This is a genomic window from Aeromonas sp. R5-3 (genome assembly GCF_040908225.1).
GTDB classification, from domain to species: Bacteria; Pseudomonadota; Gammaproteobacteria; order Enterobacterales; family Aeromonadaceae; genus Aeromonas; species Aeromonas dhakensis.
This window is the reverse complement of record NZ_JBFODH010000002.1, coordinates 1-227495: the sequence shown is the minus strand read 5'-3', so window position 1 is coordinate 227495 and position 227495 is coordinate 1. Positions and strand designations below refer to the sequence as shown.

Sequence of the window (227495 nt, the reverse complement as noted above, 5' to 3'; positions counted from 1 at the left end):
GACGCCGCCCGCCAGATCCACCAGCTCACCGAGCAGCTGCGTGCCATGGTGCAAAGCTTCGTGCTCTGAGCAGGCGCCCGTCACCCACGCCAGCCCCTTGCCGGGGCTGGTTTTTTTTGCAAATTCAGACCGTCAGGCTGCATTGTTTTTCTTGGCGAAAAAAGTATCGACTGCCCATTGTGCAATGAGATGAAAGCGGGGTAATCTGCAGCCACAACAAGATTCGAACGTTACCTTCATTGCCTGCAACAGGCCCGGGGAGCAGTTCGACGCTCGAGAGGCAGTTCGACGAGAGTTCGGCGAGAGGAAGCTCGCATCACGACACACCGTTCAGGCGAGGTATCGCAAATGGCGAAGTACCAGTTTTTCTCTATCCCGGCCTCCAACCGGCAGCAGTACACCTTTATCGACATGGCCTCCCCCACCTTCCTGCCCGAGAAAGCCGCGCTGCTGGCGCAGGGGTTCGAGGTAGAAGAGGATTTCATCGACGCGGCCAACCCGCGCGAGGCGGTGGAGAAGTATGGCTCCAACTTCCTCTACGTGGCCGACGAGATGGGCAAGTCAGACGCCGGTTACGCCGCGGCCATCGCCGTGCAGGCGCTCGGCAAGACACTGCTGGGGCAGAAGCGGGGCAATTGAGTAAGTAGATGAAGCGCGGCCATCGGCAAGCTGCCGATGGCCGCAGCAATATGGTTCAACCGCAGGCGAGCTGGCGGAGCATCTCGATCAACTCCTCCTCGCTGCTGGGCTCATAAGCCAGCGTCATGCTCGGCGCCGCCCCTCCCATCAGCATGTAAACGTGCGTGCTGCAGTGGTCATAGTGATACCACTTACCGTCGATACAGACGTCGGTATAACATCTCGGGTCCCTTTCAAGTTCCATACATCCATCCTTCTGTTACCTACTACCCACATCCTTTTTTGACCGTAAAGTAACCAGGGCGTTACAAACTTGATGCAGATCAAGCCAGGTTGCCGACGCCACCATTTCTCGGTAAAAGAGCCCCGAAAGGCGCTTCTTCTGCCTCAGCGATGGTCATATGCTGCTCGTTAAGTTCTCAGTCAGCCACGCCCGCCACAATGTGAGCTGGGGCAGCGGATCCTGCGCAGCCCCTCAGGCGCCCTTCACCCCATGGCGGGGCCCGGCGACAGCCAGCGCCTGGCGCCACACGACCAGGCCCGCAGAGGAGGTATAGATGAGCCACTCCCACATAGATCTGAACCTGTTTCGCATCTTCGATCGCGTCATGACCGAGAAGGGGGTATCGGCCGCGGCCGCCAGCCTGGAGATGACCCCCGCCGCCATCAGTCAGGCCATTCGCAGGCTCAGCGATCTCATCGGCGAGCCCCTGTTTCGCCGCGATGGCCGCGGGATCATCCCCACCAGCCGCGCCCTCGCCCTGCACCGGGAGATCCGCACCGCCCTGCATACCATGGAGCGCTCCCTGCTGCTCAATCAGGCGTTCGATCCCCTCACCAGCCAGCGTATCTTTCGCATCGCCAGCCACCCGGACCTCGATCTCCTGCTGTTGCCGGCGCTGCTCGCCCATCTGGCCAAGGTGGCGCCCCACTGCCGGGTGGAGTCGGTGCCCGGCATGTTTGAAGAGCATCTGCGTCAGCAGGCGCTGCGCCTTCGCAACATCGACCTGGTGCTGGCCAGCACGGCGCTGGAAGAGACCGGCTTTTGCAACGAATCCCTGCTGACCCTGGAGCTCAGGGCGGCCTGTCGCGCCGATCATCCGCGCATCGGGGAGAGCCTCGACTTCGAAACCTTCTTTGCCGAGGAGCACGTGGTCTGGGATGTGCGCCGCAAGGACGACTGGGTCATCCGCAGCCTCAGCGACCAGGCCCTGCCTCCCCGCAAGATTGCATACGAGAGCAACGCCCTGCTCACCGCCCTCTCCCTGGTCAGCCAGACCGAGTGGCTCTGCGTGGTCAGCCAGTGGCATGTCGCACAGGTGCGCGACACCCTGCGGCTCAAGGATTTTCCGCTGCCCTGGGCCTCCAGCCACTGTCCCGTCTACATCAGCTGGCACCAGGCACAGGGCCGGGATCCCGCCCTCCAGTGGTTTATCCGCCAACTACACCTCATCAGCGCCGGCGTCCCCCTCATTTAACCACCGCTTAACTGTCGTTTATTGCCGGCTGCCATGATTGTTGCGGCCGGCTTGACTACTCTGGTGCCGACCCCGTTGCCGTGCCCTCGGCGCAATGCCGCAACGCCCGACTAACAGAGCAACGCTGACCATGTTCATGAGACATGTCGTCAGGGGGCATCTCTCGCCCTACGTTTCACTCCGGGTCCGGATAGCGCCTGCCATGGCTGGCGCCATCTCGGCTACCCGTCACTCACCCTGTTTACTGGGAGGCATCAGAGTCTGACTACACTTGGTCCTGCCTACCCACCACAATCTGGAGAAAGACAGATGAAGCTCAAGTTCTCGACGCACACCATTGTCACCCTATGCCTCTGTGGCTCCCTGCTGTTGCAGCCGGCCTGGGCCGTCATCAACCCCAAGCCAGCCAGCGAATTTACCATCCAGGCCAACCAGAATGTGCTGCACACCCTGCCATTCAACGACAAGCAGGATTTCGAGGACGCCCGGCGCGGCTTCATCGCCAAACCGGATACCCTCACCATCAAGGATGAGCAGGGCAACGTGGTGTGGGATCTGGAGCAATACAAGACCTACATCGGCCTGGACAAGACGGCGCCGGATACCGTCAACCCGAGCCTGTGGCGCAATGCCCAGCTGAACATGGAGTACGGCTTGTTCAAGGTGACCGACAAGATTTACCAGATCCGCGGCTTCGATCTCTCCAACATCACCTTCATCCAGGGTGACAAGGGATGGATCGTCTTCGACCCGCTGATCTCGCCGCAGACCGCCAAGGCGGCCCTCGCCTTCATCAACAAGACCCTGGGCGAGCGGCCGGTCACTGCCGTGGTCTACAGCCACTCCCACGTGGATCACTACGGCGGGGCCGCCGGCCTCTTCAACTCGCCGGACGAGGTGAAAAAGAACGGGGTTCAGATCATCGCCCCCGAAGGGTTCACCGAGCATGCGGTCTCGGAAAACGTCATCGCCGGCAACGCCATGGCCCGCCGCGCCGTCTACATGTATGGCGCCCTGCTGCCGCGCAATGCCCAGGGAGGCGTGAATGGCGGCCTGGGGCAGACTACCTCCACCGGCGTGCCCTCCCTGCTGCTGCCGACCCGTTTCATCACCAAGAGTGGGGAAGAGGTCACCCTGGACGGCGTGCGGATGGTCTTCCAGATGACCCCGGGCACCGAAGCGCCGGCCGAGATGAACACCTGGTTCCCGGACAGCAAGGCACTCTGGATGGCCGAGAACACCACCAACACCATGCACAACATCCTCACCCTGCGCGGCGCCCAGGTGCGCGATGCGCTCAAGTGGTCCAGCTACCTCAACGAGACCATCGAGACCTGGGGCGACCAGGCCCAGGTCAAGTTCCAGAGCCACCACTGGCCGCGCTGGGGCAATGCCAGCATCGTCGACTACTTCAAGAAGCAGCGGGATCTCTACAAGTACATCCACGACCAGTCGGTGCGGCTGATGAACATGGGCTACACGGGTGAGGAGATTTCAGAGAAGATTGCCCTGCCCCCCGAGCTCAACGACTTTTGGCCGAACCGCGGTTACTACGGCACCCTGCGCCACAACAGCCGGGCCGTCTATCAGCGCTACATGGGCTGGTACTCCGGCAACCCCTCCGATCTGGACAACCTGCCACCCGAGATGGTCGGTCCCAAATACGTCGAGTTCATGGGCGGTGAGCAGGTGCTGCTGAAGAAAGCCAAGGCGTCGTTCGACAAGGGGGAATATCGCTGGGTGGCGGAAGTGCTCAAGCATCTGGTGTTCGCCAACCCGAACAATCAGGAGGGCAAGCTGCTGCTGGCCGATGCGCTCGAACAGCTGGGCTATCAGGCCGAGTCCGGCCCATGGCGCTCCGTCTATCTGCAGGGGGCCTATGAACTGCGCAACGGAGTGCCCACCGCCGGGGCGACCGTCACCGCCTCGCCGGACACCATTCGCGCCATGAGTCCCAGCATGCTGTTCGACTATCTGGCGGTGCGGATCAATCCGGAGAAAGCGGCCGGCAAGAAGATGGTCATCAACATGGACTTCACCGACATCGGGGAGAAACACACCCTGAGCCTGGAGAACGCCGTACTCAATCACACCACCCACTATGCCGCCAAGCCGGATGTCACCCTCACCCTGAGAAAGCAGACCCTGGACGACATCCAGCTGGGCCAGGGCACTCTGGAGCAGAAGATCGCCAGCGGCGAGATCAAGGTTCAGGGGAACCCGCAGACCTTCAGCGACTTCGTCGGCCTGCTCGACAAGTTCAACTTCTGGTTCAACATAGTGACCCCATGATGCGACGCACCCTGCGCGTGTGCATGACCCTGCTCTGCCTCATCCCCGGGATGGGGCAGACCTGCGGTTATGACGCCCTCTACCCCAATCCGTTTGAACAGAGCTGGCCCGGCGCACTCGACGTTGCCATGGCGACCGCGGCAGCGGTCAATGATGACAGGGTGGCCCGTCTGCCTAGCCTCACCGGCGAGGCGGGGTTTGCCCGCAGCCAGGCCTGGCTGCAGACCCTGAAGAGCCGCTTCCAGCAGGCCGGCGTCAGGGGCGGCGTCTCCATCCTGCTGGTCGATTCCGGGCTCTGGTCGAGGCTGCGGGGCAAGGAGTCACTGCTGCTCCAGCTCCATACTGCCGGCCCGCACCCCAAGGATCGGATGATGCTGCTAAGCGAGGCGGCCCTCGACGCCCTGCTGGCCGGCACCCTCACCATAGAGGAGGCGCTGCGGCTGGGAGTGGTTGCCATGCCGGGCGAGGAGGGCCGGCAGTTGCAGCACGACTTGCACCTGGCCCTGGGCTCATGAGCGCCCAGACATGAAAAAAGGGAGGCATCTGCCTCCCTTTTCTTTGCTGCCATCGGGGCAACGAACCAGCGCGGGCGCTTATTCGTCTTCCAGGTAGGCGTAGCCTTGCAGACCCAGCTCCAGCTCTTCGAGCAGGGCCTTGCGAGCCGCGTCGTCCAGCGCCGGGTGGGAGACGATCCGCTGATAGTTCTCGCGAATGACGGACGGGTCGATGTTGACGTAACGCAGCAGCTGGTCGACGGTGTCGCCGCGCACCACGTTGCGAATGTCCATCTTGCCTTCCTCGTCCAGCCACACTTCCGCGCAGTGGGTGTCACCGAACAGGTTGTGCAGATCGCCGAGGATCTCCTGATAGGCACCCACCAGGAAGAAGCCGACGTGGCACTCTTCGTTCTCGCCATACACCGGCATCGGCAGGGTGCTTTCCACACCCAGACCGTCGACGTAGTGCTCGACCTGACCGTCGGAGTCACAGGTGATGTCCATCAGGATACCGCGGCGGGTGAGCGGGCGCTCGAGGCCGGAAAGCGGCATCACCGGGAACACCTGACCGATACCCCAGGCATCCGGCAGGGACTGGAACAGGGAGAAGTTGGCAAAGCACTTGTCAGCCAGTTTCTCGGAGAGCTCGTCAGCCAGCGCGCGGTGGTTGCGGTTGACCGGGTTGAGCATCTCTTTGAGCGCCAGACAGGTGTTCTGGTGCAGCATCTCGGCCCAGGCGCGTTGCTCGAGGTTGAGCAGACCCATGGTGTACTGGGTATTGACGTCGCCCAGGTCTGCCACCGAGTCGTGGAAGATCTCCAGCAGGGAGGGATCTTCGCCGCGCAGGTCCAGCCACCCTTTCCACATGTTCTGCAGAATGGTGGGCGCATCGTCGTCCGGTGCGCTGATGTCGTTCATCTCCACCCCTTCGGCACCAATGATGTTGGTGACCAGCACGGCGTGGTGAGCGGTCAGGGCACGGCCGGACTCGCTGATGATGGTCGGGTGCGGCAGGTCGAACTCGCGGCACACGTCGCCAATGCCCCACACCACGTTGTTGGCGTACTCGGAGAGGCTGTAGTTGGCGGAGCAGTGGCTCTGGGAACGGGTTCCCTCGTAGTCCACGCCCAGGCCGCCACCCACGTCAACCACTTCGATGTTGGCACCGAGGCGACGCAGTTCGGCGTAGAAACGGCCGCACTCGCGGATACCGCCCTGGATGTCGCGGATGTTGGCGATCTGGGAACCCAGATGGAAGTGCAGCAGCTGCAGGCAGTCCAGCTTGCCCAGGCCGCGCAGACGCTCGATCAGCGCCAGGATCTGGGAGGCGGACAGACCGAATTTGGACATGGAGCCGCCGCTCGATTCCCACATGCCGGAGCCGGTGGAAGCAAGCTTGGCACGCACCCCGATGTTGGGCTTGATGTTGAGGCGAGCTGACTCGTCCAGCACCATTTCCAGCTCGGAGGGCTTCTCCACCACGATGTAGACCTTGTGGCCCATCAGGTTGCCCAAGAGGGCGTGGCGGATATATTCGCGGTCTTTGTAACCGTTGCAGACGATCACCGAGCCTTGCTCATGGTGATGGGACAGCACGGCCAGCAGTTCCGGTTTGGAACCAGCTTCCAGGCCAAGCCGGGGCTTGTCGCTGTAGGACTGGCTGATGGTCTCGATGACGCGACGCTGCTGGTTTACCTTGATCGGGTAAACGCACAGGTAGTCCCCTTCATAGCCTGACTTCTCGATGGCCTGACCGAAGGCGTTGAACAGCGCATCGACCCGGCTCTTGAGGATGTCGGGGAAACGCAGCAGTACCGGAGTGGTCAGCCCGGATTGACGCAGTTGTTCGATGGCATCGGAGAGCACGATCTGTGCGTCAGGGCGTGACTTGTCGGGAGCGACGGTCACATGACCGGCGTCATTGATGTTGAAAAAACCCGCACCCCAGTAGGGAACGTTGTAGACCTTCAAGGAGTCCTTGCTGGACCAGTTAGTCATGGGCTATGCCTCGCAAATGAGCGGCCGGTGGCCGCCTTCGTTACCCTCAATCACATCCAGACCATCGATGAGCAGGTGTGGCGCGCCGAAGCGGCCTGCGGGCGAGCAAGGCAAGAAGTCCGGCACCGGGCGCTGACGCCGCGGGTTGACCTGAACGTTCACCTGTCGCCACCTCCCTGGTTCATCGCGGCAAGCCTAGGCTGCCTGGTGGATCTTGGGGAAGTAACGAGTCTTGATGTGGGGCTGGTGGCTTTACATCAAGCTCAACGGTATGCGGTGCTGCAACCAGCGCCGCGGTACTTTGATGACAAACGACATCAGCCACGTCGTTCGTTCATCATTCGGCAGCCGTCACGACAGCAGGGGAGGGTTTCAAGGAAGAGATGCGAAGGCGTCAGCACGCAAGCGTGTTGATAGACGACAACAACCACAGCCAGCTCACCGCCAGTGACCGCCCATGACAAGGGAAGATGATGAGCCGATGGCTCACTCGGTCAGCCGGAAAATGAGAGTCCGTTGTTCTCCCTGATACCGGAGCCTAACCGGTATTAAAGAAACCATACCCTAGCAGTGTCTGTCGTTTCTGCGTGCCTCGCCCTATAGGCGTATGATCCTGCGGGAGTCTGGCGGCCTCTGCCTGCTCAGGGTTGCCCTTGGATCGGCGCGGAGTGTACACACTTACCGCCAGCGGTGACAATAAAAAATAGTGTTCAAAAACAGCTTTTCATAAGGCGATCAAATCTTGCTGCCAGCAGGCCTGGCAAGCGGGGGAAGAAGTCTCGCCACGCGCCCTTTTTCACCCTGAAAATAACCCCGTCTGGCCCGTCCTCGCCCCTCCCCCGCCACCAAGGGCATTGACGGAAAACTGAGTCCCATCACAAGCCGCTTAAAAATGCGATTGATGGACCATTTTATGCTGTTATTGATATCAACAACCACAGCCTCAACCACCTTACACCTTTCCACCCCGATCTTCGCCAAAAAATGTGGCAAAAACTGCGCTGACGCAAAAAGCCCCGCCGCCAGATTGGCCACAATGACCCTCCACCACAGGTTTGAGGCTTGCCAATGGATACCTTGCTTGAGCGTTTTCTGCGTTACGTGACTTTTCATACCCGCTCCGATGCGACCAATCCCGTCTGTCCCAGCAGCGAGGGACAGCTGGTCTTCGCCCGCGCCCTGTGCGACGAGATGCAGCAGATGGGGCTGAGCCGGGTTACCCTGGACGAGCACGGCTACCTCACCGCCTGCCTGCCGGGCAACCAGCCGGACGCGCCGGCCATCGGCCTCATCGCCCACATGGATACCGCCGACTACGAGGCCGAGCAGGTGGTGCCTCAGATCATCGAAAGCTATCAGGGGGGGACATCTGCCTGGGCAAGGGTGACGAGGTGCTGGCCATTCGCGACTACCGTTTCCTGAAAAACTACCTGGGCCAGGATCTCATCACCACCGACGGCACCACCCTGCTGGGGGCCGATGACAAGGCGGGCATCGCCGAGATCCTCACCGCCATCGACCACCTGCTGGCCCACCCCGAGATCCCCCGCGGTGATGTCTGGGTCGGCTTTACCCCGGACGAGGAGATAGGCCGCGGTGCCGACCGCTTCCCGCTGGACAGCTTCCCGGCCCGCTGGGCCTACACGGTGGACGGCGGCGAGCTCGGTGAGCTCGAGTACGAGAACTTCAACGCCGCCAGTGCCACCGTGCGCTTTATCGGCAACAACGTGCACCCCGGCACCGCCAAGGGCAGCATGATCAACAGCCAGACCCTGGCCGCCCGCTTCCACGCCGCCATGCCAACCGAGCAGACCCCGGAGTGCACCGACGGCTATCAGGGCTTCTTCCACCTGGCCCAGATGAACGGCACAGTAGAGGAGTGCACCCTGCACTACATCATTCGTGACTTCGACGACGAGGGTTTTGCCGCCCGCAAGGCCCAGCTCAAGGAGCGGGTCGCCTCGTTGCAGCTGGAGACCCCCAAAGCGCGCATCGAGCTCACTCTGACCGACAGCTATCGCAACATGCGCAGCCAGATCGAGCCGCACATGCACATAGTCCAGCTGGCCAAGGCCGCCATGCTGGCCGCCGACGTGGCGCCAAAGATAAAACCCATTCGCGGCGGTACCGACGGCGCCCGGCTCTCCTTTATGGGGCTGCCTTGTCCCAACATCTTTACCGGTGGCCACAACTTCCACGGCAAGCACGAATTCATCCCGCTGCAATCCATGGAAAAAGCGGTCGCCACCCTGGTGGAGCTGGTGCGCCTGACTTCGGCCTCGCGCGACTAAACCGGCCATCGTCACCGCCATGACCACAAAAGGGGGAGCCGGTTCACCGGCTCCCCCTCTTTGCCATCAAACTGTCATCCCGCTGCCATGGGGCGGGAACAAAAGGGCGTCACGCTAGGGCAACGACTCATCGGAGCCCAGCCCATGTTCAGTGTCGATGCCCTGCTACAACAACACCTGCCCCGCCTGTCGGCCAACGACCTGCTGCGCCCCCTGCTCCGACAAGGGCTGCGCTGGCTGCTGCACGAGCAGGCGTTTCAACGCTTCGCCGCATGCCACCCCCACCTGCGCGGACTCGACTTCGTCGAGCAGGCGCTGACCGAGCTCGACTTCGACTACCGGGTGAGCGAGGCCCAGCTCGAGCACATTCCGGCCAGTGGCCGGGTCATCATAGTCGCCAACCACCCCATCGGCTCCCTCGACGGGCTGGCCCTGCTGCGTCTGCTCGGCCGCATCCGGCCGGACGTCAAGATAGTGGCCAACCAGTTGCTGGCCCAGCTGACGCCGCTGCGTCCCCTGCTGTTGCCGGTGGACAACCTGGGGGGCAAGACAGACAGGCGCGCCATCCTGGCGATGGGGGAACACCTGGCGGGAGAAGGGGCGCTGATGATCTTTCCCGCCGGCGAGGTGTCGCGCCTTGGCCCCAAGGGGGTCAAGGACGGCCCCTGGCAATCAGGCTTCATCAAGCTGGCCCAGCGCACCCGCACCCCGCTGGTGCCGATCCATCTGGACGGGCGCAACGGTCTCTCCTTCTATCTCGCCGCCTGGCTCAACAACGACTGGGCCGGACTGTTGCTGGTCAAGCAGCTGTTTCGCCAGCAAGGGAAGCGCATCGCCATCACCATAGGTGCCCGCATCCCGGTGAGCGGGGTGCAGGAGCTGCCCGCCAAGAGCGCGGCCCGACTGGTGCGCAGCCACCTCTATCGCATCGGGCGTGGCAAGCGGGGCTTGCTGGCCACCGAAGCCCCCATCGCCCTGCCGGAGGAGCGCCGCCAGCTCAAGCAGGCCATCGAATCCTGCGAGGCCCTCGGCCACACCCCGGACGGTCAGGGGATCTATCTCTACCGACGCCACGAGCTGAGCCACTCGGTGATCCTGCGCGAGCTGGGGCGCCTGCGGGAGATCGCCTTTCGGGCGGTGGGAGAAGGTTCCGGCAGACGGCGGGATCTCGACACCTTCGACGATGACTATCACCACCTCATTCTCTGGGATCCGGCCCGGCTCGAGATCATCGGCGCCTACCGTTTCGCGCCGGTGGCCGAGCTGCTGGCCAGCAAGGGGCTCGACGGCCTCTACAGCCACACCCTGTTTGGCTTTGAAGAGAAGCTACTGCCCAGGCTGGAGCTTGCCATCGAGCTTGGCCGCAGCTTCATCCAGCCTGCCTACTGGGGCAAGCGGGGGCTCGATTACCTCTGGTTTGGCATCGGCGCCTATCTGGCCCGCTATCCCCGCTATCGCTACCTGTTTGGCCCGGTGTCGCTCTCCGGCAGCCTGCCGGCGGCGGCCAAGGATCTGCTGGTGAGCTTCTATCGCCAGCACTTTGCCCCCGAACTGGCGCTTGCCCCCTCCCGCCGCCCCTACCCGGCCACACCGCTCCTGTTTGCCGGGCTGGATTACGGCGCCGATCTCAAGGAGCTCAAGGCCCGCCTCGACAATCTGGGCTGCGCCATCCCCACCCTCTACAAGCAGTACTCCGAGCTGTGCGAGCCGGGCGGCGTGCAGTTCATGGATTTTGGCATCGACCCCGATTTCAACCACTGCATCGACGGCCTGGTGTGGGTGGATGTGAGCCGCCTCAAGCCCCACAAGCGGGCCCGCTATATTGGCCTCCCTGCCGAAGATAAGCCGGGCACAGCTGCCGACCATTGAGCGGACGCCACAACGAGAGAGGGAGGCCAGCGCCTCCCTCTCTTTGTCATTGATGCTGTGGCCTACTCGGCGGCCGGCTTGCGATCGGCATGGCCGAGATCGCGCTCGGGGGCAATGACATCGCGTACCCGTTGCTTGATCTCCTTGGCCTCGGGGAAGCCCTCGTCAGCCACCCGATCCCACACCAGCACCCCGTCCACCAGGATGCGAAATTCCCCCTTGCTGGCCGGCACCAGTGCCACCTCCCCCAGATCTCTGTCGAAGGTGGAGAGCAGCTCCTGGGCCAGCCAGGCGGCGCGCAGCATCCAGCGGCAGAGAGTGCAGTAGCGGATCTCGATGCGAGGTTTGGGGGTGGGCAGCGTCGTGTCGCTCATGTGGTCACTCCATCAATGGCGGCTAAGAAAAAGGCACTCACTGGGCAACCCCGTGGAAGTCGGCCAGCCAGTGGCGGGCAATGGTGCGCATGGTCGACTGCGGCAGGTCGAACAGACCGGGGGCCAGCGGCTGCAACGCCAGCTGACGCACCCCTTCGATGATCTCCGCCAGCACCAGATAGACATATTCGCCGATGACGGCGCCGTGGACGAAGTTGACCGCCTCGCCCCGGTTGAGCAGGAAGATGGTGCTGCCGTCGGGACGAGTCAGCGCCAGTACGTGGGGGCACACCTCTTCGCTCGGCCAGGGCAGTTGGGAGAGACAGAACGCAAACTCGTCGTCCGCCGAGGTGACCGAGGCGACCATGGTGCCGGGGCGCAACCGCTGCAGATCCGCCAGGTCCAGCGCGCCGTTGCCGGTGGAGCAGATCACCAGCTCGGCCCGGCTGAGGGCCTCGGCCTTGCCCACCAACTTGAAGCCGTGGGAGAGCGCCTCCACCTGGCGCAGCACGTCGGTCTCCACCAGCTCCAGATGCAGGTTGCGGCACCTGAGCTCGCGGGCGATGCTGCGCCCCACCTTGCCGTAGCCGAACAGGGCGGCCTGGCAGACATTGAAGGTGCGGTTGAGGGTGCGGGCCAGGGATTCGGCGGAGTAGACCACGCTCAGGCCGATCTGGATATCCTCGGCCTGCTTGAGAGGACTGCGCGCCACCGAGATGACCGGAGTGGACAGCACCTCCTGCTCATAGCGCTGATGGCCGTTCTCGGTCATCTCCACCACCCCGAGGAAACGGGGGCCGAAATACTCGCTGAGGGTGGCCTGGGTTCTGGCGAAATAGCCGCCGATATCGAGAATGATCAGCCGCTCATGGGGCGCCACCAGTGGGGCTATGTGCTCTATCACCCCCTGCGGGGTATTGGTCCACTGGCGGTTGAGGGGCAGCACCGGATAGTGCTGCTGGGCCCAGGTCAGGGTCGGTCCGTGAACTGACTTGGGTTTGGGCAGGATGGCGCCGATCCGCCCGATCTGATCGAGGGCCTGGATAAACTGGGGGCGATCGGGAAGCAGATGGGTAACCAGCAGGATGCAGAGACCGTCGAGACGTCCCTGCTCGGTGAAATGGCGAAAAAACAGATGCTCAGATCCTTGACTGCGCAACTGTGGCCTCCTTAGCGCGCCGCAAACAAGCAGGCAAACAGAACCCGGTCAGACCGGGTTCTGTGTGTATCCAGATAATTGAAAAACCTTTTTATCTGAAACCACTATGGGGCTCAATCTTTATCTGTACAGACTATGACGAAGTCGGCAACTTTTGGGGTAATTGCCTGTTTTTTATGCTAAAAATCAGTAAAGAGAGGCCTCTGGCCACACCTTCCACAGACTCAGACCCGCCCCGACGCCCGCCAGCAGGATCAGCAGGGCCCAGCGCTGGAACCAGGGTTTGTTGCGCAGTGCCCACTCCAGCAGCGGCAGCAGCCAGACCGGCAGCAACACCAGCAGCGGCACCTCCACGTATTGCCAGGCGAGCATCTGCATAAAGGCCAGCACCAACCCGAGCGCCGCAGGCGCCACCTGGCTGCCGGCAAAGGCCCCGAGCAGAGCACGGAAACCGGCGAAGGCCGCCAGCGCACCAGCCAGCTGGGCAATCAGCAGGCTGCCGTCGATGCCGATCACCAGTGCCAGCCAGATGAAGCCGAGGGCAAAGCCGAGCCCCTCGCGGCTGTCACCGCGCAGTCCGGTCCACCCCAGCCAAGCGATGGCGGGCAACAGCGCCAGCCAGATGGCGGGTTCGCTTGCCAGCACCGAGGCCAGCCCCTGCCACCACACCAGCGCCCCGAGCGCGGCAAACAGCGCAAGCGCGGCCCGCTGATCGGCCAGCTGCGCCGCCAGGGCAGGCACCAGCAGGGTCAACGGCAGCCATTGCCATGCCTTGACCGGCAACCCGTAGGCACCGCCCAGCAGGCAGCCCACCAGCCAGAGCGCCAGGGTGCCCCACAGGTATCCCAGCCGCGGCCAGCGCCACGACAGCAAAGCGGCCCCCAAAGGAGCCGCCAGGGTTTGAAGCAGGAGTGCCGCGCCCATTACTTGCGCACACCTTCAACAAACAGTGCGATGGTCATCTCGTCCGGAATGTTCGGCACCATGTAGTTCACGCCAAAGTCGCTGCGCTTGATGGTGGTGGTGGCATTGAAGCCGCTGCGGTAGCCACCCCAGGGATCCTTGCCTTCACCGATGTGGACCAGATCGAAGGCCACTTCCTTGGAGACGCCGTGCAGGGTCAGGGTGCCTTTCAGCACGCCCTTATCCTTGGTGCCCTCGTAGCCGGAGCTGACGAAAGTCATCTTGGGATACTGTTTCACGTCGAGGAAATCGGGGCTGCGCAGGTGTTTGTCGCGTGGTTCGTGGTTGGAGTCCACGCTGGCGGCATCGATCTCGAAGCTCGCCTTGGCCGCTGCCGGGTTGGCATCGTCCATGCTGAAGGTGCCGCTGAAGGTGTTGAAACGCCCCACCAGCTCGGAGAAGCCGAGGTGCCCCACCTTGAATTGCACCGTGGTATGCGCCGCATCCACATCGTAATCGGCTGCCATCAGGGGCGTCGCCATAAACAGGCAGGAGGCCAGCAGGGCCTTGGTCATCTTCATCCGTTCGTTCCTTCATATTGGGGGTTCACAACAACAGCCAAGATGCTAACCTCCATACCGGACATAGATAATCAGCGATTTATTAAAATAATTATCAACTGAGAGTGAAAGATGGACCAGATAGCCGCCATGCGCACCTTCATCAAGGTGGTGGAGTGTCAGAGTTTTACCAAGGCCGCCAACCAGCTCGGCATCTCGGTCGCCATGACCTCCAAGCTGATGCAGCAGCTGGAGGAGTCGCTCTCCACCCGGTTGCTGTCGCGCACCACCCGCCAGGTCAACCCCACCGAGGCGGGCCAGTTCTACTACCAGCGCTCCCAGGCACTGCTGGCGGAGCTAGAAGAGACCCACAGCCAGCTGACGCGCAACAACCAGCAGCCCCAGGGTACTCTCAAGCTGTCGGTGCCTATGGATTTTGGCTACCTGCACCTCTCCCCCGCCCTGCCGCTGTTTCGTGAACGCTACCCGGACCTGAAGCTGGAGATAGAGTACAGCGACCGGCGGGTGGCGCTGGTGGAAGAGGGGTTCGATCTGGCGCTGCGCATCGGCAACCTGCCGGACTCCTCCCTGGTGGCCAAGCCGCTGGCCATGATGCGGCTGGAGGTGTGCGCCAGCCCGGGCTACCTGGCCCGTCGGGGCACGCCGAACAGCCCGGAGGATCTCAAGCAGCACGACTGCCTGCTCTATACCCTGACCCAGCCGGACTGGGTATTCAAACGGGATGGCGAGCAGCTGAGCGTGCGCCCGCAGGGGCCGCTGCGGGCCAACAACGGGGTGGCCCTGACCCGGGCGGCCTGCGACCATCAGGGCATCATCTTGCAGCCTACCTTCATCGTCGGCGATGCGCTGCGATCCGGCGCCCTGGTGTCACTGCTGCCGGAGTGGGAGAAGGGGCAGGTGGGGCTCTATGCCCTCTATCCGCACCGCCGCTTCGTCTCGGCCAAGGTGCGCTGTTTCATCGAGTTCGTGCAGGAGCGCTATCTCGCCCCCCACTACTGGGATCGCAAGGCTTAAGTCTTTGCCGCGGCCGCGGTGACGGGATGGCTATGAGGCGGCGGTATCGGCAGGCAGCGGCAACTCGGCCACCAGCAGCACGTCGCGCAGGCTCAGCTGCCAGCGCGGCAGCCGCTGGCGCAGGGTCGCCAGCTGCTCATCGCCGAGGGCATAGGGCAGAGTGATGTGCAGGCAGTGGCAATCGAGCATGCCGGCCAGCTGCAGGATCAGGATGAGGTTGGCCTCGTCGGTCTTGTGCTTGTTGATGCGTTTGGCCAGCTCGTGGCGAAAGTGGGTCTCGGGATCCTGGGTCATCGCCTGCCAGCCATAGCCAAACAGCGGAATGAAGGCGCTGACGATGCCAAGGGCGGTGAGCGGCTGCTTGGGCGGGTGATAGAGGGCGTTGAGATCCAGCTCGATGGGCGTTAGATGCAGCTCACGATTGCCGGACAAAATATTATTACTCATTGGATAACCCTCTTGATTCCACTAGACTTCGCCGCATATTTGACCTGACATGCCAACGAGGTGCTGATGCTAAGCGATATCGAGATCTCCCGCCAGTCCCCCCGTCTCTCCATTCACGCGCTGGCCGAGCGCCTCGCCATCCCTTCGCACCAGCTGAGCCCATACGGCCACTACAAGGGCAAACTCAGCCTCGACCTGCTCAAGTCGCTCCCCAAACCGACGGGCAAGCTGGTGCTGGTGAGCGCCATCACCCCCACTCCGCTTGGCGAGGGCAAGACAGTGACCACGCTAGGTCTCTCCATGGGGCTCAACCACATCGGCCAGCGCAGCATCGCCACCATCCGCCAGCCGAGCCTCGGGCCCGTATTCGGGGTCAAGGGGGGCGCCGCCGGTGGTGGTCACGCCCAGGTGGTGCCGATGGAGGAGATGAACCTGCACCTCACCGGTGACTTTCACGCCCTCACCGCCGCCCACAATCTGGCGGCGGCGGCCCTCGATGCCCGCCTGTTCCATGAGCGCAAACTCGGTGACCAGTTCAGCGCCAGAACCGGCCTGCCTCGGCTCGATATCGATGCAGACAACATCCTCTGGCCGCGCACCCTCGACATGAACGACCGCGCCCTGCGCCACCTCACCATCGGCCAGGGGGGCGCCGCCGACGGCGTCGAGCGAGCGGATCGCTTCGTCATCACCGCCGCCTCCGAGCTGATGGCCATTCTGGCGCTGGCGAGCGATCTGAACGATCTGCGTGCGCGCATCGGCCGCATCCAGCTGGCCCGCGACCTGAACGGCAAACCCATCACCGCCGAGCAGCTGGAAGTGGCGGGCGCCATGACGGTGCTGCTCAAGGAGGCCCTGCAGCCGACCCTGATGCAGACCACGGAGCAGACCCCGGTGCTGGTGCACGCCGGCCCCTTTGCCAACATCGCCCACGGCAACTCCTCGGTGATCGCCGATCGCATGGCCCTCGGCCTCACCGATTACGTGGTGACCGAGGCAGGCTTTGGCTCCGATATGGGGCTGGAGAAGTTCTTCAACATCAAGAGCCGCCAATCCGGCCTGACCCCGGCCTGCGTGGTGCTGGTGGCGACGGTGCGAGGCCTCAAGGCCAACAGCGGCCTGCTCGACATCCGCCCGGGCCAGCCGCTGCCCCAAAGCCTGCTGGGCGAGGATCTGCCGACCCTGACGCAGGGCTGCGCCAACCTCGGCTGGCACATCGCCAATGCCCGCCGTTACGGCGTGCCGGTGGTGGTCGCCATCAACCGCTTCCCCACCGACAGCGAGGCCGAGCTGGCCTTGCTGGCCCGCGAGGCGATGCAAGCCGGCGCCTCTGGCTGCGCCATCTCCCACGCCTTTACCCAGGGCGGAGCTGGCGCCAGCGAGCTGGCCCGGGCCGTGGTGGCCGCCTGTGAGCAACCGGGCAAGGTCAAGCTGCTCTACCCCGACGAGGCGAGCCTGGACGCCAAGCTGGCGACCCTGGTGGAGTGCGGCTATGGCGGGCGTGGCGTACGACTCTCGGACAAGGCGCGCCGCCAGCTGGCGCAACTCTCTGCCGAGGGATGGGGCCACTTGCCGGTCTGCGTGGCCAAGACGCCGCTCTCCATCAGCCATGATCCGTCCCTCAAGGGGGTGCCGACCGACTTCGAGGTGCCCATCGAGGAGGTGAAGCTCTGCGCCGGCGCCGGCTTCGTCTATGCCCTGGCGGGCCCCATCATGACCATGCCGGGCCTTGGCAGCCTGCCGGCCTACCGTCATATCGATATCGACGAGAACGGCGACATCGTCGGGTTGAGCTGATATCGGCGTTGGCGGCCTGACCAGCTGCCCCCTCAAACACCAGAAACAACAAGGCCCCGCCAATTGGCGGGGCCTTCTGTTATCTGCGACCAAGGGTCAGCCTCAGAGGGTAAAGCGCTGGGTCATATGGTGCAGCGTATTGGCCAGCTTGCTCAGCTCGACACAGGCCTGGGCGGTCTGCTGGGCCCCCAGGGCATTCTCGTCCGCCGCATTGTGGATGTTGACGATGCTGCGATTGAGCTCCTCGGTCACCGCATTCTGCTCCTCGGTGGCGGTGGCGATCAGGGTGTTCATGTCGGTGATCTGGGTGACGGCACCGTTGATGGTGTCGATGCTGTTGCCCGCCTCCCGCGCCAGCCCCACGCTCTCCTGCATCTGCTGACGGCTCAGCTGCATGGCGCTGCCCGCCTCGGCGGTGCGCTCCTGCAGCACCTCGATCATCTTGCTGATCTCGGCGGTGGAGTTCTGGGTGCGCTGGGCCAGGGAGCGCACCTCATCGGCAACGACCGCAAAGCCGCGCCCCTGTTCACCGGCGCGCGCCGCCTCGATGGCCGCATTGAGGGCCAGCAGGTTGGTCTGCTCGGCAATGCCGCGAATGACGTCAAGCACCATGCTGATGTTGGTGCTGTCCTGCTCCAGCTGCTGCACCACGGCGCCCGCCTGCTCAATCTTGACCGACACCTCCTCGATGCTGCTGATGGCGCTGCGCACCACCTGGTTGCCCTGGGTCGAGGTGCGGGAGGCATCCTTGGCGGCGCTCATGGCGTCCGTGGTGTTGCGGGCTACCTCGTTGACGGTGGACTGCATCTCGTTCATGGCGGTGGCAACCTGGGAGACCTCGCTCTGCTGGCGGGCCATGCCGGTGGCGGACTGCTCGGAGATGGCACTCACCTCCTCCACCGCGCTGCTGAGCTGGCTCACGGAGCCGGCGATCTCGCTCACCAGATCCGCCAGCGCCCCCTGCATGCGATCGATGGCGGCACCGAGCTGACCCAGCTCGTCACGCTTGAAGCGATTGCCGCGGATCCACTCCTGCAACTCGCTCTTGCCCAGATCACCGCTCGCGATGCGCTGGGCCTGGCGGGCCAGCATCACCAGCGGATCGCGGATCTGGCGGGTCAGCACGGTGGAGAGCGCCCCCGCCAGCACCAGACCCAGTACCAGCGCCACTATGATGCTCAGCTTGGCACTGTCAAATGCAGCCACCACCTGGGCACGGGAGCCCACTGAGTAGCCGTGGTTGATGCGGATCAGATCCCCCACCGACTTGGCCAGGTTGGTGTAGAGGGTGATCCCCTCACTCATGAACAGCTGCTGGGCTTCGGCCAGCTGGCCGCCATCCTGCATCTGCCGGATGCGCTGGTGCAGGGCCACGTACTTGTCCCAGTCCTGCTTGACGATGTCGAAGGTGCGCCGCTCTTCCACGTCCTCCGCCCAGATGGTGGCATCGTGCGCCTTGACCTGCCGGGCGACCTCTTGCAGGGTCTGTTCGCCAAGGTCGCGATAGTGGGCTTTCTGCTGCGGATCGGCCGCCACCAGAAACACATCCAGTTCATAGCGGCGCAGGGTATTGATGGTCTCGCCCAGGGTGCTGGTGCGCACCACGGCGGGCAGAATGCTGTCGGTAAAGCCGATGGCGGCCCGGTTCATGTTGCCAAACTGCAGCAGCGAGAAGCCGCCGATAAAGGCCATCATCAGGCCGAGCATGGCAAAACCCGCGGTGAGTTTCTTGCCGATGGTCATGGTACTGGTATTCATGGCATGTCCTGGATATGAGTGAACAGATAACGCTCGTCTGAACCGTACGCATACGGCCCGCTGTCACCGCCTCCATGGCGGCTCATCCAGCCTTGATGAATATATGTCCTTGCATGAACGAGGCGACATTTTTTACAAGATGCCCGGCTGAGCGCAGGTCTCTTATCGACAGACCCACCCGGCCAAGAGAACAGCCAAAGCCTGGCACCTTGAAGACTTGAACGCACTCCCGAAAGATGCGCACAAGCCATAACGGGATATATCGACCGAGGGTGTCCATCCCTTGAGGAAAATCGTCGAGTGACCGTCTGGCAGCCAGCGGGCGGTCAGGAGAAGGAAAAAGGAGGGGAAAGCGAGGAGACATGCCGCAGTGGCGACACATCTCCTGGCAGATCAGCCTTTCAGACCGGCCAGAAACTCGGCGCGGGTATCGGGCTGGGTCTTGAAGACGCCACCCAGGGAGGTGGTGGTGGTGTAGGAGGTGGAGTCCATCACGCCGCGGGCCTTCACGCAGAAGTGGGTCGCCTTGATGCTGATGGCCACGTCCTTGGTGCCGAGCAGGGTCTGCAGCGCCAGCAGGATCTGCTGGGTCAGGCGCTCCTGCACCTGTGGACGGCGGGCAAAGAACTGCACGATGCGGTTGATCTTGGAGAGCCCGATCACCTTGCCGCGGGGGATATAGGCCACGTGGGCCAACCCGTCGATGGTGACGAAGTGGTGCTCACAGGTGCTGGTGAGGCTGATGTCCCGCACCATGATCATCTCGTCCACCTTCATCTTGTTCTCGATCACCGTCACCTTGGGGAAGGTGGCGTAATCAAGGCCGGAGAAGATTTCGTTCACGTACATCTTGGCGATGCGGTGCGGTGTCTCTGCCAGACTGTCATCGGCCAGATCCAGCCCCAGCGTCTCCATGATGGCGCGCATGTGGCCCTCGATCTTCTCCCGCTTCTGCTGGCCGTCCAGGGTATTGGCCACCAGAGGTGTTTCGAGGCCCTCGGCCTCGAGGGCGGCCCTGACCAACAGGGCTTCCCGACTTAAGCTCGTCATCTTGTTCCTCTCCCACGCTCAGGGACTATGATGGCCGCCTCGCTATGACGGCACTCGGTTGTGGCGCAATAGTAGACGGCGATTATTGTCATAATTCAAGCTAACTCAAGCCCGTTCCCTGACTTTATGCCAATCTGGCGGCTTTTACTTCGCCGGCGCTACCCATACGGGGGGAGGCGCGCTGCCCGGTCGCTGCCTATCTGTACAGCCAAGCGGTTTTATCCTGCTGCAACCTGCCCATCGGCATGGATTTTTGGGATAATCCGCCCTTCACACCCCCTCCATCACACAATGAGGTCATGACATGGGATTTGATACCAGCGGACTACTCCCCCTGAGCGACGCCCTGCAGGGCATGCTGGCACAGCTTGACGGCTGCTGCGGCAGCGAACAACTGCCCCTGCCAGAGGCCCTTGGCCGGGTACTCGCCGCGGATATCGCCTCCCCCCTCAGCGTGCCCCCGTTCGACAACTCCGCCATGGACGGTTATGCGGTGCGGCTGGCGGATCTCGCCGGCGGCGCCCCCCTCATCATGGCGGGCAAGGCCTTCGCCGGTCAGCCTTACCAGGGTGAATGGCCCGCCGGCCACTGCGTGCGCATCATGACCGGCGCCCCTGTGCCCGCCGGGACGGATGCGGTGGTGATGCAGGAAGAAACGCAGACCGACGGCGACAGGATCACCTTTCTGACCACCCCTGTGCCCGGCCAGAACATTCGCCGCCGCGGCGAAGACATCCGCGAGGGCGCCAGCGTGCTCGCTGCCGGAACTCGCCTCACCGCCCGGGAGATGCCGCTGCTGGCCTCCCTCGGCATTGCCACCGTATCGGTGCGCCGACCGCTGAAAGTGGCCATCTTCAGTACCGGTGACGAGCTCAAGCCGGTCGGCACTCCCCTCACCCACGGCGACATCTACGACTCCAACCGCTACGGCGTGCGGGCCATGCTGGATCGCATGGGCTGCGATTGCCTCGACCTTGGCATCATCCCGGACGATCCGGCCCAGCTGCGCGCCGCCTTCCAAAAGGCCGACCGCGAGGCCGACGCCCTCATCACCACAGGCGGCGTCTCGGTGGGGGAAGCAGACTTCACCAAGCAGTTGCTGGAGGAGCTTGGCGAAATCGGCTTCTGGAAGCTGGCCATCAAGCCGGGCAAGCCGTTTGCCTTCGGTCGCCTGCCCCACGCCTGGTTTTTCGGCCTGCCGGGCAACCCGGTCTCCGCCATGGTCACCTTCGATCAGCTGGTGCAACCGGCGCTGGCCAAGCTGGCGGGTCAGCGTTTCGAGCGCCCGCTCCAGCTGCACGCCATTGCCGCTGAGCCGCTCAAGAAGGCGCCGGGCCGGCTCGACTTCCAGCGCGGCATCCTGACTCAGGGGCCAAACGGCCTGGAGGTACGCAGCACCGGCTCGCAAGACTCCGCCGTGTTCAGCTCCCTGTCGCGGGCCAATTGCTACATCGTCCTTGAGCGCGAGCGGGGCCGGGTCGCCACAGGGGAAACCGTCACCGTCGAACCGTTCGGGGGATTGCTGCTGTGAGCGAGATCCTGAGCGATGCCGAACTCTTGCGCTACAACCGCCAGATCATCCTCAAATCTTTCGATTTCGAGGGGCAGGAGGCGCTCAAGCAGGCTCACGTGCTGGTGATCGGCGCCGGCGGCCTTGGCTGCGCTGCCAGCCAGTATCTGGCGGTGGCCGGGGTCGGCCGGCTCACCCTGGTCGATTTCGACAAGGTGGAGCTCTCCAACCTGCAACGCCAGGTGCTGCACACCGATGAGCGCATCGGCCACGACAAGGTGGACTCCGCCGCCCACTCCCTGCGCGCCCTCAACCCCTGGCTTGAGGTGGAGACCCACACCGCCGTGGCCGACGAGGCGCTGCTCGATGCCCTGTTGCCCCACCACCAGCTGGTATTGGATTGCACCGACAACCTGGCCATTCGCAACCTGCTCAACCAAAAGGCCCGCCAGCACGGCGTGCCGCTGGTCAGCGGCGCCGCCATCCGGCTGGAGGGCCAGGTCTGCAGCTTCACCTGGCAGCAGGATGAGCCCTGCTACGCCTGCCTCAGCGCCCTGTTTGGCGAGCAGGCCCTCACCTGCGTCGAGGCGGGGGTGCTGGCGCCTGTGGTGGGACTGGTGGGCAGCCTGCAGGCGCTCGAAGCCATCAAGCTGCTGGCTGGCATGGGCAGGAGCTACAGCGGCCGCCTGCTGATGATCGACGGCCTTGGCGGCACCTTTCGCGAGATGAAGCTGCCCAAGCGCCCCGACTGCCCGGTCTGCTCGCACGGGTAAACCATCCCAGCGAGCCTTTGCGCCAACAAAAAAGCCGACCCCTGGGTCGGCTTTTTGCAGCATGCGTACGGCGGGGATTAACCGGCGCAGTAAACACGCGCCTCGCGCGGGGTGTAGACACCGAAGGTCACAGCGCCCAGCAGGCCATTGAGGAAGGTATGCTGCGCTTCTACACGCACTACCTTATCAGCACCGTTGCAAACGGCAGCGGCATCGATGGTTTTGCTCTGGCCCAAGCCGGAAATGAAGAAGTGGTGGGTCACTTCTTTGGTGGGTTTCACTGCATTACCGGAATGCACGGTAAAACCTTGCTGAGCACAGCCCGCCATCATCATTGCAACGGCTGCAGTCAATACCATTCTTTTCATTTTATTATCCCTGACAATATTATTTTTCCGGCTATGCCGGCGCCACACAAAGAAACATTCCCGTTAATTATCAATAATATAAATAGAGAGGTGTTCCTAGGTGCGCGCACACTATCAAAATCCAGAGAGGGCAACAAGGCTTTATTTGAGACTTTATTGTGTCAGCCCAAAAATCACAGACTGCAATAAACCCGAGCCGTCCTCGGGGTATATATTCCCAACGTCAAGACGGTCATCAAGGTATCCTGCGGGCTCTGCTGCATTTCCAACCGCACCACTTTTTTCGGGTCACCATGGCAGGCCAGGGCAGCATCGACCATCTCACTCTGGCCAACCCCCGCCAGTACGAAATCATGGCTCACTTCTCGGGTTGGCTGACCCGGGTTACCTTCGTGTACGAAGAAGGTTTGCTGGGCACACCCTGACAACAGCAAAGCGCCGCACGCCATCCATACTATTTTTTTCATCTCTCTTACTCTGGCAATGGTCGGTAGAAAGCCTTAGAAGATCCCTTTGGCCTTGACCTTTTTCATGTTGGCCACCTGGTTAGAGAGATCTTCCACCAGCGGCTCGGCGTCCCCCGCAGCCGTCATTTGGCGACCCGGGACACTGGCCAGACGCTGGATCAGCCGATGCTGCTCACGAATAAGCCGCGACTGCTCTTCCAATTGGCGAGAGAGCTGTTGCATGCTGCTCTGCAGCGGCGCCAGGTTCTGCTCACCAGTCGCGGTTGGCAGCTTGCCCGCGATCGCCTCGGCCAACTGTTCATGATCAAGAGGAGCAGGCATCCCCTGCCGCAACTCATCCCACAGCTCGGTTGGTTGTTGCTCCCCAAGCCGACTGACAATCTCTTCCACCAGACTGTCCGAAGAGGACACGGCGGCTTGCTGACCCAGACGCTGAACGATTTCATCCACCAGCCCACCGGTATCACCCTGGCCAAACATGGGAGCCAATCCGGCCACTATCTGCTCGACCATGAGATCGGCAGCAGGCTGCGCCGGCGTACTCCCCTCTCCCAGGTTGAAGCCACAACTGGCAAAGGCATGACGCAAGGTGGTCATGCTTACCTGGTCGGGTCCCAGCGCATTGGCAATGGCCTTGCAGAGGTTGGGCGCCAGCACATACATGAACATGCCGGAGAGATAGATATCCTTATGAAAACGACTCTTGGAGAAGTCGAACTCCTCACTGCCATCCTGGATCTTGCGAGCCCGTTGATACCAGTTCTGCAATACCCCGACCGCGTAACGATCAGACTCCAGCGCGCCCGGATCCATGTAGATGGAGAAGGTCATGCGCTTGAGTTGACTACTCATCATCGACCTCGGCCATCACTGCAGCTTCACGGTACACTTCCTCTTCTTCTGTGGTGTAGAGACAGATTTCGCGCGCCAGAGCTGACTGTGCATCGTCCAGCAGTTCGACCCTATCGCCCAGAGTCGGGTAAGCGTTCTTGATTGCTTCGTGGATAAGCGATGCCCCGCCCCCGACCAGGTAAACGCGGTTCGGGTTCTTGGCAAACTTCTTCGCTTCATGCGCCACCTGGGAGCCCAGCTCGTCGATCTTGTTCTGCATCTTCTCGAGGATCTTGGGGATCTGGCTCTCGTCATTCACCACGTCGCGCACGAAGCTCATGTCGTGACGGCGCTTGATGAACTCGTTAGCCACCAGGTAGCTGGAGTCACTGTCCGCCGCTGCCAGCGCCTTGCGGGTCGCGTCGGTCACCATGGAGACACCGATCTCGTTGTTGCCGTAGACATCGGAGACATCGTCAAACTCGCCGACGATGATCCCCATATCGAGGGTGGTACCGCCACAATCGATCACCAGGGTCTTGGTAAACTCGTTGCAGCCCGAACCGATCAGACGGGAGAGCGCAGCAGGCAGGCTCTCCGGCATCACTTCCACGCTGACGATGTTGAACAGTTCCCCCTTGTTGAGGGAGATGGCCCGCATCAGGTTGCGGCGCTTCTTCTCGATCTTATCCTCGTTGCGCTGACAATCGTCCGGGTTGTAGAACTCGGTGATGGGCAGGGTCACGGTAATGGCCACGTCACAGGGGATCACACCGGTCTGCAGCAGGGCATGATGCACGGAGAGCAGGTTGAGATCGTCGTACTGGTACTCCACGTGGGTGGTTGCCAGCGACTTGTCCGACGTGGCGTCATAGGTGTACTTGGTATTGCCTATCTCGTAGTTGTAGATCTTCTTGTCCTTGCGCAAAGCGGCGCTCTTCCAGTCCTTGCGAAAGGAGTTGGGAGAGATGATGGTCTTGAGCACCTTGTTCTCAATCCAGCTCACCTTGACGTTGGTTGAACCATCATCGATGGCCATTTTCATTACTTCAGACATGAGGAAATACCTGTTGATAGAGCAAAATGGGTCCGATTGCCTTGCCTTTTGGTGTGGCAAGGCGATCGGACCAATACATACACGGGATAAAAGGGCGACCAGTTTAATGAGTTTCTAAAATCCGGTGAAGCAAATGATTGAAGCCGGAGGGATCTTCCGCCGGCCAGGCGTGATGGCCGTTGGGGGTGTGGATGGTGGCGTTGGGCAGGGAGGCGAACTGCTCCACCCGTTTGGCGAGCGGCAGATAGTCGTGGCTGGTGGAGATGATGGCCACCGGCTGCCAGATGTTGCCAAGCCGGGCGCGCACCGACCAGCCAGGCAGCGCCTCCAGCAGCGCCTTGTAGGTTTTCTTCTTGTTGCGCACGAAACGCAGCCGGAAGGTGTGACGCACCTGGGCAAGGTCGGGGCCGGGAAAGAGCTCGCGGCCGAGCCACCAGGCGAGCGGCCTCAGGCCGAACCAGCGCAGCCACTTGAGCCGCTGGGCAAAGCGCTCCTGCTCTTTCGGTGTCTCCAGCAGGAACTCGCTGCAGCCGTTGACCAGCACCAGCCCTTGCACCTTGTGCGGCAGCTGCAACGCCAGCTCCAGCGCCACCATGGCCCCCAAAGAGAGCCCCACCACCCAGGCGGGCTCAGGCTGTTCGTCGAGCCAGTTCACCACGTCCGCCGCCAGGGTTGCCACGTCGAACGGCCCCTCCTGCATGCTCTGGCCGTGGCCGCGCAGATCCAGCGCCACCACCCGATAGTGTTCGGAAAAGCGTTCGATCTGCGCCTGCCAGTCGAGGCTGGAGGAGCCCAGCCCGTGCAGCAGCAACAACAAGGGGCCCTCCCCCGCGCTGCGCAGGGCAAGACCGTTGGATTTCATCACCTGATTGCGGCGCATCAGTTCATTGCCTCTCGACTCATCCGCTGAACCATCCTGATTTTCTGCCTCTTCTGCAATCCGCTCAACCCTCGCTGACCAGGCTCACCGCCTTGATGTAGGCGTAGATCTGCTGGTTCGGGGCGAGTGCCAGCCGTCTGGCGGAGCGGCTGGTGATCCGGGCCAGCAGTATCTGCTGACCCAGCGCCAACTGCAACAGGGTCTGACCGGGACGCACTTCGCGTTCGGCCAGCAATCGGGTGGTGAGGCAGTTGGAGAGGCTGGAGTGTTCGATGGGGGCGGTGGCAATCACCACGTCCCGCCCGGCCACCTTGATCTGCAGAGGACCGCCATCGTCCGGCACCTGGGTCATGGTGACCCGCAACTGCTGCTCGCCGAGCTGCAGGGTCGCCATCTGCTCCTCTTCATCGTAGTGAGAGAGGGTCGCCGCCAGCATCACCCCGGCGTCGTCGCGACTGGCAAGCGAGAGATCGGTGCGTGCAAAGATATCGCTCGGCCGACCTTGTGCCTCCACCCGGCCATCCGCCAGCAGCACCAGCTGATCGCAGAGCAGGCTCACCTCCTCCATGGCGTGGCTGACGAAGATCATCGGGATACCGCTCTCCTGCTGCAAACCCTTGAGCACGTGGGCCTGATGGATGCGGCTACGTCTGTCCAGCGCAGAGAAAGGTTCATCGAGCAGCAGCAGATCGGGCTCGGCCAACAAGGCCCGGGCCAGTGCCACCCGCTGGCGCTGGCCGCCGGAGAGGCCGTGGGCCGGCTGGGGCAGCAGTTCGGCAAAACCGAGCCGCGTCGCCAGCGCCTCGGGTTGCCAGCGCCCCCGCCCCTTGCGGGCCGCCAGTTGCAGGTTGCCGAGCACGCTCAGATGGGGGAAGAGGCGCGAATCCTGAAACACCAGCCCGATGCGGCGCGCCTCGGGCAGCAGATCGCTCAGCCCCCTGCCCTGCCAGTTCAACGTGTCGCCCGGTGCACGGTCCAACCCGGCGATGATGCGCAGCAGGCTGCTCTTGCCGCAACCGGAGGGGCCGAACAGACCGAGGATCCCCCCAAGCTCCAGGGCCAGTTCACAATCGAGGCTAAAGGCGCCGAACGCCCGCCTCGCCTTGAGTTGCAGCGGTTTCGCCTTGCCGGTGTCGTTCATCCGAACAGCCTCCGTTGCCGGCGCTGCAGCACCCCGTACACCAGCACCAGCATCACCAGCGAGAAGCCCATCAGGCCGCCCGCCAGCAGGTGGGCGTTTTGATAGTCCATCGTCTCCACGTGATCAAACAGGGCGATGGAGAGCACCTGGGTTTCGCCCGGGATGTTGCCGCCAATCATCAGCACCACCCCGAACTCCCCCAGGGTGTGGGCAAAACCGAGCGCCGCCGCCATCACGAAGCTGGGCAGCGTCATCGGCAAGATGATGTGAAAGAAGCGCTCCAGCGGCCCGAGCCCCAGGGTCGCGGCGGCCTCCAGCTCCTTGTTGCCCATGTTGACAAAGGCGGAGGTGAGCGGCTGCACCACGAAGGGAAGCGAGTAGAGGATGGAGGCGAGCAGCAGACCGGTAAAGCTGAAGGCGAGCGGCGCCCCGAAGGTGTCGCGCCACCAGGCGCCCAGGCCATAGGAGGGGGAGAAGGCCAGCAGCAGATAGAAGCCGAGCACCGTGGGCGGCAGTACCAGCGGCAGGGCCACCAAGGCCTCCACCACGGGTCTGAGCCTGTGCTGGCTGCGCGACAGCCACCAGGCCAACGGCGGCGAGAGCAGCAGCAGGATGGCGGTGGTGCTGGCTGCCAGCCTCAGGGTGAGCCAGACCGCCAGCAGATCCCCTTCACTCATCGGACTCACTCCCAACGCCAGATCCCGCACCAGATACATCGATTGAGCCGCATTTCCAGATGAATTCAGACAACGGCATGGTGTGCATCCTTATCGCAAGAGTGGGCCGACCCGAGGGCCGGCCACTCATCAGTCAGGTGTATGGTTGCGCCATCAGTGGGGCAGCGCATAACCCGCCGCCTTGATCTCTGCCTGACCCGGCCCCTTGAGCCAGGCCACCAGCGCCTCGACCGCAGCCCCTTTCTTCAATACCAGCCCTTGCTGTTCGATGGGCGGATAGAAGTCGGCCGGCACGGCCCAGGCTTCACCGGTCTTGCCCGCCTCCACCAGGTTGGCCCAGGCGACGAAGCCCAGCTCGGCGTTGCCGGTGTCGACGAACTGCCAGGTCTGGCCGATGTTGGTGCCGGTCAGCAGGCGGTACTGCTTGGGATCGATCTTGAGATGATCGAGAGTCGCCATGGCGGCTGTGCCGTAGGGCGCGGTTTTCGGGTTGGCGATGGCGAGGTTGCCCTTCCAGTTGCGCAGGGTTGCCTCGTCAGGAGCCGGCCCCCCCTTCTGCCACAGACCCAGCTGGCCGATGGCGTAGGTGAAACGCTCGCTGCCCTTGCCCTCCTGCTCCAGCTTCTGCGGGGTTTTCACGTCGGCGGAGAGGAAGAGGTCGAACGGGGCGCCGTGGCTTATCTGGGTGTAGAGCACCCCGGTCGCGGCGGAGGAGATGGCCAGGGTGTGGCCGGTCTTGGCGGTGAACTCCTTGCCGATGCGCTCTATGGTGCCCTTGAAGTTGGCGGCCACGGCCACCTTGACCTCGTCGGCCTGCACGGCACCAGCCTGCAGCGCACTGGCGCAGACCCCGGCGATGACAACGGATAACAGCGGTTTCATTCCTTTACCTCCTGACTGGGGCCGCTTTTATCGGTCCCCAGCCAAGGGGGCGGCCCCGAAAACAGGGGCCGCGGCTCCCGATGAGCCAGCCCCCTTGAACAGGTCAAGCTTGCCAGCGGGCGGCGGCAGTGTTGTCGCTCTCCTTGGCCTCGACCCAGCGTTGTACCCCTTCGGCGGTCAGCTCTTTTTTCCAGAACGGCGCCCGGGTTTTCAAGAAATCCATGATGAAGTGGCAGGCCTCGAAGGCCGCCTCGCGGTGGGCACTGCTCACCACCACCAGCACGATCTGATCGCCGAGCAGCAGCTCGCCGATGCGGTGAATGAGGGTGCACTCCTGCAGGGGCCAGCGGCTGCGGGCCTCGGCCACTATGTCCGTCAGCGCCTTCTCGGTCATGCCGGGGTAGTGCTCGAGGGCCAGCCCCTTCACGTGCTCCCCCTGATTGAAGTCGCGCACCTTGCCGACAAAACTGACCACGGCGCCGGTGTCCTGCCGGGCGGCGAGACGGGCATATTCGTCAGCCAGCGAGAAGTCTTCCCGCTGTACCAGGATGCGATCGATCATGGTTGCCTCGCTCATCATCAACCTCCGGTCACCGGCGGGAAAAAGGCGACCTCATCGCCATCATGAAGGGGCGTATCCAGCGGCACCAGGGTCTGGTTGACCGCCACCAGCAGTTTGCCCGCTTCCAGCGCCAGCGCCCACTTGTCGCCGCGCTCGCACAAGGCGGCGCGAAGCGCCTCGGCACTGGCGTAGTCACAGGGCAGGCTCAGCTCGTCGCAGGCCACCAGCTCTCTGACTTGCGCAAAAAAGAGTACCTTGATCATGCGTTTTCTCCTGCACCGGCATTCAACTGGAAGTGACCGGACTTGCCGCCCTTTTTCTCCACCAGACGTACCTGTTCGATCACCATGTCCTTTTGCACCGCCTTGCACATGTCGTAGATGGTCAGTGCCGCCACCGACGCGGCGGTCAGCGCTTCCATTTCCACCCCTGTCTTGCCCGAGAGCTTGCAGAGGGTGCGAATATGGACCCTATTTTGCGCCGCCTGGGGTTCTATCTCTACCTCCACCCGGGTCAATGCCAGCGGATGGCAGAGGGGAATGAGATCCGAGGTCTTCTTGGCCGCCATGATGCCGGCGATGCGGGCGGTGGCGAACACGTCCCCCTTGTGGTGCTGACCGCTCAGGATCAGGGCCAGGGTGTCGGGAGCCATGGCGACAAACGCCTCGGCGCGGGCTTCACGCTCGGTCACCTGCTTGTCGGTCACATCCACCATGTGGGCTTCGCCGCTCTGGTTGAGATGGGTCAGGCCGGGCTGAGGCTGCTTGGATTCGGTCGGGTTCATCAGAGGCCCTCAGAGATGGGAGACGAAGTTGCACGGCTTGGTGCGGGCATCGAGCTGATCGCGGACAAGTTTCTCCCACCCCAGCTGGCAGGCACCGGTAGAGCCCGGCAGGCAGCAGATCAGGGTGCGATTGGCGAGACCCGCCAGCGCGCGGCTCTGCATGGCGGCACCCTTGATGTCGGCGAAGGAGAGCTGACGGAACAGTTCGCCAAAACCCTGCACGGTGCGCTCGAACAATACCCCGACCGCCTCGGGCACCCGGTTCTGTTCGTTGAAGCCGGTGCCGCCGTTGATGAGCACCACCTGCACTCCCTCATCGGCGATCCAGTCGCTCACCTGGGCGCGAATACGAAACAGATTGTCGGGGCAGAGCGCCCGGTCGGCCAGCTGATGGCCCGATTCAGCGAGGGCGGAAACCAGATAGTCGCCCGAGCTGTCATCGGCAGCGGTGCGGCTGTCGGAGACCGTCAGCACGGCGATCTTGAGGGGAATGAATGCGTTGTGTTTCTGTCCCATGGGCAGCTCCTGATGGCAAAGGACCGTGAGCAAAGAGAAGAAGAAAAGCGGCCAGGATCCCGGCTGACAGCGCTCGCTGGTGGCACGGTCCATGCCCGCCCGGGCTGAACCTTTGACCTTGCTGTCATGCGCTGCGACTCACGGCGGGCCGATTCTATCAAAACTCCCGCCAGAGGGGGGATTTAAAGGAGGCACAGTGGTGCTTTTGCCCTGGCCGGGCGAAATATGAACGAGGCCGGGTGACCCCGGCCTCGTTGCTGGTGCAGACTTAGAAGCCCTTCACCCCTGTCATGTCGGGCAGCTGGTGAGCAATGCCCTTGTGGCAGTCGATACAGGTGCTCTCGCCGCTGGCGAGGCTGGTGGAGTGCATCTGGGCACCCCGCTTGCCTTGCAGGGAGAAGTCCATGTATTCGAAGTTGTGGCAGTTGCGACACTCCCTCGAATCCGTGTCTTTCATCCGCTTCCACTCCCGCTCGGCCATCTCGCGCCGGTGCGACTCGAACTTCTCGCGGGTGTCCACCTTGCCGGTGATCATGCCCCACAGCTCCTTGGAGGCCTGCACCTTGCGGATGATCTTGTAGGTCCACTCGTGCGGCACGTGGCAATCCGGGCAGCTGGCGCGCACGCCGGAGCGGTTGGCATAGTGGATGGTGTCGCGGTACTCCACGAACACGTTGTCCTTCATCTCGTGGCAGCTGGTGCAGAACTTTTCGGTGTTGGAGGCTTCCATGGCGGTGTTGAAACCGCCCCAGAAGATGACCCCGCCGAAGAAGCCCATCAGCAGCAGTACCCAGAGGGCTGCCTTCGAGGGGGACTTGAAGGTGGTCCACAGACGCTGGATAAAGCCGGGTAATTTCATCTATGGGTTCCTCAGTTCAAGGCTTCAACTGGTTTAAACGTATTTTCCACCAGCGGCTTGGCATCCGCTTGCGGCACGTGGCACTGCAGGCAGAAGTAGCGACGGGGGGACACTTCTCCCAACGTCATGCCGTCACGGGTCTCGAAGTGAGTCGGGCTGATCTTGGGGGCCTTCATGGCACTGGCGTTCTTAAAGCTGTGACAGGCCAGGCACTTGTTGACCTTGTTGTCCACTTCATAGTTGCGGGTGTCGTGGGGGATCAGCGGGGGCTGATGCATGTACTGGCGATCGTAGAGGTCACCATCCTTGCGAAAGTTCTTCATGGGGGCCGCATCGGCATCCGTCACCAGATCCGTGCTCCCCCGTTCCGACTTGATGCCCCCCGTGCTGTTGGTGATCTCGGGGACTGCCGCCATCAAGGAACCTGCCATCAGACAGGCCAGCATTGCTCCAATCAGCTTCTTCATTATTTGTTCTCCGACGTTTTCTCTGCCTTGACGGCAAAACCTACAGTGATTTCAAAAACTTGCTCCGCGCAGACATCGATGCAACGGCCGCAGTTGGTACACTCCTGAGCCGCAATCAAGGGCCCGTGACCACGCTTGGCACCGTGAACGGGGCCGCGCAGGATGGGACGTTCCGGGCAGACCGCATAACAATCCATGCAGTTGCTGCACCGCTCGCGCCCCTTGGCAGAAATCTTGATGAACCCGACCCGGTTGACCAGGGCATAGAAGGCCCCCACCGGACAGAGGTGACCGCACCAGCCCCGTTCCACCACGAAGAGGTCGAACAGGAACAGCACCGCCAGCAGGGCCCAGCCCGCCCCCATGCCAAACAGCAGACCGCGCAGGGTGAGCGACACCGGATTGACCAGCTCCCACACCAGCACACCGGCGATGGCCGGCGCCACCAGCACCATGGCCAGCAGCCAGTAGCGGGTGGAGCGGTTGAACTGACCGTTGCCCTTGAGACCGAGCCGGGCTCGCAGCCAGGCGGCGGCATCCGTGACCAGGTTGACCGGACAGACCCAGGAGCAGAACACCCGCCCCCCGACCAGCCAGTAACCCGCGAGCACCAGCCCTGCCCCCAGCCAGAGGGTGGGGATGGGCCAATGGCCCGCCGCCAACGATTGCAGCAGGGTCAGCGGATCCGTGAGCGGCACAGTCTCCAGCAACAGTGAGCTGGAAAGGTTGCCCTCGAGGATCCAGCTGCCCGCCAGCGGTCCCAGCAGGAACAGCCCCAGCACGCCAAACTGGCTGAGCCGGCGCAACAGCAGGAAGCGATGGGCGCGCCACCAGCCCAGCCTGGCCGTGGCTTCGACTCCCGGATAACGACTCATAGCCCCTCCGGTTTGCGGGTCGGCAGGGTGAGCCTGTCGCCGATGAGCGACTTGCCCGCCTTCGCCTTCTCTTCCCAGCCGAGCCGGTAGTGGTGGCCCAGCTCTCCCTTGGCGAGCTGGCGAGGCACCACCTTGATGGCAGCCTCTTCCAGCACGCAGGCATGCTCGCACTTGCCGCAGCCGGTGCAGACATCGCTGTGCACCGTGGGCAGGAACATGGCGTGCTTGCCGGTGCGCTGGTTGTGCTGCAGCTCCAGGGTGATCGCCTTGTCAATCAGCGGGCAGACCCGGTAGCAGACGTCGCAACGCAGCCCCAGGTAGTTGAGGCAGGTCTCGTGATCGATGAGCACCGCCACCCCCATCCGCGCCTGATCGATGTCGGTCATGGCCTGATCCAGCGCCCCGCTCGGGCAGGCCGCCACACAGGGGATGTCATCACACATCTCGCACGGCACGGCGCGCGCCTTGAAGTAGGGAGTGCCGGTGGTCACGGGTTCAAACAGCCGGGCGAGCTTGAGGGTGTCGTAGGGGCAGGCCTCGACGCAGAGTCCGCAGCGCACGCAGGCGCCGAGGAACTGTGCCTCGTCGAGGGCAGCCGGCGGGCGCAGCGCCTGGGCAGGCATGGCCTGCACCTGCTGACGCGCCATGCCGCCGAGCCCCACGCCAAGCAGGCCCACACCGCAGGCCCCCTTGGCCATGTCGGCCAGAAACTGGCGCCGACTACGACTCATCTCGCGCTCCCCGCCTTATGCCTTGACGACCTTGACGGCGCACTTCTTGTAATCCGTCTCTTTGGAGAGCGGATCGGTGGCGTCCAGGGTCAGCTTGTTGACCAGCTGGCTCGCATCGAAGAAGGGCATGAACACCAGTCCCTTGGGCGGACGGTTGCGACCGCGGGTCTCGACCCGGGTCTTCACCTCGCCACGGCGGGATGAGACGATCACCTCTTCACCACGGCGCACGCCGCGAGCCTTGGCATCTTCCGGGTGCATGAACAGTACCGCATCCGGGAAGGCGCGATAGAGCTCGGGGACCCGGCGGGTCATGGTGCCGGTGTGCCAGTGCTCCAGCACGCGACCGGTGGAGAGCCACATGTCGTACTCTTTGTCCGGTACCTCGGCGGCCGGCTCATAGGGCAGCGCGAAGATCACCGCCTTGCCGTCGGGCTTGCCGTAGAAACGCACCCCCTCGCCCGCTTTCACATAGGGGTCGAACCCTTCGCGATAACGCCACAGGGTCTCCTTGCCATCCACCACAGGCCAGCGCAGGCCACGGGCCTCGTGATACTGATCGAACGGCGCCAGATCGTGACCATGGCCGCGACCGAAGGTGGCGTACTCTTCGAACAGACCCTTCTGGACGTAGAAACCGAAGTGCTCTGCCTCGTCGTTCAGCGCCCCCTTGCTCTGCTCTTTCGGGAACTGGTTGACCTGACCGTTGGCATAGAGCACGTCGAACAGGGTCTTGCCCTTCACTTCCGGCATCTTGGCGATGAGCTCCGCCGGCCACACCTCTTCCACGGTGAAGCGCTTGGAGAACTCCATCAGCTGCCACAGGTCGGACTTGGCCCCTTCCGGTGCCTTCACCTGCTGGTGCCAGAACTGGGTGCGACGTTCGGCGTTGCCGTAAGCCCCCTCTTTCTCCACCCACATGGCGGTCGGCAGGATGAGGTCGGCCGCCTGGGCGGTCACGGTCGGATAAGGATCGGAGACCACGATGAAGTTGGCCGGGTTGCGATAACCGGGCAGCCCCTCTTCGTTCATGTTCGGGCCGGCCTGCATGTTGTTGTTGCACATCACCCAGTAGGCGTTGAGCTTGCCATCCTTGAGCATGCGGTTTTGCAGTACGGCATGGTAGCCCACCTGCTCCGGGATGGTGCCTTCCGGCAGCTTCCAGATCTTCTCGGCAATGGCGCGGTGCTTGGGCTCGGTCACCACCATGTCGGCCGGTAGACGGTGGGCGAAGGTACCCACTTCACGGGCAGTACCGCAGGCGGAGGGCTGACCGGTCAGGGAGAAGGGACCGGAACCCGGCTGGGAGATCTTGCCGGTCAGCAGGTGGATGTTGTAGCAGAGGTTGTTGGCCCAGACACCGCGGGTATGCTGGTTGAACCCCATGGTCCAGTAGGAGACCACCTTCTTGCTCGGATCGGCATAGAGCTGGGCCAGCTTCTCAAGCTTGTCCTTGGAGACGCCGGAGAGCTTGGAGACGGACTCCAGATCGTAATCCGCCACGAACTTGGCGAAGTCGTCGAAGCTCATCGGGGTGGAGTCGCCGTTATCCGGGTTCTTGGCCTTCTGCTGCAGCGGGTTGGTGGGACGCAGGCCGTAGCCGATGTCCGTGGTGCCCTTGCGGAACTGGGTGTGCTTGTTGACGAACTCCCAGTTCACCTTGTCGTTCTGGATGATGTAGTTGGCGATGTAGTTGAGGATCGCCAAATCGGTCTGCGGGGTGAACACCATGCCGTTGTCCGCCAGCTCGAAGCTGCGATGCTCGAAGGTGGAGAGCACGTGTACCTGCACGTCCTGGTGGGACAGGCGGCGATCGGAGATGCGCGACCAGAGGATGGGGTGCATCTCGGCCATGTTGGAGCCCCACAGCACGAAGGCGTCGGCTTGCTCGATGTCGTCGTAGCAGCCCATGGGTTCATCCATGCCGAAGGTACGCATGAAGCCCACGACCGCGGACGCCATGCAGTGACGGGCATTGGGATCCAGGTTGTTGGTACGCAGACCGGCCTTCATCAGCTTGGCGGCGGCATAGCCTTCCCACACGGTCCACTGGCCGGAGCCGAACATGCCGACCGCGGTCGGCCCCTTCTCTTTCAGGGTGGCCTTGAACTTCTCGGCCATGATGTCGAAGGCCTGATCCCAGCTGATGGGGGCGAAGTTGCCGTTCTTGTCGAACTTGCCGTTGGTCATGCGCAGCATGGGCTGGGTCAGCCTGTCCTGGCCATACATGATCTTGGACAGGAAGTAACCCTTGATGCAGTTAAGACCGCGGTTGACCGGTGCATCGGGATCGCCCTGGGTCGCCACGACGCGCCCATCCTGGGAACCCACCAGCACGGAACAGCCGGTACCGCAGAAACGGCACGGCGCCTTGTCCCACTTGATGGCAGTCTTGTCGGTACTGGTGATCAGATTGGCCGCCAGCGTGGGGGCACTGACACCAGCCACGGCAGCGGCTGCCGCCACCGCGTTGGCCTTCATAAAGTCGCGTCGACTCAGCTTCATGGCATATCCTCACATTGCTTATCGCGTAAGTTGTCGAGTGTATCGAACTGGTTTTGGCTCAGGGCGGCGAACTAGAACCCTGGCGTCGTTTTTCTGTGCATCCATGGCGGCCATCATGATGAGTCACGCAGGCTCGACCTTATGGCGCTACTCCTTGCACTGGGCATCGAGCTCATCGAACTGGTGGTAAATCAGGGCGGCAGAGAGCACGCCCGGCATCGCATTGATGGCATCGATGGCCGTCATGATGGGCCGCTGGCTCAGGCCTTCCAGGGTCACCACCAGCTTGCCCTCATCACTGACTGCATGGATCTCGGCCCCCTCGAGGGTGGCGATCTGCTCTGCGAGCCGGTGGCGCAAGGAGGGCTGGGTCAGCACCACCAGGCTCGATACATGGAACTCTTGTTTCATTGTGGCTCCTGCTTCACACACATCCTGCTTCATCTGGACTCCTCGCTGGCGGGGGCACCCACCCGGATGCTGCCGACCGGACAATCCTTCACGCAGGCACCGCAACCGGTGCAGGCTGCGGCCTCGATGCTGGGAGTAGGCACCCGGCCCAGCACGGGGGAGAAATGGATCGCCCTGGGCTCGCAGCTGTCCTGGCAGCGCTGGCAGAACACCTGACCCTGAGCCAGACAGCTGGCTTCAATATGGGCGATGTATTGCCAGGGCGCCTCCGTGGTCGGACGAAATATCGGCACTTTGCAAGCGGCGACACATTCCCCGCAAAAAGTGCACTCGCCGCGCAGAAAATCCACGGTCGGGAAACCACCATCCCCCTTGATCAGGATCTGCTCCGGACAGGCCGTGAGGCAGTCACCGCAACGGGTGCAGTCGGCGGCAAAGTCGGACCAGGCGACGGACCAGGGCAGTTGTACCCGAGGTTCATTCGATGTCAGACGACCCCGAAACAGACTGCGACGCGACAGGTTGACCCCATCCGGCATAACGGCTCCTTGTTGCAGGTGATGGCGCACGAGTGAGTCCCATGACAGGTATTTTCAATACCTATTATAAGAGTGGGTGTATATTGCGGCCCTGACAAGTTCAGGGATATACCACCAGGGAGATAAACAGGGGGGATTCTTGCGCTGGATCAAACCCTTGGCGCAGGAAAGAACAACGGGGGCAAGACAAAATACCCCCATTTGAGGATTGCTTATTAATCGATGGCTATTTTTTCGAGCGAGGTCGCTCAGCCACCGATGGAGGCCAGATGCGGGGTCATGCCGGCATTGCCTTCGTGCAGCCTGTGGGTCGCCGCCTTGCCGGCAAGGGCGCTGCGGATCCGCTGCTGCAATTCATCCTGCTGGCCGTCATCCGTCAACAGATCACGCAGCTCCACCCCGTGATCGCCGAACAGGCAGAGGTGCAACTTGCCGAGGGAAGATACCCGCAGCCGGTTGCAACCGGCACAGAAATCCTTGCTGTAGGGCATGATGAGTCCGACCCCACCCATCGACTCCGGATGCATGAATACCTGGGCGGGGCCATCGTCGTCGCCACGCAGCTGCTGCAACCAACCGGCATCGAGCAGACGCTGTTTGATGAGCGCCCCGCTGGCGTGGTGATCGCGAAACAGGGTATCCATCTCGCCAGTCTGCATCAATTCGATGAAACGCAGCTCGATGGGTTGGTGCTGGATCCAGGCCAGGAAGGCATCCAGCTGATGGTCGTTGAGACCCTTGAGCAACACGGCGTTGATCTTGACCGACTTGAAGCCGGCGGCCAGCGCAGCTTCGATCCCCTCCATCACCTCCGCCAGCTTGTTCTCGCCGGTGATCTGGTGAAACTGACGCGGATCCAGGCTGTCGACGCTGACGTTGAGGGCGGTCAGGCCCGCATCGAACCACTCTTTGGCCCGCTCTTTCAAACGATACCCATTGGTGGTCATGGCCACCTTCTCGATGCCGGGGGTATTGGCCACCGTCTTTATGATGGCGGTGAAGTCCCGGCGCAGGGAGGGTTCCCCGCCGGTCAGACGCACCTTGCGAGTGCCCATGGCGGCAAAGCCACCGACGACGCGGCGGATCTCTTCGAGAGAGAGAAAGGGCTGGCGCCCCGCCTTGCCACCGGCCGGTGGCCGATAGCCATCCGGCAAACAGTAGGTACAACGAAAATTGCACACGTCGGTGACCGACAGGCGCAAATAGTAAAAACGACGGGAAAAACCATCTTGCAGTGTCGACATAAACACCTTTCCAAATACGGGAGGCCAGGGCATTTCTTTCCTGACCCTTACAGCTCGAACATCGGCTGACGGCGGTTTCCCCCTATCATGAGGACTTAGGCAAAACCGCTCGGAGTTCATCTAGTTTTTCGATGCTAGCACAAGTTGGAGTACACTCCCATGCTACTTTGTGGGGTTATTGTCTGCAGTGAAGGAAGAGAGCCGGCATGGGAAAGTGGTTCAAAGTACATTCGGTCAGCAGCGCCATTGGGCGCTCCATGGTGCTCATCCTGTTCATGGCGAGCCTGATCGCCGTGGTGGCCATGGTGACCCTGTTCTATTCGGTGCCCGATGCCAAGGCGATCAACCTCTCCGGTTCCCTACGGATGCAGGCCTACCGGATGGCCTACGAGATTGAACAGGGCCAGCAGGTGCTGAGCCGGCTCGATCAGTTCGAGCAGACCCTGCACGCCGCCGAGCTGCAGGAGACCCAGCGCTGGATCACGCCAGCCTCCCTGCGTCGCACCTACGGCGAGGTGCTGCAGCAGTGGCAGGTGATGCGCGAGCACATCGAGAATGCCACCCCGCGGCGCTATACGGATAACACAGAGCAGTTTGTCGCCGCCATCGATGACTTCGTCAACCAGATGCAGTATCACGTGGAGTTCAAGGTGCGCATGCTGGCGCTGGCCGAAGGGCTGGGGCTGCTCTCCATCATCACCATCGCCTGGTTCACGGTGCGCTTTACCCGCCAGCAGGTGGTGGCCCCGCTCAACCAGCTGGTCTATTGCGCCCGCCAGATCCAGCGCCAGGAGTTCGATCTGACCCTACCCCCCCGCTGCGAAAACGAACTGGGTGAGCTGTCAGGGGCCTTCGTCACCATGGCCGATGAGCTCGGCAAGCTCTACCGGGAGCTGGAGAGCAAGGTGGAAGAGAAGACCGCCAAGCTGCAACAGGCCAACGACACCCTCTCCTTCCTCTACAGCACAGCCCAGAAGCTGCACGCGGCGCCGCTGAGCCGGCGCACCCTGCTCAAGCTGCTGGAGCGGGCGGCGGCCCACCAGCACATCGACTACATCCGGCTGACCCGTTTCGAGCACAACGCCATGCCGGACTACATCACCGGCCGCAAGGGTTGGCCCGGCGATCTGGAGGCGGTGGTCAGCTTTTATCTGCAGATGGACGAGCAGGAGTATGGCCGGCTCGACGTCATCAGCAGCCACCCCATCGACGAGCGGCTGATGAAGAACTTCTCCATGCTGCTGGCCCAGGTGCTGCACAAGGATCAGACCCTGCTGCAACACCAGCGCCTGCTGCTGATGGAAGAGCGGGCCGTCATCGCCCGCGAGCTGCACGACTCTCTGGCCCAGGCTCTTTCTTATCTCAAGATCCAGGCTACCCTGCTCAAGCGCTCGTTTGCCAAGGGGGATACCGCCAAGGCCGAAGCCGCCATGCAGCAGATCGACGAGGGGCTTGGCAGCGCCTACACCCAGCTGCGCGAGCTGCTCGGCACCTTCCGCCTCAGTATTGGTGACGCCAATCTCGGCGAAGCCATCAAGGTGATGCTGGAGCAACTCAAGCCGCAGACCCAGGCCGATATAAGGCTCCATTACGGTCTGGCCGATACCGACCTCGAGGCGGGTCAGCACATTCACATTTTGCAGCTGATCCGTGAGGCAGTCCTCAATGCCATCAAACATGCCAGCGCACAAGTGATTGATGTTAGCTGTGAGACCCTCGCCGATGGTAACATCCAGGTTCAGATTTCAGATGATGGTGTCGGAATAGGGATCGCAAGCTCGGCGGTCAACCACTACGGCCTGAGCATCATGAACGAGCGTGCCAACAAGCTGCATGGCCTGCTGACCATCAGTGAAAGGCCGCCCAGAGGCACCTGCGTACATCTGACCTTTCCCACCAGCCTAACAAGAGACGCCTGATGGACGAGATGAAATATAGTGTTCTGGTCGTGGATGACCATCCCCTCATGCGCAAAGGGATTGTGCAACTGCTGGCACTGGAAGAGAACATCGAGGTCGTCGGTGAAGCTTCCAATGGTACCGACGCCGTCGCCATGGCCAAGGAGTCCGAACCGGACCTGATCCTGCTCGACCTCAACATGAAAGGTCTCTCGGGCCTGGACACCCTCAAGGCGCTGCGCGCCGAGGAGGTGACCTCCCGGGTGGTGATCCTGACCGTCTCCGATGCCCGTCAGGATGTGGTGGCCCTGCTCAAGGCCGGTGCCGATGGCTACCTGCTCAAGGACACCGAGCCCGATATGCTGCTGGCCCAGCTGGCAGACGTGATGACCGGCAAGCAGATCCTGAGCGAACCGCTGCGCCCCTACCTCGAGAACATCTACGAGCTGGATCACCTGCAGCAGAAGCTGGAGAGCTTAACGCGTCGCGAAATGCAAATCCTGCGTGAAATTGCAAAGGGCCTCTCCAACAAACAGGTCGCCTCCGTGCTCCATATTTCCGAAGGCACGGTCAAGGTTCACGTCAAGAGCCTGCTCAAGAAACTCGAGGCGCAAAGCCGCGTGGAAGCGGCTGTCATGTACCTGGAGCAGCGCAACTAAGCCCCCTTTTTACCCAGCCAAAGCCACCGTCCGGTGGCTTTTTTTATCCTCTGGCACAGTCGCTGCATTGTCCTGTTCAGTAACAACTGAATGGAGGATGGAACATGAAACTTCAACCTTTGGCACTGTTCCCCTTGCCTTCCCACATCCTGCCTGGTGGCAAGCTTCCTCTGCGTTTGTTTGAGCCGCGCCACCTGCAGATGCTCAAAGAGTCATTCATCAATGACCAGGGGTTTGGCATCGTGATGGAAGAGGCAACCACCTCGGGCAAGTCGGGTCGGATCCTGCCGGTCGGCACCCGGGTCAAAGTCACCGACTTTTACACCCTGAATGACGGCCTGCTTGGTGTCACCGTGCTCGGCATGGAACGATTCTGCATCCACGAGATGGAGACTGACGAGCTGGGTCTGCGCCGGGCCAAGGTCGAGGCCCTGCCCAACTGGCCGAGCACCCACTCCAATTTCAGCGACAAGCCGCTGGTCACCCGATTGCAGGAAGTGTTCGAGCAATATCCGGAGCTCGACGAGCTCTATCCGGACAAGCGGTTTGACGATGCAGCCTGGCTCTGCCAACGCTGGCTCGAGATCCTGCCGATGCCGATCTATGAGAAGCAGATGTTGATTGCCAAACAAAATAGCGAAGCGGCTCGTCAATTCTTGCGCCGACTGATCGCACAGTGAGTCAATTCGGGCTTTGCAAAATGCAAATATTCCGATAATGAAAATGTCAATTTCGCATTTTGCAAATTGCAGGACGCAATAAAAACCGATAATCGCGCTGCAAGCCCTGTAAAACCGGTTCTGAAAAGTTGGCACGACTTTTTCATATAGAATCGTACAACCCGATTTATCCCGTGCTCTCTTCAGTATTTGCTGAAGAATTGGTCAACCACCCAGGTTGACCATTTTTTTTAGCTGCGATTCGCTGATGCGGGATGAAAATGGCGTTGCAGGCACTCTCGCAGCCGCATCAGACTGATGGGCTTGGCCAGAAAATCATCCATGCCCTGCGCCAGGCAACGGGCCCTGTCTTCCGCCATGGCGTTGGCCGTCAGCGCCACTATGGGCATGCGGTAACCCAGCTCCCGCAAGCGGCGGGTCGCCTCCAGTCCATCCATCTGCGGCATCCGCATGTCCATCAGAATGAGGTCCGGCTGTTGCTGCGCGACCTGCGCCAGCGCCTCCAGTCCGTTGGCGGCCACTCTGACCCGGCTCACCAGCTTCTGCAGCATAAGCGAGACCACCAGCTGGTTGACCGGGCTGTCCTCCACCACTAGCACATCCAGAGCCTGAATGGGCTGCTGATCCGGCTCGGGTCGGCTGCTGCACTCGCATGGCAGCGCCATGCCCGGCAAATCGAACCAGAAACAGCTGCCCTCGCCGGGGGCACTGCGCAGATGGATGCTGCCCCCCATCAATTCCACCAGCCGCTTGCTGATGGCCAGCCCCAGTCCGGTGCCGGAGAAACGGCGGGTCGCCGAGCTGTCCACTTGGGAGAAGGGCTCAAACAGCAGGGCCTGATCCTCGGCCGAGATGCCGATCCCGGTGTCGGTCACCGTCACCCGCAACTGCTGATCATGCCACTCCAGCTGTAACAACACCCGACCCGTGCTGGTGAATTTCACCGCGTTGCCAAGCAGGTTGCTGATCACCTGGGAGAGTCGCACCGGATCCCCTTGCAACTGTGCCGGCACGGCCTCATCGACCTGCCAGCGCAGGTCGATGCCCTTGGCGACAGCCCGTGCCAGCAACGGCTCGATGAGGGACTGGCAGAGCTGGGCCGGCTGCAGCGTCTCGCAGTGAAACTCCAGGGTGTGAGACTCAATCTTCGAAAAATCGAGTACGTCGTCGATGATGGTCTGCAGCAGGCGCGCCGCATGGGTGGCATGGCCAAGCAGCGTCTGCTGCTGGGGTTCGAGCTGGGCGTGTTGCAGCAGATCAAGCATGCCCAGCACCGCGTTCATGGGGGAGCGGATCTCATGGGTCATCATGGCCAGAAACTGCGACTTGGCGCGGTTGGCAGCCTCCGCTTCGTCCCGCGCCCTGGCCAGCTCCTGCTCACGGCGGATCTGGTTGCCCACATCCCGCGCCGTGCCGCGATAGCCGATGAAAACACCGGCCCCGTCGAAACAGGGTTCGGCGTTGATCTCCATCCAGCACGGCCCCCGCGCCAGGCTGACCTGCACCCGCACCGCCCGTACCGGCAGGTGCAGGCCGATGAGCCGGCGGTACTTGCCCCATTCGGGATCCCGCCTGTCATAGGCGTAGTCGTAGAGACTCTGGCCAGTCTGATGCACCAGAATCTCTTCCTGCTGGCCAGGGGCCGAGACGTAGCTCAGCCTGTGCTCGGTATCCGTCTCCCAGAACCAGTCGGAGGCCATGCCGGCAAAGCTGCGAAAACGCAGCTCACCCGCCTGCAACGCCAGGGTCTTGAGTTCAACCTGCTCCTGCAAGCGGGCCCGATAAGCGATGTTGACCAATGCCTGGGAGATGAGCGGCCGGCAGCGCTGCATGGCGGCCTTGCTCTTGAGATCGAAGGTGCCCATCAGGGAGTGGCGGCAGATGAGCACGCCGGAGAAACCGGGGGCCCGCAGCCCCGTCATCATGACGCTGGCCCAGCCCGTCACATCGGCCAGCGGCGCCAGCTCGGGCAACTGGGTCGGGTCATAGATGACCAGGGTCTCCCCCTCGATAGCCCGGGAGAAGATAGGAGTCAGCTGCCAGGGGCGGCCCACCTCCCCCTCCTGGGTGCTGAGGTGGGTCAGCCCCCCCTCGCCCTCCCAGGCCACCACATCCGCGTGTTCGAAGCCGATGAAGGGTTTCAGCACCTGGATAAGGCTGTCCAGCACCTGCTCCAGCGTCTGGGCATCGGCCAGGGTGGCCACCCCGCACAGCAGGGTTTGCGACTCCTGCCGGTATTTGGCCTCGCGCTCCCGACAGCGCACCAGCTCCACCAGGGTGGTCTGCAGCTTGTCGCCAAGGGCTTCCAGTTCCGTATTACCAATCATCTTGTTTCCAGCGCAGTGTCAGCTGTCGAGAAAGATCACACTCGATATCATCAGGTTGCCGTGTGCCAGCTCACCGTGTGGCAGACGTCCCTGCTCACCGAAGGTGAACGGGGTGATGAAGGGGATGTCCCCCAGCCGGGTATGAAATTGATCGACAAATTGGCATAAGCTATCACCAAGAGCCAAGCGGCAACCAGCACAAAAGATCACGAGGGCACCAAACGGCTGCATCTCGGTGGCCATGCCGTACTCTGGCTCGATGCGGGTCGCATTCAGACAGCGCTGCAACAGGCCCTCCTGGCTGCTGTACATCAGCAGCAACCGCTCCCCGACCTGAGTATCGGTAAAGAGGCGCAATCCGCCACCTTCTGTCACGGCTTCGGGGTGGGAGAGTTTGTAATAGGGCATGTCATCCAGGGTGCCAACCTGCCTCGCCAGCGGAGACAAGGTGGTTTCCCGCAGGATGGGCCCCACCGGCCAGGGCGTCGTGCGTCCAGTCCAGCGGGCATAGACGGTGGCGGCCGGTTTATCGTCGATGGTGAGGATCTCCCGTCCTGCCAACGCCGTGATGATGCCGCGCTGTTCGGTGGGGACATAGCCAGAGTGGAACTGGAACGCCAGCTGGCAATCGGGATAGAGCACCGCCAGCACAACCCCCTCGCGAGTACTGCCCTCGTCCCAGCACAACTGCCACTCCCCGCTCACGCTGTTGTCGGCAGCGGAACCGCCGACCACCGGCACCGTTGTACCCAGCTCGGCTTCGATGCTCTCCAGCATCGCCTCCTCCTGGCCCGGGCTTGCATGCAACAAGATGAGCTGCGGTAACTCGCCGGGGCGACCCCCGTCAGCAATGGCGCTGCGCAGCAGCTGGCGCACATCGACGGCAGCCCCCGCCTGACCCGCCACACCGTAGGCGCCCTTGTCATCGTAGATGGCCGCAACCGCCACCCCCCGCCCCTGGCGGGCATGGTGGCCGGTCTGGGTCATGACCCCGCCGCAGGAGCTGCAACCGATCAGCCGGGACGACGGGAACTGCTGTTTGAAATGATGACGCAGTTCCTCGGCATCATGAGCCTGAGTAAAATAGACCAACAACAGCGAAGGGGAATCGGGTGATTGAGCGAGCAGCCGCTCACTGATCTGTCGGGCAGCCAGCAGGGAGGTCTCTTCAAGAGAGTGAGCCGTCAGAAAGTTCAACACCATCTCCTAGTTGTGCATGATGCTGGGGGTAAGCAAAAATCATACCTTAATCAAACAATTATCCCGTTTCATCGACTAGAATGCTCTCAATCGAGACCAACCACAGGACAGCCGCATGTGGCAGAAGAACATCAATGATTTTGACCGGGTCGTCGCCATCGGTGGCGGCCATGGCATGGGCCGCGTGCTCTCGTCCCTCTCGTTCCTGGGATCGCGCCTGACCGGCATCGTCACCACCACGGATGATGGCGGCTCCACCGGACGACTGCGCAAGAGCCAGGAGTGTATCGCCTGGGGTGATCTGCGCAACTGTTTGAATCAACTGGTCACCGATCCCAGCATCGGCAGCCTGCTGTTCGAGTATCGCTTCGCCGGTCGTGGTGAACTGGCCGGCCACAACCTCGGCAACCTGATGCTGCTGGCACTCGACAACCTCTGCGTGCGCCCTCTTGATGCTATCAAGCTCATCAGCGACATGCTGAAAATAGAGTCACAATTGTTACCCATGTCTGAATTTCCCACCGACCTGTGTGCCCACACCGTCTGTGGCAACCAGATCCTGGGGGAAGTCTCCATCGATCAGCTCGATACCCCGCCGCTCTCACTCAGCCTGAGCCCCGAGGTACCAGCCACCCGCGAGGCGGTACAGGCGCTGGAGCAGGCCGACATGATCATTCTGGGCCCCGGCAGTTTTCTCACCTCCATCATGCCCCCGCTGCTGCTGGCGGAGGTGGCGCAGGCCATCAACGAGAGCAACGCCATGCTGGTGTTCATCTGCAATCTGGTGGCGGAGAATGGCCCGGCTGGCCAGCTCAGCCTGCTCGATCAGTGGCGCTGGCTGGAATCACGAGTCGGTACGGGACGGCTCGATGCCATCCTGGCTCCCGCAGGAGAGTACCAACCTGAACTGGCTGGCAGGTTGATCCAGGCCGATCTGGGTGAAGCCGCGCTGCCCCATCGCCATGATCGCCTGAAACTGAAACTGGCCCTGGACAGGGTGATCCAGCAACTGGTCAATCAACGCTAGCGGGCAGGTTGAGTCTGACAAGTCCGGCGCCCATGCGCCGGCTGCCCGGGCTCAATGGTAGTTGGCAAGGTGGGAGAGCACCTGAGGCAGGGATTGTTCCAGCTCGTTGAGCAGACGGGCGACCTCGGCCCCATCCGCTTGCTTGCAGGCGAGCTCCAGTGCCATCACCTGCTGATAGCTGACTTGAGCACCGTAACTGCCACAAGAAGACTTCATGCTGTGGGCAAGCCGGGCCAGAGCCGTCCAGTCCTGACGCTCATAGAGCGGGCGCAGTTGAGTGAGCTGCTCGCCCACCTCCTCGATAAACACCGAGATCACCACCGGCATCATCTCCTGGCCGATATCTTCCGCCAATTGTCGCAATACCTTCTGATCCAGCCACTCCATTTCATCATCCTCCCGTGGTATTCAAACAGACCATACTATAGATGCCCGGCATGGTACCGTCACGTCTGCTTCCCTACCAACAATTAGACCCGCACGGGGCATAGGATGAAAAACGTGATCGAGCTCGCCTAACCAGACAATAGATGGCCGGATTGCAACATAATGGTTGCCAATAAATTAACAATTAAATAACAATGACAGCCGTGAGAATGATGCAACTCAGCAACACCTCTCTCATCCCTTTTGCCTGTATGGCTGCTGCGAAGAACCAGGGTAGGATTCTACCCTGGTATTTTTTTACATTGAGATCAGGATGTTATCACTTCTGAACGGCAGACACCCGCTCACCCAGCCGAAACAGGTTGAACTCGCCAGGCGCCATCCTGACCCAGTCTTCATTACCGGTCAGCGGCCGCGTGGCAATCAGGGTCACCACATCGTTCGGGGTTGTCTCGCTCTGAAAATCGATGGCGACATCCTCATCCAGCAGACGTGCCTCCCCGAATGGAGCTCGCCGGGTCAACCAGTAGAGGTTGTTGCTGCAATAGGTCATCACGAACTCCCCATCCGACAGCAACATGTTGAATACCCCGAGGCTACGCAGCTCGTCGCACAGGGTCGCCAGATAGCGGAACATGGCGGGGAAATTGGCAGGGCGCCTGGGGTATTTCTGCTCCAGCCGCTCGAGCAACCAGCAGAAAGCGTGCTCGCTGTCGGTATCCCCCACCGGCCTGTGCCGCCCGGTGGCCAGCTTCTTGTAGCCGGTCAACTGGCCGTTGTGGGCAAAGGTCCAGTAACGGCCCCACAGTTCGCGGGTAAAGGGGTGGGTATTTTCCAGCGACACACAGCCACGGTTGGCCTGGCGGATATGACTGACCACGGCGCGGCTCTTGATGGGCAGCGCCTGCACCAGCCTGGCGATGGGGGACTGGGCGCTGGGTTCGGGATCCTTGAAGGTTCGAAAGCCCTTCCCTTCGTAGAAGGTGATGCCCCAGCCATCCTTGTGGGGTCCCGTCTTGCCGCCGCGCAGCATCAGGCCGGTGAAACTGAAGCAGATATCGGTCGGCACATTGGCACTCATGCCGAGCAGTTCGCACATAGGCTGCGGGCTCCTTGCTTACTTGATCGTTGCTCGTTCAAGGGGTCGCCCGGCAGGGAATGCAGAACCTTGCCGACCGACCTCTTGCACCGGATCACGCCGGCCGGAACATAAATCTGCAGGATTCAGCGGTTCCGGCGCGGGATCATATCCTTACTTGGCCATCTCTTTTTCGACCAGCTGGATCAGGATGTGGATCACCTTGATGTGCACTTCCTGAATGCGGTCGGCATAGCCGAAGTGCGGCACCCGGATCTCCACATCGGCCAGACCGGCCATCTTGCCGCCATCCTTGCCGGTCAGCGCTATCACCTTCATGCCCTTGGCACGCGCCGCCTCGATGGCCTTCAGGATATTGCCGGAGTTGCCGCTGGTGGAGATGCCGAGCAGCACGTCGCCACGACGGCCGACCGCTTCCACATAGCGGGAGAAGACGTAGTCGTAGCCAAAGTCGTTGGAAACGCAGGAGAGGTGGCTGGGATCGGAGATGGCGATGCCGGCGTAGCCGGGGCGGTTCTCGCGATAACGGCCAGTCAGCTCCTCGGCAAAGTGCATGGCGTCGCAGTGGGAGCCACCGTTGCCACAGGAGAGTACCTTGCCTTCCTGCTTGAAGGAGTCAGCGAGCAGCTTGGCGGCCGCTTCGATGTTCTTCAGATTTTGCTCATCTGCCAGGAACGCCTGGAGCACGCCGGCAGCTTCGGTCAATTCATTGCGGATCAGTTCTTGGTACATGATGTCTCTTCCAAAATATGGGCGGCGCCATTGTCGCACAAGCCAATCCCGGAGTCGCCCCCCGCCCGTCAAGATGGCGCAGGCACTACGTTATGCCGATCACAGAGCCAAGGTAACAAGCTTGTAAACAGCTTGATAAGTTTGTGCGTATGAATTACAACAGAGGCCATATCCAACAGGTCAGACCTCTGGATCAGTTAACCCCCAGTTCACCCAATTTCGGCAACTCATGCAAGGAGCGAAAAATGACGACGACCCTCACTCTGCTCGGAGTGATCCTGGTGATCGGCGCCATGGCTTATCGCCGGGCGTCTCTGTTCACCTCCACGCTTGCCACGGCGGCAGCCCTGATTGCCGGCACCCTTTATGGCCACGTTCCCCTGCTGGTCTGGGTGCTGTTTGCGGTGATCGCCATTCCCCTCAATCTGGTGGATTTTCGTCGCAATCAACTGACCAAGCCGCTGTTCAAACTCTACAAATCCATCATGCCGGAGATGTCCCGCACCGAGAAAGAGGCCATTGAGGCGGGCACCACCTGGTGGGAAGCCGACCTGTTTGCCGGCAACCCGGACTGGAAAAAGCTGCACGCCATCCCGGTCAGCACCCTCTCTGCCGAAGAGCAGGCCTTTCTGGACGGCCCGGTGGAAGAGGTGTGCCGCATGGTCAACGACTGGGAAGTGACCCATGAGCGGGCCGATCTCTCCCCCGAGGTGTGGCAATACCTGAAGGACAACAAGTTCTTCGCCATGATCATCAAGAAGAAATACGGTGGCCTGGAGTTCTCCGCCTACGCCCAGTCCTGCGTGCTGCAAAAGCTGTGCGGCGCCAGCGCCGTGCTCGCTTCCACCGTCGGCGTGCCCAACTCGCTGGGCCCGGGCGAACTGCTGCAACACTATGGCACCGATGAGCAGAAGAATTACTACCTGCCGCGTCTGGCGGTCGGCAAGGAGATCCCCTGCTTCGCCCTCACCAGCCCGGAAGCGGGCTCTGACGCAGGCTCCATTCCCGACTTCGGGATAGTCTGCAGGGGCGAGTGGGAAGGAAAAGAAGTACTCGGCATGCGCCTGACCTGGAACAAGCGCTACATCACGCTTGCCCCCATCGCCACCGTACTGGGCCTCGCCTTCAAGTTGCGTGACCCCGAGCACCTGCTGGGTGACGAAGAGGAGCTTGGCATCACTTGCGCCCTCATTCCGACCCACATCAAGGGTGTCGAGATCGGCCGTCGCCACTTCCCGCTCAACGTACCGTTCCAGAACGGCCCGACCCGCGGCAAGGACGTGTTCGTCCCCCTCGATTTCATCATCGGCGGCCCGGCCATGGCCGGTCAGGGCTGGCGCATGCTGGTCGAATGCCTGTCGGTCGGACGCGGCATCACCCTGCCCTCCAACAGCACCGGCGGCGTTAAGATGCTGGCCCTGGCGAGCGGCGCCTACAGCCGCATCCGCCGTCAGTTCAAGCTGCCCATCGGCAAGATGGAAGGCATTGAAGAGCCGCTGGCCCGTATCGGCGGCAACGCCTACATCATGGGCGCTGCCGCCAAACTGACCGTGACCGGTATCGATTTGGGCGAGAAACCCTCGGTCATCTCCGCCATCGTCAAGTACCACCTCACCGATCGTGCCCAGAAGTGCATCATCGATGCCATGGACATCCACGGCGGCAAGGCCATCTGCATGGGCCCCAACAACTACCTGGCCCGTGGCTATCAGGGCGCGCCCATCGCCGTCACGGTGGAAGGGGCCAATATCCTGACCCGCAGCATGATCATCTACGGTCAGGGCGCCATCCGCTGCCACCCCTACGTGCTGCCCGAAATGCTGGCGGCCAGCCACCCGGATCAGGAGCAGGCCCTCAAGGACTTCGACAAGGCGGTATTCAGCCACGTCGGCTTTGCCATCAGCAACCTGGTGCGCAGCTTCTGGCTGGGTCTGACCGGTGCCCGCTTCGCCGCCGCGCCGTTCAAGGATCAGACCAAGGGCTACTACCAGCAGATCTCCCGCCTCTCCGCCAACCTGGCGTTCCTGTCGGACATGGCAATGGGCACTCTGGGTGGCGAGCTCAAGCGTAAAGAGCGGGTCTCCGCCCGCCTCGGCGACGTGCTGAGTCAGCTCTATCTGGCCTCCAGCGCCCTCAAGCGCTATCAGGACGAAGGCCGCCAGCACGCCGATCTGCCGCTCTTGCACTGGGCGCTGCAGGATGCCCTGTTCAAGGCACAGGAGGCGATCGACGAGCTGCTGCGCAACTTCCCGAACCGCTGGATTGGGCTGGCCCTGCGCGTCATCGTGCTGCCACTGGGGCGCGACCTGAAACGTCCGAGCGACAAGCTGGACAACCAGGTAGCCCGCCTGCTGCAAACCCCGAGCGAAACCCGCAGTCGACTGGCTCAGGGTCAGTATCTCACCCGTGAAGAGGGCAACCCCTTCGGTCTGCTGGAGCAGGCGCTGGACGACGTGCTCTCTGCCGAGCCGCTGTTTGAGAAAGTATGCAAGGCTGACGGCATCAAGCGTCCGTTTATGCAACTGGACAAGGTAGCGGAAGCAGGTCTGACGCTTGGGGTACTCAACCAGACCGAAGCGGACCTGTTGCGCCGCGCCGAAGAGAGTCGTCTGCGCACCATCAACGTCGATGATTTTGATCCCATCGAGCTGGTCGCCAACAAGGCCCTGTTCGAGCCATCGGCCTATCACAGAGCCGCCTGAGCGCCCGATAGATAGTCAAACGCCTCCCAAGTGGAGGCGTTTTTTATGGGGCAGGATCAGGATGACGACAAAGAGATTTCACAGATCAAATTTTATTTCCCAATAAGTTTCCTATCCTTAGTGAAGCAGTTAATGTAAGCACAGGATCCCAAACAGGATTGCATGATGGATGACCAAATCCTGATTATTGACGATGACGATCTGCCCCTTCTCGACGACCAGCAGGCTGGATGGAAGGTGATGATTGTGGACGATGAGCCCGAAGTACATCGCATCACCAAGATCACCCTGAGCAAGTTTGAATTCGATAATAGACCCATTGAATTTTTGCATGCTTATTCAGCCGCTCAGGCCAAGGAGCTGCTCGCCAAGACCCCGGACGTGGCCTTGCTGCTGCTGGACGTGGTCATGGAGGTCGATCACGCCGGTCTCGATGTGGTCAAATTCGTGCGTGAGGATCTGCAAAACAAGATGGTGCGCATCGTGCTGCGTACCGGTCAGCCGGGCCAGGCCCCGGAAGATGACGTGGTCAGCAACTACGACATCAACGACTACAAGGACAAGACCGAGCTCACCTCCCAGAAGCTGCGCACCCTGCTGCGAGCCAGCCTGCGCTCCTATCGCGACATCCGTACCCTCGAGAGCAACCGCCAGGGGCTGGAAAAGGTCATCGAGGCCTCCAAGGGGATCTTCGAGAAGCGGGCATTGCGGCAGTTTGTCGAAGGGGCCCAGGAGCAGCTCAGTGCCCTGCTCAATCTGGAAGATTCACATATCTATGATGTGAAGCAGTATGCCTACGAGGTACGGGATCAGATCCTGGAACCTCTGCTGCCGGGCCATCCGTCGCTGCGTCTGGCCGACGCTCCCGTCATCCTGCGTCAGGCCATGAACAATCGCGCCAACGTCTATGACGGCAACCAGATGGTGCTCTACTGCCAGAATCCACGCCATCATCTGCTGTTTCACATCGAGACCACTCGCCAGCTCAGCCAGATGGATACGGGCCTGCTCAGCCTGTTCACCGAAAACATCATAGTGGCGCTGGAGAACATCCGACTCAACGAGGTCATCGCCGACAACCAGCGCGAGATCATCTACCGCATTGGCGAACTGGTGGAGACCCGCTCCAAGGAGTCCGGCCTGCACGTCAAGCGGGTCGCCCTCTATACCGAGCTGTTCTGCCAGTTGCTGGGCATGAGCGAGGAGCAGAGCGAGCTCATCAAGCGCGCCTCTCCGCTGCACGACATCGGCAAGGTGGGCATTCCGGATGCCATCCTGCACAAACCGGGCAAGCTGACCCCGGAGGAGTGGGAGATCATGAAGACCCACGCCCAGCTGGGGCAGGACATGCTCTCTGGCAGCGATCTGGCGCTGTTCCAGATTGGTGCCACCATCGCCGGCAACCACCACGAAAAGTGGAACGGCAGCGGCTATCCCCGTGGCCTCAAGGGCGATGCCATTCCGCTGGAAGGGCGGGTAGTGGCGCTGGCTGACGTGTTCGATGCACTCGGCTCGGATCGCTGCTACAAGAAGGCCTGGCCGCTGGACAAGGTTCTGGCGCTGATCCAGGAGGAGAAAGGCCAGCACTTCGACCCCCAGCTGGTGGAGCTGATGCTGGCCAACCTCGATAAATTCCTCGAGATCCGCGAACAGCACAAGGATATATACGTCGGGGAACATTGAGCTGGATGGGTTGTTCAACCACCCCAATAATCTGCACATATAGAAAAAGCCGCCCTGACAGGCGGCTTTTTGCTGCTTGCTGTATTCCCCTCTCCTACTGTTCGGGCAGGTTGAGATCCAGCTTGGCCTCCGGCTTGGCGCTCTCGCTCTCGGCTTTTTGCGATGCCATGGCTTTTTTCAGCGCCCGCCGCTTTTGCAGCACGATGAAGCCCACGCCGCCGAACAGAAGCAGCAATAATATGCCAGCGCCACCCAGCAGCCAGACCAGCCAGCCGCCGCTCTCCTTTTCCTCGAATTTGACCTGGCTCGGAATTGCCGCCGAGGCTTCTGACGCGACAGAGGCGGCCGATGGCGGCGTTGCCAGCACCGGGAAGATATTGAAGGATTTGACTGGCAGGCTCACCTGAATTTCGCGGCCCAGCCGGGTTGTGCCAAACAGGGTAGCCGTCACCTCATATTGGCCGACTTCCTTGATGGCGGAGAGATCCACCTCCACCTTGTGTTCGGTGGCCACCGCATTGAACGGCATGCTGGTCCCGACCGTGCTGCTCGCCTTGCCCTGGATCACCACGGAAGCGGGATCCAGTTCATCCACGTCGATCAGGAAGGAGAGCTTGGCCCCGAACTCCTGGGAGGGAGGCGCCAGGGAGTAACTGACAGGTAGCGGATAGATCAGCACATCCTGATAGCGGGCACGGGAGAAGACCTGATTGCCTGTGCTGTACATGGCCCGGTATTTCCCGGCAGGCACATCCAGCACCGCCTCGGCGGTCATGATGCCGTCGCCTGGCACCTCGTCGAGCCCCTTGCCATCGTCACGATAGTGACCGAGCACCTCATCGACCACCGGCTCCCCCTCCGGCTTGGCGTCATTGAAACGCTGCAATCGCACCGTCATGCCGAGATCGGACAGGTAGTAGCCATCCTTGGGGGGCGCGTCGTCGATCAGCAGCCAGGATTTGAGCTTGACCTTCTCCCCCTGATAAAGCTGGGTCGGCAACTGATCGGTTTCCAGCTTGATGTTCGACAGCAGGCGCACCCGGTTGTCGGGGTCCACCTCGCCAATGGCCTGCCAAGGGCCCGGCATGGGATTGCGGATGGTGATGAGATCCTGATCCTTGAGCGCCAGCCAGCCCACGTCGGGCGGCGTCACCTTGCTCACATAGAGCTTGCTGCCATCGGGCCGCACCAGGATCACCGACGGGGTGCCCGGCTTGCGCGTCACGATGAAGGTGATCTCCTTCACCCCGTAATCGATGCGAAAGCGATTATCGAGCAGGGGGATGTCGGAGGGGGCAAACACCTCGTTGGCCCCAGCCGTCAGCGAGGCCAGCAGCAACAGGCCGCCCCATAGCTTGCTCATTGCCGCCACAGGCAGGCTCCTCCCTTCTTCTGCACCAGATCCAGCCGCGCCTCGTGTACCGCCTCAACCTCGGCGCTGGCCCGGATCACCTTGAGCGGCGGACGGTTGCTCTCCAGCCGCCGGATACTGGTGTCCTGGTTGCTTTCATTCTCATTGCTCTCGGTGGCCAGGTTCAGTTTGGTCTGGCCACCCGTCATCAACAGGTAGACGTCTGCCAGGATCTCCGCATCGAGCAAGGCCCCGTGCAGGGTACGGTGCGAGTTGTCGATACCGTAGCGATCGCACAGCACGTCCAGGTTGTTGCGCTTGCCCGGGAACAGGTCCCGCGCCATCGCCAGGGTATCCGTGATGCCGCAGATGTCGGCGGTCTTAAAGTTGAGGCCGAGCTTGCTGAACTCATAGTCCATGAAGCTCACGTCAAACGGCGCGTTGTGGGCAATCAGCTCGGCGCCGCGGATAAACTCGATGAACTCGTCGGCAATCTGGCTGAACGACGGCTTGTCACGCAAAAACTCGTCGGTGATGCCGTGCACCTGGATGGCTTCCGGGTCCACCAGCCGGTCCGGCTTGATGTAGACGTGGAAGTGGTTCCCGGTCAGCTTGCGGTTGATCACCTCCACACAGCCGATCTCGATGATCCGGTGTCCCAGATAGACGGGGCCACCGGCCGTGTTCATACCAGTGGTTTCAGTATCCAGAATGATCTGGCGATTCAGTTGGGGTGTGCTCATGATCCAATCTATGTCAAACTTCGGCTTTACCCGCTAGTTTACCCCAAGCCTCATGTTAAAACAGATTGATTTGTATACGGATGGTTCCTGCCTCGGCAACCCGGGCCCGGGTGGTTATGGTGCCGTCATGGTCTACGGCAAGCATCGCAAGGAGATCGCCGCCGGCTTTCGCCTCACTACCAACAACAGGATGGAGCTGATGGCCGCCATCATGGGGCTGCGCACCCTGAACGAGCCCTGCCAGGTGCGCCTCACCACCGACAGCCAGTATGTGCGCCAGGGGATCACCCAGTGGATCATCGGCTGGAAGAAGAAGGGATGGATGACCGCCAACCGTCAACCGGTCAAGAACGTCGATCTCTGGAAAGCGCTGGATTCGGAAGTCAGTCGCCACCAGATCGAGTGGCTCTGGGTCAAGGGGCACTCCGGACACCCGGAGAACGAGCGCTGCGATGAGCTGGCCCGCGAGGCCGCCAGCGGCAAACAGCTGGCCGAAGATACCGGCTATCAACCCTGACCACCTTCCCCGCTGGCACATAAGCCTGCCCGGCGGCTGACGACTAGCCGCCCTGGCGCGCCATCCCCGGCGTGGCGATGGAACCCGGCAGACGCCAGCGACGGCGCACCGGTGTCAGGGGGAAGCGCCGTTTGCGCGCCGCTATCACGTAGACAGATGCAAACGGCCGACAGTAATCCCGCCCCACACTCTCCCGCCACCAGCCAATCCGGCTCTGCCTGCCCATGAACGAATAGCCGAAGCGCTCGTCAAACATCACCTCGCAGCCAAGCAGCTGCAACCAGTCGGTGACCCGTGCCGGGGTGAACATGCGGGCGGACCAGGGCAGATGTTGACGCAGGAAAGGCAGGCAGTGCCCGATGCCGACCAGACTGAGCGGATTGTAGCCGCTGACGATGATCCAGCCATCGTCGGTCAGTACCCGCTCCGCCTCCCGCAGCACTTGGTGCGGGTCGGGCGAAAAATCGAGACAGTGGGCCAGCAGGCAGGCATCCACGCTGCCGGTGCGTACCGGCAAGGCCAGCGGATCCCCCTTGAGATCCAGCAGGCGACCGCCAGGGGCGACCCCTATCTGGTGGCGAATGGAGGAGCAACCGCAGGAGAGCTCGGCGCTCAGCGCGCCAACCTTCAGCAGATGATAACCAAACAGATGCGGACACCAGCTGTCGAGTCGCTCCTGGATCTCGGCCGCTACCCAGTCCCCCATGGGCAGTGCCGACCAGCTGGTCGGGATCTCGATTTGTTGTTCGGTACGTGCCACCTGCATAATAGGGCTCAACTTGGGGTTCGAACGCCATCCAGTTATATAAGATACCCTCCATAAAGAGAAGCAGACTCATGTATCCAGTGATCACAGTTCCAGCCTTTAACGACAACTACATCTGGTTGATCCGACACGAAAATCACTGCCTGGTCGTCGATCCGGGCGAGGCCGCTCCCGTGCTGGAACGGCTGGCCGTGCTGGAGCTGCAACTGGATGCCATCCTGCTCACCCACCACCATCACGACCATGTGGGCGGCGTGGGTGAGTTGCTGGAACATTTTCCCCATGCCCGCCTCTATGGCCCCAAGCTTGACCCCATGCCGGCGTACCACGGCCAGTGGCTCGATGACGGGGATCAGATCAACTGGCACGGCCTGAGCCTCGAGGTGATCCACGTGCCCGGTCACACCCACGGTCACATCGCCTACCACGGTCACGGCATGCTGTTTTGTGGCGACACCCTCTTCAGTGCCGGCTGCGGCCGCCTGTTCGAAGGGACCCCGGCCCAGATGTTCGGATCGTTGCAGCGCCTCGCCGCCCTGCCTGATGACACCCTCATTTATTGTGCCCACGAGTACACCCTCTCCAACCTGCGCTTCGCCCACGCTGTCGAGCCCGACAACCAGGCGATCCAGCAACAGATCGGGCTGATCAGCAAGCTGCGCCAGCAGGGCCTGCCGAGTCTCCCCTCACGGCTGGGGGATGAGAAGCGCTTCAATGTTTTTCTGCGTTGCGAACAGGATTCCGTGAAATTTTCTGCTGAGAAACATGCTCTGAAATGCGTGGAAAATCCGGTAGATACCTTCACGATCCTGCGCCAATGGAAGGATGTTTTTTGAACAAACCTTGATCAGGGGGCCATTGCCCCTTATGATGCGAGCTGTTTTTCCCAAAGATGACCTGAGCGAGATGAAGGTACGAACGGCCTTATTGGCGGCGCTGTTTCTCAGCGGCTGCCAAAACCTGAGCCATCAGGATGACCGGGCGCTAACGGCAATCGAGCCGATCAAGTCCCCCCAAGTCAACAAAAAAGCGTATAAAAAACATTCTGCGCGCTTCCTGTTCGGTGACGAACAGATCGACGAACTGGATGACACCGATAACCTGTGGGTGCGTATCAGCGATGATATGCAGTTTGATCCGCAGGAGAACGACCGTGTCCGCCAGCAGCGTGATTGGTTGTTGCGCAATGATAAGCATCTGGCGACCATTGCCAGCCGGGCTGAGCCCTACCTGTATCTGATGGTAGAGGAAATCGAACGGCGTGAGCTGCCAATGGAGCTTATTACCATTCCCATGATCGAGAGCATGTTCGATCCCCACGCCCGTTCCCGCAGCAATGCGGTGGGTCTGTGGCAGTTCGTTCCTGCGACCGGCAAGAACTTCGGCCTGCGCCACGACAACTGGTACGACGGCCGCCGCGATGTACTGGCCTCCACCAATGCCGCGCTGGATTATCTGGAGTACCTGAACCGTTTCTTCGACGGCGACTGGTTGCAGACGCTGGCCGCCTACAATGCCGGTGAAGGACGGGTGCGCAACGCCATCATCCGCAATCAGAAGGCTGGCCGACCGACCGACTACTGGTCGCTCGATCTGCCTCGCGAGACCCGGATGTACGTGCCCAAGATCCTGGCCATGGCTGACATGATCCGCAATGCGGACAAGTACAATGTCACCCTGCCGGTGCTGGCCAACAAACCGCAACTGCGGGTGGTCAACACAGGAGGTCAGATCGACCTGAACGTGGCAGCCCAGCTGGCGGGCCTGCGCCCGGCCCAGCTGAAAGAGGTCAATCCGGCGCTGACCCGCTGGTCGACCTCGCCCAAGGGCCCCTATCGCCTGCTGGTACCGGTTGAATATGCCGATACCCTGGAGCTGGCCCTGGCCGACCTGCCGCAGAGCGAGCGCATCCGCACCCGCTCCTATCAGGTTACCAGTGGCGACACCCTCTCCCGCATCGCCCAGAATCACGGGGTGAGCGTGCAGCAGATCAAGCTGGCCAACAACCTGCGCAGCAACAACCTGCGCCGTGGTCAGACCCTGATGATCCCGACCAGCGGCAGCAAACAGGTAGTCAGCCAGAGCGTCCAGAGCAAGCCACAGCAGCTCGCCAGCCGTGGCAGCGGCAAGATCCAGTACAAGGTACGGGCCGGCGACAATCTGTGGAGCATCAGCCAGGCACACGGGGTGACCCATGACGAGCTGGCCAAGTGGAACGGTCTCAACGCCAAATCGGCCCTGAAACCGGGCATGAAGCTGGTGGTCTGGCCCAAGCAGGGCAAGGGTGGCAACAAGTCCATGGTCTATCAGGTGCGCCGCGGCGATTCCCTCTCCTCCATCGCAGCCCGCTTTCAGGTCGCCGTGATGGACGTGATGCGCTGGAATCAGCTGGGCAAGAGCGATTACCTCAAGCCGGGTCAGGAGCTGACCCTGTTCGTGAAGAACAACAGCTGATCGTTCATCACTTCATAAAAAAATACCCCGCCTGATACGGGGTATTTTTTTATCTGGAGCAGGGCTCAGGGGGTGATGGCCTGGGCCGCGAAACGGGCCACGATGGGATTGTGATCCGAGGCATCGGTCGCCGGGCTGCTCACTTCCACCAGATCCAGATTGCGGTAGTAGAGGTGATCGAGCGGCCGGCCGAAGGCGGTCCGGCGCAGATCCGGCATCGGGATCGCCTCCTGCAGCCCCAGATCGCTCACCAGCCGCTTCAGCCAGAACTCCCGCTTGTCGCTCCAGGTATTGAAATCCCCGGCCAGAATGACGGGCCCCTGGTGACGATGAATGAGGGCGGTCAGATCGTTGATCTGCTCGCGAAAGGTGGCCATCCCCAGCTCGAAATTGACCGCATGCAGGTTGACCACCAGCACACCGTCAGGATCCCCCTGCAACGGGTAGAGGCTGACCAGACCGGATTTGGGGATGCGCAGCAGCGGCTCGGGGGAGCGCACGCCGCACACGAACGCCTGCGGCGTCTTGGCGACCGTCATGACACCGAAGGAGACGCCGCCCTGAGTAAAGGCTTGCAATTGCTGCCACTGGAAATCACCGGCCTTGAGCCACTCCAGCATCTCGGGGCGGGTCGCCGACTCCTGCAACAGCACCAGATCCTGGGCCTTGGCATACTCGTCCAGTCCCTCGCGCCAGTTTTTGCGCTGACCCTTGTAGAGATTCCAGACGGTAATGCCAAACTCGCGGGGCAAGGCGGTGGAGGCCAGTGCCACTAGCGGCGGCTTCTGGCAGCTGGCGCCAGGGATGATGCCCTGCGCCGTGACCAGGTGATCCTGATCCGGCACCTCGAAACAGCCGACCAGTCCCAACGTCAGCAGCGACGTACCCAGAATGCGATAACTATTTTTCATTGGCTAACAACCACCTGCCTCTGCATTGTGTCATGACCATCCCAAACGTCATCGCTGCCGACTAGGCTCATAACTCGTGTCCGGCCCGGCTCATCCAGAAGGAATTCAACGATGGCGAGACAGCACCAGTACCGCGTGACGTTTTATGATCAACAAGGAAATTGTCATCAAGTGGAGCTTTCCACCGTCTATCAGATCAGACGGGATCCCCAGTGCGATCTCTGCCTGTTCGATACCCAGCAGTGCGTCGGCTCGGAAGAGATGCTGGAACGCATGATACGGCAAAAAACCGGGTTTGAGCAGGAAATATCCATCATCAATGCCCGGCTGATCTGACCCGGATCAGACCGGTACCGGGCGGGATTTTCCCTGTTCGTCGATGGCGACATAGGTGAAGATCCCCTCGGTAACGCAGTAGCGCTGGGCTTCGTTTTCACGCAGCACCGGCTTGACCCACACCTCCAGCTTCAGTCGCATGGAACTGCGGCCAATCTTCAGACAGCGTCCGTAGCAGCACACCACGTCGCCCACCTTGACCGGGCTGTGAAAGGTCATGCCCTCGACGGATACGGTACAAATACGTCCTTTTGCCAGCTCCTTGGCCATGATGCCCCCACCTATATCCATCTGGGACATGATCCAGCCCCCGAAGATATCGCCATTGGGGTTGGTATCGGCTGGCATTGCCAGGGTTCTCAGCAACAGTTCCCCATCGGGGTGACGTCTTGTATCTACCATCATTACCGCTCTCTCTATATGGATGGCGGCATGATAGGGGGCGAGCTCCCCCTTGGCAAACCTCAATTGCCCGTCAAACGGCAGGCCCGACCAAGGAGCGGAGCCGCCTGTGCCCCACCGCTATACCCACGCATAGCACCGGGCTGTATGCTTAGTGACCCTGGGCTGCCAGCTCGGCAAACCAGTGCGCCGGATCGGGCCAGCGATAGACAAACCCGTGCTGCTCGCAGATGCGCTGCCCCTCGACGGGAGCAAACCGGCCGACCGGCTCGATGAAGTTCGGGGCCGGCAGGCCAAGCTGGCGCGCGGCAAAGGGATAGAACTGCTCCCGGCGCGGGTGCACTGGCGCACTCAGGTTGTAGGCATCCCCATCCTTGCCCTGTTTCAGCAGCAGCAGGCAGGCGGCCACCACATCATCCAGATGCACCAGGTTCACCGCCTGGCCGCCCCCCTCCAGGGTCTTGCCCGCCAGGAAACGGCCGGGATGGCGCTCTGGCCCGTAGAGCCCGGCCGGGCGCAGCACCATGGAGCATGCAATGCCGGCCCCCATCGCCGCCTGCTCGGCGGCCAGCATCCGCATTCCGCGCTCGTGGGCAGGCATGGGGTGTTCATCCTCCCCCTGCCCCGGCGCCCAGACCGAGGTGGCGCTCACGAACAGCAACCGCTGCACGCCGGCCCCCTTAGCCAATTCAGCCACCCGCGCGATGGCGGTCGGATAATCCTCGACCTTGCTCGGCGGCACGCAGATCACCAGCTCGCGGCAGCGAAACGGCAGGACCGCCAGCCCGGAGCCCAGTTGCAGCGGCCAGGCCTTCACCCCCTCTGCTGTCAGCTGCGCGGCTTTTTCGGCCGAACTGACCGTCACCGCCACCTGGCGGCCCTCGGCCTGCAGCGCCCGGGCCAGCGGCAGTCCCAGCCAGCCTGCCCCCACGATCCCGGTCTGGTATTCACGCTCTGTTGTCATGACAAAATCCTGGCAAAAAAAAAACGGCCATCCATGATGACCGTCGAAAGTAACGAAGGAAATAGCTGGATTAACCAGTTACCTCCCACAGCGGGAAAATCGGGAGCGCAGGCTCCTAATTCGTGGGGCCTATGCTAGTGGCAGGCAGTCCAAAAAGCTTTGAAGCGGATCACAGTTGAAAAGGATTTCTGAAAACGCTTTCAATTTTTCTGCAAAATTCGGGAGCGACATTGGCCCGTTCAGGGCCAATGTCGGCCACTCAGGCGACGGATTCCCGTCTCACCAACTCGGCCTCGAACTTGAGCTCCAACCCCTCGGCCGGCTTGTGATCCAGCAGGCTCAGCGCCAGCTCGGCGGCCCGGCCGCCCATCTCCTCGATGGGGTAGCGCACCGTGGTGAGCTTAGGATAGATGTAGCGGGCATAGGGAATGTCATCAAAACCCACCACCGAAATCTGCTGCGGGATCTTGTATCCCCGCTCCAGCAGACAGGAGATGGCCCCCGCCACCATGGCGTCGTTGAAGCCGAGCACGGCGGTAAACTCGACGCCCCGATCCAGCAGCTCGCCCATCGCCACGTAGCCACCGTTCTCATCGGCAAAGGCGCGGCCGATGAGGGCAGGATCAAGAGCGATGCCGGCCCGCTGCAGGGCGTGGTGATACCCGGCCATCCGCTGCTGGCCATCGACGAACTCTTCATCGTCCGAGGTAACGAAGGCAATCTTGCGATGGCCAGCATCCAGCAAGTGCTGGCAGGCGGTGGTGATGCCGGCCTGGTTGTCCAGCCAGACGCAGCGATCTTCGGCGCCCGGCACCTGGCGGTTGATGAAGACCACCGGTGTGCTGCCCGCCACCAGCTCGCTCAGCTCCTCGTCGGGCAGCGCCTTGCTGTGCAGGATCAGCGCATCGCACTGGCGCTGCAGCAGGGCCTGGATGGCGTGGCGCTCGCGCACCTCGTCGTGATTGCCGGACATGACGATGGTGAACTTGTCCGCCTTGTCCACCACGCTCTCGATGCCGCGCATCATCTGGGCAAAGAAGGGGCCACCACACAGATCCCCCACCAGCACGCCGATGCAGTTGGAGCGCTTGCTGACCAGCGCCTGGGCAAAACTGTTGGGACGAAAATTCAGTTCCTTCATGGCCGCCAATACGGCCTCACGCTTTTCTGGTGCCACCTGCGCCGTGTTGTTGATGACTCGCGACACAGTTGAAATGGACACATTAGCCAACCGGGAAACGTCTTTAATCGTTGCCACTATCAATTCCTTTGTTGGGGAAGCCTGTCTGTGTTGAACGGGCGATTATAACGAACCTGCCAGACCAAGAGAGGGCGCCCGATCACCTGGCAGGTTTCCTTTTGTAACAAAACCTTATGGGATAATAACCATTTTGGGGAAGGAATGGGAATCCGGCTGCCGCCCAGGCGGCAGCCGTCTCAATAAGCGTGACTCAGCTCGCGCTCGGACATGAAGCGCAGCGGCTGCTGCAGCTTGTGCTGATAGATGAGGTCGAACGACAGCACGTTCTGCACATAATTGCGCGTCTCCTTGTAGGGAATGCTCTCGACCCAGACATCCATCGGCTTGTCCGCACTCTGATCGCGCCAGCGTTTGACCCGGCCGGGGCCGGCGTTGTAGGCCGCCGCCGCCAGGATCCGGTTGCCGTCATACACATCCAGCAGCCGCTTGAGATAGGCGCTGCCAAGGCGAATGTTCATGGCGGGATCAAACAGCTGCTGCTCGTTGCGATAGGGCACCCCCAGCTTGCTGGCCGTCTCCTTGGCGGTGGTCGGCATCAGCTGCATCAGTCCCCTCGCCCCCACCGGCGACTGCGCCAGCGGGTAGAGGGCGCTCTCCTGGCGGGAGATGGCGTAGAGCAGACTCGTGTTCATGGTTCGCTCCTGCGCCATCTGGGAGAAGGTGTGCTTGAGTGGCAGCGGGAAGCGCAAGTCGAGGGCATCCCAGGCCTCGGCCCGGATGCTGGCCAGAATGGCCAGCTCGTGCCAGCCCTGATTGAGGGCGATGTGACCAAACTCGAGGCGCTGAGCCACCGGGTTGCGATCCATGTTGTGGATCCACTCCGCCCGCGCCGCCGTGATCTCGTTCATATCGAGCAACTCGCGCACCCGCAGCAGGAAGGGCCAGCGGCGGCTGGCGGTGCGCCAGTCCGGCACCTTGTGCGCCACGCTCTGGTTCTTCATCCGATAGGGCACGCCGGTGCGCTGCGCCGCCATGAAGCCGTAGAAACCGCGCAGATTGGCGGTCTCCAGATAGAGATCCCGCGCCGGTTTCTGTTGGCCCTGCACCTCCAGCGAGCGCGCCAGCCAGTAGCGCCAGCGATCCTCCTTCTGCAGGCCCATGGGCATGCGCTTGACCCAGCCGGAGAGCCCTTTCCAGTCCTGCTCCCAGATGGCGAGCCGGGCCCGCAGCTCCAGCAGATCCGGGTCGGCCTGGCGCACTACGGTGGCATCCAGCCAGCTGCGCTGGGCAGTGAAGCGATCCAGCAGCAGCCGTCTGGCCACCGCCCGTTCCACCGGTTTGAGCTCGGCCGCGCTCAGTGCAAAACGCGAGCGCAGATAGCCGAGCTGCCCCAGCACCGCCTCCGGCTGCTGGTTCGCATAGCGGGCCAGTCCCAGCAGCAGCAACTTCCGGGAAGGGGCTGAGTTAGTGAAATAGGTCGTGTTCATCGCCTTGGCGGGCTGCTCGAACAGGGTGATCATCTGATCCCCATAGGCCTTCATGTCGCTACCGAGCTGGGCGCCGAGGTGGCGGATGAGATTCGGGTTCTCCGCCTCGAAGGCCAAGGTCATGCGGGTCCAGATCTTCTCCTGGGTGCGCAACCCCGCCTGCTGCCAGAGCTGGAACAGGGGATCGCAGGCATCGGGACGGGACTGGCCGCTCAGCCATAGCTTGCCCGCCTCCTGCAGCGCCTGGCTCTGCTGGCCTGTGTAGTAGCGCGCCTGATAGTGCATGCAGAGCAGATCGGTGGAGTTCGGTTTGGCCGGGTAGAAGCGCAGGAACTGGGACCACTGCTGGCTCTGGGCCAGATAGGTGAGGTAGCTGCGCTCCAGCCGGTTAGATTGGGGGGTGTCGCCGTGCTCGCGGATGAAGCGGGTCACGTCATCATAGTCCGCCGCCCCGGGCCGGAAGGCCAGCTGGTAGTAGTCGAGATAGGGCAGCAGCGGATAATGGGTCAAACGGGCACGAATTTGCTGAAAACGGGCCTGATCGTCGGCCCGCACCGCGTCATAAGCCTGGCGATAGAGAGATTGTTCCAGGGTCTGCGCCGCCACCTGCGTCAGCAGCCCCGGCACGCACAGCGCCGATAAAATGATTCCCTGCACGGCTTTCACGAGAGACGTCTCCATTGAGAGGCAATGCCACCGCCCGTTGGCGGTGGTGTCATATTCCCTCATTCTACCCGTTAACCCCGGGGGCTACAGCTCGCCGGCGAGACTATTTTTACTCGCCGCTGGCGAGGCTTTCACTGCGGGCGAGGCGCCGCACGTAGCGCTCCAGGTAGGTCACCGGCAGTGGCTTGGAGGCCAGGTAGCCCTGGTAGAAGTGGCAGCCCTGGGCCTGCAGAAACTCCAGCTGCTGGCGCGACTCCACCCCCTCCGCCGTCACGTTGAATCCCATGTGACGCGCCATGGCGATCACCGCCTCGACGATGGCCATGTTGTCGCCATCGCGCGGTATGTCCTGGATGAAGGAGCGGTCGATCTTGAGCTCGTCCGCCGGCAGCCGCTTGAGGTAGCTCAGGGAGGAGTAACCGGCGCCAAAATCGTCGATGGCAAAGCTGATGCCGAGCGCCTTGAGCTCGCTCATCTTGCTGATGGTGTCTTCTGCATGCCCCAGCACCACGGATTCGGTGATCTCCAGATTCAGGCTGGCGGGATCCATGCCGGTGGAGGCCAGCACGTCGTGGATCCGGTCGACAAAATCGGCGGCGTGAAACTGCTTGGCACTGACGTTGACCGACAGCTGCGGGATGTGGATGCCGTTCTCCTCCCAGCGCACGTACTGGGCGCAGGCCTCGTACAGTACCCAGTTGCCGATGTCGACGATAAGGTCCGTCTCCTCGGCGATGGGGATGAACTCGGCAGGGGACACCAGCGCCCGACCTGGCGGCTGCCAACGGATCAGCGCCTCGACGCCAATGATGTCGCCCCCCTCCACCATGTGCTGGGGCTGGTAGTAGAGGGTCAGCTCCTGCTGGTTGAGGGCGCTGCGCAGCTCGTTGTGAATGAGCAGCCGGCGATCCGCCTGCAACTGCATGGAGGCGTCGAAGAAGCGCCGGGTCTTGCGACCGGCCGACTTGGCCTGATACATGGCGGTGTCCGCCTGCTTGAGCAGATCGTCCACCCCCTGCTCCCGGCCGGGGAACAGGGTGATGCCGACGCTGGCGCCGATGTGCAGCACCTGACCGGCGTGGTTGTAGGGGGCTGCAATCTCGCTGATGAGCCGCTCTGCGATAAGGTCGGCCTGCATCTCCGCCTGGGGGGGACTGGCCGAGAGGGAGGGCAGCAACAGTACGAACTCGTCGCCACCAAGGCGCGCCAGACAATCCCCTTGGCGTACCAGCCGCTTGAGCCGGCTGGCCACCTCCTTGAGCAGCCAGTCGCCGGTGGCGTGGCCGAGGGAGTCGTTGATGGTCTTGAAGTGGTCGAGATCGATGAACAGCAGGGCGCCGATCAGATAGTCGCGGCTCGCCTCGCCAAAGGCGTGGGCCAGGGTCTCGTGCAGTTGGCGGCGGTTGGGCAGGCCGGTCAACTCGTCGTAGTAGGCGAGATCCTGAATGCGGCGCTCCGCCTCCTTGCGCTCGGAAATATCCTCGAAGCAGATGACGAAGTGGCTGATCGCCCCCCTGTCATCCTGCACCGGGGTGACGATTTCCCACTGCGGATAGGGATAGCCATCCGCGTGCAGGCGCTGGGTCTCCCCCTGCCAGCGGCTCAAACTGCCAAGCTCATAGCCAAGCCCCCCCAGCCCGCACCAGAGATCGTTGCCCAGATGCAGGCCGATCACTCGCTGGCTGTCAAAGCCGGTGATCTGGCTGAAGGCGTGGTTGACCCGCAGGATCTTGAAGTCGGGGTCGGTGATGATGATCCCTTCGTGGGTTTCGAAGGCCACCGCCGAGAGGCGCAGCTGGGCGTCGCTCTGCAGCCGCTCCAGCTCCGCTACCATGCGCATGGAGAAGGTGGTCAGCACCGAGCCCAGATTGGGGATGGCGCTCTGGTCGGAGAAGAGCAGCGCCAGGTGCCCCAGCAGCTGGCCGTTGCGATCGCACAGGGGCAGGCCGTAGTAGCCCTGCCCTGCCTTGAAGCCGGCGCAGTGCAGATGCTCGGCGGTGAGCGGCAGAATGCAGGTCTCGCCGCGCTGGTAGACCTGCTGGCACGGCATGCCAGCCAGCTCGTACTCCTTGAGGTCGATGCCGTGACAGGCCAGCACCTTGAGCCGCTCGCTGCCGGTGCGCTCCGCCAGCCAGACCGCATCCGCCACCAGAATGTGGGCAAGCTGGCTGACCAGGGTATTGAAGAAATCGAGCCCGGTCCGGGCGGAGAGCGCCTGGGCCAGCTGGGTCAGCAGAGGGTCTTGCAGCAGTGGCAGTTGCTGGGAGAGATCGGCAGGCAGCTGGGTGCTGCGGGTAGTGTCGAGCGGCGCAATCCAGCCACAGCACATCTGCTGGGCCGGTACGTACTGGCCGCTCCAGAGCACGTGACGCACCTCGCCGTTCTCGTCGCCGAGGTGGCCGATGAACTGGGCCGGTTGCTGGGAGTGGTAGAGTCTGGCGAGAAAGTCGGCAAAGCCGGCCTCGTCATCTGCCGCCAGTTGCCCGAACCAGGGGTGAGGCCCCTCCCCTTGCCAGAGCTGGTAGGAGGCATGATCGGACAGGCTCCACTGGGCATGTTGCCGATCATAAAACCACATCATCTGAGTGGCTTGCTGTTTCATGTACTACTCCAACACCACAACAACCACGTTCAAGTCCCTGACGACTCGATAGCGCCCACATTCTCAGCGCGCACGTCGGCAAGGGCGGTGCGGGGGGAAGTGCGAAAGATGCGAGACTAAGCGGTGAAAACCGGACATGAGGTCGACATGCGGCGCTGCCACGAAGGGACAGAAACGATCCAAGTTTCCCCATACTGCCTGCCTGTTTCGTCGAGCTCAAGTGCTTTTTGGTGCAGAACGGGAAAAGATCACAATTTCCCTCTCCCCTTCGCAGCAAGGCACCATTTAGTGACACAGATCACATTTTAATGTTCAGCCATGAGTAATCTGAAGGTGAAGACACAAGCAATACGACCCGAAGGGGGCCAATATGAAAATCGAAATTACCAGCAAAATCATCGAGATCACCCCGGCTATCCGCGAGCGCATTGAATCCCGCTTTGACAAGCTCGAACGTCTTCAGGTGCCTCTTATCACACCCCATGTGATTGTCTCCAAAGAGCGTCTGATGTTTATCGTTGAAGCCACTGCTGGCATCCCCAACGGCAAACTGTTTGCCCAGGCAGAACATGAGGACTTGTACGCCGCCATCACCGAACTGGGGCAAAAACTGGAGCGTCAGATCAACCGCCACACCGAGAAACCCATCGCCCGTCGCGCCGCTGCGGCTGGCAAGGAAGTCCCGCTGCCGGACGAAGCCGACGCCTGATCCAGGGCACGACACATCCATCACACAAAAGGCGGGGTCTCCCCGCCTTTTTGCTGCCTGACGCCTTGGGCATACCCTCAGCTGAGCCAGTGCAGGCCGGCATCCACCCCCTCCTTGAGCGCATCTAGCACGGGCAGCATCAGCAGCGGATCCTCGCGTCTGGGCTGATCCGCCAGCTTGCCTCGCCAACGCTCGCGCCCAAGCGGCGAGAGGTTGTCATAGACGGCCGGCTCCAGCGCAGGCGGGGTGCCGAGCAGCGGCGGCGAACGCAGCGCCAGCCAGAGCCGCACATCCACCATGGAGCCCCCCTGCTGCAGCCGGTCGTTGAGCACGCTTGCCTCCGCATCATCCTCGCTCCCCTGCAATGGGGTGGCCGGTGGCAGCTCAAAGCGGCTGCGCCAGACCCGACTCTCTGCCTTTGCTGGCTGCCTGGGATCAAACCAGGGCTGCTCTTCCACCGCATCGGTCAGCAGGGCCAGATGCAGACGAAAGTCCGCCCTGTCTCCGTGCTGGAGATCCTGGTTGAGACGTTGCCCGAGCTGGGCTTCGTCCACCAGCCATTGCTCACGAACGGCGCTGGGTAGCATGGGATAACTCTTGGAAACGGTGGTTTCATCCTTTATCGGCCGTAAATCCGATCCTTTGAGCAGGAAAAATCCCGCCGAGGGGTTCACAACCGCAGAAGATCTGTTAGTATGCGCCTCGCACTTGTGGAGGGGTTCCCGAGTGGCCAAAGGGATCAGACTGTAAATCTGACGGCTCTGCCTTCGAAGGTTCGAATCCTTCTCCCTCCACCATTTCAAGTGCCGTCACGCCCCAGGTTGTGATGCAAAATCAGCAATGCCCCGTGGAGGGGTTCCCGAGCGGCCAAAGGGATCAGACTGTAAATCTGACGGCTCTGCCTTCGAAGGTTCGAATCCTTCTCCCTCCACCATCTATTCAAGAAAACCCGGCCTCGCGCCGGGTTTTCGCTTTTCAGCGTCCCACCACATTCATCGGCACCTTCAACGCCCCCATAAAAACGGGAGGCCTGCGCCTCCCGTTTTTGTCTCTTGCCGCCCGTTACAGGGTGAAGCGATAGAAGATATCCACCGCCTGGGCCACCCCGCTCATGGCCTGCAGGTAGAGCCTTGGCATCAGCTCGTAGCGCAGCTTGAACTCGGCGATGGGGCTGAACACCCCTACCCCGTACTGGAACTGCAGCCCCGGCAGCAGGTAGGCCGACAGGGTCACCTGGGTGTTTTCACCACTGCCGGCGGTGTCGAGGGCCACGTCGCTCATGCCGAGGGATTCCCCCAGACTGGAGACCACGCCATTGGCCTGGCTGACTGCGCCCGCCACCAGCAGGCCGTTGAAACCGCCATCCTCGCCGCTGGTCTGCAGCCCCTTGCCGCGCAGCAAGTAGGAGAGCTGCTCGGACTGGGCCATCTGCGGCTCCGAGTAGACGGTGATCTTGGGCTTGCTGGCCGGTCCGGTCACCCGCACCCCCACCGTCACCTTGTCCTCTATGGTATCGGGATCCCGATACGCCTCTATGTTGAGGTAAGGCTGATCGAGGGGGCCGGAGAAGAGGATGCGGCCATCCTTGATGATGAGGTTCTGGCCATAGGCCTTGAAGCGCCCATCGTTGAGCACCAGCTGACCATTGCCCGCCAGCGGCCGCGAGGGATCCTGGCGAATGTTGATGCCGCCCCCCACCTTGGTCTTGAGTCCCATCGCCTCCAGCCGCACGTCATCACCCAGCCGGATGGCCAGCTTGATCTCCATCGGCAGCGGCGCGGCCTTGGGCACCGGTGGCAGATCGTCATAGACCACGGTCACGTCATCCGACACCGCCACCGCGCTCTCGGGCAGGCTCTTGACCAGGATCCGCGCCCAAGGAATGTCCACCTGACCGGTGATCCGGGTCTCCTCTCCCAGCGAGATGGCGATGTCCGGGGAGACTCGCACCCGGCCCATGCCAGGATACTGGGCTTCCAGCTCCTTGCCCTGGATGGTGAGGCTGCCGGTGACCGGCAGCTGCGCCCAGCTCAACCAGCCTCCCAGCGCCAGCGGGCCCTTGCCCACCAGCATGGTGCCGTCCAGCTCGGCCCGGTTGCCTTCAATCTTGAGGCGGGTCACCAGCTTGGAGAGGGTCACCATGTCGGAGTGGGTCTGTACTTCCCCATCCAGCAGATTGAGCTGACCAAACAGCAGCGGCGAGGCCAGGGTGCCATCGAAGCGGGCATCGGCCGAGATGACCCCCTGCAGTGAGCGCACCTCGGGGATGAGCGGGGCGAAGGTGGTCAGCTTGAGGTCGTCAAACTTGAGCTGACCGGAGAGATTGCCGCGACCGGACGGCTCCCGGATATAGAGCTTGGTGTCGATGTTGCCGATCTGCCCGGAGGCAAAGTCGAGCCGGATGGCCGCCTGCTGGCGCTCGAAGTCCACTCCGAGCTCGAGGCGCTGATAGTCGGTCTTGAGCTCGTCGGCCACGAAGGTACCCGGCGTGGTGCGCACGGTGGCGTGCAGGGTCGGCTGATTGCCGCGCCAGCTGGCCCGCCCGTCGGCGGAGAGCACCGCCTGCCAGCGGAAGTTGTCCGGCAGCCAGGGCCGCAGGCGCTTGAGGTCGAACTGGTTGAGGGCAAACTCCAGGCTGCCCTGCTGGGCCGATACCTGACTGCCCTTGACGCAGAGGCTGGCCCCCTGGGAGCCGAGACAGAGATCGCCCATGGTCAGCCGCTGACGCGGCAGATCCACATCCAGATCCCAGGGTGCACTCAGCTCCCAGCGCCGCAGCGGCGTCTTCAACTTGAGCTCGCCGAGGGCGCCGCGCCAGCGATCCCCGCGCAGGCCACCGCTCAGCTTGAGGTTGGCCGCCACCGGGTCACCCTTCATGGTGAGCGACAGGGCGTGCTGGTTGAGATCGCCGTTCAGGTTGAGCGCCAGCTGGCTGAGGCTGGTCGTCCCCTGTACCAGGCTGGCCACCGTCAGGGCCACCTCCCCTGCCGGCTTGTCGCCGACCAGGGCATTGCCCTTGATGGCGATCCCCTTCAGATCGGTGCCGGCATAATAGAGGCGGCTGGCAGCCAGATCTGTGGTGACCCGCGGCGCCTGCTGATTGCCGGTCAGCCGCACCTGCCCCTTGATGTCCCCCTTGAGCCCGGGGTAGAGCCCGGCCAGGTTGGGGGCGTCGAGATCCGCATCCAGCTTCCACGCCTGCTGGCTCAGGCTGCCCTTGGCCTGCAGCTGGTTGGGGCCGCTTTGCAGCGCCAGCGCCGGGATGGTCCACTCCATCTTGTCGTTGCCGCTCGCGCTGCCCTTGATGGCCAGCGGATACTGGTTGAGCTTGCCGTCCACCTTCAGCTCGGGCAGTTGCAGTTGCCAGTGACCTGCCTCATCGAGCTCGAAGCGGCTGACAATCTTGCCCGCCAGCGCCCCCTTGAGATCGGGCACCAGCTCGGCCGGGTTGATCCCCTTGAACTCCGTGGTGCCCTGCCAGCGTACCCCCTTGTCCCAGGCGAGCTTGCCGTCCAGCTTGAGCTCCCCCTTGAGGGCGTTGAGCAGCAGGTTTATCTGGTTCAGCTGCGTCAGATCCCCCTTGCCGGTCAGCGCCAGCTTGAACGGAGGCACGTCCGTGCCCTTGCCGGCAGTATTCAAGGCAAACTGGTAGCCGGAGAGCTTGCCCTTGGCGCTCAGCGTACCCTTCTCCAGCCGGTAGCTGGGCTCGTCTTTGGCAGGCTTGTGCAGCGGCCAACCCAGGCTCTTCCACTCCAACCCAGCATCAAAGGGCAAGTCGGGGTCGAGCGCAGCCAGCGAGCCCTTGAGGCTGGCGGCCACCGGCCCCTTGGCTTGCAACGCCAGTGCCAGCTTGCCCACCGAGCCACCCAGGGTCAGGCTGGCCTGCTGCCCCTGTAGCTCGCCATCCAGCAGCCCCTTGCGGGCCTTGGCGTCCAGGGTCAGGGCGAGCGGATAATCCTCTTTGAGCTGGATCTTGCCCTTGAGCGCCAGATCCGCCATGGCGTGGCGCAAGGAGAGCTCGCGCAGCACGATGTCGCTCCCCTCGGCGCTGGCCGACAGCAGCAGCTTGTCGAGCCCTTCGATCAATTCACCTTGCTGATAGCGAAACGCCGTGACCTGCAAGCCTTCCAGCTGGATGGGGAACGGCAGCCGGATGGCGGGCAGCGCAATGGGCTCCGCCGGCTTGGACGGTTGCGCCTTGCCCGCATTTGCCGCTTTGTTCCCGTTGCCGGCAGCCTTGGCTGCTGTCTGCGGGTTGGGGGTCGCCTTGGGGTTGGCCGGTTTGGCTGCCTCGGTGGCTTGCGTCTCGGCCAGGGTCACCTTGAGGCCGTCCAGCACGGGCCCCTGCACAATGAGCCCCTTGCGGCTGAGGGTGGCGCCGATGTCGAGGGACTTGAGGCTCACCCCGACCCCGGGCACCGTCACATCGAGATCCGCCACCGTCAGGCTGTCGACCTGAATTTTCAGCGGCAGCGGATGCCAGACGAAGGGCTCTGACGGCTCTTCCGGGGTCGGCTCCGAGTCGGCCACCTTGACCACAGGGTGGGTGACGTTAAGGGATTTGATCCAGAGCTTGCCCTGCAGCAACTTGCCCAGATCCCAGTCCAGCACGGCGCGATCCACAGTGACGTCCACCAGCTCGTCCTGCCAGCCGACCCCTTCCAGGGTCCAGCCGTAGCCGAGCTGGCCCGCCACCAGCTCCCCCTTGAGGGAAGGCAGGGCGGCCCTGGCCTGCTGCCACAGCCACTTGTTGCCCTGATGGGTGAAGCCCAGCAGGCTGACGCCGATGAGCAGCAGGAAGATGAGCCCCATCAGCCAGAGAAAGATGCGTTTTACCCAGATCACAGTGCAGCCCCCCGCGGAAGATGCAGCCGCAGCGGCCAGAGAAAAATACGTTTTACCCAGATCACAATGCAGACCCCCGCGAAAGATGCAGCCGCAGCGGCCAGTCAGGAGAACAAAAGAGAAGAGAGGTGGAGCGCGGCCGGATCATAGTTCAGGCCCCAGCGCGAAGTGGAGCCGCAGCGGCTTCTCATCTTCGGAAATGCCCACTGCCAGATCGAGCCTGACCTGGCCGATGGGGGTCACCCAGCGCACACCGACCCCGGTGCCTATCTTCCAGGCCTCGCTGTAGTCGACCGTGGCGGTACCGCTGTCGACGAACAGGGCTCCCAGCCACTTGTCGCTGAAGCGGTAGTTGTATTCGGCACTGGCGACGCTCACGTAGCGGCCCCCCAGCAGTTTGCCGTCGCTGCCCCGCGGCGAGATGGTCTCGTAGCCGTAGCCGCGCACCGTCTGGTCGCCACCGGTAAAGAAACGCAGTGAAGGCGGCACCAGCGAGAAGCTGTCCCCTATGATGGCCCCCTGTTCGGCCCGCAGCAGGAAGCGGTGATCCTCCCCCAGGGTGCGCAGCCACTTGCTGCGCCCCCACACCCGCACGAAGCTGATGTCGGAGCCCCAGTAGGGGTCGGAGAACTCCAGGGTGAGCTGCTGGCGATCGCCCCAGTCGGGCACCAGACCGCCGCGCACCCGCAGCCGCGACCAGGAGACGCCGGGGATCAACAGCAAGCTGTTGCCCTCGTCAGCCCCCTGGGTATAGACCTCGTTTTCCAGGCGGATGAACACGTCCCGGTCCCAGCTCTCCGGCCGCCGCTTCCAGCGGTGCACGCTGAAGGTGGTCAGATCGGAGCGGGTATCGTTGTTGTCCTTGTACTGATAGCCGGCCTGCAGCGAGTAGTAGTCCCGCAGCGGGTTGCCCACCGGGATCTGGTAGTCGAAGCTGAGCTCCGCCTCGGGCTGGGAGACCTTGGCGGTGGCGTTGAGCCGGTGGCCGTAGCGGTTGACCCAGGGCTTCTCCCAGGTGGCACTCATGCGCGGCCCCACGTCGGTGGCATAACCGATACCCGTTTCAATCTCGTGATCGACCCGGTTGGAGAGAGTCACCTGCACCGGCACCCGGTTATGCTCGGCCTGACTGATGAGGGGCTTGATGTCCACCTGCTTGAACAGCTTGGTGGAGGAGACATCCTGCGACATCTCCGCCAGCCGGATCGCCAGATAGGGGTCGCCGCTCTTGATGTTGATGAGAGGGCGGATGAGACGCAGCGCCTCCGGGGTGGCGTCGTAGCGGATCTCGCCGAAGTGGTAACGCGGGCCGGAGCGAAACAGGATGTAGATCTCGGCGGTGCCCTGATCCGGGAACACCTTGACCTGGCTCTTGCTGATCTTGGCGTCGAAGTAGCCGCGGGCCAGCCCCAGGCTGCCCAGATCCGCCTTGATGGATTCGTATTTGCCGTGGTTGAGGGGATCCCCCTCTTTCAGGGGCAGCTTGTCCAACAGCTCGCTGTAGAGCTCGTCGCTGCCGGCATCCCCTTCCAGCAGGATGTCGAGGCGGGAGATGATGACCGGCTTGCCGGGATCCACCTCGATGATCACCTTAGAGGGGGTTTTCTTGTCCCGGCTCAGGGTGATCTTGGGCTGGTAGTAGCCATAGACCTGCAGCGCCTTTTGCACGCTCTCGGTGATCTTGGGGCGGGCCGGACGGTACTGGCGCTCCTGATAGACCGGCAGGGCATTGAGGTAGGCTTCGACGTTGTCCTTGTTCTCCCCTTTCAACCCCTTGATCTGATAGGTGAGTTTGGCCGCCATGGCGGGCGTGACGAACAGCAGCAGACAGAGGCTCAGTCCCAGCGCGCGAAGCCCACGACGAAAAGCCCGTGCGGGCGGTGAGATCCCTGCAGGCAGGGGCGGATTGCATCCTGTCAAACGTCAATTTCCCCGAAGAACATGATTAAAATAATGCGATATTCAGAACGAATATGAGGCTCACTCGATCGCAAGCGCGCCTCATCCTAGCATATCCCCGGCTCGACATCAGAGCGGGTTGACCGCGAATTTCGCCATATTATTGAAGCCTTTGCCCACGCGGGCCGCCCATTTTTCAGGCATTCCCCCGCAGACTTATGCCACTATGGGCCCAAAAGGGCAATCCATGACCCTCAGGGCCTGGCCAGATGGCCCCTGCCGGCCAATCCGGCCCGACGGCGCAATCTCCCCGATTTCCCGATGGGCGCGACACCAACTGTCGGCAACGGGTCAAGATCGCAGCAATGCCCTCTCCCCAAGCGGCACAGCCAGGCCCCTGGCCGACACTGGGCCGACACTGGGCCGACACTGGGCCGGCACTGGGCCGTCTCACTCGCGCCTCCGCGGGACTGTGGATTTTATCTTGCCGGATCAAACAGTTGCCGTCACGCAATCAAAGCCTCGTTCAACCCAATCGATTTATCCCGCTGCCCCCCTGCTCACTTCTCGCCCACACTGGAGCCATTGGATCAGACCCCTGCCCCACCAGAGGAGACACAGCATGCACGCACGCAGCGAACAGATGGCGGACTACATCGCCGACCGACTCGAATTCATCACCTTTCTCGCCTGTTGCAGCGCCCTGCTGGCCCTGCTGACCGGCATGAACGGCCAGCAGGCGCTGGCCTTCACCGCGCTGAACCTGCCGTTCGGGCTCGCCATCCTGCTGGGCTTGGCCATGCTGGCACCGCTGCCGACCCACTGGCGCCTGCCGGGTATCACCCTGTTGCTGGCAGGCAGCGCCCTGGCGACCCTGCAACTGGGGGGCAACTGGCTCAATCCGCTGGCCATCTGGAGCCTGCATGCCCTGCTCGGGCTGGAGATCCTTTGGCAGGCGCGGCCCAGAACCCGGCTCGGGGCCCGTGCCCGCGGTTGATATGCCGATGACGGCTGACGCGCGGCAGGAATTGGAGTACTCTTTGCGCCCCCGATTTGCCCGCTACCGAGGAGCACCCCGATGAAAAAAGCCTGTGCCCAGCACATCCTGGTCAAGACCGAGAAAGAGTGTCTGGAGATCAAGGAGAAGATTGCCAAGGGAGCCGACTTCGGCCAGATGGCCAAGCGCTTCTCTACCTGCCCTTCCGGCAAGCGCTTCGGCGATCTGGGGGAGTTTTCGAAAGGGGACATGGTCAAGTCGTTTGACGATGCCGTGTTCAAGGGCGAGCTGCTGACCGTGCTCGGCCCGGTGCGCACCAAGTTCGGCTTTCACCTTATCAAGGTGCTCTACCGCAACTGAGTTCAGGACCCGGTTCAGGGTTCTGGGTTCAGCTCCACCGGCCAGCCGCCGCAGCGGCGGGCATAGAAGCCGAAACGCCAGGGGTGGCGCGCCGCCCAGTCCTCCATCTCCGGCGCCGGGGTGAACCGGCTCTGCGGCCAGAGCGCAACCCGGCTCGGCCTCCCGTGCAGCGCCTGCCAGCGTGTCAGGCTCACCTGGGCCAAGCGCCACTGATAGTCATCCTTCGGCAGCAGGGCCGGCGCAAATGCCAGCCCCCGGTTGCGATACTGGCCGTCACCATCGTTCCCATCCACCAGCTGCCGGAAGACGTTGAGCAGATCCCCATACCCCACCTTGACCGGGTCATAGTCGATGCGCACCGCCTGGCGCTGCGGTGGCACTTCCCGCCAGCTCGACCCCGTCGCCACCCGCTGACTCACATAGCCCGGCTCCACCCGGCTGACCCCGGGCAGGGTCTCGTAGACGGCCTCGGCGCGCCACATGTCCCCCGCCGCCAGCACGGCGCTGTCCGCCCACAGCGGAACGCTTGGGAAAAGCAGCAGGATTGAGATAAATTTACTAACGTTATCAGTCAATTAAGTTTATCCTTCTGGGCACTTGTTCATCATAACCAGGGGATCCCCGTTATGCCCAGTTATTTGTGGTGGCCACTGCTGGCCTGGTTGCTGCCGCTCGCCGGCGCCCTCGGCAGCCGTGTTCACCTCTGGCCCTGGTGGCTGGGATTCGCCCTCTGCCTGCTCGGGGCGCTCGTCTCCCTCGCCTTGCTGGTTCGCCTGCCCTGGTGTCGCAACCGCTGTGCCAACGGCTGGGGCGCCGTCCCCCTGCTGTTGCCCCTGGCCTTCGTGGTGCAGGCGCTGCGCACGCCGCTGGTCAACGACGTGAGCACGGATCCCAGCAACCCGCCCCAGCTGCTCTGGGCAGCCGAGCTTAGAACGGCGCAGGATCTGCCCATTAATCCGGCCCCCTTGAAAGCATTTGAGGGGAAACCCGGTCCTCTCTTTACCGGCGCCCCCCCGGCCGAGGTGATCACCGAGGCCCACGCCCTGATGGAGCAGCTCGGCTGGCAGGTGCGGCCAAGCCCACAAGGGCTCGAGGCGGTGGTCACCACCGGCTGGTTCGGTTTTCAGGATGACGTGGCGCTGCGGGTCTTTGCCGGGCCCAAGGAGACCCGCATCGACATGCGCTCCGCCTCCCGCCAGGGACGCAGCGACCTGGGCACCAACCGGGCCCGTATAGAGGAGTTTCTGATCCGCCTCAACGAGCGGCTGGGTCAGGCCTACAAACCCAATTTGAAGCAATAAGAAGGTCATCCATGCGCGTCGAGGTCAAGCCCGATCGGGAATATGCCTGGTTCATCCGCCCCTTTTTCTGGCTGCAACAGCGCAACTACGGCCAGGTGCTCATTCCAGGCAAGTGCTGGGGCCGCTCACCGCGCCTGTTTGCCGCCGTCGCCACCCTCTATGGCGTCATCAACCGCAAGCGCTCCCCCATCGACCCCGTGCTGCGCTCCCTGGTGACGGTGCGGGTCTCCCAGCTCAACTGGTGCCGCTTTTGCGTCGACATCAACGCCATGACCCTGATAAAGAGAGCCGGCTCCAGCGAGAAGGTGGAGGCGCTCGCCAACTGGCGCGAAAGCCCGCTGTTCGATGAGCGAGAAAAAGCCGTACTCGACTACACAGAGGCGATGACGGGGCTTGATGGGGTCAGCGACGAGCAGGCCGCCCGTCTCAAGCCCTGGTTCGACGACGACGCCATGGTGGAGCTGACCGGCCTCATCGCCTTCCAGAACATGTCGGCCAAGTTCAACGCCGCCCTCGATATCGCCCCGCAGGGCTTCTGCCAGCTGCCGGTGCAACCCGAGCGCCCGGCCCAACCGAACAGCAAGGACGCCTGATGAGAGGCTCCCGCCTGCTGCTGGTGCTGGTGATGGGCTGCCTCATCGGCGCCTTCTTCGCCTTCGACCTGGGCCACTACCTGAGCCTGCCCCAGCTGCAGGCCCGTCAGGCCGAGCTGGCCGCCCTGGTCGAGCGCCATTTTGGCGCCGCCGCCCTGCTGTTCGTCGCCGTCTATGTGGTGAGCACCGCCCTCTCCCTGCCTGGCGCCAGCCTGCTCACCCTGGCCGGCAGCGCCGTGTTCGGCGTTGCCTGGGGGCTCTTGCTGGTCTCCTTTGCCAGCAGCATGGGCGCCACCCTGGCCTTTCTCAGCGCCCGCTTTCTGCTGCGCGACTGGGTCGAGCGGCGCTTTGGCGACAAGCTGGCCAGCTTGCAGGCCGGCATGAAAAAGGAAGGAGCGCTTTATCTGCTGAGCCTGCGCCTCATCCCCATCTTCCCCTTCTTTCTGGTCAACCTGCTGATGGGGCTCACTCCCATCAGAGTCAGCACCTACTACTGGGTAAGCCAGCTTGGCATGCTGCCCGGCACCTTCGTCTATGTGCTGGCGGGCAGCGAGCTTGCCAACCTCACCAGCACCGGCAATATCCTCTCCCCCGGTCTGATGGTGGCACTGACCCTGCTCGGGCTGATGCCAATGCTGCTCAAAGATCTGCAGCGGCGCCTCGCCCTGCATCGGCTGCACGCCCCCTACCGCAAACCGACCCGCTATGACTACAACCTGCTGGTGATTGGCGCCGGAGCCGGCGGCCTCGTGACCAGCTATATCGCCGCTGCGGTGAAGGCCAGGGTGGCGCTCATCGAGAAGCACAAGATGGGCGGCGATTGCCTCAACAGCGGCTGCGTCCCCTCCAAGGCGCTGATCCGCAGCGCCCGTTTTGCCGCCGAACAGCGACGAGCCAGTGAACTGGGCTTTGGCCCAAGCCAAGCCAGCGCCGATTTCGCTGCCGTGATGGAGCGGGTCGCCCGCATCATCAAGGAGGTCGAACCCCACGACTCCATCGAGCGCTATCAGGGGCTGGGGGTGGAGTGTATCGAAGGGGAGGCCCGGCTGGTCTCCCCCTGGGAGGTGGAGGTGAACGGTCAGCGCCTTACCAGCCGTCATATCGTGCTCGCCACCGGCGCCCGGCCGCTGGTGCCTGAGCTGCCGGGGCTGGAGCAGGTGCCTTGGCTCACCTCCGACACCCTCTGGCAACTGCGCACTGCGCCGCGCCAGTTGCTGGTGCTGGGCGGCGGCCCCATCGGCTGCGAGCTGGCCCAGAGTTTTGCCCTGCTAGGGGTGCCCGTCACCCTGGTGGAGCTCTCGGATCAGCTGCTGCCCCGCGAAGAGCAGGAGGTGGCCGAACTGCTGGCGGAACAGCTGGCCCACGACGGCGTACGGGTGCTCACCGGCTGGCGCGCCGAGCGAGCCGACTATCTGCCTGCGGCTGAGGGAGATCTCCCCATCCGGCTGCTACTGCGCCGGGGTGACGAGACGCAAATAATTGAAGGCGATCAGCTGCTGCTGGCGCTGGGCCGGGTCGCCAACGTCAGCGGTTTCGGCCTCGAAGCACTGGGGGTGGCGCTGACCCCGCGCGGCACGGTGGCGGTCGATGGCTTCCTCGCCACCAACTACCCCAGCATTCTGGCGGTGGGGGACGTAGCGGGTCCTTACCAGCTCACCCATGCCGCCGCCCATCAGGGCTGGTATGCCGCAATCAATGCCCTGTTCAGCCCGTTCAAGCGCTTTCGGGCCGACTATCGGGTCATGCCGGCCGCCATCTACACCACCCCCGAAATCGCCCGGGTCGGCCTCAACCAGAAAGAGGCCAAGGCGCAGGGCATCCCCTTCGAGCTGACCCGCTTCGAGCTGGCCGAGCTGGACAGAGCCATCGCCGACGGCGAGCGGCAAGGCTTTATCGAGGTGCTCACCGTGCCCGGCAAGGATCAGATCCTGGGTGCCAGCATAGTGGGCGCTCACGCCGGCGAGCGGATCGCCGAGTTCGTGCTCGCCATGCGCCACCGCCTCGGCCTTGGCAAGATCCTCGCCACCATCCACGCCTACCCCACCCTGATGGAGGGGAACAAGTACCTGGCGGGCGAGTGGCGACGAGCCCGTCAGCCCGCCACCCTGCTGGCGCTGCTGACCCGTTATCACAGCTGGCGCCGCGGCGCCTGACCCAACTCCAGGTAACCCGGATGCGACACTCATTGCCCTCATTCAAACAGCTACTGCGTGCCCTGCCCCTGCTGGCTGGCAGCCTCCTCTTCACCCAGGCCAACGCTGGTGACAACCCGCAGTGGCAGAAGACCCTCGACGAGGCCAAAGGGCAGACCGTCTACTTCAACGCCTGGGGCGGCAGCCCGGAGATCAACGCCTATCTGGTGTGGGCCGGCCAGGAGCTGGCGCGCGAATACCAGGTCAAGCTGGTGCAGGTGAAGGTGGATGACATCGCCCAGAGCGTGAGCCAGCTGCTGGCCAACAAGCAGGCTGGCAAGCGCAGTGGCGGCCCCATCGACCTGCTCTGGGTCAACGGCGAGAACTTCAAGGCGCTCAAGGAGCAGGGGCTGCTCGGCGCTCCCTTCACCCGTGAGCTGCCCAACATGGCACTGGTCGACGGCACCCTGCCGGTGAGTGAGGACTTCACCGTGCCGGTGGAGGGGCTGGAGGCCCCCTGGGGCATAGGCCAGCTCAACCTGATGGTCAACGGCGAAGAGGTCAGCCCGCTGCCCACCTCGGCGGCGGCCCTGCTCGCCTGGAGCAAGGCTCACCCCGGCCGCTTCACCTATCCCAAGCCGCCCCAGTTTCACGGCTCCAGCTTCCTCAAGCAGATCTTGCTGGAGCTGATCCCGGATCCCGCCCCTCTCTATCGGGAGGCGACCGAAAGCGATTTTGCCAAGATCACCGCCCCGCTCTGGGCCTGGCTGGACGAGCTGCACCCGGCGCTCTGGCGCAAGGGCAAGCTGTTCCCCACCAGCGCCGCCGAGACCCGCCAGCTGCTCGATGACGGCGAGCTGGCTATGGCCATCAGCTTCAACCCGCAGGAGGCGCAGAGCGCTGTGCAAAATGGCACCCTTCCCCCCAACGTGGTGGCGGTGGCCATGGCGAAAGGGGCGCTGACCAACAGCCACTTCCTCGCCATCCCCTTCAACGCCAACGCCCGTGCCGGTGCCAAGGTGGTAGCCAACTTCCTGCTGAGCCCCGCCGCCCAGGAGCGCAAGGCCGAGCCCGCCTTCTGGGGCGATCCCAGCGTGCTGCGCGCCGATGCCCTGCCCGCCACCCAACAGCAGGCGCCGGCACTGCGCTTCAAATCGGTGGCAGAGCCCCATCCCAGCTGGCAGCTCAGGCTCGAAGCGGCCTGGGCCGAGCGTTACGGCCACTGATGAGCCGGTTTGGCAGCGCTGCATCCGCTTGGCGCCCCCTGTTCACGGCGGGGTGCGCCCTGGTTTTTGGCCTCCCGCTGCTGGCGGGGGGCTGGCAACTGCTGGCCGAGGGGCTGAGTCTGACCCACCTGCAGGGGCTGCTGGCCCAGCCGGGCCTCTGGCACTCGGCGCTGCTGAGCCTGTGGATTGGCGCCGCCTCGACCCTGGCCAGCCTGCTGCTGACCGCAATGCTGCTGGCCCACAGCGACAGCCGGGCCGTCGGCTGGCTGCGTCGGCTGCTCTCGCCCTTGCTGGCGCTGCCCCACGTCGCCTTTGCCATCGGCTTTGCCTTTCTGCTCGCCCCCTCCGGCTGGTTGCTGCGCCTGCTCTCGCCGGCCCTCACCGGGTTCGAGCTGCCCCCCGACTGGCAGACCCTGCGCGATCCCGCCGGGCTCGGGCTCATCCTCGCCCTGACCCTCAAGGAGACCCCCTTTCTGCTGCTGATGGCGCTCGGTGCACAAGACCCCGCCAGGGTGGCGCACCAGCAGTGGCTGGGGGCCAGCCTTGGCTTCTGCGCCCCCCAGATCTGGTGGCGCCTGCTACTGCCGGCGCTGTGGCCTGCCCTGCGTCTGCCCCTCTATGCGGTGGCCGCCTACGGAGTAGCCGTAGTGGATCTGGCCCAACTGCTCGGGCCCGATGCTCCCGCCCCACTGGCCGTTCGCCTGTGGCTCTGGTATCAGGACCCGGATCTGGCCTGGCGCGGCGCCACCGCCAGCGGCGCCCTGCTGCTGCTCGCCATTACGGCGCTGCTGCTGGCCCTGCTGCGGCTGCTGGAGCTGGCCCATCGAACCCTTGGCAAACCCGGCTGGCTCGATGGCAGACGAGCCAACCCAAGCGATCTTGGCCGCACCCTTGCCACCGGCAGCGTGGTGACCCTGATCGTCATCAATCTGGCGGTGCTGGGGGCGTTGCTGCTCTGGTCGCTGACCCGGCGCTGGCCCTTTCCCGCCCTCTGGCCGAGCCAGTGGAGCGGCCGCCATTGGCTCGAACTGCTGCCGACCCTGTCGCCGCTGCTGACCACCAGCATGCTGCTGGCATTGGCGAGCGGGGCGATAGCGCTGATGATGGCGGTACTGAGCCTGGAGGCGCAGGCGGGCCGCCTCCCCTGGCCGCTCTGGCTCATCTGCCTGCCGCTGCTGCTGCCGCAGGCCAGCCTGCTGTTCGGCATTCGGCTCGGGGTGGACTGGTTCAGCCTCGGGTGGGGGGGCGATGGCATCGGCTGGGGCTGGGTGCTCTGGAGCCAGCTGCTGTTTGTCTTTCCCTATGTTTACTTGTGTCTGCAGGGCCCCTATCGCCAGTTCGACCCACGGATCACCCAGAGTGCCCTGCTGCTCGGGGCAACCCCGTGGCGAGCCTGGTGGCAGGTGAAAGGGCCGCTGCTGGCCCGTCCGCTGTTGTTTGCCTTCGGCGTCGGTGCGGCAGTAAGCCTGGCCCAATACCTGCCGACCCTGCTGTTTGGGGCAGGCCGGGTGGTCACCATCACCACCGAGGCGGTGGCCATCGGCAGCGGCCTCAACCGGCGGCTGGCGGGCCTCTACGGCCTGTTGCAACTCTTGTTGCCGCTCGTTATCTATCTGCTGGCGCTCTGGCTGCCGGCCCGGCTCAACCCGGCGCTCAAGGGCGCCCGCTGACGAGGAACTCTCATGATGGAAATAGCCATATGCTGAGCACCACGCCTCTTCGCCTCTATCTGGAGGAGAACCTGCTGCTCTCGCTGCCCGCCCTGCTGGTGGCGCCGGGCGAGGTGTTGACCCTGATGGGGCCCAGTGGCTGTGGCAAGAGCTCGCTGTTGGCGGCGCTGGCGGGGGTATTGCCGGCCAGCGGCCCCATCCGGCTGGCGGGGGACGTGACCCTGGGCGCGCGCCGGCTCACCCAGCTGCCACCCCAGGCGCGGCGCATCGGCATGCTGTTTCAGGATGATCTGCTGTTCGACCACCTGACGGTGGCGGAGAACCTGATGTTCGGCATGCCGGCCAGCGTGAAGGGGCACAGGGCACGGCGGGAAAAGGTGGTGGCCGCGCTGGCGCAGGTGGAGCTGACCACTCAGGCGGACAAGCTGCCGGGGGCGCTCTCCGGCGGCCAGAAGGCCCGCGTCAGCCTGCTGCGGGCGCTCTTGGCCGAGCCCGAGGCATTGTTGTTGGACGAGCCCTTCTCCCGCCTCGACAAGCCGCTGCGGGCCGCCTTTCGCGCACTGGTATTCGCCCAGATCAAGGCGCTGGCCATCCCCGCCATTCTGGTGACCCACGACGAAGACGACGCGCCGGGCACCATACTCCAGCTCACCGAATCCCGTTTTTGACCGAGGAGTTCACCTTGTTTGATCGCCACCTGATCCCCGTTATCCGCAGCCCCCTCACCCGGCTCGCCAGACCGCTCTGCCGCGCCGGGATCAGCGCCAACCAGATAAGCCTCACCGGCTTTGCCATCGGCATGCTGGCGTTGCCGCTGCTGGCCTTTGGCTGCTATCAGTGGGCGCTGGCGGCCATCCTGCTCAACCGGCTGCTGGACGGGCTCGACGGCGCCGTGGCGCGGGAAACCGGCATCACCGACTGCGGCGGCTTTCTCGACATCACGCTGGACTTTATCTTCTACGCCGCCGTGGTGCTGGGCTTTGCCCTCGCCGCCCCCGCCAATGCGCTGCCCGCCGCCACCCTGCTGTTTGCCTTCATGGGCACCGGCTCGAGCTTTCTGGCGTTTGCCATCATGGCGGGCAAGCGGGGCATCGACAATCCGGTCTACCACCACAAGTCTCTCTACTATCTGGGCGGCCTCACCGAGGGGAGCGAGACCATAACCCTGTTCGTGCTGATGTGCCTGTGGCCAGCCGCCTTCGCACCCCTCGCCTACGGCTTTGCCCTGCTCTGCGCCATCACCACCCTGACCCGGCTCTGGAGCGGTTATCACACCCTGCGTTGAGGCAGGACGGCGGGAGGGGGCCGCTACGGAACACTTGCGCATGGACGACAATGTTTTACCATGGCGACACTCTTTTTCAGGCTCATGAGAACCTTATGCGTCGCCTTGTCTCCGTGCTCACCCTCTCCCTGTTTCCCATGCTCTATGGCTGCAGCAGCACGCCGGCTGCCAAGCCCGTGGTCAAGCCCCAGCCCAACAGCGCCTTCATCAACCAGACGCCACCGAGCAAACCCTTCTACGGGCAGGTGAGCCAGCCGGGTGTCAGCAAGGGGGACTTCGCCAATCGCGCCAACGTGGACAACTTCGTGCAGCGGATGGTGCAAAAGCACGGCTTCGACGGCGCCGAGCTGCACCGGGTGCTGGCCCAGGCCGAACGCTATGACTGGATCATCCGCCTGATGGATGCCCAGGCCCCCACCACCACGCCGCCCACCGGCCCGACCGGCGCCTGGAATCGCTACCGCGCCAAGTTCATCACCCCGGACAACGTACAGAACGGCGTCAGCTTCTGGCGTGAGTACGAGAACGAGCTCAACCGCGCCCAGCAGATCTATGGGGTACCGCCGGAGATCATCGTCGGCATCATAGGCGTGGAGACCCGTTGGGGCCGGGTGATGGGCAAGACCCGCATCCTGGATGCACTGGCGACCCTGGCGTTCGACTACCCGCGCCGGGCCGAGTTCTTCACCAGCGAGCTGGAATCCTTCCTGGTGATGACCCGCGACGAGGGGATGGATCCCACCGAACCCAAGGGTTCCTACGCCGGCGCCATGGGCTACGGCCAGTTCATGCCCTCCAGCTTCCAGCGCTACGCGGTGGACTTCAACGGCAACGGCCACACCAACCTGTGGGATCCGGTGGATGCCATCGGCAGCGTGGCCAACTACTTCAAGGCCCACGGCTGGGAGAAGGGACAACCGGTGGCGGTGCGCGGTCAGGGCCAGCTGCCCGGCTACGAACACGGCTTCCAGACTCGCTACCCGGTCGCCTCCCTGCGCCGCGCCGGGCTGACTCCCACCAGCACCCTCGGCAACCACAGCGAGGCGAGCCTGCTGCGTCTGGACGTGGGCACCGGCTATCAGTACTGGTACGGCTTGCCCAACTTCTACACCATCACCCGCTACAACCACAGCACCCACTATGCCATGGCGGTGTGGCAGCTGGGGCTGGCGGTCAAGGATGCCCGCGGCGGCTACTGATCCGGCCGGATAAAAAAGGCGGCCCTCGGGGCCGCCGCGCCAACCATCCACACTGCGCCTTCGGGCGCAGTGTGCGTTTACAGCGCCCCCGCCTTCGCCAGACGATCCAGCTCGGCAAGCAGGGCGGCCGGCTCCACCCGACGGGTGTAATCGGCGTTGATGAAGTGGTAGAGCACGGTGTGGTCCTGACCGATGATGTAGCTGGCCGGCACCGGCAGAGTAAAGCTCTCGTCGCCGTTGCTCGCCGGGATGTCGATACCAAAGCCGGCATAGATGGGCCTGAGCGCCTCCGGCAGTTCGAACACCAGCCCCAGCGCTGCCGAAACCCGGTTGCCCTCGTCACTCAGCACGGTGATCGCCAGCCCGTTGGCGGTGAGGGTATCCTGCGCCGAACTGGGGGTTTCCGGCGTCATGCCGATGAGGTTCACGCCGCGCTCGCGCAGCGCCGGCAACACGGCGTTGAGTGCCTGCATCTCCATGTTGCAGTAGGGACACCAGCCACCGCGATAGACGTTGAGCAGCACAGGCCCCTCCGCCAGATAGTGGGAGAGCGGGCGCACCACCCCGTGCTGATCCGGCAGGGCGAAATCGGGCATCCGCTCTCCGCGTCCCAGCGCAGCCTGCTCCAGCCCGCTTGCCTGCAGGCTGCGGGTCGCCTCCTCCATCAGGGCCAGCACCGGGGCCGGTACCTGGTGCTGCTTCTGCTCATCGTACGCTTTGATTTTTTGCTCGAGTGTGTGCATCATGACCATCCTTTTTGTAGTGGTCGCTACAATATCAGGCGGACCAAGCTCCATGGTCAAGTTGTTTTTTAGCGATCACTCCAAAATAACGTTTCACAAGGCAGGAATCGAGATGGCAAGACCCGCATCATTTGACAGAGAACAGGTACTGGAAATCGCCCTCAACGCCTTCTGGGATACCGGCTTCAGCAACACCGGCATTGCCGCGCTGGTCGAACGGATGGGACTCAAGCCCAGCAGCCTGTACGGCGCCTTCAGCTCCAAGGAGGGGTTGTTCATGGAGGTGCTGCAGCGCTATTCGGCGCAGAGCCTGGCGCAGATCGAGCAGATCCTGGGCTCGGCTGCCTCCCCCCTGGCGGGCGTGCAGGCCCTGCTCGATGCTGTGGCCCGGGATGCCATCGCCAGCGAGGCACACCGTGGCTGCCTGCTGGTCAACACCTTGCTGGAGATCGGCCGCCACCACCCGCTCATTCAGGAGACCGCCAGCAGCCACCTCGCCGAGGTCGAGCTGCGGGTCAGTGCAGCCCTGCGCCAGGCGCAGGCGGCAGGGGAGCTGGCCGCCGGGCGCGACGTCGACGCCACCGCCGCCTTGCTGATGACCATGGTGTGGGGATTGCGCGTACTGGGCCGCACCCATCCGCCCGCCGCCAAGGTGAACGCGGTACTGGCCCAGATGCAGGCCATCCTGTCTGCGAACGCATGACGACCGCTCACCAGGCTGCGGGGTTCACTCGTTTTCCAGCAGCCAGCGCTTGAGCAGGGCGGCCAGCTGCTCCTGCTCGGCCAGGGTCAATGGGGCCAGCAGGCGCCGCTCGTTGGCCACGTGCCGCTCCACCGCCCGGTCAACCAACTCCCGACCCGCGTCGGTCAGGCAGACCAGCAGGCTGCGCCGATCGCTCGGGGCGGCCTGACGCTCGATCAAGCCTCGCTCTGCCAGTTTGTCGAGGCGGGCGGTCATGGCCCCCGAGCTCAACATGGCGGATTGATAGAGCACGGTCGGGGTGAGCGGTTCGCCGGCCCGGCGCAGGGTCGCCAGAATGTCGAAGTCGCTGCCGAGCAGGCCGCACTCCTTGAGCTCCTCGCTCACCTCCCGTCCGGCGATAGCCGCCATCCGCGCTACCCGCCCCAGCACGCCCATGGGAGAGCAGTCGAGATCCGGTCGCTGCCGGGCCCACTGGGCCAGCAGCAGGTCTACATGATCTGATTCCATCTTCGGCCACTTATCTTTTTATCGAGATACTTGATGGTAAACCAATTTGAGGCTAATTTATCTTTACTTAAAGATACTTTATAAAGAGACAAACACATGCCCATGCTGATCGCCCTGCTGGCCCCCCTGCTCTGGGGCAGCACCTATGTCGTCGTCAGCCTCTACCTGACCGACTACTCCCCCTACTGGGTGGCGGTATGGCGGGCGTTGCCAGCCGGCCTGCTCCTGTTGCTGGTGCACCCGCGCCTGCCCCCCCTGTCCTGGGGCAAGCAGAGCCTGCTGGCGTTTTGCAACATCGCCGCCTTCTTCGCCCTGCTGTTCGTGGCCGCCTTCCGACTGCCCGGGGCCGTGGCGGGCACCTTGGGTGCCACCCTGCCGCTGGTCTTGATGTTGCTGGCCTGGTTGCAGGATGGCGTCAGGCCATCCCTGAAATGGCTGTTGCTGGGCCTGATGGGACTGGGCGGGGTCTTGCTGCTGCTCAACCCTTCCGCCAATCTGGATCCTGTCGGCGTGACCTGCGCCCTGCTGGCCACCCTGCTCATCGGCCAGTCCAGCCGCTGGATGCGCCACTGGCCGGTCAGCGATCTGCTGGCGCTGACCGCCTGGCAGCTGCTGCTGGGTGGCCTGATGCTGATCCCGCTCGCCTGGTGGCTGGCCGGCCCCATGCCGCTGCCGCAGCCGGCAAGCGCCCCCGGCCTGCTCTGGCTGATCCTGCTCAACACGGCGCTGGCCTACTGGGCCTGGCTGTGGGGGCTCAAGCGCCACGGCCCGGAGGTGATGGGCATGCTGGCCCTCACCAACCCCATGGTGGCGGTCTCTTGTGGCGTGCTGATGGTGGGCGAGACGCTGGATGTTCGCCAATGGCTCGGTATCGGGGTGATCCTGGCCTCACTGTTTCTGATGAAGCTGCCGGCCCGCCCCTTCTTCAAGCGCTGGCAGGCCCGCCGGGCGTGCACCGGCCAGTGCGGCAAGCCGTAAGCCGGCTCAAGGACAATACAAAAAGCACAATAAAAAAGAGGAGCCATCAAGGCTCCTCTTTCACATTCCGCGGGGGATGAGTCGAACTCAGACACCGGCCTTGGCCAGAGCGGCGGAGACGATCTGCTGGGCTTCCTGCTGGATGAGGTCCAGGTGCGCCTCGCCCTTGAAGCTCTCCATGTAGATCTTGTAGATGGACTCGGTGCCGGAGGGGCGCGCCGCGAACCAGCCGTTCTCGGTCACCACCTTGAGGCCGCCGATGGCGGCATCGTTGCCCGGCGCCTTGGTCAGCTTGGCGACGATGGGCTCACCAGCCAGGGTGGAGGCTTCCACCAGCGCCGGATCCAGCTTGGAGAGCACCGCTTTCTGGGCGCTGTTGGCCGGGGCGTCGATGCGGCGGTAGCTGGAGCGACCAAACTTGGCTTCCAGTGCATCGTAGTGAGCCTGCGGATCCTTGCCGGTCACCGCCAGAATTTCCGCTGCCAGCAGCGCCAGGATGAAGCCATCCTTGTCGGTGGTCCAAACGGTGCCGTCTTTGCACAGGAAGGAGGCGCCCGCGCTCTCCTCGCCGCCAAAGCCGAACTCACCGCTGTAGAGGCCATCCACGAACCACTTGAAGCCGACCGGCACCTCTTTGAGGGTGCGGCCAATCTCGCCGGCAACCCGGTCGATCATGGAAGAGGAGACCAGCGTCTTGCCGACGGCTGCATCGGCAGACCAGCCGGTGCGGTGGGTAAACAGATACTGGATCGCCACCGCCAGATAGTGGTTCGGGTTCATCAGGCCCGACTTGGTGACGATGCCGTGACGGTCGTAGTCGGGGTCGTTGCCAAGGGCGATGTCGAACTTGTCCTTGAGGGCAATCAGGCTGGCCATGGCGAACGGGCTGGAGCAGTCCATCCGGATCTTGCCGTCTTTATCCAGGGTCATGAAGGAGAAGGTCGGGTCGACCTTGTAGTTCACCACCTCGATGTTCAGACCATAGGTCTTGGCGATGACGTCCCAGTAGGCGACGCCGGAGCCACCCAGCGGATCGACACCGATCTTGATGCCCGCGTTCTTGATGGCATCCATGTCCAGCACGTTCTTCAGGTCATCCACATAGGGAGTGACGTAGTCGTGCAGGGCCACAAACGGGCTCTTGAGGGCCTCGGCGAACGGCATCCGCTTCACGCCGGCCAGACCCGCTTCCAGAATCGCGTTGGCACGATCCTCCACCCACTTGGTGATCTCCCCTTCGGCGGGGCCGCCGTGGGGCGGGTTGTACTTGAAGCCACCGTCTTCCGGCGGGTTGTGGGACGGGGTGATCACCACGCCGTCGGCGCGCGCGGCAGGCTTGCTGGCATTGTGGCGCAGGATGGCGTGAGAGATGACCGGGGTCGGCGTGAAGCCGAGGCCGGCCTGAATGCGGGTCTCGACGCCGTTGGCCGCCAACACTTCCACCGCACTGGCAAAGGCGGATTCAGAGAGGGCATGGGTATCCATGCCGACAAACAGCGGGCCCGTGATGCCGGCCTGCTGGCGATACTCCACCAGTGCCTGGGTCACCGCCAGGATGTGGGATTCGGTGAAGGCATTGTGCAGGGCGCTGCCGCGGTGGCCGGAGGTGCCGAAGGCAACCCGCTGCTCGGGACGACTCATGTCCGGCTTGTTGAGGTAGTAGGCGCTGACCAGACGGGGGATGTTGGTCAGGTCGCTCAAACGGGCCGGCTGACCGGCGTGGGAATGCTGTGCCATGGCGTTGTCCTTGCTTGATGGCGGCCTTGCCCGGCAAGGCCAGAGTCTGATGAACCGTTAGATTGCGCCGCACACCCGGGCAATCACCTCGTCGCCATACCCCATGCTGGCCATCAGCTGGGCCACCATGTTCTGTTTGCGACTGGTGTTGGTGTTGGTGATCACCCAGAACGGGGTTTGTGGCACCTGCTTGGGCTTGGTGGTGCTGCCGCTGGCGCGCAGGGCATCGGGATCCCGCGAGAAATAGACGCGCTTGCGCCCCTTGATTTCGGTGGCCTGGGTAAACCCGACCGGATCATCCCGGTAGAGGGTACTGAGCACCTGCATGAAGCGGTTGATGGATTTCTCTTCTTTTTGCAGCTCGCCGGAATCGAGCAGCGTTTCCAGCCCCATGGCGTCGGCCACGGTGGGCGAGGGAGCCGCCGTCACCTCTGCTGCGACCGGCGAGGCCTGGCGGGCGGGCTGTTCCAGCAGGCGGCGCAGGATATCGGAGGCACTCTCACCGATGTGCCGGGTCTGGCTGGCGATATAGAAGTAGAGATCGTCATCAAGCTCGATGGTTTTCATAGGGATGCGCTGGACTCGTCGAAATTCGGATGCGGCGATTATACATAGGCAAACCCGGCAGCCCAAGCAAGGGGCGGACAGATGTGCATGAATCTCATCGAGAATACGGCATAATAGCGGCCCAAGTGTGTGATCCGTCGCACTGATAGCCGATCTGGCTGGCTTTTTTTAGGAAAAAAACCACACTTTTTTGCTCCGTGATGAGTGAAATCCTTTTCTTTCCAGTGCGTTAAATCATGGCGAGCAACGTACTCACGACCGACAAGGTGTCATTTTGCAACAAAACCCATTATTGAACTTCAAGGAGCAGGGCCAGGGCCAACCCGTCGTGCTGATCCACGGGCTGTTCGGCAGCCTGGACAACCTGGGCCTGCTGGCACGCCCGCTGAGCGAACAATACCGGGTCATCAGCGTCGATCTGCGCAACCACGGCGCCTCCTTTCACTCCGACGAGATGAGCTACCCGGCCCAGGCAGCCGATCTGCTCGCCCTGCTCGATCAGCTGGGGCTTGAACAGGTGGCGCTCGTGGGCCACTCCATGGGGGGCAAGGTGGCCATGCAGGTTGCCAAGCAGGCACCAGCCCGCGTCGCCAGGCTGGTAGTGGCCGACATAGCGCCGGTCGCCTACCCTCACGCCCGCCACCAGAACGTGTTTGCCGGCCTCAATGCCACGCTCGAACACGCTCCGCAAAGCCGCGGCGAGGCGGAAGCCATCCTGGCCGAGCATGTCGAGATCGCCGGCGTGCGCCAGTTCCTGCTCAAGTCCTTCGCCAAGGGGGAGTCGGGTTGGGGCTGGCGTTTCAACGTGCCGGCCCTTGAGCGCAACTACGCCAACATCATGGGCTGGCCCGATCCACAGAGCCGTTTCGACGGGCCTACGCTCTTCATCAAGGGGGGGGATTCCGACTACATGCTGCCCGCGCATACCGAGACGGTGATGGCCCAATTTCCCGCCGCCAAGGCCCGGGTCATCGCCGGCACCGGTCACTGGCTGCACGCGGAAAAGCCGGTTTTGTTCAACAAGCTGGTTGTGGATTTCCTGTCGACAGGCGGTTAACAGTTTCAAATCCTTTGTGATATAGTGCGCCCGTCATAAGGAGTGTGCGCAATCCATGCTAAGTGAACATATCGACCTGATCGAGAGTCTGGGCCTGAAGTTATTCTTTGTGGCCATTTTCGTATTGATTGGCCTGGCCATTCAGGACGTGCTCAAACGTGGCAATGTGCCCCGTTTCGGCCGATTCATCGTCTGGTTGGTACTCTTCCTGGGTTGTGCAGGTTTTGTCGCCAAGGGGCTGATCGAACTGGGCTGGGAAGGCTCAGGCATCGGCTAACTTATTTCCATCTGTGATGTATGGCCAAACAGCAAACTGATCGAACAACACTGGATCTGTTCGCAAACGAGAAGCGCCCCGGCAGGCCAAAGACCAACCCACTCCCCCGCGAGACCCAGCTCAAGATCAACAAGCGCAACCAGCTCAAGCGCGATCGAGAGAACGGCCTGAAGCGGGTAGAGTTAAAGGTGGAGGCCGAATTGCTGGAGCGCCTGAACCAACTTGCGTTACAACAGAACGTCAGCCGAGCCGAGCTGATCCAATCTATCCTGAAGCAACAGATTGAGTCTGCACATGCAGCAGGCATCGCAATCTGACCGTTAAGCATTAACACCAGATACGGGTAACTAAACACTATGGCTAGTGTAGGTCTGTTTTTCGGCAGCGATACCGGTAATACCGAAGCTGTCGCCAAGATGATCCAGAAAGAACTGGGCAAACAACTGATTGAAGTCCGTGACATTGCCAAGAGCAGCAAGGCCGACATCGACAGCTTCGATCTGCTGATGTTCGGTATCCCGACTTGGTACTATGGCGAAGCCCAGGCCGACTGGGACGACTTCTTCCCCGAGCTGGAAGAGATCGACTTCACCAACAAGCTGGTCGCCATCTTCGGATGCGGCGATCAGGAAGATTATGCCGAGTACTTCCTCGACGCCATGGGCACCCTGCGTGACATCGTCGAAGCCAAAGGCGCCATCGTCATCGGCCACTGGCCGACCGCAGGTTACGAGTTCGAAGCCTCCAAGGCGCTGGTGGACGACAAGCACTTCGTGGGTCTGGGCATCGACGAAGATCGCCAACCCGAGATGACTGCCGAGCGCGTCAAGGGCTGGTGCAAACAGCTGCATGAAGAGATGTGCCTGGCCGAGCTGGAGTGATCCACGCTTGCCAGCACCTCTGACAACAAGGGCCCCGCGGGGCCCTTGTTGTTTTCTGGTCATGCGCTCTCGCCGCCCCTGTGTTCGGGCTTGGCCCGCACATAGAGGGTGCGCTTGACCTGGGCCACCAGCTCGCCCTGGCCATCCTGTACCGTCACCTCGAACTCGGGGAAGTGCTTGTCTCCCCCTTCGGTCGCCGCGACTATGGCGGCCAGCTTGCCGTCGGTCAGGTTGAATTCGGCCACCAGCTTGCCCTTGCCCGGCTTGATGTAGTTGATGCTGCCCGCCTTGTCCCAGACGTAGTAGCGGTTCTTGAAATAACCCATCAGCATCAGTGGATAGATGGGATCCGTCATCGCAAACATGCTGCCGCCAAACTGGGTGCGGTTGGCATTCTTGTTCCACCAGCGGGACTTGAGGGTGACCCGGCAGAAGCGAAAATCATCGCTCAATGTCTCTATCTTGATGCCCGCGCCCCAGAAGGGGGGCCAGGCGTTGAGGGCGCGGCGCACCCAGGCCGCGTTGTCAAAAAGCCAATCCATGGATCTCATCCGACCAGAGTGAAGAAGGTTACATTTTATCAACATTCGGCGGGTGAGCAAGCCGCCGTCACAATCCGCACAATTCGTGGATAAGCGGTCGATCGCGCTAAAGCCCTTGAATTACTGGGTTTATTTTTAGGTGAGCTACGACCTATAATGACAGGCCAAGCGAGTTCGTGGTTGCCATTACAGCGGCAGTCAATCAGAATAACCACACCTTCGAGAATGCGAATAAATAGAAATGGCAGACAACAACCAAGCGTTAAAAAAGGCCGGGCTCAAGATCACCTTGCCCCGTGTCAAGATCCTGGAAATCCTGCAACAGCCGGACTGCCAGCACACCAGTGCGGAAGATCTGTACAAACGACTGATCGACCAGGGTGAAGAGATTGGTCTCGCTACCGTCTACCGCGTTCTCAACCAGTTTGATGATGCCGGTATCGTCACCCGTCACCACTTCGAAGGGGGCAAGTCGGTGTTCGAGCTGGCCACCCAGGAACACCACGACCACCTGGTCTGCCTCGACTGCGGCAAGGTGATCGAGTTCTCCGACGAGGTGATCGAGCAGCGCCAGACCGAGATCGCCAAGAAGCACAACATCCGTCTGACCAATCACAGCCTCTATCTCTATGGCCACTGCGCCGCCGGCGACTGCAAGCACGACGATTGATTGGCAGAACCCGCGCAATAAAAAAGCCAGCATGATGCTGGCTTTTTTATGCCTATATTCCGGACAAGAAAGGGCAGGGCCTCCCCTGCCCTCCTTCATCAGGCCTCGGCCTTGCCCCACACGTCGCGCAGGGCCACGGTGCGGTTGAACACCAGGTGCTCCGGGCTGGAGAGCTTGTTGTCGGCGCAGAAATACCCTTCACGCTCGAACTGGTAAGCCTGCTCCGGCTTGGCATCCTTGAGGGAAGCTTCCACGCGGGCACCCTCGATGATCACCAGGGATTCCGGGTTCAGGGCCGCTTCGAAGTCCTCTTCGGCACCCGGGTTCGGCACCTTGAACAGGCGGTCGTAGAGGCGCACTTCGGCCGGCAGGGAGTGAGTGGCGCTGACCCAGTGGATCACCCCTTTCACCTTGCGGCCGTCCGCCGGATCCTTGCCCAAGGTCTCGGGATCGTAAGAGCAGTAGATGCAGGTGACCTTGCCGTCAGCATCCTTCTCGACCCGCTCAGCCTTGATGACATAGGCGTTGCGCAGGCGCACTTCCTTGCCCAGTACCAGACGCTTGAACTGCTTGTTGGCTTCTTCTTTGAAGTCCGCTTCATCGATGAGGATCTCGCGGGTGAAGGGAAGCGTGCGGGTACCCATCTCGGCATTGCTCGGGTGCGCCGGGGCAGTCAGCACTTCATCGGCGGCCAGGTTCTCGATGACCACCTTGACCGGATGCAGCACGGCCATGGCACGCGGGGCATTCTCGTTGAGATCTTCGCGGATGCAGGCTTCCAGCATGCTCATCTCGACGATGTTGTCCTGCTTGGTGACGCCGATGCGCTTGCAGAACTCGCGGATGGAGGCCGAGGTGTAGCCGCGGCGGCGCAGGCCGGAGACGGTCAGCATGCGCGGATCGTCCCAACCGTCCACGTGCTTCTCAGTCACCAGCAGGTTCAGCTTGCGCTTGGACATGACGGTGTATTCGAGGTTCAGACGAGAGAACTCGTACTGACGCGGGTGGCAGTCGATGGTGATGTTGTCCAGCACCCAGTCGTACAGGCGACGGTTGTCCTGGAACTCCAGCGTACAGATGGAGTGGGTGATCCCTTCCAGGGCGTCCGAGATGCAGTGAGTGAAGTCATACATCGGGTAGATGCACCACTTGTCACCGGTCTGGTGGTGGTGGGCAAACTTGATGCGATAGATGACGGGGTCACGCATCACCATGAAAGGGGAAGCCATGTCGATCTTGGCACGCAGGCAGGCGGTGCCTTCGGCAAACTCACCGTTCTTCATCTTCTCGAACAGGGCCAGGTTCTCTTCCACGCTGCGATCGCGGAACGGGCTGTTTTTGCCCGGCGCGGTCAGGGTACCGCGGTATTCGCGCATCTGCTCGGCAGAGAGCTCGTCCACGTAGGCCAGCCCCTTCTCGATGAGCTCGATGGCATAGCCGTGCAGCTTGTCGAAATAGTCGGAGGAGTAGCAGATCTCGCCGTTCCACTGGAAGCCGAGCCACTGCACGTCCTGCTTGATGGACTCAACGTACTCGATATCTTCCTTCACCGGGTTGGTGTCGTCGAAGCGCAGGTTGCACTGGCCCTGGTAGTCGCGGGCGATGCCGAAGTTCAGGCAGATGGACTTGGCGTGACCGATATGGAGATAACCGTTCGGCTCGGGCGGAAAACGGGTATGCACGCTCTTGTGCTTACCGCTGGCCAGATCTTCATCAATGATCTGACGAATAAAGTTAGTTGGGCTGTTCGCCTGACTCATGGCTCACCTCAAAAATGCGTCACTGGCGGAAGTTGTGCCGGCTGGCACCCTCATCCCCCCGCCGTCAAGCCGGATATGATCCCTCATTACGCGCCCTGTCTCAACCTGAATTTGCCCGTTTCGGGGTACTGGCGCCGCAAAACGCCCCGCACTGGTGGCCGGTTTGACTGACTGGCGAAAAAAAGACCCCGCACGAGGCGGGGTTCAAGGTGATGAAAAACAAAAACAGACAATACACACACAACAAAGGCTCACACGCACAGTCAACCTTTCCCAAGCCCGATGGCCATCGTCCTTGGGAAAGGCGGGTCTTGCGACCCACCTTGCGTTATGGATTGAGGACTATCAGTTCAGCTCGGTGACGCGGCTGGTGCGCTTGCCATCGAAGCTGGTGGTACGCAGGTAGACCTTGCCATCCACGGTCGGCTTGGCGGCAGCGTCGTAGGCGCTCCAGCTCTTGCCATCCAGGCTGTACTGGATGGGCAGACCCGGCAGATCCACGTTCGCTTCCAGCACGCCGTTCACCACCTTGGCACCCGGTACGGAGAGGCGGTATTCCACCCCGGCCTGGTCCAGTTTCGGCAGCACGCGCTGACCCAGCACGTTGGCGAACTGGTTCCACTCCTTGTTCAGGGTGGCCTTGTTGACGAACTTGGTGGTACCGGAGAACTCGCGGTTCTTCACGTAGTCCAGCTCGAAGCCGCCCTTGTGCCAGGCACGCTCGGCCATGGAGAAGATACGCGGGTAGACCATGTACTCGTATTGCGCGTCGGTACGCACGGTTTCACTCCACTGCTGACCGGAGATCCCCTTGAACTTGACCGGATCCTGGTCACCCTTGGCCACGAAGGCGTTGCCGTCGCGGTCAACCGAGGTCTCGGCGTTCTGCGGCAGGTTTTCCGGGGCGAAGGCAAACACCTTGCGGGTGTCGTTGAAGCGGGTGGCCCAGTAGTAGCCGCGCTCGGCCGGGTGTACCTCGTTCGGGAAGTCGAAGTAGAGGTAATCCGGGTTGGAGAGCACCACCTCATAGCCCTTGTGCGCCCACTTCATCGCTTCGTTGAAGCCACCCCAGTAGAGGGTTTCCCAGAAGTTGACCCGGGTCTTGTCGGTGGCGAACACGCTGGCATCCGTGGCGTACTTGAGACCATCTTCCCACGCCTGCAGGGTGGAGAAGCCATGGCCCTTGACCATCTCGCTCACTTCCTTGGCGAAGTAGACCGGCAGCTCGGCCACGTCCTTGATCTTGCCCTCATCCACCATCTTCTGGCACATGGGGGACTTGCCGAACGGCTTGTCCTGCTTGCTGGAGTCGACGTTGCCCTTCCAGGCCACCAGATCTTCTTTCTTGGTGACGGCAGGATCCTGGTAACCACCGCCCTGCATGATGTTCTTCGCCTCGTCACCACCGTAGTGCCAGGCAGTCAGCGGTTGACCGGCGGCCTGGTGCATCTGGGCCACTTCGTCCATCACCTTGGCCACAAAGGTGGCGGCGCCCGGCTGGCAGGGGTTGATGAAGGACATCTTGTCGTAGAACTGCACCGAGGTGACGTTGGAGGTATCGGCCGGGTCGGTCAGACGGAACTGGTTCGCCTCGGCCTCTTTACCTTCAGCCATCAGGCGCTTGTAGCGCGCTTCCATGGAGACCACGGCGGCACGGGCGTGGGCCGGCATGTTGATCTCGGGGATCACGGTCACGCCGCGGGCCTTGGCATAGCGCACCAGGTCGATGTAGTCGGCCTTGCTGTAGAAACCGGAACCCTGGTTGTCGCTGGTCGGGCCTGAGCCCAGCTGCGGCATCAGGCACTTGGTTTCGGACTCGTCGTGGCAACGCTGGCTGCCGACGTCGGTCAGCTCCGGCAGGCCCGGGATCTCCAGACGCCAGCCTTCATCGTTGGTCAGGCCAAGGTGCAGCACGTTGAGCTTCATGGCGGACATCTGATCCACCAGCTTCTTCAGGGTCTCGGGGCTTCTGAAGTGACGGGCCACGTCGGTCTGCATGCCGCGGTATTCAAAGCGCGGGGCATCCTCGACGTGCATCTGGCTCACCAGCTTGTCGTTGACTCCCAAGAGGGAAATCAGGGACTGGGCACCCCAGAAGGCACCTTCGATGTCGTGCCCCTGAATGACGGTACCCTTCTTGCCGATGGTCATGTCGTAGCCTTCGGTCTGCTTGAGCTTGCTGCCGAGCTTGATGGTCACTGGGTAGCCGGTGTCGGAGAGGGTAACACCCAGCTTGGTCAGTTGAGCCTTCAGGGCTTCGGCGCGATCGCTCGGCAGGTCGAGGGCATTGAGCTTGATGGTGGAGAAGTCGACCTGCGGGCCGGCTTTCACTACCTGCTTCATCGGGGTCGGCAGGATCTGGTTGTCGACCTTGCCAGCCGGCAGCAAGCTGCTGGTCTGGTTGGCGGCGAAACGGGTTTCGCTGTTCATCAGGATGTTGTTGTCATCCTTGGTGCGCTTCCAGCCGTCGGCCGGCATCGGCTTCTCGTAGGTGGTGGCATCGTCGATGTTGCTCATGCTGGTCAGCACTTTCGGCTCGGCCCCTTCGCTGGCGACATACCAGTTCGGCATGATGTCAGATTCGAACAATACCCAGTACTCCACCACCAGCGGCACTTCGACCGTGGCATCCTTGGCAAAGCCCTGGAACTTCTCGGTCGGCGTCAAACGATAAAGGTCGCCGGTCAGGTGGGTGATGGTGAACTGGTCGTTGTCCACCCGCTGGATGCGACGGATGGAGGAGACATAGATGCTCCAGTCTTTGGAGGTGACGTCAGCACCGGTGTTGGTCAGGTGCAGCTTGGCAACGCCGCAGCTCGCCCACTCGGAGCCCAGCGCCTGGCAGTCGAGGCCGGCGCCGGCACCGTCGTTGGTGACGACTTCGTACTTGACGACGAGGTTGTTGGCGAGGGCGTCGACCACGGCTTGCTTGGCGGCATCGGCTGCAAGTGCCGGACCGGCGAAAACGGTAGACATGGCAATGGCTAACAGAGAATGTTTCAAGTTCATAACTGCTGCTCTCATTTGAAGTAAAGGTTGGATTTTCTTGGCTTTTTTATATTGGGCCCCGAGGCGGGGCCCTTAGTTATGTCAACAATGGACTTAGACTTGAGGCGAGCTTGGCGCCCGATTAACGCAGGGCCTTCATCTCACCGGCAATGATTTCGGCCAATGGGCCCAGAATCACCTGCAGGTTCTGCTCACCGAGCTTGACCACACCGGCCGCGCCCAGGGCTTTGAGCTTGCGCTCGTCAACGATGCTGCGATCTTTCAGGGTCAGACGCAGACGGGTGATGCAGGCATCGATGGTCACCAGGTTCTCCTGGCCGCCCAACACTTCCAGGTATTGCTTGGCCAGCTCGGTGCGGTCAGTGGTTTGAGCCTGTGCCGGTACCGCTTCGTCATCTTCACGACCCGGGGTTTTCAGACCCAGTTTGGCAATGACTGCGCGGAAGACCACGTAGTAGAGGCCGAAGAACACCAGACCCTGCGGGATCAGCATGTACCAGTTGGTCGCCAGGGGGTTGCGGCTGGAGAGCACCATATCCACCAGGCCAGCACTGAAGCCGAAACCAGCCATCCAGTGCATGGAGGCGGCGATGAACACGGAGATACCGGTCAGGAACGCGTGGATGACGTACAGTACCGGCGCCACGAACATGAAGGAGAACTCGAGCGGCTCGGTCACCCCGGTGAAGAAGGAGGCAAAGGCGGCGGCGATCATGATGGACGCAACCTTGTCCTTGTTCTCTTTCTTGGCAGAGTGGTAGATGGCCAGTGCGGCGCCCGGCAGACCGAACATCATGATGGGGAAGAAGCCGGCCTGATACATGCCGGTCACACCCACGACAGCCTTGCCGGCGTCGATGGAGGATTGACCGCCCAGGAAGTTCGGGATGTCGTTGATGCCGGCCACGTCGAACCAGAACACGGAGTTCAGGGCGTGGTGCAGACCAATCGGGATCAGCAGACGGTTGAAGAAGGCGTAGATACCGGCGCCGGTGGAACCCAGGTTGACGATGGATTCACCAAAGCTCACCAGACCACCGTAAATGACCGGCCAGACGGCCATCAGGACGAAGGCGACCACGATCATCACCACGGAGGTCACAATCGGCACCAAACGACGGCCGGAGAAGAAGGCCAGCGCCTTGTGCAGTTCCACACTGCTGAAGCGGTTGTAGAGCTCGGCCGCGATCACACCGGTCAAGATACCGATGAACTGGTTCTCAATCTTGCCAAACGCAGCAGGCACTTGGTCCAGCGGGATCTGCTGGATTTGTGATACCGCGCCCGGGCTCAGCAAGGTGGTCACCACCAGATAACCGACCAGACCGGCCAGCGCGGCAGAACCGTCTTTGTCTTTGGACATGCCATAGGCAACACCCACGGCGAACAGGATGGCCATCTTGTCGATGATGGCGGAACCCGCCTTGATCAGAAAGGCGGCCAGCGCACTGTCACCACCCCAACCATTCGGGTCAATCCAGTAGCCAACCCCCATCAGGATCGCGGCGGCAGGCAATACCGCTACCGGCACCATCAGGGCCCGGCCGATCTTTTGCAAATAACCGAGAATGTTCACGGTTCCTCTCCTTAGTTAATGTTTTTCTAGAAATTAAGTGCTTATCACGTTTGACGCATAAGCCATCAAGGCTTGATTGGCAGTCTAGGGCTTTTATTTCGCTGCGCAAATTAATAAACCTGTAATCGTGATCATTATCACCCAAACGAGATAAAGGTGGCGGATAGATGTGGCTTAGTTCGCAATCTTTATTTACGCTATAAAACAACTTAAATCCGTCCCGCTCTTCTTGCCGCCGACATCCCGGCCGCAACCCGTACAGAGGTATCTACAATGCGCCTGATCCCGTTGAAATCTGCCAGCCAAGTGGGGCTGTGGTCCGCCCGTTACATCGTTGACCGTATCAATGCGTTCAAACCCACTGCCGATCGCCCCTTCGTACTGGGCCTGCCCACTGGCGGCACTCCGCTCAACACCTACAAGCGCCTGATTGAACTGCATAAAGCCGGTGAGGTGAGCTTCCAGAACGTGGTCACCTTCAACATGGACGAGTACGTCGGCCTGCCGGAAGACCACCCCGAGAGCTACCACAGCTTCATGCACAACAACTTCTTCAGCCACATCGACATTCGCCCCGAGAACATCAACATCCTCAACGGCAACGCGCCGGATCTGGTGGCCGAGTGCAAGCGCTACGAAGACAAAATCAAGTCCTACGGCAAGATCCACCTGTTCATGGGCGGAGTCGGCAACGACGGCCACATCGCATTCAACGAGCCGGCCTCATCCCTGGCCTCCCGCACCCGGGTCAAGACCCTGACCGAAGACACCCGCATCGCCAACTCCCGCTTCTTTGGCGGCGACATGGAGCAGGTGCCCAAGCTGGCGCTGACCGTGGGCGTCGGCACCTTGATGGATGCCGAGGAGATCATGATCCTGGTGACCGGTCACGGCAAGGCGCAGGCCCTGCAGGCCGCGGTGGAAGGCAGCGTCAACCACATGTGGACCATCTCCACCCTGCAGCTGCATCCGAAGGGAATGATGGTGTGTGACGAGCCCTCCACCATGGAGCTCAAGGTCAAGACGGTACGCTACTTCCAGCAGCTCGAAGCCGCCAACATCGGCCGTCTGTAAGGAGTCACCATGTACGCATTGACCAACTGCACCCTCTACACCGGCAGCTGCGTGCTGACCGGTTACGGGGTGGTGATCGAGGGCGACCAGATTGTCGCCATCTCCCATCAGGCCGAACTGCCAGCCGGCATCGAACAGATTGACCTCAAGGGTGCCAACCTCAGCCCCGGCTTCATCGACGTGCAGCTCAACGGCTGCGGCGGCGTCATGTTCAACGGCCACATCACCACCGAGACCCTGGCGACCATGCAGGCCGCCAATCTGAAATCCGGTACCACCAGCTTCCTGCCGACCCTGATCACCAGTCCGGATGCGGACATGAAGCAGGCCGTCGCCGTCACCCGCGACTACATGGCGGCACACCCCAACGAAGTCCTTGGCGTGCACCTGGAAGGCCCCTACACCAACCTCAAGCGCAAGGGGATCCACCCGGCCGAGCAGATCCGCCAGCCCGCCGACGAGATGATCGACTTCTTCTGCGCCAACGCGGATGCCATCGCCAAGATCACTCTGGCGCCGGAGCGCAACAAGCCCGAGCACATCCGCCGCCTGGTGGAGGCCGGTATTCTGGTCTCCGCCGGCCACACCGCCGCCAACTATGACCAGGCGATGGCCGGGTTCGACAGCGGCATTCGCTTCGCCACCCACCTCTACAACGCCATGACCCCGACCCTGAACGGCCGCGAGCCGGGCGTGGTGGGTGCCATCTATGATCGCAAGGATGTCTACGCCGGCGTCATCGTCGACGGCCATCACGTGCACTGGGCCAACGTGCGCCTCGCGCACAAGATGCTGGGGGAACGGCTGGTGCTGGTCACCGACGCGACCGCGCCGGCAGGGGCACCGGAAGGCTTTGAGAAGTTTGATTTTTGTGGCGCAACCGTCTATTTCCGCGATGGTCAGTGCGTCGACGAGAATGGTACACTCGGCGGCTCTGCCCTCACCATGATCGAGGGGGTGGAAAATCTGGTCAAACAGGTCGGATTACCGCTCGATGAAGCACTGAGAATGGCCACCCTTTACCCTGCACGCGCCATTGGATGGGACTCACGTCTCGGTAGTATCCAGGTCGGAAAAATAGCCAACCTGACTGTCTTTGATCAGGCCTTCACGGTCTGCGGGACCGTGGTTAACGGACACTACACAACACAGTGACACTATGACTGGCGGACAAATAGCAAACGTAGATCTTATCAAGCAGGTCAACAGTGCAGCCGTGTATCGGCTCATCGACCTGCAGGGGCCCATCTCGCGGGTCAAAATTGCCGAGTTGAGTCAGCTGGCCCCGGCCAGCGTGACCAAGATCACCCGGCAACTGATCGAGCATGGCCTGATCAAGGAGACCTCGCCGCAAGCCTCCACCGGTGGACGGCGCGCCATCTCCCTGACCACCATCAAGCATCGCTTCCAGTTTGTGTCCGCCAAGCTGGGTCGCGGTTACCTGCAGCTGAGTCTCTATGATCTCGACGGCAAGGAGCTCGACCAGCATGTCACCCAGGTGACCGAGATCGAGCAACAACCGGTGGTCGACATGCTGCTGCGGGAGATCGGTGCCTTCATCGACTCCCAGCAGGATCGCAGCCGCAACCTCATCAGCATAGCGCTGACCATGCCGGGCCTGGTCAATCCGGAATCGGGCATGGTCATCTACACCCCCAAGTACCAGATCCGCAATCTGGCGCTGGCCAAGCTGTTGGAAAACCACTTCAACCTGCCCTGCTACGTGGGTAACGACACCCGCTCGCTGGCACTGGCCGAACACTTCTTCGGCGAGTCCCGCGACTGCATGGACTCCATTCTGGTGAGCGTCCATCAGGGGGCGGGTTCTGGCATCATCACCAAGGGCAAGGTGTTCCTCGGTCAGAACCGCAACGTCGGCGAGATCGGCCACATCCAGGTCGAGCCGCTCGGCAAGCGCTGCCACTGCGGCAACTTCGGCTGCCTGGAGACCATCGCCTCCAACGAGGCCATCGTCGACAAGGTGAAGGAGCTCATCAGCCGCGGCCACCTGAGCTCGCTGCAGGAGAAGCACATCACCATCCAGGAGGTGTGCAAGGCGGCCATGGCCGGTGACGAGCTGGCCCGCAGCGTGATCGAGAACGTGGGTGAGCATCTGGGACGGGCGGTGGCCATCACGGTCAACCTGTTCAACCCGCAGAAGGTGCTGATCGCCGGCGAAATCACCGCCGCCGAAGAGATCCTGTTCCCGGCCATCCGCCGCTGCGTGGAGCACCAGTCGCTGCCGAGCTTCCACCGTGGCCTGCCCATCGTGAAGGCACGCTTCCAGAATCAGCCCACCGTCGGTGGTTTCGCCCTGGTGAAGCGGGCCCTGCTGGAGGGAGACCTGCTGCAGATCATCATGGAGCAGAAGTAGGGCCGAGGCCTTGCGAAACAACAACGGCAGCCAGTGGCTGCCGTTTTTTTATTGGTCGCTTTCGCCGGTTCACACCGCCCGGCACGGCTTGAACAGATCCAGCGCACCGTTATAGACCTGAGTCTGCACATCCATGATCCCTAGCATGGCGCGGGGCAACAGGTTGTCGTGCCGCTCAACCTTTCTGGCCCATTCACCCCGCCCGGCACGGCTTGAACAGATCCAGCGCGCCGTTGTAGACCTGGGTCTGCACATCCATGATCCCCAACATGGCGCGGGGCAACAGGTTGTCGTGCCGCTCAACCGTTTTGGCCCATTCACCCCGCCCGGCACGGCTTGAACAGATCCAGCGCGCCGTTGTAGACCTGGGTCTGCACATCCATGATCCCGAGCATAGAGTGGAACAGGTTGTCGTGGGAGAAGCGCTTGCCGGCCGCCTCCTGCTGCAGACAATCCAGGTCCAGCTTGCGGTCGGCCTGCAACTGGGGGGAGAACCAGGTCATCAGCGGCACCCTGGTCTGATCGTCCGGCGCGAACTTGTAGGGGGTGCCGTGCAGGTAGAGCCCCATGGCTCCGAGGGATTCGCCGTGATCCGACAGATAGACCAGCCCCACGTTGTAATCCTGCTCCAGAGTCTTGAGCTTGTCGATGAGACGGGCCACCACCTTGTCGGTGTAGCGGATGGTATTGTCGTAGGTGTTGACCAGCTCTTCATTGGTGCAGTTTTCGATGTCGCTGCGCGGGCAGTCCGGCACGAAGGTCCGTTCACTGGCGGGATAGCGGCGATAGTAGGTCGGGCCGTGGCTGCCCATCAGGTGGAAGGCCACCAGCTTGTTGCCCTTCATCTGTGCGATCTGCCGATCCAGCCCCTCCAGCATCACCTCGTCGTAGCAGGATCCCTTCTGGCAGTACTGGGGAAAATCCTTGGCCTCGATCTCGATGGTGGGCACGTTCTTGCACACCCCCTTGCAGCCGCCGTCGTTCTCCTTCCACAGCACGGAGACGCCGGCGTGCTGCAGCACATCCAGCATGCCGTCGCGGGACTGGGCCAGGGTGTCGTCATAGCCGCGTCGCGTCAGGTTGGAGAACATGCAGGGCACCGAGACCGCGGTGGCGGTGCCGCAGGAGCGCACGTTGCGAAACGAGACCATGCCCGCTTCTCTCGCGGTGAAGCTGTTGGTGGCCTTGCCGTAACCGTTGAGGGAGTAGTTCTGGCTGCGCGCCGTCTCCCCCACCACCAGGAACATCAGGGTCGGCTTGCTGCCCTGCCCCACCACCCTGGCGTCCGTGCCCAGCTGCTGATACGGGATCGGGGTGGCGAACAGGATGTCGGTGGCGTAACGATAGAGGCCGTGCACATAGTTGGCGGGCACTATCTCCTTGCCGAGGGACTTGTTGTTGCGCCCGACCGAGGCGTAATCCTGGTAATAGAGGGCGGCCACCCCCACCAGAAGCAGCAAGGAGAGGGCGATGGAGCCGAGCCGCAGGCCCAGCCCCTTGTACCAGGGACGGGGATAGTCAATCTTCACCCACAGCAGGGCCAAGGCCGGCAGCAGGCCGGTCAGCGCGAACCAGAGCAACACGGAACCATTGAGGTAGGAGGCTGCCTCCCCGCTGTTGGTCTCGACGATGTTCTGCACCATGCTCACGTCGAAGATGACCCCGTATTTCAGCATGGCGTAGCTGACCACGGATCCCATCAGGATCAGCATCACGAAGAAGGGCTTGAGCAGATAGCGAAAGGTAAAGGGCAGGAACACCGCATTGAGCGCGGCCAGCAGCACGAAGGGGATCGAGACGACGAAGCCCGCCTTGACGTGTTCCAGCTTGGTAAGAATGGTGTAGAAGTGGAGGAAAATGGGCCAGTTGAAGAGCAGTGCAAACAGCAGCACCAACAACAGATTCACCTTCATCACACCCAAGGTGATACGCATAACGATACTCCGACAAACCAGACAAGACAGGGGGCTTGGCAACAGCCCCTCTTTGGATCTTCCGCGCCGGCGCCCTCTTCCCGAGGTGCAGACCGGCCGTGGGCGCGAGGGCCCCGGGACGCAGGCAGGGTAGAAAGCCAAACTTAAGGGAGAATTAAGGCGGGGCCTGTTCTGGCCGAAGGGCGGGTCGATGCGGGTTATACGGATGAAAAAAAACGGCAGCCAAGGCTGCCGTTTCGAGGAGTACTGCCGACCTGATTACAGGGTGGCGGCAACTTCGTCGGAGATGGAACCGTTGTGGTACACCTCCTGCACGTCGTCCAGATCTTCCAGCATGTCGATGAGGCGCATCAGCTTGGGCGCGGTCTCGGCATCCAGCTCCGCTTCGGTGGAGGGGATCATGGTCACTTCGGCGCTCTCGGGCTTGAACCCGGCGGCTTCCAGACCGTCCAGCACGGTGCCGAAGTCGTTCGGGGTGGTGTACACCTCGATGGTGCCATCTTCTTCGGTCACCACGTCGTCGGCACCGGCTTCCAGAGCGGCGTCCATCAGGGCATCTTCATCGGCGCCCACGAAGGTCAGTACACCCTTCTTGGTGAACAGGTAGGCCACGGAGCCATCGGTACCCAGGTTGCCGCCGCACTTGCTGAAGGCGTGACGCACTTCGGCCACGGTGCGGTTGCGGTTGTCGGTCAGGCACTCCACCATGACGGCGGAGCCGGCCGGGCCGTAACCTTCGTAGACGATGGTTTCGAGCTGCTCGCCGTCACCACCGCCGGCCCCACGGGCGATGGCACGGTTGATGGTGTCACGGGTCATGTTGCTGGTCAGGGCCGCCGCCACCGCCGCACGCAGGCGCGGGTTGTTGGCCGGGTCGGCATCACCGAGACGCGCGGAGGTGGTGATTTCGCGGATCAGCTTGGTGAAGATCTTGCCGCGCTTGGCGTCTTGCGCCGCCTTGCGGTGTTTGATGTTGGCCCATTTACTGTGACCTGCCATAGGGACTCTCCGTTATAGTTTGAAATTTCAGTAACACAGGTTGCGACTACCCGGGGAAACGGGAAAGGCCGCATTGCTGCGGCCCTGGTTGCCGTTAAAGGCTTATTCGTCACCCTTGACGGTGGTCGCAATCGCCAGCTCGCCCAGCTGGGTCGGGTTGGCAAAACTGGGGGCGTCGGTCATCAGACAGGCGGCCGCCGTGGTTTTCGGGAAGGCAATCACGTCCCGAATGTTCTCGGTACCGGTCAGCAGCATGCTGAGACGGTCCAGGCCGAAGGCCAGGCCGGCGTGCGGCGGGGTACCGTATTTGAGGGCATCCAGCAGGAAGCCGAACTTCAGGCGCTGCTCGGCCGGGGTGATCCCCAGGATGTCGAACACGGTGGACTGCATCTCGCTGTTGTGGATACGCACTGAACCGCCACCCACTTCGTAGCCGTTGATCACCATGTCGTAGGCGTTGGCGTAAGCGCCTACCGGGTTGGCTTTCAGCTGCTCCGGGCTCAGGCCGCTCGGCGCAGTGAACGGGTGGTGCATGGCGGCCAGACCGCCTTCGCCATCTTCCTCGAACATCGGGAAGTCGATGACCCACAGCGGCTTCCAGCTGTTCTCCAGCAGGCCCAGATCGCGGCCCACTTTCAGGCGCAGGGCGCCCATGGCATCGCACACCACTTTCTTGGAGTCGGCGCCGAAGAAGATGATGTCGCCGTCAGCTGCGCCGGTACGGGCCAGGATCTCGCGCACGATGGCGTCGGAGAGGAACTTGGCCACCGGGGACTGCACGCCTTCGATACCGTTGGCCGCTTCGTTGACCTTCATCCAGGCCAGGCCCTTGGCACCATAGATGCCGACAAACTTGGTGTACTCGTCGATCTGCTTGCGAGAGAGCTCGGCGCCGCCTGGTACTTTCAGGGCAGCCACGCGGCCTTTCGGATCGTTGGCGGGGCCGGCGAACACGGCGAACTCGACCGCGGTCAGCAGATCAGCCACATCCACCAGCTCCATCGGCAGACGCAGGTCCGGCTTGTCGGAGCCGTAGCGGCGCATGGCTTCGTCGAAGGTCATGATCGGGAAGTCGCCCAGATCCACGTTCAGGATGTGCAGCCACAGTTTGCGGATCATCTCTTCCATGATTTCACGCACCTGCGGCGCGGTCATGAAGGAGGTCTCCACGTCGATCTGGGTGAATTCCGGCTGGCGGTCGGCACGCAGGTCTTCGTCACGGAAGCACTTGACGATCTGGTAGTAACGGTCGAAGCCGGACATCATCAGCAGCTGCTTGAACAGCTGCGGGGACTGCGGCAGAGCGTAGAACTTGCCCTTGTGCACGCGGCTCGGCACCAGGTAGTCACGGGCCCCTTCCGGGGTGGCCTTGGTCAGCATCGGGGTCTCGATGTCGAGGAAGCCGTGCTCGTCCATGAAGCGGCGCACGAAGGCACTGGCCTTGGCGCGGGTCTTCAGGTACTTGGCCATCTCGGGGCGACGCAGATCCAGGTAGCGATACTTGAGGCTCACCTCTTCGCTGTTGACCTGGTTGAAGTCCAGCGGCAGCGGCTCGGCACGGTTGATGATGGTGAGCTCGTGGGCGAACACCTCAATGGCGCCGGTGGCCATGTCGCTGTTGCGCTGGGAGTCGGGACGGGTGCGCACCACGCCGGAGACCTGAATGCAGAACTCGCCGCGCAGTTCGGAGGCCAGGGCGAAGGCGTCCGGTTTGTCCGGATCGAAGAACACCTGGACGATGCCCTCGCGGTCACGCATGTCGATAAAGATGAGGCCGCCCAGATCGCGACGACGATGGACCCAACCGCACAATGTAATGGTCTGCCCTGCATGGGCCTCATTGACCTGTCCGCAATAGATAGAGCGCATGGACTTCTTCCTTCGAAATTGTAGAGAGACGGTTAACCTGGGTCGCCGGGCACGACTGGCAAGCACCGTCTGTCTCACAGCTGGCCAGATCCTGCTTCTTGCCCGGTTTGAAATCTGTCTCGTACCGTCCGACCGCCGGGATCGGACACCTGCCGCCGATATCGGCTCGACCAGAGGCGGCTGACAAGCGGCCGGGTTGTCGGGCGGAGGGCATCGGCAAGCGATTGTTGTTTGGCCGCATCATGGCCGCTGCCGTCGTCACAATATGCGTACAGCGGCGTGAGTCACAACAAATTGGCAAACAAAAGGGCTGGCATTATAGAGGAAAACCCCCATTTGGGTAAAATGGCCAGCAGCCTCCTTTGCCCTGTTTTTTACATCCCGGGGCAAAAAAAGGGGAAAATCGAGACAAACCCGCAGACAGGATCCCTCATGAGCCTCTTTTTGGGCCTGCCACAATGGTCGCACCCGGCCTGGCCCGGTCACTTGCTGGGGGTGGGTGCCAAGCCCGCCGAGCACCTCGCCCACTATGCCCGGGTCTTCAACACGGTGGAAGGCAATACCACCTTCTACGCCTCGCCGACCCCCGATACGGTCCGGCGCTGGGCCGATGCGGTGCCAGCTAGCTTTCGTTTCAGCTTCAAGTTTCCGCAAACCATCAGTCACCAGAGCGATCTGGTGAGCGCCGACAAACAAGTGAGCGACTTTATCCGCCTGCTGACCCCCCTGCATGACAAGCTGGGGCTGCTCAAGCTGCAGCTGCCCGCCCGCTTCGGACCCGACGGTCTTCCTCGCCTGGCGGCCTTCTTCGAACGGCTGCCGACACAATTTAACTATGCCCTCGAGGTGCGCCACCCCGATTTCTTCGCCAAGGGCGAGGCGGAGCGGCAGTTGAACCGGCTGTTGATGGAGAGAGGCATCAACCGCATCATGCTCGACAGCCGGCCGCTCTTCTCGGTGCCCGCCACCTCGGCGGCCATGAGCGATGCCCAGGGCAAGAAGCCGAGGCTGCCGGTGCACCTGCTGGCCACCGCCAACGCCCCCGTGGTGCGGCTCATCGGCCTGCCACATCCCGAGGACAACCACCCCTTCCTGCCAGGCTGGCTCCCTCACTGGCGTCAGTGGTTGGCGGAGGGAAAAGATCTCTACATCTTTATACATACTGCAGACAACGCCCAGGCCCCCGAACTGGCCCGTCAGGTGGCCCGCCTGCTGGGGCAGGAGATGGCCCCCTGGCCGGGGGAAAACGATCGCGCGCGCCAGGGCGTGCTGCCCTTTTGAGCGGCGCTTTCGCCGCCCCCGCTTCGGCGCGAAAAAAAGCCGTTTTTTTCTGATCTGACGGGGCTTGGCGTCAAGACAAACGGCCGCCTTTCCTCTACACTAGCGCCCCATGCAAGGACCCGGTCTGCCCGCCCATCGCACTTGATTGCAGGCGAGCATCCGGCTCCGGTAACAGGGCCCCGACGCCCCTTGACGACAACCGCTTGTCGCCCAGGGCGCAGCCCATCAAAAGGACCAGGATGATGGTCCATTGCGAACGGAAGCGGCCCGATGGATCTCAAGGCCCGCCACCCCGTTCGTGAACCGGTGACGACACGACCCGGACGGGTGTCACCCAACGATTCAATTGAACAAAACAGTCGGTTCGCGCACCGGCTGTCAGGTTGCGCCAGCATGCACGATCAGATTTTTGCCGCCCCCATCGCCCGATTGGGGGATTTTTGCTTTGACGAACAGGTCGTCGATGTCTTTCCCGACATGATCCAGCGCTCGGTGCCGGGTTACAGCAACATCATCTCCGCCATCGGCATGATGGCCGCCCGCTACGCCCAGCCCGAGAGCCGACTCTACGATCTCGGCTGCTCCCTGGGTGCCGCCACCCAGGCGATGCGTCGCCATGTTGCCCAGCCCGGCTGCCGCATCACGGCAGTGGATCTCTCCCACCCCATGATAGAGCGGGCCCGCGCCCACCTCTCAGGCTTCAAGTCCGAGGTGCCGGTGGAGCTCATCGAGGCGGACATCTGCGACATCGAGATTGAGAACGCCTCCGTGGTGGTGCTCAACTTCACCCTGCAGTTCGTCGCGCCCGAGAAACGGGCCGCCCTCATCCAGCGCATCTTTGACGGCCTGCGCCCGGGCGGGATCCTGATCCTGAGCGAGAAGTTTCGCTTCGAGGACGAGCAGGTCAACGAGCTGCTCATCGACTTGCACCTCGACTTCAAGCGTGCCAACGGTTACAGCGAGCTGGAGATCAGCCAGAAACGCACCGCCCTTGAGAACGTGATGCGCACCGACAGCCTGCCGGTGCATCAGGCCCGTCTGCGAGAGGCCGGCTTCGCCCATCAGGATCTCTGGTTCCAGTGCTTCAACTTCGGCTCCATGATCGCCATCAAATCCAGCGAGCCTGCCCAGCCATGATCGACTTTGCCAATTTCTATCAGCTGATCGCCAAGAACCGGCTGAGCCACTGGCTGCACACCCTGCCCGCCCAGCTGCACGCCTGGCAACATGACAACCAGCACGGCGATCTGCCGCGCTGGAACCGCGCCCTCAACAAGCTGCCGCTGGTGGCTCCCGGCCACGTCGAGCTGCACAGCCGGGTCGAAATCGGCTCGGCCGAGAGCCTCGGCGAAGGGGAGCGCAAGAAGGTGGAGAGCCTGCTGCGCCACTTCATGCCCTGGCGCAAGGGCCCGTTCACGGTGCACGGCATCCACATCGACACCGAGTGGCGCTCCGACTGGAAGTGGGATCGGGTGCTGCCCCACATCAGCCCGCTTGCCGGCCGTTACGTGCTGGACGTGGGCTGCGGCAGCGGCTATCACCTCTGGCGCATGGTGGGCGAAGGGGCCAAGCTGGCAGTCGGCATCGATCCGAGCCCGCTGTTTCTGTGCCAGTTCGAGGCCATTCGCCACTTCGCGGGCAACGACCAGCGCGCCCACCTGCTGCCGCTCGGCATCCAGGAGCTGCCGGAGCTGCGGGCGTTCGACACCGTCTTCTCCATGGGGGTGCTCTATCACCGCAAGTCCCCCATCGAGCACATCGAGCAGCTGCGCAACCAGCTCAAGGACGACGGCGAGCTGGTGCTGGAGACCCTGGTGATCGACGGCGGCGTCAACGACGTGCTGATGCCCACCGATCGCTACGGCAAGATGCGCAACGTCTGGTTCATTCCTTCCAGCGCGGCGCTCAAGCTGTGGGTCGAGCGCTGCGGGTTCACCGATGTACGGATAGTCGACGAGAATATGACCAGCACGGACGAACAGCGTCGTACCGACTGGATGATTAATGAATCCCTGAGTGATTATCTGGATCCAGCCAATCCGGCACTCACGGTAGAAGGACACCCGGCACCCAAACGTGCCGTACTGATTGCCAGAAAGGCCAAAGACTAGCCGATGGCCGCGGTGGAAGTTACACTGACCCAATTCCAGGAAGCACAGTTAAATGAATGACATGAAAAGCAAATTAAAAGGAATGACCCTGCTCTCCCTGCTCAGTCTCGGCGGGTGTGTCACGATGGAAAAAGCGCCCCCGGTACCTACCCTGACGCTGGCCGAGCTTCGCAACGAGATCAATCTGAGCGAGCAGCGCCTGCAAACATCCATGGAACAGCAACAGAAGCAGTATGTGCAGCAACAGCACCTGCTGGTTCAGCTCAACACTGATGTCAACAACATGAAAGAGTCCGTGAACAAAGTCGGCAGCAAGCTGGAACACCTGCCGCCCGAGCCGCCCAAACCCATGGCGATCCCGACCGAGAAGTGCCAGGCCCCGAGCCAGGGTCACACCGTCGACGGCAAGCTGCTGGTCGGCGAGGCGGAGTGGATCTGGGTTGACGCGGCCAACGACGCCTTCCAGGCGCGGGTCGATACCGGTGCCACCACCTCCTCCATCAGCGCCCAGGACATCACCATCTTCGAGCGCAACGGCAAGAACTGGGTGCGCTTCTTCCTGAGCCATCAGGAGATGGACGACAAGATCCAGATTGAAGCGCCGCTGGTGCGCCACGTGCGGGTGCGTCAGGCCTCCGCCGACGATCTCGACCGCCGCCCTGTGGTACGCCTCGCCGTACGTATCGGCGACATGACCGAGAAGGCCGAATTTACCCTGAAAGATCGCAGCGACATGGCCTTCCCCGTGCTGCTGGGTCGTGAATTCCTGAAAGACATCGCCGTGGTTGATGTGGCCCGCGAATATATCCAACCAAAACCCAAGCTCAAGGATGTGAAATAATCCATGGTTTCCCGTAAGCCGTTCTATTTGCTGGTTGCCCTGCTGTACATTGTCGGCCTGGGGATGACGTTCTATCACCACATCGCGCTGGACGTACCGCTCACGCCGGGTGAAAAACGCCAGATCTGGTCCATCGAAGCCAAGCTGGAGTTCGAGGCCACCGGCGAGCCGGTGATCGCCTCCCTGGCCATTCCGGGCACCCAGCCCGGTTTCACCCTGATGAACGAGAACGCCGCGAGCCCGGGTTACGGCCTCTCCTTCGTCGAGAAGGATGGCGATGCCCGCGCCGAATGGTCGATCCGCACCGCCTCCGGCCGCCAGGAGCTCTACTACCGCGTCGACATGATGGCCGATGCCCACGCCAAGCCGGCTGCCAACCCGCAGCCGCCGGCCATCGAGAAGCAGATCGAGAGCGAGCCCTACGCCACCGCCATGCAGCAGATCCTGGAGCGTGCCCAGGAGCGTTCCGCCGACGGCTACACCCTGACGCGCGAGATCATCAAGGAGATCGAGAAGCAGGAGCAGAACGCCGAGCTGCTGAAAAAGCACAAGAGCCGCGCTAACCTGATCGCCGAGCTGCTCAACAACGCCGACGTACCGGCCCGTGTCGTCCATGCCCTGAGCCTGGAAGACGGCCGCCGTCGTCAGGAGCTGGTGGATTACCTGCAGGTGTTCAACAGCCCGACCGACTACAAGCTGTTCAACCCGCAAACCGGTGAACAGGGTCGCCCGGCCAACCTGCTGCTGTGGGAGTACAACTCCGGTGCCCTGCTGGACGTGACCGGTGGTCACAACTCCAAGGTGAGCTTCTCGATGATCGCGCAGGAGCAACCGGTGAGCGTGGCGCTGGCCCAGAAGTTTGAAAAATCGGAGATGATGAACTTCTCCATCCACAGCCTGCCGCTGGAAGAGCAGACCCTGTTCAAGGGCCTGCTGCTGATCCCCATCGGCGTGCTGATGGTGGTGTTCCTGCGGGTCATCGTCGGTATCAAGACCTCGGGTACCTTCATGCCGGTGCTGATCGCGGTCGCCTTCATCCAGACCCAGCTGATCACCGGTCTGGTGGGCTTCCTGCTCATCGTCGGCACGGGTCTGGTGATCCGTTCCTACCTGTCGCGGCTCAACCTGCTGCTGGTGGCACGAATATCGGCCATCATCATCATGGTGATCTCGATGATCGGCATCTTCTCGGCGTTCGCCTTCAAGCTGGGGCTGACCGACGGCATGAAGATCACCTTCTTCCCGATGATCATCCTCTCCTGGACCATCGAGCGGATGTCCATCCTGTGGGAAGAAGAGGGTCCGAAAGAGGTGTTCCGCCAGGGCGGCGGCTCCCTGCTGGTGGCCATCATCGCCTACCTGGCCATGGACAACGAACTGATCCGCCACCTCACCTTCAACTTCCTTGGTCTGCAGCTGGTGCTGATGGCGACCGTGCTGTTGATGGGCAACTACACCGGCTACAAGCTGAGCGAGCTCAAGCGTTTCAAGCCGCTGGTGGACGAGATGCGCTCCGGTGCCACCCCGGGTAAGGACAAGTAACAGATGTGGTTCTGGGAAAAGTACACCACCCCGTGGAGCCTGTCTCAGTCAGGCATCCTCGGCATGAACAAGCGCAACCACTCCTACATCAGCCGCTACAATCCGCGCAGCCTCTATCCGCTGGTGGATGACAAGCTGCAGACCAAGCGCATCGCGCTGGATGCGGGGGTGACGGTGCCGGAACTGATCGGCACCATCCGTGCCCAGCACGACGTGAGCCGCATCACCGAGCTGGTGAAGGATTGGCCGGGCTTCTGCATCAAGCCGGCACGCGGCTCCGGCGGCAAGGGGATCCTGGTGATCCTGCGCCAGGAGGATGGCCTGTTCTACAAGCCGAACGGCAGTGCCAGCAACGGCCAGGATCTGGAGCGTCATGTCTCCAACATCCTGGCGGGGCTCTACTCATTGGGCGGCAAGCCCGACGTGGCGCTGGTGGAAGGGCTCATCAACTTCGATGACGTGTTCGACGGCTACTCGTTTGAAGGGGTCCCCGATGCCCGGGTGATCATCTTCAAGGGCTTCCCGGTGATGGCCATGATGCGCCTCTCCACCGCCGCCTCCGACGGCAAGGCGAACCTGCACCAGGGCGCCGTGGGGGTGGGTCTGTGCCTGCGCACCGGCCGCGCGCTGCGGGCAGTGCAGTTTGGCAATCCGCTGCGTCACCATCCGGATACCGGCCTCGATCTGTACGATCTCAAGGTGCCCCACTGGGACACCCTGCTGACCCTGGCGGCCTCCTGCTACGAGATGTCGGGCCTCGGCTACATCGGGACCGACATGGTGCTGGACAAGTTCCGCGGCCCCATGCTGCTGGAACTCAACGCCCGTCCGGGCCTCGCCATCCAGATCGCCAACGGCCGCGGCCTGGTGCCCAACCTCAAGACCATCGAGAAGCTGGGTCAGGTGAAGATGAACGTGGAGCAGCGGGTCAACTTCGCCAAGGATCACTTCGGTATCTTTGACGAGTAGTCCGGAGCTGGATGACAAAAGCGCGCCAAAGGGCGCGCTTTTTTATGCCTGCCGTTTATCGGCACGTAGCCGGCAACGGCAATCCTGCTGAGCAAGCGTTGCTGGACAAGGGTTGCTGGCCAACATTGTGAAACGAGAGTGCCGAATTACGGCCATAAAAAAACCGATGCCTGGGCATCGGTTTTTCATTATCCGGTGTACCGACCCGATTACAGGGAAGCGGCATTCTCGGACAGGTACTTGGCAACGCCGTCCGGAGAGGCGGTCATGCCCTTTTTGCCTTTTTCCCACTGAGCCGGGCACACTTCGCCGTGCTCTTCGTGGAACTGCAGGGCATCGACCATGCGCAGCATCTCGTCGATGTTGCGGCCCAGCGGCAGATCGTTGACAACCTGGTGACGAACGACACCGTTCTTGTCGATCAGGAAGGAGCCACGGAATGCCACACCGGCTTCCGGATGTTCAACGTCATAGGCTTTGCAGATCTCGTGCTTGATGTCGGCAACCAGCGGGTACTTGACCGGGCCGATGCCGCCGTCTTCGATCTTGGTGTTACGCCAGGCGTTGTGGGAGAACTCGGAATCGATGGAAACACCGATCACTTCCACGCCACGCTTGTTGAACTCTTCCAGACGGTGATCGAAGGCAATCAGCTCGGACGGGCAGACGAAGGTGAAATCGAGCGGATAGAAGAACAGGACGGCTGCCTTGCCCTTGATGTGGGATGCCAGGTTGAAGGAGTCAACGATCTGGCCATTGCCCAGAACGGCAGCAGCGGTGAAATCGGGTGCGGGACGGCCTACCAATACCATATTCAATTCCTCTTTATGTGAAGTGAACAATCCTGTCAGGATTGGGCTACCTAGAGCCAAGTCCGTCTAATTAAAGCGACAAACTATAACCCCGATGGTAGATTAGTTAAATCAAATTAAATAGATAGCATTAATCGGGTTTTCCTATGCAACGTTGGCCCAGCCTGAAACAGCTGCAATATCTGGTCGCTCTCGACGAGCACAAGAACTTCAACCGCGCCGCCAAGGCCTGTCATGTCAGCCAGTCGACCCTGAGTACCGGGATCCAGACCCTGGAGGACATGATGAACCTGCAACTGGTGGAGCGGGACCACAAGAGCTTCATTATGACCCCGGTCGGCATGGAAATCGTCGAGCGGGCTCGCAATTTGCTCTCCGATGCGCGGGATCTGATGGAACTCGGCCAGCATCAGGGGGGCGTCATGCACGGCACGGTGCGCCTCGGCTGCATTCCCACCATAGCCCCCTTCCTGCTCAGCAAGCTGCTGCAAGAGTGCGGCAAAACCTATCCTGAGCTGGAATTGTTGCTGCGTGAAGACACCACCACCAACCTGCTCAAGCAGCTGGAGCAGGGCCAGCTCGACCTGCTGATCCTGGCGCTGCCGGTGGAGATCGGCGGTTTTCACTGCAAGACGGTCGGCCAGGACCCCTTCCACATGGTGATGCCCGCCAGCATGGCGGCCAGCCTGCACACCCCGTTCGACTACAAGGAGCTGCCCAACCAGAGCATCTTCCTGCTGGAGCGGGAACACTGCCTCACCGAACACGCGGTGAGCGCCTGCCGGCTGCGGGACAAGAGCAAGATCAACCCGTTTGCCGCCACCAGCCTGCACACCCTGGTGCAGATGGTCGGCGCCGGGCTCGGCACCACCTTCCTGCCGCAGATGGCCATCGATGCCGGCATCCTCGACAACACGGATCTGGTGGCCATTCCGCTGCCGGGGGAGCACCCCTACCGCGAGATCGGGCTGGTGTGGCGCCCCAGCACCACCCGGGTGCAGACCTTCTACAAGCTGGCGGAGCTGCTCGCCCCGCTCATCGACAACAAGGGTTGAAGCTCACCCCCATAAACAACGCCGGCACATGCCGGCGTTGTTGTCATGGGCGCAAGGCCCTGCTCTGTCAGTGGCTGGCCGGTGGCCCGAAGATGCGGGTGTAGGAGGTCAGGGTCCGTACGCTCACATTCTGCGAATTGCCATTCTCGTCGTAGAGCCCCAGCGCCCCGCTCTGCTTGTCGTGACCCAGCAACTGGTGGGCACTCAGGTTGCTGAGCGCATCGCTGTCCGCTTTCCACTCCCAGCGCTGGCCCAGGCTCAGGCTGCAGCTCTGCAACTGGCCGAGGTTGTTGCCATCCAGGCAGCGGCGGGTATCCTGCGCACTGACATAACGGCCGTACTGGTCATAGATGAAGGACTGGGCGGCCGAGGTCTCGTCACAGGTCACCGCGCTCAAACCGTGGTTGGCATCCGCACTCAGGCAGCGGTTGTCAAAGCCCCCCAGCTGCAGGTTGACCGGGCGACCGCCGGTAAACACCGGGTGGTTCCAATCCACCTTGAAGCTGGTGGAGGCCGTCACCCGTCTGCGCTTGTCGGTATCCTCGAAGCCCTGGAAGGAGACATGGGCCCCCACCACGTAGTAGTGCTTGTAGATGCCGGTGTAGATGGGGCGGATGTTGACCGAGGAGTCGATCTTGAACTCGGTGCTGCCCGTCTCGTCCGGCGCTGCCTTGTAGATGACGTCCAGATTCGGCACGAAGCCCTTGTAGCTGAGCGGCTGGATGCGGTTGTGGTCCACGTCGTAGCCCATGCCCCAGACGGTGGCCGTCTTGGAGGAGAGCAGGGACTCCGCGGTCGCGTATTGATCGCGCACCCAGCTGAAACTCACCTTCTGGGCGCTCGGCGCCGAGCGTTCGACCCGGTAATCCTGGGTGTTGTAGGCGAGCTGGCGCTGCTGGCTGAACTTGGCCGAGGCCTCCAGCTTGGCCTTGGGCCCATCCTTGTTCACCTCGACCCCGCCGGTGACCCCCACCTCGAAGCCCGAGATCTCACGATGCTCGTACTTGCTGTTGAGGTTGGTCGGCAGGCTCTTGAGCACCGCCGCCTTGGTGTTGGACGCCTCGATGCTGAAGCGATAATCCTGGGCGATGGCATCGGTGGCATAGTCGCGGGCCCAGCCGTCCAGCAGCAGGTAGTCCGCGATGTTCTCGCTCCAGCTCAGATCCTCGTTGAGCTGGATGCCGGCACCGGCCGACTCTTCGTCCAGCGAGATCCGCACTATCTTGGCATCCGGCGTGGCGGAACCGGTGTTGCCAAATTGCAGGGAGCGCTCCAGGTTGACCCGGTAGACCAGCGAGATGTTCGGCGAATCGCAGAACAGCCGATCGCCCCGGCTCCAGGTGCGCGAGCGCGGGAAGGTGCACTCGGCATCGCTGATCTTGCGGTTGACGTTGAGGTAGAAGGCCACGTGGGGCAGACCGGCCTCGGCGGCAGGCGGCTGGGTCAGCGAGCGCTTGTGGCGCTTGCCCTGCCCTTCCAGGCTGTCGACCCGTTCCATCACCTGATAAAAGGCCGGGTCATCGACGCCCCCCAGCGGGGTGAACAGCAACTCCCCCTTGTAGCCGGACACCAGCACCCAGTCGGCATCAAAAGAGATGCCAGCCAGCTGCTCCATGGCCTTTCTGGCCTGCTGCCGCTCGGCCTTGTCGGTGACGGCGCTGAAATCGATGAACAGGCGTTCGCCCCGTTCCAGCACCCGCTCGCGCAGCTGATCCCGGGTCATCAGCGATGTCGCCCCCTGCCCCTTCAGCCAGACATCGGCATTGAGGTAAATCAGCCCCTGTTCGGATTGCAGGCTGGCCAGCATGGCGGTGCCCTGGTCGGTGCGCTCGCCAATATCTTCGGCCTGCACGCTGCCTGCCAACAAGGCCAGCGCGAGCAGACTGAGAGCGGGAGCTTGCGTGATGAATTTGCGTGGTTTTTTGTTTTTCATTGTTATCTCCTTGTCGAATCACGCCAAGCTATTTAAACAGCGAAAAAATATGGCATAACCATATTATTCACGGTTATATTTCGGGGCGTTATTCTGCTTGTCTGTCATAACATTCATTATTTTCGCCGTGAATTAACAGCGGGTGGCGAAGGTATTTATGGTTGACAGAACAAGGATCGCGAGGCGATCTAAGGTGGACGATTCGGCATGCGCCGATGCTATTACACGGGAGTCGCGACCTAATGGCGATCTTCCCTCAAGGCCGCCTGACTGCGCCTTGAACCTCGCATGGTACCCATTGGCTTTAACGTCGCGCTCATCGGCCTGAACGATGGCACAACAGCCAGATGCCGCAGGCATCCTGGTGCGAGGGAACACTCACTGCTATGGACCGGATATCATGGGGCGGCCCTCCTCTGTCTGGTGATATTGTCAGCCAACGCCAGTCATTGACCGAATATTATTATGTGAACCAGTTGCGGGAATATACCCAGAGATATCTTGTTTTTTGCCGTCATATTGGCGGTGAAAATGGCGGGGTCCCTTGCCATTTATTTCATGGCGTCATCATAACGAATTAGCCCTGAGACAGAACGTGACACAGATCACGGGGTGACGTCAACAAGGTTAATTATCATTTCATTGTCAGGCTGATTGGAATAACTACTTTAATATTGAAATACTCATTCAAGATAATCAAAAAATATTATTCAAATGAATACAAACAATATTATAAGCCTCTCCATTCGCGCCTCTTTTGAGGTAGCAACAGGTGGTTTCTTGCAAGCAAGGCTATGTTCGAGCCCCAAACCCCGTTTATGATGGAGAGGTTGTCGTCTCGAAGGAGCCCCCATGGATTGCAAGTTGCTGCTGCCCCTGCTGGCCCTGTTGCTGGCTGCCTGTTCCAGCACGCCCGAGCCTGCCCCACCGCGCCAGCAGAGCAGCGCCTTTGAAGGCTTTTATCAGCAGTGGCGCGGCGTCCCCTATCGCATGGGCGGCTCGGATCGGGCCGGTCTCGACTGCTCCGCCTTCACCCAGCTCGCCTACCAGCAGGTGATGGGTTTCAATCTGCCGAGGACCACCGAATCCCAGGCCAACCTGGGCCGACCGGTCGATCGCTACCGGCTGCAGCACGGTGATCTGGTCTTCTTCAAGACCGGCTGGCAGCAATACCACGTCGGCGTCTACACCGGCGGCGGGGAGTTCATCCACGCCTCCACCAGCAAGGGGGTGATCCGCTCGCGCCTCGACAACGTCTACTGGAACAGCCGCTACTGGCAGGCGCGCCGCCTGACCCAGTGACCGCCATAACACAACAGGGCCCACGACGGGCCCTGTTGTTGATCCAGTGGATGGCTCAGTGCTTGCGGTGCCAGCGCGGCGAGGTGGCCCGCTCCCCCCAGGGGGTGACGCAAGGCAGCAGCGCCCCCTCGATCACCTTGTCGCTGTCGGCCAGGGCTTCCGCAATCTTCTCGTGCAGCACCCGCAGCAGGCGCCCCTCCTGTTCGGCCAGGGAGTGACCCGCGGCAAAAAATTCGCGCTGATGCTGCAGCGCCAGCTTCTGGGCAAACTCATAGGTGTTGAAGCAATCCGGCATCCGCTCGACCACATCCTCGAGGCGGGCCAACAAGCTGTTCAGTTCCCTGGTCATCGTGCTCTCTCCTTGTCGATTGATAGCCAAAACTACCTCTTATTGGATAATTCACCAACCCTGGATCCACGAAAATGTGGTAGCCAGCACAGTCGCCGGGTGAGTCACCCGTGCGCCATGCCCAACCAGCACACCGAACTTTACATTTGATTAACACGCAGCTAGATTTAGACCGACCAATCAGTCGGTCCATTTATCAGCGGGGTATGCCATGGAAGCGATGCAGTTGCAGGAGGCCGCCGACAAGTTGTCGCTCCCGGCCAGACTGGCCAAACTCAGAGACGCCTGTCAGCAAAATCCCATGCCGAGCCTGAGCGAGCGCAGAGCCCATCTCAGCCAGCTCAAGCGCGCCCTGATCGCCCACAAGCAACCGCTGTGCGACGCCCTGGCCAAAGACTATGACCAGCGCAGCGACTACGACAGCATGATTGCCGACATCCTCCCCTGCGTCATGCAGATCAACTACACCCAGAAACGGATCAAGCGCTGGATGCGCCCGCACCGCCGCCACACCGGCCTGCTGCTGGCACCGGCCCGAGTGGAGGTGTTCTATCAGCCGCTCGGGGTGGTCGGCATCATAGTGCCCTGGAACTTCCCGGTGATGCTGAGCCTCGGCCCCCTCATCAGCGCCATCGCAGCCGGCAACCGCGCCATGCTGAAGCTCTCCGAGTTCACCCCCCACACCAACCGGGTGCTGCGCGAGCTGCTGGGCGGCGTCTTCGACGAGCGCGAGGTGATGGTGGTTGAAGGTGACGCCCAGGTGGCAGCCGCCTTCAGCGCCCTGCCCTTCGATCACCTGCTGTTTACCGGCTCCACCGCGGTGGGTCGGCTGGTGATGGCCGCGGCAGCCCCCCAGCTCACCCCGCTCACCCTGGAGCTCGGCGGCAAGAGCCCTTGCCTCATCGCCCCCGACATGCCGCTGGCGCTGGCGGTAGAGCGGATGATCTTCGGCAAGAGCCTCAACGCCGGCCAGATCTGCGTCGCCCCCGACTATGTGCTGCTGCCACGCGGCCAGGAGCAGGCCTTTATCGCGGCCTATTGCGATCACTTCGCCCGTCTCTATCCCCAGGGGCTGGCCAGCGCGGATTACGGCTCCATCATCAACGGCCGCCAGTATGAGCGGCTCACCGGCTGGCTGGCCGAAGCGGAGCGGGCAGGCGCCCAGATCCACCCCTGTGGCAGCCCGGCCCGCGACGATGGCGCCCATCGCCTGCTGCCCCATCTGCTGACCGAGGTGCCGAACCACTGCCAGCTGATGCAGCAGGAGATCTTCGGCCCGCTGCTGCCGATCGTGCCCTATGACTCGCTGGACGAGGCGCTCGCCTACATAGCCGCCCGGCCGCGCCCGCTCGCCTTCTACCTGATGAGCCTGGATCCCGCCCTGCAGCAAAAGGTGATCCGGGAGACCCACTCCGGCGGCATGGCCATCAATGACAGCCTGTTCCAGGTGGCAGCCGACGACGTGCCCTTCGGCGGCATCGGCGCCTCCGGCATGGGCCACTACCACGGCCACGAGGGGTTTCTCACCTTCTCCAAGGCCAAGACGGTGCTGAGCCGGGGGCGCTTCAGCACCGGCACCATGGTGCACCCTCCCTATCGGCGCTGGCACCAGCGGCTGATGATGGCCCTGTTCTTACGTTGACGAGATGAATATGAATACGCCCGTGACCGACAAGCGTCGCCAGATCCTGGATGCCGCCCTTGCCCTCTGTGCCGAAGATGGTTTGCAGGGGGCCGCCACCGCCCGCATCGCCAAAGCGGCGGGAGTGGCCAACGGCACCCTGTTTCACCACTTCCCCAGCAAGGAGGTGCTGATCCAGAGCCTCTATCAGGACATCAAGCAGCGCCTCGGCGCCGCCATCACAGAGGCAGACGCCACCTTGCCCCTCAAGGAGCAGGCGCACCACTACTGGAGCCAGGCGATGGCCTGGATGCAGGCCCACCCCCACGAGCTCAAGTTCGTGCTGGGTTTCTTCCACTCCCCCCTGCTGGCTCGCCCGCTGCGCAGCCAGATCCTGAGCGACACCCTTCGCTTTTTACCCCGCCTGCTGGCCCAGGGCCAGGCCAGCGGCGACTTGATGCAAGCCCCACCGGCCCTGATGCTGGAGGTGTGCCAGGGCCAGTTCCTGGCCTGCGCCTCCCTGTTTGTCGACCAACCTGAACTGGGACGGGACGCTCACTGGCAAGCCAGTGCCTTCGCCCTGTTCTGGTCCGCCATCTCGGGAGCTCACGCTGATGCACAACCAAAACCTTGATACCCTGGCGGCGCTGGGCCGCCGGCTCTGGATAACCAGCCTGCTCTGGATCATCGGCCGCACCCTGTGCCGCGCCGCCCGGGTCGACGAGGCGGTGCGCCGGGAGCTGGCCCCCTTGCCGGACGGGCTCACCATCCGGCTGGAGGTGGGCGGCATGGCCCAGGGGCTGACCATCCACAAGGCTGACGGCCGCTGGCAGAGCGGCCCCGCCCCCGATGCCGGCGCTCTGCACCCGCTGCGGGTACGTTTCAAGCATCCCGCCATCGCCTTTCGCGCCCTCAGCTTTCGGCTCGGGGTCAATCAGGCGTTCAGCGAGAACCGCCTGCTGGTGGAGGGGGATCTCACCGTCGCCATGCACCTGGTGCGCGCGCTGGAGCAGTTGCAGGCGCTGATCCTGCCCGCCTTCATCGCCCGCCCCTTGCTGCGCCACTATCCGGACCCGAGCCACAAGCTGAGCCGGGCCTGCCACATCTACCTGGGTCTGTTGACCGGCTGAACGAGAGGATGAGCCTATGAGTCGCTATTACGATTTTTTCTGTCCGGTCAAACTGATCGCAGGGGAGCAGGCGCTGGAGCAACTAGCCGGCGAGCTGGCGGGATTGGGGGCGCGCCGGCCGCTGCTGCTCACCGACAAGGGGGTCAGCGGCACCGGGCTGGCTACCTTGCTGGCCGGGGTGCTGGCCGAGGGAGAGCTGCCGGTGGCCGCCATCTGGGACGAGATCCCGGCCGACTCCTCCACCGCCGTGGTGGAGCGGATCGCGACCCGTCACCGGGAGCTCGGCTGTGACAGCCTGGTGGCGCTGGGGGGCGGCTCCGTCATCGACACCGCCAAGGCGGTCAACATCCTCGCCTCCATGGGAGGGGAGCGGCTGCTCGATTACGCCGGCGCCGGCTGCCTGACCCGGCCGCTGCAGCCGCTGGCGGTGGTGCCCACCACCGCGGGCACCGGCTCGGAGGTGACCCTGGTGGCGGTGATCAAGGATGAGGCGAGCGGGCGCAAGGTGCCCTTTACCTCCCCCTTCCTGCTGCCCCAGCTGGCGGTACTGGACCCGCGCCTCACCCAGGGGTTGCCGCTCAACATCACCGCCGCCACCGCCATGGATGCCATGACCCACGCCATCGAGGCCTTCATCGGCACGGCCAAGAACCCGGTCAGCGACGCCCTGGCCCTGATAGCGGTAGAGAAGATCGCCAACGCCCTGCCCCAGGTACTCAGCAACCCGCAGGACAAGCAGCTGCGGCTGCAGCTGGCGGAGGGCTCCACCCTAGCGGGCATGGCCTTCTCCAACTCCATGGTGGGACTGGTGCACGCCCTCGGTCACAGCCTGGGGGCCCGCTGCCACCTGCCCCACGGCCTGTGCATGAACCTCTTCCTGCCCACCGTGCTCGACTACAACCGGCCGGGCATAGACCCCGAACTGGCTCGCCTGCTGCTGCCGCTGGTGGGGGCCGAGCGCTTTGCCGCGACCCCGGCCGCCGTGCGGCCCCAGGCCACCATCGAGGCGCTGCAGGCGCTGCGCAATACCTTGTGGGAGACGGTGAAGCTGCCGCGCACCCTGCGGGAGGCGGGTCTCACCGACAAGGCGCTGCTGCCCGAGATCCGCGATCTCGCCATCAACGACGGCGCCCTGCTCTACAACCGCAAGGATGCCGACCGGGCCCAGCTGCTGGCCCTGCTGGAGCAGGCCTGGGAGTGATCAGGCAGGCGGCCCCGCCTCGCGGGGCCACCTGTTACCAGCGGATGGTGGCGCCGGCGCCGTAGTTGCCGCTATCTTCGGGCGTCTTCTCGCGCCAGATGGACTCCTTGTTGCGGCGCACTGCCTCTTCCCGCTCCTGATTGCGCTCCCAGACGGGTTTCACCTCGTCCTGCGGCCGCTCCTGTTTCTGCCCCTTGTGATCGGTCACCGAGCACTGCTTGTCGCCACACTGATAGGCATAGGGTTCGACGGTGCAGCCTGCCGTGGCCAGACAGAGGCCAAGCAGAGAAACACGAAGAGAGGAAGACAAGATCATGGGACGCTCCTGTTTGCAGCGGTCAACAAAAGGGGCCGAGTGTCAAACAGGAGGCAAATGGAATCAAGCCTGCCAGCAGGCTTGATTGTTACAAGGGGTACACAGTGCGATGTATCAGCAAGCTATTGATACATATCATGTTAAGCAGCATACCTACTCAGGCTCTCACCCCTGTTCGTCGCTGAACACCCCGGTTGAGAGGTAGCGATCCCCCCGATCGCAGATGATGGCCACCACCACCCCCTGTCTGATCTCTGCCGCCACCCGCAGGGCGCCGGCCACGGCGCCGCCCGAGCTGACCCCGCAGCAGATGCCCTCCTCCCGCGCCAACCGCCGCATCATGGCGAGAGACTCGTCGAGCGTGACGTCCAGCACCCGGTCGACCCGGGTGGGTTCGAAAATGGCGGGCAGGTAGGCCGCCGGCCAGCGCCGGATGCCGGGGATCTGGCTCCCCTCGGCCGGTTGCAGGCCGATCACCTGCACCGCCGGGTTCTGCTCCTTGAGGTAGCGGGAGACCCCCATGATGGTGCCCGTGGTGCCCATGGCCGAGACGAAGTGAGTGACCGCCCCCTCGCTCTGGCGCCAGATCTCGGGGCCGGTGGAGAGGTAATGGGCATCCGGGTTGGCCGGGTTGTTGAACTGATCGAGTACCAGCCCCTCGCCCCGTGCCTGCATCGCCAGGGCGAGGTCGCGTGCGGCCTCCATGCCCCCCTCCACCAGCACCAGCTCGGCGCCATAGGCCTGCATGGCATCGCGCCGCTCCTGGCTCATGGTATTTGGCATGATGAGTCGCATCCGATAGCCCCGCGCCGCCGCCACCATGGCCAGCGCGATGCCGGTGTTGCCGGAAGTGGCCTCGATGAGTCGGGCCCCAGGCGCTAAGTGACCGCTCGCCTCCGCACACTTGATGAGGTTCAGCGCCGGCCTGTCCTTGACCGAGCCGGCCGGGTTGTTGCCCTCCAGCTTGACCAGCAGGGTGACATCGGGGTGGGGATTGATGCGACGCAGCGCCAGCAGGGGGGTATTGCCGATCAACTCTTCCAGCGTGGCAAAAGCCATAATGGGATCCATCCTTCGTGAACTGTTCTATACCTTGGCTAGCGGGTATGTACCCGGCCGGGCTCGCAGTGTAAGCGACCCCGAACAGTTGGCAAAGGGGCGCCGACATGGTCAGATAACCCCATCCCCCGTACCGAGGAGCAAGCATGAGCGAGATCATTCATCAGGCCAACCAGCAGCAATTCATCTGTGTGGTGGATGGCAAGGAGTCCAGGCTGCGTTACCGGCGGCTCGACGCCAAGACCATCGACGCCTACAGCACCTTCGTTCCGCCCGAGCTCAGGGTTCAGGGGATCGCCGATCAGCTGGCTCGCACCTTCTACGACTGGACCCAGGCGGAAGGGCTCACCATAGTACCGAGCTGCAGCTACATCGACGTCTGGTTGCGCCGCAATGCCGGCTGACCCCCAGACGCGTCACCACACGCAAGCGTTCAACCTTCGCCCGGGCGCCCGGGAAGCCGATCTGCAGGCGAAAACCGAAGCCCTATTGCGGGCCGATGCCCAGCGCATGGATTGCCTCCGGGCAGCCCGTGAACTGGCACTGCCCGACTGGGCGCTGGGGGCCGGTTTTATCCGCAACCTCATCTGGGATCACCTGCACAACAAATCGACGCCGACCGCCCTCAACGACATCGATCTTATCTATCTGGATAGCGCCGACCCGGATGGGTTGGCGGAGGCCGATCACGAAGCCTGGCTCGCCGTCAGGATGCCGGGCCAGCAGTGGGAAGTACGCAACCAAGCCCGCATGCATCTGCGCCAGCGGGTGGCTCCGTTTACCAGCTCGCTGTCGGCCCTCAGCCACTGGGTGGAGGTGCCCACCTGCATCGGGGTCCGCCTGCTGGCAGACGACTCATTCGAGTGGCTGGCCCCCTACGGCTTTGCCCCCAACTGGTCCCTGCAGGTGGATCCCAACCCGCGCTGCCGCCAGGAGAGCCGGGTCTTTACCGAGCGGGTCAAGGCCAAGGAGTGGCAACGGCTCTGGCCTGACCTGGTGGTGAACTGGCCATAACCTGATTGCAATGTTTCGATAACCTTGGGCACACTAAGGAAAAGCTGTTTGTAACTCAATGGGTTAAATAATGCGCGACTTCTTTTCACTCGAACGCTGGCTACCGGGCCTCGCCGCCCTGCTGCAATACCAGCGGGCCTGGCTGATGCCGGATATGCGCGCTGGATTGTCGGTGGCCGCCGTGGCCCTGCCCGTGGCCATTGCCTATGCGGAGCTGGCCGGGGTGGGGCCGCTGGTGGGCCTCTACTCCTGCATCCTGCCCATGCTGGTATACGCCCTGTTCGGTACCTCCCGCCAGCTCATCGTCGGCCCGGACGCCGCCACCTGCGCGGTGATCGCCGCCGTGGTGACCCCGCTCGCCGCCGGGGACGCCACCCGCCACTGGCAGTTGGTGATGACCATGACCGCCATGACCGGCTTCTGGTGCCTCATCGCCAGCCGCTTCAAGCTGGGAGTGCTGGCGGACTTTCTCTCCCGCCCGATCCTGATGGGGCTGCTCAACGGGGTAGCCATCACCATCATGGTGGGCCAGCTCTCCAAGATCTTCGGCTTCACTTTCAGTGAGCGCTACCTCATCGAGCGGATCGCCGGCGGTGCCAGCTACATCACCCAGACCCATCTGCCCACCCTGGCCATGAGCCTGACCGCCCTGCTCACCCTGCTGCTGGCCAAACGCTTCAAGCCGGCCTGGCCCTCCTCCATGGTGGCCATGGTGGTGACGGCGGGGCTGGTGTGGGCGCTCGATCTCGGCCGGTTCGGCATCGCCACCCTGGGCGCCATCGGCTCCGGCCTGCCCACCTTCCAGATGCCGGAGTTTCCCCCCGGCCTGATGCGGGAGCTGGTGCTGCCGGCGCTCAACCTCGCCATGGTGAGCTTCGTCTCCATGATGCTGACCGCCCGCAGCTTCGCCGCCAAGAACGGCTACGAAATCGATGCGGACAAGGAGTTCCGGGCCCTCGGCATGGCCAATCTGGCGGCGGCAGCCTCTCAGGGCTTTGCCATCAGCGGCGCGGATTCGCGCACCGCGGTCAACGACGCCAACGGCGGCAAGAGCCAGCTGGTCTCCATCATCGCCGCCGCCGTCATCGCCCTGGTCACCTTCTATCTGACGGCGCCGCTGCAATACATCCCCACCGCCGCCCTCGGCGTGGTACTGGTGATGGCGTCTTTGTCCCTCACCGACTTTCGCGGCCTGTGGGCCCTGCGCAACTCCGACCGCTCCGCCTTCTGGCTGGCGCTCATCACCTTTGTCAGCGTGCTGGCCATGGGGGTCATTCCGGGCATCACCCTCGCGGTACTGCTGGGGCTGTTCCAGTTCCTGCGCAACGTGATGCGCCCCACCGACCAGCTGCTCGGCATGGACGACGAAGGGGTGGTGCGCACCCTGGGGGACAACGAGCAGGCCAAGGCCATTCCCGGCATCCTGGTCTATCGCTTCAACTCGCCGCTCACCTACTTCAACGCCCCCTACTTCAAGCGGCGGGTGCTGGCGCTGCTGGTGCAGGATCCCCACAGCCCCAAATGCCTGGTGGTGGACGCGGTGGCCTGCTTCACCCACCAGGACATCAGCGTGATGAGCATGCTGGGGGAGCTGCACCGCGACTTGAAACGGCGCGGCATCCACATGGTGATGGCCGGCCGCCACGGCCAGATGAGCCTGTGGCTCAAGCAGGCCGGGATCCGGGTCGGCGACGAGGGGATCATCCTCTGCCCCGACATGTATCAGGCGCTGCGCATGACCCGCTGCTACCGCGAGCCGGTGTTCAAGGACGACGAGGTGGTGGAGAGCACCACCGAGGCCATCCTGTCGCGCTGGCCCCAGGATGAGGCCCTGCCCGATTCGGCGCGCCTCACTCTGCCAAGCGAACAGGAGGCGGGCGCCACCCCGGCCTGATCCCGAGCGAGCCCTGCCCCTGCGGCAGGGCCGCGTCTCTTGCTCCCCCTGCTTGGCCACCGCCACGATTGCGCCTCGCACCCGCTTGGTGTTAAATGCCCGTCCAGATGGCGCCGACGAGGGCCATCCCCAGTATTTGGACACCCCATGCAAACTCAATCCCACGCAGGTCCGGGCACTCTCTTCTCCCTGACCTGGCCCCTGTTTATCGATCTCGCCCTGCACTTTCTGACCGGGGCCCTCAACACCTTCATGGTGGGTCACGTCTCCTATCAGGGGGTGGCGGCGCTCGCGGTCGGCAACCAGGTGTTCGATCTCGCCATCACCCTGTTCAGCTTCGTCAGCATCGGCACCAGCGTGGTGATCACCCAGTATCTGGGGGCCGGCGACAAGGAGAAGGCGCGCGTCGTCATCCACACCGCCATCGGTTTCAACCTGCTGGTGGGGCTGGTGGCCGCCGTCGGCGTCATCGCCGGCGCCAGTACCATGCTGGCGCTGATGAACCTGCCCGCCAACCTGATGAACGATGCCACCCTCTACCTGCAGATCATCGGCCTGTGCCTGCTGCCGGAAGCGGCGGCCCTCTGCCTGGCCGCCACCCTGCGTGCCCACGGCCACACCCGTCAGGCCATGTACGTGACCCTGACCGTCAACCTCATCACCTTCGTCGGCAACCTGCTGCTGCTCTACGGCTGGTTCGGCCTGCCCCAGCTCGGGGTGGCCGGGGTCGCCATCAGCACGGTAGCGGGCCGCATCGTCGGGGTGGTGCTGCTGGTGTGGCTGGTGGCGCGCAAGACCGGCATCCACCTGAAACTGCCGGAGATCGTCAAACCCAGCCGGCTGATGCTGGGCAAGGTGTTGCACATCGGTCTGCCGGCCGCCGGGGAGAACCTCTCCTGGATGCTGCAGTTCATGGTGGTGACCGCCTTCGTCGGCCTGCTCGGCGACAAGGCACTGGCGACCCAGTCCTACTTCTTCCAGATCTGCCTGTTCATCCTGCTGTTCGGCCTCTCCATCGGCCTTGGCAACGAAATCATCATCGGCCATCTGGCGGGGGCCCGCCGCTTTGAGCAGGCCTACACCCAGCTGATGAAGAGCCTGAAACTGGGGCTCGTCGTCACCGCGCTCATCGCCCTCGCCGCCGCCCTCAACGGCCGCACCATCATCAGCCTGTTCACCGATGACGCCGACATCATCACCCAGGTGGCGCAGCTGTTCTTGATAAGCCTCATTCTGGAACCCGGCCGCACCTTCAACCTGGTGGTGATCAACGCCCTGCGCGCCACCGGTGACGCCCGTTTCCCGCTCTACATGGCGCTGCTCTCCATGTGGGGAATTGCCGTTCCACTGGCCTATTTCCTTGGTATCATGCAGGGTTATGGACTGGTCGGTATCTGGTTGGCGCTCGCCTGCGACGAGTGGGTGCGCGGTCTGGCCATGTTCTGGCGCTGGCGCAGTCGTCGCTGGCAAAACAAAATTCTTGTTGAAACATAAGCGGAATCACAATGAAGAAGATAGGACTCTTGTTGGCGGCCATCCTGCTCAGCCCGCTCGCCATGGCGCAAACCGCCCCCGCCGCCCCCAAGGCGCAGGCGGCCCAGACCTGGTACGTGGCCCCCATCGCCATCGATGAAACCAGCGAGGCCCAGAAGGCGCTGACCAAGGACTTCATGGCCCAGATGATCAAGACCATCAAGATCAACGAGTACCAGACCGGCAAGGCGGTGGGCAAGACCAAGTCGCCCAAGTGGCTGATCCGCACCAAGCTGATGCCGGCAAGCAGCGAACCCCTGGTCGGCAAGAAGCACCCGCAGGGCCTCACCTACGGCAAGGGCATCCCCACCCAGGAGATCGTCGGCGAGCTCATCATGAACGGTACCCTGGTGGCCCATGTGGGTCAGGGCTGGCGCGAGCCCATCGTCCCGGGCACCCCGGTAGCCGAGAAGATCTCCATCGCCAACTATCAGTACGCCATCGGCAACGAAGCCAAGTCACCGGATCTGGAAGAGCTGGCGGCGCAAATCGGCTTCGAGGTGGGCAAGGTGATCGCCCGCGATGGCAAGCCGCTGCCCGAGAAGAAAAAGAAAAAAGAGTAAACGCGACACCTGTTACCAAGAAGGGGCCCTGCGCCCCTTTTTGCTGCCCGCCTGGCGGCCACAAGCTGTCATCCGGCCGTCACAATTGTGATCCATCCGGCACTTTTCAGACTCTCTGCTTACCGATAAAAGCCTTATCAGCTTGTGATTCAAACAGTTAAAAATCGCCCATCCCATGCAGCAAATCATTGGTCCCGAATTGGAGCCGGATCACATTTATCTCGCAGGGGACGCGGTAGTTTGGTCTTGCAGGCACAATCAAACGAAACCAAGGAGGCCGCATTACATGTTCCCAGAGTACAGAGAGCTCATCTCGAAACTGAAGAGCAGTGATGTCCATTTCCAAAAGAAGTTTGACTTGCATAACGATCTGGATGTGGAGATTAGAAAGTTGGAGAAACATCACGCCAGCGACTACAGCGCCGAGGTGAAGGATCTGAAAAAACAGAAACTCAAACTGAAAGAGGAGATCTACGACATCCTCAAACAACATCCACAATAGACGCCTCGACGAATACCTGGATAAGCAACTTATCCTGCCAGCCCGGCCCGACGCCGGGCTTTTTGTTGCCCGCTCATCAGGAGGCGACGGCCGCTTGCACCCCCTGGCGTCGATACTCGCTGGGGGTCTGGCCGGTATGACGGCGAAAAGCACTGTTGAAGGTGGACTTGCTGTTGAACCCGGCCCGATAACAGACAGAGGCCACCGTCTCGTCGCTCTCCTGCAACAGTCGCTTGGCCTCCGCCACCCGATATCGGTTGAGCCAGTCGTAGAAGTTGCCCCCCGAACAGGCGTTGATGGCGCTGGACGCCTGATGAAGGCTCAGGCCGCACTCCTCGGCCAGCTTGCCAAGGGAGAGGGCGGGATCCCGATAGGCACCGCGCCCGAGCTGGCGCTCCAGCGCCTCGAACAGGGGGCGCAGGCTCTCATCCCGTACCGGTTCCGATGCGGCGTCATTGGCGCGCTCGCGCACGCCCCCCTCCGGCGCACCTCCCTGTTGTGGCAGCCTGGCATGGGCCAGCACTTGCAGCAGCAGATAGGCGGTGACGGGGGCCTGCAGATAGACGGTAGAGAGCGGCCAGCCGAGCCAGCTCAAGGCGATGCGCACCAGCAACAACAAGGCCACCAGCAGTTGCAGCCCCTGCAGCTGGGCCACCCAGGCCCGCAGCGCCGGCTTGCGGCTGACCACCCCCAGGCGCCGCTGCTGCCACCAGTAAGCCAGCCCCAGCAGGGCGATGCAGGCCAGATAGCGGTTGCCATAGAGGGTCACCCCGGGCCACAACGCATCCCCCTGCTTGCCAAGCAGGATCCAGCTCACCTTGTCGGCCCCCGGCAGCAACCAGTAGGGCAACGCCAGAGCGGCAACCAGCAGCATGGGCAAGCCGTGCACCAGCCGCTCACGCCAGCAACCGAGTACCGACTCCCCCTGCAGAGCCCTGATGTAGCCATACAGGCAGAACGGCAACATCACCACCAAAGGGTCGGCCAGCTTGAGCAGATGAGGCCACTGCAGAAACCACTGCTGCTGGTGGTAGAGATACTCCAGCGCCTGCAAGCCGCTCAGGCTGAGCACAGCCAGCAGATAACCGGCGGCGACATCCCGCCGCATGCGCCGCAGCCAGCCGAGCGTGGCCAGCAGCAACATGCCGGTCAGGCTCAGACTGAGCACGGCGGCCACTTCTTCCCACTGCATATGCGTCCTCCTGCAGGTACGCCTCCATCGAGCTGTACCTGTTTATCCTTGTTTTTATTATGTTTTCCAACCATTGACCGGTTCCATCCAGCGAGGCGACAAGGGCGGAAGGGCTGCGCTTAAATACCTTCGCCTGCGGCTGAAAAGCAACAGAACAATAACAAGTCAGGACCACAGAAGGAACCAGGATGAAAACCCATTTTCCCCTAACCCTGCTCGGCTGCCTCGTACTGGCCGGCTGCCAGGAGAACAACAGCGAGCCGGATCCCGCTCGCCACTACGACGTCACCCTTACCTACACGGAGCAAGGGGTTCCCCACATCAAGGCGAACGACTACGCCAGCCTGGGCTTCGGGGCCGGCTATGCCCATGCCGAAGAGAACCTCTGCACCCTGAGCGAGCAGATCATGAAGCTGCGGGGAGAGAAATCCCGCTGGCTGGGCGCGGGGGAGCAGCAGCGCAACCTGCTCTCCGACGTGGGTTATCGCTCGCTCGACCTGCCTGCCCAGGCCGCGGCCCTGTATGGCAAGCTGGCGCTGGATGCCCGTGACCTTGTCGAAGGCTATGTGGCGGGGTTCAACCACTCCCTTGCCGGGCGAACCAGTCCGGCGGACTCCCCCTCCCCCTGCCGCGGGGCCGAGTGGGTCGAACCCATCACCCCGGTCCAGTTGCTGGCCTATCACCTGGATCTTGCCCAGCTGGCCAGCGGCCGCAGCTTTATCAGCGCCATGGCCAGCGCCCAGCCCCCCGCCACTGCCGGTGCACAGGGACGTGCCGCCCTGCCCGCCCCGGCGCTGGATCCTGTCTCGCTGCTCACCGCGGAGGGGATCGGCAGCAACGGCTGGGCGCTGGGGGCGGATCGCAGCAGCAACGCCAACAGCCTGCTGCTCGGCAACCCCCACTTTCCCTGGGATGGCGAGCTCAGATTCTTTGAACAGCACCTGCAGATCCCGGGGGAGCTCAACGTGACCGGTGCCACCATGATGGGCTTTCCCGCCATCCTGATTGGCTTCAACGAGCAGCTGGGCTGGACCCACACCGTCTCCCAGTCCAAGCGCTTCACCCTCTATCAGCTCACCCTGGACCCCGCCAATCCGCTGCGTTATCGCTACGGTGATCAGTGGTGGGAGATGAGCCAGAAAGAGATCACCGTGCAGGTACGCCAGGCCGATGGCAGCCTGCAGCCCCATGTCCAGACCCTCTATGCCAGCCATTTCGGCCCCATGGTCAACCTCGCCTCCCTCTCGCCCACCCTGGGCTGGACCAGCAGCAGCGCCGTCAGCCTGCGCGATGCCAACGTCGGCAACTACAAGATGCTGGAACAGTGGCTGGCCATGGCCAGGGCCCAAAGCACCCCGGCTTTCTTCGAGGCGCTGGCCGAGCATCAGGGGGTGCCCTGGGTCAATACCCTGCTGATCGACAAGCGTGGCCAAGCCAGCTATGTGGATGCCACCCAGGTACCCCGCCTCGGCGCCAAGGCAGAGGCCTGGTGGCGAGCCGCCTCCCAGACGCCGCAACTGGCGCCCATCTGGCTGGATGGCGAGGGCAGCGTGCTGTTGCCGGGCAACGACCCCGATTTCGAGTGGGTCGACAGCGGCCAGACCCGGGCTCCCGGCCTTGTACCCCTCAGCCAGGCCCCCCGCCAGACTCGCAGCGACTACGTCTACAACGCCAACAGCAGCCACTGGCTGACCAACCTGGCGGCGCCGCTGGAGGGATACTCCATTCTCTACGGGCCGGAGCAGACGGTACGCAGCCCGCGTACCCGCTACAACGCCCAGCTCATCAGCACGCCCGATGCAATGGGACTGACCGGGGCTGATCGCCGCTTTACCCTGCAGACACTGCAAGGTGTGGTGACCCACAACGGCTCCCTGTTTGCCCGCGAGCTTAGAGATCCCCTGCTGGCCCGTTGTCAGGCCCATCCGCTGATCCAGCTGACCAGCGGCCCGCTGGACTTGACGCCGAGCTGCAACGCGCTCGCCAACTGGGATGGCGAATATCAGCTTGAAAGCCGGGGGGCTCACCTGATGCGCGAATGGTTGACGGCGTTTCGCACCAGCGGCCACAGAGACATCAAGGATGCCCTGTTCGCCATCCCCTTCGATCCGGCCCATGGCGCCACCACGCCGAGCGGGCTGGCGCCCTGGAGCGGCGCGCCGGATCTGGATCCCGCCCTGCTGGCGTTGGCCCAGGCCCAGCAGCGGTTGCAGGCGGCCGGTATCGCGCCGGATGCCGAGCTCGGCGCACTGCAATTCGTGCAAAAAGCGGCCGGGCTGACCCCCATCGCGCTGCCGGGAGGCAACTCGTTCGAGGGCATGTTCAACATGGTGCAGACTAACCTGCCTTCGCGCAGCAGCTCGGATCTCGCCAACATAGTGACCGGCAAGGCCGTGGCAGGCACCACGCTGCGCACTCTGGATGATGACGGTGACGGCCAGCCTGAGCTGCGTTATCGCGCCAACTACGGCTCCAGCTTTGTGCTGGCCCTGCAGTTCGATGACGCCGGCCCCAAGGCGGAGCGCTTCCTGAGCTATGGCCAGTCCCACGATCCCGAGAGCCCGCACTTCACCGATCAGACCGAGCTGTTCGCCCGTCAGCAGTGGCAGCCCATGCGCTTCACCGAGCAGGAGATAGCGGCCCATCAGGAGCGCACCCTGCACCTCAAGGTGCTGCGTACCACCAGCCCCTGAGTCAACCCTCTCTATTCAGTCATAAGAAAAGCGGGCCAATGGCCCGCTTTTTCATGCCTGTTTCACCCCATCATCACACCGGCGGATGGAACTGGCTGGCCTCGCGGGTGGCCATCTCCTCGTAGGTGGCCCACTTCTGCCACGCCACCTGTTGCGCCACCAGCATCAGCCGCTGCGCTTCTTCCGGATGGCTCTGGGCCAGCACCCGATAACGAGTCTCCTCCTGCCGATATTCGGCAAGCGGAATGGAGGGGCGCAGGCTGTCGAGGCTGAAGGGGTTCTGCCCGGCACTGCGCAATACCGGGTTGTAGCGCATCAGCGGCCAGTGGCCGGAGGCCACGGCGCGTTTTTGCTGGGTCAGGCCAAACTCCATATCGATGCCATGGGCAATGCAGTGGCTGTAGGCGATGATGAGCGACGGGCCCGGATAGGCCTCCGCCTCACGCAAGGCCTGCAGCGCCTGCTGCGGGTTGGCCCCGAAGGCGATGCGAGCAACATAGACGTTGCCGTAGGAGATGGCCTGCAACGCCACATCCTTCTTAGCCAGCGTCTTGCCCCCCGCCGCGAACTTGGCGACGGCACCGAGCGGGGTCGATTTCGACATCTGGCCGCCGGTGTTGGAGTAGACCTCGGTATCCATCACCAGCACGTTCACATCCCGCCCGGAGGCGAGCACGTGATCGAGCCCCGCCGAACCGATGTCATAGGCCCAGCCATCGCCACCGATGATCCAGACCGAGCGACGCACTAGCTGATCGATAAGCGAGAGCAACTCGCGGGCTTTGCCGGATTTCACCTCTTCCAGCCGCTCGCGCACTTGCGCAACACGGGTGCGCTGGGCGCGGATCTCCGACTCCAGCCGCTGCGGTGCGCTAATCAGTGACTCGACCAGCTCTGCGCCCAGCTCTTCCTTCATCGCCTGCAAGGCCGCCACCGCCTGACCATGATGCTGATCGGCGGTGAGGCGAAAGCCAAAGCCGAACTCGGCGTTGTCCTCAAACAATGAGTTGGACCAGGCCGGCCCCTTCCCTTCGCCATTCTTGGCCCACGGCGTGGTCGGCAGGTTGCCGCCATAGATGGAGGAGCAACCGGTGGCGTTGGCCACCAGCATGCGATCGCCAAACAGCTGGGTCAGCAGCTTGAGATAGGGGGTCTCGCCACAACCGGCGCAGGCACCGGAGAACTCGAACAGGGGCTCGAGGAACTGGGCACCGCGCACCGTGGAGAAATCCACCCGCTCGCGGGCCGGCCACGGCAGGCTCTCGAACCAGCGCAGTGCCTGTTTCTGGCCAGCCAGATGCGGCGCCTTGTCCATCATGGCGATGGCACGCTCGCCCTCATGACTCTCATCTTCTCCGGCCCGCACCGGACAAGCCTGCACACACTGGCCACAACCGGTGCAATCCTCCGGATAGAGCTGCAAGGTGTAGCGGCTGTCGGGGAAGCCCCTGGCGGTGACGGGCACCGACTGGGCGGCCTCGGGAGCGCTCGCCAGCCAGTCCTGATGGTAGAACTTGGCCCGCAGCGCCGCGTGGGGGCAGACGAAGACGCAGTTGCCGCACTGGATGCAGATATCGGAGTGCCAGATAGGGATCTCGCGGGCGATATCCCGCTTCTCGAAGCGGCTGGTCGCGGTGGGGTAAGTGCCATCCACCGGCAGCATGGAGACAGGGATCAAATCGCCGCGCCCCGCCAGCATCTCGCCGGTGACGCGCTGGACAAACTCGCTGCCCCCCGGCGCCAGCGGCAAGGGGTAGTCGCTCGCCACCTCCTCACCGGCTGGAATGGCCACCTGGTAGAGGTGGGCCAGGGTGTCGTCCACCGCCGCGAAGTTGCGCTCGACTACCTCGGGCCCCTTGCGGGCATAGCTCTTTTCGATGCTCTTCTTGATAAGGGCGATCGCCTCGTCCCGCGGCAAGATGCCGGCCAGGGCGAAGAAGCAGGTCTGCATGATGGTGTTGATGCGATTGCCCATGCCGTTTTGCTCGGCCACCCGATCGCCGTCGATGCAGTAGAGCCGGATATTGAGGGCCCGGATGCGGGCGCGCAGCCGCTCGGGCAGCTCGGCCCAGACCCGGTCGGGCTCATGGGGAGCATTGAGCAGCAGGGTCGCCCCCTCGGCGGCAAACTCCAGCAAGTCCACCGACTCGACAAAGCCCCACTGGTGACAGCCGATAAAGCTCGCCTGCTCGATAAGCCAGGGGGCGTCGATGGGCTCGGGGCCAAAGCGCAGGTGGGAGACGGTGCGCGAGCCCGACTTCTTGGAGTCGTAGACGAAGTAGCCCTGGGCGTGGAAGCCCTCCAGCTCGCCGATGATCTTGATGCTGTTCTTGTTGGCGCCCACTGTGCCATCGGCGCCGAGGCCGAAGAAGAGCGCCCGCACCCGGCTGGCAGGCTCCAGATCACCGATGGGGTGCCAGGCCAGACTGAGGCCCGACACGTCATCGACAATCCCCACGGTAAAGCGGGGGCGCGGCGAATCAGATGCCAGCTCCTCGAACACCGCCGCGCACATGGCGGGGGTGAACTCCTTGGAAGAGAGGCCATAGCGACCGCCGCTCAGCCACGGCAGCCGCTTGATAAGACCGCGCTGCAAGCCATCGATGAGGGCGCTCTGCACATCCAGCAGCAGCGGCTCACCGCCCGCCCCCGGCTCCTTGGTGCGATCCAGCACAGCGATGCGACGCACGCTCGCGGGCAGCGCATCGAGCAGCGCCTGTACCGGGAAGGGGCGATAGAGGCGAATGACCAGTACCCCGGTCTTGCGATCCTGCCGGTTGAGCCAGTCCACGGTAGTGCGGGCGGTGGCAGCCCCCGAGCCCATCAACACGATGACCTCGGTGGCATCCGGGGCGCCGTGATACTCTACCAGCCGGTAGTGGCGGCCGGTCAGCTCGCCGAGGCTATCCATGCACTGCTGCACCCGCGCCGGCACCGCCTCGTAGAAAGGGTTGACGCTCTCGCGGGACTGGAAATAGGTATCCGGGTTCTGGGCGGTGCCGCGCATCACCGGATGATCCGGGTTGAGGGCCCGCGCGCGGTGGGCGCGCACCCAGTCGTTGTCGATAAGGGCCCGAATTTCATCTTTGTGCAGCGCAGTGATCTTGTTCACCTCGTGGGAGGTGCGAAAGCCGTCAAAGAAGTGGATAAAGGGCACCCGGCACTGCAGGGTGACGCTGTGGGCGACCAAGGCCAGGTCCTGCGCCTCCTGCACCGAGCCGGAGGCGAGCATGGCAAAGCCGGTGCTGCGCGCCGCCATCACGTCCTGATGGTCGCCAAAAATCGACAGCCCCTGCGCCGCCAGCGAACGGGCCGCCACATGGAACACCGCCGAAGTCAGCTCGCCTGCGATCTTGTACATGTTGGGCAGCATCAGCATCAGCCCCTGACTGGCAGTGAAGGTGGTGGCCAGCGCCCCCGCCTGCAGGGCGCCGTGCACGGTACCGGCCGCCCCCCCTTCGCTCTGCATCTCCACCACGGTAGGGATGTTGCCCCACAGGTTGGTCTGCCCCTCGGCGGCCCAGGCATCGGCCAGCTCGGCCATGGTCGAGCTCGGGGTGATGGGATAGATGGCGCACACTTCGCTCAGCTGATACGCCACCCGGGCCGCGGCTTCGTTGCCGTCAACCATGATCAGTTCGTGTTTCATAGGGACTCCTGTGGTTGGCGCAGCTCGATGGCGTGGCAGGGACACTGGTCGTGGCAGGCACCGCAGCCGGTACAGCGCTCGGCATCCACCTGATACCCCAGACCCGGCCCCAGCTTGGCAATGGCCTGCTCGGGGCAACTGCCATAGCAGCCGTCGCACTCGAAGCAGTTGCCGCAGGAGTAGCAGCGAGCCGCCTCATAGCGGGCCGCCGTCTCGTCCAGTCCGCCGATGATCTCGCCAAAGTCGTCCCGCGCCGAGGGCGGTTTGACCGGCTGGCTGCTGGCGGGGGCGTGGGTCTGGAACCAGAGCTGCAGCTGCTCGGGCCCAACCAGCGGCTTCCCTGCCTGCAAATAGGAGAGCGGCTTGTGGTAGAGGCGACCGCGCAGCCAGGCATCCATGTGGCGCGCCGCCTTCTTGCCGTGACCGGTGGCGATGGTGACGGTGCGCTCGGAAGGCACCATGTCACCGCCGGCAAACAGACCCGGTACATCCGTCATCAGGTTTTCGCCAACCTGCACCACCCCTTCCTGGTTGACCCGCACGCCGGGGATGCTCTCCAGCACGCTCAGGTCCACCTCCTGACCCAGCGCCAGAATGAGGGAGTCCGCTTCGAGGGTTTCAAACTGGCCGGTGGGCACCGGCTTGCCATGCTCGTCGAGGGTCATCACCTCCACTTCGATATTGGTGTTGTCGAGCTGGCGGATGGTGCGCAACCAGTTGATCTTGATCCCCTCCTCCTCGGCCTCGTCGGCTTCGAAGGCGTGGGCCGGCATATGATCCCGGTCGCGGCGGTAGATGATCATCGCCTCCTCCACCCCGAGACGACGGGCGGTGCGGGCCGCGTCCATGGCGGTGTTGCCGCCGCCGTAGATGGCCACCCGCCGTCCCAGTTTGGGTGGCGGCAAGCCCTGCTCCTCGGCCAGGCTGGCCTGTTCGAGGAAGCTCACCGCATCAAGGATCTTACCCGCCTCCCGGGCCGGAATGTCGACCCGCTTGGCCAGGTGGGCGCCGATGGCCATGAAGACGGCGTCAAAGCCCCCCTGGTCGCGCTCGCGCAGCACATCCTCCACCTTGTGGTTGAGGGTGAGGGTGACGCCAGCGGCGACGATGCGGGCCACCTCCCGATCCAGCACCTCGCGGGGCAGGCGGTAAGCGGGAATGCCAAAGCGCAGCATGCCGCCGGCGAGCGGGCCCGCCTCGCGGATCTCCACCTGATGGCCGAGTCGGTTGAGGTGCCAGGCGCAGGAGAGGCCGGAGGGGCCGGCGCCTATGATGAGTACCTTCTTGCCGCTGGCGGGCGCGGGGGCTGCAGGCTGCCAGCCCCGGGCCAGCGCCTCGTCGCCGAGAAAGCGTTCGATGGCATGAATGGAGACGGCATCATCCACCTGGGCCCGGTTGCAGGCGCTTTCGCAGGGGTGATAGCAGACCCGCCCGTGGACCGCAGGCAGGGAATTTTCTTCGATGAGAGTCTGCCAGGCCGCCTCGAAGCGGCCCGCTTCAGCCAGGGCAAGCCAGGCCTGGATGTTCTCGCCAGCCGGGCAGGCATGATTGCAGGGTGGCAGGGCCGGCCGCCAAACGGGTAGCCGAGTACGGACCGGACCTGTTCCCGTCTTCTGGGAGAGATCCGGCGGTGGGGTCATATCCAGTTGTTTGCTCATACATTGCTTTCTTCTTTTTGGGTGACAGGCCCCATCCGAATGCACTTGATACCGTTTAACCGAAGCGGACGGTGGCCGGAGAGGGAAGAAGCGAAAGCGTCAGAAACTGGAAGCTGACTCGATAATGGACTGATTTTTGTACTGAATGACGGATCAGGATCAAAAAATGTTGCACTTTATGAGGTATGGAGTGCACAACGTGACCCGTGTAACATCTTGCCCGTCTGCAGGAACTCCGCTCGGGCTCACGCCTCGCAAGCGACACCGCACCGTCGGCGACCCCGAGTGAACGCCATCCCTGCAACCATTGCTGCACGGAACGGGGCTCGCCCGCTTCTCTCCTGCACTGGAACCGCCACCGCACAAGGACCCGGCCATGCCCACACTCGCCAGCATTCATCTCTACCCCATCAAGTCGACGGCAGGCATGCCACTGACCCGCGCCCTGGTCACCGAAGAGGGGCTGCAGGGGGATCGCCGCTACATGGTGGTCAAACCGGACGGCAGCTTCATCACCGCCCGCACCCATCCCCAGCTGCAGCAGGTGGTGGCCACCCCCATCGAGGGCGGCCTGCAGCTGCGCTATCCGGGCTTCGAGCCGCTCACCCTGCAAGAGACCGAGTTCAGCCGCGCGTCCCGCGCCACCGGCGTCTGGAAAGACAGCTTCAACGCCCTGCACACCCACGCCCAGGCCGATGCGTGGCTGAGCAAGGTGGCGGGGGAGCCGGTGCAGCTGCTCTGGCTTGGCGAAGAGTCTGCCCGCTTTCGGGAGAAGACCGGCACCCGGGTCAGCTTTGCCGACGGTTACCCCCTGCTGCTGATAAGCCAGGCCTCTTTGGAAGATCTCAACCTCAGATCCGACGCGCTGCACCAGATGAGCCAGTTTCGCACCAACCTGGTAGCGAGCGGCACCCTCCCCTTCGAAGAGGACGGCTGGAAGCGGATCCGCATCGGCGAGGTGGAGTTCTTGGTGGCCAAGCCCTGCAGCCGCTGCATCATGACCACGGTGGAGCCGGGCACGGATCGCTTCAATGCCCTGAAAGAGCCGCTGGCCACCCTCACCCGCTACCGGCGCGGCGAGGATGGCGAGGTCTACTTCGGTCAGAACCTGGTGGCCCTCAACGAGGGGTGGATTGAGGCGGGCAGCGAGATCGAGGTGCTGGAGCGCGCCCGTGCCCCTGTCTACCCCAACGCGGCCCCGAAAAAACGGGAGCTGGTGTGCGTGGCCCGCGAGCCGCTGGCGCGGGATCTGGAGACCTTCTGGTTCGAGGCGGCCGATGGCGAGCCCCTGCCCGACTACCTGCCGGGCCAGCACCTGCCCATCAGCCTGGACATTGGCCTGGGTCTGCGGCGCGAGCGCCTGCAGCGCCGCTATACCCTGAGCTCCACCCCGGAGCAGCCGGAGCGTTACAGCATCAGCGTCAAGAAGGTGGGGGGCGGCCGCATCTCCCACTGGCTGCACCAGCAGTTGCAACCGGGTGACCGTCTACTGGCCGCCAACCCCGCCGGCGAATTTCATCTGGGCCGGGATCGCAATCTCTTGCTGCTCTCGGCGGGCTCGGGGGTCACTCCCATGCTCTCCATTGCCCGCACCTTAGGCTTGCGCGGTGAGCTCGGCAGCGTGCACTTCATGCACCTGTGCCGCAGCGAGGCTGACATTCCCGCCGCCGGCGAGCTGCACGCCCTGGCGCAGCAGGGGATGACCCTCACCCTGATCCTGAGCCAGCCCGGCGAGCAATGGCAGGGGCTCAGGGGGCGCCTCGGCGATGAGCATCTCGCGCTTGTCAAGAAGCTCGCCGAGCGGGAAGTGTTTATCTGCGGCCCCCACGGCTTTATGGCCGATGCGGCCACCAGACTGGCCGCCCTTGGCGTGCCGGCCGGGCGGATCCGCCAGGAGAGCTTTGGCGGCGCTATCCTCTCCCTCTCCCGCCCCCATCAGGCGGTGCAGCTGCGCATCGGCGAGCAGGCGTTTACCGGCAACAATCAGGGCACCGTGCTGGATCAGGCCCACAAGCAGGGGGTGGAGCTGCCCTGGAGCTGCCGCGCCGGCATCTGCGGCAGTTGCAAGCAGACCCTGGTCTCGGGTGAAGTGGCTCACCCGGATGCCCCGGCCATCACCGCCGCCGAGCGGGCCGCGGGCAAGATCCTCACCTGCTGCGCCGTCCCCCTCACCGACATCGTCATCAAATAAGGTGATCGAGGCACAATAATACCGCCGGCCGGGAGCATGCTCCCGGCCGCGCTTTTCCCCTCCTTTGCCTTCGCGCCTCCTTTCTCGCACCTTTTCGCCGACCCGCCGCAGCCTTGGCGAAGAGCGCTCCTATACTCACTGCAACAACAATAAAACCCCACAGAAGTACCGGCCTTCGCCGCGTGACAAAGGGGGTTATCGGTGAGAATAAGGACGCTCAAACCATGGAACAGAACAGACCCGCCTTTCAGCTCAATCTGCTGCTCTCAGTCATCACCCTGATCCTGCTGTCGCTGGTGTTTTTTGCCTACAGCTGGTCGGGAAAACAGATGGAACAGAGCTATCAGCAACGCTACCAATCCTATCTGCTGGCCGATGAACTGCGGCAATCCTCCGACGATCTGACCCGCCTCGGCCGCACCTATGTGATCACCAAGGATCCCGCCTACGAGCAGCAATACATGCGGATCCTGGCCATTCGCAACGGGGAGCAGAACCGGCCGCAGGGCTACAACCGCATCTACTGGGACTTCGTCGCCGCCAACGGCCAGAACCCACGGCCCGACAGCCAGGTGCGCCGCGGCCTCATCGATCTGATGAAGGATGCCGGCTTTACCGAGGGCGAGCTGGCCAAGCTCAACGAGGCCAAGAACAACTCGGATGCCCTGGTCAACACCGAGGTGGCCGCCTTCAAGCTGGTGCAGCAGACCGATGGCGATCTGGCCGCCAACCAGCAGAAGGCCATCGCCATGATGCATGACAAGGCCTATCACCAGAACAAGGGGCGCATCATGTCCCCCATCGACGACTTCTACGTCATGATGGAGACCCGCACCCAGCAGGCGGTGGATGACGCCACCAGCCAGTCCGCCATGCTGCGCTACCTGTTCATCGCGCTCGGCCTGGTGTTGATGTTCTTCCTCTGGCGCACCTACAAGGCGCTGATCGACCTGGTCGGCACCTCGGTCGATCAGCTCAGAAGCGATCTCAACCACCTGGCCGAGGGTGACTTCTCCCAGCCCATCAAGGTGCCGGCCGGTGCCAAGGAGAGCCTGATCGGCCTGCTCGCCACCATGCAAAGCACCCTCAAGGGGATCATCGCCCAGGTCTCCCACTCCAGCGAAGAGCTCTCAGGCTCGGCCGACAGCATCGCCCAGATAGCGGAGCAGACCGCCCAGTTCGCCACCTCCCAGCAGACCAGCACCCAGACCATGGCGGCCGCCATCGAGGAGCTGGTGGTGAGCATCAGCCACCTCTCTGACAACGCCACCCACGCCGACGAACTCAGCAACATCTCCGCCAACACCCTGGAAGAGGGCTCCGGGGTCATCAAGCAGACCCTCGACAGCATCCAGAGCATCTCGGATACCGTCTCCAACGCCGCCAGCAGCATCGCGGATCTCAACAGCCACACCCAGCAGATCTCGGAGATCATCGAGGTGATCCGCGGCATCGCCGATCAGACCAACCTGCTGGCCCTCAACGCCGCCATCGAGGCGGCCCGGGCCGGCGAGCAGGGACGCGGCTTTGCAGTGGTGGCCGACGAGGTGCGCAACCTCGCCAGCCGCTCGGCCGCCTCCACCCAGCAGATCACCGGCATGATCGGTAAAATTCAGAGCGGGGCGGACGCCTCCATCCGCAGCATGGAGAACACGGTCAACAACGTCTCCCGCGGGGTAAGCCTGGCCAGCCAGACCGGCGCGGCCATCGCCAGCATCCAGGATCACGCCTCCAACCTGACCGGCCTGATGGGGGAGATCAGCCACACCCTGCGCGAGCAGTCCACTGCCGCCAACGAGGTGGTCTCCACCGTCGGCAACATCACCTCCCTCTCCGAGCAGTCGGGGGATGCCGCCCGCCACGTCTCGCAGGAGGCGGCCAAGCTCAAGCAGCTGTCACGGCTGCTGCGCCAGGAGATGGCCCACTTCAAGCTGTAGCGCAAAGCGCACAAAGCAAAACGGCTGCCCGAGGGCAGCCGTTTTCATTGGCACTTTCGCTTAACCGCGCAGGGCGGCGATGCGCTGCTCGATGGGCGGGTGGCTCATGAACAGCTCGCTCATGGAGCGCTTGCCGTTGATGCCGAACGCCATCATGGAGCCTTCCAGCTGCGGCTCGGCACCGCGGGAGAGGCGCTCGAGGGCGGCGATCATCTTGTCGCGACCGGCCAGCTTGGCGGCGCCGGCGTCGGCGCGGAATTCACGCTGACGGCTGAACCACATGACGATGATGGAGGCCAGCACGCCGAACACCATCTCCAGCACGAACACGGTGATCATGTAGGCAAAACCGCCGGTGCTGCTGCTCTCTTCCTCGTTGTTGGAGCTGAAGAAGTTGCTGATGACGCCAGCCACGATGCGGGCGAAGAACATCACGAAGGTGTTCACCACCCCCTGGATCAGGGTCAGGGTCACCATGTCGCCGTTGGCCACGTGGCTCACCTCGTGGGCCAGCACGGCTTCCGCCTCGTCACGGCTCATGCTGTAGAGCAGACCGGAAGACACAGCGACCAGCGAGTCGTCACGGCGGGCGCCGGTGGCGAAGGCGTTCATCTCGGGGGAGTCGTAGATCCCCACTTCCGGCATCTTGATGCCCGCTTCACGGGCCTGACGGGCCACGGTACTGACCAGCCAGTGCTCGGTCTCGTTGCGGGGTTGCTCGATGACCTGGACGCCATAGCTGCGCTTGGCCATCCACTTGGACATCAGCAAGGAGATAAAGGAACCCCCAAAACCGAACACGGCGCAGAACACCAACAGACCGGAAATGCTGGACTTGTTGATCCCCAGAACCGAGAACAGGATATTGAGTACCACCCCCAGCACCAGCATGACGGCCAGGTTGGTCACCAGGAATAGCATAATTCGCTTCATATTGACTCCTTGTGAGATATGGATGCGTGGCCCGTCACCAGTTCGCTGCCGGCCGGGCCACACCTGTCACGCATAATAGACAGTTTCTATGAATGTTCGCTGAATGTCGGATTCAGAGCAGGGGCGAAATGTCGAGTCGCCCGCGCAGATCAGCCTCGAGCGGATTGTTTACAAAGGGTATTTCACCTAAAAACGGGGCCGGCAGCAAGCCCCGCAGGGTGTCCAGATTCTCCTGATAGTGGCTCATGGAGCCGTGCAGCCGGTTGATGACCCAACCCGCCACCGGCAGGTTGTTGTTGCGAATGGCGGCGAAGGTGAGCAGGGCATGGTTGAGACAGCCCAGTTTGGCCCCCACCACCATGATGACCGGCATGTTCTCCTGCTTGACCCAGTCCGACAGCAGGTGCTTGCGATCGAGTGGCAGGAACCAGCCCCCCGCCCCCTCCACCACCACCAGTTCGGCCCCCGCCTGCTCAATCTGGCGCAGCCCGTCAGACAGCCCCTTCAGGGTGATGGCGTCGCGCGCTTCGCTGGCGGCGATATGGGGCGCAATGGGTGGCTCGTAGGCGTAGGGATTGACCAGATCGTAGGGCAGCGGCAGGCTCGCCGCCTCCTGCAGCAGCACCGCATCCAGATTGCGCAGTCCCTCCGGGGTGCGGGCACAGCCGGCGGAGACGGGCTTGTAACCGGCACAGCGGATGCCGTGCGCGGCGAACTCCAGCAGCAGGGTGCGGGCGACCAGCGTCTTGCCCACATCGGTATCGGTGCCGGTGACGAAGAAGGATTTGACCATGTTGACTCCTCAATACGGCGCAGGTGCCCGGGCTCGATACGGCGGGGCACCCGCAGCTCAATTCTCTCGGCCAAGACCGCCGGTTAACGGCGGATCAGCTGGCCGAGGCAAACCTGATAACTGGCGGCCAGCAGACCGTCCGGCTGACGATGAGCCTCATAGGCCTGGCTCAGACGCAGCAAGCGCTGACGGCTGCCAAGGCCGGTATGACGCTCGTCATTGACCTGGCTGGCGCCGATCCCCTTGAGATCGCGCAGCAAGCCGTTGAGTTCGGGGTAGCCGAGCGACCAGGTCAGGCTCTCCAGCGCGGGGGCGACAAAACCGCCGGCGGCGATGGCATGCTGCAATTGTGGCAGGCTGAGGAAGCGATTGACATGATCACTCTCGTCAACCGTGCGCCAGGCCTCACGCAATTGCCAGAGCGACTCGGCCAGCAGGGTCGAGAACAGCAGCCGGCCGCCGGGTTTGAGCACCCGGTACAGCTCGGCAAAGGCCTGGGCCGGCCGCTCGCACCACTGCAAGGCCAGGCTGGAGAAGACCCAGTCAAACGTCTCGTCGGCAAAGGGGAGCTGCTCGGCATCGCCGCACAGCAGGCGGGCGCCGCTGCCGCGAAGGGCCGCCTGCGCCAGCATGCCGGGGGCGAGATCCAGCCCGGTCAGCTCGCTGCAGCGCCCGGCCAGAGTCGGCAGAAAGAAGCCGGTACCGCAGCCCAGATCGAGCCCGCGACCTTCCAGCCCCTCATGCATACCCGCCGCGCTCATCCGCACCAGCAGCGCCTGCCCCACCTCCTGCTGGAAGCGGGCGTGGGCATCGTAGTGACGGGCGGCGGCGCCAAAACGGCGGGCAAGCTGGGCCTTGTCCACCGCCTGAAAACGCTCATGGAGCATAGGCGCCCCCTCTCTCGTCAGTGGCTTGGCAGGGACCGAGGGCATCGAGCAGGCGATCCACGTCCTGTACGCGGTGAGCGGCGCTCAGGGTGATGCGAAGGCGCGCCGTGCCTACCGGCACCGTGGGCGGGCGGATGGCACTCACCCAGACGCCGCGCTCCCGCAGCCGCTCGGCCAGTTGCAAGGCGGCCCCGCTCTCCCCCACCAGCAGCGGCTGGATGGGGGTATTGCTGTCACCCAGCCGCCAGCCCAGCGCCTGCGCCCCTTGTCGGAAACGGGTGATGAGTTCATCAAGATGGGCACGGGCCTCGTCGGCGGCACGCACCAGTTCGATGCTCTGGTGCACGGCGCAGGCCTGGGCCGCCGGCATATGGGTGCTGTAGACGTAGTGGCGGGCGAAGTTGACCAGATACGCCACCAGCTCGCGACTGCCGCCCACAAAGGCGCCTGCCACCCCGAGCGCCTTGCCAAAGGTGCCCATCTGGATGTGCACGCCGGCCGGGTTCACCCCCTGTGCCGCCAGGGTGCCGCGCCCTTGCGGCCCCAGCACACCGAGGCCGTGGGCATCGTCGATCATCAGCCAGTTGCCGCTCTGGGCGGCCAGTTGGCTAAGCTCGCGCCAGGGGCCCTGATCCCCGTCCATGCTGAACACACCCTCCGAGACGATCAAGCCTCGACTTGGCTCAAGCTGCCGCTCAAGGACCGCCATATCGTTGTGACCGAAGCGCTTCATCTTGCAGGGCAGCTGACTGCCCATCTCCTGCAGGGAGGCGTGGTTGAGCCTGTCCTGCCACAGCAGATGCTCCTTGCCGAGCAGGGCCTTGAGCACCGCCTGATTGGCGGAAAAGCCGCAGTTGAACAACAGCACCGCCTCCAGTCCGAGCCACTCGGCCAGCGTCTCTTCCAGCTGCTGGTGGGCCCGGCTGTAGCCGGTCACCAGCGGCGAGGCTCCGGCCCCCGCACCATAACGCTCGATGCCCTCCTGGAAGGCGACCTTGATGGCGGGGTGATCCGCCAGCCCCAGATAGTCGTTGGCGGAAAAGTTAAGGTATTCTCGCCCCCCAACCTTGAGGCGCCCGCCACTCGCGCCGTCGGTGGCAACGCGACTGCGCAGCAGGCCGGCCTGTTCGCGTTCGGCCAGCGCTGCGCTCAACTCAAAGGGGCCCGTGACTGCGGGGCCCTTCATGACCGCGCGGCTCCAGCACGGGGGCGAGTGGCGTCATAAAACATCTCGGCGGGTTCGCTCTGGCGACTCACCTCGGCCAGCAGCTCCTCTTCTTGAACCTGATCCGGCTTCTGGGCCCGCTGGGCGGGGCGAATACCGAGGCGCTTGAACAGCTGCATGTCGCTGTTCTCGTCCGGGTTGGGGGTGGTCAGCAGCTTGCAGCCGTAGAAGATGGAGTTGGCCCCCGCCATAAAGCACATGGCCTGCATCTGCTCGTTCATCTTCTCCCGCCCGGCGGAGAGGCGCACGTGGGAGGCCGGCATCATGATGCGTGCCACGGCGATGGTGCGGATAAATTCGAACGGATCCAGGTTCTCCAGGTTCTCCAGCGGCGTCCCCTTCACCTTGACCAGCATGTTGATGGGCACGCTCTCCGGGTGGCGCGGCAGATTGGCCAGCGCCATCAAGAGGCCCGCCCGATCTTTTGCCTGCTCGCCCATGCCGACGATGCCGCCGGAGCAGACCTTCATGCCGGCGCCGCGCACGTGCTCCAGAGTATCGAGCCGGTCCTGATAGGTGCGGGTGGTGATGATGTCGCCGTAGAACTCCGGCGAGGTGTCGAGGTTGTGGTTGTAGTAGTCAAGGCCGGCGGCGCCGAGGCGCGCCGCCTGATCGGCGGTGAGCATACCCAGCGTCATGCAGGTCTCCATGCCGAGTCCGCGCACCTCCTCGATCATCCGCAGGATATAGGGCATGTCCTTCTCTTTGGGGTTGCGCCAGGCGGCCCCCATGCAGAAGCGAGACGAGCCGTTGGCCTTGGCTTCGCGGGCCCGCTCCAGCACTTTCTCCACCTCCATCAGCCGCTCGGCCTCAAGGCCGGTGTGATAACGGGCGCTCTGGGGGCAGTACTTGCAATCCTCCGGGCAGGCACCGGTCTTGATGGAGAGCAAGGTGCTCACCTGTACTTCGTTCGGATCGAAATGGGCGCGGTGCACGGTCTGGGCCCGGAACAGCAGGTCGTTGAACGGCAGGGCAAACAGGGCCTGAACCTCGGCGAGGGTCCAGTCGTGACGAAGGGCGTGAGCGCCCGCGGTGACAGCATTCATACATGGCTTCCAATTGTTATAAGTGGGATCCTGCGCCGCCTTGCTTGCAAGACCTCTTTGCAAAAGGTCCTTGCAAGAGAGAAGCGCAAAACCCGCCACCTGGCCCGGGCGAACAGGGATGCGCGCAGGGCCAAGTGGCTGAAATTGTTGGCTAGTGTAGAGAGCGCGCGTAGACTGTCAACACCGACCAGATCAAGCCAGTTGACAACAGAACAACAAATGACCAACCAAGAATTCGATTTGCACCATGTGTGGCACCCCTATACCTCTCTCACCCACCCCCTGCCCTGCTATGAAGTGGCCAGCGCCAAGGGGGTGACCCTCACCCTCAGCGACGGCCGCGAGCTGGTGGATGGCATGAGCTCCTGGTGGGCCTGCGTGCACGGCTATCAGGTGCCCGAGCTCGATGCGGCCGCCACCGCCCAGCTCGGCAAGATGTCCCACGTGATGTTTGGCGGCCTGACCCATGCCCCGGCGGTGGAGCTCTGCCGCAAGCTGGTGGAGATCACGCCAGCTGGGCTGGATCGGGTGTTTCTGGCGGATTCCGGCTCGGTGGCGGTGGAGGTGGCGCTCAAGATGGCCCAGCAGTACTGGCACGCCAAGGGGACGCCTCGCGCCAAGTTCGTTGCCCTGCGCGGCGGCTATCACGGCGACACCTTCGGCGCCATGAGCGTGTGCGACCCGGATGGCGGCATGCACGAGCTCTACCAGGGCTTCCTGCCCGAGCACCACTTTGTCGAAGCCCCCAGCTGCCGTTTCCACGCCGAGTGGGACGAGCAGTGCGTGGTGGAGCTGGCGACCCTGATGGCGGACCATCACGAGGAGATCGCCGCCATCGTGCTCGAACCCATAGTGCAGGGGGCGGGCGGCATGCGCTTCTACCACCCCCGCTACCTGCAGTGGGTGCGCGCCCTGTGCGACGAGTTCGGCGTGCTCTTGATTGCCGACGAGATAGCCACCGGCTTTGGCCGCACCGGCCAGCTGTTTGCCTGCGACTGGGCCGGCATCAGCCCCGACATCATGTGTCTGGGCAAGGCGCTCACCGGCGGCTATCTGACGCTGTCGGCCACGCTCACTACCGAACATGTGGCTCGCACCGTGTGTGATGGGAAGGCTGGCGTCTTCATGCATGGGCCGACCTTTATGGGCAACCCGCTGGCCTGCGCCGTGGCCAACACCTCCATCGAGCTGCTGCTGGCCTCGCCTTGGGCTGAGCGGGTGCGCGCCATCGAGCATCAACTGCGCACCGAGCTGGTGGAGCTGACCCTGCATCCGGCGGTGGCCGACGTGCGGGTGCTCGGCGCCATCGGGGTAGTGGAGATGAAGGAGCGGGTGGACGTGGCGCGCATCCAGCGCAAGTTCGTGGAGCTGGGCGCCTGGATCCGCCCGTTTGGCAAGCTCATCTACCTGATGCCCCCCTTCGTCATCAGCCCGGCACAGTTGACCGTGCTGACCGGCGCCATCGCCGCCGCCCTCCACAGCGGCGAGTTCTGAGCCTGACAGGTAGACCCTGCCGCTCAGGCAGGGTCTTTTGAATCTTTTTCATCAGAATGTGAGCAAGACACCAGACCCGGGCAGCCAAGACGCGTAGACTGCGCGGGTTTTACCCAACAGATGTACCGTTCCCATGCGCCTCTCCATTGCTGCCAAAATCAACTTCTTTCTGCTGTTCATCTTCTCCATGGTGCTGGTATTTTCCGCGGCCTATCAGGCGGTGCGCGAGCGCGACCTCATCCTGACCCTCATCAAGGAGCAGAGCCGCGAGCAGACCGAAGCCTATTTCGATGGCCTCAACATGCTGATGCTGACCGGCAAGATGGAGGCCCGCGATACCCTGCGCGACAAGTTCCTCGAGCACGCCCACGTGGAGGATGCCCGCATCGTGCGCAGCGAGGCGGTGAGCAAGCAGTACGGGGCCGTCCGCGAGCACGAGCAGTCCAAGGACAGGTTCGACGAGCTGGCACTGGCGGGTAAAGGGAGCCTGGAGGTGGTACACGACGGCATGCACAGCAAGCTGGTGGTGACCCGCCCGCTGCTGGCCAAGAAGGATTTTCGCGGCACCGACTGCACCAGCTGCCACCAGGTGCCGGAGAATACCGTGCTGGGAGCGGTGCGCTTTGATTACTCCCTCGACACCCTGTTTACCCGGGTCGAGCAGAACATTCTCACCTCGGCCCTCAGCCTCACCGTCATCTTCGGGCTGGGGCTGCTGCTCACCCTCTGGGTCATCCGTACCTGGATCGTCCGCCCTCTCAACCAGCTGACCCGCTCCATGGAGGAGGCCACCGATCTGCACGACTTCGGCCACCGGCTGGAAGGGGATGAAGGGGACGAGATTGGCCGGGTGGCGCTCGCCTACAACCAGATGCTCGACAGCGTGGAGCGCCAGCTCGGCAAGCGCTCCGCTGGCGAGCAGCCGCGGGCGGGGCAAGCGCCTTCCAGCCGCGACCGCTCCGGGCCGGCAGACTAGCCCAGGTAGTAGAACAGCAGGCTGGCGACGAGGATCAGCAGCAAGATAGCCAGGTGCACCCGCCCCGTGTCCTCCCGCCGCCGGCAGCGCCAACGCTCTGCCAGCAGCACCGCCAGGGTCAGCAGGCAGCATCCCCAGAGCCCGTGCAGCAGCCAGGGGGTGAGCTGGGGATCCCAGCTCTGGCGCACCTTGATCCCGCCATAGACCAGGAAACCGTAGGCCACCTCTGGCCGGGCGAAGTGGTAGAGGGAGAGCAGCACGATAAAGCCGCCCCAGCAGAGGATCACCAGCCCCCGCAACACCCGTGTCAGCCCGTCCGGCCCCCGTCGCCGCTCTTTCACGTCCATCCCCCGTTTCGCAGGCCCGCCAATGAAGTGATTGGCGCCGAAATCCCCCCCAGAGTCCGACATTTTTGCTTGTTTATCAAACCTGCGCGGGTAAGATGAACGGCTTAGTCTGCCATGGTGGGCCATCTGTGCCCGGGCCAGACCCCTAGTGTTGCAAATAGCGCTGCAAGAACAAGCTGGAGACAATATTTCGATGACGCACGCATCCGTAGTAGATGTGCTGGCCGGTAAGTATTCGGTCGGCACCACCCTGACAGTGAAAGGGTGGATCCGGACCCGCCGCGATTCCAAGGCGGGGATCTCATTTTTGGCCGTTTCCGATGGCTCCTGTTTCCATCCGGTACAGGCCGTCGTCCCCAATACCCTGGCCAATTACGAGAATGAAGTGCAGCGTCTGACCACAGCTTGCTCCGTCGAAGTGACCGGCACCGTGGTCGAGTCCCAGGGCAGCGGCCAGGCGTTCGAACTGCAGGCCACCGAGGTCAAGGTGGTAGGCTGGGTCGAAGATCCGGACACCTACCCCATGTCCGCCAAGCGCCACAGCATCGAGTATCTGCGCGAGCAGGGCCACCTGCGTGCCCGCACCAACATCGTCGGCGCCGTGACCCGGGTGCGCAACTGCCTCTCCCAGGCCATTCATCGCTTCTTCCACGAACAGGGCTACCTCTGGATCGCGGCCCCGCTCATCACCGCCTCCGACACCGAAGGCGCCGGCGAGATGTTCCGCGTCTCCACCCTGGATCTGGAAAACCTGCCGCGCACCCCGCAAGGCAAAGTGGACTATGACAAGGACTTCTTCGGCAAGGAGACCTTCCTGACCGTATCCGGCCAGCTGAACGTCGAGACCTATGCCTGCGCCCTGTCCAAGGTCTACACCTTCGGGCCGACCTTCCGCGCCGAAAACTCCAACACCAGCCGCCACCTGGCCGAGTTCTGGATGGTGGAGCCGGAAGTGGCCTTCGCCGATCTGGAAGACAACGCCGCGCTGGCCGAAGCCATGCTGAAGTACGTCTTCAACGCCGTGCTGAGCGAGCGCCGCGACGATCTGGAGTTCTTCGCCCAGCACGTGGACAAGGACGCCATCGGCCGTCTGGAGCGTTTCGTCGCCTCCGACTTCGCCCAGATTGACTACACAGACGCCATCGAAGTGCTGAAGAACTGTGGCAAGAGCTTCGAGTTCCCGGTCTCCTGGGGTATCGATCTCTCTTCCGAGCACGAGCGCTACCTGGCCGAAGAACACTTCAAGTCACCGGTAGTAGTGAAGAACTACCCGAAAGACATCAAGGCCTTCTACATGCGCCTCAACGACGACGGCAAGACCGTTGCCGCCATGGACGTACTGGCCCCGGGCATCGGCGAGATCATCGGCGGCTCCCAGCGTGAAGAGCGTCTCGAGGTGCTGGATGCCCGTCTGGCCGAGATGGGCCTGAACAAGGAAGACTACTGGTGGTACCGCGACCTGCGCCGCTACGGCACTGTGCCGCACTCCGGTTTCGGTCTGGGCTTCGAGCGTCTGGTGGTCTACGTGACCGGCATGGGCAACGTGCGCGACGTGATCCCTTTCCCGCGTACCCCACGCACCGCCGAGTTCTGATTACGGGACTTTGCCGACAAAGCCGACCTCAGGGTCGGCTTTTTGTTGCCCGCTCCCCTGCCACCGGCTTGTCTTGGCCACAATTAATCACTTTTTTTGCAACAAACCGCTCCCCTCGCCTTTTTATCCTGCTACCCTGCCCGCCTTCAAGCTCCATACGATGCCGCCTGTTACCCCTAAAATAACAAAAGGGTTAATACGTGGTTTTTATGGCGTTAAATCAAAAAGCGATGAGTTATTGAAGTACCTCAATTTTTTGCCCCCTTGTGGCAGGCAGAATAACCACTAACCCTTTAGGGCTAAATAAAAAACAGACAATCCCGGTCCATGCGCCCAACACAGCACTTACATGGATTAAATAACGCGAGGTAATGGAATGATCTTGATGGAATTTTTGGTGGTACTCGGCTGCTTGCTGCTGGGTACCCGGTTTGGCGGCATGGGGCTGGGTCTCATCAGCGGCATCGGTCTGTTCCTGCTGACCTTCGTGTTCGGTCTGGTGCCGGGCGAACCGCCGGTGCAGGTGATGCTGACCATACTGGCGGTGATCGGTTGTGCCGCCACCCTGCAGACCGCCGGCGGTCTCAACCTGATGATGCAGGTGGCCGAGCGTCTGCTGCGCCGTCACCCCCAATACATCACCATACTGGCCCCGCTCACCACCTGGACCCTCACCTTCCTGTGCGGTACCGGCCACGTGGTCTACACCATGTTCCCCATCATCGCCGACATCGCGCTGCAGAAGAACATCCGTCCCGAGCGCCCGATGGCGGTGGCCTCCGTCGCCTCCCAGATGGCCATCTGCGCCTCGCCGGTCTCGGTGGCCGTGGTCTCCATGGTCTCCATCCTGGCGGCCGGTCACGGCATCGGTCAGGCCTACGGTCTGCTCGACATCCTGATGATCGCCATCCCCTCCTCCCTGACCGGCGTCATCGTCGCGGCCCTCTGGAGCCTGCGCCGCGGCAAGGACCTGGACAAGGACGAGGAGTTCCAGGCCAAGATCCAGGATCCGGAGCAGCGCGCCTTTATCTATGGCGGCGGTGAAACCCTGCTCAACACCAAGTTCCCGAAAGAGGCCTACTGGTCTACCTGGATCTTCTTCGCCGCCATCGCTGCCGTGGTACTGCTGGGGGCCAACGAAGGTCTGCGTCCGGTCTTCACCATCAAGGACAAAACCGGCCCGCTCTCCATGAACCTGGTGATCCAGATGATGATGCTGATCGCCGGCGCCATCATACTGATGCGCTGCAAGGTCAAGCCGGGCGAGATCGCCAACGGCGCCGTCTTCAAGGCGGGCATGGTCGCCATCTTCTCCGTGTTCGGGGTCGCCTGGATGAGCGAAACCTTCTTCCAGGCACACATGCCGCTGCTCAAAGAGACCCTGGCCCACGTGGTACAGGCCCAGCCCTGGACCTACGCCCTGGTGCTGTTCCTCATCTCCAAGCTGGTAAACAGCCAGGCCGCGGCGCTGACCGCCATCGCCCCCATGGGGCTGGCGCTGGGGGTCGAACCCAAGCTGCTGATCGCCTTCCTGCCGGCGAGCTACGGCTACTTCGTGCTGCCGACCTACCCGAGCGATCTGGCCTGTATCGGTTTCGACCGCTCCGGCACCACCCGCATCGGCAAGTTCATCATCAACCACAGCTTCATCATTCCGGGGCTGATCGGGGTGGTGACCTCCTGCTCGCTGGGCTTTATCCTGACCAGCATACTGCTCTGACGGAGTCGCACCGCGCAATCCGTTCCACAGGCCCCCGCTCGGGGGCCTGTGCTTTTCGCTCACCTTCCTGCTTTGCCAACCGCCCGCACTCTGGGTAGCATGACCCCTCTTTTTCTTTGCGGAATCTCCCCCATGTCTCGCGTCATCGTGCTCTGGAGCGGCGGCAAGGATGCCATGCAGGCCCTCTGCCATGCCCGTGAAGCGGGTCATCAGGTGGTGGCACTGGCGACCTTTGCACCTCCCTCGCCCCGCTTTCTGGCCCATCCCCTGTCGCAAGTGCGTCGACAGGCGGCGGCCCTCGGGCTGCCCCACCTGCTGGTCACCATAGAGGCGCCGTTCGATCTCGGTTATGAGCGGGCGCTGACCAAGCTCAAGGAGGAGTGGCAACTGGATGGGGTCGTCACCGGCGATATCGACAGCGTGGCCGGCGCGCCGAACTGGATCCGCGAGCGTTGCCGCCCGCTTGGCCTCACCGTCCACACCCCGCTCTGGCAGCAACCCCGCGAGGCGCTGCTGGCGGATCTGCTGGCTCGCGGCATCGTCGCCCACCTCTCCTGCGTCGATACCCGCTTCCTGCCCCCCGAGTGGGTGGGACGCACCCTCGATGCCGCCACCCTCGCCGAGTTGCAGCAGCTGGCGGCCACCCGGGGCTTCGATGCCTGCGGCGAGCAGGGGGAGTACCACACCATGGTGACCGACGGCCCGGGTTTTGCGGCGCCGCTGGTGCTGGGCCGCTGGCAGGTTGCCCGTCAGGAAGGGCTTGCCTATCTGCTGGAGGATGAAGGGTAGCGCGCAGTTCCGTTCGACCTGTCTGCACCGGTACAACAGATAAAAAACGGGAGGCGATGGCCTCCCGTTTTGCTTGTCCTTAACGCCGACCTATTTGGCCAGCTTGCCCAGCACCCGCTGCAGCAGGCGGATGCGCGGCGCTATGCTCTCCAGCAGCAGGAACTCCGCCTCCGAGTGGAAGCCGCCCCCCATGGGACCGAAGCCATCGAGCGACGGTACCCCGGCCGCGGCCGTGAAGTTGGCATCCGAGCCGCCGCCGGCCTCCAGCCAGTTGAAGGAGATCCCCTCCTCTTTCGCTGCCGCCTCCACCAGTGCCATCAACGCCTCGGTGTCGCCGCTCGGGCGCATCGCCGGCTTGAAGCTCTGGCGATCCACCTCGACCCGGCAACCGGCGAGGAAGGGATTGTTGGCCATGAAGGTGAGCCGCTCGTGCACGGCGGCCGCTTCGTCATTGCTCCAGAAGCGCAGGTCAACGATCGCCTCGGCAAAGTCCGGCACCACGTTGACGCCGGTCCCTCCCTGCACCACCCCCACGTTCATGGTGGTGCCGGTATCGAGGTTGACCTGCTGGTTGATGGCGAGCACCCAATGAGCGAGCTCCGTGATGGCGGAGATCCCCTCGCTCAGCGCCGAGCCGGCGTGGGAGGCCTTGCCGTGGAAGGTGATGCGGTACTTGGCATTGCCCTTGCGGGCGCTGATGAGATCCCCGTTCGGGCGGGCCGCCTCGGCCACCAGCACGCACCGCTCTGCTTGGCTTTTTCCACCAGCCACTCTTTGGACCAAGGGGAGCCTATCTCCTCGTCACAGTTGCAGCAGACCAGCACCTTGAGCCTGGCCAGCACGGCCGGGTCCATCCCCTTGAGGGCATACCAGGTGGAGAGCAGGCCGCTCTTCATGTCCGACACGCCGGGGCCAAAGGCCTGATTGCCTTCGATTTTCAGCGGTCGCTTGGCCGCCGTGCCCTCGGGGAAGACGGTGTCCATGTGGCCCACCAGCATCACGTCGTAATGGCTGGCGCCAGGGGCATTGGTTGCCTCGAGGCAGGGGCCGCACTCGGCGGCAAACTGGTGGCGGGTCACCTGCCAGCCGATGGCCTCATATTTCTCGGTCATGATGTCGGCCACCGTCGCCACCCCGGCCGGGGTGCGAGTACCGCAATCGAGGTTGATGAGGGGGGCCAGATCCGCCAGGTAGGCGTCCAGGGAAAAAGCGTTGCGAGAGTCTGTCATTGTCATCTCCTGGGACGGGAGGGTACGCCTCCCGTCCGACAGCCGAGTGAAAGGGGCGAACGACCCATGCCGTCCGCCACCCGCTTACATAAACAGCAGATAGTTGAGGGTGAGCGCCGTCACCAGGGCGCCGGCCATGGGCACGCAGGTGCGCTTGACCACCACGAAGGGGGAGACCTTGGCGATGCCCGCGCAGGCGATCAGCACAGCCGCGATGGGGGAGACGGTGCGCCCTATGCTGGAGACGAGCTGCATCGGCAACAGCATGGTCACCGCCGGCACGCCGAACTTGGCCGCCACCGCGGGGGCCAGGGTCGAGAAGCTCAAGAAAGCCGCGTTGCCCGAGCCCATGATGACCGCCGCCACCATGATGAGTCCCACCATCACCAGCGTCATCAGGCCGCTGCCGATACCGGCATTGCTGGCAGAGTGCAGCAGGGTGTCGATGGCGCCGATGGCTTTGAGGGATTCGGCAAACAGCTCGGCACAGACGATGAGCGCCACCACGGGGCCAAACACCTTGCCCATGCCGTCGAGGAAGCTGGAAAGCCCGGCAAAGGCGCTGCGCACCGAACGGGTACGCAGCAGCTCGCACAGCATGCCGATAAAGACCGACAGCAGCATGGCCACCTCCACGCTCATCTTGATGTCGCTCACCAGCAGCTTGGAGAAGGTCATCATCAGCACGAAGGGGATGATGGGCAGCAGGCAGTACCAGGTCGGTGCGGGCACCTCGTCTGCCCCTTTCTCGTCCAGCTCGGCGTGCTCGCCGCGATGCTGGGCCGGATCCCAGCCATCCTGGCGGTCACAGTGCCGCTGCCAGAAGAAGTGCAGCACCATGGTCACCAGCAGCATGGGGGCCACCAGCCAGATCTGGTAGTCGACGAAATAGCTGGTGGGATCCATGCCGGACTGGCCGGCGGAGAAGATGGCGTTGGTCTGGGTCGGGCCGATTTCGAACGCCTGGGAGGTGGCGATGACACCGCAGGCGGAGGCCGGGCTGATGCCGAGGTTGCGCATCACTGGATACATGGTGACCATCAGCAAGAGGCCAAGGCCGGTGGCGGAGGTGACGAACAGGGAGACAAAGACCGCCACCAGGTAGCAGATGGCCAGCATCAGGTAGCTGGACTGGATGCCCGCCACCGGTTTGACCGCCACCCGCACCAGCGCCTGGGAGGCGCCGATATGGGACATGTAGGTGGCAAAGCCGGCCACCGCCATGATGGTGAGGCCGAGGCCCGCCGCCCGGTAGGAAAAGATCCCCTTGAACACTTCAAACAGGTCGAACAGGGCGAAGCCGGTGCTCTTGTCAGCGGGCAGAATGGGGTGCAATCCCAGCCAGTAGGCGACGGTGAAGATGGCCATGCCGGCCAGTGCCAGCACCGCCTGCGGGTTGTAATCCTTGACGATGCCGTAGACCACGGCCAGCAGGACGAGCAAGACGAAGACGAGTTCCAAATATTCACTCCTGATAAAGTTATCGAGGAGCGAAATCTAGTGGTCCGACCGCGCTTTCCCATTGATCCCTGTCAAGAAAGATGGCTTGACCGCACTTCGATAAAATAAAATGCTACACACTTAACAAAAAACGGTCTTTTAAACTAAAGGCAAACCTTTAGAATCCCTTTGCCACGCGTTCTGGCGAATAACCTCAGGCTTTTTTGCTTTGGATCAACGTCAGGGGCCAGTGAACTGGCCAAGATGCGCAACGACACACAGAGACCGTTTCGCGCCGGAGAGAGTTATGACAGACCGAGCCACCGCAGGCATGACGACCTGCGACTACAAGCTATGGGACATCCTCGTCGAGTCTGCAAAGGAACGCACCACCATTCGTTACTCCAAGCTGGCCAGGCAGGCCGGGCTGGAGAATTGCCAGGATGAGCTGCGCACCCTGTTGCAACGCATCCGCATGTACTGCACCGAGCATCAGTTGCCGATCCTCTCCGCCATCGTGGTGGACGATGTGGGCAAATATACCGGCCTCTCCTCCAGTCTGCCGGACGCCCCCTGGGAGCGGGCCAAGGTGTTTGACTACCAGTGGCCGGTTGCGCCCTGAGTGCTCAGCCCCTCACCATAACGCGCCCACCGGCGCGTTTTGTACTTCTTCGGGCCCCTTTTTCCTGAACCGCAGGCAAAAAAAACCCGCCGAGACGGCGGGTACTAAGCAAGCAACGCTCTGGATGACCAGAGTAAAGAGTTCAGGCTGTCGAATCTTGCCACCTCCGGCACCACGCGAAAGAGGTAACAGGACAACATGGGTTTGCATAAATCGCTGATTTACCCAAGCTTCATGCTGACCATCGACGGGAAATGAGACTAAAGTGAAGGCCCTGCTTAAGGAAATGATTTATTAGTATTCCATTATGCACAGAATGAATTTACGAGGCGTCGACCTCAACCTGCTGGTAGTGCTCAAGGCACTGCTGGAGGAGCGCAACACCACCAAGGCCGCCGAACGGCTCGCCATGAGCCAGCCGGCCGTCAGCCGGGCACTGGCCCGTTTGCGTCTGCTCTATGACGATCCCCTGCTGATCCGCACCCCCCAGGGCATGGAACCCACCGCCCGGGCAGAGGCCTTGCTGTTGCCGCTGCGAGAGATCCTGCGCGACATCGAGCAGACCTTCAGCCCGCCAGAACAGCTCGACCCCGCCCAGTTCGAGGGGGTGCTGCGCATCGGGGCCCACACCTATGTGGAATACGTGATGATGCCGAGCCTGCTGGCCCGGCTGCAGCAGCAGGCACCCAACCTGCGCATCCACATGGTGCCGCTCAATGCGGACTACGAGAGCCAGCTCGACGAAGGGGTCATCAGCATGGTGATCAGCAAGCAGGACGAGGTGCCCGGCCGTTTTCGCCGCATCCCGCTGTTCGAGGACAAGCTGATCTGCGCCGCCCATCGCAGCCATCCGCTGCAGGGCCAGGTGCTGTGCATCGAATCCTTCGCCCAGGCCCAGCACCTGCTGGTCGCCCCCCGCGGCAGCGAAGGGGGCATCGTCGATGATCTGCTGGCCGCCCACGGCATGACCCGACACACCCCCTTGATCGTGCAGAGCTTTCTGGCCGCCCCCTTCATCCTGCCCTGTGCTCCTCTGCTGCTCACCTCCCCCGCCCGGGTGCTGCGTCCGCTGATGCCGCTGCTGGATCTGGTGGAGTACGAGACCCGCTTCACCCTGCCCACCTTCGAGGTGAGCCTCATTCGCCATCGTCGCGACGACAACAACGCCATGCTCAACTGGTTCGAATCCGAACTGCACCTCTGGTGTCGCACCCAGAGCGAACTCTGATACCCGCCGGCGCGTCCTGCGCCGGGTACTTTTCCCCTCTTCCCAGGCCCGACCAGCGCCTCGCCTCACCTCCCCCATGCGCATCGGCGTTGCCTTGGGATCGCCACAATGCCAGAATCGGGCCTCTTCTTGATTTCCCGTTTCAGGACTCAAGTTTCGGCTTTCCGGGCCCATGCCCGCAGACAAAGGACTCCCCATGGCCACCACCCTCTATGGCATCAAGAACTGCGACACCATCAAGAAAGCCCGCAAGTGGCTGGAGCAGGCCGGCATCGACTACCGCTTTCACGACCACAGGGCCGACGGTCTGAACCCGGCCGACCTCGACCGCTGGCTGGACCAGCTCGGCTGGGAGGCGCTGCTCAACAGCCGCGGCACCACCTTTCGCACCCTGCCGGACGAAGCCAAGCAGGGGCTCGACACCGCCAAGGCGCGCGCCCTCTTGCTGGAGCACCCGGCCATGATCAAGCGCCCGTTGCTGGACCGAGACGGCGAGCTGACCCTGGGCTTCAAGGCCGATCACTACCAATCCCTCTTCTCTCGTTAAGGAAAAACGATGTCGGATGTCATCGCACTGGCCAAGGATCTGATCCGCCGCCCCTCCGTTACCCCGCTGGATGAAGGATGCCAGACCCTGATGGCGGAGCGCCTCGCCAAGCTCGGCTTCGTCATCGAGCCCATGGTGTTCGAAGACACCACCAACCTCTGGGCCCGCCGCGGCAGCGAGGGGCCGCTGTTCTGCTTCGCCGGCCACACCGACGTGGTGCCCGCCGGCCCGCTGGACAAATGGCACACCCCGCCGTTCGAGCCGACCATCCAGGATGGCGTGCTGTACGGGCGCGGCGCCGCCGACATGAAGGGCTCGCTGGCAGCCATGGTGGTGGCGGTCGAGCGCTTCGTGGCCGAGCATCCGGATCACGCAGGGTCGATTGCCTTCCTCATCACCTCCGACGAGGAGGGGCCCTTCATCAACGGTACCACCCGGGTGATCGACACCCTGGAGGCCCGTAACGAGAAGATCCGCTGGTGCATCGTCGGCGAGCCCTCCTCTACCGCCGTGGTGGGGGACGTGGTGAAGAACGGCCGGCGCGGCTCCATCACCGGCGATCTGCTGGTGCGTGGGGTGCAGGGCCACGTCGCCTATCCCCATCTGGCGGACAACCCGATCCACAAGGCGGCCCCGGCGCTGGCCGAGCTCGCCGCCATCGAATGGGATCAGGGCAACGCCTACTTCCCTCCCACCAGCTTCCAGATCGCCAACATCCAGGCGGGCACCGGCGCCTCCAACGTCATTCCCGGCGAACTGCACGTCCAGTTCAACTTCCGCTTCAGCACCGAGCTCACCGATGCCGCGATCCGCGAGCGGGTCGAAGCCCTGCTCGAGCGGCACGGTCTGGATTACCAGATCAAGTGGACCCTCTCCGGCCAGCCCTTCCTCACCGACACCGGCAAGCTGCTGGCGGCGGCGGTTTCTGCCATCGAGGCGGTGAACGGCCTGCAGCCGGCATTGCTCACCACGGGGGGAACGTCCGATGGGCGCTTCATCGCCCCCACCGGGGCGGAAGTGATCGAGCTGGGCCCGGTCAACGCCACCATCCACAAGGTGAACGAGTGCGTGAAGGCGGACGATCTGGATCTCTTGGCAGACATGTACCAAGGGGTGCTCGCGAGGTTGCTGGCATGACCCAGGATCAACTGCTGGGCCAGGATGAGGGTCACCTCATCCTGGTGGGGCAAGGCCCGCACCGGCTGACGGCCGCCACCGCGGCGGCCTTCAACGACATGCAGGTGGCCGCCGCCCACGCCGGCTTCAACCTGCAGCCCGCCTCCAGCTGGCGAGGCTTCGAGCGCCAGCTCGCCATCTGGAACGGCAAGTGGCGCGGCGAGCGCCCCCTGCTCGATGCCCACAGCCAGCCCATCGACCCCCTGCAACTGAGTGACGAGGAGCGGCTGCACGCCATCCTGCACTGGAGCGCCCTGCCCGGCACCAGCCGTCACCACTGGGGCACCGATCTCGACATCTACGACCCGGACTGTCTGCCCGCCGGCACCAGACTGGCGCTGGAGCCCTGGGAGTATGAGGAGGGGGGCTGGTTTGCCGACTTGAGCGAGTGGCTGGAGGATCGCATGAACGACTTCGGCTTCTTCCTGCCCTATGCCAAGCCGGCCGATGCCGGCAGCGGCGTCGCCTACGAGCCCTGGCACCTCAGCTTTGCGCCTGAGTCCCGCGAGCAGCGGCTCGACCCGGCCGCGCTGGCACTTTGCCTGCAACAGGCGGATATTGAAGGCAAGGCGACCATACTGGCCAACCTCGACGAGATCCTGGCCCGCTATGTCACCCTGGCCACCGACGAAAGGAGTAGCACATGAACCTCTGGCTCTGGATAGGCTTGCCCCTGCTCTTCCTGCTCGGCCTGTTTCTCAACGCCATCAAGGACATGAAGCGACTGGAGAAAGAGCTGCCCCGCTACAAGGACAAGATCCGGGAAGTGAAGGACGACGAGGACGACTGACGACCTCCGTCAGCAGGGGCCCGGCGTGGCCCCTGCCGTTTGCTGCCCGCTGCGGCGCCCGCCTCTCCCTCAAGTGTCCGTTTTGTGAACATCATCACGTTGTCGACCTCTCTGATCACCCCGCTGACCCCCTTTTGATGGCCAGAACCCTTCGCAGCAATCGCACTGAAAATGTAAAAAACTGCAAATAAATGCACAATTAAGCCACACGGAGCCGGTCAAACTGCATATAATGTGCCTGATTTGCATTTTGACAGAAGGAGTTCGCCATTGGATGCCGTCACCATCAACAGTTTCTTCCTCGTCGCGGCCTTGTTGGTGGGTGCCAGTGTCCTGTTGAGCGCGCTCTCCTCCCGTCTCGGTATCCCCATCCTGGTGATCTTCCTCGCCGTCGGCATGCTGGCCGGTGAGGACGGCCCCGGCGGCATCCACTTCGCCGACTACTCCATCGCCTACCTGGTGGGCAACCTGGCGCTTGCCATCATCTTGCTGGACGGCGGCATGCGTACTCGGGTCTCCTCGTTTCGAGTCGCGCTCTGGCCCGCGCTGTCGCTCGCCACGGTCGGGGTGGCCATCACCACCGGTCTGACGGGCCTCGCCGCCGCCTGGCTGTTTGACCTCAACCTGCTGCAGGGGATGCTGATCGGCGCCATCGTCGGCTCCACCGATGCGGCGGCGGTCTTCTCCCTGCTCGGCGGGCGCAGCCTCAACGAGCGGGTCAGCGCCACCCTGGAGATAGAGTCCGGCAGCAACGATCCCATGGCGGTGTTTCTTACCGTCACCCTGATCGAGGTGCTGGCCACCGCTCAGCAGGGGCTGGATGGCGGCTTTCTGCTGCTGCAACTGCTCAAGCAGTTCGGGCTGGGAGCCGGCATCGGCCTTGGCGCCGGCTGGCTGCTGTGGAAGCTTATCAACAGCGCCCGGCTGGCCCCCGGCCTCTACCCGCTGCTGACCGTCAGCGGCGGCCTGCTCATCTTCGCCCTCACCACGGCGGTAGGCGGCAGCGGCATCCTGGCCATCTACCTCACCGGCCTGTTGCTCGGCAACCTCTCCCTGCGCAGCCGCAGCACCACCTTGTCGGTGCTGGACGGCCTGACCTGGCTCAGCCAGATCGGCATGTTCCTGGTGCTGGGGCTGCTCGCCTCCCCCCACAAGCTGCTGCCCATCGCCCTGCCGGCGCTGGCGCTGGCCATGTGGATGATCCTGTTCGCCCGCCCCATCTCGGTCTGGATCGGCCTGCTGCCGTTCAAGAACTTCGCCCCCCGCGAGCGCTGGTTCATCTCCTGGGTGGGGCTGCGCGGCGCCGTGCCGATCATTCTGGCGGTGTTCCCCATGATGGCGGGGCTGCCCAACGCCCAGCTCTACTTCAATGTCGCCTTCTTCGTGGTGCTGGTCTCGCTGATCCTGCAGGGCAGCTCGCTGCCGCTGGCCTCCCGCCTCGCCCGGGTCGAAGTGCCGGCGCCCCCCTCGCCCATCAACCGCTCCGGGCTCGAGATCGATCTCGACAGCCAGTGGGAGACCTTCGTCTATCGCCTGAGCGACGAGAAGTGGTGCATCGGCTCGCCGCTGCGGGATCTGCGCATGCCCAAGGGCACCCGCATCTGTGCCCTGTTCCGCGAGCAGGAGCTGCTGCACCCCTCGGGCAGTACCTGTCTGCAATCCGACGACATCCTCTGCGTCATCGGCCACGAGCGCGACCTGCCTGCCCTCGGCCAGCTGTTCAGCCAGGCGCCGGAGCAGGATCTGGGCCCGCGCTTCTTCGGCGACTTCCTGCTGGAGGCGGCCGCCAAGCTGGTGGATCTGGCACCGCTTTACGGGCTGGATGTGAGCGAGGTGGCGGATCAGACCCTTGGCCATTTTATTGCACAGCAGTTGGGCGATAATCTGGTGGTCGGCGACCACGTCGAATGGCAGGGGCTGATCTGGACCGTGGCCGAAATGGAAGAGGGTGAACCCCGCAAGATAGGGGTGCGTTTTCTGGAAGAAGATCCGGTCTGATCGCCGTCTGCCTCGTCCTCTGCGAGAAGGGAGTTATCTATGCCTTACCAAACCCTGTTGTCCGGCCTGCAACCCCCTTCGCCCAACCTGGGGGTGATCGAGGGCTTCTTTGGCAAGGGCTGGAGCTGGGAAGCCCGCGCCCGCTACGCCCAGTGGCTGCCCCGCCACGGTTACGGCTTCTATCTCTATGCCCCGAAAGAGGATGGCTATCTGCGCAAGCACTGGGCCAAGCCCTGGCCTGCCGCCCAGCTCGAGGCACTGCGCCAGCTCGCCCGCCAGTGCCGCGACAGCGGCCTCGCCTTCGGGGTGGGGCTGAGCCCCATGGGTGCCCACCACGACTATGCCCGCCAGCGACCGGCCCTGCTGGAGAAGGTGCGGCTCATCGAGGAGGAGCTCAAGCCCGACATCCTGGCGATCCTGTTTGACGACATGAAGGGGGATACCCCGGATCTCGCCCACTGGCAGCTCACCATCACCCACGACATCGCGGCCCATACCAGTGCCGGCCGGCTGCTGTTCTGCCCCAGCTACTACAGCACGGATCCTGTGCTGGAGAAGGTGTTCGGCGCCATGCCCCCCCACTATCTGCAGGATCTGGGGCAGGGGCTGGATCGGCGCATCGACATCTTCTGGACCGGCCCCAAGGTCTGCTCCAGCGAGTACCCGGCAGCCCACCTGCGGCAGACGGCCGAGTGGCTGCACCGCAAGCCGTTCCTGTGGGACAACTACCCGGTCAACGACGGCAGCAAGGCCAGCAGCTTCCTGCACCTGCGCGCCTTCGAAAACCGCCCGGCGGAGTTGGCGGATCTCGTGAGCGGCCATGCGGTCAACCCCATGAAGCAGGCGGCGCTGTCGGCCCTGCCGCTGGCCACCCTGCCCATGAGCTACAAGCTCGGCAAGCAGTACGACCCGGACAAGGCGCTGCACGCCTCTCTCAACGCCACCTGCGGCCCGCAGATCTCCGCCATGATCCAGGCTGACCTGCCGCTGTTTCAGGACATAGGGCTGGCCCAGCTGACCCCTGAGCAGGTGACTCACCTCAAGGCCCGCTATCTGCCGTTTCGCGACCAATCCTGCGTCGACGAGATCCTGCGCTGGCTCGATGGCGAGTATGTGTTCGACCCGGACTGTCTCACCGACTGATCCCCACCCAGGCACATTGCCACAGGAGGCAGCATGGACGCGTCCCTGATTTACCAGAACCTGGCGGTGATCGCCGCCTTTCTGCTCATCTACAGCCTGATCGCCGGGCGCTTTGAATCCCGCCTCATCAACGGCCCCTTGCTGTTCTTGCTGATGGGCTGGCTGCTGGGGCCAGGCGGCATCGAACTGCTCTCCCTCTCCATCGACAGCGATGGCATCAAACTGCTGGCGGAGCTGACCCTGGTCATAGTGCTGTTCAGCGATGCGGCCAACACCAACTGGCAGGTGCTGCTGGCCAACCGCAGCCTGCCCATCCGGCTGCTGCTGATCGGCCTGCCGCTCACCCTGCTGGCCGGCACCCTGTTCGGCCGCTGGATCTACCCGGACCTGCCGCTGCTGGAGCTGGCCATCCTCTCCACCATACTCGCCCCCACCGATGCGGCGCTCGGCAAGGCGGTGGTGAGCAACCCGGCGGTGCCTGCCCCCATCCGCGAGGGGCTCAACCAGGAGAGCGGCCTCAACGACGGCATCTGCGTGCCCGTGCTGCTCCTGCTGCTCGCCCTCATCGCCCCTACCGAACAGCACAGTGGCACCGGCCTGCTGGCCATCACCCTGCTGCTGGAGGAGATCGGCATCGGCCTGCTGGTGGCCTGGGGGCTCACCACCTTCACCCTGCGCCTGCTCAAGACCTCCTACCTCAACGGCTGGCAGCTGCCGCTCTGGCGCCAGCTCACCATGCCGGGGCTGGCCTTGCTCTGCTTCGCGCTGGCCCAGACCCTGGGGGGCAGCGGCTTCATCGCCGCCTTCGTCGGCGGCCTGCTGATGGGCCGCAAACTGGGGGAGCACAAGCACGCCTACCTGGACAGCTGCGAGGGTTACGGGGATCTGCTCTCTGTGGTGATCTGGATGGTGTTCGGCGCCACCCTGATGCCCATGCTGGCAGAGCTGCTGCACTGGCAGTACTGGCTCTATGCCGCCGCCAGCCTCACCCTGCTGCGCATGGTACCGGTCTGGCTGAGCCTGCTCGGCACCGGCCTCAAGCTTGAACTCAAGCTCTTCATCGGCTGGTTCGGGCCGCGGGGGCTGGCCAGTATCGTCTTTGCGGTAATGGTGCTGCAGCACGAGCCAGCCCTCCTCGGCCAGCGCCCCATCATCGCCACCGTGCTCTGCACCATCATACTGAGCGTCATCCTGCACGGTCTCACCGCCAATCCCTGGGTCGCCCGCTTCAAACCCCGTTGAGGGGCGTCGCCAACAAAAAGCCCCGGGCACTGCCCGGGGCTTCTCTTTCTGTCAGACGCAAGGCGTGCTCATCTCGGCCAGGGCCCCTCCCTAGGAGCTCGCGTCCTCGGCCTGCGGCCGATAGACCAGGATCCCCGGCTTGTTCTGCACATACTCCAGGAAGGGAGAGTCCACCACCTGCATCTTGCTCGAGAGGGAGGAGGCATTGCGCAGCACGGGGCCGTTCTCGCCACGGATGAAGATGCCGGTGTGGGTGACGTCGAGCCCGGCCAGATCGGTGTAGATGCCGATGTAGTCCCCCTCTTCCAGCAGACTCAGGGTGTTCTCGTCGATGCTGGTGGACGGAATGTAGGTGATGTCCCGCGCCGTCACCCCCAGCCCCGGAATGTAGTGGCCGCCGTCCACCTTCTGGTTGAGCAGCTTGGCGGTGGTCACCGCGGCGCCGCCCACCAGATGGGTCACATCGCTCACCTTGTTGTCGCCATGCACCCAGTCTGAGAAGAAGTGCTTTCTGGTCAGATAGTTGACCTCACCGTTCACGTAACGAGTGTGCATCAGGTTCTCGATGAAGTGATGCACACTCGTTGCGCGACGCAGCGACTCGACGTAGTCCAGATAGGTGAAGCAATCGAGCCCGCCAAAATCCACCACCAGCTTCTCCTGCACCTCGTTCGACCCCACCAGCCGGTTGGCCACATAGGGATTGCCCAGAAACAGGCTGGAGAAGGTCTTGATCGTCTGACCCGGCGCCCCCTGCTGGCGGGCAAACAGCTCGATAAGTTGCGGCTCCTTGATGTTGTAGAAATCGAGGTTCCTCTCTTTGCCAGCAGCCGCCGCGCCGGCAAACAGGAGCAATGCAATACTGGTCAGCCTCATCATCCTTAAATCTCCTTGCTCGAAATGTTAATAAACGGACCCTGTGCACTCTCTCGCAGGGGCAAGAGAATGCCATTCGAGACTGACGGTATCCCGGCCGTTTGCAAACCGGATAAATGTAAGCAAATGTGGCCAACCGCCCGCCAGCATACGAAAAAGCCCCGCGGGAGCGGGGCTTTTCGGCAGAGTCAGGCCTGCTGGCAAGCGATGGCATCAACCCAGCGCCAGCCAGACCCCGACAAACAGCATGAGAGAGCCGGCGATCCGGTTCATCAGGGTGACGTTGCCGCTCTTGGCGAGGAAGTGGCGCAGGGTGCGACCGCCGCTCGCGTAGAGCAGCAGGCAGGAGAACTCGATGAGCAGGATCAGGGCCACCAGGGCGCTGATCTGGGGGGTCATCGGCTTGGCCGCATTGATGAAGGGGGGCAGCAGGGAGACCATGAAGGCCCACCCCTTGGGGTTGGCGATGGCGGTGACGAAGCCCTGCATGGCCAGCGCCAGCGGTCGCGTCTCCTGGGCCGCCGACAGATCCGCCGGGATCGCCAGCTTGCCCTTGGCCTGCCACATCTGGATACCGAGCCAGATAAGATAGGCGCCGCCCACGTACTTGAAGGCGGCAAACAGCGCCGGGTAGTTGAGCATCACGGCCGCCACCCCGATCACCGACAGCACAGAGACCAGGCCAACCCCGATGAGCTCGCCCCACATCATGTGCAGGGTGCGGCGAACCCCCAGACTCATGCCGAGGGTCATCGCCAGGGTCATGCACATGCCGGGGGTCACGGAGACAAAAAAGAACGTGGGAATAAACAGCGCCAAAATGGCAGGATCGATCCAGTCGGACACACAACACCTCCATGGTAACAGACCGACGATCTTGCCTATCACACTCATTTAACACAAGAAAAAACCTTTTCAAATAGCCGGTTTTGCACCTTAAAAACCTGTGACAAGCTTTGTCGCGCCTGTGTAAGATGCCGCCTTGTTTCTCTTTTGGGTCAGGATCTTTCATGTCATTGAATAATCTCTCTATCCGTCTGCAAGTACTCATCCCTCTCCTGCTCGCCAGCCTGTTGATGATCCTGATGATCGGGATCGGCAAACAGGACATCGACCGCGCCATCGACGACATGAACGAGACCACCGCCAGCGTGACCCGTCACAAGGACGACATCGCCACCCTGATCCACGCCACCTACCGGCTGCGCACCAACGCCATCTACGGCCTCTACGATCCCGCCCGCTTTGCCCAGCTGCCCAGCGAGCTCTCCGCCGCGGAGCAGGAGATAGGTGCCATCCTGGCCAGACTGGCCATCGCCGGTGCCGAGCAGGACAACAGCCGGGTCGCGGCCGCCCTGCAGGCCTACCTCGGCCACACCCGCAGCAACATGCTGCCGCTGCTGGCCGCCAAGCACCAGGGCGGCGGCGATCCTGCCGCCTATGAGCAGGCCCGCCTGCGCTTTCGCGATCTGGGGGAGGATCTCATCAAGCAGATCGATGCCATGTCCGCCCACGTCAACCAGCTGATCCTGGCTGAAATTGCCGAGGAGCAGGCTCACTACCACGCCACCCTGCTGCGTACCCTGCTGCTGATGGCAGCCAGTCTGGCCGCTGCCCTGTTTGGTGGCTGGTGGCTCTCCGGCCGCATCGTGCGTCCCATCGGTCAGCTGCAGCAGGTGATGCGCGCGGTGGCCCAGGGCCGCTTCAACGTGCGTGCCGCCAGCGATGGCAACAACGAGCTGAGCCAGCTGGCCGCCGACATCAACCAGACCCTGACCCAGCTTGGCAACACCATCCAGACCCTGACCGGCATCAGTGGCAACGTGGCCTCCGCCGCCACCGAACTCGCCGCCGTGATGACCCAGGCAGAGGTCAATGCCCAGCAGCAGCGCGGTGAGACCGAACAGGTGGCCTCCGCCGTCACCGAGCTGGCCAGCACCGCCGACAACGTCAACCACAACGCCGCCCTGGCCGACGAGCTGGCGCGCGATGCCAACCAGCGGGTCGAAGAGGGGCTGGCGCTGTTTGCCGAGAGCATCCAGGCCAACAGCCGCATGGCCAACAGTCTGGAGAGCGCCGCCTCCGTGGTGGCCAGCCTCAAGTCCCAGTCCGAGCAGATCGGCAAGGTAATCGAGGTCATCCAGGGGATTTCCGAGCAGACCAACCTGCTGGCCCTCAACGCCGCCATCGAGGCCGCCCGCGCCGGTGAAACCGGTCGCGGCTTTGCGGTGGTGGCCGACGAGGTGCGCATGCTGGCGGCCCGCACCCAGGACTCCACCAAGGAGATCCAGGCCATCATCGAGCAGCTGCAGAGCCAGTCTCTCTCCGCCAACAGCGGCGTGCAGGATACCCTGGCCATCCTGGCCCACAACCAGCAGCTCTCCGGCCAGGTGCAGGATCTGCTGGGCGGCATCACGGAGGCGGTCAACCAGATCAACGGCGCCAACGCCCAGGTGGCTACCGCCGCCGAGGAGCAGTCCTGCGTCACCGCCGACATCAACCGCAACATCACCAACATCCACGAGATCGTGAACCAGAACGCGGCCGGTATCAGCCAGAGTGCCGCCGCCAGTCACGAACTGTCACAGCTCGCCGAGCAGCAGCGCAAGCAGCTGTCCCAGTTCCAGCTGTGACGCCAACCCGCTGACCAGACAGAGAGGCCCCGCACGCGGGGCCTCTCTGTTAATGACGCTGACGACTTGTTATTGTTTTAAACGCTATTTTTTATGATCAGGCTTCATTGGGGGCTGGGCTACCTCACCAAATATGGGTATGGTAGAGGCACGTCACTCCCCCTCATGCGAGATCATCATGAAGCTGTCCTTCAAGAAACCGGCCTTCATCGGCCTCGGGCTCATCGCCCTCGTCACCGCCATCTGGCTCGACTACTACCTGCCGGAACACACCATCGCCACCATCACAGGGGTGGAGGTGAAACGCACCGACAAGGATGGCCCCATCAGCCAGAAGAACCCGGCCGACGGCCCCACCACCGACGTCTACTACATCTATACCGAGCGTCCCGGCGAGAAGATCCGCGTGTTCCGCAACGAAGACACCGAGTGGGGCTGGCCCTTCTACTTCAAGTTCAACGCCGCCGACGTGCAGGCCAAGGCCAAGTCGATGGAGTTCGAAAAACGGCTGGCCATCATCACCTCCTACGGCTGGCGCATCAACATGTTCTCCATGTTCCCCAACGTCACCAAGATTGAGAGCACCGAACCCGACGCCTCCACCTGGAGCTTCTTCCGCTGGTTCTGGTTCGGCATCTGGGCCCTGGTGATGGGCAAGGCGGCCATCGCAACCTGGCGCTACTTCGATCGTCTCGAGGACGAGATATGAGTGAGCCGAGCAAGACGCGGACCAGCTTCTATCGCCGGCTCTACGTGGCCTGGCTCATCAGCCAGGGCACGGATACGGTGCCGGCCATCATGGAGGCGACCGGCATGCCACGACGCACCGCGCAGGATACGCTCAGCGCCCTGGCCGAGCTGGACATCAGCTGCGGCTTCGAGCAGACCGAGGGGGCTCGTCATCTGCAGGGACACTATCGCATCAGTGACTGGGGGCCCATCAATCCGGCCTGGATCAAGGCCCAACTGCCGGTTATCAAGGAGACGCTAGGTTACCCCTAAAGACCTGAGCATCACTCGTCAGTGACTGGGGGACAATCCGAACAACCCGGCCTGGATCAAGGCCCAGCTGCCGGTTATCAAGGAGACGCTGGGTTACCCCTAAAGACCTGGGCATCACCGTCAGTGACTGGGGGACAATCCGCGAAAATAAAAGAGGGCCAGCCGACAAGGCTAGCCCTCTTTTTATCTCCGCCAAGGCGTCGGCCTTGTTTCTACTCGGGGAAAGGCTCCTCCGGCAGCGACTCCTGGCTCTCGCCCCGGGTGCAGTCGATGATGGAGCGCTTGGGGTTGTTGGGATCGCGCAGCAGCAAAGGGGCCAACCCCTCGTCGTGCTTCTGCTCGTCGGAAAACTCGCTGCCGTAGGCGTTGTGGGTAAGCCGGCGCGCATTGGCGATAGGGGTATCCACGAACAGGGCGTGCACCTCGAAGGTGGAGGCCGGAATAAGAAAACCGCTGATGGGCAGGCCGTGCAGCTCCTGGCGGGTCTTGTACCAGGCGAAGCCGTCCGCCACCTTGTAGGGGGTGTAGTGGTTGAGCTGCGGGTGCGCCGGCTTGCCCGTCTCGCTGTCGAGATAGAGATCGTCCAGCTCGCAGGTCGCCAGCCCCTGCCACATCGACTCGAACGGCGTGGCACACCCCGTCAGTTGCAACCCGGCCAACAGTGCCAGCCCTGTCTTCCACATCGCTTCGCCCCTTCTTGCAAGAGTGGAACTGCGTTCAGTCAAAGGCCCGCAGCCGCGTGACCAGCAGATCGATAAAGCCCGCCCGATCCAGCCCCAGCAGCACCAGCGCATTGGCCGGCTTGCCGGTCAGACCGTAGCGATCCACCACCGTCATGCCGCTAGTATGGGTGCCGCCGGTCTCGATATCGACCCGGCACTCGACCCCGTGGAACAGTGCGGGAGCCAGCAACCAGGCAATGGTACAGGGGTCGTGCAGCGGGGCGCCAGCAAATCCCCACTTGGGATCCCGGTGGTAGATCATGAAAAAATCGAGCAGACCGGCCACGCACTGGGCCACCGGATTGGTGATGGCGCGCACCCGTTCGATATCCTCGTCCATCACCTGCGCCTGGTGGGTCACGTCCAGCCCGCACATGGTGATGGGAAGCCCCGACTTGAACACCATATCGGCCGCCTCCGGGTCCACATAAATATTGAATTCCGCCGCCGGGGTCCAGTTGCCGGCTCCCGCCGCGCCGCCCATCAGCACGATGCGGGCGATCTTCTGCTTGAGCTCGGGGTGGGCCGCCAGCAGCAGGGCGATGTTGGTGAGCGGGCCGGTCGGCACCAGGGTCACGGGTTCCGGGCTCTCGCGCAGGCACTTGGCCATCAGCTCCAGGGCGGTCATGGCCACGGGGGAAAAGGCGGGATCCGGCAATTTGGGGCCATCGAGCCCCGATTCGCCATGGACGTTGTCGGCGATGATAAGCTCGCGGGCCAGCGGCTTGGGAGCCCCCGCCGCCACCGGAATGTCGTCACGCCCCAGCAGGGTCAGGATGCGCAGGGCATTGTTGAGGGTCTTGTCCGGCGTCTGGTTGCCCGCACTGGTGGTGACCGCCAACACCTTGAGCTCGGGGCTGGCCAGCGCCAGGATGAGGGCGATGGCATCATCGTGGCCGGGATCGCAATCGAGAATAACGGGCAACGCCATGGACAGGCTCCTTACAACATGACAGGGAGCCATACCTTAGCAAGCCGCGGCCGCATTAACTCTGGAAGGGGTCACAAAACGGCCCCTTCCCTGCGTTATCAAGCAGTTAGTCACAAGACGAGAGCCGCTTCTGCAGTTATTCGCCGCGCCCCGCCGGTTCGGGTATGATCCCCCTCCCTTTTCAGACCGTGCGCCCCATGTCCGCCATCATCGACACCTTCATCGCCCCGCCCTGTGCGGCCGCCATCGAGATCCTGTTTGAGGATGAGCACCTGCTGCTCATCAACAAGCCGAGCGGCCTGCTGAGCCTGTCGGGAAAGAACCCGCAGAACCTCGACTCGGTGCACCACCGGCTGGTGCAAGATTATCCCGGCTGCGCCCTGGTCCATCGCCTCGATTTTGGCACCTCGGGCATCATGCTGGTGGCCAGGAACAAGGCCATCAACGCCCTGCTCTGCCGCCAGTTCAGCCAGCGCACGGTGAGCAAGGCCTACAGCGCCCTGCTGTGCGGCCATCTGGCCGAAGACGAGGGGGTGATCGATGCTCCCATCGCCAAGGATCCGGCGCTGTTTCCGCTGATGAGCATCTGTGCCGTCAGCGGCAAGCCCGCCCGCTCCCGCTATCAGGTGATGACGCGCCTGATCTGCCAGGTACAGGGCGACGCCGTACCGCTAACCTCGGTGCGGCTGGTACCGGAAACCGGCCGCACCCATCAGCTGCGCATCCACAGTCGGCAGCTGGGTCATCCCATCCTGGGTTGCGATCTCTATGGCGGCCTGCTGCCGCCCGGCTGCGAACAGGCGCCCCGGCTGATGCTGCACGCCAGTGAACTCGATTTTGTTCATCCGGTCAGCGGCGAACCGATGCAGATCCGCTGTGAGGCACCCTTTGAGCAGGCGCTGGCGGCCATGACGGGGCAACAGGGATAACTCAGAAGGAAATAGAGGGGAAAAAGAGAAGGGGAAAAGCGGTAAACGGCGGATAAAGATAGGGGCCGTGCTTTCGCAACGGCCCCCACCCCCCACTCGGTACTCTTTGTTACAAAGAGGGCTATCAGATCAGCTTGCGGGCAGCGCCCAGCACGATCTTGATGGCATCAGATTCGGTCTTCGCCATGGTCTCGGCGTTCGGGATCTCTTGCTGGGTACGGTTCACGATGACACCGGCCACCATGCCGGCGCGCAGGCCCTGGCTGGAGCACATGGTCAGCAGGGTGGCAGATTCCATCTCGTAGTTCAGCACGCCCATGGCTTGCCACTCTTTCATGGAACCCTGGAAACGGCTCACAACGCGACCGGATACGGTGTCGTAACGCTCCTGACCCGGGTAGAAGGTGTCAGAAGAGGCGGTAACGCCCACGTGCAGCTTGGAACCCAGCTCCTTGGCGGTGTTGACCAGCGCAGTGGTGCAGTCGAAGTCAGCCACGGCCGGGAACTCCATCGGCGCGAAGTGCAGGCTGGCACCGTCGAGGCGCACGGAGCCGGTGGTGACGATCACATCGCCCACGTTCAGGTGCGGCTGGATGGCGCCGGTGGTGCCGATGCGCAGGAAGGTACGGATGCCCAACTGAGCCAGCTCTTCCACCGCGATGGAGGTGGACGGGCCGCCGATACCGGTGGAGCAGATGATCACGGCCTTGCCGTCCATCTCGCCACGCCAGGTAGTGAATTCACGATGGCTGGCCAGGTGCACCGGGTTATCCAACAGCTCTGCGATGCGCTTCACGCGCTCGGGGTCACCGGGGACGATCGCCAGGGTGGCGCCTTGCAGATCCGCTTTTTTCAAACCCAAGTGAAATACATCAGACATAGTGGACTCCTGGTTGCTCCCCACCAGCATGGTCAGGGGCAAGTTAAGGTGATTCTTTATGGTACTTTCAAGCCTTCACTCCCCTCGTCGGGGAGGCGCCAACTATGGTCGAAAGCGCTTTCCAATTCCTTGAAGCATCTCACACTTCCTTGCATTGACAGCCACAAATTCGGCGCAAAACGTTTGCTAACTTGATGAATTAATTGAAAAACGTTTTTCTGTTCGCGAACAGGCTAGCGCGCTTGTCAATCCCTGTCGCGGCCCATGTTTCCGGTACGTGATCGAGTCCATAAAGTTGCAAAGCAGATACTATTGACCCCTTTTCATCCCCCCTGACGGTGCTATGTTGGCGCCCGTATACCACTTAATGGCTAATCATACGGAGTCCATCATGGCGACATTCAAGTTCTACATTCCCGCAATCAACCTGATGGGAGCAGGCTGCCTGCAAGAGGCGGCAGCCGATATCAAGGGTTATGGCCATCGCAAGGCGCTGATCGTCACCGACAAGATCCTCAACCAGATTGGCGTGGTGGCCAAGGTGGCCGGCCTGCTGGCAGAACATGGCATTGAAAGCGCAGTTTTCGACGAGACCAAACCCAACCCGACCATGACCAACGTGGAAGCGGGCCTGGCCATGCTCAAGGCCAATGGCTGCGACTGCGTCATCTCGCTGGGGGGCGGCTCGCCCCACGACTGCGCCAAGGGGATCGCCCTGGTGGCCGCCAACGGTGGCAGCATCAAGGATTACGAAGGGGTGGATCGCTCCGCCAAGCCGCAACTGCCGCTCATCGCCATCAACACCACCGCCGGCACCGCCTCCGAAATGACCCGCTTTTGCATCATCACCGACGAGGCCCGCCACGTGAAGATGGCCATCGTCGACAAGCACGTCACCCCGCTGATGTCGGTCAACGACCCCGAGCTGATGCTGGCCAAGCCGGCCGGCCTCACCGCCGCCACCGGCATGGATGCGCTGACCCACGCCATCGAGGCGTATGTCTCCACCATCGCCACTCCGGTGACCGATGCCAGCGCCATCATGGCCATCCAGCTCATCGCCAGACACCTGCGCACCGCGGTCAACCACGGCGACGATCTGCACGCCCGCGAACAGATGGCCTATGCCCAGTTCCTGGCCGGCATGGCCTTCAACAACGCAAGCCTGGGTTACGTGCACGCCATGGCCCACCAGCTGGGCGGCTTCTACGACCTGCCGCACGGGGTGTGCAACGCCGTGCTGCTGCCCCACGTGCAAGCCTACAACGCCCAGGTGTGCGCCGCTCGCCTGAAGGACGTGGCCCGTCACATGGGGGTGGACGTGAGCGCCATGACCGATGAGCAGGGGGCTGCCGCTGCCATTGCCGCCATCCAGCAGCTGGCCCGCGGCGTCAAGATCCCGGCCGGGCTGGAGCAGCTCGGCGTCAAGGCCGACGACTTCAACCTGCTGGCCGAGAACGCCCTGAAAGACGCCTGCGGCTTCACCAACCCGAAACAGGCGAGCCACGACGAGATCGTCGCCATCTTCCGCGCCGCCATGTAAGGGCACAATGGGCAGAAAGGGTCGCATGGCGGCCCTTTTTATTGGCTGATGGATCAATGGCTTTTTACTTCCGTAGAGGGAGCCGGTATGATTTGCCGAGCTTAAAAAGACTTGAATGGATGATCTGAACTCGATATGCGGATGAAACACCTGATTGCCGCGGCCCTGACCGCCCTCACCCTGTCCGGTTGCAGCCTGGTCTATCGCATCGATATTCCCCAGGGCAACTATGTGGAACAAAAACAGGTCGACAAACTGCGCCAGGGCATGACCCGCGAGCAGGTCGAGTTCGTGCTGGGCTCTGCCATGCTGCGCGATGGCTTTGACCCGAACACCTGGTACTACCTCTATGAATTCCAGCCGGGGCGCGGCGAAAAAGAGCGCAAGGAGCTCACCCTGACCTTCGTCAACGACAGATTGGCCACGGTCACCGGCGACTTCCCGCTGCCAGCGGCCTTCCATACCCCGCTCTGATCCCATCCACAAAACCGGCCTCGCGCCGGTTTTGTTTTATTGCCGCCGGCCACCCATTACCCCCTTGCAGAGGGCAGCCCCTCGCCCAATACTGGCCTCGATTCAATCACACAGGGAGAGCAGCATGAGCAGGATCCTGATCGCCGGAGCCACTGGCCTCATCGGCCGCGAGCTGGTGCGGCAACTGCCCGCGGAGCATGAACTGACCCTGCTCTGCCGCAAGCCCGGAGAGCCGCAGCCCGCCCGCCACTGGCTGCCGGTCAATTTCGATATGCTAGCCGAGGTGAATCTGCCCGAGCCGGTGGATCTCGCCTTCTGCTGCCTTGGCACCACCCGCAAGGAAGCGGGCTCCGCCGAGGCCTTTCGCCGGGTCGACCTTGACTATGTGCTGGCCTTTGCCGAGCTGGCCCGCCGCCACGGCTGCCAGCGGCTGGTAGTGGTCTCGAGCCTGGGGGCCAACCCTCACTCCCCCGCCCTCTATCCCCGTACCAAGGGGGAGATGGAGCAGGCCCTGCTGGCCCAGCCCTGGCAGCGGCTCGCCATCGTGCGCCCCGCCATGTTGCTGGGGGATCGCCAGCCGCCGCGCCGCTCTGAACAGTTTTTCCAGGCCATCTATCCCTTGCTGAAGCCACTGCTGGTAGGCAGGTTGCGCCGCTGGCACGCCATCGAGGCCAGCCAGGTGGCCCGCGCCATGATCGCCCTCTCCTGCCAGCCCGCCGGCTGCGAAGTGGTCGAGAACGAGCGGCTGATCCAGCTGTAACGAAGCGCCCCGCTTGGCGGGATGACGGGATCAAAAAAGGCGCCAAGGCGCCTTTTTTAGATGCGGTGTCGTGCCAGAGGCACTCAGTCGGATTGTTTACGGTTGGCATTGGGCCGGCCGCCGGTCACCACGTCGGCACGCCCCTCCTCCTTGGCCTTTTCCGCGCGCTTCTTGCGCATCTCCTTGGGATCGGCGATGAGCGGGCGGTAGATCTCGATGCGATCGCCATCTTGCAGCAACTCGGAACCCTTGACCGGTCGACTGTAGATGCCGAACTTGTTGACCGCCAGATCGATCTCGGGATGCTTGCTCATGATGCCGGACTGCTCGATGGCGGCCTGCACCGTCGTGATCGGCGCCACCCGCAGCCGCAGCACTGTCTGTTGCTGAGGCAGGGCATAGACCACTTCGATATTGAGTTGATCAGGCACCATACACCACCTTGGCGCGGTTGGAGAAGGCCAGCACCATGGAGCTCACCAGGTCGCGGAAGATCTGGCCAAACGCCAGCTCGATGAGTTTGGAGGTGAACTCGAAGTCGAGATCGAACTCCACCTTGCAGGCATCCACATCCAGCGGGGTGAAGGTCCACCAGCCCGCCAGCTTGCTGAAGGGCCCCTCCACCAGCTCCATCTTGATCTGCCGGTTGGCCTCGAGCAGGTTGCGGGTCGTAAAGGTCTTGGCAATCCCGGCCTTGGCCACATCGACCGAGGCCGTCATATAGTCATCGCCGGTTTCGTGGACACGGCTGCCGACACAACCGGGCAGGAACTCCGGATAGGCGTGAACATCATTGACCAGCCTGAACATCTGTTCTGCGCTGAACATCACCAGGGCACTGCGAGTAATACGGGGCATGGCTTTTCCTCATCCAATCGCCGCGATTTTATCACCATGTTTGCGCTTTTGGAGGTAAAACCTCGGTCAAACTGCTCATAAAGCCATCAGTTGACCCGCTGCGCGTTTTACAGCCGCCCTTGCCCACGTATAATGCCCTCCTCCCAGTCATTGCCGGAAATCGCCCGTCATGAGCAAAAAAAACAGTAAAAACAAAGCCGGGTCCAACACCATTGCACTCAACAGAACCGCGCGCCACGAATACTTCATCGAAGAGAAGATCGAAGCGGGTCTGTCCCTGCAAGGGTGGGAAGTCAAATCCCTGCGGGCGGGCAAGGCCAACATCAGCGAAGCCTATGTCATCTTCCGCGATGGCGAGGCCTACCTGTTCGGCTCCAGCTTCCTGCCACTGCAGGCTGCCTCCAGCCACGTGGTGTGCGACCCGACCCGGACCCGCAAACTGCTGCTGAGTCGTCGTGAACTCGACAAGCTCGAAAGCCTGATCGCCCGTCAGGGCTATACAATCGTGCCGCTCGCCCTCTACTGGAAACAGTGCTGGGTCAAGGTCGAAATCGGCCTGGTGAAGGGCAAGAAAGAGCACGACAAGCGCGAAGACACCAAGGCCCGCGAATGGGATCGGGAAAAAGCGCGCATCATGAAGAACAAAAACCGCGGTTAATCCGCTTGATGCTGCAAGGTCCGGGCTCCTGCCCGGACTTTTTCTTTTCCGGCCCGCCGCTTACCCGCTCCCGCCAGGCGTGCGCACAATAAATCGGCAAACGAAGCGGCTCCCTGCGGGAATGACCATCAACGCCTTGCCATGGCAGGATTTTTGCGTACAATCCCTCTTAACAACTTGGGGCTGATTCTGGATTCGACAAGATTCACGAAACCCAAGGTGCATGCCGAGGTGCGGTAGGCCTCGTTAATAAACCGCAAAAAAATAGTCGCAAACGACGAAAACTACGCACTGGCAGCTTAATAACCTGCGCAGAGCCCTTCTACCCTAGCTTGCCTGTGTCCTAGGGAATCGGAAGGTCATCCTTCACAGGATCGTGTGGAAGTCCTGCTCGGGGCGGAAGCATTAAAACCAATCGAGCTAGTCAATTCGTGGCGTGTCTCTCCGCAGCGGGTTGGCGAATGTAAAGAGTGACTAAGCATGTAGTGCCGAGGATGTAGTAATTTTGGACGGGGGTTCAAATCCCCCCAGCTCCACCAAACGTTTGGAAAGGGCCACCTCGCAAGAGGTGGCCCTTTTTTATTTGGACTGTCTTTGCAGTGGGTCATTCAACAAGCCTCACGGCGCAAAGAGCATCTGCACAATAGGGGGAAGCGAGATCTTTTGAGTCTTGGATCAACCTAATCAAGCGGATTTTGTGAGATTATTCAGCACAATACTGTTTCTGGATTTATCCATCATCCATGACCGACGCCATTCCCAGCTATGAACACATGATGCCTGCCGTGCTTTTTTCATTGAAAGACGGCAACAGCTATACGCTTCGACAAGTGTATGAAGCTGTATGTGCTCATTATGCTTTTACTCCTGAACAACTGGCTCACACCCTGCCAAGCGGGCGGCAAACCACGGTTCGCTCCCGGGTCGGCTGGGCCAAGACCTATCTGGTCAAGGCAGGGCTCATCGAGCAACCCAAGCGGGGCGTCTGCCTTATTACCGAACGGGGTAAGGCTGCTTTGGCATCGGGCCAGACCATCGACAACCACTATCTGGCTCAGTTCAAGGAGTTCGTGACCTTTACTCTGGCGTCCAGTGAAAGCACAGGTAAGCTGCCACAAGGCACAACCTATGCCGCGGACGAGCCACATAACGTGCAAGCCAGCACACCACAAGAACAAATTGAGCAAGCGCTAGCAGCCATCAATCAGTCCCTTGCCGATGACCTGCTGGCCGAGATCCTTGGTCTTTCGCCTCGCTTCTTTGAGCAGCTAGTGGTCGATCTGATGGTTGCCATGGGCTATGGCGGCAGCCAGCAGGATGCCGCCCGCACCACCCGTTACAGCAGTGATGGCGGCATCGACGGCATCATCAAGGAAGACAGGCTGGGGCTCGACTCTATCTACCTGCAGGCCAAGCGCTACACCGATAAAACCGTTGGGCGTCCCGAGATCCAGTCTTTCGCTGGCGCCCTGGATCTGCACAAAGCCCGCAAAGGGGTCTTTATTACCACCTCCAGCTTTAGCCGTGAGGCGCAGGAGTATGTCGGGCTAATTGAGAAACGTATCGTGCTGATCGACGGCGTACATCTGGCCGCCCTGATGATCGAATACGGCGTCGGCGTCACTATTCGCCAGACCCTCACCATCAAGACCCTGGATTCGGATTACTTTCTGGAAGATTGAACATGGACAAGAGCAATTTCGAGTTTCTCAAAGGCACCAACGACTTCCTCTATGCCATCGCCTGTGCCGCCGAGAACAACTATCCGGATGATCCCAATACCACCCTGATGAAGATGCGGATCTTCGGTGAGGCAACCGCCAAGCATCTTGGCAAATTGTTAGGCCTGCCTGCGACAGAGAGTCAACTCGACCTGCTAAGAGAGCTCGGCAAGATCAACTTTGTCGATGACGGCATCATGGGGGTATTTCATACCCTGCGTCGAACCGGCAACAAAGCGGTCCATGACTATCACAACGACCTTGATGATGCCGCCATGACCCTGAGACTCGGTTTCCGCTTGGGGGTCTGGTACTACCGACTGATCAGCAAACAGTATGATTTTGCCGCTCCCATTTTTGTGCTGCCGCAAGGGGAGCGCCACGACTATCACCAGGAGGTGATGGCGCTGAAGCAAGAGTTGGAGCAACGCAGCCTGGCCCAGCAACAGACAGCAGCCGAGATCGCAGCCCAACAACAACAGCTGATAGCGCTCAATGGCTATATCGCCATCCTCGAAGGCAAGCAGCAAGAGACCGAGGCGCAAACGGCAGCGCGTATCGCTGCCCTGGAGGCCCAGCTGGCCGCCAGAGAGGCCGAGCTGGCGAAGCTGACTGCTACCGAACGCGCGCTCTACCTCCAACAGGTCAAGGAGTTTGCAGCGGCTCGTTCGCTCGATCTGAGCGAGAGCGAGAGTCGTTATCTGATCGATGCCCAACTGCGCAAGGCTGGCTGGGAGGCCGATACCAAACAGCTCAAATTTGCCAATGGCACCCGCCCGCAAGCGGGCCGCAATATGGCGATTGCCGAGTGGCCTACGGCTGAAGATGAAACGGGTAAACGGGGTTTTGCCGACTACGTGCTGTTCGCGGGGCTTGTTCCTGTCGGCATCATTGAAGCCAAGAGGGGCAACATCGATGTGGCAGGCAAGCTTACGGAGGCTTACCGCTACAGCAAATATTTCGATATGGCTCACCTCAAGGAGGAGCTCTATGCATCAGCCACCGACGCGCAGGCCCATGATCAGGTCACCGAGATGCATGCCAGCTACCTGCGCCAGTGGCATGAGCCCGACAGCCACGTAAGCTACAAAGTGCCATTCTGCTTCTCCGCCAATGGTCGCGAATATCGCGCCGCCATGAAGAGCAAGAGCGGCATCTGGTATAGGGATGTGCGTCATCCGGGCAATATGCCCAGAGCCCTGCCCGAGTGGCATCGCCCCGAAGAGCTGCTGGTCATGCTGGCGCGAGATCCCCAGCGCAACAACCTCTGGTTTGCCAGCCACAGCGATATGAGCGAACTGGGGTTGCGCTACTACCAGGAGGAGGCGGTACAAGCCGTTGAGCAGGCCATCATCGCCGGTCAGCAAGATATCCTGCTGGCGATGGCAACCGGTACGGGCAAAACCCGGACCGCCATTGCCCTGATGTTCCGCCTGATCCAGTCACAACGCTTCAACCGAATCCTGTTTCTGGTCGACAGAACCTCTCTCGGCAAACAGGCATTGGGCGCCTTTGAAGATACCCAGATAAGCGGCGATACCTTCAACGCCATCTTCAATATCCAGGGGTTGACGGACCGTTTCCCGGAAGACAGCACCAAGATCCACGTTGCCACCGTTCAGTCACTGGTCAAGCGCACCCTGCAGAGCGATGAGGTGATGCCGGTTGGCCGCTACGACTGCATCATCATCGACGAAGCACACCGGGGTTACATTCTCGACAAGGAGCAGACCGAGGGCGAGATGGCCTTTCGCAACCAACTCGACTACATCTCCGCCTACCGTCGCATCATCGACCATTTCGATGCAGTCAAGGTGGCGCTCACCGCGACCCCGGCGCTGCACACCATCGATATTTTCGGCGGGCCATCGCGCCAGCCTGTCTATCGCTACAGCTATCGCAAAGCGGTACTCGACGGCTATCTGGTGGATCAGGAGCCGCCCATTCGCATCGTCACCCGCCGCAGCAAGGAGGGGGTCTACTTCGCCAAAGGGAGTCAGGTACATCGTCTGAGCAATCAGGGCGAGCTGATTGACGATACCCTCGAAGATGATCAGAACTTCGAGGTGGCCAACTTCAACCGCGAGCTGATCGCCTCCAACTTCAACCGGGTCGTCTGCGAGGAGCTGGTCAATCACCTCGACCCCACCGGCAATCAGAAGACCCTGATCTTCTGCGTCAACAACAACCATGCCGACAACGTGGTCGAGGAGCTGCGCACCGCCTTCAAAGCAAAATTTCCGGCGCTGGAACATGACGCCATCATCAAGATCACCGGCGATGCCGACAAGGACGCCAACAAGGTGCAGTCGATGATCACCCGCTTCAACAAGGAGCGGCTGCCCAACATAGTGGTCACCGTCGACCTGCTCACCACAGGTATCGACATTCCCAGCATCTGCAATCTGGTCTTTATGCGCAAAGTGCGCAGCCGCATCCTCTATGAGCAGATGAAGGGGCGCGCGACCCGTCTCTGCCCCCAGGTGGGCAAGAGTGCGTTTCGCATCTTCGATGCCGTCGATCTCTACGCCACCCTGGAGCAGGTCGATACCATGCGTCCGGTGGTGGTGCGCCCTGACGTCCCGTTGCAGACCCTGGTCAACGAGATCACCGATTCCGAAACCTATCAGGTGAAAGAGGCCGATGGCCGCAGCTTTGCCGAGCACAGCCACGAGCAGCTGGTGGCCAAGCTGCAGCGCATCAGCAACCAGGCCAGCTACAACCGCGATCGCTCAAAAGAGGTCGCCGAACAGCTGGCACGCCTCGATGAACTCTGCCGCGAGTCGGCTGGCTGTGATTTCAACCAGCTGGGCCGAACCTTGCGCAGCAATGGCCCGCGCTGGTCTGCCGAGGTGTTCAACCAGTTGCCAACCCTGATCCCGCGCCTCGAGCACCTCAAGCGCACCATCAACGAGCTGCGGGATCTGCCCATCTTCAGCGATATCGACGATGAAGTGATTGAAGTGAGCCGTGCCTATGGCGATCACGACAGTGCAGAGGATTTCCTCGATGCCTTCGACCGGCTGGTCAGCCGCTCCCAAAACGAGCAGGCCGCCATCGACGCCATCATCAACCGCCCGCGCGATCTCACCCGCAGCGCGCTGCTGCAACTGCAGGAGTGGTTCGATAAAGAGAACTACAACGACTCGACCCTGCGCGCCGCGTGGAAGGCCGCCAAGAATCAGGATATCGCCGCCCGCTTGGTCGGCCATATTCGCCGTGCCGCCATCGGTGACCCCCTGCAGCCATTCGAAGAGCGGGTAGACAGGGCGTTGGCCCGCATCAAGGAGCGCCACGACTGGAACAGCGAGCAGCTAACCTGGCTCGATCGTCTGGCCGACTCCATCAAGGAGAAGGTGGTACTCGATGATGACACCTTCAAGGTAGGCAACTACCGCCGCCGGGGCGGCAAACCCAAGCTGATGCAGCTCTTTGATGACAAGCTTGATGAACTGCTCGCCGAGTTCAGCCAACTGATCTGGGATAAACCCGCCTGAAACGGGTACAATCCTGCCCACTTTGGTGGTGCCTGACAAAGGCGCCCCACTCACTCTATACAAGGCGGCCCACAGGCCGCCTGCTCAACGAGAAATACCGATGAACAACACCGATCTGGTCGCCAAGCTCTGGAAGCTGTGCGACAACCTGCGCGACGGCGGCGTCTCCTACCAGAACTATGTCAACGAACTCGCCTCCCTGCTGTTTCTCAAAATGTGCGAAGAGACCGGGCAAGAGGCAGATCTGCTGCCGGAGGGGTATCGCTGGCGCGATCTCACCAGCAAGCTGGGGCAGGAGCAGCACCGCTTCTACCGCAACATGCTGGTTCAGCTCGGGGTTGACGATCACGCCATCGTTCGCGCCATCTTCCAGAACGTCAACACTACCATCACCCAGCCCGCCCAGCTTAGCGAGCTGGTCAGCAACATGGACAAGCTCGAGTGGTTCGACGGGGAAAAGGGCAAGAGCCGTGACGACTTCGGCGACATGTATGAAGGGCTGCTGCAGAAAAACGCCAATGAGACCAAGTCCGGCGCCGGTCAATACTTCACCCCGCGCCCGCTGATCAACGCCATCGTACAGGTGATGCAGCCCGCGCCCCGCGAGGTGATCCAGGATCCCGCCGCTGGCACGGCTGGCTTTCTGATCGAAGCCGACCGCTATATCAAGGCCCACACCCGGGATCTCGATGATCTCGACGAGGCGGATCAGATTTTCCAGATGAAAAAGGCTTTCGTTGGCCTCGAGCTGGTGCCGGAGACCCGCCGTCTGGCCCTGATGAACTGCCTGCTGCACGATATCGAAGGGGATGACCAGCACGGCGCCATTCGCCTTGGCAACACCCTCGGCAAGGATGGTGAGACCCTGCCCAAGGCTCACCTTATCCTCTCCAACCCGCCCTTTGGCAGCGCCGCGGGCACCAATATCACCCGTACCTTTGTCCACCCCACCAGCAACAAGCAGCTCTGCTTTATCCAGCATATTTACGATGCGCTCGAGCCTGGTGGCCGCGCCGCCGTGGTGATCCCCGATAACGTCCTGTTTGAAGGGGGCAAGGGCACCGAGATCCGCCGCGACCTGATGGACAAATGCAACCTGCACACCATACTGCGTCTGCCCACCGGCATCTTCTATGCCCAAGGCGTCAAAACTAACGTCCTCTTCTTCCAAAAGGGCACCCCGGACAATCCGGCCCAAGACAAAAACTGCACTCAGGCAGTCTGGGTCTACGATATGCGCGCCAATATGCAGACCTTCGGCAAACGTACTCCCCTCACCCTGGCGCACTTTGCCCCCTTTATCACCGCCTATGGCTGCGATAAAAACGGTCAGTCACCGCGCACCGAAGGGGTCTGGCAACAATTGGGCGAATTGCCACAGGAATCCGTGCCGGTGCAGAGCCTCGAAACCGCCCGCTGGCGCAGCTTTAGCCGGGAGTGGATCCGCGATACCAAGGGGGATTCCCTCGATATCAGCTGGCTAAAAGATCAAAACAGTGTCGATGCGGCCGACTTGCCGGAGCCGCTGGAGCTGGCCAATGAGGCCAAGGATGAGCTGGAAGCAGCGCTGGCCGAATTGCAGGATCTGGTTAAGGCGCTGGGTGGAGAAGAATAATGATGGGAGTAACTCAGTATCCTGAAGAGTGGTTGTACAGCCCGCTCGAAAATATTCTTATCTCTATTGTTGGTGGCGGTACCCCCAGTAAAGCTAACTCTGACTTCTTTCAAGGTGATATTCCTTGGATGAGCGTCAAAGATATGAATAAGCATGTGCTTACAGACACGGTTGATCATATATCTGAAGAGGCGATAGCCAATAGCAGCACTAATGTAATTCCTGCTGGAATACCGATTGTCGCAACACGAATGAGCCTTGGTAAAATAGTGGTTGCTACTTTCGATTCGGCGATAAATCAAGATCTAAAAGCATTGTTTATTCCAAGTCAAGTTAACACAGGATACTTTGTTTATTGGTATCGTTCTATTGCAAAGCATATTGAAAGCTTGGGAACAGGGACTACAGTAAAAGGCATTAGACTTGATGACCTGCGAAACCTGAACTTTCCATTAATACCAGCAGCAGAGCAAAGAGAGATTGCCGACCGGCTTGATAAATTATTGGCTCAGGTGCAGGCAACCCAAGCCCGTCTGGCCCGTATCCCGGATGTTATCAAGCAGTTTCGCCAGTCTGTACTTGCCGCTGCAGTGAGTGGAAGGTTATCTTCAGACTGGAGAGAACAGCATGAAATTAATGAGTCTGCAATGCAGCTTAAAAAGCGCTGGCTAGAGGAAAGAAAAACTTGGTTTCATGCAACACAACAAGAGCTTTTGAAAACAGGGAAAATAAAAAAAATAAAACCAATGCCCCTCCCTGTGTTGCCAGACATGGATACAGCAACACCAGAATCAATACCAGAACATTGGATTTTTATCAGTGTGAACGAGTTTGCTCAATGTTTTGATAACATGCGTATTCCGGTTAAGAAAGAAGCTCGTTTAAATAATATTGGTTTATATCCTTATTTTGGAGCCAATGGTGAGGTTGATCGCGTCGATGAGTTCATTTTCGACGATGACCTCATTTTAGTTACTGAAGATGAAACATTCTACGGTAGAGAAAAGCCTATTGCGTATCGTTACACAGGTAAATGCTGGGTTAATAACCATGCCCATGTTCTCAAAGCTATGACAAAAGAGGCGAATGATTATCTCTGCTATGCCTTGATGTATTACAAAGTTATTCCTTGGCTTTCAGGGACTACAGGAAGAGCAAAATTAACTCAGGCAGCATTGAATTCATTGCCAATTGGTTTGCCTCCATACAATGAATTAGTTGAAATCGTCCGTCGGGTGGAACAACTTTTTGCCTATGCCGATACCATCGAGCAGCAGGCCAAAGCGGCCAAAGAGCGGGTCGATAAGCTGACCCAGGCCATTCTGGCCAAAGCGTTCCGCGGTGAGCTGACCGCCGACTGGCGCGCAGCCAACCCGCACCTTATCAGTGGCGACAATAGCGCAGCTGCCCTGCTGGCACGCATTCAGGCCGAGCGGGCCACTGCCAAGCCGCGTAAACGGGCATCCAAACCAGCTATCAGCCCCACATCATCAGGAGTCCCCCAATGACCCCAGCTCGCTCTTATAAAAATCGTTCCCGCCGCCTGCGCAAAAAACTCCATGTCGGCGAGTTTCAGGAATTCGGTTTTCAACTCATGTTTAGCCTGAAGCCTCAGCTGGTGAGTTTTGAAGAGGCGCTCGATCGCTGGCTTGAGTTTATCAAGTCGCAAGGCTGGGGCTTTGGCGGAGGTGGTACTCTCTCTGCACACGAGATCAGTGGCTACCTCTGCCAGTTTGCCAGAGGCTCCCTGACTGAGGCCGATCGGGAACAGGCGGCTTGTTGGTTGGCCAGCCAGCCCTGGGTTGCCACCCACCAGCTCGAGCCTCTGAGCGATGCCTGGTACGGCCCCTGGCCAGAGTGATCGAGCTGCCGGTTGAGTCTGCCTCCAGGCTCAACCTTTCCCTCATCCTGCGGATTTGATTAGCTTCGCTTGACGCCGCTCTTTTCAAGATCCATCACGACCTAAAGGGGATAAGTGGCCATGAAATGGATAGTCCTTGCGGGGTTGCTTGGCGCAGCGCCGGCTTATAGCAGCGAACAGCTATACAAGGCGTTGTGGCTTGATAGCAAGGGCAAGCATGAGGTCACGCTGTCGGTCGATGAGATCCCGGCTACGGAGAAAGACAGTCGCTCGCTGGCTATTACCGGATTGGGCACCCTGAACGGTGAGCAGGAGTGGGTCCTGCATGACAGCGTCACCAACTGCAATCTCGATATGTTCATCAATATCAACCCCACCGGATTTGAGGTCGTCGAGCTCACCGGCAAGGGAGATTATTATCTGCTGCTCTCTTATTCAATGACCTGTCGCGGCGGACTCGATCCCGGTGATGTGAAATATTTTGCTTACCGAGATGGCAAAAAGTTTGCTCTGCGTGGTGTTGAACACTTTGTCGCTGATGGCAAGCCCCTGTACCCAGAGGAAAAGCCTGTACCTGTTGCAGGAACAAATCTTAAAAAGCACCCAGAACTTTACCGTTACATGATGAAGAAATGGCCTGAGCTTTCCACCGTTGTGATCCAGTGACAGGCGCGATTTCCCAACCATCAGCTTGAACGAAAAAAGGGCCACTTCCCAAGAGGTGGCCCTTTCTATTTGCCAGCCCTTATCTACAAAACCGGCGCCCTCTCTCCCGCCTGCTGGCAGGCCCAGTCGATGAAGGCTTGCGCCTTGGGGTTCTGGCAATTGGGCAGAGTGGCGATGTAGTAGCGCTGGGCGCAGCGCACCGCCATGTCCGGGAAGGGGGCCACAAGCTCGCGCCGGGCCAGCCGCTTGCTCACCAGGTTCTGCCGTCCCATGGCGATTCCGGCGTGGTTCATGGCGGCGATGATGGCGAGATCGGAGCGATCAAACCCCATGCTGGCCCTGCATGCCGAAAGCGACACGCCGGACTGCTCGGCCCAGCTGGACCACTCGTCGCCGTCGGAGTCATGGCCCCAGGCTTGCCGATCGTGCAGCAGGCGGCAGTGCGCCAGGTTGGCCGGGTTGCCGAGCAAGCCGTGCTGCTCGGCATACTCCGGGCTGCACACCGGCACCATGTACTCGTCCATCAACGGATGGATGGCGAGCCGCGCAGGCGTCTTGTCGTCGAAATAGAGGGTGAGATCGATGCCGTAACCGTGCAGGTTGATGTTCTCGTTGCCGGTCATGATGTTGAGCTCGATCTGGGGATGCAGGCGAGAGAAATCCGCCAGTCGCGGCACCAGCCAGCACTGGGCGATGGAGGGACGCGAGTAGACGGTCAGGGTGCCCGACAGCTCCTGATGGCGGATCTCAAGGATCTCCTGGTTGATGAACTCCAGCGATGACTTGAGCGCCCAGAATACCCGCTGCCCGTCTGCCGTCAGCGCCACCTTGCGATGAAAACGCAGGAACAGCTTGAAGCCAAGCTCCTCCTCCAGCGCGCTTATCCGGTGGCTCACCGCACTCGGGCTGAGCGCCAGCTCGTCGGCGGCCAGCGCAAAGGAGCCGTGTCTGGCTGCCGCTTCGAAGGTGTGCAGCCTGGCCAGCTGATAGCCGTTGAGCAGCTTGTTTCCCGCAACACTGCTTCTCGCCACATAGTTCTCTTCGCCGTACATATGCCCCCCTTGCAAAACGGTACCGATGATACCGAAAAAGTGGCCAGCTGCATCAGCTCATACCACGCAAAACCACCTTCACACCATAAATGTGATGAATGCGACACCTTTGCATCAACCCAGCTCACCCAAGCTGCCGATTTCATCATTTGTCAGGGAACCTGCATTTTCATTCAATAGCGCCAACATCATTCCCATGACAGAGGCACGCCATGAATTCAGAAATGTGGATCGTCGGAACCTTGCTGACCAGCATACTGCTGATCGTCGTCACCATAGTGAAGGGCAAGGTCCACCCCTTCCTCGCCCTGCTGCTGGCGAGCTTCTATGTGGGTGTCCTGATGGGGATGAACCCGCTCAAGATGGTCAATGCCATGGAGGAAGGCATAGGCGGCACCCTGGGCTTTCTGGCCGCCGTCATCGGCCTTGGCACCATACTCGGCAAGATGATGGAGGTGTCGGGCGCCGCCGAGCGCATCGGCCTCGCCCTGCAGCAGTGCCGCTGGCTGTCACCCCAGGTGACCATGGTGCTGGTCGGGCTGGTGTGCGGTATCACCCTGTTTGTGGAGGTGGGGGTAGTACTGCTCATTCCGCTGGCTTTCTCCATCGCCCGCAAGACCAACACCTCGTTGCTGACCCTGGCCATTCCACTCTGTACCGCCCTGATGGCCGTGCACTGCATTGTACCGCCCCACCCCGCCGCCCTCTATGTCACCAACCAGCTGGGGGCCGATGTGGGATCCGTCATCGTCTATGGCCTCGCGGTCGGGTTGTTTGCCTCGCTGGTAGGCGGCCCGCTGTTTCTGAAGCTGCTGGGCAAGCGGGTACCGTTCAAGGAGGTACCTGCCGCCTTTGCCGACATCCAGGCCCGCAACGAGGCCGAGCTGCCGACCTTGGGCGCCTCTCTCTTCACCGTGCTGCTGCCCATCCTGCTGATGCTGGTCAAGACGGTGGCCGAACTCAACATGGATCACGCCAGCCACCTCTATACCCTGCTGGAGTTTATCGGCAACCCCATCACCGCCATGTTCATCGCCGCCTTCACCGCCTACTACGTGCTGGGGATCCGCCGGCGCATGCAGATGGAAGGGCTGTTGGACCAGACCGAGCAGTGCTTCTCCTCCATCGCCAACATACTGCTGATCATCGGTGCCGGCGGCGCCTTCAACGGGGTACTCAAGGCCAGCGGCCTGGGGGACGGCCTTGCCACCATCCTCTCCCAGCTCGACATGCATCCCATCCTGCTGGCCTGGCTGGTGGCCATCGTGCTGCACGCCGCCGTGGGCTCCGCCACCGTCGCCATGATGGGGGCGACCGCCATCATCTCCCCCATCATGGTGCACTACCCGAACATCAGCCCGGAGATCATGACGCTCGCCATCGGCTCCGGTGCCATTGGCTGCACCATGGTCACCGACTCCCTGTTCTGGTTGGTCAAGCAGTATTGCGGCGCCACCCTGAACGAAACGCTCAAGTACTACACTACCGCCACCTTTGTCGCCTCCCTGATGGCGCTGGCCGGCACTTTCCTGCTCTCCTGTATCGTGTAACGAGGCCGAGAACACCATGAAACACATCGACGTATCACAACTCACCCAGCAGTTTCCGCTGCTGCAATCCCTGATCGCGCTGGAGCCGGTCAGCTGGTTCAACCCCAAGGCCACTACCCTGGTGGAAGGTCTTCCCTATGTGGGGCTCGATGGCAGCGATGTGGCGGATGCCTCCGCCCGGCTGGCCCGCTTCGCCCCCTACCTGTGTGAAGCCTTCCCCGAGACCCGCGCCAGCAAGGGCATTCTCGAATCCGACATCGCTGCCATCCCGGCCATGCAGCACACCCTGAATGCCCGTTACGGGGTCGAGGTGAGCGGCCGGCTGCTGCTCAAAAAAGACAGCCATCTGCCCATCTCCGGTTCCATCAAGGCGCGCGGCGGCATCTACGAGGTGCTGGCCCACGCAGAGCAGCTGGCGATCAAGGCCGGTCTGCTCTGCGAAGAGGACGACTATCGCAAGCTGTTCACGGAGGAGTTCCGCCACTTCTTCGGCCAGTACAGCATCGCGGTGGGCTCCACCGGCAACCTCGGCATGTCCATCGGCATCATGAGCGCCCGCCTCGGCTTTCGCGTCACCGTCCATATGTCGGCCGATGCGCGGGAGTGGAAGAAGCGCAAGTTGCGTGAACATGGCGCCATCGTGGTGGAATACGCCGAGGATTACGGAGTGGCGGTGGAGCAGGGACGCAAGGAGGCCGAACGCGACCCCGCCTGTTTCTTCATCGATGACGAGAACTCCCGCACCCTGTTTCTCGGCTACGCGGTGGCGGGTGAACGGGTGAAAAAGCAGTTCGACGAGATGGGCATCAAGGTGGACGCCGATCATCCGCTGTTTGTCTACCTGCCCTGCGGTGTCGGTGGCGGCCCCGGCGGGGTGGCCTTTGGCCTCAAGCTCGCGTTTGGTGACCACGTTCACTGCCTGTTTGCCGAACCGACCCACTCCCCCTGCATGCTGCTGGGAGTCCACACCGGCTTGCACGATGCCATTGCGGTGCAGGATCTGGGCATCGACAACCTCACCGCCGCCGATGGCCTCGCGGTGGGGCGCGCCTCCGGCTTCGTCGGCCGCGCCATGGAGCGGCTGCTGGCAGGTTTCTACACCCTGAGCGATCAGGAAATGTACGACCTGCTGGGACTCTTGGCCCGCGATGAGCAGATCAGGCTCGAACCTTCTGCGTTGGCTGGCATGGCAGGCCCGTGGCGCGTCGCGGCCGACCTTGAGTGGCAGGCCGGTCAGGGGCTGGATGCAGCCAAAATGGCCAGCGCCACCCACCTGGTGTGGGCCACCGGCGGCGGCATGGTGCCCGCCGAGGAGATGGAAAAGTATCTGGCCAGCGCCCGCCTCTGATCTTTTTTCAGCCATAAAACCCGCCAGACTGGCGGGTTTTTCTCGTGTGAGATCAGCAACATGGCGTGCATATTCGGGCGCATACAAAGTGGACGGCCAGACAGCTGGACACCCTTAATTGCTGACAATCCCCCCAAGCTGGTTATTTTGTGATACGATAGTGACCGTTTTTTGACATCTGCACCCACGTTGGCGCCCTGTTCGGGCGAGATCGCGACCCAATCCGTCGATCACAACCATCGAGGGCATGCAGAAAAACCGTGGCCTGATGGCCCCGTCCGGCACAAAGCCTGGCGGCGGCCAGCAAGACACACGAGATAAGGAGATCGGGCAATGAAACAATATCAAAGCTGGCTGGGACAATATCTGATGAGTCGCCGCGATGGGGACCACGCCATGGCATCCGAACTCGCCAGCTCCATCTGCGAGTTCTGGCAGACCCAGGGGGACGAGGCCGAGCAGGACAAATGGCAGCAGATCTACCAGCACCATCTGGAACGAACCACCTAATCATCCGAATCCTTGCCTTGCAGCCCCAAACTGCAAGGCTCTCTTTTATCCAGCCCCTTCCTCCCCTCGCCTCCTTTGTGCTCTCACCATGACAGCGCAGATCTGCCAGCCTGCTTCATATCGTTGCCCGCATCCTTTCAACAGGTTACCGGGCAGGGCCGCCTGCCATGTGCAATTTGGCGTCACATCGGCACGTTCGCGCCTTGCCCCTGCCCCTCCCCTTTGTTAGAGTCGCGCGCCGCGCTGCCACCGCGCCCATAACGACAACACGCGCCCAGAGCGCCAGCAACGAGCGAGAACAATCCATGCGTGAGCGCATCAGACAAGAGTGGTTTGGCAACGTCAGGGGGGATCTGCTGTCGGGCACGGTCGTGGCCCTGGCCCTGATCCCGGAGGCCATCGCCTTCTCCATCATCGCCGGCGTCGATCCCAAGGTGGGGCTCTACGCCTCCTTCTGCATCGCCGTCATCATCGCCTTCACCGGCGGCCGCCCGGCCATGATCTCCGCCGCCACCGGCGCCATGGCCCTGCTGATGGTGACCCTGGTGCACGAGCACGGCCTGCAATACCTGATGGCTGCCACCCTGCTCACCGGCCTGCTGCAGATCCTGGCCGGCTACCTGCGCCTCGGCGCCCTGATGCGCTTCGTCTCGCGCTCGGTGGTGACCGGCTTTGTCAACGCTCTGGCCATCCTCATCTTCATGGCCCAGTTGCCGGAGCTGACCAACGTCAGCTGGCAGGTCTACGCCATGACCGCAGCCGGGCTTGGCATCATCTACCTGTTCCCGCGCCTGCCGCGCATCGGCAGCCTGCTCCCCTCGCCGCTACTGTGCATCGTGCTGCTCACCGCGGTGAGCGTCGGCCTCGGCCTCGAGGTGCGCACGGTCGGCGACATGGGCGCCCTGCCGGACACCCTGCCGGTCTTCATGTGGCCCGAGGTGCCCCTCAATCTCGAGACCCTGGCCATCATCTTCCCCTACTCCGCCGCCCTGGCCGTAGTGGGGCTGCTCGAATCCCTGATGACCGCCGCCATCGTCGACGAGATGACCGGCACCCGCAGCGATCGCCACCGCGAGTGCAAGGGCCAGGGGCTGGCCAACATCGCCGCCGGCCTGATGGGCGGCATGGCGGGCTGCGCCATGATCGGCCAGTCGGTCATCAACGTGAAATCCGGTGGCCGCGGCCGCCTCTCCACCCTGGTGGCGGGGGCCCTGCTCATCGTCATGGTGGTGTTCCTAGACGAGTGGATCCGCCAGATCCCCATGGCCGCCCTGGTGGCGGTGATGATCATGGTATCCATCGGCACCTTCTCCTGGGGCTCAGTGCTGCGCATGCACAAGACGCCGCTGGCCACCAACCTGGTAATGCTGAGCACGGTGGCCGTGGTGGTAGTGACCCACAACCTGGCCCTCGGGGTACTGACCGGGGTGCTGCTGGCCTGCCTCTTCTTCGCCCACAAGGTGGCGCGTACCCTGCTGGTGCACAGCGACAGCGAGCGCCACGGCGCCACCCGCACCTACCGGGTGCACGGCCAGGTCTTCTTCGCCAGCACAGAGCAGTTCTGCGCCGGCTTTGACACCGGCGAATCCCTCGAGCGGGTGGTGATCGACTTAAGTGACGCCCACTTCTGGGATCTCAGTTCCGCCGAGGCCCTGAGCACGGTGCGCCGCCGCTTCAAGGCAGCTGGCACCGAGGTGCAGCTGACGGGGGTGAGCGACGCCAGCGCCGCCCTGCTCGGCCGCTTCGCCCCGGCGACCTGACCGAACGCCGCTTCAGGCGCCACACGCCCATAAAAAAGGCCAGCCCCCTGGGGCTGGCCTTTTGCATCTTCACAGACTTACATCTGGTCGACCATGTCCTGGGCGAACTGGGAGCAGGAGCGCAGGGTGGCCCCTTCCATCAGACGCTCGAAGTCATAGGTGACGGTCTTGTTGCGGATCGCCGCTTCCATCCCCTTGATGATGAGGTCAGCTGCCTCGGTCCAGCCCATGTGGCGCAGCATCATCTCGGCGGAGAGGATGAGGGAGCCCGGGTTGACCTTGTCCTGACCGGCGTACTTCGGCGCGGTGCCGTGGGTCGCTTCGAACAGGGCCACGCCGTCACCGATGTTGGCACCCGGTGCGATGCCGATGCCGCCCACCTGGGCCGCCAGCGCGTCGGAGATGTAGTCACCGTTCAAGTTCATGCAGGCGATGACGTCATACTCGGCCGGGCGCAGCAGGATCTGTTGCAGGAAGGCGTCGGCGATGACGTCCTTGACGACTATGGTCTTGCCGGTTTTCGGGTTCTTGAAGGAGCACCAGGGGCCGCCGTCGATGAGCTGGGCATCGTACTCTTTCTGGGCCAGGGCGTAGCCCCAATCCTTGAAGGCACCTTCGGTGAACTTCATGATGTTGCCCTTGTGCACCAGGGTCACGGAGTCGCGATCGTTGTCGATGGCATACTCGATGGCGGCACGGACCAGACGCTCGGTACCGGCCTTGGACATGGGCTTGATGCCGATGCCGCAGGTCTCGGGGAAGCGAATTTTCTTCACGCCCATCTCGTTTTGCAGGAAGGAAATCACCTTCTTGGCTTCGTCGCTGTCGGCTTTCCACTCGATGCCGGCGTAGATGTCTTCGGCGTTCTCGCGGAAGATCACCATGTCGGTCAGATCCGGGCGCTTGACCGGGCTCGGGGTGCCCTCGTAGTAACGGACCGGGCGCAGGCAGATGTAGAGATCCAGCTCCTGACGCAGGGCCACGTTGAGGGAGCGAATACCGCCACCGACCGGGGTGGTCAGCGGGCCCTTGATGGCCACGCAGTATTCACGAATGAAATCCAGGGTTTCGGCCGGCAGCCAGGCACCTTCGCCATAGACATGAGTCGATTTCTCGCCGGTGTAGATCTCCATCCAGGCGATCTTGCGCTCGCCTTTGTAGGCTTTCTCGACCGCGGCATTCACCACATTCAACATGGCCGGGGTCACGTCCACGCCGATGCCATCCCCTTCGATAAACGGAATGATCGGATGGTTGGGAACCTGCAGCTTGCCGTTGGCATCGACTGTGATTTTCTGGCCCTGGGTCGGGATAACTACTTTGCTTTCCATCGGCATCTCCTAACTTCCGTTTGTTATCAATCTGTAAGTTGCGCGCGGCCATCTTAAGCCCATCCATTGGCAGAATCAAATGGCGAGCACGCATGTCAGACCATAGTCGCGCACTGGATCACAATGCGTCCATTCAGCCGGCTCCGGATCCGAAGCAGCCCCGCCGGCGCCTGAGCTGGGCAGGCTCCGGCGGCATCCCTGTTTATCCCGCCAGCCCCTCGGCCTGCCCCTGCGGCTGGCTGAGTGCCCGGTACTGGGAGGGGGTCAAGCCGGTCTTCTGCTTGAACACCCGGCAAAAATAGTTCACATCGCTGTAACCACAGCGGCTGGCCACCTCTTCGAGGCGAAAGCGGTATTTCTTGAGCATGAACTTGGCCCGATCGATGCGCACCCAGCTGATGTAATCGGCCAGGCGCATGTGCCCCTGCTCGCGAAACAGGTGCGACAAGTGGCTGGCCGAGACGTTGAAGCGATGGGCGATCGAATCCCGGCTGATGGGGCGGTGAAAGTTCTCCTGGATATAGATGCAGATCCCGTGAAACAGTTCGGCCCCCCGCGGCCGCTCGAAGGTCGACTCGGCCAGCAGCTGGCGCACGCTGGTGAGCAGCGCCTGCAACAAGTGGTTGTCGGTGGGGGAGCGCGCGGGATCCTCGGTCAGCACGTTCAGTGCCGCCAGTATGTGTTCGTTCACATGGCCAGCCCGGGCCATGATGCTGTGCTTTTGCACGTCAAAGAAATCGGGGTCTTCCCGCCGCTTGCTCACCAGACTGAAACCCAGCTGACGCTTGCCGAACAGCAGGCTCAGCACCGAGCAGTCGGTGGTCCAGAGCGGCTTGTTCCAGCCGTTGGGGGGGATGTAGAGCACCTGCCCCGGGGCGATGCAGATCTCCTGGCAGCCCTGCTCCCTGTCCCAGATCTGGTTGCGGTACTCGCCGCTGAACACCAGCTCGAGGCGGGGAAAGTTGACCTGATAGCTGAAACCGGGCGGCACCCCCTGATCCTGGGCAAACCAGATCTGGTCGAAGGGGGCCTGCTCGTGGAGGGCGCCATCGAGCAACTGGCTGAAGACAAGAGACATGCTGATCCTGATCAAGAGAGAGGCAAGCGGTTGCGGTGCCCGCGACCGCCCATGTTATAGTCCGGTCCACGGCAGCAATGCCACCCTTTTCTGCACCCGATTTTCTGCACACCAAATGAGGCATCCCTTATGAGCAGTCGCGATCTGCCCTCTTTTTTGTCAATGCAAAATCCGATTCAAGGCTACGACTGGGGCAGCCATGACGCCCTCACCACCCTGTTCGGCATCCCCAATCCGGCGGGCAAGCCCCAGGCCGAGCTGTGGATGGGTGCCCACCCCAACGGCTGCTCCGAGGTGGTGCTGGCCGGGCAGGCGCAAAAGCTCTCGTCCCTGATAGAGAACGCCCCCGCCGCCGTGCTGGGTGAAGCCACCCAGGCCCGCTTCGGCAGCCTGCCGTTCCTGTTCAAGGTGCTGTGCGCCGAGAAGGCCCTCTCCATTCAGGTGCACCCGAGCAAGGCGCAGGCCGAAGCGGGCTTTGCCAAGGAAGAGGCCGCCGGCATCTCGCCCAAGGCCGCCAATCGCAACTACAAGGATCCCAACCACAAGCCCGAGCTGGTGTTTGCCCTCACCCCCTATCAGGCGATGAACGGCTTTCGCGCCATCCCGGCCATCCTGGCGCTGTTCGAGCGGGTCAAGCTGCCCGCCCTTGCCGAGCTGGTTGCCGCCCTCGCCGCCAGCCAGAATGAAGCGGGCCTGCAGCACTTCTTCCACCAGCTGCTGGTGCTGGAAGGGGCGCGCAAGGAGGAGGCTCTGGCGGGCCTGCTGGCCTTTGCCGCCAAGCATCAGGATGAAGAGACCTTTGCGCTGATCACCAGCCTGGCCGCCCAGTACCCGGGGGATGTGGGGCTGTTCTCGCCGCTCTTGCTCAACGTGGTGACCCTGCAGCCCGGTCAGGCGATGTATCTGGACGCCTGTACCCCGCACGCCTATGTGCGCGGCACTGGCCTCGAGATCATGGCCAACTCCGACAACGTGCTGCGCGCCGGACTCACTCCCAAGTACATAGACGTGGCCGAGCTGTTGGCCTGCACCCGCTGCCTGCCCAAGCCGGACGACCAGATCCTGCTTGCCCCCCGCCTGGAAGGGGCGGTGCAGCACTTCGAGGTGCCGGTGCCGGACTTCACCTTCAGCGTCTACCCGGCGGGCGAGCACCAGCTCAACACCGCCAGCGCCGAGATCCTGTTTGCCATCGATGAGGCCGTGATCCTCAAGCGCGGTGACGACACCCTGCGTCTCGAGAAGGGTCAATCCGCCTTCATCCCGGCCGCCACCGGCCGCTACCAGCTGCTGGCCGAAGGCCGGGTCGCCCGCGCCGGCAACCGCTGCTAAGCCGGTTCAAATCGAGCCATGACAACAAGGGCCATCCAGGATGGCCCTTGTTGTTGGCAGTGACCGCCACTGTCCACTTCCGCCTTTGCCGACTAATTTCTTGATGTGCGGCATAAAATCATCAGATCCTGCTGTCGCCCTCTGCCGGGTTGGCTATCATGCCCGTCTGGCTATCACACGCCTTGATACCCGCCGGAGCAGCACTGCCAGCCGGCCCCAGTTCAGGAAGAACATCATGAAAGGCTACTGTGGACTATCCGTTTTACTGCTGGCGCTGCTGGGCGGCCCGGTGCACGCCGCCTGCGACAAGGGGGTGGCGCTCAGGCTGGCCAAGGCGTTCTGGAGCGAGCACAAGGATTTCTATTACGCCGATCCGGCGCCGCTCAAGGCGCTGCTCACCCCCGACTTCTTTGCCGTGCTGAGCAGCGAGGCCGAGTGCAACGCCGACGGCGAGGTGTGTGCCATCGATGCCGACCCCTGGATCAACGCCCAGGATGGCGAGGTGAGCGAGCCCGTCAGCTTCACCCTGGCCAAGGAGCAAGAGCAAGGGGTAACGGTCAGGATGCACTATCTGTTCGCCCTCTCCGACGCCCAGAAAGAGCCGCAGACCGTCAGCCTCCACTTTCAGAAGAGCGGCGACAACCGCTGCTACCTGATGGATGACTTCATCCCCCCCGGCGATGGTTCCCTCAAACAGCGCCTGCGCCAGTGGCAGAACCACAACGCCATCGAGTTGCAATAAAAAACCCCCGCCATACAGGCGGGGGTTTTGCATTCAGCCGGGCCACACGCATCAGCGCCGGGCCCATGGCGAGGTCACTCCTCTACTGCCTCCGACTGAGGCTCTTCAGCACGGATCTGCTGCAGCTCTTCGACCCTGGCCTGCCATTTGTCGTGGGCCTGTTTGCGCTCCTGTTGCTTGAACTCTTCGCGCATGGTGTCGATATTTTGGGCCAAATTTTCCATCAGGATGTCTCCTTACATCTGGGTGAACATGACAAGTAAAACGGGTTGACGGCACACTCCGCATCAAGGGCGTTGGCCTGTCGGTTCATCAAGTTTGACTTCCGGTTTGCCAAAACTGTCCAACTAAATAAACGATTGGATATGCACAAAGCAATCTAAAAAATGATTAAACGTCTCTCGTAAAACCGTCTAAAGGCGCTCAACAGACCCACTTCCCGCTCCTACACATGAGATGTAAACCATTAAATATCAGTATCTTAAAGTGATCCCGTAGCGAGTTCACACGCCCTTTTCAAGGCGCCGATTATGCACTAATTTTTCACGCCCCGTGTTTTCGTCCCTTGCAGCCCCGCCACCATAAGCGCCGCCCAGAGCCAGGCAGCCGCTTTTGCCGAGCGGCTCACAGTTTTGCTGACCACGGGAGCACACAAATCTCCATCCTTCAGCCCACAAAGAGCAGGCCCTCCAACCGCCGACTGGTGATGAATTGCCCCCACACCAAGAATAATCGCCTGTTTTTAAAGATGTTTTTGTTAATCCACAGCGACCGTCTTCAACCGGACAAAATGCGAGCAGGCTCACAGGTGAGCGCCATCAACACAAAAATCCAGTAAAGGGCACATATGTCCGATTTCGGCCGAGGCACTTGGGAGAAACAATAGGCAGGTCAACCAGTTGCACCACCGTTTTCAACAGGACCAGTTCCATTCGGACGGCACCAGCCAGGAGAGAACCATGCTCACCACCCTGATAGATGAAGGATTGATCTGCCTCGATCTTGCGGCCCGCGACAAGCAGGCGCTGTTTGTCGAACTGGCCGAGAGGCTCAAGGCCAGCGGCAAGATAGCCAGTCAGGATCAGTTTGTCCGCGACCTCTGGGCACGAGAGGCGCTCGACAACACCGGCTTCGAACAGGGGGTCGCCCTGCCCCACGCCAAGAGCGAGGCGGTGCGAGAGCCCGCCATCGTGGTCGGCATCAGCCGCCAGGGCATCGACTATGGCGCCGAGGATGGCGAGCCCTCCAAGCTGTTCTTCATGATTGCCTCCCCGGCAGGCGGCGCCAACCACCATATCGAGGTGCTGGCCGAGCTCTCCACCAAGCTGCTGGAACCCGGTTTCATCGCCAGCATGCAGGCGGCCACCAGCCGCGCCGAGGTGCTCGCCTTGCTGGCCGCATCAGGGCCATCCTCAGCCCCTGCAGCCCCCACCCGGGCGCAACCTGCCCAACCTGCAGAGCCGCAGGAGCGCGGCATCAAGGCCCAGCTCAATACCCTCAAGCAACACCTGCTGTTCGGCACCTCCCACATGATCCCCTTCATCGTCGCGGGGGGCGTGCTGCTGTCGCTGTCGGTGATGATCAGCGGCAAGGGCGCCGTGCCCGAGGCGGGCGTGCTCAAGGACATGGCCGACATGGGGATTGCCGGGCTCACCCTGTTTACCGCCGTGCTGGGCGGCTACATCGCCTACTCCATGGCGGACAAACCGGGCCTGGCCCCCGGCATGATCGGCTCCTGGATTGCCGTGCAGCAGTTTCATACCGGTTTTCTCGGCGCCATCCTGGTGGGCTTTATCGCCGGCCTCATCGTCAACCAGCTCAAACGCATCAAGCTGCCGGACTCCATGAGTTCGCTCGGCTCCATCTTCATCTATCCGCTGATCGGCACCTTCCTGGTGTGCGGCATCGTCATGTGGGTCATCGGCGCCCCCATCGCCGCCATGATGGAGGGGATGAACCACTGGCTCTCCGGCATGGCGGGCTCGGGCAAGGTGATGCTGGGGGCCATCCTCGGTGGCATGACCGCCTTTGACATGGGCGGCCCCATCAACAAGGTGGCCACCCTGTTTGCCCAGACCCAGGTCAACACCCAGCCCTGGCTGATGGGCGGGGTCGGCATCGCCATCTGCGTGCCGCCGCTCGGCATGGCGCTGGCCACCCTGCTCTCGCCCAAGCGCTACAAGAAAGAGGAGCGTGAGGCGGGCAAGGCGGCCGCCATCATGGGTATGATCGGCATCAGCGAGGGGGCCATTCCGTTTGCCGCCGCCGACCCGGTGCGGGTCATCCCGGCCATCGTCGCAGGCGGCATCGTCGGCAACATCACCGGCTTTCTGATGCACAGCATCAACCACGCCCCCTGGGGCGGCTGGATCGTGCTGCCGGTGGTGGAGGGCAAGATGGGCTATATCCTGGGCACCCTGCTCGGCGCCCTCACCACGGCCCTTATCGTCAACCTGCTGAAAAAGCCGGTCAGTGACACCGAAGAGAGCAACGAGCGCCTGGAGGAGTACCAGATCATCGAGGCGGAAGGGGAAGCCGAGGTGCTGGCCATCACCGCCTGCCCCTCCGGCGTGGCCCACACCTTCCTGGCCGCCAAGAGCCTGCAAAAGGCAGCCGCCAAGGCCGGCATCAAGTTGAAAGTGGAAACCCAGGGCGCCAACGGCATCATCAACCACATCAGCGCCAAGGACGTGGCCAACGCCCGCTGCGTCATCCTGGCCCACGACGTGGCCATCAAGAACAGGGAGCGCTTCGCCCATATCGAGGTCATCGACGTCAAGACCCGGGAGGCCATCCACAACCCGGAGGGGCTGCTGGCCCGCACCCGACCGGGGCGCCAGGTGGCCTGATAACGGACTTGAGAGTACCTGCGACAGAAGGGGCCGAGGGCCCCTTCTTTTATCCAGGCATCAGGCAGTAAACCCTGTTCGTCAGCCGCCCGAACGGGGATAGCACCCTCCCACTCAGGATCGATAAGATAGGAGCCATATCGTGCCTTCGCCTGCCAGCCGGCCTGGCGACCACACATGGACGGAGCCTTGCACAAATGGATCTGACGGACGTACGGCTCACCCTGCCCGAGTGCCTCGCCCGCCATCCCGAATAAACGCCAGTTGCTGTACCTGCGGTTCGCACAAGGTTCGGTTTCGAAGCCGCGCTATTCTCTGACAGATTCATATATCAACTAGATGAGTGAAGGGACGCCCAGTGAGTAATCGAACAGCCGCTGCCCGTTGGCGCTGGCTTCGCCAACATATAAAAACATTGCGCAATTCTGAGCTGGAACCCGAAGAAAAGGGGACAACTTGGCGCTTTGCGGGATTAGTCGTGGCGGCCATTCCTGCCCTGACAGCAGCAACCTATCTCCTGGGGATGGCCTATCACTATGGCTATACCTTGGCGTTTAACCTCGACTATGCCGAATTTTCTCCACCGGCGGATTATCTGCTGGCCCTTGGCCTTCTCACGACTCTCAATATGCTCAAGCCCTGGATGTGGCCTGTATTGGGTAGCATGCTCACGATTTTTTCAGTGGCGATCACCCTACTCATCTGCGCTCGCTGGCGAATTCATCTCACATGGCTGTGGCAAAGCTCAATGTTCTATCGTTGGCTGATCAAAAGAGCGAAAAAGATTGGGCGCTACCCAGCCCCCTCTCTTTTCAGAGCATTTGTTTGGATGGGGAATAGCTATGACAAATTTGCCTTCTTGTTGTTATCCGTATTGATCCCCGTCATGGGTGCGCTCTGGTTCTTTGTGAAAGGTGTCGAAGAGGCACAAACACAGATCTTCCGCCTCGAACAAGGCAAGTGGCCGCAGACAGAGGCCCATAGTCAGTCTCCCCTGCTGGGGGATGAGCCTCATATTCGCATCGCCTGCAACACTTCCCACTGCGCCTATCGCCTCAAGGGGGGTGATACCCTGATCCTGCGCTTTGATCAGATAGAAGAGACCCGCTATCGGCCTGACAAGGCCGCCTCGAAATAGCAACCGCCGCCCGAGGGCGGCGGCGCTCTATCTGGCCAGCAGCTCTTGCAGCGCACCGATCAGGGCATCAAGGCCTTTATCTACTTTCGAGCGAGGACAGCCGACGTTGAGGCGAAGATAGCCGTTGCCTTCGGGGCCATAGGTGTCGCCGCGCATGATGGCGACCCGGTACTTCTCCACCAGCAAGGTTTGCAGCGCATCCATCCGCTCGGTGGAGTCGATGCCAAGGCCGCGCAGGTCAATCCAGGCGAGATAGGTCCCCTCGGGCACCCGATAGTCGATGGCGGGGAAGGCGGTGTTGAGCCGCGCCGCCACCTGGGTCAGGTTGCCGTGCAGATAGGCTTTCAGGGCATCGAGCCACTCACTCCCCTCCCGATAGGCGCTGATATGGGCCAGCACCCCGAGAATGGGCGGTGATGAGAGGCCATGGGCCGCCTTGAGCCGCTGCAGATAGGCGGCCCGCGCTTCGGCGTTGGCAATAAAGGCGTAGGCGCCGCCAAGGGCCGGAATATTGAAGGATTTCGAGCCCGAGCTCACCAGTGCCCAGTTGTCATCCGGCGCCACCTCGCTCCACGGCAGGTAAGGGGCAAAGCTCATGTCCATATGGATGTCGTCCGAGATGACCCTGACCCCGTGGCGCTGGCAGATAGTGGCCATCCGGCCCAGTTCATCCCGCGTCCAGACCCGGCCGGTGGGGTTGTGGGGGCTGCACAGCAGCAAAATCCTGCAATCGGGGCGGGCCGCCTGGCGCTCGAAGCAGGCCCAGTCAATGTGATAGCTCCCCTCCCCCTTTATCAGCGGGCAAGGCAGCAGCACCCTGTCGTTGGCGGCCAGCATATTGCCGAAGGCGTCGTAGGCGGGGGTATGCACCAGCACCCCCTCCCCCGGCGCCGACCAGAGGCTCACCAGCTGGGCGATCACATAGATGACCGAGGGGCCGTAGACCAGGCTCTCGGGGTCAAGGCGAGAGCCGTAGCGGTGCGCAAACCAGTCGCTCACCGCCCCCTTGAAGTCGTCGTGATTCCAGCGACTGTAGCCAAAGACCCCGTGTTCGAGGCGCCTGGCCAGGGTCTGGCGAATGCAGGGGGCCGTCTCGAAATCCATGTCGGAGATGGTAAAGGGGAGCAGGTCGGCGTGGCCAAAACGGTCGGCCACATAGTCCCACTGGGTGCAGTAGGTGCCGTGGCGATCGACCAGGCGGTCAAAATCAAAGGATTCGGTAGTGGGCATCTCTTTCTCACCAGCAAAAACAGCAATGAACAAGGGGGCATGGCGCCCCCCAACGCAGGGTAACAGAGGGCCGACTCAGGCCCCCATCAGGCTCTGCAGCTGGTTTTTCACCAGATGGACCTGGGGCCCGATCACCACCTGCAGGTTGTGCTCGTCGAGCTTGATCACCCCGATGGCGCCATTCGCCTTCAATACCTTGTCATCGACCCGGCTCATGTCCTGCACCGACATCCGCAGGCGGGTAATGCAGTTGTCCAGCGCCAGGATATTGCCGGCGCCGCCCAGCGCATTGAGGATGATTTCGCCGTTGTAGCCACTGTTGCCTGCCTTCTTGCCCGCGGGTTGAGCCGCCTCGCTGGTCTCGATTTCCCGGCCGGGGGTTTTCAGGTTGAAGCGCACGATGGCGAAGCGGAACACGCTGTAGTAGATGGCAAACCAGATGGCCGCCGCGACCGGCACCAGATACCACTTGGTGGCGGTGCCCTGCAGCACGCCGAACACCAGGAAATCGATGAGGTTGCCGTCGGTGTTGCCGATGGTGACGCCGAGCAGCCCCATAGTCATAAAGCCGAGCCCGGTCAGGATGGCGTGAATGACGTAGAGCACGGGCGCCACGAACAGGAACAGGAACTCCAGCGGCTCGGTGATGCCGCCGATGACGCAGGCCACCACGCCGGAAACCAGCAGCGCCTTGATCTTGCCGCGATTTTCCGGGCGGGCGCAGTGATACATGGCGAGCGCCGCCCCCGGCAGGCCGCCGAGGAAGGCCGGCATCTTGCCCTGGGAGAGGAAGGAGGTGGCCGACACCGAGAACTGGGTGGTGTCGGCGCAGGAGAGCTCGGCGTAGAAGATGTTGAGCGCGCCGCTCACCTCGTTGCCGCACACCAGTTGGGAGCCGCCCGCCTCGGTGAAGCGAATGAGCGCCACCAGGATGTGGTGCAGACCGAGCGGCAGCAGCAGACGCTCGCCGGTACCGAACAGGAAGGGGCCGAAGGGACCGGCGTGGGAGATGAGCGCCCCTATGCCGTTGATGCCGGCGGCGAACCAGGGCCAGACCAGGGGCACCACCAGACCAACCACCCCCAGCACGATGGCGGTGATAATGGGCACGAAGCGGGCGCCTCCGAAGAAGGCGAGCGCATCGGGCATCTTGTAGGTGTAGAAGCGGGCGTGCAGTTTGGCGACGATCACCCCGACGATGATGGCCCCCAGAATGCCGGTGTCGATGGAGCTGATGCCGAGGATGGCTTTCACCCCGTAGGCCTTCTCTGCCGCTGCGTCACCGATGACGTTGGCCACGGTGAGGTAGAAGTTGATGGAGAGGTTGAGCGCCGCATAGCCGACGAAACCGGCAAAGGCCGCCACCCCCTTCTCCTCGCGCGCCAGCCCCAGCGGAATGGCCACCGCGAACATCACCGGCAGGTAGATAAAGGCCACCAGCCCCACCTTAGTCATCCAGAGGAACAGCAGCTGCAGCACGGTATTGTCGAGGAAGGGCATGCTCTGCTTGACCGCATCGCTGGTGAGCGAGCTGCCGACACCGAGCAGAATGCCCGAGAAGGCCAGCAGGGCGACCGGCAACATGAAGGTCTTGCCGAGGCTCTGCAGGAACTCCCAGATGGTGGATTTGGCGGGGGACTTGGCCATGTGTCAGATCCTTGTGAGGTGAAGGTCATTCGATACGCCTGCCCGGTGGCCTCCCTGACGGATGGCAACGACGAGCCGTATCTGGTTTTGCTGGATGATAAAACGTTTTATCAACTTACAAGTGCCGACAGGATCACAGAATATAAGTGCTGTCAGGGAAGCGCTTGCAAAACTGTGAGCCGGATCGGCCCGAGGGTGATGTAACGTTTCACTCAGGCATATGAGCAGGTATGCTGGAGCCTCGCTCTCAACTCGCCGTCGCCCGTTCGCCCTATGTCGCCCAAATCCCTCTCTGCCAAAGCCACCAAGATCACCGACGTCGCCCAGTGGGCGGGAGTATCGGTCACTACCGTTTCCATGGTGCTCAACGGCAAGGGGCGCATCTCGCCGGCCACCGCCGAGCGGGTACAGCAGGCGATCAGGGCGCTCGACTATGTGCCCAACAGCGCCGCCGCCAACCTGCGCAGCCAGCAATCCAATCTGGTAGGGCTGATCCTGCGGGACATCACCGACCCCTTCTATACCGAGGTGACCGCCGGGGTGAGCGAGGTGCTGGAGCAGCAGGGCTATCTGCTGTTTCTGACCCAGTGCGGCCACAGCCCCGAGCGGCTGCAACAGAGCATCCAGTCCCTCTCACGCCAGGGGGTGGCGGGCATCATCTTCAACCCGGTGCGCGGCGCGGCCGCCAAGCCGCTGGAGCACCTGCTCGACTCGGCGCTGCCGCTGGTGTGCGCCGCCCGCTCCTACTATCGGGACGACGTGGACTTTATCGGCCCGGACAACACCCACGCCGCCCAACAGGCCACCACCTACCTTATCGAACAGGGTCACCGCCACATCGCCTACGTCGGCGGGCGGGCCGACTCCCTCACCCGCGCCGAGCGCATCGGCGGCTACTGCGCCAGCCTGTTGCAATACGGCCTGCCCTTCAAACCGGAGTGGGTACTGGAGTGTGAACGCACCCAGCGCAGCGCCGCCGACACCATCGCCCAGCTGCTGCACCAGCACCCCAAGGTGACCGCCATTCTGTGCCACTACCCCGAGGTGGCCCTCGGTGGCATCTACGGCGTCGAGGCGAGCGGGCGCAGCGTGGGCAAGGACAACTACATCGGCCAGCAGGTGGCCCTGCTCGGCTTTGACGACGTGGCGGAGGCCGAGCTCACCTCCCCCGCCCTCACCTTCGTCAGCTCGCCGGCGCGAGAGATAGGCCGCCAGGCCGCCCTGCGCCTGCTGACCCGGATGCAGCAACCCGAGCTCGCCCCCAACCGTCATATCATCACCCCCAGCCTGCAGAAACGGGCGTCGGCTTGAGTTAGCAAGACTGGCAGATTCACGAGCCGCTACCTCTTCACTTTTCCTGCACCTTGATCCAGCGTCGATAGCGGGCGTTGCCAAGCAGGGTCTGCCACTGCTGGCAGGCCAGCGCCAGGGCGGGTGCGCTCTTGGGGCAGCTCGGCTGGCCGCGCCCCAGCCGCCGCAACTGGTATTTCACCATCGCCATATAACCTACCGAGGCCAGCACCTTGTTGCGCCAGGGGATGGGCCTGAGCTCGGCACTTGCCGCCTGCTCACGGTGCCATCTGGCGGGCAGATCCGGGGCGATGGCCAGCGCAGTGGCCATGCCGGCGACCGCCACCCCGCTGCCAAGCACCTGCTCCACCACCGGATAGCGGCGAATTCCCCCGGTCACCATCACGGGCATATGGGCAACGGAGACGATCACCCGAGCGAACTCTAGAAAATAGGCCTCCCGCGCCAGAGTCCGACCATCGCGGGCCTGGCCGTGCATGGCGGGCGCCTCATAACTGCCGCCGGAGAGCTCCACCAGATCTACCCCAAGCGGGTTGAGCATCTCCACCACCGCCTTTGCATCCTCGGTACTGAAGCCGCCACGCTGAAAGTCGGCGGAGTTGAGCTTGACCGACAGTGAGAAGCGCTCCCTCGCCTGCTGACGGATCCCTTCTACTATCTCCAGCAGCAAGCGGGCGCGATTCTCAAGACTGCCGCCCCAACGATCACTGCGTTGGTTGGTGAGCGGCGAGAGGAACTGGCTCAGCAGATAGCCGTGCGCGGCGTGGATCTGCACTCCGTCAAAACCGACACGCTGTGCCAACAGCGCCGTGTTGATGAAGCACGCCTTCACCTCGGCAATGTCGGCCTCGCTCATGGCTCTGGGCGGGGCGAACTGCCTCGAGAAACTGCCGAGCGCCATGGGCACGGCGGAAGGGGCCAGGGTGGGCTGCCCCAGCGCCGCCGGCATCTGGCGACCGGGGTGGTTGATCTGCATCCAGACCTGGGCGCCCCCGCTCTTGGCCGCCTCGGCCCAGACACTGAAACGCTCGGCCAGCTCTGGGGAGAGATCGTGGGAATCGAGTACCACGCCCCCCGGCCCCGTCATGGCGTGGCCGTCCACCATCACATTGCCGGTGATGAGCAGGCCGGCGCCACCCTCTGCCCAGGTACGATAAAGCTGGATCAGCGCCTCTGAGGGGGCATGGTCACGGTCGGCCATGTTCTCTTCCATGGCCGCCTTGGCGAGGCGGTTGATAAGCTGGCTGCCATTGGGCAGGGTCAGGGGAGTAAATGGATTCATGGCGATCTCCTCGGTAATGAGGACCCCACCATAAGTTTGAAGCTGACTTGAAGGTCAAGCCCCTTTATCGGGATGCCGTCGCGATGGGAGAAATGCTATCCACCCGCACAGTCCCTGCTCAGTGCCGTTGACATTCAAGCGGGCTTTAACCCTAGAATTCCCCTTGATCCCGCCGTTTGGCGGGCAAACCCGCCAACCCGCAACCCAGGAGGCAAGATGAAGATCGGTGAACTGGCCAGACAGACCGGCATGGCGGCCTCGGCCATCCGCTTCTACGAAGCCAGAGGCCTGCTCAGCAAGGTACGGCGGGGTACCAACGGCTATCGCGACTACCCGCCCGAGACGGTACCCTTGCTGACCATCATTGGCCAGGCGCAGCAGGCAGGCTTCTCCCTTGACGAGATCAAGCAGTTGGTGCCCGCAGATATCAGTTCTTGGCAACACGCCCCGCTACTGGCGGCGCTCGAGGCCAAGGTGAGCGACATAGAAGCGCTGGAGGCAAGGCTTGCCCACAGCAAGCAGCAATTGCAGGCCCTGATCCGGCTGGTGGAGTCCAAACCCGACGATATGCCGTGTGAAGAGAACGCCGCCCGGGTATTGGCCAGCATGGGTATTCCCTCCCCCGAGGGCATCGCAAAAAACACCATCGCAGCCAAGCCCGCTACGCGCCCCAAAAAGTGATCCCGCTTGCAACCAGCACACGCCCCCAGCATGGGGGATTGAGAGCCAACTGAAGAAGACTATGATGGGCGCGCCATCCATAACAGGTCATCATCATGACAACAGAGCGCACCGCCCAACCCCAAAGCGAGCCACCAAGCGAAGTCCATCGCTGTGACAAATGCCGGGAGCGCACCCGCCATATCGTGGTGTTGGTGCCACGGGATCACAGTCAGGACATCATGCCCAAGGATCCGCGCAAAGCCTTCTGGCAAGCCTTTCGCTCCAGCAGCCTGACCAACGCGGTATTCGGCCAGACCCTCGCCTATCAGGCCACTCATGTAAAGCACCTGATCTGCGAGCGCTGTGGCGAGAAGTTTCTGGAGTATTGAGGCCCAGAAGACGGCGCCCCCGGACAGTCAGAGCGAGATAAAAGAGAGAGAAAGATGAAGTTTGTCGAGATGGATCCCGGTCAACTGCCGCTGGCGCTGCTGCTGGAGGCCGATCCCGCAGAGCAGCGCATTGCCACCTATCTGTCCGGCGCCTGGGGCTTTGCCGCCCTGGCGGGCAACGAGGTAGTGGGCGCCTGTGTGGCGGATCTGGTGGGGGAGCAAACGGCCGAGATCTTCAATATCGCCGTTGCCCACAATCGCCAGCAGCAAGGTATCGGCTCCGGCCTGCTGCGCTTCGTGTTGACGAACCTGGCCGGGAAAGGGGTATGCCGCGTCGAACTCGGCACCGGCAGCTTCGGCCACCAGCTCACCTATTACCAGCGCCACGGCTTTCGCGTGGATGGCGTCATCAAGGATCACTTCCTTACCCACTACCCGGAGCCCCTGATGGAGCACGGCATCCAGCACAAGGATATGCTGCGACTCTACCTTGAACTGGGCTAGGCTATCCCTACCCTCAGCAGCCTGTACGCCCTGGGCATAAATGGTGGGGGGATCAATTCAGCGTCGCCACACCTCATCGAAAGCAACGAGAGCCATATCGATCGCCATGACACAGGTAAAGGGATGAATGCAGGATGCAGACAAGAAAAGCCAGCCCAGACGAACTGAATGCCATCTTCTGGATGGGCTTTGATGCTTGGGGCGAAGGACTGTCACCGACTGAACATCTGGCGAGCTGCCACGCCAGTCAAAAATACCGCTCCGGTGTGTGGTATGTCCTTATTGTGGGCAATCAGCCTGTCTCTTCCCTTATCGTCTATCGGGACCGATTTGGCCTTGGCCAGGGCTGTTTTGGCATAGGTTCACTGGCAACGGCACCGGCGATGAGGGGGCAAGGATTTGGCGCCCATCTGCTGCGTGGGGTGACAGGCATGCTGCTGGATAGTCCCAATGCCGTCGCCACCTTCCTCCATGCAGATATCGACCATCACTTCTACGAGAGGCTGGGGTATAGGCGCATTCCGGGGGGTGATTGCATGTATTTCTCTCATAGGCGGCCACGCTATGTCGGCGAACCGCCAACCTACTTTTAATCCACTCTCAGCGTCATCACCTCTACTTTCCAGCCTCCAGATATCTGTTCCAGAAAAGAGTACTCAAAGATGAAACGAATTCTCATTATTGGCAACTCGGGATCAGGCAAGAGCTGGTTGGCGGCTCGATTGGCTGAGCGGTTAACTATCCGCGAGGTCAATCTGGACACCATTGTCTGGCAGCCGGGCGGCTTTAACCAAAAACGCCTCCAACATGAGATTGACCATGCCATTCAAACACTTGCTCAAGAGCCCTCATGGGCGGTCGAAGGGGTATTTGGCGCCCTGGCCGAGCAACTGCTTGATGCTGCCGATACCCTGCTATTTCTGGATCTCGACTGGTCTGTCTGCCGTGATTCGCTACTATCGCGCGGATCACAAAGTGCCAGGCAACGGGATGCAGTGGCAGCGGAAAAGAACTTTCAACAACTGCTGGTGTGGGCATCGGAATATGGGCAGCGAGCCGGCACAAGCTCCCGCCAATTCCATCGCGAGCTGTTTGATCGATTCCCAAACGCCAAGCACCGTTTTACGACTCGTGCAGAGGTAAATTTCTATCTTAACCGACTAGTAACTAACCATTAAAGTTTGAGGTGCTGGTCACAACTACAGTGATTAGTCTCTGTCGGGGGAAAATATGGGACACAGAACAGAGTTAATATGTGTAGCATCAGGAATCATCAATTCCTTTTCAAGTAGAAACAATGATATAGATGGATACTGGGGATTAGGGAAGCTGTACAAATCCGTTGAATCTGAAGAGTCAAAAATCGTTACTATAGAGTTGACCACCAAGGTCGTAACTCCAGATATATATGAATTGAAGATCATGTCTCTATCATATTCAGAAATGCTTACTAAATTAGTATACAACAAGAAAATACCTATCAACTGGATAATGTCTGCCACAATAACATCTGAATTTGAGGCAAAATATCAACATCACCATTTCTGGCGTCGTGATCTTGGTAAACCTTGCAATCTGACTTGCACTATTGTTGATGATATGGGTAATATTCATACGGCTAAGGCATATGTTAATTGCTTGCCACACAATCCACATAAAGAGTTGAGAAGTACAAGAGCTGAATGAATTTTAAAACCTTAATATAAGTACAAATTTAAAAACAAAGACGAATTATTATGAAAATATGTGTAATTTACTTCTTATCCTTCCTCGGACTATCCAGCCAAACCACATTTGGTAGCGAAGCTGGATCTCAAGTGTCACCTCGGGCAGAGGACTACCCGGCCCCACCAGTATATAAAGGTAAGCCAGCCAAACTTTCACTAGACTCTGAATTGGCCAGAACATTCCGTACCCGACTTACCGCAGCATTGTCGCAAAAGCCAGTATATGCTGGTGAATATGTACTAACAGGTTGGGGATGTGGTTCATCAGGTTGTTATAATCAGGTCTTTGTCAACAAGCGCACGGGTAAGGTACTGGATACGGTATTTAATGCGTATAGCTCATATGATGTAAATGATGATCTTGATACCCGTGTGGGAGAATGGATAGAGTCTCCACAAATTGATAGCGTTCTTCTTACTACAACCAAAGTTGAAATTAGCCAAGATGGAGAGTCATTTATTTATTACATCAATTATTATATCGTTGATAAAAACAAGCTCACGCTCATAAAAACGATCCAGGACAGTAAATAAACTACGTAAGCAACACTTTTTGCGGAATAAATCAACATGAAATTATTTATTATTATCACAACTTTATTACTATGCTTCTCCATCTCTGCAAGAGCAGACTCCACATTTATAATTGACGGAGTAAAAATAGACATTGAAAAGGAAGGTGAATGCTTTTACTTGATAACAGCAGGAAAAGAAAAGCAGCAACTTAAATGTATTGATGATAACTTGGAGTCCGATATTATCATACAGGACTTCAACTTTGATGGTTATAAGGACATTGCCATTACCAACTATCTTGGCATGGTAAATAATATTTTTTATGTATTCTTATATGACCATGTAAACACTGCATTTAAAGAGCTAAAGATTGCAGACTCAAAGGCACCAACATCTGCCTGCGAAGATCTCTACAACCTTGCAGTTCGATTAGATGATCTTTCTTTGGTTAGCTCTTGCCGCTCCGGCCCTGTATGGTATTACGACACTTACCGATATAACGCCCAAGGTGAACTCTGGCTATATAAAACAACAGAGTATCAGATCCAAAACTCCGAGATTGATACCTTCCCTCTTTACGAGCATACATTTAATCAGAAGGGAGAGAAGCTGGACACCGTTGCGATTGACTTTGATGGCATGAAAATTCTCTGGCCAGTCACATCCGAGAAAGCCTTTCTCTACTCATCACCTGAAAAAGCATCAAAGACCAAAGCCTATCTTATTCATAACGACAAAGTAGAAATTCTCGAGCAGAAAGATGACTGGATTAAGATTCGGTTTGCCTCCAGAAAAGGCTCTCTTGTCCGCTGGCTTTACCTTCCAGAAGCAATAGCCAAAAGTTAACCTAGAACTTTTAATACCCAAGCGCACTTGGACATTCACATCATCCACTCGGTAGAGGTGCAATAAGCGCAGCGCATTGCACCTCTACCTTTTCTGCCCCCAAACAAGCGGTGCAATTCACTTCGTTCATTGCCCCCTACGGTGCCAATGCCTGTGGTTTCACTCGCGCGTTGTGGTGGGCTGTCTGGCACCAATGGTTCAACCCATTTCTCCACCTTTCCCCTCGCCTGTCTCCCCTTATCAAGCGCCCCGTCACCGCCATTTATGTGCGACAGCTCACACCCTGCGCCCTCTTTTCACCTCACAAATTTACAGTTTCACACCGTTTCCTGGCCGGATAACATCACACTCCATCATAAAAGCACGTTGAAAGAATAAATATCAAGACACTGATTATTAAAGACAAAAAACCAATTTCCGATTCAATTCATACCCATTTTGTCAGCTGGTCTGCTGTGCGATCAAGGTCACACTCGGGGTAATGGCGCACAAAAATCCAGTATTTCGCAGTTTTGTCCGATAGGTGCACTGCCCTGCGGGCGGGATAATAGTGGGGTCACTTTTGTCTGCATGTCCTGGGCGGTAGCCCAGGAAAAGATGCCAACAGGCTCCGGCCAGGAGCAGGGAGAACGCCATGATCACCACCCTTATCAACGAGCAGCTGATCGCGCTCGATTTAAAGGCCACGCGCAAGGAGGAGGTCTTCACCGAGATGACCCGTCTGCTCGCGGCGCAAGGCAAGGTCAGCGACGAACAGCAGTTCATCAAGGACCTGTGGGCCCGGGAAGAGCTGGACAACACTGGCTTTGAAGAGGGCGTTGCCCTGCCCCACGCCAAGAGTGCGGCAGTGAGCACCCCGGCGGTGGCCATCGGCATCAGCCGCGCCGGTATCGAGTACGGCGCCGAGGATGGCAAGCCCTCCCAGCTGTTTTTCATGATTGCCTCCCCGGCCGGTGGCGCCAACCACCATATCGAGGTGCTGGCCGAGCTCTCCGCCAAGCTGATTGAAGAGGGCTTTATCGATGCCCTGCTGGCAGCCAAGACGCCTACCGATGCGCTGGCCCTGCTGCTCGAGAAGAAAGAAGAAACAGTTCCGGCACCCGCCGCCGACAAGGGGCTAATCATCGGTGTCACCGGCTGCCCGGCCGGCATCGCCCACACCTATCTGGCGGCGGAATCCCTGGAGCGCGCCGCCAAGGAGCTGGGCTTTGAGGTGAAGGTGGAGACCAACGGCTCCATCGGCGTCAAGAACAGCCCAACTGCGGCCGAGATCGCCCGCGCCAGCGCCATCGTGGTGGCCTGCGACAAACAGGTGGACATGGCCCGCTTCAACGGCAAGCCCCTCATCAAGACCGGCGTGAAGGCTCCCATCAAGGATGGCAAGGGGCTGATCGAGCAGGCGCTGAAGGCCCCCGCCTATGTGGCAGACAAGGATGATAGAAAAGGTGAAGAGAAGAGCGCAGGCGGCAGCTCGGATCTCTACCGTTATCTGATGAACGGCGTATCCCACATGATCCCGTTTGTGGTCACCGGGGGTCTGCTGATCGCTCTGGCTCTGGCCATCGGCGGCGATCCGACCCCGAGCGGCATGCAGATCCCGGCAGGGAGCATGTGGAACCAGATCCTCAACGTGGGCGTCGCCGCCTTCACCCTGATGATCCCCATCCTGGCGGGCTACATCGCCTACGCCATCGGTGACAGACCCGCGCTGGCACCGGGCTTTATCGGCGGCTGGATCGCCAACAACGGCAGCTTCTACGGCGCCGATGCCGGTACCGGCTTTATCGGTGCCATCATCGCGGGCCTCTTGGTCGGTTATCTGGTGCGCTGGATTGCCACCCGTCACTACCACAAGATGGTGCAGCCGCTGGTGCCGATCCTGATCGCCCCCATCATCGGGTCGCTCTTTATCGCTGCCGTCTTCATCTTCATCATCGGCGCCCCCATTGCCGACATGATGACCGGCCTGAACGCCATGCTGCTCTCCATGAGCGGCGGCAGCCTGGTGCTGCTGGGGATCGTGCTCGGCGGCATGGCCGGCTTTGATATGGGTGGTCCGGTCAACAAGGTGGCTTTCCTGTTCTCGGTGGGCATGATCGCCTCCGGCCAGACCCAGTTCATGGGCGCCATGGCCTGCGCCATCCCGGCCGCCCCCCTTGGCATGTCGCTCGCTACCGTGCTCGGTCGCAAGCTCGGCATCTTCGATGCCACCGAGATTGAAGCGGGCAAAGCCGCCGGTGCCATGGGCCTGGTGGGGATTTCGGAGGGTGCGATTCCGTTTGCCGCCCGTGATCCGCTGGCCGTCATCCCGGCCAACGTGCTGGGCAGCATGACCGCCGCCGTGATGGCCTTCCTGTTTGGCATCACCAACAGCGTCGCCCACGGTGGCCCCATCGTGGCCCTGCTGGGTGCCGTCAACAAGCCACTGCTGGCGCTGCTCTGCATGATCTGCGGCGCCATCGTCACCGGTGTGGTGGCGGTTGCCCTGAAAAAACTGCGGGTCAAGAAGAGTGACGAGGTGACTCTGGCCAAGGCCGCCTGAACGACCCAACCGCATTGATACGGCAAAGGAACAAGAGAGGCCCCATGGCCTCTCTTGTTGTTCCTCAACTTATTGTCTGCAACCAGCACCGCTTTGAACAACAACCATTTTCTACAAATTGAGCACCGTTTAGTGACGGAGCACCTGCCGCCACCTTCATAGAATCCCCTCCATACACTCGCTCGGAGGTTCAATGCAGATCCACGCTCTACAATCACTCGTCAATCAGCAGATCAATCAGCTCGGTCATGCCGATCAGGCAGGCCGCCTGGGCAATCAGGGTCACGCCAACACAGGGGCGGGCATCTCCTCCCAAGAACGGACATTTGCCCAGACCGTCCTCGAGCAGGTGCGCAACATTTCCCTCAATCAGCAGGAGGTGGCGGGCTTGTTGCCCCATATCGCCAACTTCAAGCTGCAACAAGAGACAGGCGGCAATGCCGTTCTCGCCGGATTGCGCTCAGACCAGCTCTCCCTCGCCGATGCCAAACTGCTGCTGGATGCCGCCGCTCGTCAGCTGCCGCCACCAGTGCCGGATCGGGCAGCCAAGCCGGCTCCGGCTATCCCGGCGCGCCCCCAGAACAACACAGTGGATCTGTGTCACCACTTCGCGGGACAAGATGTGCAGGTATTGGCCAACAAACCCGCCCCAGGCACCAATACAGCCGCTATCTGGCCCAGTGCCAGCAAACCGGGACAATTTGGCATATTTCTTCCCGGCGAGGGGATGAAACATGCACCTACCCTGGCCGATGCCAAGAGTCAGTTGAGTGCCTACAACGCCAGTCAGCTGACCAAACAGCTGGAAGCACGTTGGGGCGGCGCCGTCAGTGTGCTCGCTGAAAAGCCGGCGGCCAGCTTTGACCGTCCGGCGATCTGGCCAAGTGCCAGTAAACCAGGCAGTTACGGTATCCACCTGCCTGGCAAGAGTGCCATGCGGGCAGAAGATCTTGCCAAGGCCGACAGTCTGTTTGCCAAAAATGGTGTTGCCGTTTGCCTGAGCGATGGCCAGCACATCAAGGTCAATGGTACCAATCTGCCTGAAGCAGCACGTGTTTCACTTGAGCGGCAACATCAGATCGCCATCACCCCCATCACCATCAATGGCAAGGAGATCGCCTATCTGTTCAGCGGTCAACAGCAGCTCAACCGGAATGTGCTGTTCTCATCCCACGGCAGTGGCGTCAATGAGGGCACCTTTACCAAGCCGGAGGGGATCGAATTTGACTTTGCCTCGACCCGCAACAATGTGCTGGTCTCCAACACCATGGCCTTCGCCGAGAAGCTAAAGGACGGGCTGGTAGCGTTCAAGGAAGAGAGCCAGATTTACGACACCCTTAGCCGGGAGGCAACCAACTACCGGCTGGATGGCGGCATTCGCACCCAGCCGGAGCAGGCGGCCGAGCTGATCGGCAGAATGAATCGCAACGGCGCCGAGCAACCTTTTGACTTCGTGCTGCTCAACCGTGAGGCCAAGGGCGTTCACTTTGCCGACCTGCTGCAAGGGTTCAAGGACACGCTGGGGTGGCTGCCCGATCAGCTGGTCTGCCACTTCTGCCGCCCGCAGGATGAGAACAAGGGTCGCTTCAACGTCAGCAACAACTATCTGGGATGAGTCACGCCATGAACCTTTACACCACTCGACTTGGCGAACTGGCGGCACACCTCGACATCGGGGCCATAGAGCAGGATGAAACGGGCCATGCCTGCCTGACGCTGGACAAGCTCTGGGCCATCCATCTGGCCCCGCTCAGCGAGGAGAGCATGGTCATGTTCTTGCGCGCTGGCACCCTTGCTGGCGAGGCGCAGGCCCGGGCACTGCTGCGAGGCAACCTCTTCAGTGCCGAGCACGCCATCATACGGGTGGCTCTGGGGCAGGACGATCACCTGATCCTCTGGTGTCAACAACGCCTTGAGTCGACCAATGCCGAGCAGCTCCATCAGGCCTTGGGGCAACTGATGGCACGTGCGGTGGCGCTAACCGGAGAAATGGATACCCCCTCATCTACCAGCATCCCGCCAAGCCTGAGGGTATGACCAGTCGCCAAAGCGGCACAGGGCGGCGACCAAACCGGACGAGGCCACCTGCGGGTGGCCTCCTCTTTTGTCGGGTTCGAGAGAGCCCGCTCACCTCTGCCGTACGACGCCGGCTTGTGATCCTCTTCACGCTTCGCGGCCGGATCCCGCCAAACTAGGAAATTTTCCTACCCCCCCTAGGGATGGCTCTCACGCCATTTGCAGCGCGCCTCATTAAAGTCACGCTACCTGATGTGGTTACCCGACCCGCGCCATGGCGCAAGGGACGGGCATGGGTTCAATCGACAGGGGCTCGCCGCGCATCGCGCCCGCTTCCTGTTGTTCTTTCCGTGGCGTGACCTCCAACTCCAATCAAAAAGGGTGGAACGCGGCGGAAACAGCGTCTATCTCGCAGAGGATGAACGAAGATGTTTAAACTACTCGAACAGGTCCGGGTCCCCACCCTGAACCTGCCGGTCGAAGCCCGGCGCAAGCTCTGGTTCAAACCGTTTATGCAATCCTATCTGGTTGTGTTCATCGGTTACCTGACCATGTATCTGATCCGCAAGAACTTCAACATTGCGCAGAACGACATGATCCAGGAGTACGGTCTCTCCATGACCGAGCTCGGCATGATCGGCCTTGGCTTCTCCATCACCTACGGGGTGGGCAAGACCATCGTCTCCTACTATGCCGACGGCAAGAACACCAAGCAGTTCCTGCCGCTGATGCTGATCCTCTCCTCCCTCTGCATGCTGGGCTTCAGTGCCAGCATGGGCGGTACCGGTTTCAGCCTCTACCTGATGATCTTCTTCTACGCGGCCAGCGGTTTCTTCCAGAGCTGCGGCGGCTCCTGCAGCTACTCCACCATCACCAAGTGGACACCCCGCAACAAGCGCGGCACCTACCTGGGCATGTGGAACCTCTCCCACAACGTGGGCGGCGCCGGTGCGGCCGGTGTGGCGCTGTTCGGTGCCAACTACCTGTTCGATGGCAACGTGCTCGGCATGTTCATCTTCCCCTCCATCATCGCGCTGATCGTCGGCTTTGTCGGCCTGCGCTTTGGTAGCGATTCGCCGGAGGCCTATGGCCTTGGCAAGGTGGAAGAGCTGTTTGACGAAGTGGCGAGCGAAGAAGACGTTGCCACCGAAGAGCAGAAGCTGACCAAGTGGCAGATCTTCGTGAAGTACGTGCTGCTCAACAAGGTGATCTGGCTGCTCTGCTTTGCCAACATCTTCCTCTACGTGGTGCGTATCGGTATCGACCAGTGGTCCACCGTCTATGCCCACCAGGAGCTCGGCTTCTCCAAGGACGTGGCCATTCAGGGCTTTACCTTCTTCGAAGTGGGTGCCCTGGTCGGTACCCTGATGTGGGGTTACCTCTCGGATCTGGCCAACGGTCGCCGTGGTCTGGTGGCCTGCGTCGCGCTGGCGCTGATCATCGCCACCCTGGGGCTCTACCAGCACGCCACCACCCAGTTCATGTTCCTGGGCTCCCTGTTCCTGCTGGGCTTCCTGGTGTTCGGTCCGCAGCTGCTGATCGGCGTGGCCGCCGTGGGCTTCGTACCCAAGCAGGGCATCAGCGTGGCCGATGGCGTCAAGGGCACCTTCGCCTACCTCATCGGTGACAGCTTCGCCAAGCTGGGTCTGGGCATGATTGCCGACGGCACCCCCATCTTCGGCCTGACCGGCTGGACCGGCACCTTCGCGGCGCTGGACATGGCCGCCGCCGCCTGTCTGGTGCTGATGGCCTGCGTCGCGGTCGCCGAAGAGCGCAAGATCCGCCGCATCAAACGTGAGCTGAAAGCTGCCACTTTGGCGACCCAGTCCGTCTGAACCAGCGGGAGCTGAAAGCTGCCACCCTGGCCGCCCAGTCCGCCTGAGCCCCGGCTTACTGGGCACTGATTGCCCGGTCTCAAGGTTTCACTCCGTAGTGTGCATTCGGCCCGCCCTCTGGCGGGCCGTTTTTTATCTCCGCTTCCCCATTTGTCCCTTTTGGGGCCATAAAAGCGCTCACCCCTTGCCCATCCCTTCAACAGAGCGCAGTCGGGATCCCATTTTTGCCTCCGCCCCTTTGGCAAGACCGCCCCTTGGCGCTATCTTGTTGCCCCACCCGAATTTGCCGTGAGAGCCCATGAAGATCCTCGCCGTCACCGCCTGCCCCACCGGCATCGCCCACACCTACATGGCCGCCGAGGCGCTGCAAAAAGCCGCCGACAAGCTGGGGCTCAAGATCAAGGTCGAAACCCAGGGGGCCATGGGGCTGGAGAACATCCTCACCGCCCGCGACATCGCCGGCGCCGATCTGGTGCTGATCGCCTCCGATATCGAGATTGAGCAGAAGGATCGCTTCCTCGGCTGCCCCATTCACCAGGTGGCGCTGGAGGCGGTGCTGCTCGATGCGGTAGCCGTGCTCAAGACCGCCGCCCCCGGCGTCTGAATGCTGATCCGCGAGATCTCCTTTCACTGCCGGCTGGGGCTCACCATCACCCAGGCCAAGCAGTTGAGCCGGCTGGCCGGGCTGTTCAAGTCCCATATCCAGTTCATCAACGTCACCCGCCGCCAGGCGGTGGAGGCGACCAACCAGCTCTCCCTGCTCACCCTGGCCACCCAGCCCGGCGATCTCTGTCTGCTGATGATCGAGGGGCTGGATGCCGAGCTCGCCCACATGGCCTTCACCTGCTGGTGCGTGGAGCTGGGCCAGCCGCTGGGGCGCCCGGGCAGCGCCGCCCTGGCCGAGCAGCGCCTCGGCCAGGCACTGCCCGACTATTGCTTCACCCTGGCCCAGCTCGGCCATGCCACGGCCCCCCTCGACAAGGGCCAGGCGCTGGCGGTGCTGGTGGATCTGCTGCCCGCCGCGCTGATAAGCGACAGGCCCATGCTGGAGCAGGCCATCGCCGCCCGCGAGCAGCTGGCCGCCACCATCATCCGGCCCGGCCTCGCCATGCCCCACGTCATCTGCCCCGCCATCCGCCGACCCGCGCTCTCGCTGCTCAGCAGCAGCGAACCCATCGAGTGGGGCTCCGCGCTCGGGCCGGTGCAGACCCTGATTTTGCTGGCTGTGCCCGCCGGCCTGGCCCCCGAGCAGTTGCGCCCCCTCACCCGGCTGGCCCGCGCATTGATAGACGAGCAGGTGGGCACGGCGCTGCTGCACGCCGGCTCCGCCCCCGCCCGTCAGGCCATCGTCATTGACGGCCTGCTTGGCTGAGCGACTGGCCTCCCGTCCCCGTCGTTCATGCCCGCGACAGCCCCCTGTGGTACACTCGCCCTTCCCCTGTTTTTGGTATGCATGCGATGAAATCAGCCCGCCCCCGTCTCTCCCTCTCCACCCGTCCCGACGCAGGCCGCACGGCCAGCGGGCCCACTGCCACGGCGCGCCCATCCCAGCGCAGGGAGGCGCAGCACGCCATGAGAGACAAGGAGGGCGAGCGCAAACCGGCCCCCGCCCCGGCCGATCGCAAGCTGCTGCTGTTGAACAAGCCCTACATGGTGCTCTGTCAGTTCACCGACGAGGCGGGCCGCGAGACCCTCAAGGATTACATCACCGAGCCCGGCATCTATGCCGCGGGCCGGCTAGACCGTGACAGCGAGGGGCTCTTGCTGCTCACCAACGACGGCAAGCTGCAGGCGCGCCTCACCCAGCCGGGGGAGAAGACCCCCAAGACCTACTGGGTACAGGTGGAAGGCATCCCGAGCGAAGAGAAACTGGCCGCCCTGCGCGCTGGGGTAGAGCTCAACGACGGCATGACCCTGCCCGCCGGGGCGCGCATCATGGAGGAACCCGCGGTGTGGCCACGCAATCCGCCCATACGCGAGCGCAGGGAGATCCCCACCTGCTGGCTGGAGATCAAGATTGTCGAGGGGCGCAACCGCCAGGTGCGGCGGATGACCGCTCACATCGGTCACCCCACCTTGCGCCTGATCCGCTACGCCATCGGGGAGTGGACCCTCGATGGTCTGGCGCCGGGGGAGAGCCGCGCCCTGCCCGCTCCCGAGCTGGCAGCGGCACCACGGCAATCGGCTGTGCACGGCAAGCCGCGCACAGCCGCCAGGCCACAGGGGGCCGGCAGCAACAGCAAGGCCCGGCCGACCCGTGACGCTCAACACCAGGAACAACGCCAGAAGCGGGACAGCCGCGAAGCAAGCCCCCGCCCGGCCAATCGCAGCGGCGGCCGTGGCACCGCGCGCCGTCCGGCCCGCAGCAAGCCATCGGAATAACACGAGTAAGCCATTTGGCCAGCGTGCCGCAACATAGATGGCGCAACCTGATCGAGTGCCACAGCAAGGCACAGTACACAAGACAAGGAGTCCCAATGAGCGATCATCCCCCCCTGCCCGCCCACCTCACCGTGGCCGCCCTGGTGCACTGGCAGGGCCGCTTCCTGCTGGTGGAAGAGGAGATAAAAGGCCAGCGCCGCTTCAACCAGCCCGCCGGCCACGTAGAGCCGGGGGAAGATCTCGTCCAGGCGGCCTGCCGCGAGCTGAAGGAGGAGACCGGGCTCACCGCCGCTCCTACCGCCTGGCTCGGGGTCTATCTCTACAAGCCGGCGGACAGCGAGGCCACCTTTGTGCGCATCGCCGTCATCTTCGACCTTGAAAAGGCGCCGGGCCAGCACCATCCAGAGGATCCCGACGGCGACGTGCTGGCCTGCCACTGGCTCACCCTGGAGGAGATCGCCGAGTGCAAGGCGGCCCTGCGCAGCCCTCTGGTGTGGCAGTGCATTCAGGACTATCTGGCCGGCACCCGCTTGCCGCTATCGGCCCTCAAGGCCTTTATCTAAGAGCCATTGGAGGCTCTCTTTGACGCCATGAGGCCGAGACAAGAAAAACGATTTCCTGCTGCCGGGTTCCTGATGGGAACGGCGGCATGGATATGTGACCGGGGGCGCGAAATTCTGGTAGAATACGCCCCGTTTAAACGAACTGGTAACTTCGACTAATGACAGACAACAGCCAAATCAAGGTGATCGTCGGCATGTCCGGCGGCGTGGATTCTTCCGTCTCGGCCTACCTGCTCCAGCAGCAGGGCTATCAGGTCGAAGGCTTGTTCATGAAGAACTGGGAAGAAGACGACACGGACGAGTACTGCTCTGCCGCCCAGGATTTGGCTGATGCCAAGGCCGTCTGCGACAAGCTGGGGATGAAACTCCACACCATCAACTTCGCCGCCGAGTACTGGGACAATGTGTTCGAGCACTTCCTCGAAGAGTACAAGGCCGGCCGTACGCCGAACCCGGATATCCTGTGCAACAAGGAGATCAAGTTCAAGGCGTTCCTGGAGTTCGCCGCCGAAGAGCTGGGGGCCACCTACATCGCCACCGGCCACTATGTGCGCCGTGACGACAGCACAGGCCGCCCGCGCCTGCTGCGCGGTCTCGACACCAACAAGGATCAGAGCTACTTCCTCTACACCCTGAGCGAGGCTCAGGTGGGTCAGAGCCTGTTCCCGGTCGGGGATCTCGAAAAGCCGGAGGTGCGCCGCATCGCCGAGCAGCTGGATCTCATCACCGCCAAGAAGAAAGACTCCACCGGTATCTGCTTTATCGGTGAGCGCAAATTCAAGGACTTCCTGGCCAAGTTCCTGCCCGCCCAGCCCGGCCCCATCGAAACCGTGGACGGCAAGGTGATCGGCGAGCATCAGGGGCTGATGTATCACACCCTGGGCCAGCGCAAGGGCCTTGGCATCGGCGGGCGCAAAGATGCCACCGAAGAGGCCTGGTACGTGGTCGACAAAGAGGTCGAGCGCAACACCCTGATAGTGGCGCAGGGGGAACATCCCCGCCTCTACTCCGATGGCCTGATCGCGAGCCAGCTGCACTGGGTGGATCGCACCCCTATTCGCGAACCGCGCCGCTGCACCGTCAAGACCCGTTATCGTCAGGAAGATATTCCCAGCCTGATCCAGCCCATCGACGATGAGACCATCCGGGTCATCTTCGACGAGAAACAGGCTGCGGTCACCCCGGGCCAGTCCGCCGTCTTTTACGACGGGGAAGTGTGTCTGGGCGGTGGCATCATAGAGCAGCGTTTCAGCCATCCGGTGTAAGGGCTGGACGCTCACAAGCGTCCGCGCTCTACTCCCTTCTCTCCTCGCGGGAGAAGGGTTGGGGATGAGGGGGTAACCACCCTCACCCTGACCCTCTCCCTGAGGGAGAGGGGACAAAGAAAAAACAGCACAAGGCAGTGATACATGATTGGCAACTTCCTGGCCGGATCATGGCATCGGCCGGTGAATGAACAGAACAGGGCTGTGAAGATATGAGCGACAAATTCCAAGACAGAACCATGGCCTTTGCCGGCATCTGCCAGGCCGCCTACCTGGTGCAGAAAGTGGCCCGCGACGGCACCTGTGACGAGGCCTCCCTGCGCGAGAGCCTCTCCAGCATCCTGGTCACCGACCCCAAGCAGCCGCTGGACGTGTTCGGCAACCACCTGGCCATTCGCGACGGCTACCGCGCCCTGGTCGAGCAGCTGGGCGCCGACGGCAGCCAGAAGAATGCCGAGCTGACCCGCTACGTGGTGAGCCTGATTGCGCTGGAGCGCAAGCTGGCCAAGCGCAAGGACATTCTCAACATGCTGGGTGAGCGGATCGGCCAGATCGGCCGCCAGCAACAGCATTTCGACCTGCTGGACGAGCAGATCCTGGCCAACATGGCGAGCATCTACAGCGATCTCATCAGCCCGATCGGCCCGCGCATCCAGGTGGCGGGCACCCCGCTATTCCTGCAGCAGCCGCTGGTGCAGCACAAGGTGCGCGCCCTGCTGCTGGCCGGCATCCGGGCCTGCGTGCTGTGGCGCCAGCTCGGCGGCAGTCGCACCCAGATCATCTTCGCCCGCAAGAAGATGGTGGAACTGGCCAAGCGTTACTAATCATTGGCTCGCGCAAAGGCAGAGGGAGAACAAGGTGAACAGCCGCACATCAGCCTTGATAGCCCCCGGCCCGCGCGCGAGTGGATACGAATCCCCCACACCAATCATCAGGAGTTCACCCCATGGAGCTGTCCGCGCTGACTGCTGTTTCCCCGATTGACGGTCGTTATGGCGACAAGGCCGATGCCCTGCGCCCTATCTTCTCCGAATTCGGTCTGCTGCGTTTTCGCGTCGAAGTCGAGGTGCGCTGGTTGCAAAAACTGGCCAGCCACGCCGGGATCCCGGAAGTCCCTGCCCTGAGCGCGGCTGCCAGTGCCCTGCTCGACGGTATCGTCAGCAACTTCAATGAGAGCGACGCCGCCCGCATCAAACAGATCGAGCGCACCACCAACCATGATGTGAAAGCGGTGGAGTACTTCCTCAAAGAAAAAGTCGAAGTGAACCCTGAGCTGGCCGCCGTCAGCGAGTTCATCCACTTCGCCTGCACCTCCGAAGACATCAACAACAACTCCCACGGCCTGATGCTGAAGACCGCCCGCGAGGAGGTCATCAAGCCTTACTGCGAGAAGCTGATTGCCGAGATCAAGCGTCTGGCCGCCGAGTACCGCGACATGCCGCTGCTGTCGCGCACCCACGGTCAGCCGGCGACCCCGAGCACCATGGGCAAGGAGATGGCCAACGTCGCCTACCGTCTGGAGCGCCAGCTCAAGCAGATCATGGCAGTGGAGATCTTGGGCAAGATCAATGGCGCCGTGGGCAACTACAACGCCCACATCAGCGCCTATCCGGAAGTGGACTGGCACCAGTTCTCCGAGGAGTTCGTCACCTCCTTGGGCCTGACCTGGAACCCCTACACCACCCAGATCGAGCCGCACGACTACATCGCTGAGCTGTTCGACGCCATGGCGCGCTTCAACACCATCCTGATCGACTTCGATCGCGACGTGTGGGGCTACATCTCCCTGGGTCACTTCAAGCAGCGCACCATCGCCGGTGAAATCGGCTCCTCCACCATGCCCCACAAGGTCAACCCCATCGACTTCGAAAACTCCGAAGGCAATCTGGGTCTGGCCAACGCCGTGTTCCAGCACCTGGCGAGCAAACTGCCCATCTCCCGCTGGCAGCGTGACCTGACCGACTCGACCGTACTGCGCAACCTGGGCGTGGCGGTGGGTTACTCCCTGATTGCCTATCAGGCGACCCTGAAGGGGATCTCCAAGCTGGAAGCCAACGCCGATGCCATGGCCGCCGATCTGGATGCCAACTGGGAAGTGCTGGCCGAGCCGATCCAGACCGTGATGCGCCGTTACGGCATCGAGAAGCCCTATGAGAAGCTGAAAGAATTGACCCGTGGCCGCCGCGTGGACGCCGAAGGGATGCGTACCTTTATCGACACCCTGGAATTGCCGGAAGCCGTCAAGGTCGAGCTGAAGAAGCTGACCCCGGCCAACTATATCGGCGACGCCCAGCGTCTGGTCGACCTGCTGAAATAAGCGGGCGAGAGAGTATCGGGGGCCCTGGGCGCTAGCCACAGGGCCCCCTGTTGTTTTCCCTGCCAAGGCGGGGCCACGAGTGGTGTT

General features: G+C 62.2%; 206 protein-coding genes, 2 tRNA genes, 1 other RNA gene, 2 pseudogenes and 1 riboswitch (1 of these 212 running past the window's edge). Of the genes and pseudogenes, 122 read left to right on the top strand and 89 right to left on the bottom strand.

Annotation, left to right across the window (positions count from 1 at the left end; translation table 11 throughout):
* Positions 1-69 carry the 3' end of a methyl-accepting chemotaxis protein gene (locus tag AB5Y95_RS01060; RefSeq protein WP_368159360.1) on the top strand. The gene continues 1938 nt to the left of window position 1, outside the view, so the window shows 69 of its 2007 coding nt (coding positions 1939-2007); its start codon lies beyond the left edge, outside the window; its stop codon occupies positions 67-69.
* 279 nt (positions 70-348) lie between these two features.
* Positions 349-639, top strand: a complete 291-nt coding sequence (locus tag AB5Y95_RS01055) for a hypothetical protein (RefSeq protein ID WP_368159359.1) — start codon at positions 349-351, stop codon at positions 637-639.
* A 55-nt stretch (positions 640-694) separates the two neighbouring features.
* Here the strand turns inward: AB5Y95_RS01055 and AB5Y95_RS01050 are convergent, their stop codons facing one another.
* Positions 695-883 carry a hypothetical protein gene (locus tag AB5Y95_RS01050; RefSeq protein ID WP_010634417.1) on the bottom strand — a complete coding sequence of 63 codons (189 nt, stop codon included), beginning with the start codon at positions 881-883 and terminating at the stop codon, positions 695-697.
* A gap of 313 nt (positions 884-1196) precedes the next feature.
* Between AB5Y95_RS01050 and AB5Y95_RS01045 the strand changes: the two genes are divergently transcribed.
* From AB5Y95_RS01045 to AB5Y95_RS01035, 3 genes are all read left to right on the top strand, one after another.
* Positions 1197-2117: a LysR substrate-binding domain-containing protein gene (locus AB5Y95_RS01045; protein WP_368159358.1), complete on the top strand. Its 921-nt coding sequence runs from the start codon at positions 1197-1199 to the stop codon at positions 2115-2117.
* 309 nt (positions 2118-2426) lie between these two features.
* The gene (locus tag AB5Y95_RS01040) at positions 2427-4409 is read left to right on the top strand and encodes an alkyl/aryl-sulfatase (protein WP_368159357.1); all 1983 of its coding nucleotides are present in this window, start codon (positions 2427-2429) and stop codon (positions 4407-4409) included.
* Positions 4406-4924: a hypothetical protein gene (locus AB5Y95_RS01035; RefSeq protein WP_368159356.1), complete on the top strand. Its 519-nt coding sequence runs from the start codon at positions 4406-4408 to the stop codon at positions 4922-4924. Before AB5Y95_RS01040 ends, AB5Y95_RS01035 begins: the two co-directional genes overlap by 4 nt.
* Before the next feature lie 78 nt (positions 4925-5002).
* Here the strand turns inward: AB5Y95_RS01035 and speA are convergent, their stop codons facing one another.
* The gene (speA, locus tag AB5Y95_RS01030) at positions 5003-6904 is read right to left on the bottom strand and encodes a biosynthetic arginine decarboxylase (protein WP_025201901.1); all 1902 of its coding nucleotides are present in this window, start codon (positions 6902-6904) and stop codon (positions 5003-5005) included.
* A gap of 735 nt (positions 6905-7639) precedes the next feature.
* Positions 7640-7939, bottom strand: a complete 300-nt coding sequence (locus AB5Y95_RS01025; RefSeq protein WP_368159355.1) for a hypothetical protein — start codon at positions 7937-7939, stop codon at positions 7640-7642.
* A gap of 33 nt (positions 7940-7972) precedes the next feature.
* On the opposite strand from AB5Y95_RS01025, the pseudogene pepT reads away from it, so the two are divergent.
* Both pepT and AB5Y95_RS01015 read left to right on the top strand, forming a co-directional pair.
* Positions 7973-9195: pseudogene (pepT, locus tag AB5Y95_RS01020) on the top strand (peptidase T).
* A gap of 144 nt (positions 9196-9339) precedes the next feature.
* Complete coding sequence (locus tag AB5Y95_RS01015) at positions 9340-11064, top strand: lysophospholipid acyltransferase family protein (protein WP_368159354.1); 1725 nt, start codon at positions 9340-9342, stop codon at positions 11062-11064.
* Between the two features lie 62 nt (positions 11065-11126).
* Here AB5Y95_RS01015 and AB5Y95_RS01010 read toward each other — a convergent pair whose 3' ends face one another.
* The 4 genes from AB5Y95_RS01010 to AB5Y95_RS00995 form a co-directional block, all read right to left on the bottom strand.
* Positions 11127-11438 (bottom strand): SelT/SelW/SelH family protein, encoded by a 312-nt coding sequence (locus AB5Y95_RS01010; RefSeq protein WP_368159353.1) that lies wholly within the window; start codon positions 11436-11438, stop codon positions 11127-11129.
* A gap of 37 nt (positions 11439-11475) precedes the next feature.
* Entirely contained in the window at positions 11476-12597 is a 1122-nt protein-coding gene (locus AB5Y95_RS01005) for an adenosylhomocysteinase (RefSeq protein ID WP_017781775.1), read from the bottom strand.
* 186 nt (positions 12598-12783) lie between these two features.
* Positions 12784-13521 carry a hypothetical protein gene (locus AB5Y95_RS01000; protein ID WP_252604373.1) on the bottom strand — a complete coding sequence of 246 codons (738 nt, stop codon included), beginning with the start codon at positions 13519-13521 and terminating at the stop codon, positions 12784-12786.
* Positions 13521-14081 carry a YceI family protein gene (locus AB5Y95_RS00995; protein ID WP_017781777.1) on the bottom strand — a complete coding sequence of 187 codons (561 nt, stop codon included), beginning with the start codon at positions 14079-14081 and terminating at the stop codon, positions 13521-13523. The genes AB5Y95_RS01000 and AB5Y95_RS00995 overlap by 1 nt, the downstream gene beginning before the upstream one ends.
* Positions 14082-14192: 111 nt before the next feature.
* Between AB5Y95_RS00995 and AB5Y95_RS00990 the strand changes: the two genes are divergently transcribed.
* Positions 14193-15095, top strand: coding sequence for a LysR family transcriptional regulator (locus AB5Y95_RS00990; protein ID WP_213343138.1), 903 nt, complete (start codon positions 14193-14195; stop codon positions 15093-15095).
* Between the two features lie 30 nt (positions 15096-15125).
* On the opposite strand, the gene AB5Y95_RS00985 is transcribed toward AB5Y95_RS00990, so the two are convergent.
* The gene (locus AB5Y95_RS00985; RefSeq protein WP_368159352.1) at positions 15126-15542 is read right to left on the bottom strand and encodes a hypothetical protein; all 417 of its coding nucleotides are present in this window, start codon (positions 15540-15542) and stop codon (positions 15126-15128) included.
* A gap of 66 nt (positions 15543-15608) precedes the next feature.
* Between AB5Y95_RS00985 and AB5Y95_RS00980 the strand changes: the two genes are divergently transcribed.
* Positions 15609-17339, top strand: a complete 1731-nt coding sequence (locus tag AB5Y95_RS00980) for a formate--tetrahydrofolate ligase (RefSeq protein WP_368159351.1) — start codon at positions 15609-15611, stop codon at positions 17337-17339.
* Between the two features lie 102 nt (positions 17340-17441).
* Here the strand turns inward: AB5Y95_RS00980 and AB5Y95_RS00975 are convergent, their stop codons facing one another.
* Both AB5Y95_RS00975 and folE read right to left on the bottom strand, forming a co-directional pair.
* Positions 17442-19097 (bottom strand): methyl-accepting chemotaxis protein, encoded by a 1656-nt coding sequence (locus AB5Y95_RS00975; protein WP_017766039.1) that lies wholly within the window; start codon positions 19095-19097, stop codon positions 17442-17444.
* Between the two features lie 393 nt (positions 19098-19490).
* Entirely contained in the window at positions 19491-20147 is a 657-nt protein-coding gene (gene folE, locus AB5Y95_RS00970) for a GTP cyclohydrolase I FolE (RefSeq protein ID WP_005299391.1), read from the bottom strand.
* A gap of 304 nt (positions 20148-20451) precedes the next feature.
* On the opposite strand from folE, the gene moeA reads away from it, so the two are divergent.
* The gene (gene moeA / locus AB5Y95_RS00965) at positions 20452-21678 is read left to right on the top strand and encodes a molybdopterin molybdotransferase MoeA (protein WP_368159350.1); all 1227 of its coding nucleotides are present in this window, start codon (positions 20452-20454) and stop codon (positions 21676-21678) included.
* Complete coding sequence (gene moeB / locus AB5Y95_RS00960) at positions 21675-22430, top strand: molybdopterin-synthase adenylyltransferase MoeB (RefSeq protein WP_024942806.1); 756 nt, start codon at positions 21675-21677, stop codon at positions 22428-22430. The genes moeA and moeB overlap by 4 nt, the downstream gene beginning before the upstream one ends.
* A 77-nt stretch (positions 22431-22507) precedes the next feature.
* Here moeB and AB5Y95_RS00955 read toward each other — a convergent pair whose 3' ends face one another.
* From AB5Y95_RS00955 to moaA, 20 genes are all read right to left on the bottom strand, one after another.
* Positions 22508-22798, bottom strand: coding sequence for a Bor family protein (locus tag AB5Y95_RS00955; protein ID WP_244365386.1), 291 nt, complete (start codon positions 22796-22798; stop codon positions 22508-22510).
* Positions 22799-22971: 173 nt separating this feature from the next.
* Positions 22972-23265, bottom strand: coding sequence for a Bor family protein (locus AB5Y95_RS00950; protein ID WP_244365387.1), 294 nt, complete (start codon positions 23263-23265; stop codon positions 22972-22974).
* Between the two features lie 33 nt (positions 23266-23298).
* The gene (locus tag AB5Y95_RS00945) at positions 23299-24120 is read right to left on the bottom strand and encodes a hypothetical protein (RefSeq protein ID WP_244365388.1); all 822 of its coding nucleotides are present in this window, start codon (positions 24118-24120) and stop codon (positions 23299-23301) included.
* Positions 24110-25153: a plasmid segregation protein ParM domain-containing protein gene (parM, locus tag AB5Y95_RS00940; RefSeq protein WP_244365389.1), complete on the bottom strand. Its 1044-nt coding sequence runs from the start codon at positions 25151-25153 to the stop codon at positions 24110-24112. The genes AB5Y95_RS00945 and parM overlap by 11 nt, the downstream gene beginning before the upstream one ends.
* Before the next feature lie 103 nt (positions 25154-25256).
* Positions 25257-26033 (bottom strand): alpha/beta fold hydrolase, encoded by a 777-nt coding sequence (locus AB5Y95_RS00935; protein ID WP_005299368.1) that lies wholly within the window; start codon positions 26031-26033, stop codon positions 25257-25259.
* A 64-nt stretch (positions 26034-26097) separates the two neighbouring features.
* A complete protein-coding gene (modC, locus tag AB5Y95_RS00930) occupies positions 26098-27174 on the bottom strand; it encodes a molybdenum ABC transporter ATP-binding protein (protein ID WP_368159348.1) in 1077 nt (358 codons plus the stop codon).
* A complete protein-coding gene (gene modB / locus AB5Y95_RS00925) occupies positions 27171-27851 on the bottom strand; it encodes a molybdate ABC transporter permease subunit (RefSeq protein WP_011705491.1) in 681 nt (226 codons plus the stop codon). The genes modC and modB overlap by 4 nt, the downstream gene beginning before the upstream one ends.
* Positions 27852-28004: 153 nt before the next feature.
* A complete protein-coding gene (gene modA, locus AB5Y95_RS00920) occupies positions 28005-28733 on the bottom strand; it encodes a molybdate ABC transporter substrate-binding protein (protein WP_368159346.1) in 729 nt (242 codons plus the stop codon).
* A 103-nt stretch (positions 28734-28836) separates the two neighbouring features.
* Positions 28837-29310 (bottom strand): molybdopterin synthase catalytic subunit MoaE, encoded by a 474-nt coding sequence (gene moaE / locus AB5Y95_RS00915; protein ID WP_024942809.1) that lies wholly within the window; start codon positions 29308-29310, stop codon positions 28837-28839.
* Between the two features lie 2 nt (positions 29311-29312).
* A complete protein-coding gene (gene moaD / locus AB5Y95_RS00910; RefSeq protein WP_005299353.1) occupies positions 29313-29558 on the bottom strand; it encodes a molybdopterin synthase sulfur carrier subunit in 246 nt (81 codons plus the stop codon).
* Positions 29555-30079, bottom strand: a complete 525-nt coding sequence (gene moaC, locus AB5Y95_RS00905; protein WP_010634440.1) for a cyclic pyranopterin monophosphate synthase MoaC — start codon at positions 30077-30079, stop codon at positions 29555-29557. The genes moaD and moaC overlap by 4 nt, the downstream gene beginning before the upstream one ends.
* Before the next feature lie 9 nt (positions 30080-30088).
* Positions 30089-30595: a molybdenum cofactor biosynthesis protein B gene (gene moaB / locus AB5Y95_RS00900; protein WP_010634441.1), complete on the bottom strand. Its 507-nt coding sequence runs from the start codon at positions 30593-30595 to the stop codon at positions 30089-30091.
* A gap of 268 nt (positions 30596-30863) precedes the next feature.
* Positions 30864-31454, bottom strand: coding sequence for a cytochrome c3 family protein (locus AB5Y95_RS00895; protein WP_005299345.1), 591 nt, complete (start codon positions 31452-31454; stop codon positions 30864-30866).
* Positions 31455-31465: 11 nt separating this feature from the next.
* Positions 31466-31921, bottom strand: a complete 456-nt coding sequence (locus AB5Y95_RS00890; RefSeq protein WP_005299342.1) for a nitrate reductase cytochrome c-type subunit — start codon at positions 31919-31921, stop codon at positions 31466-31468.
* Positions 31921-32796 carry a quinol dehydrogenase ferredoxin subunit NapH gene (napH, locus tag AB5Y95_RS00885; protein WP_368159343.1) on the bottom strand — a complete coding sequence of 292 codons (876 nt, stop codon included), beginning with the start codon at positions 32794-32796 and terminating at the stop codon, positions 31921-31923. The genes AB5Y95_RS00890 and napH overlap by 1 nt, the downstream gene beginning before the upstream one ends.
* Positions 32793-33527: a ferredoxin-type protein NapG gene (napG, locus tag AB5Y95_RS00880; protein WP_216972625.1), complete on the bottom strand. Its 735-nt coding sequence runs from the start codon at positions 33525-33527 to the stop codon at positions 32793-32795. Before napG ends, napH begins: the two co-directional genes overlap by 4 nt.
* Before the next feature lie 15 nt (positions 33528-33542).
* Positions 33543-36032 carry a nitrate reductase catalytic subunit NapA gene (gene napA, locus AB5Y95_RS00875; RefSeq protein WP_216972624.1) on the bottom strand — a complete coding sequence of 830 codons (2490 nt, stop codon included), beginning with the start codon at positions 36030-36032 and terminating at the stop codon, positions 33543-33545.
* A gap of 147 nt (positions 36033-36179) precedes the next feature.
* Positions 36180-36443 carry a chaperone NapD gene (locus tag AB5Y95_RS00870; RefSeq protein WP_324002143.1) on the bottom strand — a complete coding sequence of 88 codons (264 nt, stop codon included), beginning with the start codon at positions 36441-36443 and terminating at the stop codon, positions 36180-36182.
* Positions 36444-36472: 29 nt separating this feature from the next.
* Positions 36473-36982 carry a ferredoxin-type protein NapF gene (gene napF, locus AB5Y95_RS00865; protein WP_139725978.1) on the bottom strand — a complete coding sequence of 170 codons (510 nt, stop codon included), beginning with the start codon at positions 36980-36982 and terminating at the stop codon, positions 36473-36475.
* Between the two features lie 248 nt (positions 36983-37230).
* Complete coding sequence (gene moaA, locus AB5Y95_RS00860; protein WP_368159340.1) at positions 37231-38226, bottom strand: GTP 3',8-cyclase MoaA; 996 nt, start codon at positions 38224-38226, stop codon at positions 37231-37233.
* Positions 38214-38353, bottom strand: a riboswitch (molybdenum cofactor riboswitch). Its footprint overlaps the gene before it by 13 nt.
* A gap of 79 nt (positions 38354-38432) precedes the next feature.
* On the opposite strand from moaA, the gene narQ reads away from it, so the two are divergent.
* From narQ to AB5Y95_RS00845, 3 genes are all read left to right on the top strand, one after another.
* Positions 38433-40145, top strand: a complete 1713-nt coding sequence (narQ, locus tag AB5Y95_RS00855) for a nitrate/nitrite two-component system sensor histidine kinase NarQ (RefSeq protein WP_024942815.1) — start codon at positions 38433-38435, stop codon at positions 40143-40145.
* On the top strand, positions 40145-40783 hold the full coding sequence (narL, locus tag AB5Y95_RS00850) for a two-component system response regulator NarL (RefSeq protein WP_005299317.1): 639 nt from the start codon (positions 40145-40147) through the stop codon (positions 40781-40783). The genes narQ and narL overlap by 1 nt, the downstream gene beginning before the upstream one ends.
* A gap of 104 nt (positions 40784-40887) precedes the next feature.
* Positions 40888-41463, top strand: a complete 576-nt coding sequence (locus AB5Y95_RS00845; RefSeq protein ID WP_005299312.1) for an LON peptidase substrate-binding domain-containing protein — start codon at positions 40888-40890, stop codon at positions 41461-41463.
* Positions 41464-41693: 230 nt separating this feature from the next.
* Here the strand turns inward: AB5Y95_RS00845 and AB5Y95_RS00840 are convergent, their stop codons facing one another.
* Together AB5Y95_RS00840 and AB5Y95_RS00835 are read right to left on the bottom strand one after the other, a co-directional pair.
* A complete protein-coding gene (locus tag AB5Y95_RS00840) occupies positions 41694-43790 on the bottom strand; it encodes an ATP-binding protein (RefSeq protein ID WP_368159338.1) in 2097 nt (698 codons plus the stop codon).
* Between the two features lie 18 nt (positions 43791-43808).
* Complete coding sequence (locus AB5Y95_RS00835; RefSeq protein ID WP_123245891.1) at positions 43809-44993, bottom strand: FIST signal transduction protein; 1185 nt, start codon at positions 44991-44993, stop codon at positions 43809-43811.
* Positions 44994-45105: 112 nt separating this feature from the next.
* Between AB5Y95_RS00835 and yvcK the strand changes: the two genes are divergently transcribed.
* Positions 45106-46017, top strand: a complete 912-nt coding sequence (gene yvcK, locus AB5Y95_RS00830; protein WP_005299302.1) for a uridine diphosphate-N-acetylglucosamine-binding protein YvcK — start codon at positions 45106-45108, stop codon at positions 46015-46017.
* Between the two features lie 51 nt (positions 46018-46068).
* On the opposite strand, the gene AB5Y95_RS00825 is transcribed toward yvcK, so the two are convergent.
* The 3 genes from AB5Y95_RS00825 to lpcA all read right to left on the bottom strand — a co-directional run bounded on the left by AB5Y95_RS00825 (position 46069) and on the right by lpcA (position 48235).
* A complete protein-coding gene (locus tag AB5Y95_RS00825; protein WP_005299299.1) occupies positions 46069-46404 on the bottom strand; it encodes an Hpt domain-containing protein in 336 nt (111 codons plus the stop codon).
* Positions 46405-46723: 319 nt separating this feature from the next.
* Entirely contained in the window at positions 46724-47503 is a 780-nt protein-coding gene (locus AB5Y95_RS00820; protein WP_279460807.1) for a class II glutamine amidotransferase, read from the bottom strand.
* Between the two features lie 153 nt (positions 47504-47656).
* Positions 47657-48235 carry a D-sedoheptulose 7-phosphate isomerase gene (gene lpcA, locus AB5Y95_RS00815; protein WP_005299294.1) on the bottom strand — a complete coding sequence of 193 codons (579 nt, stop codon included), beginning with the start codon at positions 48233-48235 and terminating at the stop codon, positions 47657-47659.
* Between the two features lie 245 nt (positions 48236-48480).
* Here lpcA and fadE point away from each other — a divergent pair, with 245 nt between their 5' ends.
* Together fadE and AB5Y95_RS00805 are read left to right on the top strand one after the other, a co-directional pair.
* Entirely contained in the window at positions 48481-50937 is a 2457-nt protein-coding gene (gene fadE, locus AB5Y95_RS00810) for an acyl-CoA dehydrogenase FadE (protein ID WP_368159336.1), read from the top strand.
* 165 nt (positions 50938-51102) lie between these two features.
* Complete coding sequence (locus tag AB5Y95_RS00805; RefSeq protein ID WP_005299285.1) at positions 51103-52620, top strand: HD domain-containing phosphohydrolase; 1518 nt, start codon at positions 51103-51105, stop codon at positions 52618-52620.
* 94 nt (positions 52621-52714) lie between these two features.
* Here the strand turns inward: AB5Y95_RS00805 and AB5Y95_RS00800 are convergent, their stop codons facing one another.
* Positions 52715-53983: a TIGR03503 family protein gene (locus AB5Y95_RS00800; RefSeq protein ID WP_368159335.1), complete on the bottom strand. Its 1269-nt coding sequence runs from the start codon at positions 53981-53983 to the stop codon at positions 52715-52717.
* Positions 53980-54714 (bottom strand): DNA polymerase III subunit epsilon, encoded by a 735-nt coding sequence (gene dnaQ, locus AB5Y95_RS00795; protein ID WP_005299278.1) that lies wholly within the window; start codon positions 54712-54714, stop codon positions 53980-53982. The genes AB5Y95_RS00800 and dnaQ overlap by 4 nt, the downstream gene beginning before the upstream one ends.
* A gap of 52 nt (positions 54715-54766) precedes the next feature.
* Here dnaQ and rnhA point away from each other — a divergent pair, with 52 nt between their 5' ends.
* Complete coding sequence (gene rnhA / locus AB5Y95_RS00790; RefSeq protein WP_117403938.1) at positions 54767-55231, top strand: ribonuclease HI; 465 nt, start codon at positions 54767-54769, stop codon at positions 55229-55231.
* Between the two features lie 43 nt (positions 55232-55274).
* Here the strand turns inward: rnhA and AB5Y95_RS00785 are convergent, their stop codons facing one another.
* On the bottom strand, positions 55275-55997 hold the full coding sequence (locus AB5Y95_RS00785; RefSeq protein WP_005299274.1) for a methyltransferase domain-containing protein: 723 nt from the start codon (positions 55995-55997) through the stop codon (positions 55275-55277).
* A gap of 71 nt (positions 55998-56068) precedes the next feature.
* Here AB5Y95_RS00785 and gloB point away from each other — a divergent pair, with 71 nt between their 5' ends.
* Both gloB and AB5Y95_RS00775 read left to right on the top strand, forming a co-directional pair.
* Positions 56069-56833 carry a hydroxyacylglutathione hydrolase gene (gloB, locus tag AB5Y95_RS00780; RefSeq protein ID WP_024942821.1) on the top strand — a complete coding sequence of 255 codons (765 nt, stop codon included), beginning with the start codon at positions 56069-56071 and terminating at the stop codon, positions 56831-56833.
* A 70-nt stretch (positions 56834-56903) separates the two neighbouring features.
* Positions 56904-58451 carry a LysM peptidoglycan-binding domain-containing protein gene (locus AB5Y95_RS00775; protein ID WP_054545192.1) on the top strand — a complete coding sequence of 516 codons (1548 nt, stop codon included), beginning with the start codon at positions 56904-56906 and terminating at the stop codon, positions 58449-58451.
* 65 nt (positions 58452-58516) lie between these two features.
* Here the strand turns inward: AB5Y95_RS00775 and AB5Y95_RS00770 are convergent, their stop codons facing one another.
* Entirely contained in the window at positions 58517-59362 is an 846-nt protein-coding gene (locus AB5Y95_RS00770) for an endonuclease/exonuclease/phosphatase family protein (RefSeq protein ID WP_005299265.1), read from the bottom strand.
* Positions 59363-59473: 111 nt separating this feature from the next.
* Between AB5Y95_RS00770 and AB5Y95_RS00765 the strand changes: the two genes are divergently transcribed.
* A complete protein-coding gene (locus tag AB5Y95_RS00765) occupies positions 59474-59698 on the top strand; it encodes a hypothetical protein (protein ID WP_005299261.1) in 225 nt (74 codons plus the stop codon).
* Between the two features lie 6 nt (positions 59699-59704).
* Here AB5Y95_RS00765 and yciA read toward each other — a convergent pair whose 3' ends face one another.
* From yciA to AB5Y95_RS00740, 5 genes are all read right to left on the bottom strand, one after another.
* The gene (gene yciA, locus AB5Y95_RS00760) at positions 59705-60103 is read right to left on the bottom strand and encodes an acyl-CoA thioester hydrolase YciA (protein WP_024942822.1); all 399 of its coding nucleotides are present in this window, start codon (positions 60101-60103) and stop codon (positions 59705-59707) included.
* Positions 60104-60251: 148 nt separating this feature from the next.
* A complete protein-coding gene (locus AB5Y95_RS00755) occupies positions 60252-61064 on the bottom strand; it encodes an NAD-dependent epimerase/dehydratase family protein (RefSeq protein WP_368159332.1) in 813 nt (270 codons plus the stop codon).
* A 259-nt stretch (positions 61065-61323) separates the two neighbouring features.
* Positions 61324-62322, bottom strand: a complete 999-nt coding sequence (locus AB5Y95_RS00750) for a LacI family DNA-binding transcriptional regulator (protein WP_005299251.1) — start codon at positions 62320-62322, stop codon at positions 61324-61326.
* A gap of 179 nt (positions 62323-62501) precedes the next feature.
* Positions 62502-64418, bottom strand: a complete 1917-nt coding sequence (locus AB5Y95_RS00745; RefSeq protein WP_368159330.1) for a transglycosylase SLT domain-containing protein — start codon at positions 64416-64418, stop codon at positions 62502-62504.
* A 109-nt stretch (positions 64419-64527) separates the two neighbouring features.
* Positions 64528-67020 carry a bifunctional diguanylate cyclase/phosphodiesterase gene (locus AB5Y95_RS00740; RefSeq protein WP_024942825.1) on the bottom strand — a complete coding sequence of 831 codons (2493 nt, stop codon included), beginning with the start codon at positions 67018-67020 and terminating at the stop codon, positions 64528-64530.
* 370 nt (positions 67021-67390) lie between these two features.
* On the opposite strand from AB5Y95_RS00740, the gene raiA reads away from it, so the two are divergent.
* Entirely contained in the window at positions 67391-67729 is a 339-nt protein-coding gene (gene raiA / locus AB5Y95_RS00735) for a ribosome-associated translation inhibitor RaiA (protein ID WP_010634460.1), read from the top strand.
* 77 nt (positions 67730-67806) lie between these two features.
* Here the strand turns inward: raiA and AB5Y95_RS00730 are convergent, their stop codons facing one another.
* Positions 67807-68316, bottom strand: a complete 510-nt coding sequence (locus tag AB5Y95_RS00730) for a VC2046/SO_2500 family protein (protein ID WP_195878325.1) — start codon at positions 68314-68316, stop codon at positions 67807-67809.
* A 125-nt stretch (positions 68317-68441) separates the two neighbouring features.
* On the opposite strand from AB5Y95_RS00730, the gene AB5Y95_RS00725 reads away from it, so the two are divergent.
* Together AB5Y95_RS00725 and AB5Y95_RS00720 are read left to right on the top strand one after the other, a co-directional pair.
* Positions 68442-68526 (top strand) — tRNA-Tyr (locus AB5Y95_RS00725).
* Positions 68527-68578: 52 nt separating this feature from the next.
* Positions 68579-68663, top strand: a tRNA-Tyr gene (locus AB5Y95_RS00720).
* A gap of 128 nt (positions 68664-68791) precedes the next feature.
* Here AB5Y95_RS00720 and AB5Y95_RS00715 read toward each other — a convergent pair.
* Entirely contained in the window at positions 68792-72574 is a 3783-nt protein-coding gene (locus AB5Y95_RS00715) for a translocation/assembly module TamB domain-containing protein (RefSeq protein ID WP_368159329.1), read from the bottom strand.
* A 144-nt stretch (positions 72575-72718) separates the two neighbouring features.
* On the bottom strand, positions 72719-74419 hold the full coding sequence (locus AB5Y95_RS00710) for an autotransporter assembly complex family protein (RefSeq protein ID WP_282100308.1): 1701 nt from the start codon (positions 74417-74419) through the stop codon (positions 72719-72721).
* Between the two features lie 676 nt (positions 74420-75095).
* Here AB5Y95_RS00710 and AB5Y95_RS00705 point away from each other — a divergent pair.
* Positions 75096-75470: a hypothetical protein gene (locus AB5Y95_RS00705; protein ID WP_054545196.1), complete on the top strand. Its 375-nt coding sequence runs from the start codon at positions 75096-75098 to the stop codon at positions 75468-75470.
* Between the two features lie 81 nt (positions 75471-75551).
* Positions 75552-75830, top strand: coding sequence for a peptidylprolyl isomerase (locus tag AB5Y95_RS00700; RefSeq protein ID WP_017779266.1), 279 nt, complete (start codon positions 75552-75554; stop codon positions 75828-75830).
* Positions 75831-75844: 14 nt separating this feature from the next.
* Here AB5Y95_RS00700 and AB5Y95_RS00695 read toward each other — a convergent pair whose 3' ends face one another.
* Positions 75845-76405 (bottom strand): peptide-methionine (S)-S-oxide reductase, encoded by a 561-nt coding sequence (locus AB5Y95_RS00695; protein WP_368159327.1) that lies wholly within the window; start codon positions 76403-76405, stop codon positions 75845-75847.
* A gap of 51 nt (positions 76406-76456) precedes the next feature.
* Between AB5Y95_RS00695 and AB5Y95_RS00690 the strand changes: the two genes are divergently transcribed.
* From AB5Y95_RS00690 to mltB, 8 genes are all read left to right on the top strand, one after another.
* Entirely contained in the window at positions 76457-77131 is a 675-nt protein-coding gene (locus AB5Y95_RS00690; RefSeq protein ID WP_368159326.1) for a DUF1499 domain-containing protein, read from the top strand.
* 11 nt (positions 77132-77142) lie between these two features.
* Entirely contained in the window at positions 77143-77724 is a 582-nt protein-coding gene (locus AB5Y95_RS00685; protein WP_244366265.1) for a carboxymuconolactone decarboxylase family protein, read from the top strand.
* On the top strand, positions 77724-79877 hold the full coding sequence (locus AB5Y95_RS00680; RefSeq protein ID WP_368159324.1) for an FAD-dependent oxidoreductase: 2154 nt from the start codon (positions 77724-77726) through the stop codon (positions 79875-79877). The genes AB5Y95_RS00685 and AB5Y95_RS00680 overlap by 1 nt, the downstream gene beginning before the upstream one ends.
* A 20-nt stretch (positions 79878-79897) precedes the next feature.
* The gene (locus tag AB5Y95_RS00675) at positions 79898-81082 is read left to right on the top strand and encodes an ABC transporter substrate-binding protein (RefSeq protein ID WP_368159322.1); all 1185 of its coding nucleotides are present in this window, start codon (positions 79898-79900) and stop codon (positions 81080-81082) included.
* Positions 81082-82752 (top strand): ABC transporter permease, encoded by a 1671-nt coding sequence (locus AB5Y95_RS00670; protein ID WP_368159321.1) that lies wholly within the window; start codon positions 81082-81084, stop codon positions 82750-82752. The genes AB5Y95_RS00675 and AB5Y95_RS00670 overlap by 1 nt, the downstream gene beginning before the upstream one ends.
* Positions 82753-82781: 29 nt before the next feature.
* Positions 82782-83420, top strand: coding sequence for an ATP-binding cassette domain-containing protein (locus tag AB5Y95_RS00665; RefSeq protein WP_368159319.1), 639 nt, complete (start codon positions 82782-82784; stop codon positions 83418-83420).
* A 14-nt stretch (positions 83421-83434) separates the two neighbouring features.
* Positions 83435-84037: a CDP-alcohol phosphatidyltransferase family protein gene (locus AB5Y95_RS00660; RefSeq protein WP_368159318.1), complete on the top strand. Its 603-nt coding sequence runs from the start codon at positions 83435-83437 to the stop codon at positions 84035-84037.
* A 95-nt stretch (positions 84038-84132) separates the two neighbouring features.
* A complete protein-coding gene (mltB, locus tag AB5Y95_RS00655; protein WP_201988485.1) occupies positions 84133-85236 on the top strand; it encodes a lytic murein transglycosylase B in 1104 nt (367 codons plus the stop codon).
* A 77-nt stretch (positions 85237-85313) separates the two neighbouring features.
* Here mltB and AB5Y95_RS00650 read toward each other — a convergent pair whose 3' ends face one another.
* Positions 85314-85979 carry a peroxiredoxin-like family protein gene (locus AB5Y95_RS00650; protein ID WP_368159414.1) on the bottom strand — a complete coding sequence of 222 codons (666 nt, stop codon included), beginning with the start codon at positions 85977-85979 and terminating at the stop codon, positions 85314-85316.
* Between the two features lie 112 nt (positions 85980-86091).
* Here AB5Y95_RS00650 and AB5Y95_RS00645 point away from each other — a divergent pair, with 112 nt between their 5' ends.
* Entirely contained in the window at positions 86092-86682 is a 591-nt protein-coding gene (locus AB5Y95_RS00645) for a TetR/AcrR family transcriptional regulator (protein WP_162518871.1), read from the top strand.
* 24 nt (positions 86683-86706) lie between these two features.
* Here AB5Y95_RS00645 and AB5Y95_RS00640 read toward each other — a convergent pair whose 3' ends face one another.
* Positions 86707-87189, bottom strand: a complete 483-nt coding sequence (locus AB5Y95_RS00640; protein WP_011705436.1) for a MarR family winged helix-turn-helix transcriptional regulator — start codon at positions 87187-87189, stop codon at positions 86707-86709.
* 96 nt (positions 87190-87285) lie between these two features.
* Between AB5Y95_RS00640 and AB5Y95_RS00635 the strand changes: the two genes are divergently transcribed.
* Positions 87286-88167 (top strand): DMT family transporter, encoded by an 882-nt coding sequence (locus AB5Y95_RS00635; RefSeq protein ID WP_117403887.1) that lies wholly within the window; start codon positions 87286-87288, stop codon positions 88165-88167.
* Positions 88168-88254: 87 nt separating this feature from the next.
* Here AB5Y95_RS00635 and pgm read toward each other — a convergent pair whose 3' ends face one another.
* A complete protein-coding gene (pgm, locus tag AB5Y95_RS00630) occupies positions 88255-89904 on the bottom strand; it encodes a phosphoglucomutase (alpha-D-glucose-1,6-bisphosphate-dependent) (protein WP_368159316.1) in 1650 nt (549 codons plus the stop codon).
* Positions 89905-89961: 57 nt separating this feature from the next.
* Positions 89962-90471, bottom strand: coding sequence for a replication initiation negative regulator SeqA (gene seqA / locus AB5Y95_RS00625; RefSeq protein ID WP_005299178.1), 510 nt, complete (start codon positions 90469-90471; stop codon positions 89962-89964).
* A 292-nt stretch (positions 90472-90763) separates the two neighbouring features.
* Between seqA and AB5Y95_RS00620 the strand changes: the two genes are divergently transcribed.
* From AB5Y95_RS00620 to fldA, 4 genes are read left to right on the top strand one after another with little or no spacing between them, the layout of a single operon-like run.
* Positions 90764-91528 carry an alpha/beta fold hydrolase gene (locus AB5Y95_RS00620; protein WP_368159413.1) on the top strand — a complete coding sequence of 255 codons (765 nt, stop codon included), beginning with the start codon at positions 90764-90766 and terminating at the stop codon, positions 91526-91528.
* Between the two features lie 55 nt (positions 91529-91583).
* Positions 91584-91805 carry a DUF2788 domain-containing protein gene (locus tag AB5Y95_RS00615; protein WP_005299172.1) on the top strand — a complete coding sequence of 74 codons (222 nt, stop codon included), beginning with the start codon at positions 91584-91586 and terminating at the stop codon, positions 91803-91805.
* Positions 91806-91825: 20 nt separating this feature from the next.
* Positions 91826-92122: a LexA regulated protein gene (gene ybfE / locus AB5Y95_RS00610; protein WP_005299169.1), complete on the top strand. Its 297-nt coding sequence runs from the start codon at positions 91826-91828 to the stop codon at positions 92120-92122.
* A 39-nt stretch (positions 92123-92161) separates the two neighbouring features.
* Positions 92162-92686 carry a flavodoxin FldA gene (gene fldA, locus AB5Y95_RS00605; RefSeq protein ID WP_005299167.1) on the top strand — a complete coding sequence of 175 codons (525 nt, stop codon included), beginning with the start codon at positions 92162-92164 and terminating at the stop codon, positions 92684-92686.
* Between the two features lie 59 nt (positions 92687-92745).
* On the opposite strand, the gene AB5Y95_RS00600 is transcribed toward fldA, so the two are convergent.
* Complete coding sequence (locus AB5Y95_RS00600) at positions 92746-93228, bottom strand: DUF4442 domain-containing protein (protein WP_005299162.1); 483 nt, start codon at positions 93226-93228, stop codon at positions 92746-92748.
* A 241-nt stretch (positions 93229-93469) separates the two neighbouring features.
* On the opposite strand from AB5Y95_RS00600, the gene fur reads away from it, so the two are divergent.
* On the top strand, positions 93470-93898 hold the full coding sequence (gene fur, locus AB5Y95_RS00595; RefSeq protein ID WP_005299160.1) for a ferric iron uptake transcriptional regulator: 429 nt from the start codon (positions 93470-93472) through the stop codon (positions 93896-93898).
* 98 nt (positions 93899-93996) lie between these two features.
* Here fur and glnS read toward each other — a convergent pair whose 3' ends face one another.
* The 3 genes from glnS to nagE all read right to left on the bottom strand — a co-directional run bounded on the left by glnS (position 93997) and on the right by nagE (position 100243).
* Complete coding sequence (glnS, locus tag AB5Y95_RS00590) at positions 93997-95658, bottom strand: glutamine--tRNA ligase (protein ID WP_368159315.1); 1662 nt, start codon at positions 95656-95658, stop codon at positions 93997-93999.
* A 345-nt stretch (positions 95659-96003) separates the two neighbouring features.
* Positions 96004-98667: a beta-N-acetylhexosaminidase gene (locus AB5Y95_RS00585; RefSeq protein ID WP_368159314.1), complete on the bottom strand. Its 2664-nt coding sequence runs from the start codon at positions 98665-98667 to the stop codon at positions 96004-96006.
* A gap of 121 nt (positions 98668-98788) precedes the next feature.
* Positions 98789-100243: an N-acetylglucosamine-specific PTS transporter subunit IIBC gene (gene nagE / locus AB5Y95_RS00580; RefSeq protein WP_017786560.1), complete on the bottom strand. Its 1455-nt coding sequence runs from the start codon at positions 100241-100243 to the stop codon at positions 98789-98791.
* Positions 100244-100516: 273 nt separating this feature from the next.
* On the opposite strand from nagE, the gene nagB reads away from it, so the two are divergent.
* From nagB to AB5Y95_RS00565, 3 genes are read left to right on the top strand one after another with little or no spacing between them, the layout of a single operon-like run.
* A complete protein-coding gene (gene nagB / locus AB5Y95_RS00575) occupies positions 100517-101317 on the top strand; it encodes a glucosamine-6-phosphate deaminase (RefSeq protein WP_017766092.1) in 801 nt (266 codons plus the stop codon).
* 9 nt (positions 101318-101326) lie between these two features.
* Positions 101327-102472, top strand: coding sequence for an N-acetylglucosamine-6-phosphate deacetylase (gene nagA, locus AB5Y95_RS00570; protein ID WP_126882171.1), 1146 nt, complete (start codon positions 101327-101329; stop codon positions 102470-102472).
* A gap of 4 nt (positions 102473-102476) precedes the next feature.
* Positions 102477-103691, top strand: coding sequence for an ROK family protein (locus tag AB5Y95_RS00565; protein WP_010634486.1), 1215 nt, complete (start codon positions 102477-102479; stop codon positions 103689-103691).
* 317 nt (positions 103692-104008) lie between these two features.
* Here AB5Y95_RS00565 and AB5Y95_RS00560 read toward each other — a convergent pair whose 3' ends face one another.
* The 3 genes from AB5Y95_RS00560 to aspS all read right to left on the bottom strand — a co-directional run bounded on the left by AB5Y95_RS00560 (position 104009) and on the right by aspS (position 108493).
* Positions 104009-105625, bottom strand: a complete 1617-nt coding sequence (locus tag AB5Y95_RS00560; RefSeq protein WP_368159313.1) for a phosphoethanolamine transferase — start codon at positions 105623-105625, stop codon at positions 104009-104011.
* Positions 105626-105883: 258 nt separating this feature from the next.
* Positions 105884-106624, bottom strand: coding sequence for a YebC/PmpR family DNA-binding transcriptional regulator (locus AB5Y95_RS00555; protein ID WP_005299136.1), 741 nt, complete (start codon positions 106622-106624; stop codon positions 105884-105886).
* 102 nt (positions 106625-106726) lie between these two features.
* Positions 106727-108493, bottom strand: a complete 1767-nt coding sequence (gene aspS, locus AB5Y95_RS00550; RefSeq protein WP_042007131.1) for an aspartate--tRNA ligase — start codon at positions 108491-108493, stop codon at positions 106727-106729.
* 432 nt (positions 108494-108925) lie between these two features.
* On the opposite strand from aspS, the gene AB5Y95_RS00545 reads away from it, so the two are divergent.
* From AB5Y95_RS00545 to AB5Y95_RS00520, 6 genes are all read left to right on the top strand, one after another.
* Positions 108926-109774 (top strand): DUF72 domain-containing protein, encoded by an 849-nt coding sequence (locus AB5Y95_RS00545; RefSeq protein WP_139752838.1) that lies wholly within the window; start codon positions 108926-108928, stop codon positions 109772-109774.
* 393 nt (positions 109775-110167) lie between these two features.
* Positions 110168-110911, top strand: a complete 744-nt coding sequence (gene cmoA / locus AB5Y95_RS00540; protein WP_010634490.1) for a carboxy-S-adenosyl-L-methionine synthase CmoA — start codon at positions 110168-110170, stop codon at positions 110909-110911.
* Positions 110908-111885, top strand: a complete 978-nt coding sequence (gene cmoB / locus AB5Y95_RS00535) for a tRNA 5-methoxyuridine(34)/uridine 5-oxyacetic acid(34) synthase CmoB (RefSeq protein WP_267997156.1) — start codon at positions 110908-110910, stop codon at positions 111883-111885. The genes cmoA and cmoB overlap by 4 nt, the downstream gene beginning before the upstream one ends.
* A gap of 82 nt (positions 111886-111967) precedes the next feature.
* The gene (locus AB5Y95_RS00530) at positions 111968-112726 is read left to right on the top strand and encodes an ATP-dependent zinc protease (protein WP_010634492.1); all 759 of its coding nucleotides are present in this window, start codon (positions 111968-111970) and stop codon (positions 112724-112726) included.
* 3 nt (positions 112727-112729) lie between these two features.
* Positions 112730-114268: an inactive transglutaminase family protein gene (locus AB5Y95_RS00525; RefSeq protein ID WP_005299120.1), complete on the top strand. Its 1539-nt coding sequence runs from the start codon at positions 112730-112732 to the stop codon at positions 114266-114268.
* 3 nt (positions 114269-114271) lie between these two features.
* Positions 114272-115237, top strand: coding sequence for an alpha-L-glutamate ligase-like protein (locus tag AB5Y95_RS00520; RefSeq protein WP_005299117.1), 966 nt, complete (start codon positions 114272-114274; stop codon positions 115235-115237).
* Positions 115238-115446: 209 nt separating this feature from the next.
* Here the strand turns inward: AB5Y95_RS00520 and AB5Y95_RS00515 are convergent, their stop codons facing one another.
* On the bottom strand, positions 115447-116049 hold the full coding sequence (locus AB5Y95_RS00515) for a peroxiredoxin C (RefSeq protein WP_005299113.1): 603 nt from the start codon (positions 116047-116049) through the stop codon (positions 115447-115449).
* 146 nt (positions 116050-116195) lie between these two features.
* On the opposite strand from AB5Y95_RS00515, the gene AB5Y95_RS00510 reads away from it, so the two are divergent.
* The gene (locus AB5Y95_RS00510) at positions 116196-117104 is read left to right on the top strand and encodes a hydrogen peroxide-inducible genes activator (protein ID WP_005299110.1); all 909 of its coding nucleotides are present in this window, start codon (positions 116196-116198) and stop codon (positions 117102-117104) included.
* A 67-nt stretch (positions 117105-117171) separates the two neighbouring features.
* Here AB5Y95_RS00510 and ahh1 read toward each other — a convergent pair whose 3' ends face one another.
* On the bottom strand, positions 117172-119037 hold the full coding sequence (ahh1, locus tag AB5Y95_RS00505; RefSeq protein ID WP_368159311.1) for a hemolysin Ahh1: 1866 nt from the start codon (positions 119035-119037) through the stop codon (positions 117172-117174).
* Between the two features lie 852 nt (positions 119038-119889).
* On the opposite strand from ahh1, the gene AB5Y95_RS00500 reads away from it, so the two are divergent.
* Entirely contained in the window at positions 119890-120339 is a 450-nt protein-coding gene (locus tag AB5Y95_RS00500; protein WP_005299102.1) for a C40 family peptidase, read from the top strand.
* A gap of 55 nt (positions 120340-120394) precedes the next feature.
* Here the strand turns inward: AB5Y95_RS00500 and AB5Y95_RS00495 are convergent, their stop codons facing one another.
* Positions 120395-120688 (bottom strand): hypothetical protein, encoded by a 294-nt coding sequence (locus AB5Y95_RS00495; protein ID WP_017786551.1) that lies wholly within the window; start codon positions 120686-120688, stop codon positions 120395-120397.
* Between the two features lie 211 nt (positions 120689-120899).
* On the opposite strand from AB5Y95_RS00495, the gene AB5Y95_RS00490 reads away from it, so the two are divergent.
* Genes AB5Y95_RS00490 through AB5Y95_RS00475 form a run of 4 tightly spaced genes read left to right on the top strand, consistent with a single transcriptional unit; the run spans position 120900 to position 124640 of the window.
* A complete protein-coding gene (locus AB5Y95_RS00490; protein WP_368159310.1) occupies positions 120900-122330 on the top strand; it encodes a coniferyl aldehyde dehydrogenase in 1431 nt (476 codons plus the stop codon).
* 10 nt (positions 122331-122340) lie between these two features.
* Positions 122341-122943 carry a TetR/AcrR family transcriptional regulator gene (locus AB5Y95_RS00485; RefSeq protein WP_260750548.1) on the top strand — a complete coding sequence of 201 codons (603 nt, stop codon included), beginning with the start codon at positions 122341-122343 and terminating at the stop codon, positions 122941-122943.
* Positions 122924-123439: an SCP2 sterol-binding domain-containing protein gene (locus AB5Y95_RS00480; RefSeq protein ID WP_019838562.1), complete on the top strand. Its 516-nt coding sequence runs from the start codon at positions 122924-122926 to the stop codon at positions 123437-123439. The genes AB5Y95_RS00485 and AB5Y95_RS00480 overlap by 20 nt, the downstream gene beginning before the upstream one ends.
* Before the next feature lie 16 nt (positions 123440-123455).
* Positions 123456-124640, top strand: coding sequence for an iron-containing alcohol dehydrogenase (locus tag AB5Y95_RS00475; protein WP_368159308.1), 1185 nt, complete (start codon positions 123456-123458; stop codon positions 124638-124640).
* A gap of 34 nt (positions 124641-124674) precedes the next feature.
* Here AB5Y95_RS00475 and AB5Y95_RS00470 read toward each other — a convergent pair whose 3' ends face one another.
* Positions 124675-124956 carry a hypothetical protein gene (locus tag AB5Y95_RS00470; protein WP_368159307.1) on the bottom strand — a complete coding sequence of 94 codons (282 nt, stop codon included), beginning with the start codon at positions 124954-124956 and terminating at the stop codon, positions 124675-124677.
* A 165-nt stretch (positions 124957-125121) separates the two neighbouring features.
* The gene (gene cysM / locus AB5Y95_RS00465) at positions 125122-126027 is read right to left on the bottom strand and encodes a cysteine synthase CysM (RefSeq protein ID WP_042007150.1); all 906 of its coding nucleotides are present in this window, start codon (positions 126025-126027) and stop codon (positions 125122-125124) included.
* Between the two features lie 134 nt (positions 126028-126161).
* On the opposite strand from cysM, the gene AB5Y95_RS00460 reads away from it, so the two are divergent.
* The 6 genes from AB5Y95_RS00460 to AB5Y95_RS00435 all read left to right on the top strand — a co-directional run bounded on the left by AB5Y95_RS00460 (position 126162) and on the right by AB5Y95_RS00435 (position 131521).
* Positions 126162-126419, top strand: a complete 258-nt coding sequence (locus AB5Y95_RS00460; protein WP_005299077.1) for a GNAT family N-acetyltransferase — start codon at positions 126162-126164, stop codon at positions 126417-126419.
* Positions 126409-127029, top strand: a complete 621-nt coding sequence (locus tag AB5Y95_RS00455; RefSeq protein ID WP_368159305.1) for a nucleotidyltransferase family protein — start codon at positions 126409-126411, stop codon at positions 127027-127029. The genes AB5Y95_RS00460 and AB5Y95_RS00455 overlap by 11 nt, the downstream gene beginning before the upstream one ends.
* A gap of 70 nt (positions 127030-127099) precedes the next feature.
* Positions 127100-128923 (top strand): SulP family inorganic anion transporter, encoded by a 1824-nt coding sequence (locus AB5Y95_RS00450; protein ID WP_211029122.1) that lies wholly within the window; start codon positions 127100-127102, stop codon positions 128921-128923.
* Positions 128924-129070: 147 nt separating this feature from the next.
* Positions 129071-130417, top strand: a complete 1347-nt coding sequence (locus AB5Y95_RS00445) for an MATE family efflux transporter (RefSeq protein ID WP_215270024.1) — start codon at positions 129071-129073, stop codon at positions 130415-130417.
* An 11-nt stretch (positions 130418-130428) separates the two neighbouring features.
* On the top strand, positions 130429-131019 hold the full coding sequence (locus tag AB5Y95_RS00440; RefSeq protein ID WP_017766109.1) for a hypothetical protein: 591 nt from the start codon (positions 130429-130431) through the stop codon (positions 131017-131019).
* 286 nt (positions 131020-131305) lie between these two features.
* On the top strand, positions 131306-131521 hold the full coding sequence (locus AB5Y95_RS00435) for a YdcH family protein (RefSeq protein ID WP_005299061.1): 216 nt from the start codon (positions 131306-131308) through the stop codon (positions 131519-131521).
* A gap of 76 nt (positions 131522-131597) precedes the next feature.
* Here the strand turns inward: AB5Y95_RS00435 and AB5Y95_RS00430 are convergent, their stop codons facing one another.
* Positions 131598-132713: a helix-turn-helix domain-containing protein gene (locus AB5Y95_RS00430; RefSeq protein WP_368159304.1), complete on the bottom strand. Its 1116-nt coding sequence runs from the start codon at positions 132711-132713 to the stop codon at positions 131598-131600.
* Positions 132714-132901: 188 nt separating this feature from the next.
* Between AB5Y95_RS00430 and AB5Y95_RS00425 the strand changes: the two genes are divergently transcribed.
* Positions 132902-135406, top strand: a complete 2505-nt coding sequence (locus AB5Y95_RS00425) for a penicillin acylase family protein (RefSeq protein ID WP_368159303.1) — start codon at positions 132902-132904, stop codon at positions 135404-135406.
* 73 nt (positions 135407-135479) lie between these two features.
* Here AB5Y95_RS00425 and nifJ read toward each other — a convergent pair whose 3' ends face one another.
* Both nifJ and AB5Y95_RS00415 read right to left on the bottom strand, forming a co-directional pair.
* The gene (gene nifJ / locus AB5Y95_RS00420) at positions 135480-139055 is read right to left on the bottom strand and encodes a pyruvate:ferredoxin (flavodoxin) oxidoreductase (RefSeq protein WP_368159302.1); all 3576 of its coding nucleotides are present in this window, start codon (positions 139053-139055) and stop codon (positions 135480-135482) included.
* Positions 139052-140713, bottom strand: coding sequence for an NAD(P)-binding protein (locus AB5Y95_RS00415; protein WP_368159300.1), 1662 nt, complete (start codon positions 140711-140713; stop codon positions 139052-139054). The genes nifJ and AB5Y95_RS00415 overlap by 4 nt, the downstream gene beginning before the upstream one ends.
* 376 nt (positions 140714-141089) lie before the next feature.
* Between AB5Y95_RS00415 and AB5Y95_RS00410 the strand changes: the two genes are divergently transcribed.
* Positions 141090-142904: an MOSC N-terminal beta barrel domain-containing protein gene (locus tag AB5Y95_RS00410; RefSeq protein WP_368159299.1), complete on the top strand. Its 1815-nt coding sequence runs from the start codon at positions 141090-141092 to the stop codon at positions 142902-142904.
* A 224-nt stretch (positions 142905-143128) separates the two neighbouring features.
* On the top strand, positions 143129-144841 hold the full coding sequence (locus tag AB5Y95_RS00405; protein WP_368159298.1) for a methyl-accepting chemotaxis protein: 1713 nt from the start codon (positions 143129-143131) through the stop codon (positions 144839-144841).
* A 60-nt stretch (positions 144842-144901) separates the two neighbouring features.
* Here AB5Y95_RS00405 and htpX read toward each other — a convergent pair whose 3' ends face one another.
* The 5 genes from htpX to bioB form a co-directional block, all read right to left on the bottom strand.
* Complete coding sequence (htpX, locus tag AB5Y95_RS00400; protein WP_010634511.1) at positions 144902-145774, bottom strand: protease HtpX; 873 nt, start codon at positions 145772-145774, stop codon at positions 144902-144904.
* 112 nt (positions 145775-145886) lie between these two features.
* A complete protein-coding gene (gene bioD / locus AB5Y95_RS00395) occupies positions 145887-146567 on the bottom strand; it encodes a dethiobiotin synthase (protein ID WP_005299037.1) in 681 nt (226 codons plus the stop codon).
* Between the two features lie 83 nt (positions 146568-146650).
* The gene (gene bioC / locus AB5Y95_RS00390) at positions 146651-147454 is read right to left on the bottom strand and encodes a malonyl-ACP O-methyltransferase BioC (RefSeq protein WP_368159296.1); all 804 of its coding nucleotides are present in this window, start codon (positions 147452-147454) and stop codon (positions 146651-146653) included.
* Positions 147444-148640 carry an 8-amino-7-oxononanoate synthase gene (gene bioF / locus AB5Y95_RS00385; protein WP_368159294.1) on the bottom strand — a complete coding sequence of 399 codons (1197 nt, stop codon included), beginning with the start codon at positions 148638-148640 and terminating at the stop codon, positions 147444-147446. The genes bioC and bioF overlap by 11 nt, the downstream gene beginning before the upstream one ends.
* Positions 148637-149725 carry a biotin synthase BioB gene (bioB, locus tag AB5Y95_RS00380; RefSeq protein WP_368159292.1) on the bottom strand — a complete coding sequence of 363 codons (1089 nt, stop codon included), beginning with the start codon at positions 149723-149725 and terminating at the stop codon, positions 148637-148639. Before bioB ends, bioF begins: the two co-directional genes overlap by 4 nt.
* 219 nt (positions 149726-149944) lie before the next feature.
* On the opposite strand from bioB, the gene bioA reads away from it, so the two are divergent.
* Both bioA and AB5Y95_RS00370 read left to right on the top strand, forming a co-directional pair.
* The gene (bioA, locus tag AB5Y95_RS00375; RefSeq protein ID WP_368159291.1) at positions 149945-151219 is read left to right on the top strand and encodes an adenosylmethionine--8-amino-7-oxononanoate transaminase; all 1275 of its coding nucleotides are present in this window, start codon (positions 149945-149947) and stop codon (positions 151217-151219) included.
* A 133-nt stretch (positions 151220-151352) separates the two neighbouring features.
* Complete coding sequence (locus AB5Y95_RS00370) at positions 151353-152195, top strand: HAMP domain-containing protein (protein WP_368159289.1); 843 nt, start codon at positions 151353-151355, stop codon at positions 152193-152195.
* Here the strand turns inward: AB5Y95_RS00370 and AB5Y95_RS00365 are convergent.
* Positions 152192-152542, bottom strand: coding sequence for a hypothetical protein (locus AB5Y95_RS00365; RefSeq protein WP_010634517.1), 351 nt, complete (start codon positions 152540-152542; stop codon positions 152192-152194). The genes AB5Y95_RS00370 and AB5Y95_RS00365 overlap by 4 nt on opposite strands.
* Before the next feature lie 193 nt (positions 152543-152735).
* On the opposite strand from AB5Y95_RS00365, the gene asnS reads away from it, so the two are divergent.
* From asnS to AB5Y95_RS00350, 3 genes are all read left to right on the top strand, one after another.
* Positions 152736-154136 (top strand): asparagine--tRNA ligase, encoded by a 1401-nt coding sequence (gene asnS / locus AB5Y95_RS00360; protein ID WP_005299016.1) that lies wholly within the window; start codon positions 152736-152738, stop codon positions 154134-154136.
* A gap of 376 nt (positions 154137-154512) precedes the next feature.
* Positions 154513-155856 (top strand): anaerobic C4-dicarboxylate transporter, encoded by a 1344-nt coding sequence (locus AB5Y95_RS00355; RefSeq protein ID WP_005299013.1) that lies wholly within the window; start codon positions 154513-154515, stop codon positions 155854-155856.
* A 132-nt stretch (positions 155857-155988) separates the two neighbouring features.
* A complete protein-coding gene (locus AB5Y95_RS00350) occupies positions 155989-156645 on the top strand; it encodes a hypothetical protein (protein ID WP_362818901.1) in 657 nt (218 codons plus the stop codon).
* A gap of 90 nt (positions 156646-156735) precedes the next feature.
* Here the strand turns inward: AB5Y95_RS00350 and AB5Y95_RS00345 are convergent.
* Together AB5Y95_RS00345 and dcuC are read right to left on the bottom strand one after the other, a co-directional pair.
* Positions 156736-157874 (bottom strand): annotated as a pseudogene (locus AB5Y95_RS00345) (M20 family metallopeptidase).
* A gap of 84 nt (positions 157875-157958) precedes the next feature.
* Positions 157959-159335: a C4-dicarboxylate transporter DcuC gene (gene dcuC / locus AB5Y95_RS00340; RefSeq protein ID WP_368159288.1), complete on the bottom strand. Its 1377-nt coding sequence runs from the start codon at positions 159333-159335 to the stop codon at positions 157959-157961.
* 286 nt (positions 159336-159621) lie between these two features.
* Between dcuC and AB5Y95_RS00335 the strand changes: the two genes are divergently transcribed.
* From AB5Y95_RS00335 to AB5Y95_RS00295, 9 genes are all read left to right on the top strand, one after another.
* On the top strand, positions 159622-159936 hold the full coding sequence (locus tag AB5Y95_RS00335; RefSeq protein WP_005298999.1) for a hypothetical protein: 315 nt from the start codon (positions 159622-159624) through the stop codon (positions 159934-159936).
* Between the two features lie 316 nt (positions 159937-160252).
* Positions 160253-161164 carry a LysR family transcriptional regulator gene (locus AB5Y95_RS00330; protein ID WP_042050437.1) on the top strand — a complete coding sequence of 304 codons (912 nt, stop codon included), beginning with the start codon at positions 160253-160255 and terminating at the stop codon, positions 161162-161164.
* A 196-nt stretch (positions 161165-161360) separates the two neighbouring features.
* Positions 161361-161711, top strand: a complete 351-nt coding sequence (locus tag AB5Y95_RS00325) for an ArsC family reductase (protein WP_368159287.1) — start codon at positions 161361-161363, stop codon at positions 161709-161711.
* Positions 161712-161720: 9 nt separating this feature from the next.
* On the top strand, positions 161721-162848 hold the full coding sequence (gene dapE / locus AB5Y95_RS00320; RefSeq protein WP_368159286.1) for a succinyl-diaminopimelate desuccinylase: 1128 nt from the start codon (positions 161721-161723) through the stop codon (positions 162846-162848).
* Positions 162845-163534, top strand: coding sequence for a M15 family metallopeptidase (locus AB5Y95_RS00315; protein WP_368159284.1), 690 nt, complete (start codon positions 162845-162847; stop codon positions 163532-163534). Before dapE ends, AB5Y95_RS00315 begins: the two co-directional genes overlap by 4 nt.
* Entirely contained in the window at positions 163531-163677 is a 147-nt protein-coding gene (locus AB5Y95_RS00310; RefSeq protein WP_005298986.1) for a hypothetical protein, read from the top strand. The genes AB5Y95_RS00315 and AB5Y95_RS00310 overlap by 4 nt, the downstream gene beginning before the upstream one ends.
* A 270-nt stretch (positions 163678-163947) precedes the next feature.
* Complete coding sequence (locus AB5Y95_RS00305; protein WP_005298984.1) at positions 163948-165675, top strand: potassium/proton antiporter; 1728 nt, start codon at positions 163948-163950, stop codon at positions 165673-165675.
* 39 nt (positions 165676-165714) lie between these two features.
* The gene (locus tag AB5Y95_RS00300; RefSeq protein ID WP_368159283.1) at positions 165715-166818 is read left to right on the top strand and encodes a beta-N-acetylglucosaminidase domain-containing protein; all 1104 of its coding nucleotides are present in this window, start codon (positions 165715-165717) and stop codon (positions 166816-166818) included.
* 33 nt (positions 166819-166851) lie between these two features.
* Positions 166852-168060 (top strand): cation:proton antiporter, encoded by a 1209-nt coding sequence (locus AB5Y95_RS00295; RefSeq protein ID WP_368159282.1) that lies wholly within the window; start codon positions 166852-166854, stop codon positions 168058-168060.
* 90 nt (positions 168061-168150) lie between these two features.
* Here the strand turns inward: AB5Y95_RS00295 and AB5Y95_RS00290 are convergent, their stop codons facing one another.
* Positions 168151-168939 carry a DUF1460 domain-containing protein gene (locus AB5Y95_RS00290; protein WP_368159281.1) on the bottom strand — a complete coding sequence of 263 codons (789 nt, stop codon included), beginning with the start codon at positions 168937-168939 and terminating at the stop codon, positions 168151-168153.
* Between the two features lie 210 nt (positions 168940-169149).
* On the bottom strand, positions 169150-169782 hold the full coding sequence (locus AB5Y95_RS00285; RefSeq protein ID WP_010634529.1) for a LysE family translocator: 633 nt from the start codon (positions 169780-169782) through the stop codon (positions 169150-169152).
* 164 nt (positions 169783-169946) lie between these two features.
* Here AB5Y95_RS00285 and AB5Y95_RS00280 point away from each other — a divergent pair, with 164 nt between their 5' ends.
* From AB5Y95_RS00280 to AB5Y95_RS00270, 3 genes are all read left to right on the top strand, one after another.
* Positions 169947-171569, top strand: a complete 1623-nt coding sequence (locus AB5Y95_RS00280) for a methyl-accepting chemotaxis protein (RefSeq protein ID WP_368159280.1) — start codon at positions 169947-169949, stop codon at positions 171567-171569.
* Between the two features lie 178 nt (positions 171570-171747).
* Complete coding sequence (locus tag AB5Y95_RS00275) at positions 171748-172278, top strand: DUF1523 family protein (protein ID WP_010634531.1); 531 nt, start codon at positions 171748-171750, stop codon at positions 172276-172278.
* Positions 172275-172571 (top strand): helix-turn-helix domain-containing protein, encoded by a 297-nt coding sequence (locus AB5Y95_RS00270; protein ID WP_005298972.1) that lies wholly within the window; start codon positions 172275-172277, stop codon positions 172569-172571. The genes AB5Y95_RS00275 and AB5Y95_RS00270 overlap by 4 nt, the downstream gene beginning before the upstream one ends.
* 212 nt (positions 172572-172783) lie before the next feature.
* Here AB5Y95_RS00270 and AB5Y95_RS00265 read toward each other — a convergent pair whose 3' ends face one another.
* Together AB5Y95_RS00265 and rihA are read right to left on the bottom strand one after the other, a co-directional pair.
* Positions 172784-173254: a hypothetical protein gene (locus AB5Y95_RS00265; RefSeq protein WP_005298971.1), complete on the bottom strand. Its 471-nt coding sequence runs from the start codon at positions 173252-173254 to the stop codon at positions 172784-172786.
* 34 nt (positions 173255-173288) lie between these two features.
* Complete coding sequence (rihA, locus tag AB5Y95_RS00260; RefSeq protein WP_043170120.1) at positions 173289-174224, bottom strand: pyrimidine-specific ribonucleoside hydrolase RihA; 936 nt, start codon at positions 174222-174224, stop codon at positions 173289-173291.
* Positions 174225-174388: 164 nt separating this feature from the next.
* Here rihA and AB5Y95_RS00255 point away from each other — a divergent pair, with 164 nt between their 5' ends.
* The gene (locus tag AB5Y95_RS00255; protein WP_368159279.1) at positions 174389-175153 is read left to right on the top strand and encodes an RluA family pseudouridine synthase; all 765 of its coding nucleotides are present in this window, start codon (positions 174389-174391) and stop codon (positions 175151-175153) included.
* A 124-nt stretch (positions 175154-175277) separates the two neighbouring features.
* On the opposite strand, the gene udp is transcribed toward AB5Y95_RS00255, so the two are convergent.
* Positions 175278-176033, bottom strand: a complete 756-nt coding sequence (gene udp, locus AB5Y95_RS00250) for a uridine phosphorylase (RefSeq protein WP_167567877.1) — start codon at positions 176031-176033, stop codon at positions 175278-175280.
* Between the two features lie 391 nt (positions 176034-176424).
* On the opposite strand from udp, the gene yiaY reads away from it, so the two are divergent.
* The 3 genes from yiaY to AB5Y95_RS00235 all read left to right on the top strand — a co-directional run bounded on the left by yiaY (position 176425) and on the right by AB5Y95_RS00235 (position 178810).
* Positions 176425-177576, top strand: coding sequence for an L-threonine dehydrogenase (gene yiaY, locus AB5Y95_RS00245; RefSeq protein ID WP_368159278.1), 1152 nt, complete (start codon positions 176425-176427; stop codon positions 177574-177576).
* 135 nt (positions 177577-177711) lie between these two features.
* Positions 177712-178050 carry an outer membrane protein assembly factor BamE gene (locus tag AB5Y95_RS00240; protein ID WP_005298963.1) on the top strand — a complete coding sequence of 113 codons (339 nt, stop codon included), beginning with the start codon at positions 177712-177714 and terminating at the stop codon, positions 178048-178050.
* A 124-nt stretch (positions 178051-178174) separates the two neighbouring features.
* Entirely contained in the window at positions 178175-178810 is a 636-nt protein-coding gene (locus AB5Y95_RS00235) for an NAD(P)H-binding protein (RefSeq protein ID WP_368159277.1), read from the top strand.
* A gap of 83 nt (positions 178811-178893) precedes the next feature.
* Here AB5Y95_RS00235 and AB5Y95_RS00230 read toward each other — a convergent pair whose 3' ends face one another.
* A complete protein-coding gene (locus AB5Y95_RS00230; RefSeq protein WP_368159276.1) occupies positions 178894-179241 on the bottom strand; it encodes an RnfH family protein in 348 nt (115 codons plus the stop codon).
* A complete protein-coding gene (locus AB5Y95_RS00225) occupies positions 179234-179668 on the bottom strand; it encodes an SRPBCC family protein (protein ID WP_005298951.1) in 435 nt (144 codons plus the stop codon). Before AB5Y95_RS00225 ends, AB5Y95_RS00230 begins: the two co-directional genes overlap by 8 nt.
* A gap of 169 nt (positions 179669-179837) precedes the next feature.
* Between AB5Y95_RS00225 and smpB the strand changes: the two genes are divergently transcribed.
* The 8 genes from smpB to AB5Y95_RS00185 all read left to right on the top strand — a co-directional run bounded on the left by smpB (position 179838) and on the right by AB5Y95_RS00185 (position 189686).
* Positions 179838-180326, top strand: coding sequence for an SsrA-binding protein SmpB (gene smpB, locus AB5Y95_RS00220; protein WP_017766150.1), 489 nt, complete (start codon positions 179838-179840; stop codon positions 180324-180326).
* Between the two features lie 179 nt (positions 180327-180505).
* Positions 180506-180865, top strand: a transfer-messenger RNA (tmRNA) gene (ssrA, locus tag AB5Y95_RS00215).
* 204 nt (positions 180866-181069) lie between these two features.
* Complete coding sequence (locus tag AB5Y95_RS00210) at positions 181070-182008, top strand: restriction endonuclease (RefSeq protein WP_099358534.1); 939 nt, start codon at positions 181070-181072, stop codon at positions 182006-182008.
* 2 nt (positions 182009-182010) lie between these two features.
* Positions 182011-185544, top strand: a complete 3534-nt coding sequence (gene hsdR, locus AB5Y95_RS00205; RefSeq protein ID WP_368159275.1) for a type I restriction-modification system endonuclease — start codon at positions 182011-182013, stop codon at positions 185542-185544.
* A gap of 100 nt (positions 185545-185644) precedes the next feature.
* Positions 185645-187159: an N-6 DNA methylase gene (locus tag AB5Y95_RS00200; protein ID WP_368159274.1), complete on the top strand. Its 1515-nt coding sequence runs from the start codon at positions 185645-185647 to the stop codon at positions 187157-187159.
* Positions 187159-188667, top strand: a complete 1509-nt coding sequence (locus AB5Y95_RS00195) for a restriction endonuclease subunit S (RefSeq protein ID WP_368159273.1) — start codon at positions 187159-187161, stop codon at positions 188665-188667. The genes AB5Y95_RS00200 and AB5Y95_RS00195 overlap by 1 nt, the downstream gene beginning before the upstream one ends.
* The gene (locus AB5Y95_RS00190) at positions 188664-189020 is read left to right on the top strand and encodes a 50S ribosome-binding protein YggL (protein WP_368159272.1); all 357 of its coding nucleotides are present in this window, start codon (positions 188664-188666) and stop codon (positions 189018-189020) included. Before AB5Y95_RS00195 ends, AB5Y95_RS00190 begins: the two co-directional genes overlap by 4 nt.
* Positions 189021-189140: 120 nt before the next feature.
* Entirely contained in the window at positions 189141-189686 is a 546-nt protein-coding gene (locus tag AB5Y95_RS00185) for a M949_RS01915 family surface polysaccharide biosynthesis protein (RefSeq protein WP_368159271.1), read from the top strand.
* An 83-nt stretch (positions 189687-189769) separates the two neighbouring features.
* Here AB5Y95_RS00185 and dsdC read toward each other — a convergent pair whose 3' ends face one another.
* Entirely contained in the window at positions 189770-190738 is a 969-nt protein-coding gene (gene dsdC, locus AB5Y95_RS00180) for a DNA-binding transcriptional regulator DsdC (RefSeq protein WP_368159270.1), read from the bottom strand.
* Between the two features lie 212 nt (positions 190739-190950).
* Between dsdC and dsdX the strand changes: the two genes are divergently transcribed.
* The 4 genes from dsdX (at position 190951) to AB5Y95_RS00160 (ending at position 195906) form a co-directional block, all read left to right on the top strand.
* Positions 190951-192288, top strand: a complete 1338-nt coding sequence (gene dsdX / locus AB5Y95_RS00175) for a D-serine transporter DsdX (RefSeq protein WP_368159269.1) — start codon at positions 190951-190953, stop codon at positions 192286-192288.
* Between the two features lie 16 nt (positions 192289-192304).
* Entirely contained in the window at positions 192305-193636 is a 1332-nt protein-coding gene (locus AB5Y95_RS00170; RefSeq protein ID WP_368159268.1) for a D-serine ammonia-lyase, read from the top strand.
* A 333-nt stretch (positions 193637-193969) separates the two neighbouring features.
* Positions 193970-194146 (top strand): hypothetical protein, encoded by a 177-nt coding sequence (locus AB5Y95_RS00165; protein WP_005298942.1) that lies wholly within the window; start codon positions 193970-193972, stop codon positions 194144-194146.
* A gap of 305 nt (positions 194147-194451) precedes the next feature.
* Positions 194452-195906 (top strand): SulP family inorganic anion transporter, encoded by a 1455-nt coding sequence (locus AB5Y95_RS00160; protein ID WP_368159267.1) that lies wholly within the window; start codon positions 194452-194454, stop codon positions 195904-195906.
* Between the two features lie 77 nt (positions 195907-195983).
* Here AB5Y95_RS00160 and icd read toward each other — a convergent pair whose 3' ends face one another.
* Together icd and AB5Y95_RS00150 are read right to left on the bottom strand one after the other, a co-directional pair.
* The gene (gene icd, locus AB5Y95_RS00155) at positions 195984-197237 is read right to left on the bottom strand and encodes an NADP-dependent isocitrate dehydrogenase (RefSeq protein ID WP_017783803.1); all 1254 of its coding nucleotides are present in this window, start codon (positions 197235-197237) and stop codon (positions 195984-195986) included.
* A gap of 202 nt (positions 197238-197439) precedes the next feature.
* Positions 197440-198315: an AraC family transcriptional regulator gene (locus AB5Y95_RS00150; RefSeq protein ID WP_164464937.1), complete on the bottom strand. Its 876-nt coding sequence runs from the start codon at positions 198313-198315 to the stop codon at positions 197440-197442.
* Between the two features lie 129 nt (positions 198316-198444).
* Between AB5Y95_RS00150 and manA the strand changes: the two genes are divergently transcribed.
* Both manA and AB5Y95_RS00140 read left to right on the top strand, forming a co-directional pair.
* Positions 198445-199644 (top strand): mannose-6-phosphate isomerase, class I, encoded by a 1200-nt coding sequence (manA, locus tag AB5Y95_RS00145; protein ID WP_368159266.1) that lies wholly within the window; start codon positions 198445-198447, stop codon positions 199642-199644.
* Positions 199645-199879: 235 nt separating this feature from the next.
* A complete protein-coding gene (locus AB5Y95_RS00140; RefSeq protein ID WP_017766110.1) occupies positions 199880-200386 on the top strand; it encodes a hypothetical protein in 507 nt (168 codons plus the stop codon).
* Between the two features lie 74 nt (positions 200387-200460).
* On the opposite strand, the gene AB5Y95_RS00135 is transcribed toward AB5Y95_RS00140, so the two are convergent.
* Positions 200461-200610, bottom strand: coding sequence for a hypothetical protein (locus AB5Y95_RS00135; RefSeq protein ID WP_005298930.1), 150 nt, complete (start codon positions 200608-200610; stop codon positions 200461-200463).
* A 735-nt stretch (positions 200611-201345) separates the two neighbouring features.
* Here AB5Y95_RS00135 and AB5Y95_RS00130 point away from each other — a divergent pair.
* Positions 201346-203235, top strand: coding sequence for a PTS fructose transporter subunit EIIC (locus tag AB5Y95_RS00130; protein WP_368159265.1), 1890 nt, complete (start codon positions 201346-201348; stop codon positions 203233-203235).
* Between the two features lie 358 nt (positions 203236-203593).
* Positions 203594-204373, top strand: coding sequence for a hypothetical protein (locus AB5Y95_RS00125; RefSeq protein ID WP_267997189.1), 780 nt, complete (start codon positions 203594-203596; stop codon positions 204371-204373).
* Between the two features lie 27 nt (positions 204374-204400).
* Here the strand turns inward: AB5Y95_RS00125 and AB5Y95_RS00120 are convergent, their stop codons facing one another.
* Positions 204401-205603 (bottom strand): MalY/PatB family protein, encoded by a 1203-nt coding sequence (locus AB5Y95_RS00120; protein ID WP_368159264.1) that lies wholly within the window; start codon positions 205601-205603, stop codon positions 204401-204403.
* Positions 205604-205678: 75 nt separating this feature from the next.
* Positions 205679-207250, bottom strand: a complete 1572-nt coding sequence (gene malX, locus AB5Y95_RS00115) for a maltose/glucose-specific PTS transporter subunit IIBC (protein ID WP_208199754.1) — start codon at positions 207248-207250, stop codon at positions 205679-205681.
* Positions 207251-207523: 273 nt separating this feature from the next.
* On the opposite strand from malX, the gene AB5Y95_RS00110 reads away from it, so the two are divergent.
* The gene (locus AB5Y95_RS00110) at positions 207524-208561 is read left to right on the top strand and encodes a Mal regulon transcriptional regulator MalI (protein WP_368159263.1); all 1038 of its coding nucleotides are present in this window, start codon (positions 207524-207526) and stop codon (positions 208559-208561) included.
* A gap of 37 nt (positions 208562-208598) precedes the next feature.
* Here AB5Y95_RS00110 and AB5Y95_RS00105 read toward each other — a convergent pair whose 3' ends face one another.
* Entirely contained in the window at positions 208599-209843 is a 1245-nt protein-coding gene (locus AB5Y95_RS00105; RefSeq protein WP_368159262.1) for an NADH:flavin oxidoreductase/NADH oxidase family protein, read from the bottom strand.
* A gap of 216 nt (positions 209844-210059) precedes the next feature.
* Between AB5Y95_RS00105 and AB5Y95_RS00100 the strand changes: the two genes are divergently transcribed.
* The 19 genes from AB5Y95_RS00100 (at position 210060) to purB (ending at position 227408) form a co-directional block, all read left to right on the top strand.
* Complete coding sequence (locus AB5Y95_RS00100) at positions 210060-210524, top strand: MerR family transcriptional regulator (RefSeq protein ID WP_139725453.1); 465 nt, start codon at positions 210060-210062, stop codon at positions 210522-210524.
* A gap of 95 nt (positions 210525-210619) precedes the next feature.
* Positions 210620-210895 (top strand): hypothetical protein, encoded by a 276-nt coding sequence (locus AB5Y95_RS00095; RefSeq protein ID WP_095593124.1) that lies wholly within the window; start codon positions 210620-210622, stop codon positions 210893-210895.
* A 54-nt stretch (positions 210896-210949) separates the two neighbouring features.
* Positions 210950-211399 (top strand): GNAT family N-acetyltransferase, encoded by a 450-nt coding sequence (locus tag AB5Y95_RS00090; RefSeq protein WP_139752519.1) that lies wholly within the window; start codon positions 210950-210952, stop codon positions 211397-211399.
* Between the two features lie 134 nt (positions 211400-211533).
* Positions 211534-211992, top strand: coding sequence for a GNAT family N-acetyltransferase (locus AB5Y95_RS00085; protein WP_021464672.1), 459 nt, complete (start codon positions 211534-211536; stop codon positions 211990-211992).
* 69 nt (positions 211993-212061) lie between these two features.
* Positions 212062-212577 carry an ATPase AAA gene (locus AB5Y95_RS00080; protein WP_021464673.1) on the top strand — a complete coding sequence of 172 codons (516 nt, stop codon included), beginning with the start codon at positions 212062-212064 and terminating at the stop codon, positions 212575-212577.
* A gap of 52 nt (positions 212578-212629) precedes the next feature.
* Positions 212630-213085: a hypothetical protein gene (locus AB5Y95_RS00075; RefSeq protein WP_201988438.1), complete on the top strand. Its 456-nt coding sequence runs from the start codon at positions 212630-212632 to the stop codon at positions 213083-213085.
* Between the two features lie 50 nt (positions 213086-213135).
* Positions 213136-213660, top strand: a complete 525-nt coding sequence (locus AB5Y95_RS00070) for a hypothetical protein (RefSeq protein ID WP_021464674.1) — start codon at positions 213136-213138, stop codon at positions 213658-213660.
* 36 nt (positions 213661-213696) lie between these two features.
* Positions 213697-214488: a hypothetical protein gene (locus AB5Y95_RS00065; RefSeq protein WP_017788697.1), complete on the top strand. Its 792-nt coding sequence runs from the start codon at positions 213697-213699 to the stop codon at positions 214486-214488.
* Between the two features lie 634 nt (positions 214489-215122).
* A complete protein-coding gene (locus AB5Y95_RS00060; RefSeq protein WP_368159261.1) occupies positions 215123-217030 on the top strand; it encodes a fructose-specific PTS transporter subunit EIIC in 1908 nt (635 codons plus the stop codon).
* Positions 217031-217223: 193 nt separating this feature from the next.
* Positions 217224-218645, top strand: coding sequence for a hypothetical protein (locus AB5Y95_RS00055; protein WP_126882229.1), 1422 nt, complete (start codon positions 217224-217226; stop codon positions 218643-218645).
* An 8-nt stretch (positions 218646-218653) separates the two neighbouring features.
* Positions 218654-219067, top strand: coding sequence for a CesT family type III secretion system chaperone (locus tag AB5Y95_RS00050; protein WP_158627192.1), 414 nt, complete (start codon positions 218654-218656; stop codon positions 219065-219067).
* Between the two features lie 407 nt (positions 219068-219474).
* The gene (uhpT, locus tag AB5Y95_RS00045; RefSeq protein ID WP_017766659.1) at positions 219475-220881 is read left to right on the top strand and encodes a hexose-6-phosphate:phosphate antiporter; all 1407 of its coding nucleotides are present in this window, start codon (positions 219475-219477) and stop codon (positions 220879-220881) included.
* 298 nt (positions 220882-221179) lie between these two features.
* Positions 221180-221485, top strand: coding sequence for a PTS fructose transporter subunit IIB (locus AB5Y95_RS00040; protein WP_017409976.1), 306 nt, complete (start codon positions 221180-221182; stop codon positions 221483-221485).
* Positions 221486-222253 carry a PTS sugar transporter subunit IIA gene (locus AB5Y95_RS00035; RefSeq protein WP_368159260.1) on the top strand — a complete coding sequence of 256 codons (768 nt, stop codon included), beginning with the start codon at positions 221486-221488 and terminating at the stop codon, positions 222251-222253.
* A 77-nt stretch (positions 222254-222330) separates the two neighbouring features.
* A complete protein-coding gene (locus AB5Y95_RS00030) occupies positions 222331-223263 on the top strand; it encodes a pseudouridine synthase (RefSeq protein ID WP_368159259.1) in 933 nt (310 codons plus the stop codon).
* A 95-nt stretch (positions 223264-223358) separates the two neighbouring features.
* Positions 223359-223826 (top strand): NUDIX hydrolase, encoded by a 468-nt coding sequence (locus AB5Y95_RS00025; RefSeq protein ID WP_368159258.1) that lies wholly within the window; start codon positions 223359-223361, stop codon positions 223824-223826.
* 158 nt (positions 223827-223984) lie between these two features.
* Entirely contained in the window at positions 223985-225091 is a 1107-nt protein-coding gene (gene mnmA / locus AB5Y95_RS00020) for a tRNA 2-thiouridine(34) synthase MnmA (RefSeq protein ID WP_368159257.1), read from the top strand.
* Positions 225092-225303: 212 nt separating this feature from the next.
* Entirely contained in the window at positions 225304-225915 is a 612-nt protein-coding gene (gene hflD / locus AB5Y95_RS00015; protein WP_005298892.1) for a high frequency lysogenization protein HflD, read from the top strand.
* A gap of 122 nt (positions 225916-226037) precedes the next feature.
* Positions 226038-227408 (top strand): adenylosuccinate lyase, encoded by a 1371-nt coding sequence (gene purB / locus AB5Y95_RS00010; RefSeq protein WP_010634594.1) that lies wholly within the window; start codon positions 226038-226040, stop codon positions 227406-227408.
* Positions 227409-227495: the final 87 nt, after the last annotated feature.

Excerpts from the sequence above, each read along its gene's own strand:
- AB5Y95_RS01055 (WP_368159359.1), top strand. The coding sequence starts at position 349 with ATGGCGAAGTACCAGTTTTTCTCTATCCCGGCCTCCAACCGGCAGCAG.
- AB5Y95_RS01050 (WP_010634417.1), bottom strand. The coding sequence starts at position 883 with ATGGAACTTGAAAGGGACCCGAGATGTTATACCGACGTCTGTATCGAC.
- AB5Y95_RS01045 (WP_368159358.1), top strand. The coding sequence starts at position 1,197 with ATGAGCCACTCCCACATAGATCTGAACCTGTTTCGCATCTTCGATCGC.
- AB5Y95_RS01040 (WP_368159357.1), top strand. The coding sequence starts at position 2,427 with ATGAAGCTCAAGTTCTCGACGCACACCATTGTCACCCTATGCCTCTGT.
- AB5Y95_RS01035 (WP_368159356.1), top strand. The coding sequence starts at position 4,406 with ATGATGCGACGCACCCTGCGCGTGTGCATGACCCTGCTCTGCCTCATC.
- speA (WP_025201901.1), bottom strand. The coding sequence starts at position 6,904 with ATGACTAACTGGTCCAGCAAGGACTCCTTGAAGGTCTACAACGTTCCC.
- AB5Y95_RS01015 (WP_368159354.1), top strand. The coding sequence starts at position 9,340 with ATGTTCAGTGTCGATGCCCTGCTACAACAACACCTGCCCCGCCTGTCG.
- AB5Y95_RS01010 (WP_368159353.1), bottom strand. The coding sequence starts at position 11,438 with ATGAGCGACACGACGCTGCCCACCCCCAAACCTCGCATCGAGATCCGC.
- AB5Y95_RS01000 (WP_252604373.1), bottom strand. The coding sequence starts at position 13,521 with ATGGGCGCGGCACTCCTGCTTCAAACCCTGGCGGCTCCTTTGGGGGCC.
- AB5Y95_RS00995 (WP_017781777.1), bottom strand. The coding sequence starts at position 14,081 with ATGAAGATGACCAAGGCCCTGCTGGCCTCCTGCCTGTTTATGGCGACG.
- AB5Y95_RS00990 (WP_213343138.1), top strand. The coding sequence starts at position 14,193 with ATGGACCAGATAGCCGCCATGCGCACCTTCATCAAGGTGGTGGAGTGT.
- AB5Y95_RS00985 (WP_368159352.1), bottom strand. The coding sequence starts at position 15,542 with ATGAGTAATAATATTTTGTCCGGCAATCGTGAGCTGCATCTAACGCCC.
- AB5Y95_RS00980 (WP_368159351.1), top strand. The coding sequence starts at position 15,609 with ATGCTAAGCGATATCGAGATCTCCCGCCAGTCCCCCCGTCTCTCCATT.
- AB5Y95_RS00975 (WP_017766039.1), bottom strand. The coding sequence starts at position 19,097 with ATGAATACCAGTACCATGACCATCGGCAAGAAACTCACCGCGGGTTTT.
- folE (WP_005299391.1), bottom strand. The coding sequence starts at position 20,147 with ATGACGAGCTTAAGTCGGGAAGCCCTGTTGGTCAGGGCCGCCCTCGAG.
- moeA (WP_368159350.1), top strand. The coding sequence starts at position 20,452 with ATGGGATTTGATACCAGCGGACTACTCCCCCTGAGCGACGCCCTGCAG.
- AB5Y95_RS00955 (WP_244365386.1), bottom strand. The coding sequence starts at position 22,798 with ATGAAAAGAATGGTATTGACTGCAGCCGTTGCAATGATGATGGCGGGC.
- AB5Y95_RS00950 (WP_244365387.1), bottom strand. The coding sequence starts at position 23,265 with ATGAAAAAAATAGTATGGATGGCGTGCGGCGCTTTGCTGTTGTCAGGG.
- AB5Y95_RS00945 (WP_244365388.1), bottom strand. The coding sequence starts at position 24,120 with ATGATGAGTAGTCAACTCAAGCGCATGACCTTCTCCATCTACATGGAT.
- parM (WP_244365389.1), bottom strand. The coding sequence starts at position 25,153 with ATGTCTGAAGTAATGAAAATGGCCATCGATGATGGTTCAACCAACGTC.
- AB5Y95_RS00935 (WP_005299368.1), bottom strand. The coding sequence starts at position 26,033 with ATGCGCCGCAATCAGGTGATGAAATCCAACGGTCTTGCCCTGCGCAGC.
- modC (WP_368159348.1), bottom strand. The coding sequence starts at position 27,174 with ATGAACGACACCGGCAAGGCGAAACCGCTGCAACTCAAGGCGAGGCGG.
- modB (WP_011705491.1), bottom strand. The coding sequence starts at position 27,851 with ATGAGTGAAGGGGATCTGCTGGCGGTCTGGCTCACCCTGAGGCTGGCA.
- modA (WP_368159346.1), bottom strand. The coding sequence starts at position 28,733 with ATGAAACCGCTGTTATCCGTTGTCATCGCCGGGGTCTGCGCCAGTGCG.
- moaE (WP_024942809.1), bottom strand. The coding sequence starts at position 29,310 with ATGAGCGAGGCAACCATGATCGATCGCATCCTGGTACAGCGGGAAGAC.
- moaD (WP_005299353.1), bottom strand. The coding sequence starts at position 29,558 with ATGATCAAGGTACTCTTTTTTGCGCAAGTCAGAGAGCTGGTGGCCTGC.
- moaC (WP_010634440.1), bottom strand. The coding sequence starts at position 30,079 with ATGAACCCGACCGAATCCAAGCAGCCTCAGCCCGGCCTGACCCATCTC.
- moaB (WP_010634441.1), bottom strand. The coding sequence starts at position 30,595 with ATGGGACAGAAACACAACGCATTCATTCCCCTCAAGATCGCCGTGCTG.
- AB5Y95_RS00895 (WP_005299345.1), bottom strand. The coding sequence starts at position 31,454 with ATGAAATTACCCGGCTTTATCCAGCGTCTGTGGACCACCTTCAAGTCC.
- AB5Y95_RS00890 (WP_005299342.1), bottom strand. The coding sequence starts at position 31,921 with ATGAAGAAGCTGATTGGAGCAATGCTGGCCTGTCTGATGGCAGGTTCC.
- napH (WP_368159343.1), bottom strand. The coding sequence starts at position 32,796 with ATGAGTCGTTATCCGGGAGTCGAAGCCACGGCCAGGCTGGGCTGGTGG.
- napG (WP_216972625.1), bottom strand. The coding sequence starts at position 33,527 with ATGAGTCGTAGTCGGCGCCAGTTTCTGGCCGACATGGCCAAGGGGGCC.
- napA (WP_216972624.1), bottom strand. The coding sequence starts at position 36,032 with ATGAAGCTGAGTCGACGCGACTTTATGAAGGCCAACGCGGTGGCGGCA.
- AB5Y95_RS00870 (WP_324002143.1), bottom strand. The coding sequence starts at position 36,443 with ATGAAACAAGAGTTCCATGTATCGAGCCTGGTGGTGCTGACCCAGCCC.
- napF (WP_139725978.1), bottom strand. The coding sequence starts at position 36,982 with ATGCCGGATGGGGTCAACCTGTCGCGTCGCAGTCTGTTTCGGGGTCGT.
- moaA (WP_368159340.1), bottom strand. The coding sequence starts at position 38,226 with ATGTCGACACTGCAAGATGGTTTTTCCCGTCGTTTTTACTATTTGCGC.
- narQ (WP_024942815.1), top strand. The coding sequence starts at position 38,433 with ATGGGAAAGTGGTTCAAAGTACATTCGGTCAGCAGCGCCATTGGGCGC.
- narL (WP_005299317.1), top strand. The coding sequence starts at position 40,145 with ATGGACGAGATGAAATATAGTGTTCTGGTCGTGGATGACCATCCCCTC.
- AB5Y95_RS00845 (WP_005299312.1), top strand. The coding sequence starts at position 40,888 with ATGAAACTTCAACCTTTGGCACTGTTCCCCTTGCCTTCCCACATCCTG.
- AB5Y95_RS00840 (WP_368159338.1), bottom strand. The coding sequence starts at position 43,790 with ATGATTGGTAATACGGAACTGGAAGCCCTTGGCGACAAGCTGCAGACC.
- AB5Y95_RS00835 (WP_123245891.1), bottom strand. The coding sequence starts at position 44,993 with ATGGTGTTGAACTTTCTGACGGCTCACTCTCTTGAAGAGACCTCCCTG.
- yvcK (WP_005299302.1), top strand. The coding sequence starts at position 45,106 with ATGTGGCAGAAGAACATCAATGATTTTGACCGGGTCGTCGCCATCGGT.
- AB5Y95_RS00825 (WP_005299299.1), bottom strand. The coding sequence starts at position 46,404 with ATGGAGTGGCTGGATCAGAAGGTATTGCGACAATTGGCGGAAGATATC.
- AB5Y95_RS00820 (WP_279460807.1), bottom strand. The coding sequence starts at position 47,503 with ATGTGCGAACTGCTCGGCATGAGTGCCAATGTGCCGACCGATATCTGC.
- lpcA (WP_005299294.1), bottom strand. The coding sequence starts at position 48,235 with ATGTACCAAGAACTGATCCGCAATGAATTGACCGAAGCTGCCGGCGTG.
- fadE (WP_368159336.1), top strand. The coding sequence starts at position 48,481 with ATGACGACGACCCTCACTCTGCTCGGAGTGATCCTGGTGATCGGCGCC.
- AB5Y95_RS00805 (WP_005299285.1), top strand. The coding sequence starts at position 51,103 with ATGGATGACCAAATCCTGATTATTGACGATGACGATCTGCCCCTTCTC.
- AB5Y95_RS00800 (WP_368159335.1), bottom strand. The coding sequence starts at position 53,983 with ATGAGCAAGCTATGGGGCGGCCTGTTGCTGCTGGCCTCGCTGACGGCT.
- dnaQ (WP_005299278.1), bottom strand. The coding sequence starts at position 54,714 with ATGAGCACACCCCAACTGAATCGCCAGATCATTCTGGATACTGAAACC.
- rnhA (WP_117403938.1), top strand. The coding sequence starts at position 54,767 with ATGTTAAAACAGATTGATTTGTATACGGATGGTTCCTGCCTCGGCAAC.
- AB5Y95_RS00785 (WP_005299274.1), bottom strand. The coding sequence starts at position 55,997 with ATGCAGGTGGCACGTACCGAACAACAAATCGAGATCCCGACCAGCTGG.
- gloB (WP_024942821.1), top strand. The coding sequence starts at position 56,069 with ATGTATCCAGTGATCACAGTTCCAGCCTTTAACGACAACTACATCTGG.
- AB5Y95_RS00775 (WP_054545192.1), top strand. The coding sequence starts at position 56,904 with ATGAAGGTACGAACGGCCTTATTGGCGGCGCTGTTTCTCAGCGGCTGC.
- AB5Y95_RS00770 (WP_005299265.1), bottom strand. The coding sequence starts at position 59,362 with ATGAAAAATAGTTATCGCATTCTGGGTACGTCGCTGCTGACGTTGGGA.
- AB5Y95_RS00765 (WP_005299261.1), top strand. The coding sequence starts at position 59,474 with ATGGCGAGACAGCACCAGTACCGCGTGACGTTTTATGATCAACAAGGA.
- yciA (WP_024942822.1), bottom strand. The coding sequence starts at position 60,103 with ATGATGGTAGATACAAGACGTCACCCCGATGGGGAACTGTTGCTGAGA.
- AB5Y95_RS00755 (WP_368159332.1), bottom strand. The coding sequence starts at position 61,064 with ATGACAACAGAGCGTGAATACCAGACCGGGATCGTGGGGGCAGGCTGG.
- AB5Y95_RS00740 (WP_024942825.1), bottom strand. The coding sequence starts at position 67,020 with ATGAAACAGCAAGCCACTCAGATGATGTGGTTTTATGATCGGCAACAT.
- raiA (WP_010634460.1), top strand. The coding sequence starts at position 67,391 with ATGAAAATCGAAATTACCAGCAAAATCATCGAGATCACCCCGGCTATC.
- AB5Y95_RS00730 (WP_195878325.1), bottom strand. The coding sequence starts at position 68,316 with ATGCTACCCAGCGCCGTTCGTGAGCAATGGCTGGTGGACGAAGCCCAG.
- AB5Y95_RS00705 (WP_054545196.1), top strand. The coding sequence starts at position 75,096 with ATGCACGCACGCAGCGAACAGATGGCGGACTACATCGCCGACCGACTC.
- AB5Y95_RS00700 (WP_017779266.1), top strand. The coding sequence starts at position 75,552 with ATGAAAAAAGCCTGTGCCCAGCACATCCTGGTCAAGACCGAGAAAGAG.
- AB5Y95_RS00690 (WP_368159326.1), top strand. The coding sequence starts at position 76,457 with ATGCCCAGTTATTTGTGGTGGCCACTGCTGGCCTGGTTGCTGCCGCTC.
- AB5Y95_RS00685 (WP_244366265.1), top strand. The coding sequence starts at position 77,143 with ATGCGCGTCGAGGTCAAGCCCGATCGGGAATATGCCTGGTTCATCCGC.
- AB5Y95_RS00680 (WP_368159324.1), top strand. The coding sequence starts at position 77,724 with ATGAGAGGCTCCCGCCTGCTGCTGGTGCTGGTGATGGGCTGCCTCATC.
- AB5Y95_RS00675 (WP_368159322.1), top strand. The coding sequence starts at position 79,898 with ATGCGACACTCATTGCCCTCATTCAAACAGCTACTGCGTGCCCTGCCC.
- AB5Y95_RS00670 (WP_368159321.1), top strand. The coding sequence starts at position 81,082 with ATGAGCCGGTTTGGCAGCGCTGCATCCGCTTGGCGCCCCCTGTTCACG.
- AB5Y95_RS00665 (WP_368159319.1), top strand. The coding sequence starts at position 82,782 with ATGCTGAGCACCACGCCTCTTCGCCTCTATCTGGAGGAGAACCTGCTG.
- mltB (WP_201988485.1), top strand. The coding sequence starts at position 84,133 with ATGCGTCGCCTTGTCTCCGTGCTCACCCTCTCCCTGTTTCCCATGCTC.
- AB5Y95_RS00650 (WP_368159414.1), bottom strand. The coding sequence starts at position 85,979 with ATGCACACACTCGAGCAAAAAATCAAAGCGTACGATGAGCAGAAGCAG.
- AB5Y95_RS00645 (WP_162518871.1), top strand. The coding sequence starts at position 86,092 with ATGGCAAGACCCGCATCATTTGACAGAGAACAGGTACTGGAAATCGCC.
- AB5Y95_RS00640 (WP_011705436.1), bottom strand. The coding sequence starts at position 87,189 with ATGGAATCAGATCATGTAGACCTGCTGCTGGCCCAGTGGGCCCGGCAG.
- AB5Y95_RS00635 (WP_117403887.1), top strand. The coding sequence starts at position 87,286 with ATGCCCATGCTGATCGCCCTGCTGGCCCCCCTGCTCTGGGGCAGCACC.
- pgm (WP_368159316.1), bottom strand. The coding sequence starts at position 89,904 with ATGGCACAGCATTCCCACGCCGGTCAGCCGGCCCGTTTGAGCGACCTG.
- seqA (WP_005299178.1), bottom strand. The coding sequence starts at position 90,471 with ATGAAAACCATCGAGCTTGATGACGATCTCTACTTCTATATCGCCAGC.
- AB5Y95_RS00615 (WP_005299172.1), top strand. The coding sequence starts at position 91,584 with ATGCTAAGTGAACATATCGACCTGATCGAGAGTCTGGGCCTGAAGTTA.
- ybfE (WP_005299169.1), top strand. The coding sequence starts at position 91,826 with ATGGCCAAACAGCAAACTGATCGAACAACACTGGATCTGTTCGCAAAC.
- fldA (WP_005299167.1), top strand. The coding sequence starts at position 92,162 with ATGGCTAGTGTAGGTCTGTTTTTCGGCAGCGATACCGGTAATACCGAA.
- AB5Y95_RS00600 (WP_005299162.1), bottom strand. The coding sequence starts at position 93,228 with ATGGATTGGCTTTTTGACAACGCGGCCTGGGTGCGCCGCGCCCTCAAC.
- fur (WP_005299160.1), top strand. The coding sequence starts at position 93,470 with ATGGCAGACAACAACCAAGCGTTAAAAAAGGCCGGGCTCAAGATCACC.
- glnS (WP_368159315.1), bottom strand. The coding sequence starts at position 95,658 with ATGAGTCAGGCGAACAGCCCAACTAACTTTATTCGTCAGATCATTGAT.
- AB5Y95_RS00585 (WP_368159314.1), bottom strand. The coding sequence starts at position 98,667 with ATGAACTTGAAACATTCTCTGTTAGCCATTGCCATGTCTACCGTTTTC.
- nagB (WP_017766092.1), top strand. The coding sequence starts at position 100,517 with ATGCGCCTGATCCCGTTGAAATCTGCCAGCCAAGTGGGGCTGTGGTCC.
- nagA (WP_126882171.1), top strand. The coding sequence starts at position 101,327 with ATGTACGCATTGACCAACTGCACCCTCTACACCGGCAGCTGCGTGCTG.
- AB5Y95_RS00565 (WP_010634486.1), top strand. The coding sequence starts at position 102,477 with ATGACTGGCGGACAAATAGCAAACGTAGATCTTATCAAGCAGGTCAAC.
- AB5Y95_RS00560 (WP_368159313.1), bottom strand. The coding sequence starts at position 105,625 with ATGCGTATCACCTTGGGTGTGATGAAGGTGAATCTGTTGTTGGTGCTG.
- AB5Y95_RS00555 (WP_005299136.1), bottom strand. The coding sequence starts at position 106,624 with ATGGCAGGTCACAGTAAATGGGCCAACATCAAACACCGCAAGGCGGCG.
- aspS (WP_042007131.1), bottom strand. The coding sequence starts at position 108,493 with ATGCGCTCTATCTATTGCGGACAGGTCAATGAGGCCCATGCAGGGCAG.
- AB5Y95_RS00545 (WP_139752838.1), top strand. The coding sequence starts at position 108,926 with ATGAGCCTCTTTTTGGGCCTGCCACAATGGTCGCACCCGGCCTGGCCC.
- cmoA (WP_010634490.1), top strand. The coding sequence starts at position 110,168 with ATGCACGATCAGATTTTTGCCGCCCCCATCGCCCGATTGGGGGATTTT.
- cmoB (WP_267997156.1), top strand. The coding sequence starts at position 110,908 with ATGATCGACTTTGCCAATTTCTATCAGCTGATCGCCAAGAACCGGCTG.
- AB5Y95_RS00530 (WP_010634492.1), top strand. The coding sequence starts at position 111,968 with ATGACCCTGCTCTCCCTGCTCAGTCTCGGCGGGTGTGTCACGATGGAA.
- AB5Y95_RS00525 (WP_005299120.1), top strand. The coding sequence starts at position 112,730 with ATGGTTTCCCGTAAGCCGTTCTATTTGCTGGTTGCCCTGCTGTACATT.
- AB5Y95_RS00520 (WP_005299117.1), top strand. The coding sequence starts at position 114,272 with ATGTGGTTCTGGGAAAAGTACACCACCCCGTGGAGCCTGTCTCAGTCA.
- AB5Y95_RS00515 (WP_005299113.1), bottom strand. The coding sequence starts at position 116,049 with ATGGTATTGGTAGGCCGTCCCGCACCCGATTTCACCGCTGCTGCCGTT.
- AB5Y95_RS00510 (WP_005299110.1), top strand. The coding sequence starts at position 116,196 with ATGCAACGTTGGCCCAGCCTGAAACAGCTGCAATATCTGGTCGCTCTC.
- ahh1 (WP_368159311.1), bottom strand. The coding sequence starts at position 119,037 with ATGAAAAACAAAAAACCACGCAAATTCATCACGCAAGCTCCCGCTCTC.
- AB5Y95_RS00500 (WP_005299102.1), top strand. The coding sequence starts at position 119,890 with ATGGATTGCAAGTTGCTGCTGCCCCTGCTGGCCCTGTTGCTGGCTGCC.
- AB5Y95_RS00495 (WP_017786551.1), bottom strand. The coding sequence starts at position 120,688 with ATGACCAGGGAACTGAACAGCTTGTTGGCCCGCCTCGAGGATGTGGTC.
- AB5Y95_RS00490 (WP_368159310.1), top strand. The coding sequence starts at position 120,900 with ATGGAAGCGATGCAGTTGCAGGAGGCCGCCGACAAGTTGTCGCTCCCG.
- AB5Y95_RS00485 (WP_260750548.1), top strand. The coding sequence starts at position 122,341 with ATGAATACGCCCGTGACCGACAAGCGTCGCCAGATCCTGGATGCCGCC.
- AB5Y95_RS00480 (WP_019838562.1), top strand. The coding sequence starts at position 122,924 with ATGCACAACCAAAACCTTGATACCCTGGCGGCGCTGGGCCGCCGGCTC.
- AB5Y95_RS00475 (WP_368159308.1), top strand. The coding sequence starts at position 123,456 with ATGAGTCGCTATTACGATTTTTTCTGTCCGGTCAAACTGATCGCAGGG.
- AB5Y95_RS00470 (WP_368159307.1), bottom strand. The coding sequence starts at position 124,956 with ATGATCTTGTCTTCCTCTCTTCGTGTTTCTCTGCTTGGCCTCTGTCTG.
- cysM (WP_042007150.1), bottom strand. The coding sequence starts at position 126,027 with ATGGATCCCATTATGGCTTTTGCCACGCTGGAAGAGTTGATCGGCAAT.
- AB5Y95_RS00460 (WP_005299077.1), top strand. The coding sequence starts at position 126,162 with ATGAGCGAGATCATTCATCAGGCCAACCAGCAGCAATTCATCTGTGTG.
- AB5Y95_RS00455 (WP_368159305.1), top strand. The coding sequence starts at position 126,409 with ATGCCGGCTGACCCCCAGACGCGTCACCACACGCAAGCGTTCAACCTT.
- AB5Y95_RS00450 (WP_211029122.1), top strand. The coding sequence starts at position 127,100 with ATGCGCGACTTCTTTTCACTCGAACGCTGGCTACCGGGCCTCGCCGCC.
- AB5Y95_RS00445 (WP_215270024.1), top strand. The coding sequence starts at position 129,071 with ATGCAAACTCAATCCCACGCAGGTCCGGGCACTCTCTTCTCCCTGACC.
- AB5Y95_RS00440 (WP_017766109.1), top strand. The coding sequence starts at position 130,429 with ATGAAGAAGATAGGACTCTTGTTGGCGGCCATCCTGCTCAGCCCGCTC.
- AB5Y95_RS00435 (WP_005299061.1), top strand. The coding sequence starts at position 131,306 with ATGTTCCCAGAGTACAGAGAGCTCATCTCGAAACTGAAGAGCAGTGAT.
- AB5Y95_RS00430 (WP_368159304.1), bottom strand. The coding sequence starts at position 132,713 with ATGCAGTGGGAAGAAGTGGCCGCCGTGCTCAGTCTGAGCCTGACCGGC.
- AB5Y95_RS00425 (WP_368159303.1), top strand. The coding sequence starts at position 132,902 with ATGAAAACCCATTTTCCCCTAACCCTGCTCGGCTGCCTCGTACTGGCC.
- nifJ (WP_368159302.1), bottom strand. The coding sequence starts at position 139,055 with ATGAAACACGAACTGATCATGGTTGACGGCAACGAAGCCGCGGCCCGG.
- AB5Y95_RS00415 (WP_368159300.1), bottom strand. The coding sequence starts at position 140,713 with ATGAGCAAACAACTGGATATGACCCCACCGCCGGATCTCTCCCAGAAG.
- AB5Y95_RS00410 (WP_368159299.1), top strand. The coding sequence starts at position 141,090 with ATGCCCACACTCGCCAGCATTCATCTCTACCCCATCAAGTCGACGGCA.
- AB5Y95_RS00405 (WP_368159298.1), top strand. The coding sequence starts at position 143,129 with ATGGAACAGAACAGACCCGCCTTTCAGCTCAATCTGCTGCTCTCAGTC.
- htpX (WP_010634511.1), bottom strand. The coding sequence starts at position 145,774 with ATGAAGCGAATTATGCTATTCCTGGTGACCAACCTGGCCGTCATGCTG.
- bioD (WP_005299037.1), bottom strand. The coding sequence starts at position 146,567 with ATGGTCAAATCCTTCTTCGTCACCGGCACCGATACCGATGTGGGCAAG.
- bioC (WP_368159296.1), bottom strand. The coding sequence starts at position 147,454 with ATGCTCCATGAGCGTTTTCAGGCGGTGGACAAGGCCCAGCTTGCCCGC.
- bioF (WP_368159294.1), bottom strand. The coding sequence starts at position 148,640 with ATGAAGGGCCCCGCAGTCACGGGCCCCTTTGAGTTGAGCGCAGCGCTG.
- bioB (WP_368159292.1), bottom strand. The coding sequence starts at position 149,725 with ATGAATGCTGTCACCGCGGGCGCTCACGCCCTTCGTCACGACTGGACC.
- bioA (WP_368159291.1), top strand. The coding sequence starts at position 149,945 with ATGACCAACCAAGAATTCGATTTGCACCATGTGTGGCACCCCTATACC.
- AB5Y95_RS00370 (WP_368159289.1), top strand. The coding sequence starts at position 151,353 with ATGCGCCTCTCCATTGCTGCCAAAATCAACTTCTTTCTGCTGTTCATC.
- AB5Y95_RS00365 (WP_010634517.1), bottom strand. The coding sequence starts at position 152,542 with ATGGACGTGAAAGAGCGGCGACGGGGGCCGGACGGGCTGACACGGGTG.
- asnS (WP_005299016.1), top strand. The coding sequence starts at position 152,736 with ATGACGCACGCATCCGTAGTAGATGTGCTGGCCGGTAAGTATTCGGTC.
- AB5Y95_RS00355 (WP_005299013.1), top strand. The coding sequence starts at position 154,513 with ATGATCTTGATGGAATTTTTGGTGGTACTCGGCTGCTTGCTGCTGGGT.
- AB5Y95_RS00350 (WP_362818901.1), top strand. The coding sequence starts at position 155,989 with ATGTCTCGCGTCATCGTGCTCTGGAGCGGCGGCAAGGATGCCATGCAG.
- AB5Y95_RS00335 (WP_005298999.1), top strand. The coding sequence starts at position 159,622 with ATGACAGACCGAGCCACCGCAGGCATGACGACCTGCGACTACAAGCTA.
- AB5Y95_RS00330 (WP_042050437.1), top strand. The coding sequence starts at position 160,253 with ATGAATTTACGAGGCGTCGACCTCAACCTGCTGGTAGTGCTCAAGGCA.
- AB5Y95_RS00325 (WP_368159287.1), top strand. The coding sequence starts at position 161,361 with ATGGCCACCACCCTCTATGGCATCAAGAACTGCGACACCATCAAGAAA.
- dapE (WP_368159286.1), top strand. The coding sequence starts at position 161,721 with ATGTCGGATGTCATCGCACTGGCCAAGGATCTGATCCGCCGCCCCTCC.
- AB5Y95_RS00315 (WP_368159284.1), top strand. The coding sequence starts at position 162,845 with ATGACCCAGGATCAACTGCTGGGCCAGGATGAGGGTCACCTCATCCTG.
- AB5Y95_RS00310 (WP_005298986.1), top strand. The coding sequence starts at position 163,531 with ATGAACCTCTGGCTCTGGATAGGCTTGCCCCTGCTCTTCCTGCTCGGC.
- AB5Y95_RS00300 (WP_368159283.1), top strand. The coding sequence starts at position 165,715 with ATGCCTTACCAAACCCTGTTGTCCGGCCTGCAACCCCCTTCGCCCAAC.
- AB5Y95_RS00295 (WP_368159282.1), top strand. The coding sequence starts at position 166,852 with ATGGACGCGTCCCTGATTTACCAGAACCTGGCGGTGATCGCCGCCTTT.
- AB5Y95_RS00290 (WP_368159281.1), bottom strand. The coding sequence starts at position 168,939 with ATGATGAGGCTGACCAGTATTGCATTGCTCCTGTTTGCCGGCGCGGCG.
- AB5Y95_RS00280 (WP_368159280.1), top strand. The coding sequence starts at position 169,947 with ATGTCATTGAATAATCTCTCTATCCGTCTGCAAGTACTCATCCCTCTC.
- AB5Y95_RS00275 (WP_010634531.1), top strand. The coding sequence starts at position 171,748 with ATGAAGCTGTCCTTCAAGAAACCGGCCTTCATCGGCCTCGGGCTCATC.
- AB5Y95_RS00270 (WP_005298972.1), top strand. The coding sequence starts at position 172,275 with ATGAGTGAGCCGAGCAAGACGCGGACCAGCTTCTATCGCCGGCTCTAC.
- AB5Y95_RS00265 (WP_005298971.1), bottom strand. The coding sequence starts at position 173,254 with ATGTGGAAGACAGGGCTGGCACTGTTGGCCGGGTTGCAACTGACGGGG.
- rihA (WP_043170120.1), bottom strand. The coding sequence starts at position 174,224 with ATGGCGTTGCCCGTTATTCTCGATTGCGATCCCGGCCACGATGATGCC.
- AB5Y95_RS00255 (WP_368159279.1), top strand. The coding sequence starts at position 174,389 with ATGATCCCCCTCCCTTTTCAGACCGTGCGCCCCATGTCCGCCATCATC.
- udp (WP_167567877.1), bottom strand. The coding sequence starts at position 176,033 with ATGTCTGATGTATTTCACTTGGGTTTGAAAAAAGCGGATCTGCAAGGC.
- yiaY (WP_368159278.1), top strand. The coding sequence starts at position 176,425 with ATGGCGACATTCAAGTTCTACATTCCCGCAATCAACCTGATGGGAGCA.
- AB5Y95_RS00240 (WP_005298963.1), top strand. The coding sequence starts at position 177,712 with ATGCGGATGAAACACCTGATTGCCGCGGCCCTGACCGCCCTCACCCTG.
- AB5Y95_RS00235 (WP_368159277.1), top strand. The coding sequence starts at position 178,175 with ATGAGCAGGATCCTGATCGCCGGAGCCACTGGCCTCATCGGCCGCGAG.
- AB5Y95_RS00225 (WP_005298951.1), bottom strand. The coding sequence starts at position 179,668 with ATGCCCCGTATTACTCGCAGTGCCCTGGTGATGTTCAGCGCAGAACAG.
- smpB (WP_017766150.1), top strand. The coding sequence starts at position 179,838 with ATGAGCAAAAAAAACAGTAAAAACAAAGCCGGGTCCAACACCATTGCA.
- AB5Y95_RS00210 (WP_099358534.1), top strand. The coding sequence starts at position 181,070 with ATGACCGACGCCATTCCCAGCTATGAACACATGATGCCTGCCGTGCTT.
- hsdR (WP_368159275.1), top strand. The coding sequence starts at position 182,011 with ATGGACAAGAGCAATTTCGAGTTTCTCAAAGGCACCAACGACTTCCTC.
- AB5Y95_RS00200 (WP_368159274.1), top strand. The coding sequence starts at position 185,645 with ATGAACAACACCGATCTGGTCGCCAAGCTCTGGAAGCTGTGCGACAAC.
- AB5Y95_RS00195 (WP_368159273.1), top strand. The coding sequence starts at position 187,159 with ATGATGGGAGTAACTCAGTATCCTGAAGAGTGGTTGTACAGCCCGCTC.
- AB5Y95_RS00190 (WP_368159272.1), top strand. The coding sequence starts at position 188,664 with ATGACCCCAGCTCGCTCTTATAAAAATCGTTCCCGCCGCCTGCGCAAA.
- AB5Y95_RS00185 (WP_368159271.1), top strand. The coding sequence starts at position 189,141 with ATGAAATGGATAGTCCTTGCGGGGTTGCTTGGCGCAGCGCCGGCTTAT.
- dsdC (WP_368159270.1), bottom strand. The coding sequence starts at position 190,738 with ATGTACGGCGAAGAGAACTATGTGGCGAGAAGCAGTGTTGCGGGAAAC.
- dsdX (WP_368159269.1), top strand. The coding sequence starts at position 190,951 with ATGAATTCAGAAATGTGGATCGTCGGAACCTTGCTGACCAGCATACTG.
- AB5Y95_RS00170 (WP_368159268.1), top strand. The coding sequence starts at position 192,305 with ATGAAACACATCGACGTATCACAACTCACCCAGCAGTTTCCGCTGCTG.
- AB5Y95_RS00165 (WP_005298942.1), top strand. The coding sequence starts at position 193,970 with ATGAAACAATATCAAAGCTGGCTGGGACAATATCTGATGAGTCGCCGC.
- AB5Y95_RS00160 (WP_368159267.1), top strand. The coding sequence starts at position 194,452 with ATGCGTGAGCGCATCAGACAAGAGTGGTTTGGCAACGTCAGGGGGGAT.
- icd (WP_017783803.1), bottom strand. The coding sequence starts at position 197,237 with ATGGAAAGCAAAGTAGTTATCCCGACCCAGGGCCAGAAAATCACAGTC.
- AB5Y95_RS00150 (WP_164464937.1), bottom strand. The coding sequence starts at position 198,315 with ATGTCTCTTGTCTTCAGCCAGTTGCTCGATGGCGCCCTCCACGAGCAG.
- manA (WP_368159266.1), top strand. The coding sequence starts at position 198,445 with ATGAGCAGTCGCGATCTGCCCTCTTTTTTGTCAATGCAAAATCCGATT.
- AB5Y95_RS00140 (WP_017766110.1), top strand. The coding sequence starts at position 199,880 with ATGAAAGGCTACTGTGGACTATCCGTTTTACTGCTGGCGCTGCTGGGC.
- AB5Y95_RS00135 (WP_005298930.1), bottom strand. The coding sequence starts at position 200,610 with ATGGAAAATTTGGCCCAAAATATCGACACCATGCGCGAAGAGTTCAAG.
- AB5Y95_RS00130 (WP_368159265.1), top strand. The coding sequence starts at position 201,346 with ATGCTCACCACCCTGATAGATGAAGGATTGATCTGCCTCGATCTTGCG.
- AB5Y95_RS00120 (WP_368159264.1), bottom strand. The coding sequence starts at position 205,603 with ATGCCCACTACCGAATCCTTTGATTTTGACCGCCTGGTCGATCGCCAC.
- malX (WP_208199754.1), bottom strand. The coding sequence starts at position 207,250 with ATGGCCAAGTCCCCCGCCAAATCCACCATCTGGGAGTTCCTGCAGAGC.
- AB5Y95_RS00110 (WP_368159263.1), top strand. The coding sequence starts at position 207,524 with ATGTCGCCCAAATCCCTCTCTGCCAAAGCCACCAAGATCACCGACGTC.
- AB5Y95_RS00105 (WP_368159262.1), bottom strand. The coding sequence starts at position 209,843 with ATGAATCCATTTACTCCCCTGACCCTGCCCAATGGCAGCCAGCTTATC.
- AB5Y95_RS00100 (WP_139725453.1), top strand. The coding sequence starts at position 210,060 with ATGAAGATCGGTGAACTGGCCAGACAGACCGGCATGGCGGCCTCGGCC.
- AB5Y95_RS00095 (WP_095593124.1), top strand. The coding sequence starts at position 210,620 with ATGACAACAGAGCGCACCGCCCAACCCCAAAGCGAGCCACCAAGCGAA.
- AB5Y95_RS00090 (WP_139752519.1), top strand. The coding sequence starts at position 210,950 with ATGAAGTTTGTCGAGATGGATCCCGGTCAACTGCCGCTGGCGCTGCTG.
- AB5Y95_RS00085 (WP_021464672.1), top strand. The coding sequence starts at position 211,534 with ATGCAGACAAGAAAAGCCAGCCCAGACGAACTGAATGCCATCTTCTGG.
- AB5Y95_RS00080 (WP_021464673.1), top strand. The coding sequence starts at position 212,062 with ATGAAACGAATTCTCATTATTGGCAACTCGGGATCAGGCAAGAGCTGG.
- AB5Y95_RS00075 (WP_201988438.1), top strand. The coding sequence starts at position 212,630 with ATGGGACACAGAACAGAGTTAATATGTGTAGCATCAGGAATCATCAAT.
- AB5Y95_RS00070 (WP_021464674.1), top strand. The coding sequence starts at position 213,136 with ATGAAAATATGTGTAATTTACTTCTTATCCTTCCTCGGACTATCCAGC.
- AB5Y95_RS00065 (WP_017788697.1), top strand. The coding sequence starts at position 213,697 with ATGAAATTATTTATTATTATCACAACTTTATTACTATGCTTCTCCATC.
- AB5Y95_RS00060 (WP_368159261.1), top strand. The coding sequence starts at position 215,123 with ATGATCACCACCCTTATCAACGAGCAGCTGATCGCGCTCGATTTAAAG.
- AB5Y95_RS00055 (WP_126882229.1), top strand. The coding sequence starts at position 217,224 with ATGCAGATCCACGCTCTACAATCACTCGTCAATCAGCAGATCAATCAG.
- AB5Y95_RS00050 (WP_158627192.1), top strand. The coding sequence starts at position 218,654 with ATGAACCTTTACACCACTCGACTTGGCGAACTGGCGGCACACCTCGAC.
- uhpT (WP_017766659.1), top strand. The coding sequence starts at position 219,475 with ATGTTTAAACTACTCGAACAGGTCCGGGTCCCCACCCTGAACCTGCCG.
- AB5Y95_RS00040 (WP_017409976.1), top strand. The coding sequence starts at position 221,180 with ATGAAGATCCTCGCCGTCACCGCCTGCCCCACCGGCATCGCCCACACC.
- AB5Y95_RS00035 (WP_368159260.1), top strand. The coding sequence starts at position 221,486 with ATGCTGATCCGCGAGATCTCCTTTCACTGCCGGCTGGGGCTCACCATC.
- AB5Y95_RS00030 (WP_368159259.1), top strand. The coding sequence starts at position 222,331 with ATGCATGCGATGAAATCAGCCCGCCCCCGTCTCTCCCTCTCCACCCGT.
- AB5Y95_RS00025 (WP_368159258.1), top strand. The coding sequence starts at position 223,359 with ATGAGCGATCATCCCCCCCTGCCCGCCCACCTCACCGTGGCCGCCCTG.
- mnmA (WP_368159257.1), top strand. The coding sequence starts at position 223,985 with ATGACAGACAACAGCCAAATCAAGGTGATCGTCGGCATGTCCGGCGGC.
- hflD (WP_005298892.1), top strand. The coding sequence starts at position 225,304 with ATGAGCGACAAATTCCAAGACAGAACCATGGCCTTTGCCGGCATCTGC.
- purB (WP_010634594.1), top strand. The coding sequence starts at position 226,038 with ATGGAGCTGTCCGCGCTGACTGCTGTTTCCCCGATTGACGGTCGTTAT.